The organism is Kutzneria sp. CA-103260, from assembly GCF_018263855.1.
GTDB lineage: Bacteria > Actinomycetota > Actinomycetes > Mycobacteriales > Pseudonocardiaceae > Kutzneria.
In genome coordinates this window covers 5,101,912-5,329,561 of record NZ_CP073318.1, presented here as the reverse complement: position 1 = coordinate 5,329,561, position 227,650 = coordinate 5,101,912, and the positions used below count along the sequence as shown (strand labels likewise).

Sequence of the window (227,650 nt, the reverse complement as noted above, 5' to 3'; positions counted from 1 at the left end):
GCCAGGCCCGGATGCGGAACACGCCCAGCAGCACGAACAGCACCACCAGCGGCAGCGCGGCCAGCAGGGCGGACAGGGTGAGCGATCCGGCAACCGGGGCAAGGACCGGGGTGTACATGCGGGAACCACCTCGCCGTTGAAGGTCCGCAAGACGCTAGTCCACGGCCGTCGTGGTGGAGTAGAGGGGCACGGATCACAGTTGACGCAGTCCATGGTCCAGTCGGGAGGCGCGGTGTCGGCGAACGTCACGGTGGTCGGCGGGGGATCGAGCGCGGAAGTGGTGCTCGGCTCCGGCGGCAGCGCCAACGCGCTGGGGCACGACGACTGGCGCGCCCTGGAGCGTGCGTTCCGGGAGTTGGCGCTGGACCAGGAGATCCGGGTGATCGTGGTGCGTGGCAGCGGCGGCACCTTCAGCGCCGGCTCCGACCTGCGCGAGTGGGTGCACGCCGCACCTGACGACGTGGACCGGGCCTTCGCCGCCATGGAGGCCGCGTGCACGGCGATCGAGGAGTGCCCGACGCCGGTGATCGCCCAGGTCAACGGTGTCGCCGCCGGGGCCGGCTGTCAGCTCGCTTTGGCTTGTGACCTCAGGGTTTTCGCCGACGACGCCCGGATCGGCATGCCCATCGCGCGGCTCGGGATCCTCGTCAGCCCCGCCTTCGCCGCCCGGCTGGCCCTGCTCGCCGGGCACGGGCTGGCCCGGGAGCTGCTGTACACCGGGCGGCTGCTGGACGCCGTCGAGGCGGTGTCGGCCGGCCTGGCCAACCGGCGCGTGCCGGCCGCGGAGCTGGCGGCCGCGACCCGGGAACTGGCCGGCGCGGTGGCCGCCCAGCCCCGGGCCGCGCTGGTCGCCGCCAAACAGGCCGTCAGCGTCGGGCTGTCACCGACCCGGGCCGCCGCCGACAGCTTCGCCAGCGGACCGGCAGTGTCCTATGAGGACTTCCAACGCGGCGTGACGGCCTTCCTGTCCCGCAGCCGCCACCCCGAATAGGTGCTGGGAAGGGGGCTTTCCTGGCGTTGAATGCCAGGAAAGCCCCCTTCCGAGCGGTCACTTCTGCCAGAAGGTGATGTTCTTGAAGTGGGCCTCGGCCTTGGCGCCGGTGGTGTTGTAGACGCCGTTCTTGAAGTACCAGACCTTGCTGGCCGGCGCGTCGTAGTGACCGGACAGCACCTGCTTGCCGTCGATCCACACCCGGAAGGCGCCGGTGGCCGGGTTGAAGTCGGTGTTCAGGTGGAACCACTTGCCCCACAGGCCGGTGGCGATCGGCGTCTTGTTGACGCTGTTGTACAGATTGCCCTTGTCGTGCACGTTGATGTACACGGCCTCGCCGCCGGTGGAGCCCTTGACCTGCATGATGCAGGCTCCCTCGGTGCCGGAGTCGATCAGCACGTCGGCCGACCACTGGTGCTCGGTCTGCGACCAGGTGCTGTGCCAGCGCATCTCGGTGCGGGGACCGGTGCCGGAGCCCTGCTTGAAGGGCTTGTCGCCCTTCTGGATCCAGGCGTTGTAGACCGGGCCGGCCGAGGTGGAGAACCGGGCCGACTGGTCGAGGTCGTACGGGTGCTGCACGCTGAACGTGTCGCTGTACTGCTTGAGTCCGGCCGTCGGGTCGGCCTGCGGCGCGGCGTGCGCCGCAGGCCCGACGACTCCCGGCAGGGTCGCGCCGGCGATCGCCAGCGCGGTCAGGAGCTTCCTCATCGCCTCACTCCACTGATACGTCGTGCAAACGTTTACAGCGGCGGTGGGGCGACTGTATCAGTAGCGGTAGTGCTCCGGCTTGTACGGACCGGCGACATCCACGCCGATGTAGGCCGCCTGGGTCTTGGACAGCTCGGTCAGCCGCACGCCCAGCGCGTCCAGGTGCAGCCGGGCCACCTTCTCGTCCAGGTGCTTGGGCAGCCGGTAGACCTCGCGCCCGTACTCGCCGGGCTTGGTGAACAGCTCGATCTGGGCGATCACCTGGTTGGAGAACGAGTTCGACATGACGAAGCTGGGGTGGCCGGTGGCGTTGCCCAGGTTCATCAGCCGGCCCTCGGACAGCACGATGATCGCGTGGCCGTCCGGGAACACCCACTCGTGCACCTGCGGCTTGATCTCCACCTTGCGGATGCCCGGCACCTTGGCCAGCCCGGCCATGTCGATCTCGTTGTCGAAGTGGCCGACGTTGCCGACGATCGCGTTGTGCTTCATCCGGGCCATGTGCTCGGTCATGATGATGTCGCGGTTGCCGGTGGTGGTGATGAAGATGTCGCCCTTGTGGGCCACGTCGTCCAGGTGCACCACCTCCAGGCCCTCCATCGAGGCCTGCAGCGCGCAGATCGGGTCGACCTCGGTCACCACGACCCGCGCGCCCTGGCCGCGCAGCGCCTCCGCCGCGCCCTTGCCCACGTCGCCGTAGCCGCAGACCACCGCGAGCTTGCCGCCCAGCATCACGTCCGTGGCCCGGTTCAGGCCGTCGGCCAGCGAGTGCCGGATGCCGTACTTGTTGTCGAACTTGGACTTCGTCACCGAGTCGTTCACGTTGATCGCCGGGAACAGCAGCTCCCCGTCGGCGGCCAGCCGGTACATCCGGTTCACGCCGGCCGTCGTCTCCTCGGTGACGCCCAGCATCTGCTCCGCGACCCCGGTGAACCGCTTCGGGTCACGGGCGAGGCTGGCCCGAATGGTCGCCAGCAGGATCCCGTACTCCTCGCTGTCGTCCTCGCCCGCCTGCGGGACCGCGCCCGCCTTCTCGAACTCGACTCCCTTGTGCACCAGCAGGGTCGCGTCGCCGCCGTCGTCCACGATCATGTTCGGCAGCTCGCCGTCCGGGAACGTGAACAGCTGGTCCGCGCACCACCAGTACTCTTCGAGGGTCTCGCCCTTCCAGGCGAACACCGCCGTGCCCTTCGGCTCCTCCAGCGTGCCCTCGCGGCCCACCACCACGGCCGCCGCCGCCTCGTCCTGGGTGGAGAAGATGTTGCAGGACGCCCAGCGCACCTTCGCGCCCAGGTGCACCAGCGTCTCGATCAGCACCGCCGTCTGCACCGTCATGTGCAGCGAGCCCGCGATCCTGGCTCCCCGCAACGGCTTGCTCTCGCCGTACTCCTGGCGCAGCGCCATCAGGCCCGGCATCTCCAGCTCCGCCAACCGGATCTGGTGCCGTCCCGCCTCGGCCAGCGACAGGTCCGCGACCGCGAAGTCGATCCCGTTGACCTGCCTCAGCTTCGTGCTCATGTCGGTTTCCTCCGCATGCTTCGCCGGGAGGCCGCCCGCACGACGAAGGGCGCCTCCCGCTGGGGAGGCGCCCTTGTGACGATCACTCGGAGCCGAGCGTGGCGGACCTGGTCCGTCGCAGCGCCTCTCGGCTCCGCCGAAGACGGTAGCCACGCCCGTCGCCGGCTGTCAACGTCTTGTCACGACAGTGGGTACAGCTCGATCGTGGCGTTGTGCCCGTTGCTGCCAGCCAACTTCGCGTCGCAGGTGATGAGAGGGACATCCAGTTGTTCGGCCAGTGCGACGAAAAACGCGTCGTATGCGGTGATCGCGTTCTTGAGTTCCCATGCGCGATCGACGAGCGGGCGGTGCGGTGAGCGTGCGATGGCCATGTCCCTGATGTCCTTCAGGACTTCACCGGCCTCGGAATCGATGATCTCACCCCTGTGTGTGAGCTTTCGTAGGACGTGGGCTGATTCGGGGTCCAGCAGTTCGGGTGCCGCTAGGTCGCTGAGCAGGACGCGCTGCCGGAGCTTGACATCGGGGTCCTTGCCAGTAAGCACCTCGATGAGCGCGGATGTGTCGATGACGGCTTGCGGCATGTCAGTCGTCACCCTTCTCGCGGGCCTCGCGAACGGCGTCGACGACCGCTTGACCGCTGACGCTGACCCCTCGGGCTCGCCGTCGGTCGGCGCGCTCGAGTATTTCGGCCATCGTCGGCCCGGCCGCCATGGCTTCCAGCTGCCGCTTGAGGTAGGCGGTCAGCGACAGGTGCTCGGCCGCGGCTCGGGTGCGCAGGACCGTGTAGGTCTGCTCGTCGACATCGCGAATCTGGATGGTTCTGCCCATGCATGCATTCTAGCGCTAATGCATGCATGTTGCGTTCATTGCCGCGATCGGATTACACGTGCTCCATCACCATGACGGTCACGCTGTCGGGGACCAGGGCTTGGTAGATGTGGGGGATGTCGCCGGGGTAGGAGAGGTAGTCGCCGGGGCCGAGTTCGACGGGGTCGTCGGCGGGACCGGCGAGGACGCGGCCGGTGGAGACGACGAGGTGTTCGACGGTGCCGGGCATGTGGGGCACGGAGTGGCGGCCGGCGTCGGAGCTCATGGTGGCGAGGTAGATGTCGCGGCGGGCGCCGGGGGGACAGGCGGAGAGCAGGGCGGCGCTGTAGTTGGACTGCTCGGACCGGAGGTAGGGGCCTTCGCCGAAGCGCACGACGCGCACGGGCGGCCGAGGCGGGTCGACGAGGCGGGAGAACGGCACGCCCAGAGCCACGCCGAGGGCCCAGAGGGTCTCCACGGAGGGGTTGCCGGCGGCCGACTCCAACTGGGAGAGGGTCGACTTGGCGATGCCGGCGCGCTTGGCGAGCTCGGAAAGAGAGAGCCCGACCCGTTCCCGTTCCCGGCGCAGTGCGGCGGCGATCACGTCCAGTGGGGCGGAGCTGCGGTCCTGGTCCACGTGTTCGTTCCATCAGTCGGGACGTTCGGCTTGACGAACGCCGGGGTGGGGTGTTCAGCTTGGGCTATGGTTCGTTCGATCTGGCGAACATTAGACCCGATCGTGGTTCGCAATGTCTCGCCCATCGCCCTCACCGCCTTCGTCACGGGCGCGTCGTTCGGCGCGATCGCGGTGGCGGCGCACATCTCGGTGTGGCTGGTCTGCGCGATGTCGCTGCTGGTGTTCGCGGGCGGCTCGCAGTTCATGGTGGTGGGCATCGTGGCGGCGGGCGGCAGCCCGATCGCGGCGGTGGTCGCCGGCCTGCTGCTCAACGCCCGCCACCTGCCTTTCGGCCTGGCCATGGGTGACCTGCTCGGCCAGAAGCTGGCGGCCCGGATCGTCGGCAGCCACATCCTGATCGACGAGTCGGTGGCCTTCGCGATGGCGCAGCGCTCAACCAACCCGGGTGACCGCAAGCGGGCCAAGGCGGCCTTCTGGACCTGCGGCGCGGCCCTGTTCCTGACCTGGAACACGGGCACGCTGCTGGGTGCCCTGATCGGGCAGGTCATCGGCGACCCGAACCGGTTCGGCATGGACGCGGCGTTCCCGGCGGCGATGCTGGCTCTCGTCCTGCCGGCCCTGAAGGACCGGGTCACGCTCCGCGTCGCCCTGCTGGGCGCGGCCATCGCGGTGGCCACCACGCCGTTCCTGCCGGCCGGCATTCCCGTCGTGCTGGCGGCGCTGGGTGTGGTCGCGGCCCTTCCCACCCGCGAGAAGGCGGTGACGGCATGACGCTGGCGGTCGTGTTGGCGTTGGCCGCCGGCACCTACGGCATTCGCTTCGCCGGCCCGCAACTGCGCAATCGCATCACCGTGCCGACGCGCGTGCAAATGCTGCTGTCAATGGCCGCGACGGCGCTTCTTCTTGCCCTTGTGGCGGTCAACGCGTTCGTCCCGGGAGGGAAATTCGGCGGCTGGGCGCTGGTCGCCGGCGTGGCTGTCGGCGGCGTGGCGGCCTGGCGGAAGGTTCCGTTCGTGCTGGTCGTGGTGTTGGCCGCCGGCACGACGGCGGTGCTTAGGCTGTTCGGCGTCACGTAAACCGTGGCGGTCGTCACATCAAGGCTTGCTCAAACGGAATAGAGCGCTGCTCCGAACGCTGGCTAGAGTCCCGACCTCATCGGGCTGTGGCATGCCTCACCCGAGGTCGAGTTTTTCTCCAGCGTTGGAGCCGGGGGCGGTTCCAACGCCAATTGTGGCAGTGAAGGGACCGTTTCCGTGGATTCTTCCCACGGCGGCGAGGGCTACTCGAAAGCTCTCGGAAACCGCCAGGTGCAGATGATCGCGATGGGCGGCGCCATCGGCGTCGGCCTCTTCCTCGGCGCCGGCGGCCGCCTGCACACCGCCGGCCCGGGCCTGATCCTGTCCTACGCGCTGTGCGGCGCGGCCGCCTTCTTCGTCATGCGGGCGCTGGGCGAGCTGGTGCTCTACCGGCCCACCTCGGGCAGCTTCGTCACCTACGCCCGTGAGTTCATCGGCCCCTGGGCCGGCTTCACCGCGGGCTGGATGTACTGGCTGAACTGGGCCATGACCGGCGTCGCCGAGATCACCGCGGTCGGCATCTACGTGCAGCGCTGGCTGCCGAACCTGCCCACCTGGATCACCGCGCTGATCGCGCTGGCCGCGCTGCTGACCATCAACCTGGTCTCGGTGAAGCTGTTCGGCGAGCTGGAGTTCTGGTTCTCCGTGCTCAAGGTGACCGCGATCATCGCCTTCCTGCTGGTCGGCATCGGCCTGGTGGTGACCTCCACCGACATCGCCGGCCACCCGGCCGGCCCGGCCAACCTGGTCGCCGACGGCGGCTTCTTCCCGCACGGCGTCGGCGTCGCGCTGATCGCGCTGCAGGCGGTCATCTTCGCGTACTCGGCGATCGAGCTGGTCGGCATCGCCGCCGGCGAGACCAAGGACGCGCGCAAGGTCATGCCCAAGGCGATCAACGGCGTGGTCTGGCGTATCGCCATCTTCTACGTCGGCTCGGTCACCCTGCTGGCGATGCTGCTGCCCTCGGTCATGTACAGCTCGACCACCAGCCCGTTCGTCACGGTGTTCAGCGCGCTGGGCCTGCCCTGGGTCGGCGACGTGATGAACGCGATCGTGCTGACCGCGGCCCTGTCCTCCTGCAACTCGGGCCTGTACTCCACCGGCCGGGTGCTGCGCTCGCTGGCCGACAAGAAGGAGGCCCCGGCCTTCGCCGGCAAGATGAGCAGCCGGCACGTGCCCTACGGCGGCATCCTGTTCACCTCCGTGGTCTACGTCGCCGGCGTCGCGCTCAACCAGCTCAAGGGCGCGACCGCTGCGTTCGACATCGCCACCGCCATCGCCTCGCTGGGGGTGGTCGCCACCTGGGCCACGCTGGTGTTCTGCCAGATGCAGCTGCGCAAGAAGGCGCTGCGCGGGGAGTTGGAACGGCCGTCCTACCGGATGCCGGGCGCGCCCTGGACCAACTGGCTGACGCTGGCCTTCCTGCTGCTGATCGTGGTGATGATGGGCTTCGCCGGCGGCGCCGAGCAGATCGCCTTCTTCTCCATCCCGGCCATCGCGGTGGTCATCGCGGTCGGCTGGTGGGCGGTGCGGCGGCGCAACCCGCAGGCGCACGACGACCCCACCAGCGCGGTCCCGGTCGGCGGTCAATAGACTAGGACGTCCAGGTACTGCCCGTTCAGGAGGTCGCTCACCCGTGCCCGCCCAGCCCGTCATCGGTGTGCTCGCCCTGCAGGGCGATGTGCGCGAGCACCTCGTCTCGCTGGCCGAGTGCGACGTGATCGCGCGGCCGGTGCGCCGGCCGGAGGAGCTCGCCGAGGTCGACGGCATCGTGCTGCCGGGCGGCGAGTCGACGACGATGAGCAGGCTGCTGGAGACCTTCGAGCTGCTCGAACCGCTGCGCAAGCGGCTGGCCGACGGCCTGCCGGCGTACGGCTCGTGCGCCGGCATGATCCTGCTGGCCGGGACGGTCGTGGACGGCCGCCCCGACCAGCAGCAGCTGGCCGCCGTGGACATGGTGGTCCGGCGCAACGCCTTCGGCCGGCAGGTCGACTCGTTCGAGTGCGAGCTGCCGGTCACCGGGGTCGACGGCGGCCCGGTGCACGCGGTGTTCATCCGCGCCCCCTGGGTGGAGTCGGTCGGCGAGGGCGTCGAGGTCCTCGCCCGGGTGCCCGACATACCGTCCAGCGGTGCCGCCGCCGGTAGGATCGTCGCAGTTCGGCAGGGGTCCGTGCTCGCGACCGCGTTCCATCCCGAGCTCACCGGCGACGAGCGCGTGCACCGCCTGTTCGTGGAGATCGTCCGCGCGGCCTGAGGCGTGGAGACGGTCGTCGAGTCGTCGAGTCTGACGGAGGAAGTTTCATGAGCGGCCACTCCAAGTGGGCGACTACCAAGCACAAGAAGGCCGCGATCGACGCCAAGCGCGGCAAGCTGTTCGCGCGGCTGATCAAGAACATCGAGGTCGCGGCCCGCACCGGGGGCAGTGACCCCGACGGCAACCCCACGCTGTACGACGCGATCCAGAAGGCCCGCAAGAACTCGGTGCCGCTGGACAACATCGAGCGGGCCCGCAAGCGCGGCGGCGGCGAGGAGGCCGGCGCGGCCGACTGGCAGACGATCATGTACGAGGGCTACGGCCCGAACGGCGTGGCCGTGCTGATCGAGTGCCTGACCGACAACCGCAACCGGGCGGCGTCCGAGGTGCGCACCGCGATGACCCGCAACGGCGGCAGCATGGCCGACCCGGGCTCGGTGGCCTACCTGTTCTCCCGCAAGGGCGTCGTGCTCATGCCGAAGAACGACGTGTCCGAGGACGACGTCCTGATGGCCGTGCTGGACGCGGGCGCGGAGGAGGTCAACGACCTCGGCGAGAGCTTCGAGATCGTGTCCGAGGCCGGCGACCTGATCCCGGTCCGCAAGGCGCTGCAGGAGGCCGGCTTCGACTACGAGTCGGCCGACGCCAACTTCCTGCCGTCCATGACGGTCCAGCTGGAGGCCGAGGGCGCCCGCAAGATGTTCAAACTGATCGACGCGCTGGAGGACTGCGACGACGTGCAGAACGTCTTCGCCAACTTCGACGTGTCCGACGAGGTCATGGCCGAGGTCGACGCCTGAGCTTGGTGTTCTTGGTCGCAGGCATCGGCGGGGTCGCGAGGCCCCGCCGATGCTGTGCCCGGATGCCGGATTTCGAGCGCCGCCACCCGACGTGCCGCACCGCCGAGCCGACGCGGCGGTCGAAATCCGGCTAGGGCAAGGCATCGGCCCCGAAGGGGCCGAGCCCCGCGCGGAACGCGCGGCAAAAGCACTGCCCGGCAACGGATGTTGCCGGGCATCACTTTTAGTTCACCCGGTTTCTGTGCAGAATGACGCTGTGCCACCGAACTCCGCGATGAACAACCTCTCGCAAGAAGACCGTGACCTGCGCCAGTGGCTGCTGAAGCAGGCGGAGGACCACGGCAACGCGGTGGTGGAGGTGGCCGGCGACGAGCACGGCGCGCCGTACTGCTTCACGGTCGGCGCGTGGCGGCGGTTCGGGGTGGCCGAGGCGGTGGTCATCGGGCTGCCGCTGGAGCTGGGGCGCGTGCTGGTCACCGCCTACGTGAACGAGGCCCGGCAGGGCGTGCGGTTCCAGCCGGGGCAGCTGTACGGGCAGTTCTTCAATGGTGTGCCGATCACCGTGGAGCGGGTGGCCCGGGGCTGGTACCCGGAGTTCTTCGGCAGTGCCTTCCTGTTGCACCCCACCGGTGATTTCCCGGCGGTGCAGCTGATCGTGCCGTCCGAGGGCGGCTACTGGCCGTGGCATCCCAAGGCCCCGCCCGGGTTCGCGCAGTGGCAGCCGGTGCTGACCGCGAGCGGCCGACCGGAGTCCTGGCGTCCGGGCATCGACGGGGCCTAATTCCCTGGCCCTGCTGGGGATACTGGCCTGATGGACGACGTGCAGACCAAGGTCGAGGCCAACCGCCGCAACTGGGAGCAGCGCACGCCGGTGCACCTGGCCAGCCAGTTCTACGACGTGCACAACACCGAGGTCGACCGGATGGCCCCGTTCGAGTGGGCCGAGCTGGGCGATGTCGCCGGGCTGCGGATCGCCCATCTCCAGTGTCACCTCGGCACCGACACCCGCCTGCTGGCCCGGGCCGGCGCGCGGATGACCGGCCTGGACTTCAGTGCGGCCTCGGTCGAGGCGGCCCGGGAACTGGCCGGCGACCTGGACATCACCTACGTGCGGGCCGACGTGCACGACGCCGTGGCCGAGCTCGGCGGCGGCTTCGACATGGTCTACACCGGCAAGGGCTCGCTGATGTGGCTGCCGGACCTGGACCGCTGGGCCGGGATCGTGCGCGACCTGCTGGCCCCGGGCGGGCGGCTGTACCTGGTGGAGTTCCACCCGCTGGCCTGGATGCTGGACGGCGACTTCAACATCGTCGGCAACTACCTGGACGAGGCGGTGAGCAGCGACTCCGCGCGCACCTACACCGACGGCCCCGAGCTGGCCGGCGACACCGTGAACTTCCAGTGGAACCACGCCCTGGGCACGGTCGTCACGGCGCTGAGCCGGGCCGGGCTGCGGGTCACGGAGCTGCACGAGCACCCGGTGCTGGCCTGGGACCAGTGGCCGGGCATGGTCCGTGACGAGACGTCAGGCTGGTGGCGCCTCCCGGCCCACCGACCCCGCATCCCGCTGACCTACTCCCTCACCGCGGTCCGCTGACCGCTCGGAAGGGGGCTTTCCTAGCGTTCAACGCCAGGAAAGCCCCCTTCCCAGCACAATGCGGAACGGCGTGTTGGTGGCGGAGGCGATCAGCGCGGCCGGTAGGGTCGTTGCTCGAACGGGTGTTCGGCGATACTCCGGAGGCGGGACGAAGTGCGGGTGCTTGGCGTCGACCCTGGGCTGACCCGGTGCGGCCTCGGCGTGGTCGACGGCGGCCCCGGGCGCACGGTCCGCTGCGTGGACGTGGGAGTGGCCCGTACCCCGGCCGACGACGACCTGGCCCACCGGCTGCTGGCGCTGTCGGAGGTGGTGGAGGACTGGCTGGACCGGCACCGCCCCGAGGTGGTGGCGATCGAGCGGGTCTTCGCCCAGCACAACGTGCGTACGGCGATGGGCACGGCCCAGGCCGGCGGTGTGGTGGCGCTGCTGGCGGCCAAGCGCGGCCTGCCGGTGGCCTTCCACACGCCGAGCGAGGTGAAGGCGGCGGTCACCGGCTCCGGCACGGCGGACAAGGCACAGGTCACGACCATGGTGACCCGGCTGCTGGGGCTGACCGCGGCGCCGAAGCCGGCGGACGCCGCCGACGCGCTGGCCCTGGGCATCTGCCACCTGTGGCGGGCCCCGCTGGCCGCCCGGCTGGCCCAGGCCGAGGCCCGCGCGGCCGAACTGCAACGACGACACAAGGCCCGGCTGGCCGAGGCCGCGAACAGGGGAGCAGCACGGTGATCTCGTCGGTACGCGGACCGGTGCTGTCCATCGCCCTGGACCATGCCGTGATCGAGGTCGGCGGCCTCGGCTACGCCGTGCTGGCCACGCCGACGACGCTGTCGAGCCTGCGCCGCGGCGACGAGGCCATGCTGCACACCGCGCTGATCGTGCGCGAGGACTCGCTGACCCTGTACGGCTTCACCGATCCCGACGCCCGCCAGCTGTTCGGCCTGCTGCTGACCGTGTCGGGCATCGGCCCGAAGATCGCGCTGGCCACGCTGGCGGTGCTGGAGCCGGACAAGCTGCGGGCGGCGCTGGCCGAGGGCAACACCTCGATGCTCACGCAGGTGCCGGGCATCGGCCGCAAGGGCGCGGAGCGGCTGATCATCGAGCTGCGGGACAAGGTCGGCGCGCTGACCAGCGGCACTCCCGGCCCGGAGGTCAGCGCCGACGCCGAGCTGGTGCGCGCCCAGGTCACGGAGGCGTTGCTGGGCCTCGGGTTCGCGGCCAAGGCGGCCGAGCAGGCGGTGGACGCGGTGCTGGCCAAGGACGGAGCCCGCGACACCTCGGCGGTGCTGCGCCAGGCGTTGACCGCGCTGGGACGTAAGCGATGAGCGAGCTTGCGAGCGAACCATTCAACGCAGAGCGTCCGCGAACGCGGACACCGAGCGCTAGCGAGGTGCCGCAGTGAGCGACTTCGAGGAGCACGGGCCGCTGTCCGCGCTGGCCGAGCCGACCGAGCGGGACGTCGAGTCGACGCTGCGGCCCAGCCGGATGTCGGAGTTCGTGGGCCAGCCGCGCGTGCGCGAGCAGCTGGAGCTGGTGCTCAAGGGCGCGCAGCTGCGCGGCCAGCCGCCGGACCACGTGCTGCTGTCGGGCCCGCCCGGGCTGGGCAAGACCAGCCTGTCGATGATCATCGCCGCCGAGCTGGGCAGCGCCATCCGGATCACCTCGGGCCCGGCCCTGGAGCGGGCCGGCGACCTGGCCGCGATGCTGTCCAACCTGGTCGAGGGCGACGTCCTGTTCATCGACGAGATCCACCGCATCGCGCGGCCGGCCGAGGAGATGCTCTACCTGGCGATGGAGGACTTCCGGGTCGACGTGGTCGTCGGCAAGGGCCCCGGCGCCACCAGCATCCCGCTGGAGATCGCCCCGTTCACGCTGGTCGGCGCGACCACCCGGTCCGGCTCGCTGACCGGCCCGCTGCGCGACCGCTTCGGCTTCACCGGCCACATGGAGTTCTACACGTCCGAAGAGCTGGAGCAGGTGCTGCGCCGGTCGGCCTCGATCCTGGGCATCGACCTGCCGGCCGACGGCGCGGCCGAGATCGCCCGCCGCTCCCGGGGCACACCCCGTATCGCCAACCGGCTGCTGCGCCGGGTCCGCGACTACGCCGAGGTGCGGGCCGACGGCCTGATCGACACCGCCGTCGCCCGGGCCGCGCTGGCCGTCTACGACGTGGACGACCTGGGCCTGGACCGGCTGGACCGGGCGGTGCTGAACGCGCTGGTCAGGAGCTTCAACGGCGGACCGGTCGGGGTGGCCACGCTGGCCGTGGCGGTGGGGGAGGAACCCACCACCGTGGAGGAGGTCTGCGAGCCATTCCTGGTCCGCGCCGGTCTGCTGGCCCGTACGCCGCGCGGCCGGGTGGCCACGGTGGCCGCCTGGCATCACATGGGGTTGACACCGCCGGCCGAGGCGCCGGGCGAGCCCCCTGCCACGGCGTATGGGCGATAAGGGGTGTGGCAGACTCAATGGGCATACCCCAGCATGTGACGCCCTGTGAAGGTATGGGCCGTCACTGAACGGAGAATGATGAACCCCCAGGACTTGCTGCTCCCCCTGCTCATCGTGCTGGTCGGCGGCATGCTCTTCTTCGGCAGCCGTCGGCAGCGCAAGGCGGTGGCGGAACAGCAGAAGCTCCAGACCTCGCTCCAGGTCGGCGACCGGGTGATGACCACCTCGGGGCTGTTCGGCACGGTGGCCGGCGTCGACTCCGACACGGAGATCGAGATCGAGATCGCGCCGGGCGTGGTGACCTCGTGGCTGCGCGCCGCGGTCCGCGAGAAGGTGAACCCGACGACCGACTCGGACGTCGTGGAGACCGAGGACGCGGACGAGGAGCCGGTCGCGGGCGAGCCGGAGAGCCACGCCGAGGTCGCTGCTCCGCTGGAGAGCAAGACCAAGAGCTGAGCCGTCCGGCCGATGCGGGGTCGTCCATGCAGGGGCGACCTCGCACAGTGACGCGTGCCTCACACGGTGAGGAGTACGCTGCACCCTCGCCCGCACTCTGACCGCCACGTGAGGGCTACCCCGCAGTCCGACCCGGGCTCGGGGCCACCGACAACGACTATCAGCACGAGGAGACCGACCGACCGTGGCACCTCCGGCCGGGCAGATCCGCCCAGTGCGTTACCTGGGTGTCTTCGCCCTCATCGTGGTCGTGCTCTATGCCTTGGTGTTCTTCACCGGCAATGGACAGCCGACGCCCAAACTCGGTATCGACCTGCAGGGGGGCACCCGGGTCACGCTGACCGCGATCTCCCCGGACGGCAAGCCACCATCACAGGACTCCCTCAGCCTGGCCAAGCAGATCCTGTCCGACCGCGTCAACGGCACCGGTGTCACCGGCGCCGAGATCGTGCAGGACGGCAACAACCTGGTGATCACCGCGCCGGGCAACGACGGCGACCAGCTCAAGGCCCTCGGCCAGGCGGCTGTGCTGCGCTTCCGGCCGGTGGCGGTGGACCCGTCCTCGAACCAGCCGCTGCAGATCCCGGTCGCGCCGCCGAGCACCTCGGGCACGCCGAGCAACTCGGCCAAGCCCAGCGGGTCGGGCACGCCCAGCAGCTCGACCAAGCCGAGCAGTTCCGCGCCGGCGACGTCCACCTCGCCCAAGGCGCAGGGCGCGCCGGTGCCGATGAAGCAGGCCGCCGCGCAGGCGACGACGACCACCCCGCCGTCCTCCTCGGCCGCCACCAGCACCAGCACCCCGCCGGCCAGCGTCAGCGGCGTCGCCGACCCCGAGCAGGCCAAGGCGATCCAGCAGGCCAAGGCGATCCGGCAGAACCCGGCCCTGCTGACCGACCCGAACGCGATGTCGGCCGCGGTGGCCGCCACCGACTGCAGCAAGAAGGACCCGCTGGCCGGCTACGACGACGCCGACAAGCCGCTGGTCACCTGTGACATCAACAAGCAGTACAAGTACGTGCTGGGCCCGTCGTTCCTGGACGGCCGGCAGATCGACTCCGCCACCTCCGGCTACGACCAGCAGGGCGGCTCCGGCTGGATCGTGCAGCTGACCTTCAAGCCGGACGGCGCCAAGACCTGGGCCGACTTCACCGGCGCCAACGTCGGCAAGCAGGCCGCGTTCACGCTGGACGGCCAGGTGGAGTCCGCGCCGCGGATCAACCAGCAGATCATCGGCAACACCGAGATCAGCGGCTCGTTCACCCAGCAGTCCGCCAAGGACCTGGCCAACGTGCTCAGCTACGGCTCGCTGCCGCTGTCGTTCACCATGTCCGAGAACCAGACGGTCTCGGCCACGCTGGGCCTGTCCTCGATGCAGGCCGGCCTGCTGGCCGGCGGCATCGGCCTGCTGCTGGTGATCGTGTACTGCCTCTTCTACTACCGGGCGCTGGGCGTGCTGACCCTGCTCTCGCTGATCTGCTCCGGCCTGACCGTGTACGCGGTGCTGGTGCTGTTCGGCCGCTGGATCAACTACAGCCTCGACCTGCCTGGCATAGCCGGCTTCATCATCGCCATCGGTATCACCGCCGACTCCTTCGTGGTGTTCTTCGAACGCATGAAGGACGAAGTGCGCGAGGGACGGTCGTTCCGCTCCGCGGTGCCCAGGGCCTGGGTCCGCGCGCGGCGCACGATCCTGTCCGCCGACGCGGTCAGCTTCCTCGCCGCCGCGGTGCTGTACACGCTGGCCGTCGGCGACGTGCGCGGCTTCGCGTTCACCACCGGCATGTCCACCCTGATCGACCTGCTCGTGGTGTTCCTGGTGACGCATCCGCTGGTGGCGCTGGCCTCGCGGTCGAAGCTCCTGTCGAAGCCGTCCTTCTCCGGCCTCGGGGCCGTGCAGCAGGCCGGCGTCGAGCTGCGCGCCGCCGAGCGCGCCGCCAACCCCGCCGTGAAGGAGGCGTGACGTGTCGACTCCGACTCCCGTGACCCCGCAGAAGCACGGCGTGCTGCACAACCTCTACGTGGGCACCGGCGCGTTCGACATCATCGGCAAGCGCAAGCGCTGGTACATCGCGTTCGCCGTGCTCATCCTGATCTGCCTCGGCTCGATGGCCATCAAGGGCTTCAACTACGGCATCGAATTCTCCGGCGGCACCCAGATCCAGATGCCGGTGAAGGGTCAGGCCGGCGACGCCACCACCGACGGCGTGCTCCAGGTCTACAAGCAGACCCTGGGCCACGACGCCGAGCAGGCCCAGACCGTCGGCTCGGGCGGCTCGGAGACCATTCAGCTGCGTTCCACCCCGCTGGACGGTCCCTCGGTGGTCAAGCTCAAGGAAGCGCTGTTCGCCAAGTTCAAGCCGATCGGCTCGAACGGCCAGGCCAGCCAGCAAGCCATCAGCGACAGCGCGGTCAGCTCCTCCTGGGGCGACGACATCTCCCGGCAGGCGCTCATCGCGCTTGCGGTGTTCCTGGTGCTGGTGACCATCTTCCTGGCGTTCTACTTCGAACGCGCGATGGCCGGGGCCGCGCTGGCCTCGCTGGTCAACGACCTGCTCATCACCGCCGGCGTGTACTCGATCGCCGGCTTCGAGGTCACGCCGGCCACGGTGATCGGCTTCCTGACCATTCTGGGCTTCTCGCTGTACGACACCGTGGTCGTGTTCGACAAGGTCCGGGAGAACACCCGCGGCCTGCTCAAGCTGACCCGGCGCACCTACGGCGAGGCCGCCAACCTGGCGCTCAACCAGACCCTGATGCGCTCCATCAACACCTCGCTGATCGCGCTGCTGCCGGTGCTCGGCCTGCTCGTGGTCGGCGTGGTGCTGCTGGGCGTGGGCACGCTGCAGGACCTGGCCCTGATCCAGCTGACCGGCATGCTGGTCGGCGCGGTGTCGTCGATCTTCCTGGCCACCCCGCTGGTGGTGGACCTGAAGATGCGCGACCCGAAGTACAAGCTGCAGGCCGAGCGGGTCGCCCAGCGGCGCGCCAACCTGGCCCGCAAGGCCGAGCTGGCGGCCCAAGGGGAATCTGGCCAGGGTGTCGAGGACGACTTCGACCCCAGCGACGACGAGCAGCTGGAGAACGAGCTGCGCAAGGAGAAGGCCATGGCCGCGGCGGCGAGCACGCCGTCGCGCACGCCCAAGGCCCGGCCGTCCGGCAAGAGCGGCCGGCCCAGCGGGAAGAGGCGGCACTGAGCACCACACTCGACGGCGCGCTCGGGCTCATCCGGGAGGTCCCCGACTTCCCCGAGCCCGGCGTGCTGTTCCGTGACATCAGCCCGGTGCTCGCCGACCCGGCGGCCTTCCGTGTCCTGGCGGACGCGATGGCCGCCGGTCTGCCGGCGGGCACCGAGGCGGTCGTGGCCATCGAGGCCCGTGGTTTCATCCTCGGCGCGGCCATCGCCTACGCCGCCGGCCTCGGCCTGGTGTGCGTGCGCAAGCCCGGCAAGCTGCCAGCGGTCCGGCACCGGGTCAGCTACGCCCTGGAGTACGGCACCGCGACGCTGGAGCTGCCCGAGGACACCATTCGGGCCGGTCAGCGCGTGGTGATCGTGGACGACGTGCTGGCCACCGGCGGCACCGTGGAGGCCACCCGCGAGCTGGTCGAGCACGCCGGCGGCGTGGTCGACGGCGTCTCGGTGATCCTGGAGCTGGCCGCCCTCAAGGGCCGCTCCCGCATCCCCGACATCCCCGTCACCACCCTGCTCACCCACTAACCCCGCGAGTCCCGCTCTCGGGCAACTGAATGTCGAGTTCCGAAACTCGACATATGGCTGCCCGAGAGCGGGACTCGCGGGTTGTGGGGTCGGTGGGTGACTAGCTGGGCCGATATTCGGACGGCGTTCACCGTGTCGAGCGGCACGCTTGTCGCGACCGGGAATCGTCCGGCTCGATCCAGAGTTATCCTCGGTGCAGTACAAGGTCCAGCCGAGCAGCACCGGGAGTGTGGTTGAGCCAAGACGTCGAACCCACGGCATCGCCACAGCCGGTGGCCGCTCGGCCACCCTCGGCGACGCGTCGGGTACGCGCGCGCCTGGCCCGACGAATCACCGCGCAACGCGCCGCACCCGTGAAACAGGTGCTGGAGCCGCTGGCCGCGGTGCACCGCGAGCTGCACCCCAAGGCCGACCTGGGCCTGCTGCAGTTCGCCTACGACGTGGCCGAGGAGAAGCACCGCAGCCAGCGCCGCAAGTCGGGTGACCCGTACATCACGCACCCGCTGGCCGTGGCCACCATCCTGGCCGAGCTGGGCATGGACACCACCACGCTGGTGGCCGCCCTGCTGCACGACACGGTCGAGGACACCGACTACTCCCTGGAGCTGCTCAGCGAGGACTTCGGCGACGAGGTGGCCCACCTGGTCGACGGCGTCACCAAGCTGGACAAGGTCAAGCTGGGCGCGGCGGCCGAGGCCGAGACCATCCGCAAGATGGTCATCGCGATGGCCCGCGACCCCCGGGTGCTGGTGATCAAGCTCGCCGACCGGCTGCACAACATGCGCACCATGCGCTTCCTGCCGCCGGAGAAGCAGGCCCGCAAGGCCCGGGAGACGCTGGAGGTGCTGGCCCCGCTGGCCCACCGGCTGGGCATGGCCACCGTCAAGTGGGAGCTGGAGGACCTGGCCTTCGCCATCCTGCAGCCCAAGAAGTACGACGAGATCGTGCGGCTGGTGGCCAACCGGGCCCCGTCCCGCGACACCTACCTGCGCAAGGTGCTCGACGAGCTGCACAGCCAGCTGGAGGCCTCGCGGATCAACGCCAACGTGGCCGGCCGGCCCAAGCACTACTACTCGATCAACCAGAAGATGATCGTCCGGGGCCGCGACTTCGACGACATCCACGACCTGGTCGGCGTGCGCATCATGGTCGACGACGTGCGCGACTGCTACGCCGCGATGGGCGTGGTGCACGCGCTGTGGCAGCCGATGCCCGGCCGGTTCAAGGACTACATCGCCCAGCCCCGGTTCGGCGTGTACCAGTCGCTGCACACCACCGTGATCGGGCCGGACGGCAAGCCGCTCGAGGTGCAGATCCGCACCCACGAGATGCACCGCACCGCCGAGTACGGCATCGCCGCGCACTGGCGGTACAAGGAGACCAAGGGCACCCACTCCGGCCGCGGCGTCGAGGTCGACGAGATGGCCTGGATGCGCCAGCTGCTGGACTGGCAGCGGGAGGCCGCCGACCCGGGCGAGTTCCTGGAGGCCCTGCGCTACGACCTGGCCGCCCGCGAGATCTTCGTGTTCACGCCCAAGGGCGACGTGGAGACGCTGCCGGCCGGCTCCACCCCGGTCGACTTCGCCTACGCCGTGCACACCGAGGTCGGCAACCGCTGCATCGGCGCGCGGGTCAACGGCCGGCTGGTGGCGCTGGAGCGCAAGCTGGAGAACGGCGAAGTCGTCGAGATCTTCACCTCGAAGGCCGAGGGCGCCGGGCCGAGCCGGGACTGGCTGGCCTTCGCCGCCTCGCCGCGGGCCCGGGCCAAGATCAAGCAGTGGTTCGCCAAGGAACGGCGTGAGGAGGCGATCGAGGCCGGCAAGGAGTCGATCGCCAAGGAGGTGCGCCGGGTCGGGCTGCCGATGCAGCGGCTGGTCACCGCCGACTCGATGGGCGCGCTGGCCCGGGAGCTGCGGCTGGTCGACGTGAGCGCGCTGTACCGGGCGGTCGGCGAGGGGCAGGTCTCCGGCCGGCACCTGGTGCAGCGGCTGGTGGCGCTGCTCGGCGGCGTGGACCACGCCGAGGAGGAGCTGGCCGAGCGCTCCACCCCGTCCACGGCGGTCCGGCGGCGGGCCCCCGGCGACCCGGGTGTCGTGGTCAAGGACGCCAGCGACGTGTGGGTGAAGCTGGCCCGGTGCTGCACCCCGGTGCCCGGCGACGACATCATGGGCTTCGTGACCCGCGGCGGCGGCGTGTCCGTGCACCGCACCGACTGCACCAACGCCAGCGAGCTGCTCGCCTCGCCGGAGCGGCTGGTCGACGTGGAGTGGGCCCCGAACTCGTCCTCGCTGTTCCTGGTGGCCATCCAGGTCGAGGCGTTGGACCGGCACCGCCTGCTGTCCGACATCACCAAGGTGCTGGCCGACGAGAAGGTCAACATCCTGTCGGCCTCGGTGACCACCTCCAAGGACCGGGTCGCGGTCAGCCGCTTCTCGTTCGAGATGGGCGACCCCAAGCACCTGGGCCACGTGCTCAAGGTGGTGCGCAGCGTGGAGGGCGTCTACGACGTCTACCGCGTGACCTCGGCGTCCTGAGGGACCCACTTTGTGCTCGGAAGGGGGCATTCCCAGCGTTCAACGCTAGGAATGCCCCCTTCCGAGCATGGGGGGAGCAGACGAAGAACGGGCCGGCTCCGCAGGGGAGCCGGCCCGTTCTCGGGTGCTGGGTCAGGCCGCGACCTGGGCCTTGGTGATGGTCACCTTCTTGTTGGGGTGGCCACCGCCGGCGCTGCTGTCGTACGCGCCGTCGTCACCGGCGCGGGCGATGTCGTCGATCACCTTCAGGCCGGCGTCGGAGATCGTGCCGAACACGGTGTAGCTCGGGTCCAGCTGGGCGTCGCCGTAGACCAGGAAGAACTGGCTGCCGTTGGTGTTCGGGCCCGAGTTGGCCATGGCCAGGTAGCCGCGGCCGTACTTGATCGAGCTCCACACCTCGTCGTCGAACTTGTAGCCCGGGCCGCCGGTGCCGTCGCCCTTGGGGTCGCCGCACTGCAGCATCTGCAGGCCCGAGGTGCTCAGCCGGTGGCAGCTGGTGTTGTCGTAGTAGCCCTGGCCGGACAGGCTCACGAAGCTGTTCACCGCGCACGGCGCGAGCGAGCGGTCCAGCGTCAGCGGGATGTCGCCGTCGTTGGTCTTCAGCGTCACCGACACCGTGCCCTGGCTGGAGATGTTCGAGCCGTTGGGCAGGTTGTTCTTCTTGGCGGCGTCGCCGTCCTTGGTGTACGTGCAGTTCACCGTGGCGGCCAGCGGCGTGGGCCGCTTCGGCGCGGGAGCGTCCGCGGTCGGGATGCTGATCGGCGTCGAGGAGGTCGGCGCCGCCGAGCTCGACGCGGCGGCCGCGTCCGAGCTGGTGCCGGGGCTGGCCACCAGCCACCACACGCCGCCAGCCACCACCACGACTACGACGGCCGTGACGGAAATGCTGGTGATGCGGCGCCGGCGGGCGCGCTGAGCTCGACGAACGAGCTGCCGCTCCAACTTCCGCTTCGCGGCCTCGCGGCGCTGTTCGTTGCTCGGCACCTGCGCTCTCCCCGGGTTGTGACGACAAGACTGCCGCGAGTGTAGGACGACGGGGTGTGACCGCTGTGTGGTGGTCCCCGCCCGGTAGGCTTGCCGGGTCGATTCGCCCCTGGATGGAGGTTCCGCCCGTGCTCGTCGTCGGGTTCCCGACCGGCGCCCTCCAGGCCAACTGCTATCTGCTCGCGGCCGGCGAGGGTGAGCCCTGCGTCATCGTCGACCCCGGCCAGGACGCCGAGGAGGCTGTCGCGCAGGCGCTGCGCAAGCACCGGCTGTCACCGGTCGCGGTGCTGCTCACGCACGGCCACTTCGACCACGCCTTCTCGGTCACGCCGGTGTGCGACGGCAACGACATCCCGGCCTGGATCCACCCGGACGACCGGGACATGCTGTCCGACCCGCTCAAGGGCGTCAGCCGGGAGACCGCGTCGTTCTTCGGCGGCCGCCTGGAGATGCGCGAGCCGTCCGAGGTCCGCGAGCTGGCCGACGGCGTGGCACTGGACTTGGCCGGGATGGGCCTGCTGGTCGACCACACGCCGGGCCACACCGGCGGCTCGGTGATGTTCCGCGCCGGCACCGAGGAGGGCGGCCGGCTGGTGCTGTCCGGCGACACCCTGTTCGCCGGCTCGATCGGCCGCACCGACCTGCCCGGCGGCGACCACGCCGCGATGCTGGACTCGTTGCGGCACAAGGTGTTGCCCCTGCCCGACGACACCGTCGTGCTACCCGGGCACGGGCCGAGCAGCACCATCGGCCGGGAGCGCGCCGGCAACCCGTTCCTCCACGGCCTGGATGACGATCGCCCGGCCGCCCCGCGACGGGGGATGTGAGGCGTGGCCGAGCGCATCCCGCTTGACCTGATCGACCCCGCGGCGCTGCGCAAGCGGGCCCGCCTGGTGGTGGTCGCCGCGCTGGTGCTGGGACTGGTGATCGGCGAGGTGGTGGCCCTGCTCGGCGGATTCCTCGCCGGCGGGATCACCGCCGTGGTGGTCGCGGTGCCACTGATCGTGCTGGCCGTCGTGGAGTCCCGCCGCCGGGTCTGGTTGGCCGGCTCCCAGGTGTCGGTGCGGGCGCTGGGCACCCGGACCGTGGACCTGCACGGCCTGACCGGGTTGGACCTGATGGTCACCGACGTGCGCGGCACCCGCACCATCGGGCTGCTGATCACCGGCGCGCCCAAGGGGCGCACCATCAACGTCGCGCTGGCCACCTACGCCGCGGCCGGCGGCCGCGAGCTGGGCGTGCTGGCGCTGCGCAAGCTGGCCGACGGCCTGTCCGGCGCCGGCGACCCCGGGCCGCTGGTGTTCGCCGAGCTGCTGGTGGCCCAGCTGCGGGCCGAGGCCCGCGGCGAGGACATGGGTGGCCGGCCGCTATATCAGTTGGCCGGCGTCGTGCCGGCCGGCAAGCTGGCCCAACGACTCCAGACCGACACCGTGACCAGTTTCGTGGCCACGCTCGACTCCTAAACCACTCGCTAAGGACCGCAAGGTGAAGATGGACAACAGCCCCGCCCGGGGCACCCGTGACCTGCTCCCGTCGGCCGTGGCCACCCGTGACCACGTGCTCGCGACGATCACGGACGTCTATCATCGGTTCGGCTACCAGCGCATCGAGACACCGGCGCTGGAGGACATCAACCGGCTTACCGGCGGCCAGGGCGGCGAGAACGAGAAGCTGCTGTTCCAGGTGCTGCGCCGTGGCCTGCCGGCCGTGGTCGAGGCCGGGACCCCGCTGCACGACCTGATCGACTTCGGGCTGCGCTTCGACCTGACCGTGCCGCTGACCCGGTTCTACGGCAACAACCAGGCCACCCTGCCCACGCCGTTCCGGTCCTTCCAGTTCGGGCCGGTGTGGCGGGCCGAGCGGCCGGCCAAGGGCCGCTACCGCCAGTTCTACCAGTGCGACATCGACCTGATCGGCGAGGCGTCGGTGCTGGCCGAGGTGGAGCTGATCGAGGCGACCGCGCAGGCGCTGGCCGGCGTCGGCCTGACCGGCACCACCGTGCGGCTGTCCGACCGCCGCTACCTGTCCGCGCTGGCCGCCGCGGTCGGCCTGGACGAGTCGGCCTGGTCGACGTTCTTCATCGGCCTGGACAAGCTGGACAAGATCGGCTGGGACGGGGTGCGGGCCGAGCTGGTCGGCCGGGACCTGCCGGGCGAGGCCGTGGACGCCGCCCGGGAGCGGATCGAGTCGCTGACCGGGCTGGCCGCCGACAAGGTCGCCGACACGCTCTCCGACGTCATCCCGGCGCTGGCCGAGGACGTGGTGGCCGACCTGGGCACGGTGGCCGGCTGCCTGGACGAGCTGTCCGGGCTCACCTGGGAGTTCGACCCGACCCTGGTGCGCGGCATGGGCTACTACACCGGGCAGATCTTCGAGGTCGGCCACCCGTCGGTGTCGTACTCGCTGGCCGGCGGCGGCCGCTACGACAAGCTGATCGGCCGCTCGCTGGGCAAGGACGTGCCGGCCTGCGGCTTCTCCATCGGCTTCGAGCGCATCGTGGACATGCTTGGTGAGCTGCCCCGCGAGGACAGCGTGGCCGTGCTGTTCGAGTCGGACGTGCCGCTGGCCACGGTGTTCCGGGTGGCCCGCGAGGTGCGCTCCGGCGGGCGGACCGCGGCCGTGCAACCGCGTTCCGGCAAGTTCGGCGCGCAGCTGGGCCGCCTGGAGGCCGCCGGCTTCACCTCGCTGATCCACCTCAAGGCCGACACCGCGGAGCCCGAGGAAAGGCCGCTGGGCAAGTGAAGTCGCTGCTGGTCGCCGCCGCGCTGATCGTCTCGAATGTGCCGGCGGCGGCCGCGGTCGCCCCAGCCGCGGTGTGCTCCGGCGTTTCCGTCGGGCCGGCGGTCGAGGTTGTGTCCAATCAGGACCGTCAGGCCCACGGCCTGGACGAGTGGCCCGACAGCGCCTTCGGCTACCTGCCGGACCAGGGCTTGTTCCTGACCGCTGGACTCAACGAGCCCGGCGGACACGCCGTTGTGGTCGCCACCAAGGGCACGCTGGACAATCCGATCGCCGGGGATGTGGTGGCGCGCAAGGACGTCACCGGTGTGCCGGCCGGGTTCCAGTACGTGGCCGGCGGTCCGGTGCTCGACGTCGACGGCACGATCCTGCAGACCGTGCACGCCGAACACCGGTTCGCCAACGCGCACTTCTCGTCCGAGCTGCTGATCGGCGCCTTCGACCCGGCCACCTACACCACGCGCTACCTGGAAACCGCCGTCACGCCTCGGGCGACGCCGCAAGAGGTTGAGGCCGCCGGTGGGGACGCTGACCTCGGCGACCCGATCCTGGTGCGGCGTGGCGACTATCTGTACCTGTACTTCGCCGACTTCGACGACAACCTGGTGCCGACGGTGCTGTCGGTGGCGCGGGCCAAGGTGTCCGACGTGCTGGCCGGGGTCGCCGGCGCGTGGTCGAAGTACCACAACGGCGGCTGGGAAGAGCCCGGCGTCGGCGGGCAGTCGTCGTCCGTCCAAACGGGATCGATGGCCTGGGCCCCGGCCGTGACCTCGTTCGGCGGCGGCACCGTGATGGTGGCCGGCGTGTCCCCGCACGAGTTCGTCCTGTCGACGTCCACCGACGGGCTGCTCGCCTGGTCGGACCGGGTGACCTTGTTCCGTGACCCCGAATCCTTCGACGCCTACCCGACGATCGTGCCGGGGCCCGGGGCGAACCAGTTCTTCGTCTTCTACACCCAGTGGCCGAACACCCAGACGCCGCAATGGAACAACGCGCACCTGATGCGGCGGCTGGTGACCTGCACCGGCGGACAGTCGGCCGCGTACTCCACATTGGTCGGCTACACCGACGGCAGCCACGACCGGACCGCCACCGATCTGGTCACCGCCCCCGGCTTCTACCCGCAATCCGGCTCCGTGTGGCGGATTGCGGTGACCGAGCAGCCCGGCGCGGTGCGGCTGCTGTCCTGCCGCACCAGTGCCGACGACTACATGCCGTCGACCAATTCCGGGTGCGAGAGCCCGAACAACGCCATGCTCGGCACCCTGGGCTGGCTCTACACCTCGCCGCCGGCCCAGCCCAACACACCGCTGTACCGGTGTTATCCGGCCGCCGGCAACGATCACTACCTGTGGTCCGACCCCGGCTGTCGCGGTGGCCAGCTGGATGGCCTGCTCGGCTACGCCCTGACCACCACCCGCGTGCCGTTTTCCCTGTACGCCAACGGCAACGGCCTGCACTGGGCAACGAGCGGTCCCGTCACCGCTGACTACACCGCCCAGCGGCAGTGGTTCCTCGACGGCTCGACTCCCTTGTACGGCTGCGAATACGCCGTTCCCGGCGGCACTGACCACATGGTTTCCCTGGACCAGCACTGCGAGGGCGTCACCTTCGACCGGCTTGAGGGCCAGGTGGGCAGCAGTGGCGTGCCTCTCTACCGTTGCTACCGCGGCGACACCTACGACCACTTCGTGTTGGACGACGCCAGCTGCGACGGCGCCACCACCGAGTCACTGCTGGGCTACGCCGCGGCTTCCTAACGCCACGACGTTTCCTCGTCGACGATTGCTGGTCTCCAAGACCTACAAACGTCGACCATGGCGGTCTTCAACTGCCTCAGGCCCGGCGGGGGTTTGGGGTGGTTGGCGGTGGCTCCGGCAGCTGTTTGCGGGTCTTGGAGACACCCGTACCCCGGGGTGGCGGGTCTTCGGCGGCGGGACCCGCCGGTGGCACTCGGCGGCTCGGGGACTGCGGTGGCGCTGGTGGCCGCTGAGGCTGGCCCTCGGGCCGGCGCCGGCGGGGGTTTGAGGCGGTTGAAGACCGTTGCGGGGCTGGTTCGGGGGTCTTGGAGACAGGCAAACCCTGGATCTCCTCGGTGGGCATGTCGTCCTGGGTCGGTGGCTTTCGCTTGCGGCGCACCGGGATGGCGATGTGCTCCTGCATGGCGATCAGCGCCGCCAACAGCGTGGTGATCGGCACCGACGCGACCAGGCCGATGCTGCCGACCAGGGTCCGCACCAGCTCCTGGGCCACCGTCTCGGCCGTCAGCACGTCGGTCAGGCCGCGCCCGCTCGCGGCGTAGGCGAGCAGCAGGGGCAGGGCCGCGCCGGCATAGGCCATCACGAGGGCGTTGACCGAGGACGACATGTGGTCGCGGCCGATGCGCAGGCCGGCGGCGTACAGCTCGCGCCAGCCCAGCTTGGGGTTGGCCCGCCGCAGCTCCCACACCGCGCTGGTCTGCGTGACCGTGACGTCGTCGAGCACACCGACCGAGCCGATGACGATGCCGGCCAGCAGCAGGCCCCGAGCGTCGATGCCGTGGCCCAGCACAGTGATCAGGTTCGCCGTGTCCTCGTCCAGGCCGGTCAGGTTGCCCACGAGCGAGAACAGCCAGCCCAGCACGCCGATCAGCCCCAGGCTGACCAGCGTGCCCACCACGGCCGTCGAGGTCCGCGCGGACAGGCCGTGGGTCAGGTACAGCACCATGAACATGATCACCGCCGCGCCGACCACGCCGACCGACAACGGATCCTTGCCGGCCAGCATCGCCGGCAGCACAAACAGGACGATGACCACGAACGTCAGAATCAGCGCGCCCAGGGCCTTCAGCCCCTGCATCCGCCCCAGGATCAGCACCGCCGCCGCGAACAGCACTCCCAGCAGCGCCAGCGGGAACCCGCGCTGGAAGTCCAGCAGCTGGTAGGAGGACGGGTCGCTCGGATCGGCGCCGTTGTAGCCCAGCACCACCTTGTCGCCCACGCTGAACCGGGGCGTGGACGGCTCGATCGGCATCGGCTCGGTGATGGTCTGCTGGTTGTCCAGCTGGACGGTGACCGCCTCACACTGCGCCCCGCCGCTCCCGTTGCCGCCGCCTGAGCCCCCGTTGTTTCCGCCCGAGCCGCCACCACCCCCGCAGCCGCTGGCCGCCACCTTGGTGACCACGCCGTGCTCGGTGACGGTCGGCCCGTCCACGCCGGCGTTGGCCGCCGTCGCGTGCCCGCCCCACGGGTACAGCACCGCCACACCGACCAGGGTCAGCGCCATCAGCGGCAGCAGCAGGCCGATGACCAGCCGGCGGACCCGGGCCGAGGCCGGTGCCGCCGGTCCGTGGCTGTGCCCGTGCCCGTGGCTCACCACCACATCCTGACCGGTCCCGGGGTCGGCCGTGACACCGGGGACCGGCTCCGGGGATCCCTTCACCATGTCGTGGCTGACTCCGGGCCGGCCCGTTCGGTTGCTCCGAACGCCGCGAGGCTACTTCTTCACCGGCTTCGAGCCGGCCTCCTTGACGATTCCGTCGCCTTGGGCGACGGAGTCCCACAGCTCACGGTCGACCCGGACCTTGCGAGCCCGGCCGGTGGACATCCGCACCGTGAGGTAGCGGTACAGGTTCGCGCCGTCGGTCATGCCGCGCGACTTCTCCAGAACCACACCTTCCCACGCCTCTTCCGGCGCGGGCTGTCGTGAAGTGAACATGCAGCCAGTCTGCGAGGCCCCGGGGTGCGATCACATCGACCGTGAGGGGAGAGCGAAATCCACCTGTTGGTTGATGCCCCGATCAGCCCAGCGCGGCGGGCGGCCGCCACGGGTGGGGGAACGCGGTGGCCGTTCGGTTGACGTTCGATCGAACACGTGTTCGAATGGCGGGGTGCGATGGGACGAGCAACGGGTGGACCGCGACCAGCCGGCCCTGCTGGGACTGTCCGGCCTGATCAGGTCGGTGCGCTCGCCGGAGTTCGCCGGCGTGGTGTTCCACGAGGTGCGGGCCAAGAGCGTGCTGAACCGGGTGCCCGGCGGCTCGCCGATGCCGTTCAGCTGGACGGTCAACCCCTATCGCGGCTGCACCCATGGCTGTGTCTACTGCCTGGACGGGCAGACGCCGATCCTGTTGGCCGACGGCGGCACGAAACCGTTGGCCCGGCTGGAAGTCGGCGACGACATCGTGGGCACGAGCGTGGTCGGCGGCGAACGCCGTTATGTGCGAACGACAGTGTTGGCCCACTGGACCACGAGCAAGCGGGCCTACCGGATCACCCTGCGCGACGGCACGGAGATCGTGGCCAGCGGGGACCACCGGTTCCTGACCGCGGACGGCTGGCGGCACGTGGCCGGGACGATGCGTCCCCACCTGACCGTGGGCACGGAACTGGTCGGCACCGGCAAGTTCGCGTTACCGCCGGAGGAAACCGAGAGCTATCAACGGGGTTACCTGTGCGGCATGGTGCAAGGCGGTGGCACGCAAGGTTTCCGGGTGGCGCTGGCCGGGGCCGAGGGCATCGACCGCACCGAGCGCTACCTCTCCGAGTTGGGCACCTCGGCCGTTTCCGCCGAGGTGATGGATGCTGACCTGCCGCTGGCCCCGGGGCTGGACTGGCACAAGGGTCTGCTGGCCGGGATCTTCGACGCCCGCGGCAGTGTGCGCGACGGCGTGCCGCGGATCTTCACCCGGGACGCCCGGCTGCTGGACGCGATCTGCTTGGCGTTGAAGGAACTCGACTTCGACCACCACGTCACCGAGGACCGTCGGGCGGTGGTGCTGACCGCCGGGCCGGGGGAGCGGCTGCGGTTCCGGCAGACCGTCGACCCGGCCACGGCCGGCCGGCTGGACGTGCGGGGCGAGCTGGTGCCGGCCGCGGACCAGACCGTGATGAAGATCGAACGCCTGGACACCCGCCGCCTCTACGACATCACCACCGGCACCGGGGACTTCATCGCCGACGGCGTGGTCAGCCACAACTGCTTCGCCCGCAACACCCACACATACCTGGATCTCGACGCCGGCCACGACTTCGACAGCCAGGTGGTGGTCAAGGTCAACGCCGCCGAAGTGTTGCGGGCCAAGCTGTCCTCGCCGCGCTGGACCCGCGAGCACGTCGCCATGGGCACCAACACCGACCCGTACCAGCGGGCCGAGGGCCGCTACCAGCTGATGCCGGGCATCATCCGGGCGCTGGCCGACTCCGGCACGCCGTTCTCCATCCTGACCAAGGGCACCACGATGACCCGGGACATCCCGCTGCTGGTCGAGGCGAGCACACGGGTGCCGGTCGGGCTGGGCGTCTCGATCGCCTTGCTGGACAAGGAAGTCCAGCACAGCCTGGAGCCCGGCACGCCCAGCCCGCAGGCCCGGCTGGAGCTGGTCCGCCGGGTCGCCGACGCGGGCCTGCCGTGCGGGGTGTTCGTCGCGCCGGTGCTGCCCTGGCTCACCGATTCACGGCAGCGGCTGGACGACTTGCTGGGCTCGATCGCCGCTGCCGGCGCCAGCGGTGTCACCGTGCTGGCCCTGCATCTGCGTCCGGGGGCCCGGGAGTGGTTTGCCGGCTGGCTGAAACGGGAACACCCGTCACTGGTTCCTGGCTACCGGCGGCTCTACGGCAACGGCAGCTACGCGGACCGCCGGTACCGGCGACAGCTCGCGGCTCTGGTGGAACCGTTGGTGCGCAAGCACGGCTTGGCGCCGAAGGTGTCGAGGGAGGCCGCCACCGGCGTTCCCGGCGCGGACCAGGAGGCGACCTGGCCGGCCGGGGCGCTGCCGGTCGACGCGGTGGCCCCTGCCCACCGCGTCGACCAGGAGCAGCTCACCCTGCTGTAGGGCGACGGCCGCCGGCGACTGGGGGTCGCGCCGGCGATCCGGCCGGGACTACGGCTTGCGGCCGATGCCGCCGACGATGCAGTACTGCACCGGGTCCATCGGCTTGATCTGCGGGCCGTCCGGCCACCAGCGCACGCACTCCACCACGCCCGGCTCGACCATCTCCAGGCCCGGGAACATGCCCTCGATCTCGGCCCGGGTGCGGAACACGCCGCTGCCCATCGGGCTGTGCACGAACATGTCCTCCATGCGCCGGGCCAGCTCGTTGTACTGCTCGGACTCGGGGTCGAAGAAGTGGCTCAGCCCCACGTACGAGCCCGACGGCAGCGCGTCGACGTAGGTCCGCATGATCTCCTGCGCCCGGTCGCCGGTGTAGTGGTGCATGGTGCCCATGTGGAACAGCGCCAGCGGCTCGTTGAAGTCGATGTACTTGCGCACCACCTCGTCCTGGAGCAGTTCCTCCGGGTTGAAGATGTCGGCCGCGCTGAAGTGCGTCTGGTCGTTCTCCTCCAGCAGCGCCCGGCCGTGCGCGATCACCACCGGGTCGTTGTCCACGTAGACGACCTTGGAGTCGGGGTTGAGCCGCTGCGCCACCTGGTGGGTGTTCTCGGCCGTGGGCAGGCCGGACCCGCAGTCCAGGTACTGGGTGATGTTGGTCTGGCTGGCGATGAAGCGGGTGGCGCGGATCAGGAAGTTCCGGTTGTCGACGGCGAGCAGGGCGGCCTCCGGGGCGACCGACTTGACCCGCCGGAACACCTCCCGGTCGACCTCGTAGTTGTCCTTGCCGTTCAGAAACGCGTCGTAGACGCGGGCAATGCTGGCCTTGGTCGTGTCGATGTGCACTGGTGCTTTGGGAGTGGGCATCTCCGCCTCGCAGACCGTCAGGGTGGTTCCGGCAAACCGAGCGAGTAAGCCTATTGCTGCGTCGCGACTGCGGTAAACGGCGGTGCGCTGTCGGTCTCCACCGGGCTCGGTGTACGTTGAGTAGTCGGGATCGCCAGGAAAAGGCCCTGATGGAAGCACCTGGGGAGGGCACCGCGAGCAGGGCGGATCCGGGTGGCGATGGCGTAAGGGAGGAGCCACGATGGGCGCGATTGACCCCACCAATTCATCCGAAAGTGGTAACGGCCGCTCGGTGGATCATGGTGCCGGGCCGACAGCGCGGCGAATCGTGCTCGGATCCCAGCTACGCCGGCTGCGGGAGGGCGCGGAGATCACCCGGGCCGACGCCGGGTACGCCATCCGCGGCTCCGAGTCCAAGATCAGCCGGCTCGAGCTGGGGCGGGTCAGCTTCAAGGAGCGCGACGTCGCCGACCTGCTGTCGCTGTACGGGGTGGACGACCCGGGCGAGCGCGAGGTCTTCCTGGACATGGTCAAGCGGTCCAACGAGCCCGGCTGGTGGCACCGCTACACCGACCTGATGCCCGACTGGTTCCAGGACTACGTCGGCCTGGAGGAGTCCGCGGCCCGGATCCAGACCTACGAGGCCCAGTTCGTGCCGGGCCTGCTGCAGACCGAGGACTACGCCCGGGCCATCGCCACCCGCGGCCGGCCCGACGCGGCCAGCGACGTGGTCGAGCGCCGGGTGCGGCTGCGCCTGAAGCGGCAGGAGCTGCTGACCAAGCCCAACGCGCCGCGGCTGTGGGCCGTGCTCGACGAGTCGGTGCTGCACCGGCCGATCGGCGGCAAGGACGTGATGCGGGCCCAGCTCAAGCGGCTGATCGAGTACACCAAGCGCCCGAACATCACCATTCAGGTGGTTCCGTTCGATTTGAGCGGGTACGCGGCCGAGGGCTCGTTCACAATGCTGCGCTTCGCCGAGCCCGAGCTGCCCAACCTCGTCTACATCGAGCACCTGACCGGGGCCCTGTATCTGGACAAGCGGCAGGAGATCGAGCAGTACAGCCGGGTGGTGGACCGGCTGATGGTGGACGCCGAGACCCCGGAGCGGACCCGGCGTTCGCTGGCCGAGGTCATGGACGCCCTTTAGGCCCTGGCCCGAAGATCACCCTGCCGGCCCAACTTGCGAGCGGCTCATCTGCACGTGCATGTGGCCGTGCTAACGTGACCCAACACTCAGATGCACGTGCAGCTGCAAGCTCGAATGCGAGCGTGAGGGGTGGGGAGCATGACCGGCCAGGTCCACGACGCTGTGGCGCCACTGCGGGCGATGGGTTTGGGAGCGATGGGGCGACCGGGCGTGCGCGACTGCTCCCGCTTCCCGATCGGCCCGGCGCTGGCCGGCACCCGAGCCGAGATCGCGGCCCCGGCGGCCGGCGCGAGAGATGGCGAGTTCGATGACTTCCTCGACTGAGGCATCAACGTCCACGGACCAGCGGCTGGCCGAACTGGTGGCCAAGGGCTTCCGGTTCATGCACCCGCGCAACCCCGACGGCCACGTCGTCGCGGTGATCGGCGTGCGGGCCCACCACAACGTCGTCGACGTGGTCTGGCTGCGCGGCGAGGACGACGTGGTCGCCACCCGGATGCCGGGCGACGAGACCAACTACCTCACCCCGACCCGCATCACCTGGCGCTCGGCCGGCCCCGCCGGCGAGGTGCTGACCGAACTGCTGGACCTGCCCGACGACCGCACCCCCGGCTCAGTGCTGCTGCGCCACGCGGTCGCCAGCTGACCCTTCCGGCGGCACCCGCACCCGTTCGTCAGCGCTGGGAACGGACTATTCCTCCACTCGGAGTGGGGAAAGCCCTGTGCACAGCTTCAAATGTGGCGGAAAGCGCTTTCCGTACTGCCGGTCGGGACGTCCCTCCGTCCTGACATGCCGCCCCGGACCGGTGACAGCTCCGCCGGTTCGGGGCGGTTCCGGTGTCACAGACCTACGATCGGCGCATGACGGCCGGTCGCCAACTCAAGAGAGCGCGAGGCATCGGCTACCCGGGGGCCGAGCCCCGCGCGGAACGCGCGGCATGTAACTGCCGAGCCAGAAACGCCTCCTCCGCCGAGTTTTCCGTGAGCTCGATGGCTCGGCGATAGGCGTCGGCGGCCTCGTCGAGCCGGTGCAGCCGCCGCAGGAGATCGGCCCGCACGACATGGAACACGTGGTACGACGGGAGATCCAGACCATCCACAATGGCCAGCGCGGCCGACGGCCCCGATACCTCCGCGACCGCCACGGCCCGGTGCAGCGCCACCACGGGCGTGGGCGTGAAGTGCAGCAACTGGTCGTACAGCTGGACGATCTGGTCCCAGTCGGTCGGCGGTTCGCTGTGCACGGCGTTGATCGCGGCCTGGATCTGGTACGGCCCGGGCCGCCGCCAGCGCAGGCACTGCCGCACGATCGCCTGCCCCTCGGCGACCAGGCCGGCGTCCCACCGCGAACGATCCTGGTCGGGCAGCAGCACAAGATCGCCGGCGTCGGTGGTGCGGGCGTCGCGGCGGGCGTGCACGAGCTGCATCAGCGCCAGCAGCCCCCACACCTCAGGCTCGTCCGGCATCAGCTCGGCCAGCAGCCGGCCCAGCCGGATCGCCTCCGCGCACAGGTCGTCCCGCAGGACCGCGTGGCCCTCGGTGAAGATCAGGTACAGCACTGCCAGCACTGCCTTGAGCCGGTCCGGCAGGTCCGCGTCGCGGGGCACCCGGTAGGGGATGCCGGCGTCGCGGATCTTGGCCTTGGCCCGGACCAGCCGCTGCTGCATGGTCTTCTCCGGCACCAGGAACGCCCGCGCGATCTCCGGCGTGCTCAGCCCGCCCAGCAGCCGCAGCGTCAGCGCGACCCGGGCCGCCGGGGCCAGCGCCGGGTGGCAGCAGGTGAAGATCAGCCGAAGTCGCTCGTCCCGCACCGGTCCTTCCTCCGTTGGCTCTTCAGCGGCGTGCAGCAGCGCCGCCTGCGCGTGTTTGTCCGCTCTGGCCGCCTCCCGGCGCAACCGGTCGATCGCCGCGTGCCGGGCCGTCGTGATGATCCAACCGGCCGGGCTCGGCGGCACGCCCGTCTCCGGCCACTTCCGCACCGCCGTCGCGAACGCCTCCTGAACCGCCTCCTCGGCGACGTCGATGTCGCCGAAGACGCGGACCAGGACGGCGACGGCCCGCCCGTACTCCTGGGCGAACACCTCCTCGATGTTCACTGGAACGGTCGAACCTCGATCGGCAGCGTCGTCGCCGCGGCCAGCTTGCGCCCCCACTCCAGCGCCGCGTCCAGGTCCGCCGCCCGCACGATGGTGAAGCCGCCCAGGTGCTCCTTGCCCTCCACGTACGGGCCGTCCGTCATGCCCACCTCGCCGTCCGTCACCCGCACCACCGTCGCCGTCGCCGGCGGGAACAGCCCGCCGTCGAACACCCAGGCTCCGGCGGCCTTCATCTCCGCGTTGAGCTCGCCGAGGGCCTGCACGATCGGCCCCAGCACCTCGGGGCCGGGGATCGGGCCGTCCGGCTGGTACACGCTGAGCAGGTAGTTCTTCATGGTGCGCGCCTCCTTGAGGTGGATTCTCACCCTTTACACGAACAGCGGGCCGCCGGATCGACACCGGCCCGCGCGCACTAACAATCAGTCTTGACTGTTTGTTAGTTCGGGGCCACACTCGCTGCCATGGCACCGGAGCTGACGCGGCAGCGGCAGGCCGACCGCAGCCGGGAGACCAGGCGCAAGCTGATGGAGGCGACGGTCGACTGCCTGGTGGAGCACGGGTGGTCGGGCACCACGACGACGCAGGTCGCCGAGCGGGCGGGGGTGTCGCGGGGCGCCCAGCTGCACCACTTCCGCACCCGCAACGAGCTCGTCACGGCGGCGGTGGAGTACGTCGGCCAGGAGAGCGCGGAGCAGCTGCTGCGGGAGTCGGCCCACGTCGAGACGGCGGCCGACCGCACCCGCGCGGTGGTGGAGCTGGTGGTGGACTTCTTCGTCAGCCCGATGTTCACCGCGGCCCTGGAGCTGTGGGTGGCGGCGCGCACGGACCCGGAGCTGAAGCCGGTGGTGGTGGACCTGGAGGCGAGGCTGGGCCGGCAGTGCCACCGCCTCACGGTGGAGCTGCTGGGCGCGGACGAGAAGAAGCCGGGCGTGCGGGAGACGGTGCAGGCGACGTTGGACCTGGCCCGCGGCCTGGCGCTGGCCAACCAGCTGTCCGACGACTCACGCCGCCGGAACCGGATCGTGCGGCAGTGGGCATCGATGCTCGACGCGGTGTTAAGGGAGCAGGCATGACGGACATCGCCGCCCTGGTGGCGGATCTGGTCGCGGAGAGCGAGAGCGCGGACGGCCTGGTCGCGGAGCTGGCTGAGGACCGCTGGGCGGCGCCGACGCCGGCCCCGGGCTGGACGGTCGCGCACCAGGTGGCGCACCTGGCCTGGACGGACCGGCAGGCGCTGCTGGCCGCGACCGACGAGGAGGCCTTCGCCGACACGGTGCGGCAGGCCCAGGCCAATCCGACCGGCTTTGTCGACGAGGCCGCCGAGCAGTGGTCACGGCAGGACCCGGCGGAGCTGCTGGCGGAGTGGCGGCTGAGCAGAACCGAGCTGGCGCAAGCGCTTGCGACCGTCCCCAGTGGACAGAAGCTGCCGTGGTTCGGCCCGCCGATGGCCCCGGCGTCGATGGCCACGGCCCGGATCATGGAGACCTGGGCCCACGGCCAGGACATCGCCGACACGCTGGGCGTGCGCCGCGAGCCGACGGCCCGGCTGCGGCACGTGGCCCACATCGGCGTGCGGGCCATGGGTTTCGCCTTCCAGATCAACGGCCTGCCCAAGCCGGCCGAGCCGATCCGGGTCGAGCTCACCGGCCCCGACGGCGAGGCCTGGACCTGGAACGACGAGGGCGCGGCGAACCGGATCACCGGGCCGGCGCTGGACTTCTGCTATCTGGTCACGCAGCGCCGGCATCTCGACGATCTCGACATCACGGCGACCGGCCCGGTGGCCGAGCAGTTCCTCCGGGTGGCGCAGGCGTTCGCCGGCCTGCCGGGCGCGGGTCGCAAGCCGGGGGAGTTCCTATGACCTATCGCATCGGCAACGCGTCCGGCTTCTACGGCGACCGCTTCGACGCGGTCCGGGAGATGCTCGACGGCGGCCCGCTGGACGTGCTGACCGGGGACTACCTGGCCGAGCTGACCATGCTGATCCTGGGCCGGGACCTGATGAAGGACCCGACCAAGGGCTACGCGAAAACCTTCCTGCGCCAACTGGAAGGCTCCCTGGGCGCGGCCGTGGACCGCGGCGTGAAGATCGTCGCCAACGCCGGCGGCCTGAACCCGGCCGGGCTGGCGACGGCCATCCGCGAGCTGGCCGACCGGCTCGGCATCGCGGTCAAGGTCGCCCACGTCGAGGGCGACGACGTCCGCTCGCAGTTCGACGGATTCCTCACCGCCAACGCCTATCTGGGCTGCTGGGGCATTGTCGAAGCGCTCAACGCCGGCGCGGACGTCGTCGTCACCGGGCGGGTGACCGACGCCTCGCTGATCGTCGGGCCGGCGGCGGCCCACTACGGCTGGGCCCGTGACGACTGGGACAAGCTGGCCGGGGCGACGGTCGCCGGGCACGTGATCGAGTGCGGCGCGCAGGCCACCGGCGGCAACTTCGCCTTCTTCACCGAGATTCCCGACCTGCTGCACGCCGGCTTCCCGATCGCCGAGATCGAGGCCGACGGATCGTCGGTGATCACCAAGCATGCCGGCTCCGGCGGCGCGGTGACCACGGAGACCGTGACCGCCCAGCTGCTGTACGAGATCGGCGGGCCGGATTACCTGGGCCCGGACGTGGTCAGCCGGTTCGACACGATCTCCCTGGCCCAGCAAGGCCCGGACCGGGTGCGGATCTCCGGAGTCCAGGGCACTCCGCCGCCGCCGGACGCCAAGGTGTGCCTGAACCGGCTCGGCGGCTTCCGCAACGCCATGACGTTCGTCCTGTGTGGACTGGACGTGGAAGCCAAGGCGGAACTGGTGAAACGCCAGCTCACCGAGCGCATCGGCACCGACGGTGTGACCTGGAGCCTCGGCACAGTCGCGCACGACGAGCCACCGACCGAGGAATCGGCCAGTGCGCTGCTGCACGTGACCATCAAGGACGCTGACGGTAAGCGATCGGGACGAGTGTTCTCGCAAGCCGCGGTCGAGCTGGCGCTGGCCTCCTACCCGGGCTTCCACGTCACGGCACCGCCGGGCGACGCCACGCCGTTCGGGGTGTTCTCGGCGGCTTTCCTGCCGCAGCAAGCGATTGCCCACACGGTCGTGTTGCCGGACGGTCGGCGTGTCGAGGTGACACCGCCGACTCAAACCGCTCACGTCCGCGAGCAGGTCAGCGTCGAACCCGACGGTGAACCCGTTGCCACGCCCAGGTTCCGCATCGGCGAGAAGTTCGGCGCCCGCTCCGGCGACAAGGGCGGCGACGCCAACCTCGGCGTGTGGGCCCGCACCGACGACGACTACGCCTGGCTGGCCCAGACCCTGAGTTCCGCGCGGCTCAAGGAGCTGCTGCCCGAGCTCAGGGACCTGACCGTGAAGCGGTATCCGCTGCCCACGCTGCGGGCGGTCAACTTCGTGGTCCGCGGCCTGCTCGGCGAGGGCGTCGCGGCCAGCACCCGGTTCGACCCCCAGGCAAAGGCGCTGGGGGAGTGGCTCCGATCGGTCGAGGTGAGCGTGTGAGTCCCTGGGAGACTCCGGAACGACGGCAGCTGCGCGACACCGTGCGCGCGTTTGTCGAGCGCGAGGTCCGCCCCAACATGGACCAGTGGGAGCGTGACGGCGAGCTGCCGAGGTCCCTGCACCGCAAGGCGGCCGAGGTGGGGCTGCTCGGCGTCGGCTTCGACGAGAAGGTCGGCGGCAGCGGCGGCGACCTGCTGGACACCGTGGTGGTGACCGAGGAGCTGATCCAGGCCGGCGGCTCGTCCGGCCTGATCGCCGGCCTGCTCACGCACGGCATCGCCATCCCGCACATCGTCGCGGCCGGCGACGCCGACCACGTCGAGCGGTTCGTCCGGCCGGCGCTGGCCGGCGAGAAGATCGGCTCGCTGGCGGTCACCGAGCCGGACGGCGGCTCGGACGTGGCGTCGCTGCGGACGCGGGCGGTCCGCGATGGCGACCACTACATCGTCAACGGCAGCAAGATGTTCATCACCTCCGGCACCCGCGCCGACTTCGTCACCACCGCGGTGCGCACCGGCGAGGCCGGCTACCAGGGCGTGAGCCTGCTGGTGGTCGAGCGCGGCACGCCCGGCTTCACCGCCAGTCGCAAGCTGGAGAAGATGGGCTGGCACTGCTCGGACACCGCCGAACTGTCCTTTTCGGATGCCCGGGTGCCGGTGGCCAACCTGGTCGGCCCGGAGAACGGCGGCTTCCCGCAGCTGATGCAGCAGTTCCAGGTGGAGCGGCTGTCGCTGGCCGTGCAGGCCTACGCCACCGCGCAGCGCTGCCTCGACCTGACCGTGGACTACGTGCGCAACCGCATCACCTTCGACCGGCCGCTGATCAGCCGGCAGGTGGTGCGGCACAAGTTGGTGGAGATGGCCCAGCGGACCGCGCTGACCCGCACCTACACCCGTGAGGTCGCGGTCAAGGTGGCGGCCGGCGAGGAGGTGATCGCCGAGGTGTCGATGGCCAAGAACGCCAGCACCGACGCGTGCGACTTCGTGGCCAACGAAGCGGTGCAGCTGCACGGCGGCGCCGGCTACCTGCGGGAGTCCGAAGTGGAACGACACTACCGGGACGCGCGGATCCTCAGCATCGGCGGCGGCACCCGCGAGGTGCTGGCCGAGCTGGCCGCGCGCAGGATGGGATTCGCCTGATGACCGCACTGAAGTCCACTGTGGACGTGAACAGCGTCGAGCACAAGGAGAACCGCGAGGCGCTGCTGGGCAAGCTGGCCGAGCTGGACGCCGAGCACGCCAAGGCGCTGGCCGGCGGCGGCCCGAAGTACGTGGAGCGGCACCGCAAGCGCGGCAAGCTGATGGCCCGCGAGCGCATCGAGCTGGTCGTCGACCAGGACGCGCCGTTCCTGGAGCTGTCCGCGCTGGCCGCCTGGGGCAGCGACTACCAGGTCGGCGCGAGCGTGGTCACCGGCATCGGCGTGGTCGAGGGCGTGGAGTGCCTGATCACGGCCAACGACCCGACCGTGCGCGGCGGCGCGAGCAACCCCTGGACGCTGCGCAAGACGTTGCGGGCCAACGACATCGCGCTGGCCAACCGGCTGCCGGTGATCAGCCTGGTCGAGTCCGGCGGGGCTGACCTGCCCAGCCAGGCCGAGATATTCATTCCCGGCGGCCAGATGTTCCGCGACCTGACCCGGCTGTCGGCCGCCGGCATTCCCACCGTGACGGCGGTGTTCGGCAACGCCACCGCCGGCGGCGCGTACGTGCCGGGCATGTCCGACTACGTGATCATGGTCAAGGAGCGCTCCAAGGTGTTCCTGGGCGGCCCGCCGCTGGTCAAGATGGCCACCGGCGAGGAGGCCGAGGACGAGGCGCTGGGCGGGGCCGACATGCACGGCCGCACCTCCGGCCTGGCCGACTACGTTGCGGTGGACGAGGTCGACGCCATTCGCAACATCCGGCGCGTGGTGGCCCGCCTGAACTGGCGCAAGCTCGGGCCGCAGCCACGCGCGACCGTGCTCGAACCCCGTTACGACGCCGAGGAACTGCTCGGCCTGGTGCCGACCGACCTGCGGATTCCGTTCGACCCCAGGGAAGTCATCGCGCGCATCGTCGACGACTCCGACTTCGACGAGTTCAAGCCACGCTACGGCGACAGCCTGGTCACCGGCTGGGCCACCCTGCACGGCTACCCGATCGGCATCCTGGCCAACGCCCGCGGCGTGCTGTTCAGCGAGGAGGCCCAGAAGGCGACCCAGTTCATCCAGCTGGCCAACCGCGCCGACACCCCTTTGCTGTTCCTGCAGAACACCACCGGCTACATGGTCGGCGCGTCCTACGAGCAGGCCGGCATCATCAAGCACGGCTCGATGATGATCAACGCCGTGTCCAACTCCAAGGTGCCGCACCTGACCGTGGTGATGGGCGCGTCCTACGGGGCCGGCAACTACGGCATGTGCGGCCGGGCCTACGATCCGCGCTTCCTGTTCACCTGGCCCAACGCCAAGTCGGCGGTGATGGGCCCGGCCCAGCTGGCCGGCGTGCTGTCCATCGTGGCCCGACAGGCCGCCGCGGCCAAGGGCCAGCCGTACAACGACGAGCACGACGCGGCCATGCGGCAGATGGTCGAGGGCCAGATCGAGTCGCAGTCGCTGGCCCCGTTCCTGTCCGGCCGGCTCTACGACGACGGCGTGATCGACCCGCGGGACACCCGAACCGTGCTGGGCCTGTGCCTGTCCGCGGTGCACAGCAACAACGTCAAGGGCGCCGAGGGCTTCGGCGTCTTCCGGATGTGAGGGCCATGATCACTCGACTGCTGGTGGCCAACCGGGGCGAGATCGCCCGCCGGGTCTTCCGGTCCTGCCGGCTGGCCGGCATCTCGCCGGTCGCGGTGTTCTCGGATCCCGACGCGGACGCCCCGTTCGTGGCCGAGGCCGACCACGCCGTCCGGCTGCCCGGGGCCGCGCCGTCCGAGACGTACCTGCGGATCGACGCGCTGATCGCGGCGGCCCGGGCGACCGGGGCCGACGCCGTGCACCCCGGATACGGCTTCCTGTCGGAGAACGCCGGGTTCGCGCGGGCGGTGCTGGCGGCCGGCCTGACCTGGGTCGGCCCGTCGCCCGAGTCGATCGAGGCGATGGGCTCCAAGGTGGCGGCCAAGAAGCGGGTCGCCGCCGACGGCGTGCCGGTGCTGGCCGAGCTCGACCCGGAGACCGTGACCGAGGACGACCTGCCGGTGCTGATCAAGGCCTCGGCCGGCGGCGGCGGTCGCGGCATGCGGATCGTGCGCGAACTGTCCACGCTGCGTGAGGAAGTGGCCGCGGCCCGTCGCGAGGCCGAGTCGGCGTTCGGCGACGGCACCGTGTTCTGCGAGCCGCTGCTGGAGGGCGCGCGGCATGTCGAGGTGCAGATCCTGGCCGACTCGCACGGCACGGTGTGGGCCTTGGGGGAGCGGGAGTGCTCCATTCAGCGGCGGCACCAGAAGATCGTCGAAGAGACGCCTTCACCAGCGGTGACACCGGAAATCCGCACGAAACTTTTCGACGCCGCGGTCGCGGCGGCCCGGTCGATCAGCTACGTCGGCGCGGGCACCGTGGAGTTCCTGCTGTCGGCCAGGGGGACCATCCACTTCCTGGAGGTCAACACCCGGTTGCAGGTGGAACACCCGGTCACCGAGTGCGTGTACGGTATCGACCTGGTTCGCTGGCAACTGGCCATCGCTGAGGGTGCCCAGTTGCCGGCGGACCACCCGACCCCGAACGGCCACGCCATCGAGGTCCGGCTCTACGCCGAGGACCCCTCCCTGGACTGGCGGCCGCAGAGCGGGGTGCTGCACCGGTTCGCACTGTCCGATGTGGACGGCGAGTTCACCGTGCCCCGGGAGTACGGGCTGCGGTTGGACAGCGGCGTCGAGGACGGGTCGGTCGTCGGCGTGCACTACGACCCGATGCTGGCCAAGGTCATCGCCTGGGGCCCGGACCGGGCCGCCGCCGCCCGTCGGCTCTCGGCCGCGCTGGCGAGTGCGAAGATCCACGGTGTGCTGACCAACCGCGACCTGCTGGTGAACGTGTTGCGCAGCAAGGAGTTCCTGGCCGGCGACACCGACACCGGCTTCCTGGACCGGGTCGGCCTCGACCAGCTCGCCAAGCCATTGGTGTCCGATGTGGACCGAGGTGCGCTGGTGGCGGCGATCGCCCTGGCCCAGGGCCGGCAGAGTCGATTCCCGTTGGGCTGGCGGAACATTCCGTCCCAGCCGCAGAAGACCGTCTTCGAGCAGGCCGAGGTCACGTACCGCTTCGACCGCGATGGCAAGCTCGTCGAACCGGCCGGCATCGAGCTGGTTCGGGCCACCGAGCACGAGGTCGTGCTGGACGTCGACGGTGTGCGGCAGCGCTACGAGGTCGCCCGCTACGGCGACACGGTCTACGTCGGCCCGCTGGCATTGACGCTGGTCCCGAGGTTCCCGGACCCCACCGACAAGATCGCCGAGGGGGCCACCGTCGCCCCGATGCCCGGCACCGTGGTCCGGGTTTCCGTGCAGGCCGGGGAAACCGTCGCGGCCGGCGCGGAACTGCTTGTGCTGGAGGCGATGAAGATGGAGCACCGGGTGGTGGCCGCTGCCGGCGGCACCGTCGCCGAGGTGCTCGTGCAGGCAGGTCAGCAAGTCGAGGCGGGCGCCGTGCTCGCTGTGGTGGAGGGTGAGTAGGGCATGAGTTTTGTGGAGAGCGAGGAGCGGCGGGCGCTGCGCAAGGCCGTCTTCGACTTCGGGTCGCAGTACGGCGCCGACTACTTCACCGCCAAGGCGCGGGCCGGGGAGAAGACCACCGAGCTGTGGTCCGAGGCCGGCAAGCTCGGCTATCTCGGCGTGGCCGTGCCCGAGGAGTTCGGCGGCGGGGGCGGCGGCATCGGCGACCTCGCCGCCGTGTGCGAGGAACTGGCTGCCGCCGGCAGCCCGCTGCTGATGATGGTGGTGTCGCCGGCCATCTGCGCGACCATCATCGCCCGTTTCGGCACCGACGCCCAGAAGCAACGCTGGCTGCCCGGGTTCGCCGACGGCAGCACCAAGATGGCCTTCGCCATCACCGAGCCCGACGCCGGCTCCAACTCGCACAAGCTGGCCACCTCCATCCGCCGCGAGGGCGACGAGTGGGTGCTCAACGGACGCAAGACCTTCATCTCCGGCGTCGACGAGGCCGACGCGGTGCTGGTGGTGGCCCGGCATGTGGACACCAAGGGACAGCGGCTGCTGCCGTCCCTGATGATCGTGCCCACCGCCGCCGCCGGCTTCGAGTGGCAGCCCATCGAGATGGACATCGTCTCGCCGGAGAAGCAGTTCACCCTGTTCCTGGACGAGGTCCGGCTGCCCGACGACGCCCTCGTCGGCCGGCCCGACGGCGGCATCGGGCAGCTGTTCGCCGGCCTCAACCCCGAGCGCATCATGGCCGCCTCGTTCTCCACCGGCATCGCCCGCAACGCGCTGGGCCGGGCCGCCGAGTACGTCAAGACGCGCAAGGTGTGGGACGTGCCCATCGGCTCCCACCAGGGCCTTTCCCACCCTTTGGCGCAGTGCGCGATCCAGATCGAGCTGGCCCGGCTGATGACCCAGAAGGCCGCCGCGCTCTACGACTCCGGTGACGACCAGGCTGCCGGCGAGGCCGCCAACATGGCCAAGTACGCCGGCGCCGAGGCCGCCGCCACCACCGTCGACCAGGCCATCCAGTCCCACGGCGGCAACGGCCTGGCCACCGAGTACGGCCTCGGCGCGCTGCTGGGGGCCAGCCGGCTGGGCCGCATCGCCCCGGTCAGCCGGGAGATGATCCTCAACTACGTCTCCCAGCACACCCTGGGGCTGCCCAAGTCGTATTGATGGCGCCGCCTTCGGCGTCGCGGCTCGGCCCCCGGGTAGCCGATGCCTCGCCCAGGGCGAAGCATCGGCGGGGCCTCGCGACTCTTCGGAACCGGGAGCCTCATGGGTACATGTGGGGCGCGCCGGCGATCGTCTCGTCGCCCTTGCCGTCGTTGTGCCAGACCGTGGCTGTGTCGGCGCACATCGCCCGTGCGCCGGCCCAGTCCCGGTTCTCCAGGTGCCGGAGGTAGGTGACCGCCCGGCCCTTGAGGTCGTAGGCGAGGGCCCGTTCGCCCGCCTCGATCCGTAGCGGCAGGTGATTGCCGGGTGGCGAAAGCGGGCAGGTGAAGACCCTCGGGGACACGTGGTGATGTGACAACGTCGCCTGGTTGAAGTCGACCGTCACGGTGCTGCCCGGCTCCAGCAGCGGCAGGACCAACCAGCGGCCGATACTGGGCGTCTCAGTGCCGCTGGTCTCGTCGGTGAAGACCACAAGCCGTTGCCCTGGCATGTCTTCCAGTACGGACAGGACGTGCTCGACGCCCGCGATGGTGACCACAAGGTCGACCGGTGCCAGGATGGCTTCGGTACTGCGGGGAGTCGTCAGCCGCTCCACCTCGATGCGGCGGCCTGGTTCGGCGGCGCGGTACTCGCCCTCGAAAACCCAGGCCGGGTCATAGGGATAGGCGTCGATCCCGCTGAGCCCCGACCGGGCCAGCGCGCCCTCGTCCATGACGACCACGCCGTAGAAACCGCTGGCGCCGCCGGCGAAACCCTTGCGGCCACCGGGGAATTCGAGGGAACTGCCGGCAGGCACCTCGACCGTGCCGGCCGCCGGCTCGCCGTTGATCTCGACACCGTCCTCGGCCGTCACGGTCAACGTCCCGGCGTCGGTGACCCGCCACTGCCCGGGAACTCCGGGCAAGACCACGGGATCCGGGCCGGAGATCCGACCGTTGGCGACGACCTTCGCCTTGCCGTTCGGGCCAGCGAGCTCCTGCCACCGGGCCTCGCGCCACGCCGCGTGCTCGGCGGGGACGACTTGATCCGTAGCCATGAGGTTGATTCCTTTCTCCGTGCTCCTGGAGATCAACCTACGAACGTCGTGCGCCAAAGGCATGCTCCGTTGCCTATGAAGCAAGACGATCGGTGGCGGGGCTGCCGTTCCGGCAAACGGTCAGCTCTCCCGGTGTCCCCGGCGGGCGTCGCGGTCGAAGATGCCGAGGATCTCGCACGGTCCGCCCTCCGCGCCGATCGCGTGCGGCAGCATGGTCGGGAACTCCGCGGCCTGGTTGGTCTCCACCCGCAGGCGGCGATTGCCCAGCAGCAGCACGGCGGTGCCGGACAGCACGACGAGCCATTCGCGGCCCGGGTGGGCGCGCATGCGGGCGACGTTGTCCGGCGGCGGTCCCGTCATGCGCTGGCGCACCACGGTCATGCCCGGCTCCGCCTTGATCGGCCAGCGCATCAACCCGTGCCCGCCGTCGATCATCGGATTGGCGATCACGTCGTCGGTGTCGGTCTCCACCAACTGGTCCAGCGAGGTGTCCAGGGCACGGGCCAGGTCGACCAGCTGGTCTAGGGCGAGACGGCGCTGGCCGGTCTCGATCCGGCTCAGCGAGGACGGGCTCAGTCGCGCGCGGGTGGCCAGCTCCTCCAGGGACCAGCCCTGGGCCACCCGCAGGGCGCGGATCCGTTTGCGCACGAGACTGTCCAGGCCGTCCTTGTGCGTCATGGGCATGACCGTATGTCGGTGACGCAATACGGGCCCGCCGGGAATGGAATCCCGGCCGCCCGGGTTGTGTTCGACAGGAGTCGTACAAGGGAGGGTGGGCCATGAGCACGACGGCGCAGTTGGGGACGGGGTGGCGGCTGGGCGAGCTGGCCGCGAAGCCGGGGCAGCCCTCTCGGGAGCGGCTGGCGGCCGGCACGCACGCGTTCGCCGACGGGCTGGTGCACGTGCCGGCGGACCTGCCCGAGGGACCGGTGGCGCTGGTGGTGCTGCTGCACGGGGCGGGTTCCACCCCGGAGCGGGCCCTCAAGCTCATGCAGGACCGCAATGCCCTGGTGTACGCCCCGAAGTCGCGGGCCCGCACCTGGGACGCCATCCACGGGAACTTCGGCCCGGACGTGGAGGCGCTGGACCGGTCGCTGAGGGAGCTGTTCGAGCACTTCGACGTGAAGACGGCGGCGATCGCCGGCTTCTCGGACGGGGCTTCGTACGCGCTGTCGCTGGGCCTGGTCAACGGCACGCTGTTCGAGCACGTGGTGGCGTTCTCGCCGGGGTTCGTGGTGCCGGGAGCGCGGGCGGGCAAGCCGAATGTGTTCGTCTCGCACGGGCGTCACGACGGCGTGCTGCCGATCGAGGCCACCAGCCGGATGATCGTGCCGGCGCTGCGGATCGTGGGCTACCGGGTGGACTACCGCGAGTTCACCGGCGGCCACGAGGTGCCCTCGACGGTGGCCGACTCGGCCTTCCGTCGCATTGCCCCTTGAGGCAGAACAGAACCCTGTTGCCGGTCACGGCCGCCCGGAAATGCGCCTAGGGTGGTCGTAACTGGGGCAAGGGAGTTTTGTCGTGCGGCACATCGTGATCGTCGGGGCCGGGCAGGCCGGCTCGCTGTTGGCGCTGGGACTGGTGGACGCGGGCTATCGCGTGACCATGGTGTCCGACCGCACCGCCGAGGACATCCGGGACGGGCGGATCCTGTCCAACCAGTGCGTTTTCGAGCCGGCGCTGGCCCACGAGCGGGCGCTGGGGCTCAACCACTGGGACGGCGAGGTGCCGCCGGTGACCGGCATCGCTTTCGCCGCAGGCCTGCCGGGCTCGCCGGACCCGTTCATCTCCTGGGTGTCGCCGCTGGACAACCCGGCCCAGTCGGTGGACCAGCGGGTGAAGATGTCCTTCTGGCTGACCGAGTTCGTCAATCGCGGTGGCGAGCTGCGCATCGGCCGGGCCACGCCCGAGGATCTCGCGGACTACGCCCGTGAGGCCGATCTGGTGCTGGTCGCCGCCGGTCGTGGGCCGCAGTTCGACAGTGTTTTCCCGCGTGACGACTCGCGATCCCCGTACTCGCAGCCGCAGCGCGGGATCACCTTGCAGCTGATGGAGCAGGATCCCGCGGCCTTCTACCAGGGTGTCACGTTCGGGTTGGCGCCGGGCATCGGCGAGTTCTTCGCGCTGCCGGTGTTGTCGGTCGCCGGACCCCGGTTCGGGCTGTACGTCTCGGCGATTCCCGGCGGTCCGATGGACGTCTTCGACGGCGTCACCGACGCCGAGCAGCACCTGGAACTGTGCCAGGAGCAGCTGCGCCGGTTCTTCCCCTGGTCCGTCGGGATGGCCGAAGGGGCACAGTCGGGTGGGCCGCAGGCGGTCCTCACCGGGCGCATCACCCCGGTCGTCCGGCACGGCGTGGGCACCCTGCCGACCGGTCAGCACGTGCTGGCCATGGGCGACACCGCCATCACCAACGACCCGATCGGCGGCCAGGGAGCCAACAACGCCGTGCACTGCGCGCGGATCTACCAGCGGCTGATCACCGAGCACGGCGACCGCCCGTTCGACGCCGAGTTCATGGCCCGCTGCTTCGACGCCTACTGGGACTACGCCCGGCACTCCACCAGGTTCAACAACGACCTGCTCGAACCGCCGCCCGTGCACATCCTGGACACGCTGCGGGCGGGTCAGGAGTTTCCCGAGGTGGCGCACCGGTTCGCGCACCTGTTCAACGACCCGACCGGCTACGAGCCCTGGCTGGGCGACCCGGAGACGGCGCAGGCGTACCTCCGCGAAGTGGCGGAACGCGCGGCGTAATCACAGTCGGGCGTGACCCTGTTGCGCACCTACGTGACAAGTCCTCGGAACACACCATGAACTGACTCACAGCGCCGCCGCCGGACGGTTCGGAGCTGGCTACGGTCCTGGCAATTCCCCCTGCTACGAGAGGAATTCCCATGGGTCGTCACAGTGTGGTCCGGCGGTCGGCGGTGTCCGCCGTGGTCGGCGGCGGCGTGGTCGCGGCGATGGTGATGCTGCCGCTGTCCGGCACGGCCAGCGCGGCCGAGCCGACCGACTTCACCGACGCCGGCATCGACGTCGGCGGGCAGCTCGGCACCAGCCTCGGCGGGTTCGCCGGCGGCACGGTCGGCACGATCGCCGACGGAATCTTCGGCAACAAGGACGGATCCGGGCACAAGGCCGGCGAGCAGTTCGGCCAGAAAACCGGTTCTGTACTGGGATCCACCGCGGGCGGCGGCTTCGGCGGGGCGGTGGACGGCGGCATCGGCGGCGTCACCGGAACCGCGACCGGCACCGCCAAGCCGGGCAGCGACATCGGCCGCACTGTTGGCGGCGCGGTCGGTGGGGCGGCGGGAGGCGCGATCGGCGGGGCCGTCGGCGGCGCGATTGCCCCGCCGGCCGCACCGATCGGCACGGCCATCGGCACCGCGGTGGGCACCGCCGGCGGTCAGCTGGCCGGCGCGGCCGCCGGTGGCGCGGCGGGCGGGGCTTTCGACGGTGCCGTCAAGGGTTACGAGGACGCCACCGGCCAGCTGCCGCCGTTCCTGCCGGGTCAGCTCACGCCGCTGACCTGAGGATCAAGCCCCGATTCGGGCCAGCACCCCGGTTGGCGCCTCGTCGTCCCGGCGGATCTCGTCACGCAGGTAGCCGGAGAACCGGCCCGCGCCCTGCGACGAGAAGGACGTGCTGCTGAGCACGGCCGACGCCGGGGCGACGTAGTCGGCGAGGTAGTCGTGGTTGGACACCAGCGGAACCCGGGAGTCCAGCGACAGCACGGTGGTGGTGGCCTCCAGCAGCTGGTGGTACGACACCCGCCGCAGGCCGCCGCGCACCCGGAACCGGCCGTTGTCCGAGGCCAGCGCGCGGGCCGGCACGTTCAGCAGCGCCGCCGCGTCCCGGTGCAGACCCCAGTAGGCCGACGCCGCCGCCTTGCGCAGCGCGATCCCGCACGGCACGCCCACCGTGTGCAGGGCGTGGCCGGAGCTGAACCGTACCGTCGCCTCGGACAAGTGCAGCTCTTCGGCGATCATCCGGCTGGCCGCCGCCTGGGCCACCGCGTCGAAGGCGATGTCCCGGCTGTACAACAGGATTTCGCCCGCGCGCAGGATCAGCCAGGCGTCCGGCGCGGGCTGCGGCTCCGCGTCCCGCTGGAAGGTGAAGCCGACGGCCAGCGAACCCGCGTTTCTGGTCCGGCCGAGCCGAGGACGTCGGCTGGCCGGGGCCAGCGCGGAACGGCAGGCAGCAGCGGTGCTGGTGTGCATTGGAGCCTCGCAGAAAAGTGCGCGCGATCACACGCAATGGTTGTCTCCCCACAGAAGTTACGCCGCCCTCGGCCGGCCGTCAGCCGAAACTGTCCCCTCGGTCGTCGATTCCTGCCCCATCGTCGAATTGTGTATCTCGCGGGAATTAGCCGGCACCTTTGTCCGTTGAGGTGTGGACGCGGACACCGCCCGCCCAAGGCGTCGGGGGTGGCCTGTTCTACGCTGCCCTCGTGGTGAACTTGCGCGTGTTGCTCGTGCCCGCCCTGCTCGTCCTGGCCTGCGCCGGGTGCAGTCGGGAGGCCGGTCCGAGCGGCCCGCCGGTGGCCAAGTACGGGCCCTCCGTGCAGGACCTGACCGTGAAGGTCACCGCCCTGCAGGCCGACCAGTGCCAGACCGTGCCCGCCGCCACCGTGTTCCCCGAATGCGAGCGCTACGCCACCGAGGTCGTCAACTTCGGCAACAGCGTCATCTCCGAGACCGCCGGCAGCAAGCAGGCCACCGCCATCAAGGCCGTCGTCGACCAGATGCAGGCCGCCGTCGGCGACTACGAGAAGCGCCAGTGCGGCGTCGGCACCCAGAATCCGGGCCTGAACAACGCCAACCCGGCCACCAACGGCCCCAATGCCGCCCCCTGCGCCGCCGCCCTGACCACCGTCCGCGAACAGGTCGACGCCATCGGGAAACTGCTCAACCAGATCAGTTAAGACGGCGTCGCAACTCGGCGGTCAACTCCTCCGCTGGCATCGAATCCGGGAAATGGGTCACGTATCGGCCATCGGGGGAGAGCAGATAGGTGATGGCGGTGTGCGGCACGGCATAGCCGTCTGGATCCTCCGGATCGTCCCGGCGGCGGGCGAATACGCGGAACTCGCGCTTGGCGGCGTCGATGGCGTCGGGGGAGCCGGTGAGGCCGGTGAAGGCGGGATAGGCGCGGAGGAAGTCCCGCATCACCGGGGGAGTGTCCCGGTCGGGGTCGACGGTGATGTAGAGCGGGCGAATCCGGTCGGAGAGGTCGCGGAGTTCGGCCAGAACGGTGGAGAGGCGGCCGAGGGCGCGGGGACAGACGGCGCGGCAGTGGGTGAAGCCGAAGAACACCAGCTGCCACGAGCCCTGGTAGCTGGCGGAGGTCACCGCATGGCCGTGGTGGTCGACGAGGGAGTACGTCGGCGTGGTCGGGGCGCTCACGGTTCCCGCCGGAAGGTGAAGGTCCGAGCCTCGTCGGGACAGCGCAGCACGACATTGTCGCCGTCCACCCGGAGGAAGTCAGAGGAATCGAGCGGCTGGTCGTCGACGGTCCACCGGCCGGTGAGGCGGGAGATGGTGACGGTGCCGTCGCCGGGAAGGCCGGGGGCCCGGCGCAGGCGGGTGTGCAGGACACCGTCGACGACCTCGGCCCGGCTGACGTCGACGTTGCGGTCGACGGCGGTCAGCGCCGGTTCGGCGAGGCGTGACCGGTCCCAGGGCTGGTTGTACAGGCCCCACAAGCCATCGGGGACGTTGAGCCGGGCATAGCCGATGAGCACGTTGCCGGTCATGGGTTCCATCTCGACCCGGTTGCCGTCCGGATCGGCCTTGGTGTCGTTGCGCGGGTAGTACAGGCCGCCGTCGCGCCAGGTCGGATTCATGAACTGGTCGACGTGGTCGAGCAGCCCCCGCAGGGTGGGCTCGTCGCCCATCTCCGACGCCCACGCGGCGACCCAGCCGAAGTCGCAGGTGTCGCTGACCACGGTCTGCCCCATGACTTCCTGCGGCGCAGAGGCGGCCACGGAGAGCGTGCCGGCGGGGCTCCGGTGCACGAGATTCGCCACCTGGCGCGGATAGTTGGCCCGCACGAAGTCGCGGTTCCACATGTTCATCAGGGCCCCGCACCACGCGTCGACCCAGGCCAGCTGCCGCGCGTTGGGCAGCACCCGCTGGGAGTCCCGCAGCACCATCATGTTGTACCGGCCGGTCTCGTCCAGCCGGCCGAAGTCCCGCCACGCCTGCTCGTAGCCGGCGACGACCTCCTCGGCCCGGCGGCCGCCGGTGATCAGGTCGTGCAGGCGGAAGCCGAGAATCGCCGGCTGGTTGCAGATTTGGAACACGCAGTTGGGTTCGCAGGCCACGCCCAGGTAGCCGCTGCCGACCATCTGCCAGTAGATGTGCTCGTTCAGCGAATTCCGGTCGTACGGGAACTCCCGCGGCTCGCCGCCCCAGAAGAAGGACCAGTAGCCGAACGTCAGCGAGCCCTCGGCGGCGTAGCGGTCGCTGTCGAACAGGTAGTCGTGCAGCAGGGCCATGGACTGCACGTAGGCGCTGTACATGATGTTGTCCCGCACCACGGGATCCCACTGCTCGCCGACCTCGTCGACCAGGTGTGCGTTGTAGACGCTGCCGCCGCGGCTCACGTCGCGCCAGTACATCCAGACCTCGGGATGCATGATCTTGTCGATGAGCCGCTGCATGATCGGCTGGAACAGGCCGGGGGCGGCGGGCAGCCGGTGCCGGTGGGTCAGCGCCAGGGCGTAGGCCATGTACGCCAGCTGGAACCGGTACCCGCCGAAGTCCTCCTGGTTGGTTCCCTTGCCCTGCATCAGGGACCAGTCGTTGGGCAGCTGCCGCGAAAGGTTGTCGAAATGCCGTAGATGGCCGAGCTGTTCGGCGGTGAGCGTCGTGGACACCCGGGACCTCCTGCCTTCGCCGACGAAGCTACGCTGGTCCAGCGCTGATGATGTTGCCCCAGGAAACCGAATCTTTTTCACGGATTTCGGGTGGCCTGTTCGTTGGGGCAGCGGTGGCGGGACGATCGGCTCCTGACGTTCGGCCCGGCGATCAGCGGGTGCGATTGTGGACGAGTAGACGTGTTTTCGCAGGCCGGAGGGGGTCCTGCCGGTGATGTCGACCGGGTCGGTGGCAGCGGGCGCGGTGCATCCGGAAGGGGTGCCCGGCGACGGCATCGGCCAGCTGCTGGACCGGATGAACTACCGCCGGCACAGCGCGTCCGTGCTGGGCGCCCTGGTGGCGGCCCTGCCGAGGGACGAGCGCCTGCCGGCCGTGGTCCGCACCTCGGCGAAGCGCACGGCCAAGCGGTGTGAGCGGGAGTCGATCGTCCTGCCGGGACTGCACTTCGGACAGTCCGGGGCGGTGTGGGCGCTGCTGGACGCGGCGGCGGCGCTGTCCGACCCGAAGCTGATGGCCCGCGCGGTCAAGCTGGCGACCGAGATTCCGCTGCTGAGCAGCAATCCGGACGTCTGCGACGGTTCGGCCGGCGCCGGCCTGACCCTGCTGCACGCCTGGCGGGTCACCGGCGACGAGCAGTTCCTGGACCGGGCCAGGGAATGCGCCCGCCACCAGGACATCACCGAGGGCAAGTACGGCTTCGGCCATGGCGTCGCCGGCATCGCGGCGTTCCTGCTGGATCACGCGTTGGTCACGGGTGACCAGCAGAGTCGGATCAAGGCGATCCGACTGGCCGATGTGCTGTGCGAAGCCGCGATGTGGGACCGCACGTCCGCGCGCTGGCCGTCGGGGGCGGGGGAGAGCATTCCGCTCGGCGGCTGGTGCGGCGACGCGGCCGGTGTGGGCAGTTTCCTCGTGCGCGCTTGGCTTGCCACCGGCGATCAGCGCTACCGCAAGGTGGCCGACGCCGCCGCGGCGGCGGTGCGGGCCGACCAGTGGACCATGGCCACGGCCAGCTGTCACGGCGTGGTCGAGAACGTGGAGTTTCTTCTCGACATGGCCGAAGCCACTGGCGACGACCGGCACCGCGACTGGGCCCTCAAGACCGTCGACCAGCTGGCCTGGCCGGACGACGCCGCCCTGCCGGTGCTCATCGCCGCCCTGGTGCGGCTGGTGGTCCCGGGGTCGCCCCGGCTGTGGATGCCCCCACTGGGTAGTGCAAAATCGTTGGGGCAATAGGCAAACCGGGCGGCCGCGGCCGCCCGGTTTGCCGGATCCCTGTTTACACGAAGGCGCTCAGGCCGGTGATGGCGCGGCCGGTCACCAGCGAGTTGATCTCCCGGGTGCCCTCGTACGAGTACACCGCCTCGGCGTCGGCGACGAACCGGCCGACGTTGTAGTCCAGCACGATCCCGTTGCCGCCCAGGATCTCCCGGGCCCAGCCGACCGCCTCGCGCATCCGCGAGGTGCAGAAGGCCTTGGCCAGCGAGGAGTGCTCGTCCTGGTACACGCCCTCGTCCTGCAGCTGGGCCAGCCGGACGACCATGCCCAGCGACGCGGTGACGTTGCCCAGCATCTTCACCAGCAGGTCCTGCACCAGTTGGAAACTGGCGATCGGCTTGCCGAACTGGACGCGTTCCTTGGCGTAGGCCAGCGCGAGGTCGTACGCGCCCATCATGACACCGACCGACTGCCAGGCCACGCCGCCGCGGGTCTGCCGCAGGATGTCGGCGGTGTCCCGGAAACCGTGGGCGTTCTGCAGCCGGTTGGCCTCGGGCACGCGGCAGTCGGTCAGCGTGATGTCGGCGTTCTGCACGGTGCGCAGGGCCATCTTGTGCTCGATCTTGGTGGCGATGAAGCCGGGGGTGTCCTTCTCCACCACGAAACCCTTGACCTTGTTGTCGGCCTCGTCCCGGGCCCACACCACGACCAGGTCGGCGAAGGTGGCGTTGCCGATCCACCGCTTGGCGCCGTTGAGGATCCAGGTGTCGCCGTCCCGCCGGGCGGTGGTCTTCAGGCCGCCGGCCACGTCGGAGCCGCCGTTGGGTTCGGTCAGCGCGAACGCGCCGATCTTCTCCATCCGAGCCATCGCCGGCAGCCAGCGCTGCTTCTGCTCGTCCGAGCCGCAGCGGTTGATGCTGCCCATGGCGAGTCCACTGTGGACGCCGAAGAAGGTGGCCAGCGACGGGTCGACCCGGTTCATCTCCATGGCCAGGAAGCCGGTGAGCAGGCTGCGGCCGCCGCGGTAGGCCAGGCCGGCGATGTCCAGCTCGGCGAAGCCCTTCACGATCTGGTGCGGGAACTCGGCGTTGGCCCACGCCTCGTTGGCGATCGGCGCGACCTCGGTGCGCAGGAACTCCCGGGTCTTCTCGACGATCGCCTGCTCCTCGTCGGTCAGCAGGCCCTGGAAGTCGTAGAAGTCACCGGACATCGTTGTCACGCTCCTTGAAACTGATGATCTCGAGCTGCTGGCGGTCGCGCTTCTCGGCGCGCTTGTCGTTGTCCGCCAGGGGATAGACGGCCTCGACCTGGTCGGCCAGGCGCGCCTGCACGTCTTCGGGGATGTAGGGCATGAGGTGGGCCATCATGTGCCGCAGCCCGCCCGGGCCGCCGCCGAGGTGGAAGGCCAGGAACGGTCCGACCGTGGCCCACCGCACGCCGATGGAGTTGGTGACGATGTCGTCCAGCTCCGGGATGGACACCACGCCCTGCTCGACCAGGTTCACGCACTCCTCGAACAGCACGCGCTGCAGGCGGTTGGCGACGTGACCGCGGATCTCCTTGTGCACCACCACCGGAACCTTGCCCAGCGAGTGGTAGAACTCCTTGGCCCGCGCCACTTCCGCCTCGTCCGCGCCGACCACCTCCACCAGCGGCAGCAGGTGCGGCGGGTTGAACGGGTGCCCGACCACGAGCCGCCCGGGGTCGGCCATCTTCGCCGACATCGAGGACGGCGTCAGGCCCGAGGTGGAGGACAGGATCAAAGCGTTGGCCGGAGCGGCTTTCTCGATGGCCGCGAACAGATCCTGCTTGAACTCCAGGCGTTCCGGGCCATTCTCCTGCACCGCGTGCACACCGTCGACGGCCTGCTCGACCGAGCCGACGATCTCCAGGCGGGACAGGAGTTCCGCCGCTGTCCCGGTGAAACCGGGGACGGTCGGGGCGAACTCGCGGACCGCGTCGTGCACGGCCTGCTCCAGGTCCGGACGGGGATCCGTGACGCGCACGGTGTGCCCCTCGGCCAGCATCAGGGTCGTCCAGGACAGGCCGATGGTGCCGGCGCCGACGATCGCGAGAATCATGGGTCAGCGCTCCTTCAGGTAGTCGAACACCGGCTGGACGCCGGACAGCGTCAGGTCGGTGATGATGTGGCTGGCCGACACGACCTCCAGCACCGGCAGGTCGGCCAGCGGGGCCAGCACGTGCTGGAACAGCTGCAACCGGGCCGGTCCGGTCCACGCGGCCTTCACCGTGATGTCGGTGATCTGGGTGCGGACCAGTTCGCACACCCGCGGCGCCCGCTCGTAGCCGGGCACGATCTTGACCATGTAGGTGGGCAGGGTCAGCTCGGCCTTGGCCGCTTCCAGGTCCATGGCGTAGTGCTTGTAGCCCATGGTCGCGGTGGCCACCCGCTGCGTGCCGTAGTCCAGGGTGCCGACCAGCGCGCCGGTGTCGGCGAACAGCCGGGGCGAGCCGGTGCTCTTGGGGTAGGCGCTGATCTCCCGGCCGGCCACGGTCGCGGCCACGTTGTCCAGGTACATCGCGTGCAGGTACTCGCCGCGCTCCTCGCCGAAGCGGACCGGGATCACCTGGCCGGACTCGGTGTACGGGCCGAAGCTGGTGCTGTCGCCCATCTTCATGACCTCGAACCGGACCAGGGGTTCGTCGAACTCCAGCGGCTCCGGCACGGCGGCGCGCAGGGCCTCGGGATCCGTGCGGTAGACGATGTTCAGGTACTCGCGGTCGGTGAACCGCGACCGGACCGGCGCCCAGGCCGGCGCGGTCAGCGGGGTCGCCAGCCGGGTGGCCACTTCGGATGCCTTCACCACTACCTCCTTGCCGTGACGCCGGCCTCGGCCAGCTCACGAAGTTCGTCCGCGGAGTACCCGAGCTCGCCGAGCACCTCGTCGTTGTCCTGCCCCAGTCGCGGCGCGTGCCTCCGAACACTCGCAGGCGTGGCCGAGAACCGCACGGGGGAGCCGATCACCCGATAGGTGCCTTCGGTGGGGTGCTCGGCCGTCTCCAGCAGGCCGACCTCGTTGACGTAGGGGTCCTCGGTGACGTCGTCCAGGTCCAGCACCGGGGCGAAGGGAATGCTCAGCCGGGCGCAGGTCGCTTCCCATTCGGCCGTCGTCCGCTCGCCGGCGTACTTCTCGATCAGGTCGTAGAAGGCGTCGAAGTTGGCGGCCAGGCTGGCCGAGTCCTGGAACCGCGGGTCGGCCAGGGCCTCGGGGTGGCCGACCTCGGTGAAGAAGTCCTCGATGTTGCGCTTGCTGTAGGGCAGGATGCAGGCCCAGCCGTCCCTGGTCTGCACGGCCCGGTGGCCGGGGGACAGCGAGCGGGAGAAGCCCATCAGGCCGGCGGCCGGCTCGAAGGTGCGGCCGGCCAGGTGCTCGACCAGGTTGAAGGCGAGCATCGTGTCGGTCATCGGCACCTCGACGCGCTGGCCCTCGCCGGTGCGCTGCTTGTGCACCAGTGCCGCCAGGACACTGTAGACAATCGTCAGCCCGCTGACCTTGTCGCCGAGAATGGTCGGCATGTAGGTCGGCGTGCCGGTGGCGCGGCGCATCAGGTCGGCGGTGCCGGACGCGGCCTGCACGATCTCGTCGTAGGCGGCGCGGTCGGCCAGCGTCGAGTCGCTGCGGAAGCCCTGCGCGTTGCAGTAGATCAGGCCGGGGTTGACCTCAGCCAGCTGTTCGTAGTCCAGGCCCAGCCGGTGCAGCGCGCCCGGGCGCATGTTGGTCACCACCACGTCGGCCGTCTTCACCAGGTCCAGGAAGACCTGCTTGCCGCGCGGGTTCTTCAGGTCGATGCAGACCGCTCGCTTGTTGCGGTTCACGTTGAGGGCCAGCGATCCCATGCCCTCGTTGCGGTACGGGGCGGTCAACCGGCTCATGTCGCCGGTCGGCGGCTCCACCTTGATCACGTCGGCGCCCATGTCGCCGAGGATCTGTGTGGCGTACGGGCCCATGACCACCGTCGCGAGGTCGATCACCCTGATGCCGTCCAGAGCCCCCATGCTCTCCGCCTCCTCAGTTGTTTGCCTTACATGAACTACTTTGCCCCGCCGGTCAGCTTTACGCAATGTGATACGGTTCTACCTATATAGGTAAGGAGGCGATCATGGCGGAGCTCCGGCCGCACCACCGGGCGGTGGACCGGATCGCGGAGATCCTGGAGGCGGTGGTCACCGAGCGGGCCGGCCTGACCCTGACCCAGCTGGCCCTGCGCCTGCACGCGCCGGTGTCCTCGGTGCAGAAGCTGGTCAACGGCCTTGTCGCCGTCGGCTACCTGGAGGAGGACGGCAAGCGCTTCCGGCTCGGCGCCGCGCCCTACCTGCTGGCCATGCGGTCCGGGCAGCGGCTCGTGTCCACGGTCAACCACTCCGACCTGGTCGACCTGTTCGACCGCACCGGCCTGAGCGCCGTGCTGGCCGTGCGCACCGGGGACACCTCCGTGTACGCCGACTGGGCCGGCACCGACGATCCCTTCAACTACCTGACCGTGCAGCAACTGCGGACCCCGTTGCCCGAGACGGCAGTAGGTCGCGTTCTGCTGGCGTACATGCCCGACCGTGAACGCCATGAGATGGTCGCTGCCCGCTATCCCGACGACCGGGCCGCCGCCCTGGCCCTGCTGACCGAGCTCAGCGGTGTCCGCGAGACCGGCTACACCTTGGGGGACAGCGGGCCCATGCTGCGGGGCATCGCGTCGGTCGCCGCGCCCGTGTGGGAGCAGGGCCTGGTCGTCGGCGCCGTGGCGTTGGCCGGCCCGCACGACCAGGCCGTCGAGAAACTGCCGGAGATGGTCGATCTGCTGCTGGCGGAGCTGCGGCGCTACGCCCGCCGCCGGGTGAACTGAGCGATGTCCGCGATCACGGTCTCGTCCAGGTGGGAACCGTTGCTGGCAAAGAACATGTGGTCCAGCTCCGGGTAGATCCGGACCTCGGCCCGCGGCACCCGCCGCCAGCCCGGCAGGTCGTCCTCGACGGTCACCTGGTAGTCCCGGCCGCCCTGTAGCGCCAGCACCGGCCGGTCCACCTCGATGGCCGTCCGGACCTGGTCGTACTCCCTGAGCTGCAACCAATATGTCGCTGGGAAGCCGAACGGCAGCTCGCTGGCCGGAGTGTCCGGGGTGAGGTCGGGGCTCGCCGCCCGCGCGGCCAGCCGGGTCATCAGCTCCACCCCGAGGTCCAAGTGCCTGGCCACGCGCAGGGCCGCCGCGGGCATCGGCGACGTGTCCGCGGCCAGCAGCACCACGCCCGCCACCGCCGGGGCCCACTGGGCGACCTTGGGGGCGATCTTGCCGCCGGCGCTGTGGCCGGCCACGAACACCCGATCCACATGGCCGGCAAGGAGTTCCACGCCCGCGACCGCGGCCGGCAGGTACTCCTCGACCAGGGTCGGCGCGTCGGCCGGCTTGTCGAACCGGACCGACGCCACACCCAGGCCGGCCAGCCCCCAGGCGAGGTCCTTGAGCATCTTCACCGGGCCGGCGGTCTCGTCCCGGTCGAACGCGCCGGCGCCGCTCAGCAGCACGATTCCTGCGCCGTTTCCGTTGTGCGGCAACACCAATGCCCCGGGCTGGGAGCCGACCAGCACCTCCTGTTCGGTGAAGAGCTCCGGCTTCGCGTACAGCGGCGGCTCCCACTGTCCGGCCGCCGTCAGCCGGAGCCCGTTCACCCGCCCCTGGTCGTCCACCGACATCCGCAGTTCGACGGTCCCGTTCAGCAGCACGCTGAACCGGTTGTCGCCCAGGCTCACCGGCTCGCCGACGGCGTGCACCGCGCCGACCTCCTTGGTCCAGGCGATCCGCACGAAGTCCGCCGACACCGCCGCCCGCAGCTCCGGCGCGAACAGGTCCACCACCTCGTCGAACCGGCCCGCGCCGGCCAGCTTCACCACGGCTTCGATTGCCATCACGGTCTTCCCCCTACCATTCTCGTCTTATGCGAACGGTAGCACGATGTGAGAAAATAAGCCCGTGAGCACCATGGAACTGCTGGCCCACCCGGTTCGGATGCGGATCGTGCACGCCCTGCGCGGGCGGGAGCTGACCACGGGGCAGCTGTGCGAGCTGCTGCCGGACGTCTCGAAGGCGATGGTCTACCGGCACGTCGAGGCGCTGGCCGCCGGCGAGGTGCTGGCGGTGGCCAGCGAGCGTCGGGTTCGTGGCGCGGTCGAGCGGACGTACCGGCTGCACAACTCGACGATCGAGACCGAGGACCTCACCGTCGACGACTACCGGCGGGGGTTCGATCTGGCGCTGGCCACGCTGCTGGCCGAGTTCACCGCCTACCTGGACCGCGACGGCGTCGACCCGACCGCCGACCTCGTGGGCTTCCGGCAGCACGCGATCTGGCTCAGCCGTGCGGAGTTGGCCGAATTCATGGCCGATCTGCGCGAGGTGATCGTGCCGCGGCTGGCGCAGGAACCGACCGCGGACCGGTCGCGCTACCTGGTGAGCCCCATCGTGTTCCCGGCCGAGGAGTGAGCGCTGGGTAGCCCCGGAAATGACAGTGCCCCGGACGCTTGAGGAGCGCCCGGGGCAGCAGGAAAGCGGGAGATCAGCCGAGACCGCCGCGCATGGCCGAGGCCAGCTCGCCGTTGGTGGTGTCACCGTCGGCGGACCAGAAGAACGCGCCGCCCAGGCCCTGGGACTTGGCGTAGCTCATCTTGCCGCCGATGGTGGACGGGGTGTCGTAGCTCCACCACTGGCTGCCGCACTTGGCGTAGGCGGTGCCGGCCACGGTGCCGGTGGCCGGGCAGGAGGTCTTGAGCAGCTTGTAGTCCTGGATGCCGGCCTCGTACTTGCCGGGCGCGGCGCCGGTGGCGGAGCCACCCGGGGCGGACTGGGTGACGCCGGTCCAGCCGCGGCCGTAGAAGCCGATGCCCAGCAGCAGCTTGGCCGCCGCGATGCCCTTGCCCTTGAGCTTCTGGATGGCCGCGTCGGCGTAGAAGCCGGCGGTCGGGATGCCGCTGTAGGAGTTCAGCGGCGCGTTCGGGGCGGTCGGCCCGGTCGGGGCCCAGGCGCCGAAGTAGTCGTAGGTCATCACGTTGTACCAGTTCACGTACTGCGCGGCGGCGGCGTAGTCGGCGGCGTCGATCTTGCCGCCGCTGGTGCCGTCGGCGGTGATCGCCGCGGTGACCAGGGCCCCGGAGCCGAACTTGGCCCGCACGGCCGACAGCACGTTCTTGAACGCCGCCGCGCCGCTGGTGTCACAGCTCAGGCCGCAGGCGTTGGGGTACTCCCAGTCCAGGTCGATGCCGTCGAAGACGTCGGCCCAGCGCGAGTCCTTGACCATGGCGTAGCAGGAGTTGGCGAACGCCGCCGGGTTCTTCGCGGCCTCGGTGAAGCCGCTGGACAGGGTCCAGCCGCCGACCGAGAACACCACCTTCAGGCCGGGGTGCATCTTCTTCAGCTTGCGCAGCTGGCCGAAGTTGCCGTACAGCGGGCCGGTGTCGGCCTTGCCGTCGACGCTGGTGCTGGCGTCGAACACCTTCTGGTAGTCGGCGTAGGCGTCGGTCAGCGAGCACTGGCCGTTGGCGGTGCTGCCGAACGCGTAGTTGATCACGTTCAGCTTGCCCGCGGTGCCGCTGCTCTGCAGGTTCTTCACCTGGTAGGCGCGGTCGTAGATGCCCCAGTTGGTGAAGTAGCCGACCATCGTGTTGCCGCCGGCGGCCGGAGCGGCGGTGGACGCGGGGGCGGCGCCCACGAGCGAGGCGGCGACCAGGCCGACCAACGCCGCGGCGCCCGCCATGAGCCGCCGCTTTCCGAACATTGCCATGCGTTTCTCCCTGAATCCGCAGGAGGGATCCCGGCACGGGGCGGCGGCGGGGGGCCAGTGCGGGGACCCGGTGAAAAGGGACAAAGCGTGTGCCGTGCCTCACGGTAGGTGGTCTGGACCACTTCGTCAACGGCACCGCCACGAATGGGGTCGCACGAGATTGGCTAACCTGTCCGTTGACTGGTTTGACCAAGTCCACGACCCGATCACATGAGGAGTGCAGTACCCGTGATGCGCACGCACGAGGCCGGGACGCTCCGGGCCGAGCAGGCCGGGCAGTCCGTCACCCTGACCGGGTGGGTGGCGCGCCGGCGCGATCACGGCGGCGTCATCTTCATCGACCTGCGGGACGCCTCCGGCGTGGCCCAGGTCGTGTTCCGCGAGGGCGAGATGGCCGAGCGCGCGCACCGGTTGCGCGCCGAGTACTGCCTCAAGGTGACCGGCGAGGTCGTGCGCCGCCCCGAGGGCAACGACAACCCGGACATCGCGACCGGCCAGATCGAGGTCACGGTCACCGAGTTCGAGGTGCTGTCCGAGGCCGCGCCGCTGCCCTTCCAGCTCGACGACAACCTGGAGGTCGGCGAGGAGGCGCGGCTGCGCCACCGCTACCTCGACCTGCGCCGCAGCGGCCCGGCCAAGGCCATCCGGATGCGCAGCGCCGCCAGCCGCATCGCCCGCCACGTGCTGGAGGAGCGGGACTTCGTCGAGATCGAGACGCCCACGCTGACCCGGTCCACCCCGGAGGGCGCGCGCGACTTCCTGGTGCCGGCCCGCCTCGCGCCCGGCTCCTGGTACGCCCTGCCGCAGTCGCCCCAGCTGTTCAAGCAGCTGCTGATGGTCGCCGGCATGGAGCGCTACTACCAGATCGCCCGCTGCTACCGGGACGAGGACTTCCGGGCCGACCGCCAGCCCGAGTTCACCCAGCTCGACATCGAGATGAGCTTCGTCGAGCAGGACGACGTGATCGAGCTCGGCGAGGCCGTGGTCAAGGCGCTGTGGAGCGAGCTGGCCGGCCACACGATCGAGGGCCCGATCGCCCGCATGACCTACGCCGACGCGATGGCCCGCTACGGCACCGACAAGCCGGACCTGCGCTTCGGCCTGGAGCTGACCGAACTCACCGAGTACTTCCAGGACACCCCGTTCCGGGTGTTCAAGGCCCCGTACGTGGGCGCGGTGGTCATGCCCGGCGGCGCCGACCAGCCCCGCCGCACCCTGGACGCCTGGCAGGACTGGGCCAAGCAGCGCGGCGCCAAGGGCCTGGCCTACGTGCTGGTGGCCGAGGACGGCACGCTCGGCGGCCCGGTGGCCAAGAACCTGTCCGAGACCGAGCGCGAGGGCCTGGCCAAGGCCGTCGGCGCCAACCCCGGCGACTGTGTCTTCTTCGCCGCCGGCGACCCGTCCGACGCCCGCGCCCTGCTCGGCGCGGCCCGGTTGGAGATCGGCCGCCGCGTTGGCCTGATCGACGAGTCGGCCTGGTCGTTCGTCTGGGTCGTCGACGCCCCGCTGTTCGAGTCCGTGGACAAGATCGGCGACGACGTCGCGGTCGGCAGCGGCAAGTGGACCGCGGTGCACCACGCCTTCACCTCGCCGACCCCGGAGTGGATCGACCGCTTCGAGGAGGACCCGGGCAAGGCCCTGGCCTACGCCTACGACATCGTCTGCAACGGCAACGAGATCGGCGGCGGCTCCATCCGTATCCACCGCCCCGACGTGCAGAAGCGGGTCTTCGCGATCATGGGTCTCAGCGAGGCCGAGGCCGAGGAGAAGTTCGGCTTCCTGCTGGAGGCCTTCAAGTTCGGCGCCCCGCCGCACGGCGGCATCGCCTTCGGCTGGGACCGCATCGTCATGCTGCTCGCGGGCGAGAGCTCGATCCGCGAGGTGATCGCCTTCCCGAAGTCCGGCGGCGGCTACGACCCGCTGACCGCGGCCCCCGCGCCGATCACCGCCCAGCAGCGCAAGGAGGCCGGCGTGGACGCCAAGCCGGCCAAGTCGGCCGACACCGCCAAGGCCTGACCCTCGATTTGTTCGCCGGGGGTACCCGTTCAGGTGTCCCCCGGCGGCACCAACCCGTTACCAAGCCGTATTCCAGCGCGGTGATGCTCGAACATGACGGCACAGCGACTGCTCCGGGTAGTCGATTGTGCCGATCGTGTGGACGTGCTGTGCACTCGAAGGAGTAGGGTCGGAAGGGATGAGCGTGGAGACCACCGCTGGCCCCGCCAACGCCGCCGGGGCAGCGGACAACGAGGTCGTGGCGACCGTCGCGGCCGCAGAGTCAGTGCTCAGCAGGCGATTCGGGGCGTCGATCCGGTTGGCGGACCCCGAGGACCTGCGTGGTAGCGGGAAGTCCACCGTGCTGCGGGTTCGGGTGGCGTCGACCCCGTTCTCGCTGCCCAAGACGCTGGTCGTGAAGAGCTACGCCGAGCCTCCGGTCGGCGAGCTGATCGACCCTTTCCCGCACGAGGCGGTCAGCTACCAGCTGTTCACGGCGTTGGGCGGCGAGGACCGGATCTGTCCCGAGCTGATCGCTCACGACGGGACCAAGCGGCTGATCGTGCTCGAGGATCTCGGCCGCGTCCCGACGCTGGCCGACAAGCTGCTCGACCATGACGCCCGCGGCGCGGAGCGCGCGCTGCTGGCCTGGGCTCGGGCGCTGGGCCGCCTGCACGCCACCACCGCCGGCCGCGAGGCCGACTTCGACGCGCTGACCCGCCGGCTGGGTGGCCGTCCGGGCCAGGATCCGGTGGCGCGCCGGGCCAAGGTGGCGCTGGCCGAGCTGCCGGAGATGCTGCAGTCGGTGCTCGGCGTGACCGTGGGCGAGGAAGCCCTCGCCCACGCCCATCGCGGCGGCCGGCTGCTCAGCAGCAGCCAGCACCGGGCGTTCAGCCCGTCCGACGCGTGCGCCGACAACAACCTGATCACCGGCAAGGGCTTGCGGGTGCTGGACTTCGAGGGCGGGTGCGTGCGGGACGTGGCCCTGGACGCCGCCGCGCTGCGCATCCCGTTCCCGCTGTGCGGCTGCTCGTTCCGGCTGCCCAACGGCATGACCGAGGCCATGGTCGCGGCCTGGCGGTCCGAGGTCAGCCAGGTCTTCCCCGACCTGGAAGACGACGATGTGCTCATGCCCAAGCTGCTGCACGGCCAGCTGCTGTGGGTGTGGCTGTCCACCTGGATGTACCTGCCGCGGCCGGGTGTGCCGGACGGGCCGATCACCAACCGGCTCCCGTCGCCCCGCCGCAGCAGCGCCCTGCACGCCCGGTGGCAGCGCCTGCGCGACGACGCCGCCCGGGCCAAGCGGCCGGCGCTGGCCGAGCACGCCGACCAGGTGGCCGCCGCGATGGCCGAACGCTTCGGCGCCGAGGCCGCTCACCTGCCGTTGTTCCCCGCCTTCGGCTGACCGTCGACGGCTGAGCTGACTGTTCGCCCAGCCGTCCCCGGCCCGCCACCCGACCATCACCGGGAGTGATTGTCCGCGGGTGATCGTGGACGGGTGACGGTTCAGGCGATGTCGGAGAGTGTGCCCGCCCGCCGCGCGGTCGGACGCCTCGTCGTGCTGGGGGACTCGACGAGTGTCGGTCTCGGTGATCCGCTGCCCGGCGGCGGCTGGCGTGGCTTCGGGCCGCTGCTGGCCGAGGCGCTCGGCGGCAGCGACCTGACGAACCTGTCCCGCACCGGGGCCCGGATCGGGACCGTGCGGCACGAGCAGTTGCCGATGGCGGCGGCCCTGCGGCCGGACGCGGTGGTGATCGTCGCCGGCATGAACGACACCATGCGCTCGGACTTCGACCCCGCCCAGCTGCGGGCCGACCTCGACCACGTGGTGGTCAAGCTGCTGGCCGTCGGCGCCGTGGTGGTGCTGGCCCGCTACCACGACCACGCCCGGGTTTTCCGGCTGCCCAAGGTGTTGCGCCGCGCGCTGCGCCGTCGGGTGGACGAGCTGAACGCGGTGATTCACTCGGTGGTGGCCGACCGCGGCGTCGGCTGCGTCGACCTGGACGCCCTGCCCGGCGCCTACGACCTGGCCGCGTGGAGCGTCGACCGGCTGCACCCGTCCGAGCTGGGGCACCGCATGCTGGCCCAGGGCTTCGCCGAGGAACTGACCCAGGCCGGCTGTGCCGTCGAGTCGCCGGTCAGCCTGGTGTGCGCCGGCGGCCGGGTCGTCGCCCCGTGGCAGCATGTCGCCTGGCTCGTGCTGAAGGGCATTCCGTGGCTGTGGCGCCGCGGTTACGATCTGGCTCCCTATGCCTTCGCTGTCTTGTTCCGGACAGCCGCCGGCGATTCACGACAGTCGTCGTGGGCCACTTGGACGAATTATTCACAAGATAATTCCGTGAATAGTTGATTTCGGTCAACTACTGAATTCTGTGGGTACGCTCCCGACGTTGGACGTGTTCTTCCATTTCAGGAGGACAAGTGTCGCGAGCGTTTGTCAGATCATCCCTGTTCGGTGTCGGCGCGGCCGTGGTGGCCGCGCTGACCGCTCTGGCCCCGGCCGCCCAGGCGGCCGGTGACCCGCACGTCGTCACCCCGCAGGTGCAGTCCCTGCGGGCCCAGGTCCACAACGGCACGCTGCTGAACTCCCATGGCACCGTCGCGCCCTGCGTGTTCTGCCAGTCCAAGCTGGTCACCGCCGCACCCGGGTCGAAAACACCCCTGTCGACCACGGTTCCGGCCGGTTACGGCGCCGACGACCTCGCCACCGCCTACCACCTGCCCGCCGCCGCCACCGGCGCCAAGGGCACCATCGCGATCATCGACGCCGGCGCCTACCCGAACCTGGAAGCCGACATCAACGCCTACCGGACGCAGTACGGCCTGCCGGCCTGCACCGTGGCCAGCGGCTGCCTGAAGATCACCGACCAGAACGGCGGCCCCGGCCAGACGCCGGCCACCACCTTCCCGGACACCTACTACGAGGAGTCCGTCGGCGTGGAGACCGCGCTGGACGTGGACATGGCCTCCGCGGCCTGCCCCTCGTGCAACATCATCGAGCTGCAGCTGCCCATCGACGACGCGCTCAACGGCACCAAGGAGCACGTCGACGCGGCGATGGCCGACTTCGGCACGGCCGTGAACACCGCGGCCAAGCTGGGCGCGACCGCGGTCAGCATGAGCTACCAGTACCCGAGCGACACCGACGTCGAGTTCGGCCAGGCCGGCCGCGACCTGTTCCACCCGGGCATGGCCGTGCTGGCCTCCTCCGGCGACGGCGGCTACGAGGGCAACACGCACACCGGCTGGCCGCAGAACCTGCCGTGGGTGGTCTCGGTCGGCGGCACCTCGCTGTTCCAGAACGGCGACGGCTACACCGACATCGCCTGGGCCGGGGCCGGCAGCGGCTGCGAGACCGACCTGCCCGCCGCCATCGGCGCCCCGCCGGCCGTCAGCGCCAACTGCGGCGGCCACCGCGCCTCGTCCGACGTGTCCGCGGTCGCCGACCCGAACACCGGTGTCTCCGTGTTCGACACCTACGCGCCGTTCAGCGGCTCGCCGTACAACTGGATCCTCGTCGGCGGCACCAGTGCCTCGTCGCCGTTCGTCGCCGGCCTGTACGCCCGGGGCGGCCACACCTCGCAGGTGATGGGCCCGAACACGCTGTACACCGCGCCCAAGGGCGCCTTCACCGACGTGACCCTGGGCCAGAACGCCCCGGCCCACGTCTGCCCGACCGCCACGCCGGCGCTGTGCGTCACGGGCAAGGGCTGGGACGGCCCGACCGGGGTCGGCGTGCCGAATGGCCTCGCCGGATTCTGATTCAGCAGTGAATAACGACGGGCGGCTCCCATTCATGGGAGCCGCCCGTCCAATTACGTGAGCCTATCGAAGTGTCTTCCCGAGGGCTCGCCCGGCGGCCCGCCCGGAAAAGATGCAGCCGCCCAGGAATGTGCCTTCCAGCGCGTTGTATCCGTGCACGCCGCCACCGCCGAATCCGGCCACCTCGCCGGCCGCGTACAGGCCCGGGAACGCCTCGCCGTCCGGCCGCATGACCTGCGAGTCGAGGTTGGTCTGCACGCCGCCCAGCGTCTTGCGGGTCAGGATGTTGAGCCGGACCGCGATCAGCGGGCCGTGCGCCGGGTCCAGGATGCGGTGCGGCTTGGCCACCCGGACCAGCTTGTCGCCCAGGTACTGGCGGGCGTTGGTGATGGCCATCAGCTGCAGGTCCTTGGAGTAGGGGTTGCGGACCTCCCGGTCGCGGGCCCGGATCTGGCGCAGCATGTCCTCGTAGGAGATCTGCGGGCCGCGGGACAGTTTGTTCATGCCCGCCACCAGGTCCTGGAGGTTGTCCGAGACCACGAAGTCCACGCCCTGCTGCTTGAACGCCTCCACCGGGCCGGGCGCGCCCTTGCCCAGCCGGCCGGTCAGCGCGAGCTTGAGGTCCTTCTCGGTGATGTCCGGGTTCTGCTCCGAGCCGGAGAGCGCGAACTCCTTCTCGATGATCGACTGGGTCAGCACGAACCAGGAGTAGTCGTGGCCGGTGGCCAGGATCGCCTTCATCGTGCCGTTGGTGTCGAAGCCCGGGAAGTTGGGGGAGGGCAGCCGCTGGCCGGTGGCGTCGAACCACATCGAGGAGGGGCCGGGGATGATCCGGATCGCGTGGTCGGGCCAGATCGGGTTCCAGTTGTTGATGCCCTCGGTGTAGTTCCACATCCGGTCGCGGTTGACGATGCGGCCGCCGGCCGACTCGGTGATGGCGATCATCCGGCCGTCCACGTGGGCCGGCACGCCCGAGATCATCGTGCGTGGGGCCGGCCCCATCCGCTCGGTCGGCCAGTTCTGCCGGATCAGGTCGTGGTTGTGGCCGATGCCGCCGGAGGAGACGATGACCGCCTTGGCCCGCAGTTCGAACTCGCCGACCTTGGTCCGCGAGGACGCCTTGCCCCGCTCCAGGTCGGTCGGCTCCAGCACGGTGCCGCGGACGCCGACCGCCGCGCCGTCCTCGACGATGATGTCGTCCACCTGGTGCCGGAACGCGAACTCCACCAGGCCGCGCTTCTCGCCCTCCAGCACCGGTTCCAGGAACACGCGGACCACTTCCGGGCCGGTGCCCCAGGTCAGGTGGAAGCGGGGGACCGAGTTGCCGTGGCCGTCGGCCGGGCCGCCGCCGCGCTCGGCCCAGCCCACCAGCGGCGTGACCTTCAGGCCCAGCTCGCTCAGGTACTGGCGCTTCTCGTCGGTAGCGAACCGCACGTACGCCTCGGCCCACTGCCGGCCCCAGTGGTCCTCGTCCTCGCGGTCGAAGCCCGCCGAGCCCTGCCAGTCCTGCCAGGCCAGCTCGTAGGAGTCCTTCACGCCCAGGCGGCGCTGCTCCGGGCTGTCCACGAAGAACAGGCCGCCCAGCGACCAGAAGGCCTGGCCGCCCAGGTTGTTGCGGTTCTCCTGGTCCACCACGAGGACCTTGCGGCCCGCCTTGACCAGCTCGTGCGTGGCGACCAGGCCGGCGAGTCCCGCGCCGACCACGATGACGTCGGCCTCGATTGTCATGACCGTCCTCCGGTTTCGATGCTGTAGGCCGTCAGGACCCGTTCGAACAGGTCGGCTCGGCGCCGCCAGACGACGGGGTTGTCCGGTTCCAGCAGGCACTGCGCCGCCGTGCCGTCGTGCACCGCCACCACCGCCTGCCCCAACGCCACCTGATCAGGTGTTTCTCGTCCGATGTTGGCGAGCAGTTCCGCGATCACCGGCGTGATCGCCGAGCTGATCGCCTCCTCGCGGGCCGTCATCACCCGGCGCAGGCCCGGGTTCCGCAGCGCGTGGGCCGTGAACTCCGCCGTGATGCGGAACCACGTGTCGTCCACCGGCACCGCCGGCGTCACCAGCTCCACCACGCCCCGCACGTCCTTGACCCTGGACGTGTCCATCTCTTCGAGGGCCTGCTTCAGTCCGTCGATCAGCTCGGTGGACCGCTGCTCCCACATAGCGAGGAAGAGGTCGTCCAGCGACGCGAAGTTCGAGTAGAAGGCGCCTCTCGTGTAGCCCGCTCGCTCGCACACCTGCTCCACCGTGGAGCGCCCGAAGCCCTGGTCCGCGAACACCCGCAGCGCTGCTTCCAGCATCCGCTGCCTGGTCTCGCCCCGCCGCTTCGTCACCCGCTTCGGCGCCGCCACCGCCACCTCCGCCCGCTCACTTCCGATACAAAAATGTATCCGATACGCGCGTGGATTGGAAGCGCGGAGTCGGCGGGTTCTCCCGACACTGTGTTCACGCTGAGTGCTCGGGAGGTCACTGTTGTTCGCCGTGAAGATCGCCGCCGCCGCGCTGCTTCTCGCCCCGCACGTGGCCGTCTTTCCCGATGTCACCGCCTTGCACCACTTGGTGCAGTCCGGTTCCCTGCTGGCCAGTCATGGCGTGGTGGCCACGTGCGATGTCTGTGATTCCGAGGTTGTGACGGTTGCTCAGGGTTCTCTGGTCCCGCTCGCCACTCCGGTGCCTATCGGCTACAGCGCCGCCGAGCTCGCCGCCGCCTATCACCTGCCCGATGCTTCGGTGGGCTCTTCCGGCACTGTCGCCATCATCGACGGCGGCGGCTATCCCGACGTGGAGTCCGATCTGGCCCACTACCGCACCGAGTTCGGTCTTTCCCCGTGCACCTCTGCTTCCGGCTGTTTCAAGGTCGTCGACTACCAGGGCGGTCCGCCGCTGCAACCGTCCGGTTCGGAGGAGGAGAAGCAGCTTTCCGCCGAGACGGCCCTGGATGTGGAGATGGTCTCCGCCGCCTGCCCTTCGTGCAAGATATTGCTGGTGCAGGCCCCCGCCGCCGATTTCTATCTGTCCGCCCTGCATCCCGCCGCCGCTGCCGTCCCTTCCATCGCCAAGGCCGCTTCCGTCGCCCTGGGCCTGGGTGCTTCCGCGGTGAGCATGAGCTTCGGCTATCCGTCCACCAAGGACATCGACACCGGCTCCGTCAGTTCTGTCTTCTCGCACCCGGGCGTGGCTTTTGTCGCTTCTTCCGGCGATTCCGGCTATCTCGGCACCGTGCACGGCTTCTGGCCGCAGAATTTGCCTTCGGTCGTCTCCGTCGGCGGCACCGCCTTGTACCAGTCGGACACTGCTTTTTCGTCTGCCGCTTGGAATCAGGCCGGCAGCGGCTGCGAGTCCGATCTTCCACCGGCCCATGGCCAGCCCACTTCCGTCTCCGCCTTCTGCTCCGGCCATCGCGCCGCCACCGACGTCTCCGCCATCGCCGATCCCGCCACCGGCGTCGCCGTCTACGACAGCTACGGCATCGGCGGCTGGTTCGTAGCCGGCGGCACCAGCGCCGCCGCCCCCTTCATCGCCGCCATGTTCGCCCGCGCCGGCCACACCGCCACCGTCGACGGCCCCTCGACCCTCTACTCCGCCCCCGCCACCGCTTTCACCGACGTCTCCTCCGGCCAGAACGGCGCCGCCCACTCCTGCCAGACCTCCGCCCCCCAGCTCTGCGTCTCCGGCCCCGGCTGGGACGGCCCCACCGGCATCGGCACCCCCAACGGCCTAGCCGGCTTCTAGCCCCCCGAACTCCGGCCACCCCTCGTTGATCTTCACCGTCCAGTGGCTGTGGTGGATCAATCGATGATGGTGTCCGCAGAGCAGCACGAGATTGTCCACACTGGTCGGTCCCCCGTCCGCCCAGTGGATCACGTGATGTGCGTGACACTGTCTCGGTCTGCGTTGGCATCCCGGGAATGCGCACCCCTTGTCCCGGATGATCAACGCTTTCCGGATGCTGGTGGGAATCGTCCGGGCGGTCCGCCCGATGTCCAGCACCTCGGACTTGGCCCCCAGCACCACCCGCATCACCTTGCTGTCACAACCAATCCTCCGCGCCGAGGCCGCATCCATCGGCCCCATGCTCTCCACATCAGCCGTGCCCCGCTGCTCCTGAAAGTCCTTCAGCGACATGGTCAGCGCCAGATGCGGCCGCTCCCCGCCTTCCGCCGGCAGGTCTTCGCTGTTGGCGGCGAGGTCGATGATCTCCGCAAAGGCATCGCCTTGGCGTTCGGCCGTGGTGCGGGTGTCGCCGGCGGAGGTCGGCTTCGCCAGTGGGCTGAGCAACGCCGTCAGCTTCGCCCCCGACTCCTGGTCAATCTTCCCCCGAAACACCACCGACCCGTCCTTACGGCTGGTCAGATGCAACTCCCGCCTCGGCTCCGCCAACTCCCGATCATCCGGCGCTTTCCCATCCTGATCCAGCAACTGGAGAATATGCCGGGCGATCACCCGCAACGTCGCCCCGTCGAACTCGCGGGCGTTCACCAGCAGCGCAGCCTCAACCTGGTCCCGCTGCTCTTCAGGCGCTTCGGCCAGTGTCTTGTCGATCACCACCAGATGCTGCTTACTCAGCAGGCCTTCGCCGGCCGCCTCACGGACCGCCTCCCGCTCGAACAACTCCGCGTGCCGGAGCAGATCCCTGGCCTCCGCCCGGGTGATCCCCCACCGCGCCACCAGATCCGCCACCATCGTCGCCTGATCGTCCTTGGCGCGGGCAGTCCGTGACCACAACTCGGCCACCACCTCCACCTGCCGCACATAATCAGCCCGACGGCAGACTTCGGCCCTCTCACCCTCCGACCACAACGCCCCGTCGTCCAACCGCCACCACCCGGCGTCGGCAGACCGATCCAACGTTGCTGTCATACCCCCATTCTACCTCCCCTTGGATATCGATTTCCCTTACACACCAACAAATACCCATGTGGGCGACACACCGGAAAGCGATTTCCGCAACAGTCGCGCAGACGTCTGGATCACTCACGACACAACCAAGAACGCACACCCCACCCAACGCACCCCGACAACGAAACCCACACCCCACCCCACCCCACGTCCCAAGCCCTCCCTAGACACAACCACCCACCCCACCGCCGGCAACCCACCCAACCCGCCACCCACCTGACGCACGCGGCCTGGCCAACCGTCCACGCAGGCCCGCAACCCACCACCACACAAGGCAAACGAAACGGGACGGCAGTTGGGAGATGAGGGTCAGGGGAGCAGCGGCAGGTGCGAGGGCAGGAATCAGTAAGGACTGGACGACAAAACCGGTCGGCGGCAGAGTTGAGCGGCCGCGGAGCTCGCGGTGGACGTGCCTGGGCCAGCGGAGCTGAGCGCCGCCAGAGCTGGCCGGCGGTCGAACTGCGGCGGTGGCAGGGCCGGCCGACAGGGCTTGGTGCCAGTAGGGCTGGGCGGTGGCGGAACTGGCTGACGGGCACCGCCGGCGAGCCTCCTTGCCCACAACCCCCCAAACCCCCCACTCGGGGCACTCCGCTCCCACCCGCCCCACCCCCAACTACTGTCCTGTCCATGTCCCTGATCGATCGTGTGCTGCTGGGCCCTGGCCCTTCAAGCCCGTATCCAGAGGCCACTGCCGCCCTTGCCGCCCCGCTGCTGGGCCATCTGGATCCGGAGTTCCTCCGCATCCTGGACGAGACTTGCGACCGTCTCCGCACCGTCTTCCAGACCGCCAACCGCCGGACTCTTCCTCTCTCTGGCACGGGGTCGATCGGCATGGAGGCGGCGTTCGCGAACACGGTTCAGCCTGGCGACACGGCGGTGATCGCCGTGAATGGGCTGTTCGGCCAGCGCATGGTGGAGGTGGCGTCCCGGTACGGCGCGACGGTGGTCCCGGTGGAGCATGACTGGGGTCAGCCGGTGGACACGGACAAGGTCCTCGACGCTCATCCGAACCCGAAGATCGTCGCGGCGGTGCACGCGGAGACGTCCACAGGCGTGCGAAGCGACATCGGGACTCTCGGCAAAGCGGTTCACGACCGCAACCCGGATGCCCTGGTCATCGCCGACTGCGTCACCTCCCTGGCCGGCATTCCCATCGCCGCCGATGAGTGGGGAATCGACATCGCTTATTCGGGCACGCAGAAGTGTCTGGGCGTCGCCCCGGGGCTGTCGCCGTTCACGGTGTCGGAGCGGGCCTGGGAGCACCGCAATCCGAAGCCCCCGACCTGGTATCTGGACCTGGGTCTGATCGGCGACTACGTGAGCGGCACGGCGGCGGGTGGGCGCACGTACCATCACACGGCCCCGGTGGCGATGATCGCTTCGCTGCACGCGGCCCTGGGTCGCATCCTCGAAGAAGGCCTGGACGCGGTCTTCGAGCGTCACCGCGCCGCCGGTGAACGTCTCCAGGCCGGACTTCAGGACCTGGGTCTGGAGCTGTTCGCGGCCGAGGGCCACCGCCTGCCCGAGCTGACCACGGTGAAGGTCCCGGACAACGTGGACGGCACGAAGATCCGCCACCAGCTCCTCGCCGACTACAACATCGAGATCGGGGCGGGCGCCGGCGCGTTCGCGACGTCGGTGTGGCGCATCGGCCTGATGGGCCACAACGCCCGGCTGGACCGGGCCGAGCTGGTGCTGGCCGCGCTGGCCCGGCTGCTCTGACCAAGGGAATCCCAAGATACGGACCGATGGTCCGATGCTGCTACGGTCGGTCCCATGGGCATCGGAATCACGTTGCAGGGGCCGGCCGGGGTGGACAACTACGTGGACGCGGTCGTCGGCCGGGCCAGGAAGGCGGCGGCCGCGGGGGTGCGGTCCGCCTGGTTCGGACAGCGGTTCGACTACGACGCCGCGGCGCTCGCGGCCATCGTGGGGCGCGAGGTGCCGACGCTGCAGGTCGGCACCTCCGCCATCCCGATCTTCGGCCGGCATCCGCTGCTGGTCGGGGCGCAGGCGCAGACGGCCCAGGCGGCCACCGCCGGTCGGTTCCACCTCGGCCTGGGGCTGGGAGCCGGGCCGTTTGTCGAATCCACGCTCGGGATCAGCTTCGACCGCCCCATCGCACGCCTACGGGAATTCCTCACGGCACTACGCCCGTACCTCGAAACCGGCCACACCGACCACCACGGTGACCTGATCACCGCCACGACCCCGATGCCGTCGGCCCTCCCGGGCGCGTCGCCGGCCGTGCCGATCCTGGTCGCCGCCATGGGCCCGCAGGCCCTGCGGGTCACCGGTGAGCTGGCCGACGGCACGCTGCCGCTGCTGGCCGGGCCCCGGGTGATCGCCGAGCACATCGTGCCGCCGCTGGCCAAGGCCGTCACCGAGGCCGGCCGCTCCGCGCCTCGGGTTGTCGCCTTCGTGCACGCCGTGGTCACCGACGACGTGGACAGCACCCGCGAACGCGCAGCTGCGCAGATCGGCTTCCTGGACCAGTTCCCGTCCTACCAAAGGGTTCTGGCCCTCGGCGGCGTCACCCGCGGCGTCGAGCTGGCGGCCATCGGCGACGAAAAGCTCGTCACCGCAACGATCCGCGACCACTTCGACGCCGGCGCCACCGAGGTGATCGTCGGCAGCGCCTTCGGCACCGACGCGGACCAGGAACGCACTTGGCGGCTGCTCGGGGAACTGAACCGGGAGTGGGCCTAGCTCCACCCCGCGCGGGGGCCTGGGGCCACTGTTTTCTCCGCCGTCACAAGCCAGGCTGAGTCATGGTCACATCCCTGTCCCGAATCCTGGCCACGACGGCCGCGGTCGCGCTGACCGCTGCCCTGATTCCGCCCGCTGCTCAGGCGGCGACGGAGACATCTCTGTCCTGGACGACGTGTCCCGCCGACACTCCGGTGCCGGCGGGTGCGTTGCCCCTCGACCGATATCAGTGCGCGACGCTCGAGGTCCCACTGTCCTATCGGGACCCGAACGGCACGAAGATCCAGCTGGCGGTGGGACGGCTGCCAGCCGCGGACCAGGCGCACAAGCTGGGCACGGTGTTCTACAACCCTGGCGGCCCGGGCAATCCCGGGCGGATTCCACCGGTGCTCACGTCCGATCTGCACCAACGGTTCGACCTGGTCGGCTTCGATCCGCGCGGCGTCGGGGCCAGCACGGTGGCGCACTGCTTCACCTCGCCCGACCAGTTGGCGATCCTGCAGCGCGTCGCGGCCCAGTTCCCGATGACGCCGGCCCAGGCGCAGCAGCAGATCACCGACGCGCTCGCCGTCGACGACCTGTGCGCGCAGAACGCCGGCCCGCTGTTCGGCCACCTGTCCACGGCCAACGTGGCCCGTGATCTGGACCGTCTCCGCGCGGCGGTGGGCTCGCCGATGTTGTCCTACTACGGGCTTTCCTACGGCACGGTGATCGGCGAGACGTACGCGAACCTGTTCCCCGACCGCGTGCGGGCGATAGTGCTCGACGCCGTCGACGATCCGGTCAACTGGACCACCGGCTACCACCCGGCCGACGCCAACATCCCGTTCAGCGTCCGCCTCGGCGCGGATATGGGTGCCCTGCAAGCACTCCAGTCCTTTCTCGCCGCCTGCTCCGCTTCCAGCCGCTGCGCCTTCAACACCGGCGGCGACCTGTTCGCCAAGTTCAACCACGTCCTCGACGGCCTGACCGCCGGCCCCGTCACCATCACCGATCCGAACACCGGCCAGCCGGCCACCATTCGCTACCAGGACGTGATCGCCCGGACCATCAAGTACCTGACCAACGCCGACAACTCGCCGCGCCTGGCCGATTTCCTGCAAGCGCTGAGCACAGCCACCACCCCGGCCCCCGCCATGGCGCCGGCTGCCACCCCCATCGCCACCCCGGCCGACAGCCTGCTCGGCGGCGGCGCGACCCAGTGCGCCGATGCCCTCAACCCCACCGACCCCGTCGCCTGGACGAGCATCGCCCCGATCACCGACCAGCGCGCCCGGGGCTTCGGGCCCTACTACACGTACCTTTCGCTGCCCTGTGTCCGCTTCCCCTCGGCCGATCCCGACCACTACGCCGGCCCCTGGAACCGCCACACCGCGAACCCGGTCCTCCTGATCGGCAACAGCCAGGGCGACCCGGACACCCCGTATCCCGGCGCGCAGCGCACCGCCAAGCTGCTCGGCAACGCGCGGCTGCTGACGCTCGACACCTTCGGCCACGGCGCGCTCAGTCACAGCCAGTGCATCGACGACGCCGTGGACGCGTACTTCGTCCGAGGCCGCATGCCGGCCGCCGACACGGTCTGCGAACCGAATCACGGGCCGTTCGACTGAGCTCGATTCGACCCGCCATTGTGCTCACACCGATTGCCATTGTGGGGCTGTAGTGCGAAAGTCACGGGATGACTGCACAGGCGCGGCTGCTTCCGGAACTGGTCGAGCACTGGGCGCAGACGACGCCCGACGCCGAGGCGATCAGCTATGAGGGGCGAAGCTTCACGTGGTCGCAGTGGCGGGAGCGGATCCGCCGGGTCGCCGGTGTGCTGCGGGCGGCCGGGGTCGGGCGGGGCGACCGGGTGGCGTATCTGGACAAGAACAACCTGTCCTGCCTTGAGGTTGTGCTCGGCGCGGCCTCGCTCGGCGCCGCCACCGCCATCCTGAACTGGCGGCTCGCTCCCGACGAGCTGGACTACGTCGTGCGCGACTCCGGCGCCCGGGTCCTGTTCGTCGCCGACGAGCTGCTGCCCGGCGTCGAGGGCATCGTCGAACGGCCGGCCACCGTGCCGCTCAGCGGCTACGAGGACCTGATCGCCGGGGCCGGGCCGGTCGGCGTCCAGTCCGATGTGCGGGGTGACGACCCGGCGCTGGTCATGTACAGCTCCGGCACCACTGGCCGGCCCAAGGGCGTGGTGCTCAGCCACGGCAACGTGCTCGCGCACACCCGAAACACCCTGAGCGCCATGCCCATCGGCCCCGGCTCCCGCAATCTGGTCGCGATGCCGCTGTTCCACGTCGGTGGCACCTGCTACGCGATTTCCGGTTTCCACGAGGGCATTCCGTCCACGCTGCTGCGGGAGCCGACCGGGCCCGCGCTGATCGGGGCCATCGTCGAGGGCTGCACCCACGCCTTCCTGGTGCCGGCCGTGGTGGCCGGCGTGATGGCCGCCGGGCAGCCCGCCATCGGCGCGTTCGGCCGGCTCCGGCAGCTGGTCTACGGCGCGTCGCCGATGCCGCTGCCGTTGCTGCGGGCGGCGATGGCCGCGTGGCCGGAGACCGATTTCGTGCAGGTGTACGGCATGACCGAGATGGCTGGGGCGATCACCGTGCTCAGCCCGGCCGACCACCGCGACGCCGAGCACGTGGAGCGGCTGACCTCCGCCGGCCGGCCCGTCGACCAGGCCGAGCTGCGGGTCGTCGACCCCGTCACGCTGGCCGACGCCCCGGTCGGCGAGCTCTGGTTCCGCACGCCGCAGGCCATGGTCGGCTACCTGGGCCAGCCCGCGGCCACCACCGAGACCCTCACCGCCGACGGCTGGCTGCGCACCGGCGACATCGGCCGGCTCGACGAGGGCGGCTACGTGTACGTCGTGGACCGGGTCAAGGACATGATCATCACCGGCGGCGAGAACGTCTACTCGCCCGAGGTGGAACGGGTGCTGGCCGAGCATCCCTCGGTGGCCGACGTCGCCGTGATCGGCGTGCCCGACGACCGCTGGGGCGAGTCGATCAAGGCCGTCGTGCAGCCGGCCGACGGCCAGACCGTCGACCCCGAGCAGCTGGTCGCCTTCGCTCGCGAGCGCCTGGCCGGCTACAAGGTGCCGCGCACCGTCGACGTCGTCGCGGAGATGCCGCGCAACGCCACCGGCAAGATCCTCAAGAAGGTCCTGCGCCAGCCGTACTGGACCGATCGGGCTCTCTAGAAAACCGGTTGCCCGGCTGGGGTAGAACCGTGCCATGGCCACTTTTCGCGTCGCCCCGGGGTTGTTCCCGCCGCCCACCTACTCGCACAGCGTGGTGGTGGAGGCGGGGGAGCGGCTCGTGTTCACCGCCGGCGGCGTTCCCCTCGACGAGGACGGCAAGCTGGTCGGGGCGGATGACCGGGTCCGGCAGGCCGAGCAGGTGCTGGCCAACCTGGCCGAGCAGCTTCGCCAGGCCGGCACGGACCTGGAGCACGTCGTCAACACCACGGTCTACGTCGTCGCCGACCAGCCCTCGGACCTGAGCACGGTGTGGGACGTGGTGACCGCCTCCGGCCTGTCCGTGGGCCCGCACAGCTCGACGCTGCTGGGCGTCAGCATGCTCGGCTACACCGGCCAGCTGGTGGAGATCACGGCGATGGCGGTGATCCCGGCCTAGGCGGCGAAGGGAAGGGCCTCGGCGTAGTCGGCGAGCTCGACCATGGCGCGGTTGGGGGTGGTGCGGCGCATGCCGGCGTCGAGGCAGCGGCGCACCACGGACGGCTGCTCCCGCCACAGCCGCAGGCCCCGGCGCAGGAGCAGCGGCACGGGCTTGCGGTGCTCGGCGACGTCACGGGCGAAGCGACGCAGGAAGGTCACGCCGGCCGGCGGGGCCAGCACGAGGGCGTCGGCGAGGATGCCGGCCTCGCGGCAGCCGGCGACGAGGCGGTCAGCGAACAGGCCCTCGGCGAAGAACAGCGGGGAGTCGCCGAGCTCGATGCGCTGGCAGCCGACCCGGCGGTCCTCGCCGAGCACGTAGACAGGGGCGTCGACCTGGCCGGTGCCGGCCAGGTCGACCACGGCGGCCAGGGCGTCGGCGGTGTTCCAGGCGTTGTCGTCGTCCCAGTCGACCCGGCCGGAGGCGTCGCGGGGCAGCAGCGGATCGGAGCCCTCGCGGTAGAAGTCGTCCAGGTTCAGCACCGGCCAGCCCAGGTGGGCGGCGAGGGTGGACTTGCCGGAACCCGAGGGCCCGGCCAGCAGCACGACGCGCGGATGAACGGAAGCTGACGGCACGGGTAACGAGTATCCCATACCGCCGGGCGTTGTAACGTCGAACTTATGAGCGACGGGTTGTACGACGGCGGGCTGTTCGGCGCCGACGTCGAGGAGCGGAGCAAGGCGCAGCTGGCGGCCAACGCGCCGCTGGCGGTGCGGATGCGTCCCCGGTCGCTGGACGAGGTCGTCGGCCAGGACCACCTGCTCGGCCCGGGCGCCCCGCTGCGCCGGCTGGTGGAGGGCGCGGCGCCGGCCTCGGTGATGCTGTACGGCCCGCCCGGCACCGGCAAGACGACCCTGGCCACGCTGGTGTCGCAGGCCACCGGCCGGCGCTTCGTGGCCCTGTCGGCGCTGTCGGCGGGCGTGAAGGAAGTCCGCGAGGTGATCAACGACGCCCGCCGGCGGCTGGGCCGCAGCGGTGAGGCGACGGTGCTGTTCATCGACGAGGTGCACCGCTTCTCCAAGACCCAGCAGGACGCCCTGCTGGGCGCGGTCGAGGACCGGATCGTGCTGCTGGTCGCGGCCACCACGGAGAACCCGTTCTTCTCCGTCGTCTCCCCGCTGCTGTCCCGATCCCTTGTGCTGCAACTGAAATCCCTCACCGACGAGGACGTGCGGGAGGTGGTGCGGCGGGCCGTGGCCGACGAGCGCGGCCTGGGCGGCTCGCCGACGCTGTCGCCGGAGGCCGAGGACCACCTGGTCCGGCTGGCCGGGGGCGACGCCCGCCGGGCGCTGACCGCGCTGGAGGCGGCGGCCGAGTCGGCCCAGTCCACCGGCGCGGACGTGATCGATCTGGCCACTTTGGAGGCCACGGTCGACAAGGCGGCCGTCCGCTACGACCGCGACGGCGACCAGCACTACGACGTGATCAGCGCGTTCATCAAGTCCATCCGCGGCTCCGATGTGGACGCCACGCTGCACTACCTGGCCCGCATGATCGAGGCGGGGGAGGACCCGCGGTTCATCGCCCGCCGGCTGGTGGTGCACGCCAGCGAGGACGTCGGCATGGCCGACCCGACGGCGATCCAGGTGTGCGTGGCGGCGGCCCAGGCGGTGCAGCTGATCGGCATGCCCGAGGCCCGCATCAACCTGGCCCAGGCGGCGATCCACCTGGCCACCGCGCCGAAGTCCAACTCCACCGTGATGGCCATCGACGCGGCGCTCGCCGACGTCCGCAAGGGCGCCACCGGCGCGGTCCCGCCGCACCTGCGCGACGGCCACTACGCCGGGGCCAAGAAGCTGGGCAACGCCCAGGGCTACCGGTATCCGCACGACGTGCCCGAGGGTGTGCTGACGCAGCAGTACCCGCCGGACGACCTGATCGGCCGCGACTACTACGCCCCGACCACCCGCGGCAACGAACGAGCGTTGTCGGAACGAGTGGTCAGGTTGCGGAAGGTCATCAGAGGCCAGGAATAACCGCGAGTCCCGCGCTCAGGCAATCATGTGTCGAGTTCCGAACTCGTGTTTCGGTTGCCTGAGAGCGGGACTCGCGGGGGTTCAGGTGGTGGTGTCGGCCCAGGTGTTGAGGGCGGTTTCGTAGACGGAGGCGTCGGCCTCGAAGTTGAGGTCGTGGCCGGCGCCGGGCAGGGTCGCTGCGGTGAAGCTGGCGGCGTTGGCGAAGTACGGGGCCTCCTCCGCCGTCAACGCCGCGGCGTCGGAGCACTGACCGCCGAGCAGGTGGCCGCAGAAGATGGCGTCCGCGCCGCCGTCCACCAGGTACACCGGCACGGTGACGGCCAGCGACGTCGGCAGGGTGAAGCCGAGGGCGATGGCGTCGGCGGCCTCGGTCGCGGACACGACGCCCTTGGTGGCCTCGTCGTAGGCCAGCAGTTCGGGATCCGGGTGCGGCCCGTAGAACAGCGCCGCCCGGGTGCCGGGCACGGTGGTCAGGTAGCCGGGGTCGTACTCCGTGGTCAGCGGGCTCGGGTCCACTGTGACCGGACGGATCGAGGTCGCGAAGATGGCGGCCAGCTCGTCCGGCGAGATCCGGTGCGTGACGCCGGTCAGGGCCACGGCGTCGGCGTCGTTGTACAGCGACGTCTCGATCAGCGACACCGCGCTGCCCACGGAATGCCCGACCAGCAGCACCTTGGCGAAGGACTGCCCGCCGACCGAACCGGCCCGCAGTTGCCCGATGATCTGGTGCACGGTGGTGGCCTGCGTGGTCGCGGTCAGCGTGGCACTGAGCTCACGGCTGCTCTGCCCGTAGCCGACGCGGTCGATGGCCAGCGTCGCCCAGCCGTCCCCGACCGCGTGCCGCACATACGAGTAGTCGCCGACCGGCTCATCCCAGTACCGCGAGTCGTAGGTGGCGCCGTGCACCAGCAGCTGCACGCGGGAAGCGCCGCCCGCCGGCACGCACAGCCGGCCGTGCACCTGTGCCGGCAGTAACACGTCGAGCTGCACCGGCAGGGACACGTCTTGGCAGCTCGGCGCGGCGGCGGCCGCCGGGGCCACCAGTCCGATGAGCAGAGCCAGGGTGATTCCCATTGCCCGCCAACGCATCGCGATCCTTCCAGGATGACCGTAGCCCCGGGTGGAGCGTAGGCCTGGAAAAGGGTTTCCGACTCCGAACGGCCTAATCAGGAAGGAGCCCGTGCCTGATCTTCCAGCAGCCGGTGGGCCAGCAGCGTGCCGCCGGCGGTGGCGGCCGGCATCACGATGACGGCCAGCAGCGGCACCAGGCACAACAGGTAGGCCGGCAGCGCGAAGCCGAACGCCATCGCCCGCCGCCGGCCCAGCATGTGCCGGCGGGCGGCCAGCGGCAGGCCCCGCCGGGAGAACGGCACGACGCTGAGCTCCAGTCCGAACAGCCAGGCGCTCACGCAGACGCCGATGACCGGCCCGGCGAACTCGCCGATGCCCGGCACCAGGTCGATGAAGAACATCGGGATGGACAGCAGGGCCGAGGTGCCGACCACCTTGGCGTTGTCCATGGTGTCGGTCCACCACGACGTGTCGTGCTCGGTGGACACGCCGCCGAGCCGGTCCTCGACCCGGCGGGCGATCGACTCGTAGAACGGCGCGCCGACAGCCAGCGTGACGGCGGCGAACAACAACAGTCCGAAGTAGATCAGCGCCACCACCGCCGCCACGCCGATCAGCTCGCGCAGCAGCTCGCGGTAGGTGGGGTCCCAGCCGTCGAGGAACGGGGTCGCCCAGTCGATCACGCCGGGCAGGAAGACGGCCAGCCCGATCACCAGGGCCAGCAGCAGGCCGCCGGTGAGCAGCGCCGGCAGCGCGCCGAGCAGCAGGAGGCGGGGCGTCCGGAACACGATGCCGAAGCCACGCAGCAGCAGGCCGATGCCCGCGAAGAAGTCCCTGATCATCAGGCGGAAGGATAGCCCTTCGCGAGATAGGGGAAACCTGTCCGTATTGTTCATTTTGTGTCCGTACGCCGTACATGTGCGTTCCGAAGCATGTGCGCCCATGGAGATCCCCAGAACCGGTGTGCCCGAGGCGCTGGCCAACCGGCTGTCCATGGCCGAGCAGCACGACTACCTGCGCTCCCGCTTCGGCCGCCGCAGCATGCTGCGCGGTGGCCTGCTGGTCGGCGCGGCGGCGGCCGCCGGCCCGGCCTTCCTGCCCGGCATCGCCTACGCCGACGGCAATCACGTCACCCCGACCGCGCGGCACCTGGCGTTCGGCCGCAACCCGCGCACCGAGATGCGGGTGGGCTGGCAGGTGCCGACCCCGGTGCGCAAGCCGTTCGTCCGGGTCGGCACCGACCCGAGGCACCTGTCGCAGCGCATCCCGGCCGAGGTCCGAGCCCTGCACTCCGAGGTCCCCGGCGTGATCGCGCCGTACGACCAGTACTACCTGCACGCCGACCTGTGCGGGCTGCACCCGGGCCAGACCTACTACTACTCGGTCGGCCACGACGGCTACGAGGGCACGGCGGTCAGCACCTTCCGCACCGCCCCGGCCCGCTGGCTGCCGACCCGCCCGTTCACCTTCACCGCGTTCGGCGACCAGGGCGTCAGCACCGACGCGCTGGCCGAGAACGGCGTTGTGGCGCAACAGAACCCGATGTTCCACCTGCTGGCCGGCGACATCGCCTACGCCGACCCGAACGGCTCCGGCAGCCCGATCGGCGGCAAGCCGGACGCCACCCACGACACCTTCGACCCGAAGGTCTGGGACGCCTACCTGACCCAGATCGAGCCGGTCGCCTCGAAGGTCCCGTGGATGGTCGCCACCGGCAACCACGACATGGAGGCGCTGTACACCGACCACGGCTACGGCGGCCAGACCGCGCGCTGGGACTTCCCCGGCAACGGCCCGGCCTCCTGCCCGACCGTGTACTCCTTCATCTACGGCAACGTCGGCGTGATCTCCTTGGACGCCAACGACGTCTCCAACGAGATCCCGCACAACCTGGGCTACAGCCAGGGCAGCCAGACCGCGTGGCTCAAGCGCCGCCTGGCCTACCTGCGCTCGCAGCCGGACGTGGACTTCATCGTGGTGTTCTTCCACCACTGCGCCTACTCGACCACCAAGAACCACGCCTCCGAGGGCGGCGTGCGCGAGCAGTGGACGCCGCTGTTCGACCGCTACCAGGTCGACCTGGTCATCAACGGCCACAACCACGTCTACGAGCGCAGCGACGCCATGCGGGGCGGTCAGGTCAGCACCGAGGTGCCGATCGGCGGCGTCGTGCGGCCCGACCGCGACGGCACCGTCTACGCCACCTGCGGCTCTGCCGGCCGCAGCCTGTACGCGTTCCCGGTGCCGGACAGCTATGCCGGCCACGAGATCCCGCTGCGTGAGGTGCCCTCGTACTACTGGGCCAAGGGTGGGGCCAAGGTCACCGAGACCGTCACCTGGTCCCGGGTCCGCTACACCGGCTACGCCTTCATCGCACTGGACGTCAAACCCGCCTTCTTCGGCGGCAAGTCGACCATCACGGTCCGCTGCGTGACCAACCACGGCCAGGAGATCGACCGCTTCGTCATCGAGCGCCGCGCCGGCCTGCACGCCGGTATCGGCCTCGACCTCGGCGGCGACCTCGGGGATCTGTAATCGGTAGGTGGCCGTCCCGCCGCGCCGCTAGCGTGGCGGGATGGCCACCCGACGTGAGCTGATCGACGCCGCCATCGCCCTGATCGCCGAGCGGTACGTCTTCCCGGATGTCGCCGAGAAGGTCGTGGAAGTGTTGCGGGGCAACGACTACGAGCACCTCGCCGACATCGACGAGTTCGCCGCGGCGGTCACCGCCGATCTCCAGTCCGTCAACGGCGACAAGCACTTCCGGCTGCTGCACGAGCACCGGACACCGCCGGCCGCCGACCCGCGACACGGCTTCGACAAGGTCGAGATCCTGGACGGCAACATCGGCTACGTCGAGAACACCCGGCTGCGCGACGCCGCCAACCACGGGGACATCGCCGCCGCCGCGATGACGCTCGTCGCCGACACCGACGCGCTGGTCATCGACCTGCGCCGCTGTCGGGGCGGTGACCCGGCCATGGTGTCGCTGATCTGCGGCTACCTGTTCGACGAATCCACGCACGTCAACGACATCTACGCCCGGGCGACCGGCGCCACCGACCAGTTCTGGACCCCGCCCTACGTCCCAGGCCGGCGGTTCGGCGGCAAGAAGCCGATCTGGGTGCTGACCAGCGACTTCACCTTCTCCGGCGGCGAGGAGCTGGCCTACGACCTGCAACAGACCGGCCGGGCCACCATCGTCGGCGAGACCACCCGCGGCGGCGCGCACCCCACCGACTGGCACGAGCTGGCCGAGGACCTGCACGTCACCATTCCCGAGGCCCGGTCGATCAACCCTCGTTCCGGCGCGAACTGGGAGGCCGTCGGCGTCGTGCCGGACATCGCCGTGCCGGCCGCGGCAGCGCTGGACCATGTCCTCGACCTGGCTCGAAACTCGCGCTCTGAGCAGGGCAACTGACGCGGCACGTGCTCAGCGTCGGCCTCGGTCTCAGGCACTCGGCCACCGTCCACGTTTTCACCCTCACGGGGTCGAATCGCCTGGTAATCGACGTGGACCACCGATCGCGCGGTGTGATCACGCCACCACTCCTTTGACCGATGACCCTGCCCGCCGCAGCCCGTACGGTGAGCCCGTCAGGGTCCCCTAACTAGGAGGTTGGCGATGGAGAGCGGCCTGCTGATCAGCGTCGAAGCCCTCGAGTCCGCGGTCGACCGCGGCAAGGCCAACGGCGCGGTTGCCGACAACGACGGCAACGACTGAGTGACCGGCATTCCCACCCTGGCTGACCTCGTCGCACCGATCGAGGTCAGCCAGTTCTTTGCCGCGGTGCAGGGCCGGACCCACCGGCGGTTCGCCGGCCAGGCCGGCCGGTTCGCCCACCTGCTGCCCTGGACCGACCTCAACCGGGCGCTGCGCCAGCACCGGCTGGACTTCCCGCGGCTGCGGCTGGCCCAGGACGGCGACGTGGTGCCGGTGCACACGTACACCGAGATGGTGGACACCCGCCGCAACGGGCAGGTGCCGAGGCTGCTCAACGCCCCGCTGACCGAGCGGCTGCGGGCCGGCGCGACCCTGGTCGTCGACTCCGTGCAGGAGATGTTCGACCCGGTCGGCGACCTGGCCGCCGGCCTCGAACACGACCTGCGGGAGAAGGTGCAGGTCAACCTGTACGCGGGCTGGGGCACCACGCACGGCTTCGACGTGCACTGGGACGACCACGACGCGTTCATCATCCAGATCGCCGGCCGCAAGCGCTGGCGCATGCACGGCGTGAGCCGCCCGTTCCCGCTGCAGCGCGACACCGAGCTGCCGACCCGTCCCGAGGGCGAGCCGATCGACGACTTCGTCATGGAAGACGGCGACGTGCTGTACCTGCCGCGCGGGCACTGGCACGACGTGTCGGCGATCGGGGAGCAGTCGCTGCACCTGACCATCGGCTTCAACCGGGCGACCGGCGTGGACCTGGTGGCCTGGCTGGCTGACCAGCTGCGGGTGGACGAGCTGTTCCGCGAGGACCTGCCGCGCTTCGCCGCGGCCGAGGAACGTGCCGAACGAGCGAAGGCGCTGCGGGAGAAGCTGGTCGCGCGGCTGACTGACGACGTGGTGGACCGGTTCCTGACCGACCGCGACGCCCAGGCGCCCGCGCACAGCCGGCTCGGCCTGCCGTTCACGGCGACCCCGGGTCTGCTGCCCGAGGGCGACGAGGAAGAGGTGCTGCTGGTCGCGCCGCGGGCCGTCCTGGAGCGTGGTGAGGGCACGGTCGCGCTGTCGGCGGCCGGGAAACGACTAGTCTTCGCCGCCCCCGCGGGACCGGTTCTGGAGGCTCTGCTGCCTGCTCAGCCGGTGTCCGTCAAGGCATTGGTCGAGCTCGCGGCCCCGACACTCGATAGAGGGACCGTTCGGGCGCTGCTCGGCGAGTTGGTCAACCATGGGGTGCTCTCGCCGCGCTGACGGTGTAGAGTTAGGTATGCCTAAGGTAACTTCCGAGGATGCCGCACAAGGGTGTGCCTTTGTGACCAGGCTTCTCGGTGGCAACCCGGCCGGGACCGCGGCCCTGATGACCTCGTGGCTGCTCATCGAGCAGCCCGGGCCGTGGCCGGCCGACGCGCTGGAGACCGTGCTGGACGAGGCTTTTCCGGCGGGGCGGATGGAGCAGCTGCGGGCCCGTGGCCTGCGCCCGCTGCTCATCCGCACCCCCGGCCGGCACCAGCGCGACCAGCAGGCGACCCGAACGGTCTTCGTCGCCAGTGGTGTGCCCGGGGCCCGCTGGCTGGAACGTCTCGTGATCAACGATCTCTCGGAGCTGGCCGCCATCGACCTGGACGCCGTCGTCGACGGCCGTCCCGGCCACGGCGAGCCGGTGGCCACTCCCTTGTTCCTGGCCTGCACCCACGGTGCCAAGGACATGTGCTGCGCCGTGCTCGGCCGCCCCGTCGCCGCCGCGCTGGCCGAGAACCACCCCGGCCTGTCGTGGGAGGTCAGCCATGTCGGCGGCGACCGCTGGGCCGGCAACCTCCTGGTGGTGCCCGACGGTTTCCTGCACGGCCAGCTCACGCCGGCCGAGGCCGTGCTGGTGGCTAAGGATGCCCTGAAGGGCCAGGTCCAGCTGGAGCAGCTTCGCGGCCGTACCGCCTCGCCGACCCAGTGGACCCAGTACGCCGAGATCGTCGTGCGTCGGCACGCCGGCCTTCGCGGCCTCGACGACGCGGTGGCCACCGGTGAGCGCTTGAACGCGGACGACACCCGCACGGTGACAGTTCGCTGCCCGTTCGGGCTGTATGAGGTGACCGTCGGTAAGGGTGCGGCGGAGCAGGCCGGCACCAGCCGCTGCGCGGGCCGCGTCGCCCCGACCGGCTTCCACGCCGACACCCCCCGGCTCCTGGCGACGGTCTGACCCCACAAGATCAACTACGGGGCTCGGAAAGACCACTCGGCGCAGGTCGTGAAATACGTGGGCGATAAGGTGGCGTTCACCCCACGTCTCGCCTAGGAGGATCCGTGTCACCGGAGTGGATCACCGCGCTGGTGGTGGCCGCCGTCGTCGTCGTGCTGGCGGTGGTGGTCGTGTTGGTGATCGTGCTGGTCAAGCTCGGGCGCACGCTGGACGAGGCGACCAAGGCGATCCGCAAGGCGCACGAGAACAGCGAGCCGCTGTTCGTCGAGGCCAACACCACGCTGACCCACGTCAACACCCAGCTGGAGCGGGTGGACGGCATCACCGCGAACGCCCGCGCGGTCAGTGGCAACGTCTCGGCCCTCACCTCGCTGTTCACCGCGACCCTGGGCGGTCCGCTGGTGAAAGCGGCTGCGCTTTCGTACGGAATCAGCAAAGCTGTGAGGGCCCGCCGCGCGAAGGCGGCGGCCAAGGAGACCCGGCGACCCAAGCGTGGGAGGCGATGATGCGACGGCTGTTCTGGCTCGGCCTCGGCGTCGCCGCCGGGGTCGTGGTGACCCGCAAGGTCGCCGGTCTCACGTTCAAGGCCACCCCCGCCGGCGTGGCCGAGAACCTGGGCGACGCCATGCGTGAGATGGCCGGCGCCATCGGCACCTTCGGGGCCGACGTGCGCGCCGGCATGAGCGAGCGCGAGGACGAGCTGGCCCGCGAGGTGCAGGCGAAGACCGGCTACAGCTACTCGCGTAGCGCCGAGGCGCGAGCGCGCAGGGCGGGCGGCAAGTAGTTCCCGCCCGCCGTTGACGCGCCCACGTTCACCTGACACCGCAAGGAATACAGCCGTGCAGACCCACGAGATCATCAAGCGCTTCCGCGAGCACTTCGAGCGCAACGGCCACACGGTCGTGCCCAGCGCCTCGCTCATCCTCGACGACCCGACGCTGCTGTTCGTCAACGCCGGCATGGTGCAGTTCAAGCCGTACTTCCTCGGCGAGGCCCCGGCCCCGTACAAGCGCGCCACCAGCGTGCAGAAGTGCGTGCGTACCGGCGACATCGACGAGGTCGGCAAGACCGCCCGCCACCTCACCTTCTTCCAGATGGCCGGCAACTTCTCGTTCGGCGACTACTTCAAGGCCGACGCCATCAGGTTCGCCTGGGAGCTGGTGACCAAGTCCCAGGACGAGGGCGGCTACGGCTTCGACCCGAACCGGATCTGGGTCACCGTCTACCAGAACGACGACGAGGCCATCGAGCTCTGGCAGAAGCTGGCCGGCCTGCCGCCGGAGCGGATCCAGCGCCGCGACGGCCTGGACAACTACTGGGACATGGGCGTGCCCGGTCCCGGCGGCCCCTGCTCCGAGATCTACTACGACCGCGGCCCCGAGTTCGGCAAGGACGGCGGTCCGATCGCCGACGAGGACCGCTACATGGAGATCTGGAACCTGGTCTTCATGCAGGATCTGCGCGGCGAGCAGAGCCCCAAGTACGGGCACCCGCCGATCGGTGTGCTGCCGGCCAAGAACATCGACACCGGCATGGGCGTGGAGCGGGTTGCCATCCTGCTGCAGGGCGTCGACAACATCTACGAGACCGACCTGGTCCGGGCCGTGATCAACAAGGCCGAGGAGCTGTCGGGCAAGCGCTACGGCGACAACGAGGTCGACGACGTCCGGTTCCGAGTCATCGCCGACCACGCCCGCAGCGGCATCATGATCGTCTCCGACGGCGTGAGCCCCGGCAACGAGGGCCGCGGCTACGTGCTGCGCCGCCTGCTGCGCCGCATCGTGCGCTCCTCCCGCCTGCTCGGCATCACCGAGCCCGTGCTGGGCACGTTCGCCCAGGTCGTGCGGGACGAGATGGGCCCGTCGTACCCGGACCTGGTCACCGGCTTCGAGCGCACGCTGTCGGTGGTGCAGGCCGAGGAGAACGCCTTCCTCACCACGCTGACCGCCGGCTCGCGCATCTTCGAGACCGCCGCCGGCGAGGTCCGCTCGGCCGGCGGCACCGTGCTGCCCGGCGACAAGGCCTTCCAGCTGCACGACACCTACGGCTTCCCGATCGACCTGACCCTGGAGATGGCCTCCGAGCAGGGCCTGAAGGTCGACGAGGACGGCTTCCGCAAGCTGATGGCCGAGCAGCGCGCCCGGGCCAAGGCCGACGCCGCCGCCCGCAAGACCGGCCACGGCGACAAGACCGTGTACCGCGAGCTGCTCGAACTGGGCGCCACCGAGTTCACCGGCTACCAGGAGCTCGACACCGAGGCCACCGTGCGCGGCCTGATCCGCGAGGGCCAGCGGGTGCGCAGCGCCGGCGAGGGCGAGATCGTCGAGGTCGTGCTGGACCGCACCTCGCTCTACGCCGAGTCCGGTGGCCAGGACAGCGACGCCGGCCTGATCGTGGCCGACGGCGTCGAGCTGGAGGTCGTCGACGTCCAGAAGGTCGCCCGCAAGCTGTGGGTGCACCAGGTCCGGGTCAGGCACGGCGAGGTCGTCGAGGGCCAGCACGTGCTGGCCAAGGTGGACCCGGAGTGGCGGGTCGGCGCCCGCCAGGGCCACTCCGGCACGCACGTCGTGCACGCCGCCCTGCGCCAGGTGCTCGGCCCCAAGGCCCTGCAGAGCGGCTCGTACAACAAGCCCGGCTACCTGCGGCTGGACTTCGCCTGGCAGGGCGGCCTGTCGCCGGAGACCCGGTCGGAGATCGAGGAGGTCTCCAACCTGGCCGTGCGCAAGGACCTGCCGGTCAAGGTCATGTACGGCACCATCGAGGACGCCCAGCGGCTCGGGGCCATCGCCCTGTTCGGCGAGACCTACGACGAGACCGTGCGCATGGTCGAGATCGGCGGCCCGTGGTCGCTGGAGCTCTGCGGTGGCACGCACGTGGAGCACTCGTCGCAGATCGGCCCGATCACGCTGATCGGCGAGTCCTCGGTCGGCTCCGGCGTGCGCCGCGTCGAGGCCTATGTCGGCATGGAGGCCTTCCAGTACCTGGCCCAGGAGCGGGCCCTGGTGCAGAACCTGGCCGGCATGCTCAAGGTGCCCGACGCCGAGGTGCCGGCCCGGGTCGAGGCCCTGGTCGAGCGGCTGCGGGTGGCCGAGAAGGAGCTGGACAAGCTGCGCGGCGCCCAGCTGCTGTCCTCGGCCGGCACGCTGGCCGACGCCGCCGAGGACCTGGGCGGCACCTTCCTGGTGGCCGCCGCCCCGGCCGGCGTGTCCGGCAACGACCTGCGCACGCTGGCCGTGGACGTGCGGGGCAAGCTCGGCGACAAGCCGGGCGTGGTCGCCCTGTTCTCGGCCGCCGACGACAAGGTCAGCTTCGTGGTGGCCACCACCGCCGCCGGCCGGGACAAGGGTCTGGCCGCCGGCAAGCTGGTGCCGGTGTTCGGCCCGGCCATCGGCGGCCGCGGCGGCGGCAAGCCCGACCTGGCCCAGGGCGGCGGCACCCAGCCGGGTGGCATTCCGGACGCCATCGCCGCCCTACGGACCGAGATTCAGAAGTGAGCGAGCTTGCGAGCTCACCATTCAGCACTGCGGCACCTGCCGCGGGCCGACGAGCGCTAGCGAGGAGTGCCCGTGGCTCGTAGCAAGGACAAGCGGCGGTCCGTCCCCGAGTTCTCCTCGGGGGCGGGCCGCCGTCTTGGCGTCGACGTGGGCTCGGTGCGGGTCGGCGTGGCGTTGAGCGACCCGTCGCCGATCCTGGCATCGCCGCTGGTCACGCTGCCGCGTGAGGGCAGCGTGGACGCACTGGTGGCGCTGGCCGCCGAGCACGAGGTCGTGGAGATCGTCGTCGGCCTGCCCCGGACGCTGGCCGGCAGGCACGGCACCGCGGCGGAGATCGCCACCGAGTTCGCCGGACAGCTGGCTGAACGGCTCGACATGCCGGTGCGTCTAGCCGATGAGAGGCTGACCACGGTCACCGCGACCAGGGTGCTCGCCGACGCCGGCGTGCGCGGTCGGCGCCAGCGGGCCGTCGTCGACCAGGCTGCCGCCGTGGAGATCCTCCAGGCGTGGCTGGACGCGCGGGCCGCCGCACTCGCCAGGGAGGGCAGGCCGTGAACGACGTGAACGACGATGTCGACCGCTCCGGGGCCGAGCGCTACGAGCATGAGGTCGACGAGCACGCTGCCGACGAATTCGAGGGCGACGACCTCGATCTGTTCGAGAGTGGCGAGGAGACGGCCGGCAAGAAGCGCAAGCCGCGCCGCCGGACCGTGCTGCTGGCCGTGCTGCTCGTGGTGGTGATCGTCGGCGGCTGGGGCGCGTACTACGGGGCCGGCGTGATCCTCGGCATCGGCGGCTACGGCAACTACGGCGGCGACGGCGACACGGACGTGCTGGTCCAGGTTGACAACGGCGCCACCACCCGGGACATCGCCGAGAAGCTCCAGTCGCAGGACGTGGTGCGCACGGTGCGGGCGTTCCTCAACGCCTCCGCCGGCAACACCGACGTCGCCAACGTCCAGCCCGGCTTCTACGTCATGAAGACGCACATGTCCGGCGAGGCCGCCGTGACCCGCCTGGTCGCGCCGACCAGCCGCGTCGGCAACGTGCAGATCAAGGCCGGCGAGCAGCTCGACGACACCAAGAACCCGGACAACTCGGTCAAGCCCGGCATCCTGTCCGAGATCGCCACCGCCAGCTGCGTCACGCTGAACGGCGCCAAGAAGTGCGTGTCGGCCGACGACATGCACAAGGCCGCGGAGACCGCGGACCCGGCCAAGCTGGGCATCCCGGACTGGGCGGAGCCGATCGTGGCCAAGGCCGACCCGAAGCACCGGCTGGAGGGCTTGATCGTCTCCGGCGTGTACGACGTCAAGCCCGGCACCGACGCCGACACCACGCTGAAGTCGGTGCTGTTGCAGTCCGCGGCCAAGCTGAACACGCTGCCGCAGACCTCGCAGGACACCGGCCTGTCGCCGTACCAGGTCCTGACCGTCGCGTCGCTGATCGAGCGCGAGGCGATCACCTCCGACTTCACCAAGGTGTCGCGGGTGATCTACAACCGGTTGGCCCGGGGCATCCCGATGGGCGACGACTCCACCATCAACTATGTGCTGGACCAGCCGCTGATCACCACGTCCGACGCGGACCGGGGCAAGCCCGGCGCGTACAACACGTACCTGAACACCGGGCTGACCCCGACCCCGATCTCGTCGCCGAGCCAGGAAGCGCTCACCGCCGCGCAGAAGCCGGCCGACGGGCCGTGGCTGTTCTTCGTGAAGTGCGACAAGAGCGGCAACTCCTGCTTCGCCGTCACGCAGGCCGAGCAGGACGCCAACACCGACAAGGCGCGGGCGGCGGGGGCGTTCTAATGGCTGCTCGTCAGGCCGCGGTGCTCGGCTCGCCGATCGAGCACTCGCTGTCCCCGGTGCTGCACGCCGCCGCCTACCGTGAGCTGGGGCTGTCCGACTGGACGTTCTCCCGGGTCCGGTGCGAGGCCGACGAGCTGCCCGGGTTCGTGGACGGGCTGGGACCGGAATGGGCCGGGTTGGCGGTCACGATGCCCGGCAAGCGGGCCGCGTTGGCCCATGCCGTGGAGCGCACTCGGGTCGCGGAGCTCGTCGGCGCGGCCAACACCCTGGTGCCGCGGGCGGCCGGCGGTTGGCTGGCCGACTGCACCGACGTCGAGGGCATCGTCGGCTCCCTGCGGGCCGCTGGCGGCGTGCAGGGCGGTCGAGCCGTGGTGTTAGGCGCCGGCGGAACCGCCACCGCCGCGCTGACCGCCCTGGAGGCGCTGGAGATCCCGTCCGCGACCATCGTCGTGCGGGATCCTTTGCGGGCCGGTGAGGCGCTGGCCTGCGCTGAGCGGGTCGGCATCGATGTGGAACTCGTCCGGTGGGACGCCGTGGACTTCGCGACGCTGTGCGGGGGAGCGGAGCTGGTTGTCAGCACTGTGCCGGTGGGGGCCGTCGAACCGGTGGCCGGGGACATCGTCCGGGCCGGCTGCGTTTTCGACGTCATCTATCACCCGTGGCCCACGCCGCTGGCCCAGGCCGCGGGGGAGCGGGGCACCAGGCTCGTCACCGGGCTGGACATGCTGCTGCACCAAGCCTTCGCCCAGGTCCAGTGGTTCACCGGCCAGCCGGCCCCCCGTGCCGCCATGCGGCTCGCTCTGCGCTCCGCCACCGGAAACCACCTCCCCCTACCCGTTTAACCCCCCGCGAGTCCCGCTCTCAGGCAACCGAATGTCGAGTTCCGGCCGTCCTCCCTCGCGAGTCCCGCTCTCGGGCACACCGAATGCACGTTTGCGGCAGACACAAACGGTCAGCGTCGGGTCGCGTACCGCAATCGTTTGGGCAATTCCCTTGGGACAGTTGGCTTCCCGCCCGGTTTGGCCTCTTGACACCCGTGATCGCCGGGCGGAGGGTGTGGCCACCAATTGGTGTAGACCAAACAGGGAGCTGCGCATGCCCCGCACCAGAGGCAGGGTCGCCATCGCCGCGGCCGTTGTCGCGATGGCCGGCCCGTTGCTGGCGGTCCCGGCCGTCGCCCAGACCGCCACCCCGGCCTACCGCCACGACGACGGCCGCGTCGTGTCGGCCTACTTCGCCGACTGGGACGTCTACGGACGTGGCTACAACGTCAAGGACATCCCCGCCGACAAGATCAACGTCATCCAGTACGCCTTCGCCGCGCCCACCTTCGACAAGGCCACCGGCGCCGTCGGGTGCTCCGTGCTGGACCCGTGGGCCGACTACCAGCGGCCGCTCGACGCGTCCCTGTCGGTCGACGGCGTGGCCGACGTCGCCGGGCAGCCGCTGTCCGGCAACTTCAACCAGATCCTGAAGCTCAAGAAGGCCCACCCCGGCCTGAAGGTGGAGATCTCCCTCGGCGGCTGGACCAAGTCCACCTGGTTCGCCGACGTCGCCGCCACCGCCCAGCGCCGGCAGGACTTCGTCAAGTCCTGTGTGGACACCTTCATCAACGGCAACATCCCCGGGCTCGCGCCCGGAGCTGCCAAGGGCGTGTTCGACGGCATCGACATCGACTGGGAGTACCCGACCCAGCTCGCCGGCGGCAACGTCGACTACGGTCCCGCCGACAAGCACAACGCCACCCTGCTCATGCAGGAGTTCCGCCGCCAGCTCGGTCCCGACCGCCTGCTGACGGCTGCTTTGCCGGCGACCTCCAAGGCCGGACAGTACTGGGAACTCCCGGCGGCTGTCGCTCCGATGAGCTGGGTCAACATCATGACCTACGACTACAACGTGCCCAGCGGTGGTGTCGCCGGTCCGGACACGCTGTTCACTCGGGACAGTCGTGACCCCGGCGCTGCCGACCCGACGTGGAACACCGTTGGGACGGTGGCCTACTACCTCGGCAAGGGCGTGCCGGCGGGCAAGATGGTCGTCGGTGTTCCCTTCTACGGCAACGAATACCTGCGGGCCGGAGGGCTGTACGCCAAGTCGGACAACAGCGGGCAGGACGCGAACAGTTTGGCGTGGGACGCCAAGCCGCAGCCGACGTACCATGATTTGGTTGACACGGCTGGGATCGTTGGCAGTGGTGGGTATTCTCGGAACTGGAACGCTCAGGCCGGTGAGCCCTGGCTGTTCAACCCGGCCGGCGCGCACAACCTGTGCGGGGCGTTCAACGCTGACGGGACCTGTGCGACTCCTTACGTGGCAACCGTTCCGACGGTGATCACGTACTCGGACCCGCGGTCGATCGGTGAGCGCACCGCGCTCATCAAGGCGGCTGGGCTGCGTGGGGCCATGGCCTGGGAGATCAGCCAGGACTCGGACAGCCATGCGCTGATCTCGGCGCTGTCGCCGTTGCTGCACTGAGCGGTTTGCGGGTTGAGGGCCTTCCCGTCTGTGGTGGCGGGAAGGCCCTTTTTTGTATTCTTTCCCGCCCTCCGCCCTCCGCCCTCCGCCCTCCGCCCTCCGCCCTCCGCCCTCCGCCCTCCGCCCTCCGCCCTCCGCCCTCCGCCCTCATCTCTCAACTGCCACCCCGTCCTGCCTCCTGCCTCTCTCGTCCCGTGGTGGGTTGCGGGCCTGCGTGGACGGTTGGCCAGGCCGCGTGCGTCAGGTGGGTGGTGGGGTTGGGTGGGTTGCCGGCGGGAGGGTGGGTGGTTGTGTCTAGGGAGGGCTTGGGACGTGGGGTGGGGTGTTGCGTTTCGTTGTCGGGGTGCGTTGGGTGGGGTGTGCGTTCTTGGTTGTGTCGTGGGGGATCTGGTTGTCTGCGCGACTGTTGCGGAAAGCGCTTTCCAGCGTGTCACCCACATGGGTGTTTGTTGGCGTGTAAGGGAAATCGTTCTCAAAGGGGAGGTAGAATGGGGGTATGACAGCAACGTTGGATCGGTCTGCCGACGCCGGGTGGTGGCGGTTGGACGACGGGGCGTTGTGGTCGGAGGGTGAGAGGGCCGAAGTCTGCCGTCGGGCTGATTATGTGCGGCAGGTGGAGGTGGTGGCCGAGTTGTGGTCACGGACTGCCCGCGCCAAGGACGATCAGGCGACGATGGTGGCGGATCTGGTGGCGCGGTGGGGGATCACCCGGGCGGAGGCCAGGGATCTGCTCCGGCACGCGGAGTTGTTCGAGCGGGAGGCGGTCCGTGAGGCGGCCGGCGAAGGCCTGCTGAGTAAGCAGCATCTGGTGGTGATCGACAAGACACTGGCCGAAGCGCCTGAAGAGCAGCGGGACCAGGTTGAGGCTGCGCTGCTGGTGAACGCCCGCGAGTTCGACGGGGCGACGTTGCGGGTGATCGCCCGGCATATTCTCCAGTTGCTGGATCAGGATGGGAAAGCGCCGGATGATCGGGAGTTGGCGGAGCCGAGGCGGGAGTTGCATCTGACCAGCCGTAAGGACGGGTCGGTGGTGTTTCGGGGGAAGATTGACCAGGAGTCGGGGGCGAAGCTGACGGCGTTGCTCAGCCCGCTCGCGAAGCCGACCTCCGCCGGCGACACCCGCACCACGGCCGAACGGCAAGGCGATGCCTTTGCGGAGATCATCGACCTCGCCGCCAACAGCGAAGACCTGCCGGAGGAAGGCGGGGAGCGGCCGCATCTGGCGCTGACCATGTCGCTGAAGGACTTCCAGGAACAGCGGGGCACGGCCGATGTGGAGAGCATGGGGCCGATGGACGCGGCCTCGGCACGGAGGATCGGCTGTGACAGCAAGGTGATGCGGGTGGTGCTGGGGGCCAAGTCCGAAGTGCTGGACATCGGACGGGCCAGCCGGACGATCCCCACCAGCATCCGGAAAGCGCTGATCATCCGAGACAAAGGGTGCGCGTTCCCGGGATGCCAACGCAGACCCAGGCAATGTCACGCCCATCACGTGATCCACTGGGCGGACGGGGGACCGACCAGTATGGACAATCTGGTGCTGCTGTGCGGAAGTCACCATCGGCTGGTGCACCACAGCCATTGGCAGGTGACGATCGGCGACGGGAAAGCGGAATTCACCGCTGGCCCCGATCGCGGGGATCGGGGCCAGCGGTGGCAGAGGGCGGGCTAGCCGTCGAGGTCGGTGGTGATGACGTCCGCGACGGCGGCCAGGGCCTCATCGGCGCCGGAGCCCTCGGCGGACAGGATCACCTCGTCACCGTGCATGGCGCCGAGGGTCATGAGGCCCAGGACGCTGGCGGCGTCCACCTGCTCGCCTCCCTCCTTGCGGATGGAGACGGGCACGGCCTGACCGGAGGCGGCCTTCGCCAGCAGGGCGGCCGGCCTGGCGTGCAAACCAACCTTGCTGGCCACGGTGACCCGAAGTTCCGGCATGGTCTTCCCTTTCGTGCGGTGTGGCGGTCCTACTTGGACTGGCGGCTGCGCGGAGCGGTCTCGGTGACCGCGTCGCCGCCCTCCAGCTGCTCGTCAGCGTCATCCTCGCGGCCCGGCGTGCGGAGGTTCCACCTCTTGATCACGAAGCTGAACACCAGGTAGTAGATCACGCCATAGATGACGCCGACCAGCAACAACAGCAACGGCTTCTGGGCGATGCCCCAGTTCAGCACGAAGTCGATGGCGCCGGCGGAGAAGTTGAAGCCGTCATGGATGCCCAGCAGGTTCACCACGGCCAGCGAAGTGCCGGTGAGGATGGCGTGGATGACGTACAGCGGCCACGCGACGAACATGAACGAGAACTCGATCGGCTCGGTGACGCCGGTCAGGAACGCGGTCAGGGCAGCGGAAATCATGATGCCGCCGACGACCTTGCGCTGCGAGGGCTTGGCGGTGCGCCAGATCGCCAGGGCTGCGGCCGGCAGAGCGAACATGAAGATCGGGAAGAAGCCGGTCATGTAAGCGCCGGCGGTCGGGTCATGGTGGAGGAACCGGGTCAGGTCGCCGGTGTAGTCCTTGCCGTCCGCACCGGTGAAGTGACCGCTGAGGAACCACACCACCGAGTTGATGACGTTGTGCAGGCCGAACGGGATCAGGAGGCGGTTGACCACGCCGTAGATGCCGCCGCCGACGACCGGGTTGTTCGACAGGAGGTTGCCGAACGCGGTCAGGCCGGTGTTGAAGATCGGGTACAGCAGGCCGAAGATCACGCCCAGGACGATCATCACCAGGGAGTTGATGATCGGCACGAACCGGCGGCCGCCGAAGAACGCCAGGTACGGAGGCAGCTTGATGCGGTAGAAGCGCTGCCACATGTAGGCCGAGACGAGACCGACGACGATGCCGGCGAGCACGCCGTAGGGCCAACCCCCTGGCGGCGTGGGGGCGTCGCCGACCTTCTTCGCGACCACCGGGGCGAACACCTGGACGACCTGGGTGAACACCACAAAACCGACGACGGCGGCCACGGCGGTGGAGCCGTCGCCCTTGCGGGCGAAGCCGATGGCGATGCCGACGGCGAACAGCAGCGGCAGGTAGTTGAGCAGGCCACCGCCAGCCGCGACGAACACCTTCGCGACGTTCTGCATGAAGTCGTTCTTGAAACTGCCGAGCAGGTCGTCCTGCCCGAGCCGCAGCAGCAGGCCGGCGGCGGGCAGCGTCGCGATCGGCAGCATCAGGCTCCGACCGAGGCGTTGCAGCCCGGCCAGACCCTTGTTGCCGCCGGCCACCGTGGGGGCGCTGGCACTCATCGGTTTCCTCCGTGGGCGGAAAGCGGACCGGAACCCGGGTCGCCCCGGTCCAATTGCATGGTTACCTGGTAGAGGTCGCCCCGGTACCAGGACGTCATGTCCTCGATGGCCTCGCCGTCGGCGGTCGAGATCCGTCGGAACACCAGCACCGGCGAACCGGTGCGCACCCCCAGCAGCCTTGCCGTCTCGCGATCGGCGGCCTCGGCCCACACGGTCTGCCGGCCATGGCTGAGCTGCACGCCGAAATGCTCAGCCATCAGCGTGTACAGCGACCGAGTGAGATCGAGGTCGAGCAGACCGGGCAGCCGATTCGGGTTGTACCACCCGCGCTCGACCGCCAGCGGCGTGCCGTCGGCCCGGCGCAACCGGAACAACCGGTACGCGGGGTCGCTCGCCTCCAGACCCAGCGCGGCGGCCGCGGCGGGCGGAGGCATCTCGAGGGCACGCGACAGCACCTCAGTGCTGGGCGCGTGCCCCCGCCGCCGCATGTCGTCGGTGAAGGACTCCAGATACAACTGGGCCTCCATCCGCCGCTGCGCGGTGAACGTGCCGCGGCCACGCGCCCTGGCCAGAAGTCCCTCGGACACCAGCTGACCGACCGCCGCCCGCACCGTGAGCCGCGACACGCCGTACTGCTCGGCCAGGTCGCGTTCGGACGGGATCGGAGAGCCGGGCGGCAGGTCCTGCTGGGCCAGTTTGCGCAGGATTTCCCGCAGTTGGGCGTGCTTGGGCTTGGGACCGTCGACGATCCGGTCCGGGGCGCCCGACACGCCGTCGAACGCGGCCATGGCACCTCCCCTGGATTCGTCTCGATTCGGCCCCACCTGTCGATCCTCGCCGCGAACATTGGTACGTTCCGGTCTAGACCAGTGGTGCGGGGAGGATGCGCCGCCGGGCGACCGGGTGTCAACCGCCGTTACGTGTTCGTGCCACGGGCGGCCACCATCCGGCCGACTCGCGTACGACTGGCGGACGTCTTGTCCACAACCGACTAGTGAGAGCGGGCGACCAATGGCAGACGACAGGGCGGAAAAGATCCTGGCCGCGATCGGTGGCGCTGACAACATCATCGAGATCGAGCCGTGCATCACGCGGCTGCGCTGCGAACTCGAGGACGGGTCCCAGGTGGACGAGGCGGCGCTCAAGGCGATCGGCGCCCACGGCGTGATCCGCGCCGGCAACGTCGTGCAGATCATCGTCGGCCCGGAGGCGGACACCATCGCCTCCGACATCGAGGACCTGTTGTGAGCGAGCTTGCGAGCGAACCATTCAGCACAGAGAGCCGGCTCAACGAGCCGCCGAGCGCTAGCGAGGTGGCTCGATGAGTGTGACGGTCCTGAGCCCGGTGAAGGGCGTGCTCGCGCCGATCACCGAGGTGCCGGACCCGGTCTTCGCGCAGGCGATGGTCGGCCCGGGCCTGGCCGTGCACCCCGAGCTGACCGCCGGTGACGCGGTGTCCCCGGTGGACGGCACGGTGGTCACGTTGCACCCGCACGCGTTCGTGGTCGCGACCGCGGACGGAGCCGCGGTGCTGGTGCACCTGGGCATCGACACCGTCAAGCTCAAGGGTGAGGGTTTCACCCTGCACGTGGTCAAGGGTGAGACGGTCCGCGCCGGCCAGCCGGTGATCGGCTGGGACCCGGCGGCGGTGCAGGAGGGCGGCAAGTCGCCGATCTGCCCGGTGGTGGCGCTGGACGCGACCGCGGAGAATCTGGTCGACGTGCGCGAGCCCGGCCCGGTGGAGGCCGGCGACGCGCTGTTCACCTGGCAGCGCTGAACTGACGCGAAGTGGTCCTCCTCGACGGGAGGACCACTCGCGTCCTCAGTGGACGGTGACGGTGGGTGTAACCGGCGTCACGTAGCGGCCCGGGGTGTGCCTGTCCCGGCCGGTGCGGGCCCGGATGTGAAAGGATCCAGGGGTGCTGCGCTGGATCACCGCTGGAGAATCGCACGGACCCGCGCTGGTGGGTGTGCTCGAGGGCATGATCGCCGGAGTGTCCGTGACCACCGAGGACCTCTCGGTCCAACTGGCCCGTCGGCGGCTGGGCTTCGGCCGCAGTCCCCGGATGGACTTCGAGACCGACAAGGTCGAGATCCTGGGCGGGGTGCGGCACGGGAAGACACAGGGCGGCCCGATCGCCGTGCACATCGAGAACGCCGAGTGGCCCAAGTGGGAAAAGGTCATGGCGGCCGACCCGGTGGACCCGGCCGAGCTGGAGGGCTCCGCGCGCAACGCGCCGCTGACCCGGCCCCGGCCCGGCCACGCGGACCTGCCCGGCATGCAGAAGTACGGCTTCGATGAGGCCCGGCCGGTGCTGGAGCGGGCCAGCGCCCGGGAGACGGCGGAGCGGGTGGCGCTGGGCACGGTGGCCCGCAACCTGCTGCGCCAGGTGCTCAACGCCGAGGTGGTCAGCCACGTCGTCTCGATCGGCGCGGCGGAGTGCTCGCCGGACGCCCCGCTGCCCAAGCCCGAGGACCTGGCGGCCATCGACGAGAACCCGGTGCGCGCCTTCGACGCCGCCGGCACCGAGGCGATGGTGGCCGAGGTCGACGCCGCGAAGAAGGACGGTGACACGCTGGGTGGCGTGATCGAGGCGATCGTCTACGGCCTGCCGCCGGGCCTGGGCTCGCACGTGCACTGGGACCGCCGCCTCGACGCCCGGCTGGCCGGCGCGCTGATGGGCATCCAGGCCATGAAGGGCGTGGAGATCGGCGACGGCTTCACCACCGCGCACCGCCGCGGCAGCCAGGCCCACGACGAGATCGACCGCGGCCCCGGGGTCTCCGGCGTGACGCGGCGGTCGAACCGGGCCGGCGGCCTGGAGGGCGGCATCACCAACGGCGAGCCGCTGCGGGTCCGCGTCGCGATGAAGCCCATCTCCACGGTGCCGCGTGCGCTGGCCACGATCGACGTGCAGACCGGCGAGCCGGCGGTGGCGATCCACCAGCGTTCCGACATCTGCGCGGTGCCGCGGGCCGGTGTGGTCGTGGAGTCGGTGGTGGCGCTGGTCGTCGCCGACGCGCTGCTGGAGAAGTTCGGCGGCGACTCCCTGTCCGAGACCCGGCACAACGTCGAGGGCTACCTCAAGTCGCTCCAGGACCGCTGGTGAGTCCTAAGGCGGTGGTGGTCGGCCCGCCGGGCGCGGGCAAGACCACTGTCGGGGAGCTGCTGGCCGAACGGCTGGGTGTGGCGTTCCGGGACGTGGACGCGGACATCGTCGAGCAGGCCGGCAAGTCCATCTCCGACATCTTCACCGACGACGGCGAGCCGGAGTTCCGGCGCATCGAGCGCGAGGCGGTGGCGCGTGCGCTGGCCGAGCACCAGGGCGTGCTCGCGCTGGGCGGCGGCGCGGTGCTGGCCGACGAGACCCGCAAGCTGCTGGCCGAGCACACGGTGGTGTTCCTCAACGTCGGCATGGCCGAGGGCGTGCGCCGCACCGGCCTGTCGACCGCGCGTCCGCTGCTGGCCGGGGTCAACCCCAGGGCCACCTTCAAGGCGCTGCTGGACGCCCGGCTGCCGCTGTACCGCGAGGTCGCCACGGTCGAGGTCGACACCGACAAGCACGAGCCCGAGGGCATCGTCGACGAGATCGTCGCGACCCTGGAAGGAAGCTGATGTCCGAGCCCGTCCGGATCCACGTCGCCGCCGAGCGCCCGTACGACGTGATCGTCGGCCGCGGCCTGCTCGGCGACCTGGTCGACACGCTCAAGGGCGTGCCGACGGTGGCGATCCTGCACCAGCCGACGCTGACCGCGACCGCCGAGGCGGTCCGTGAGGAGCTGGAGAAGGCCGGCATCGACGCGCACCGGGTGGAGATCCCGGACGCCGAGGACGGCAAGGCGCTGGCCGTGGCCGGCTTCGCCTGGGAGGTGCTGGGCCGGATCGGCCTGGACCGCACCGGCGCGGTGATCGGCCTGGGCGGCGGCGCGGTGACCGACCTGGCCGGCTTCGTCGCCGGCACCTGGCTGCGCGGCGTGAAGGTCGTGCACGTGCCGACCACGCTGCTGGGCATGGTCGACGCGGCGGTCGGCGGCAAGGCCGGCATCAACACCGACGCCGGCAAGAACCTGGTCGGCGTGTTCCACGAGCCGACCGCGGTGCTGGTCGACCTGGCCACGCTGGAGACGCTGCCCCCCAACGAGCTCGTCGCCGGCATGGCCGAGGTGGTGAAGGCCGGCTTCCTCAACGACCCGCGGATCCTGGAGCTGATCGAGGCCGACCCGAAGGCGGCGGTGGACCCGTCCGGCGAGGTCATCGGCGAGCTGGTCACCCGGGCCATCCAGTACAAGGCCAGCGTGGTGTCGAGCGACCTGCGTGAGGCCGGACAGCGGGAGTTCCTGAACTATGGCCACACTCTGGGCCACGCCATCGAGCGCCGCGAGCGCTACCGCTGGCGGCACGGGGCGGCGGTCAGCGTGGGCCTGGTGTTCGCGGCCGAGCTGGCCCGGCTGGCCGGCCGGCTGGACGACGCGACCGCCGACCGGCACCGTACCGTGCTGACCTCGTTGGGCCTGCCGGTGAACTACGAGCCGGGCGCGCTGCCGCAGCTGCTGGAGGGCATGCGCAACGACAAGAAGACGCGGGCCGGCGTGCTGCGGTTCGTGGTGCTGGACGGGCTGGCCAAGCCGGGCCGGCTGGAGGGCCCGGACCCGAGCCTGATCGCCGCCGCCTACTCGGTGATCGCCGGCGATGACACGCCGAGCGGAAAGGTGCTTCTGTGACCGAGCTTGCGAGGGCACCAATGGGCACAGAGGGCCGGGTCGCAGACCCGCCGAGCGCTAGCGAGGTGGGACTGTGAGCCGGGTTTTTGTCCTCAACGGCCCGAACCTGGGCCGGCTCGGCGCGCGCGAGCCGCTGATCTACGGCAGCACCACGCACGCCGACCTGGTCGAGCTGTGTGTGAAGGCCGGCCAGGAGCTGGGGCTGGACGTCGAGGTGCGGCAGACCGACTCCGAGGGCGAGATGATCGGCTGGCTGCACGAGGCCGCCGACGCCGAGATCCCGGTGGTGCTGAACGGGGCCGCCTGGACGCACTACTCGATCGCCATCCGGGACGCCTGCTCGCAGCTGACCTCGAAGCTGGTCGAGGTGCACATCAGCAACATCCACAAGCGCGAGGAGTTCCGGCACCACAGCGTGATCTCGGCGGTGGCCGATGGCGTGATCGCCGGGCTGGGTGTGACCGGATACGCGTTGGCGCTGAGGTGGATCGCCGAGCATAGGTAACCCACACGGGTGACGGGATTCCCTAGACTGGCCCGGGAATCACCGTCACCCGATCGTGGAGGTAGCCGCGGCATGCCGAGACCCAGCAGGGCCATGGCGAGCACGGCTGGTTACCTCGCCGCCGCTGGCCTGCTCGCGGCGTGCGGCAGCGCCGAGGGCACGACCACGCAGCAGGCCACCCCGACCGCGGTGCAGCTGCACGCCGACCAGCCGCCGGCCGACGCCGCCGAAGCGCCGTTACGCACTGACCGAGCCAGACAAGGGGCCGGCACGCTGGTGTCCGGCGGGCCGGCCGCTCCGTACAACTACGCGCCGACCGCGCTGTCAGACGGCGGTCAGTACCGGATCTGGTGGTGCAGTCAGCTTCCCGGCATCGGGGTGCCCGGCGACGACGTGCTGACGTCCTCCGCGAGCGCGGTGACCGGGCCGTTCCCCGATGGGACGGCCGTGCTGCACGGCTCGGGTGAGGGATTCGACGCCGTGCACACCTGCGACCCCTCGGTCATTCGGGTCAACGGCATCTACTACATGTACTACACCGGCGCGGCCGGCGACGCTCCGTACGGCAACGCTATCGGGCTCGCGACCAGCGGCGATGGCGTGCACTGGGACCGCAGGCCCACCCCCGTCGTGCTGCCGTCGATGGATGTCAGGCGGGCCAACACCTACGGCGTCGGGCAGCCGTCGGTGCTGCGCCTGGACGGCTGGTTCTACCTGATGTTCACCGACACCAGCGGCGCCGCCGCGAACTCGGCCGGCGCCGGGCAGTTCGTGCTCCGGTCGCCGGACCCGGCCTTCGCCACCAGCGTGCAGGCCCTGACCCCCGCCGGTTTCCAGGATGTCGCCAACACCAAGGCCAAGCGGTCGTTGTCCATCGCCAACGCCTACAGCGCCGACTGGATGTGGGTGGACAGCCTCAACGCGTTCGCCGTGGCCCACGAGGTCGACGGCAAGGGCACGGTGATCTCCTTCTGGGACAAGGACTTCACCACGCATCCGTACCAGGACCTGGTGCTGGACGGCTCGTGGCGGGAAGGCCCGGGGCTGGTGCGGCGCATCGACGGGCACGCGCCGCCCGGTGCTGATGATCCGTGCACGCGGGTGCCGATCGACGTCGTGCGAGCCACCGGCGACGACGGCGACGGGCCGACCACGCTGCGCCTGTTCGGGCTGGACGTGACCAACGCCGGCGGCTGCCAGACGCTGGCCACGGCCGACGGGGTGGCCATGCCGTCGCCGGACCGGATGATCGTGCTGGTGGTCGGCGGCCGGCTGGTGAAGATCGAGCGGCGGTCGGTGTCCGCGCAGATCGCGGCGAAGGTGCTGGACAAGCCGGTGCCGGGGCTGGACTCGCTGCCGGTGGTGGCGACGATCAAGGCCGGCACGCCGGTGCTGCACGCGCCCGACCGGCCCTACGCGTTCGTGGTCGACGGCAAGCTCTGGCCGGTCGGCCCGGCCGCGGTGTCGGCCAACTCCTCTGGCGTCACCGAGACGAGTGACGCCGACTGGGACGCCCGGCCCGTGGGCGGCGACCTGTCGGCCTACCGGGGGAACTGACAGTTCGTCAGGCGATCCTGGCGGGGTCAGGCGTCGGTGGTGGCCCTGGGCCGCGCCGCCCGGCCGATGAACAGGCCGACGCCGGCCGGGACCAGCACCAGCAGGGCGATGAACGCGGCCCCGCCGGTGATCGCCACCGGCAGCGCCTCCACGCCCGTGTCGTCGACGAACACGCCCTGGCCGATGACTCCCAGCACGCCGCCGACCGGACCGGCCAGCAGCGCCGCCTTGAACCACACCATGCCGTGCCGCTCGCGGCCCAGCCAGCCGTCCAGGCCGGCCCACACCACGGCGACAGCCACCAGCAGCCCCAGCGCCGTCGGCCGCAGCCAGCCGATCGCGTCCGGATTGCCGGCGCGCACCCAGGCCTCGCCGGTCTGCACCGCCGCGTGCACCACGGCCAACACCAGCCCGCGTACCAGCCATGCCCTCATCACCCCACCCTAAGCCCCCACACGCCCACCCACCCGAACCCCCTCTTTTCGCACAAGCAAACGCCACATGTGGACCACATTCGACTTCTGACGCCACATGTGGACCACATGTGCCAGAAAATGGGGGGGTGGGAAGGCGGGGGTCGGGAGGGGCGCGGGGGCAATAGGCTGCCGGGTATGGGCGAGGTGCACGGCAGGAGACGGGAAGCGCTGCGGCGGCTGCTGGGGGAGCGGGAGCTGGACGCCCTGCTCGTGACGAATCTGCTCAACGTGCGCTACCTCACCGGCTTCACCGGATCGAACGGGGCGCTGCTGGTCACCGCGGACGGGGCCGTGTTCTGTACCGACGGCCGGTACGAGACGTCGTCGGCGGTCCAGGTGCCGGACATGGAGCGGGTGATCGTCCGCAACTGCGACCTGGAGCTGGCGGCCCGGGCCAAGGGCCGGATCGGTTTCGAGAGCGATCACGTCACGGTGGACCGCCTGGCCGCGCTGACCGAGGCCGCGTCGGCAGTGCTCCACCGGGCCCCGGGGCTCACGGCGGAGCTGCGCCTGGTCAAGGACGAGACGGAGATCGACGCGCTGCGGATGGCCTGCGCGGCGGCCGACCGGGCGCTGGCGGCGCTGATCGAGCACGGCGGCCTGCGGCCCGGCCGCACCGAGCGGGAGGTGGCCCGGGCACTGGACGACGGCATGCGCGACCAGGGCGCCGAGGGGCCGGCGTTCGACACCATCGTGGCGGCGGGGGAGCACTCGGCCATCCCGCACCACGAGCCGACCGACACCCCGCTCAAGACCGGCGACCTGGTGAAGATGGACTTCGGCGCGCTGGTCGACGGCTACCACTCGGACATGACCCGGACGGTGGTGCTGGGCCGGCCGGCGGACTGGCAGACCGAGATGTACCAGCTGGTCGCGGCGTCCCAGGCGGCCGGCCGGGCGGCCCTGGCCCCGGGCACGCCGCTGGCCGACGTGGACGACGCGGCCCGCTCGGTGATCGAGGCGGCCGGCCGTGGCGAGGAGTTCGTGCACGGCCTCGGACACGGGGTCGGCCTGGAGATCCACGAGGCTCCGGCGCTGTACAGGGGCAGTGCCGGTACACTAGCCGCCGGCATGGCGGTCACCGTCGAGCCCGGCGTGTACGTGCCCGGGCGGGGCGGGGTCCGCATCGAGGACACCCTCGTCGTGCGCGAGGGCGCGCCCGAGTTGCTCACCCTGACCACGAAGGAACTCGTGGTCGTCTGAACCCCAGCGGTCCGCGAGTGCGGCCCGTCCGCGACTACAGGAGACTCCACGACCGTGGCGACCACCAACGACCTCAAGAACGGTCTCGTGCTCAACCTCGACAACCAGCTGTGGACTGTCGTGGCCTTCCAGCACGTCAAGCCCGGCAAGGGCGGCGCGTTCGTGCGCACCACCCTCAAGCACGTGCTCACCGGCAAGGTCGTGGACCGGACCTTCAACGCCGGCACCAAGGTCGAGACGGCCACCGTCGACAAGCGCGGCATGACCTACCTGTACAAGGACGGCGCCGACTTCGTCTTCATGGACGGCGACACATACGACCAGATGAACATCCCGGCCGCCACTGTCGGCGACGCCGCCAACTACATGCTGGAGAACACCGAGGCCGTCGTCGCCGTGCACGAGGGCGTGGCGCTGTTCATCGAGCTGCCGACCTCGGTCGAGCTGGTCATCCAGCACACCGACCCGGGCCTGCAGGGCGACCGCTCCACCGGCGGCACCAAGCCGGCGACCCTGGAGACCGGCGCCGAGATCCAGGTCCCGCTGTTCGTGACCACCGGCGAGAAGGTCAAGGTCGACACCCGCGACGGCCGCTACCTGGGCCGGATCAACAACTGATGGGTGCCCGCAGCAAATACCGCAAACGCGCGGTCGACGTCCTGTACGAGGCGGACCTGCGCGACGCGGACGCCGTGACGCTGCTGTCCGGGCGGGTCGGCTCGCCCGACGTGCCCCCGGTCAACGACTACACGATCGCCCTGGTCGAGGGCATCACGGCCAATCGGACGCGGATCGACGAGCTGATCTCCGAGCATGCCGAGGGCTGGACCCTGGCCCGGATGCCGGCGGTGGACCGCGCGGTCCTGCGGCTGGGCGTGTACGAGCTGCTGTGGGCGGCCGACGTGGACGACGCGGTGGCCATCAGCGAGGCCGTCGAGCTGGCCAAGCAGCTGTCCACCGACGACTCGCCGCGCTTCGTCAACGGCGTGCTGGACAGCATCGCCCGGATCGCGGTGCACCTGCGGGCCGCGTTGTAAGCAGCCAGAAGCAAATCTGGAAGGCCGCCCCACCCTGGTTGATCGGGTGGCGCGGCCTTCCAGCGTTTGTCCCCAGGCTTGTGCGCGCGTGGCGCGGGCTCAGTCCTCCTTGGAGGGCCGGGCCTCAGGCGGCAGGACGCCCCAGTCGATGAGCTGCTCGGTGAGCTCGCCGGGTGTCATGTCGTAGATGATGGCCAGCGACCGCAGGTCCTCGGTGCGGATGGAGAGCACCTTGCCGTTGTAGTCGCCGCGCTGGCTCTGGATGGTGGCGGCGTAGCGGGCCAGCGGGCCGACCTTCTCCGCCGGCAGCTGCTGTAGCCGCTCCAGGTTTATGACGATCTTGGTGGCCGGCTCCGCCCCGGACGGCACGCGGCCCTCCGGCAGCAGCTCGGCCACCGGCACGCCGTAGAAGTCCGCCAGCTCGGCCAGCTTCTGCACGGTGACCGCCCGGTCGCCGCGCTCGTAGGAGCCGACGACAACCGCCTTCCACCGACCGCCGGACTTCTGCTCGACGCCATGCAGTGACAATCCCTGCTGCTGGCGGATGGCGCGGAGCTTGGCCCCCAGCGCCTTGGCGTAATCGCCCATGTGGCGGTTCTCCGTTCATTCGCCCCGTCGGCCGGTAGCCATCGCCGCGGGGAGCCTGAGATCAATACGCAGAGTAATGGTCGCTCGCTGTCGTCACCAGGTCAAGCTGACTTCGCTGCGTCATGCGGGGGAGGGGGGTCCAACCACCCGGAAGGGCTACGGAGCGTGGCTGGTAACGTGGCCCCTGAACTCGGCAGATGCCGAGTTGACCCGACGTCCTTTAAGGACCCGTCCGGTGAGGCGGGGAAGGAGGTCCACCGTGGCGCCGCGTGTTCGTGGCGCGACGGACCCGGCCGAGCGCGAGCTGCTCTCGGCCGGCGATGTCGCGCGCACCATCGCCCGAATGGCCCATCAGATCATCGAGAAGACCTCGATCGGCAGCTCCGATGCGAGGCCGGTCGTCCTCCTGGGCATCCCCAGTCGAGGGGCGCCGCTGGCCCGCCGGCTGGCCGAGCTGATCGCCGAGTTCAGCGAGGTCCAGGTCCCGGTCGGGGCCCTCGACATCACCCTCTACCGCGACGACCTGCGGCGGCGGCCGAACCGGCCGCTGGAGCCGACCACGCTGCCCGAGGGCGGCATCGACGACTGCCTGGTCGTGCTGGTCGACGACGTCCTGTTCTCCGGTCGCACCATCCGCGCCGCCCTGGACGCTCTGCGCGACGCCGGCCGCCCGGCCTCGGTGCAGCTGGCGGTGCTGGTCGACCGCGGCCACCGCGAGCTGCCCATCCGCGCCGACTACGTGGGCAAGAACGTGCCGACCTCGCGCACCGAGGAGGTGCACGTCTGCCTGGCCGAGGTGGACGGGCGCGACGGCGTGTACCTGCGACGGGAAGCTGACCAGTGAAACACCTGCTCTCCACCGACGGCCTCGACCCGGCGCAGGCCACCGCGGTGCTGGACACCGCGGACACCCTCAAGCGCACGCTGCTGGGCCGCGAGGTCCGCAAGCTGCCGACGCTGCGCGGGCGCACCGTGGTCACGATGTTCTACGAGAACTCCACCCGCACCCGGGTCTCCTTCGAGGTCGCGGGCAAGTGGATGAGCGCCGACGTGATCAACGTGTCGGCCGGCGGCTCCTCGGTCGGCAAGGGCGAGTCGCTGCGCGACACCGCCCTGACGCTGTCCGCGGCCGGGGCCGACCTGGTGATCGTGCGGCACCCGGCCTCCGGCGCGGCGCACCGCCTGGCCGGCTGGCTGGAGGGCACCGGCACGGCCGTGGTCAACGCCGGCGACGGCATGCACGAGCACCCGACGCAGGCCCTGCTCGACGCGGCCACCCTGCGGGAGCGCCTGGGCCAGATCGCCGGCAAGCGGATCGCCATCGTCGGCGACGTCCTGCACAGCCGGGTCGCCCGGTCCAACGTGCACCTGCTGACCGCGCTGGGCGCGGAGGTGGTGCTGGTCGCGCCGCCGACGCTGCTGCCGACCGGCGTCGAGAACTGGCCGGTGGCCGTCTCGCACGAGCTGGACGCCGAGCTGCCGGCGCTGGACGCCGTGATGATGCTGCGGGTGCAGGCCGAGCGCATGCACGGCGGTTTCTTCCCGTCGGCGCGGGAGTACTCGATCGCCTACGGCCTGAACGAACGCCGGCTCAAGCTGCTGCCCGAGCACGCCGTCGTGCTGCACCCCGGGCCCATGCTGCGCGGCATGGAGATCTCCGCGGCCGTCGCGGACTCGCCGCGCGCCGCCATCACCGAGCAAGTCCGCAACGGGGTGCACGTCCGCATGGCCGTGCTGTACCACCTGCTCGCGGGGGAGGAAGAAGCCGCATGATGCTGATCAAGGGAGTCCGCCTCTACGGCGAGGGCGACCCGGTCGACATCCTGGTGCGCGACGGCGTGATCGCCGAGATCGGCCCGTGGCTGGACGCCGCGAGCACCCAGGACCTGACCGGCGTCGAGGTGATCGACGCCGACGGCCTGGTCGCGCTGCCCGGGTTCGTCGACCTGCACACGCACCTGCGAGAGCCGGGCCGCGAGGACACCGAGACGATCGCCACCGGCTCGGCCGCGGCGGCGCTGGGCGGCTACACCGCCGTGTTCGCCATGGCCAACACCGATCCGGTCGCCGACAACGCGGTGATCGTCGAGCACGTGTGGCGCCGCGGCCGCGAGGTCGGCCTGGTCGACGTGCACCCGGTCGGCGCGGTCACCGTCGGGCTCCACGGCGAGAAGCTGGCCGAACTGGGCACGATGGCCCGCAGCCAGGCGAACGTCCGCGTGTTCTCGGACGACGGCCACTGCGTCGCCGACCCGCTGATCATGCGCCGGGCCCTGGAGTACACCAAGGCGCTGGACGGCGTGATCGCCCAGCACGCCGAGGAGCCCCGGCTGACCGCCGGCGCGCAGGCCCACGAGGGCGAGCGGGCGGCCCGGCTGGGCCTGGCCGGCTGGCCGGCGGCGGCCGAGGAGTCGATCGTGGCCCGGGATTGCCTGCTGGCCAAGCAGACCGGCGCGCGGCTGCACGTCTGCCACGTGTCCACGTCCGGCACGGTCGACGTGCTGCGGTGGGCCAAGGAGCGCGGCACCAAGGTCTCCGCCGAGGTGACGCCGCACCACCTGCTGCTCACCGACGAGCGCCTGGCCACCTACGACCCGGTGAACAAGGTGAATCCGCCGCTGCGCACCGAATCCGACGTGCAGGTGCTGCGGGAAGCGCTGGCCGAGGGCGTCGTCGACTGCGTCGCCACCGACCACGCCCCGCACGCCCCGCAGGACAAGGACTGCGAGTGGTCGGCCGCCCGCCCGGGCATGCTCGGCCTGCAGACCGCGCTGTCCATCGTGGTGGAGACGCTGGTGCGGCCGGGCCTGCTGGACTGGCGCGGCGTGGCCCGGGTGATGAGCGAGAAGCCGGCCGAGATCGCCGGCCTGCCCGACCAGGGCCGGCCGCTGGTGGTCGGCGAGCCGGCGACGTTGACGCTGGTCGACCCCCATGCCCGGTGGACGGTGCGGGGCACCGAGTTGGCCAGCATCGCCGGCAACACCCCGTTCGAGGGCATGGAGTTGCCGGGTGTCGTCCGCGCCACGATGCTGCGCGGGCGGGTCACCGCGTCCGACGGGAAGGTCCGGCCATGACCAGGCTTGTGTTGGTGCTCATCGTGCTGGCCTTCTTCGTGCTGTGCGGCGCCGCGATGTGGTGGGGCTGGCGCAACAAGGCCCGCCGGCAGGCCCAGACGCTGCCGGCCTTCCCGGCCGCGCCGACTGAGCTGGGCGGCGAGCTGCTGCCCGAGCAGACCGGCGTGTACGTCAGCACAACGCTGGACGACAGCTGGCAGAACCGGGTCGCGGTGGGCGACGTCGGCTTCCGCTCGGAGGCGACGCTTCACCTGCACGACAAGGGTTTGCTCATCGACCGGGTGGGCGCGAGCCCGGTCTGGATCCCCCGGGACGCGGTCCGGGACGCAGCCGTCGGCCAGGGCCTGGCCGGCAAGGTGATGTTCGGCGACGGCCTGCTCATCGTGCGGTGGCAGGTGGAGGACCAGCTGCTGGACAGCGGGTTCCGCGCCGACGAGAAGGAGCACTACCAGGAGTGGGTGACCGCGCTGCGGTCCATGGCAGGCGTTGGAGGTGGCGCGCAGTGAGCGCTCGCGAGCAGGCAGCGTTGGTGGTCGAGGATGGCCGGGTCTTCCGCGGTGAGGCGTACGGGGCGCTCGGCGCGACCCTGGGCGAGGTCGTGTTCTGCACGGGTATGACCGGCTACCAGGAGACGCTGACCGATCCCTCGTACCACGGGCAGATCGTGGTGCAGACCGCCCCGCAGATCGGCAACACCGGCTGGAACGACGAGGACGACGAGTCGTCGCGGATCTGGGTTTCCGGTTACGTGGTGCGGGATCCGGCCCGCCGCCCGTCCAACTGGCGGGCCACCCGCTCGCTGGACGACGAGCTGGTGGCGCAGGGCGTCGTCGGCATCGCCGGCGTGGACACCCGCACCCTGACCCGGCACATCCGCGAGCGCGGGGCCATGCGGGCCGGCGTGTTCTCCGGCGCCGAACTGTCCGATGTGGACACGATGCTGGCCAGGGTCAAGGCCGCCCCGCAGATGAAGGGCGCGGACCTGGCGGGTGACGTGACCACCGCGCAGACCTACGTGGTGCCAGCCGACGGCGAGCGCCGGTTCCGGGTGGCCGCGCTGGACCTGGGCATCAAGTCCAACACCCCGCGCATGATGGCCGCTCGCGGCATCGAGGTGCACGTCCTGCCGCTGAACTCCACCCTGGACGACGTGCTGGCGGTCGAGCCGGACGGCGTGTTCCTGTCCAACGGTCCGGGCGACCCGGCCACCCAGGACCACGGCGTGGCGCTGACGACCGGCGTGCTGGAGCGGCGGATTCCGCTGTTCGGCATCTGCTTCGGCAACCAGATCCTGGGCCGGGCGCTGGGTCGCGGCACCTACAAGCTCCAGTACGGCCACCGCGGCATCAACGTGCCGGTGATCGACACCGCCACCGGCCGGGTCGCGATCACCGCGCAGAACCACGGCTTCGCCCTGGAGGGCGAGCCGGGGGAGCGCTTCGACACCCCGTTCGGCGCGGCCACCGTGAGCCACTACTGCCCGAACGACGGCACGGTGGAGGGCCTGCGGTGCCTGGAGGCGCCGGCGTTCTCCGTGCAGTACCACCCCGAGGCCGCCGCCGGCCCGCACGACGCGGCCGCCCTGTTCGACGAGTTCTGCCAGCTGATGAGTGAGGCCCGCTGATGCCGAAGAGGACCGACATCTCCCACGTCCTGGTGATCGGGTCGGGTCCGATCGTGATCGGCCAGGCCTGCGAGTTCGACTACTCCGGCACCCAGGCGTGCCGGGTGCTGCGGGCCGAGGGCCTGCGGGTGTCGCTGGTCAACTCCAACCCGGCCACGATCATGACCGACCCGGAGTTCGCCGACGCCACCTACATCGAGCCGATCACGCCCGAGTTCGTGGAGAAGGTGATCGCCGAGGAGCAGGCCCTGGGCCGTCCGATCCAGGCGATCCTGGCCACCCTGGGCGGGCAGACCGCGCTCAACACCGCCGTCGCCCTGCACGAGCGCGGCGTGCTGGAGAAGTACAACGTCGAGCTGATCGGCGCGGACATCGGCGCCATCCAGCGCGGCGAGGACCGCCAGCTGTTCAAGGACATCTGCGCCTCCGTGGGCGCGGAGACCCCGCGCAGCCGGGTCTGCAAGTCGATGGACGAAGTCCGTGCCACCGTTGAGGAACTGGGTCTGCCGGTGGTCATCCGGCCTTCGTTCACCATGGGCGGCCTGGGTTCCGGCATGGCCCACACCCCGGCCGAGCTGGAGCGGCTGGCCTCGCTGGGCCTGGACGAGTCGCCGGTGACCGAGGTGCTGATCGAGGAGAGCGTGCTCGGCTGGAAGGAGTTCGAGCTCGAGCTCATGCGGGACCGCAACGACAACGTCGTGGTCATCTGCTCGATCGAGAACATCGACCCGATGGGCGTGCACACCGGCGACTCGGTGACCGTGGCCCCGGCCATGACCCTGACCGACCGCGAGTACCAGCACATGCGCGACGTCGGCATCGACGTGCTGCGCGCGGTGGGCGTGGAGACCGGCGGCTGCAACATCCAGTTCGCCATCCACCCGCAGACCGGCCGCATGGTCGTCATCGAGATGAACCCGCGCGTCTCGCGGTCCTCCGCGCTGGCCTCCAAGGCGACCGGCTTCCCCATCGCCAAGATCGCCGCTCGGCTGGCCATCGGCTACACGCTGGACGAGATCCAGAACGACATCACCGGCGAGACCCCGGCCAGCTTCGAGCCGACGCTGGACTACGTGGTCGTGAAGGTGCCGCGGTTCGCGTTCGAGAAGTTCCCCGGCGCGGACCCCACGCTGACCACGACCATGAAGTCGGTCGGCGAGGCCATGTCCATCGGCCGCAACTTCTCCGAGGCGCTGAACAAGGCGCTGCGGTCCATGGAGACCAAGGCCGCCGGCTTCTGGACCAAACCGGATCCCGAGGGTGTCACCCTGGAGGAGACGCTGGAGGCCCTGAGGAAGGGCCACGACGGCCGGCTCTACACCGTGGAGCGGGCGCTGCGGCTGGGCGCGACCGTGGAGCAGGTGCACGAGGCCTCGGGCATCGACCCGTGGTTCATCGACCAGATCCTCGCGCTGGGCGAGCTCCGTGAGGAGATCGTCGCCGCGGCGGTGCTGGACGAGGCGCTGCTGCGCCGGGCCAAGCGGGCCGGCCTGTCCGACCGGCAGATCGCCTCGCTGCGGCCGGAGCTGGCCGGCGAGGACGGCGTGCGCACCCTGCGGCACCGGCTGAACGTGCGGCCGGTGTTCAAGACCGTGGACACCTGCGCCGCCGAGTTCGCCGCCCTGACGCCATACCACTACTCGGCCTACGAGTCCGACCCGGCGGCCGAGACCGAGGTGCTGCCGCAGCGGGAGAAGCCCAAGGTGCTGATCCTGGGCTCCGGGCCCAACCGCATCGGGCAGGGCATCGAGTTCGACTACTCCTGCGTGCACGCGGCGATGGAGCTGCGGCGGGCCGGGTTCGAGACGGTGATGGTCAACTGCAACCCGGAGACGGTGTCCACCGACTACGACACCTCCGACCGTCTCTACTTCGAGCCGCTGACCTTCGAGGACGTGCTGGAGGTCGTGCACTCCGAGCGCGAGTCCGGCACTGTCGCCGGCGTCATCGTGCAGCTGGGCGGGCAGACCCCGCTGGGGCTGGCCCAGCGGCTGGCCGACGCGGGCGTGCCGGTGGTCGGCACCTCCCCGGAGGCGATCAACCTGGCCGAGGACCGCGGCGCGTTCGGCGAGGTGCTGACCGCGGCCGGGCTGCCCGCGCCGAAGTACGGCACCGCGACCTCGTTCCCGCAGGCCAAGCGGATCGCCGACGAGATCGGCTACCCGGTGCTGGTGCGCCCGTCGTACGTGCTGGGCGGCCGGGGCATGGAGATCGTCTACGACGAGGACACCCTCGCCGGCTACATCGCCCGCGCCACCGAGGTGTCCCCGGAGCACCCGGTGCTGGTCGACCGGTTCCTGGACGACGCCATCGAGATCGACGTGGACGCCCTGTGCGACGGGGAGCAGGTCTACATCGGCGGCGTCATGGAGCACATCGAGGAGGCCGGCATCCACTCCGGCGACTCCTCCTGCGCGCTGCCGCCGATAACGCTGGGCCGCAGCGACCTGGAGGCGGTGCGCCGCTCCACCGAGGCCATCGCCCACGGCGTCGGCGTGCGCGGGCTGCTGAACGTGCAGTACGCGCTCAAGGACGACGTGCTGTACGTGCTGGAGGCCAACCCTCGCGCGTCCCGCACGGTGCCGTTCGTGTCCAAGGCGACCGCGGTGCCGCTGGCCAAGGCGGCGGCCCGGATCGCGCTGGGCGCGACCATCGCGCAGCTGCGGGAGGAGGGTGTGCTGCCGGCGTCCGGCGACGGCGCGGAGATGCCCGACGACTGCCCGGTCGCGGTGAAGGAAGCGGTGCTGCCGTTCCACCGGTTCCGCACCCCCGAGGGGCACGGCGTGGACTCGCTGCTGGGCCCGGAGATGAAGTCCACCGGCGAGGTGATGGGCATCGACTTCTCCTTCGGCAAGGCCTTCGCCAAGTCGCAGACCGCGTCCTACGGCTCGCTGCCGACCAAGGGCCGGGTGTTCGTGTCGGTGGCCAACCGGGACAAGCGGGCCATGGTGTTCCCGGTCAAGCGGCTGGCCGACCTGGGCTTCGAGATCCTGGCGACCGCCGGCACGGCCGAGGTGCTGCGGCGCAACGGCGTGGCCTGCACGGTGGTGCGCAAGCACTTCGAGGGCGAGGACAACATCGTCGACAAGATCCTGGCCGGCGAGGTGGACATGATCATGAACACTCCGTACGGCAACCACGGCCCCCGCGTGGACGGCTACGAGATCCGCACCGCCGCAGTGGCGCGGGACATCCCGTGCATCACCACCGTTTCCGGGGCTGCGGCGGCCGTACACGGCATCGAGGCCCTCATCCGGGGGGACATCGGCGTCCGGTCGCTCCAGGGCCTCCAGGCGGCGCTGAAGGGTGCGAAAGCATGAGCGAGCTTGCGAGCGAATCATCCAGCACAGAGCGTCCGCGAACGCGGACACCGAGCGCTAGCGAGGTGCCGCAGTGAGCGAGTTTTTTGGGGCCCGGCTGGCGGCCAAGGTGGCCGCCGCCGGGCCGCTGGTGGCCGGTATCGACCCGCACCCGGGGCTGCTGTCCGACTGGGGCCTTTCCATCGATGTAAACGGTCTTGAGCGGTTCGCGCTGACCTGTGTCGAGGCCTTCGGCGCCGAAGTGGCCCTAGTGAAGCCTCAGGCCGCGTTCTTCGAGGCCTTCGGCTCCCGTGGGGTGGCCGTGCTGGAGCGGACCATCGCCGAGGCGCGGGCGGCCGGCGCGCTGGTGATCGTGGACGCCAAGCGGGGCGACATCGGCTCCACGATGGCCGCCTACGCGACCGCGTTCCTGTCCGACGACTCGCCGCTGGCCGGCGACGCCGTCACGCTCTCGCCGTATCTCGGATTCGGTTCCCTCGACCCGGCTTTGGAGCTGAGCGAGAAAACCGGTCGCGGGATTTTCGTGCTCGCCTTGACATCCAACAAGGAAGGCGCGTCCGTGCAGCGGGCGCGCGCCGATTCGGGTGTCTCCATCGCGCAGTCGATCGTCGACGCGGCGGCCGAACGCAATGAAAGCGCTAAACCGTTGGGCCATGTGGGTGTTGTCATCGGGGCCACGGTCGGGCGAACCGAGCTCGACCTGTCTCGCCTGAACGGCCCAGTGCTGGCTCCCGGGCTGGGCGCGCAGGGCGGCACCGTCGCCGACCTGCGCCGGCTGTTCGGCGGCATTTCCGGTCTGGTGCTGCCCAATTCCTCGCGGGATGTGCTGCGGCACGGGCCCGATGTGGCGGCGTTGCGCGCGGCCGCCGTCGCGACCAGGGAATCCGTCCGCGAGCTGGGTGAATCCGCAGGCGTGGCAGGGGGTTTCGCAAGTTGATCTTGGAACCGCGCTGGTCGTGCATAGCACACGGGCCGGTGGGGGCACATCACCGGTGGCGGTGATCGCGCGGTCGAGGGACCTTGGTAGTACTTCTTTCACGTCGTGACGGCCGCTTTGGTCGAGATGCACCCGACCGGGTGGGGGAGTGTCACCGCATTGGTTGCGTTGTCACCACGGGGACCCACGTTGTACCGGGCGGTACTCGATCGGTACGGTCGCGACACCGATCCCACTGAAGAACACCCACACCACGGAGGAGATCGTGGCCCTTCCCCAGCTGACCGAGGAGCAGCGGGCCGCAGCGCTGGAGAAGGCGGCTGCCGCTCGTCGCGCCCGGGCCGAGCTCAAGGAGCGCCTCAAGCGTGGCGGCACGAACCTGAAGGACGTGCTGACCGCCGCCGACACCGACGAGGTCCTCGGCAAGATGAAGGTCTCCGCACTCCTGGAGTCCCTGCCCGGCGTCGGCAAGGTCCGGGCCGCGCAGATCATGGAGCGGCTGGAGATCGCGACCAGCCGCCGTCTGCGTGGTCTCGGCGACCGCCAGCGCAAGGCACTGCTGACCGAGTTCGGCGGCGAGTGAGCAGGTTGGCCGAGAAGGGGTCGGGCACCCGTGCCCGACCCCGCCTCACCGTGCTGTCCGGCCCGTCCGGGGTCGGCAAGTCCAGCGTGCTCAGCGAGCTGCGCGGACTCGGTGAGGACGTGTACTACAGCGTCTCGGTGACCACCCGGAAGCCCCGCCCCGGCGAGGTGGACGGCGAGCACTACCACTTCGTCGACCGGGACGAGTTCGACCGCATGGTGACCGCCGGCGAGCTCCTGGAGCACGCCGAGTACGCGGGCAACTGCTACGGCACGCCGCGGCGGCCGGTCGAGGCCGCGCTGGAGCGGGGAACTCCAGCGATCCTCGAGATCGAGCTGCAGGGCGCCCGGCAGGTGCGGCGGGCGATGCCCGAGGCCCAGCTGGTCATGCTGATGCCGCCGACGTGGGAGGTCCTGGTGACCCGGCTGACCGGCCGGGGCACCGAGGATCCGGCGGTCGTCCAGCGCCGGCTGGAGGTGGCCGAGCGTGAGCTGGCCGCGGCCGAGGAGTTCGACGAGGTGCTGGTGAACTCCGATGTTCGTACCGTTGCCCGTGAGTTGCTAACCTTGGTGGTCGGCTCGCCCACCGAGCGTGTGTCCAGCGAGCCGTGACTACCTCCAGGAGCGTTGTCTTGACCATCCCGAGCCACCTGACCGCCGTCGGCGAGCCCGCCTCCGCGCCGGAGGGCATCACCAACCCGCCGATCGACGACCTGCTGGAGCAGGTCAGCTCGAAGTACGCGCTGGTGATCTACTCGGCCAAGCGCGCCCGGCAGATCAACGACTACTACGCCCAGCTGGGCGAGGGCCTGCTGGAGTACGTCGGCCCGCTGGTCGAGCCGGGCCCGCGCGAGAAGCCGCTGTCGATCGCGCTGCGCGAGATCCACGCCGGCATGCTCGAGCACACCGAAGGCGAATGACCTCTCCGCAGGTTGTTTTGGGCGTGGGCGGCGGCATCGCCGCCTACAAGGCCTGTGAGGTGCTGCGCCGGCTGACCGAGTCCGGTCACCGGGTGCGCGTGGTGCCCACCGAGGCCGCGCTGAACTTCGTCGGCGCGGCCACCTTCGAGGCGCTGTCCGGCCAGCCGGTCGCCACCGGTGTGTTCTCCGACGTGCCGGCGGTGCCGCACGTCAAGATCGGGCAGACCGCCGACCTGGTCGTGGTCGCCCCGGCCACCGCCGACCTGCTGGCCCGGGCCGCGCACGGCCTGGCCGACGACCTGCTCACCGGCACGCTGCTGACCGCGCGCTGCCCGGTGCTGATGGTGCCGGCGATGCACACCGAGATGTGGGAGCACCCGGCCACCCAGGCCAACGTCGCCACGCTGCGCTCGCGCGGCGTGATCGTGGCCGAGCCGGCCAGCGGCCGGCTGACCGGCAAGGACACCGGCAAGGGCCGGCTGCCCGAGCCGGCCGAGATCGTGGAGCTGGCCCGGCTGCTGCTGGCCGCCCCCGACGCGCTGCCCCGGGATCTGGTGGGGCGGCGCGTTGTCGTCTCCGCCGGCGGCACCCGCGAGGCCCTCGACCCCGTCCGCTACCTGGGCAACCGCTCGTCCGGCAAGCAGGGCTACGCCCTGGCCCGGGTCGCCGCCCAGCGCGGCGCCGAGGTCACCCTGGTCGCCGGGCACACCGCCGACCTGGCCGACCCGGCCGGCGTGCGGGTGGTGCGGGTCGGGTCCGCGATGGAGCTGCGGGACGCGATGCACGCCGAGAGCGCCGGCGCCGACGTCGTCGTGATGGCCGCCGCCGTCGCCGACTTCCGCCCGGTCGCACTGGCCGGCTCCAAGATCAAGAAGGGTGACCGGGACCCGGAGCCCATTCGGCTGGCGGTGAACCCGGACATTCTGGTCGAGCTTGTCAAGGCGCGTCCCCCCGGTCAGGTGATCGTCGGCTTCGCCGCCGAGACCGGCGACGAGACCGGGGACGTGCTGCACCACGGCCGGGCCAAGCTCGCCCGCAAGGGCTGCGACCTGCTGGTTGTCAACGCCGTCGGCGACGGCCTGGTGTTCGAGCAGGAGGACAACCAGGGGTGGCTGCTGTCCGCCGATGGTGACGAACGTCCCATCCCCCTTGGTTCCAAATCCCGGCTCGCGGCCACAGTCTGGGATTCGGCCCAGCTCTTGCTCGGGACTTGAGCGGGACTGGACGTCACGCCCGGTACGGTTGACGCGATAAACGCGGGCGCGAGGGGCCGTTTGGGCGCCGTGAACATCTGTGAGGAGTGTCGTGAGCCAATCCAGCCGGAGGCTGTTCACGTCGGAATCGGTGACCGAGGGTCACCCCGACAAGATCTGTGACGCCATCAGCGACTCCATTCTCGACGGGCTGCTGTCCAAGGACCCCCGCAGCCGGGTCGCGGTGGAGACCCTGATCACCACCGGCCAGGTGCACGTGGCGGGCGAGGTCACCACCGAGGCGTACGCCGACATCCCGACGATCGTCCGGGAGAAGATCCTGGAGATCGGCTACGACTCCTCGGCCAAGGGCTTCGACGGCAACTCCTGTGGCGTCAACGTCGCCATCGGGTCGCAGTCCCCGGACATCGCCCAGGGCGTGGACACCGCGTACGAGTCGCGGGTGGAGTCGGCCGAGGACGAGATCGCCCGGCAGGGTGCCGGTGATCAGGGCCTGATGTTCGGCTACGCCACCACCGACACGCCGGAGTTGATGCCGCTGCCGATTGCCTTGGCGCACCGGCTTTCCCGTCGGCTGACGGCCGTGCGGAAGAACGGTGCGCTGCCGTACCTGCGGCCTGACGGCAAGACCCAGGTGACCATCGAGTACGCCGGCGACCAGCCGGTGCGGCTGGACACGGTGGTCGTGTCCTCGCAGCACGCCGACGGCATCGACCTGGAGAAGATGCTGGCCGTGGACGTTCGGGAGCAGGTCGTGCTGCCCGAGCTGGCCGAGCTCAACCTGGACACCGAGAGCGTGCGGCTGTTCGTCAACCCCACCGGCCGTTTTGTCATCGGCGGTCCGATGGGTGACGCCGGCCTGACCGGCCGCAAGATCATCGTCGACACCTACGGCGGCATGGCCCGCCACGGTGGTGGCGCGTTCTCCGGCAAGGACCCGTCGAAGGTCGACCGCTCCGCGGCGTACGCGATGCGCTGGGTGGCCAAGAACGTCGTGGCGGCTGGTCTGGCCGGGCGCACCGAGGTCCAGGTCGCCTACGCGATAGGCAAGGCGGCCCCGGTGGGTCTGTTCGTGGAGACCTTCGGCACCGAGAACGTCGACCCGGCCAAGATCCAGCAGGCCATCAACGAGGTCTTCGACCTGCGGCCCGCCGCGATCATCCGGGACCTGGACCTGCTGCGGCCGATCTACGCCCCGACCGCCGCGTACGGGCACTTCGGCCGGCCGGACCTGGACCTGCCGTGGGAGCGCACCGACCGCGCCGACGCACTGAAGTCCGCCGCCGGCGCGTGACCCAGCCCGTCCCCGACGAAGCCGCCCGTGACCTCTACGGGCGGCTTCGCCGTTTCCTGGCGGGGACGGTTCTGGACGTTGGCTGTGGCGTGGGCTCGGTGGCCGCCGACCTCTCCGGCCGCTTGATCCTTCTCGATGCCGTCGACCTCCGTGGCCCTCTCGCCGCCGGATTTCCCTTTGTGCTCGGCGATGCCTGTGCCCTGCCCTTCGCCGCCGGCTCCTTCGACGGCGTGCACCTGGCCCGAGTCCTGCACCACGTTTCCGACTGGCGTGTGGCCCTGACCGAGGCCCGCCGCGTGGTCCGCCCGGGCGGTGCCATCGCTGTCACCCTCGGCGGCCGGATGTTCGCCTCCGAGCTGTCCCCGTTGCGCGACGCCGTTTTCGACGAGGGCCGGCGTCTCGGCCTCCGAGGAGCCCACCACGTGCACGGGCCGGCCGGCTATGAGGATGTGGATGCCGTGCTGGGGGCGGGTGAGGTGGTCGAGGTCGTTTTCCCGCAGTCCGACACTGCTCGCCGGGTTGTGGTCGACGCCGCCAACCACCCGTACGCCTGGTTGCCGGGCCAGGACCTGTCGCCACTGCGAGCAGTCGCGGAGCAGATGCTGGCCCGGTCCGGCCTGGACCCCGACGAACCGGTCATACACGAACGGGTCATCTCTTACCGGGTGTACCGCCGCTGACTCAGCGGGCGAGCTTGAAGCCCTCCGGCATCTGCAGGGTGAACGGAGTCGTGTCGGACGTCGTCGACACCGGCAGCGCGTCGGGGTAGTCGTAGCGGTAGAAGCCGACGAAGTAGGACGTGTCGTCGGTGCTGGGTTTGTCGGTGCTGTCGTCGAGCGCCGGGTTCAGCGACACCACCTCGTACGCCGGCAGCAGGGTTTTCGTGTCCAGGTAGTAGACGACGTGCGAGCCCGTGACACCGGTGTGGCCGTTGGTGAACGGCCAGGACAGACCGTCCAGTCCGGTGTCCTTGAAGGCCCAGATGAAGATCTGGTTGCCCTCGTAGCCGTCGTTGGGGATCTTGACCGGGCCGAAGTCCACCGCCATCCGCACGTACTGGCTGCCGTTGGCGCTGAACAGGGTGGGCTTTCCGGCCTTCACGAAGCCCTGGTACTTGTTCTGCAGGGCGTTGATGTACGCGTCGGCCTGCGTCTGGTTGAGCCCGCTGGGGGCGATCCCGTCGCTGCCCGTGTAGAGCAGGCCCTGGTCCTGCACGGTGCAGGTCGTCGGCCGCTCGGGCGGCTGGGCCGACCACCGCTGGGAGCTGATGTAGTACGTCTGCTCAACCCCGCCGACGCACTTGTCCAACGAGGACGGCTTGCCCTGCAGGAAGTACGTCCGCTCCAGGAACGGCTTCTTCGCGCCGTGGTCCACCCCGGCTTTGAAGATCGAGTCGTACTGCCCGGACGCGAAGGCGTCCTGGGAGTTGAACGACGCGCTCGTGAGCACGGCGATCTTCGCCTGGATCTGCCGCCGGAACACCGACCAGAACTGCGCGTCCGCGGAGACGCCGGCGAGGGTCTGCGCGTTCACCGCCTGCCCTGGTTGCAACGCCGTGCCCGCGTCGGCGCCACCGCCGCCCCCGGAGGACGGCCTGAGCACAAACACCCCGACCGCGACAGCGACCACCACGACCGCGCCGATGACACCCCCAATCACCCACCCGCGCCGACGCTTGGCCCGCGGCTGCTGCTGCTCGCCAGGGAAAAGCGATTGGCCGGGGTAGGGCTGAAGGCCAGGGAAAGGTGGCTGGCCGGCAAAGCCTTGCTGGGCGGGGAATCCCGGTTGGCTCGGCGCGGCCTGCTGACCGGAGAAGCCCTGCTGGGCCGGAAATCCCGGCTGCCCGGCAAATCCTGGGCCGAACACCCCTGGTTGCGCCGAAGGTCCCGGCTGGCCGGGACAGGGCTGCGGATGGGGAGCCTGCTGCGGGTTACCGGCCGGCTGCGGATAACCGGGAGCCTGTGGCTGGCCGGGAGTCGGCGGCTGCTGTGGGCCTGGTTGCGGATAGCCGGGAGGCGGCGGCTGAGAGCCGGGAGCTTGCGGCTGCCCGGAGGCCGGCGTTTGCGGGTAGCCGGGGCCGGGCTGTTGCTGGCCGGGCTGCTGCTGCCCGGGCAGCGGCCAGCCGCCGGGATAGGCCTGGCCGGGATCGTTCGGAATGGACACTGTGTGTTCCCCCCTGTTGCGTCGCCGGTGATGCTAGTGGCGTGCGGTGAGGACCGCTCACGCAACGGCGAGACGGACCCGATAGGTCCACCACCAGATGCGCGGGGTGGGGATGCGGCGCTGGGCGACCTCGCGGAGGCGGGTGAGGCCGATCTCGTCCTCGGTGATGCCGCGTTCGAGCAGGGCGACGACGCCGCCCTGGCTGCGGAGGATGTCCACGAAGCGGGCGGCGTCGCCGATGTCCTTGGCGTGCACGGCGACCTCGGTGACGTGGCGGAACAGGCCGCTGTCGCGGAGGCGGGCGGCGTGGTCGGCCTTGGCGGCGTAGGGAGGACGGACGTGGTGTCGGACCTCGAGAACGCGGTAATGGTCCTCGACGGAGCGGTAGGCGGCGTCGCACTCGGGGTCGACGGCAGGCGGCCATTCGCAGTCGAAGGCGGCGAACACGCCACCGGGGCGGAGGATGCGGGCGACCTCGGGGAAGGCGCGGGCGGGGTCGAACCAGTGCAGGGCCTGGCTGGCGGTGACGACGTCGGCGCAGTTGTCGGGCAGGGTGGTGGCCTCGGCGGTGCCGTCGACGACCCGCAGGCCCCGGGCGGCGGCGATGGCCCGCATGCCGGGATCGGGCTCGACGCCGATGGCGGCCGGCCACAGCGCGGTGGCCAGGCCGGTGCCGGCGCCGAGGTCGACGACATCGGGCTCAGTGACCCCGGCCCACTGGGTGATCAGCTCGGTCAGGACGGCGGGCGGCGTGGGGCGGACGCGGTCGTACTCGTCGGCGAAACCCCCGAACCGGGTGGTGGCATCGGTCATGCCCTGGGACGGTAGCAGTACGTACGTACGGTTTGCTAGGGTCTCAGACGGCGCTCATCACGTGCTTCACCCGGGTGTAGTCGTCGAAGCCGTAGCCGGAGAGGTCCTTGCCGTGCCCGGACAGCTTGAACCCGCCGTGCGGCATCTCGGACACCAGCGGCCCGTGCGTGTTGACCCACACGCAGCCGAAGTCCAGCCCGGAGGTCACCCGCAGGATCCGCCGGTGGCTCTCGGACCACACCGACGACGCCAGCCCGTAGGGCACGCCGTTGGCCAGCCGTACGGCCTCCTCCTCGGACGAGAAGCCCTGCACGGTGATGATCGGGGCGAACACCTCCTCCTGCACGATCTCGTCGTCCTGACGCAGGCCGGAGAGCACCGTCGGGGCGAAGAAGAAGCCCCGGTCGCCGACCCGGTGGCCGCCGCAGTGCACGACGGCATGGGCGGGGAGCCGGGAGATCAGGCCGGTCACCCGGTCGAGCTGGGCCTGGCTGTTGAGCGGCCCGAAGTCGGCGGCCTCGCGGGGCCCCTTGCCGGTGCGCTGCGCGGAGGCGATCTTGGTCAGGGCCGCCACCAGCTCGTCGTGCACGTCGTCGTGGGCCAGCACGCGGCTGGCGGCGGTGCAGTCCTGGCCGGCGTTGTAGAAGGCGGCGGCGACGATCTTCTCGGCCACGTCGGCCACGTCGACGTCCGGGAAGACGATCACGGGAGCGTTCCCGCCCAGCTCCAGGTGGGTCCGCTTCAGGGTGGCCGCGGCGCTGGCGGCCACCTGCATGCCGGCCCGGGTGGAGCCGGTGATCGACACCAGCGCCGGCACCGGGTGCTCGACCAGCAGCCGCCCGGTGTCCCGGTCGCCGCAGATCACGTTGACCACGCCGGCCGGCAGGTACTCGCCGGCCAGCTCGGCCAGCAGCACGGTGCTGGACGGCGTGGTCTCGGCCGGCTTCACCACGGTGGTGTTGCCGGCGGCCACCGCCGGGGCGATCTTCCACACGGCCATCATCAGCGGGTAGTTCCACGGCGTGATCTGCGCGCACACCCCGACCGGCTCGCGCCGGACCGTCGAGGTCAGCCCGGTGGCGTACTCGCCGGCCGAGCGCCCCTCCAGGTTGCGGGCCGCCCCGGCGAAGAACCGCAGGGCGTCCACACTGGCCGGGATCTCCTCCTCCAGCACCACGTGCCACTGCTTGCCGGTCTCCGCGCACTCGGCGTCGGCCAGCCGGGTGGCGTTGTCCTCGACGGCGGCGGCCAGCCCGAGCAGGGCGTGCGCGCGGTCGGCGGGCGTGCTGCGCCGCCAGCCGTCGAAGGCGGCCGCCGCGGCCCGCGCCGCGTTGTCCACATCGGAGGCTCCGGAGACCGGCGCGCTGTCGCTGACCTCGCCCGTCGCCGGGTCGACGACACCGGCCCGGAGACCGTCCACTCCGGACAGTCGCTCGCCGTTGATCACGTTGTGGGCCATTGCACCTCCTGGTGGGTCGGCGCGAACATCGTCAGTCTGGCCGGCAGCACGACCACGCTCGGGCCGTCCACCGCCAGTGAGTTGATCATGTCGGACGCCAGTCGGGCCGGTGTGCTCAGGGTCGCCGGCACCCCGAACGACCTGGCCAGCGCCACGAAGTCCGGGTGGGTCAGCTCGGTGCCGTATGGAGTGTCCATGTACTCGCGGAGAATCCCATAGCCTCCATCATCCACGATCAACCACGTGACGCGCAGCGCGTGCTGGGCCGCGGTGGCCAGCTCGGCCAGCCCGTACATCGCCCCGCCGTCGCCGGAAACGGCCAGCACGGGCCGGTTTCCCCGCAGCGCGGCGGCCGCCCCGACCGCCGCTGGAAAGGCCCAGCCCAGGCCGCCCGAGCCCTGCGCGGTGTGCATGCCGCCGGACCTCGGGTCCCAGGCTGACCAGGCCCAATACCCGAGAATTGTCATGTCCCAGAAGCTGGGCACGTCCGCCGGCAGCGCTTCCCTTAGCGTGCCCAGAATGGAGCGCTCCAACGCCAAATCCTGCCCGTTCAGCCGCTCCTCGACCCGGGTCAGCAGGCCGGCGGTGTCCGGCGACACTCGTGCCCGCGAGCCAACATGTTTGACAACTTCGGACAGAAACTCCCCGGCGTCGGCGTGGATCCCCAATGCTGGGTAGTTCGCCGCCAGCCGCGTGGCGTCGGCGTCCACCTGGATCACCCGGCCGGTGGGCCGGAACGTGCCGTAGTTCGTGGACAGCTCGCCGAGGCCGGAGCCGACCACCAGCAGCACGTCGGCCGAGGCCAGGAACTCCGTGGTGTGCCAGTCCTCCAGCCAGGAGCGCAGCGACAGCGGGTGCTCCCACGGGAACGCGCCGCGACCGCCGAACGTGCTGGCCACGGCCGCGCCGAGCCTCATCGCCAAGGCCAGCAACGCTTCCTGCGCGCCGGCCCGCACCACGCCGCCGCCGGCGAGGATCATGGGACGCTCGGCCGCGTCGAGCAGCCGCGCCGCCTCGGCCACCAGTTCTGGTTGCGGACGCAAGGTTCTCGGCTCACCGTCGACCGAGACCACCGGCGGCTGCTCGGTCGGACCGGCCAGCACGTCCTGCGGAATTTCCACCCATACGGGTCCGGTCGGCGCCGTCGAAGCGGTTCGCCACGCCTCGGCCAGCGCCGCCGGGATCTGCGCGGCGGTGCGGACCACGTGCGTCGACTTCACCACATCGCGGAAACTCGCCTGCTGGTCGGGAAGTTCGTGCAGGTAGCCGCGCCGCCGGCCGCCGAGCCCGTCGGACGGGATCTGGCTGCTGATGCCCAGCACCGGCGACGAAGACGAGATTGCCTCATGTAGTCCGGCCAACGTGAGCAACGCGCCAGGACCGGTTGACACGACGAGGGGTGTCACCCGGCCGGTGATCCGCGCGTGCCCGTCCGCGGCGAACGCCGCCGAGGGTTCGGTGCGGTTGCCGACATAGCGCAGGTCGGAGCGGCGCAGCGCGTCGAACAGGCCGAGCGCGTGCTGGCCCGGCTCGCCGAACACGGTGTCCGCGCCGAGCGCCTTGAGCGTCTCGACGACCAGGTCCGCGCCGATCCTGGGCATATCGGGCCGAGTCACGCCGACACTCCCATCGACAGCAGCGACACCAGGTCGTAGGCCACGTGCGAGGCGGCGATCGAGGTGATCTCCGCGTGGTCGTAGGCCGGGGCGACCTCGACCACGTCGGCCGACACCAGGTTGGCGCCGGCCAGGCCGCGCAGGATCTCCAGCAGCTCGCGGCTGGTCAGCCCGCCGGCCTCCGGCGTCCCGGTGCCGGGCGCGTGGGCCGGGTCCAGCACGTCGATGTCCACCGACACGTACAGCGGCCGGTCGCCGATGCGTTCCCGCAGGCCGCCGACCACCTCGTCCACGCCCCGTCGCAGCACGTCGGCCGAGGTCACGATGCCGAAGCCGAGCTCCTTGTCGCCGGTCAGGTCGCCGCGGTCGTACAGCGGGCCGCGGATGCCGACGTGGCACAGCGCGGAGGTGTCCAGCACGCCCTCCTCGACCGCCCGGCGGAACGGCGTGCCGTGCGTGTAGGACGCCCCGAAGTACGAGTCCCACGTGTCCAGGTGCGCGTCGAAGTGCAGCAGCGCCACCGGCCCGTGCCGCCGCGACAGGGCCCGCAGCAGCGGCAGCGCGATCGTGTGGTCGCCGCCGATGCTGACCAGCTTCGTGCCGTCGTCCAGCAGCACGCCGGCCTCCCGCTCGACGGTGTCGATGGCCAGCGGGATGTCCATCGGGTTGGCCGCGATGTCGCCGGCGTCCACCACCTGGGCCCGCTCGAACGGCGACACGTCTAGGCCCGGGTGGTAGGGCCGCAGCAGCCGGCTGGCCTCCCGCACCGCCGCCGGGCCGAACCGCGCGCCCGGGCGGTAGGACACGCCGGAGTCGAACGGGATGCCGACCACGGCCACGTCGGCCCGGCTCACCTGGTCGATGCGCGGCAGCCGGGCGAACGTGGCCAGGCCGGCGAAGCGCGGGACGACGGACGAGTCGGTCGGGCCGATCGGGGTCATGCGGACGCTCCAGCGAGTCGTTGTTCCCAGTTGTGCAGCACGGAGTCGGCCGTGCGCGGGGTGGCCAGGCTGACCGCCACGTACACGACGAGGCTGGCCAGCAGGCCGAAGTAGATGGGCTGGTCGGCGAGCAGGCCGTAAGCCAGCATGCACGCGACGACTGTGAGCGCACCGGCGATCATGGAGGCGATGGCCCCGACCCGGGTGCCCCGCTTCCAGAGCAGGCCGCCGATGATCGCCACCAACAGGCCTCCGACCAGCAGGTTGTAGGCCACCGTGAGGGCGGCTACCACGTCGTCCACCACGATCGCAATCAAGATCACCACGACCCCCAGCGCGAGGGTCGCGAGGCGGTTGGCCCGCACTCCGCCACGCCGGAGGATGTCGTTCTGGGCGACGGTCGAGCAGGCGATCAGCGCGCCCGAAGCGGTGGACATCATCGCCGCCAGGGCGGCGGCCAGGACCAGCCCGCGCAGGCCGGCCGGCAGCAGGCCGGTGACGATCGTGGCGAACGCGTCGTCCGGGTTGGGCAGGTTCGGGTACAGCACCTTGGCCGCGCTGCCGATCAGCGCGCCGGCGATGGCGTAGACAACGCAATACAGGCCCGAGGCGAGGCCGCCCGTGGTCGCGACCCGTGGCGTGCGGGCGGTGAACACACGTTGCCAGATGTCCTGGCCGATGAGCAGGCCGAACACGTAGATCAGCAGGTACGTGACGATGCGGCCGGTGCCGATCGAGCCGACATCGAAGAAGCTGGCCGGCAGTTGCGCGTGCAAGCCGCCGAAGCCGCCCACCGCGACCAGCGCCGTCGGCAGCAGGACCAGCAGGATGCCGACCGTCTTCACGACGAACTGCACGATGTCGGTCAGCGTGATCGACCACATGCCACCCAGCGCCGAGTACAGCACCACGATGACGCCGCCGATGATCACCCCGCCCACCTTGGGCAGGCCGAACAGCACCTCGAACACGGTGGCGTACGCGATGGTGGAGGTGACCGACAGCATCAGGGTGTAGCCCCACATCACCACGCCCGACACGATGCTGGTCGACCCGCCGTAGCGCAGGTCCAGCATCTCGGGCACGGTGTAGACCTTCAGCCGGACGATTCGGCGGGCGAAGAACGCCGACAGCGCCAGGATGCCCAGGCCGATGGTGAACACCAGCCACGCCCCGGACACGCCGAACTGGTAGCCGAGCGCGATGCCCCCGATGGTCGAGGCGCCGCCGATGACGACCGCGCTCATGGTTCCGGAGTACATCGCGAAGCCCAGCCGGCGGCCGGCGACCAGGTAGTCGCTGCGGGTGGTGGCGCGGCGCATGCCCCACCAGCCGACCCCGACCATGCCCAGCACGTACGCCGCGATCACCGCGTAATCGAGTGCCATCGGCTTCCTCCTGTCGTTCAGGTCACCCTAGGAAGCGACGGCGTGCAGCCCGTCTGGACGAAGTGCACAATCTCGTGCCATGTCATTGGGCCGAACGTCCACAGTTCCCCTGGGCGACCTGGTGCGCCGGCCGGAGCTGGGCCTGGTCGTGCTGGCCGGGGCCGACCGGCTGGACCGGCCGATCCGGTGGGCGCACGTCAGCGAGCTGCGCGACCCGGTGCCGTACCTGCTGGGCGGCGAGCTGCTGCTGACCGCGGGCGTGAACTTCCCCGAGGACGTTGACGGTTACGTGCGCGGTTTGGTTGCTGCGGGCGTGCAGGCGCTGGGTTTCGGCGTCACGCCGGTGTACGACGAGGTGCCCGCATCGTTGGTTGACGCTTGCGCGCAACAAGGGCTGCCCTTGCTGGCGCTACCTGCCACTACACCCTTCCTTGCTGTGAGCCAGGCCGTCGGGGTGGCGCTGGCCGAGGCAGAGCACGCCGAGCTGCGGTGGCTGTCCGAGGCGCAGGCGACGCTGACCCGTGCCGCGTTGCGCCCCAATCCCATGCACGCCGTGGTCGCCACGCTGGCCGAGCTGTCCGACTGGTGGTGTGTGCTGCTGGACGACGCCGTGGTCGCCCAGGCGGGCATCGAGGCTGTCGACCCGGTGGTCGCGGAACTGGCCTCGCGGCTTCGGGCCGGCAGCGGTCCGCGCAGCGCCTCGACGGAGGTCGGATCATGGCATGTCGTCGGATATCCGGTGGATTCCGTCCGGGCGCTGGTCGTCGGCGCCGCGCGGCCATTCTCCGTCGCGGACCGGGCCGTGATCGCGGTTGCGTTGGCACTGCTGGCTTTGGCCGATCGTGCCGACGGTCGTTCGGTCACGAAGATGTTGCTCGGCGACGACTCCCATCAGGGGTACCGGGTCGTGCGCGGTCGGCGGAAAGCCCGTGGCGAACGGGAAATCGATCTCGGCACCGCGTGGATCGACGCGGACGGCGGCCAACTGCGGGCGATTGTCACCACTGTGCCGGATGTTGTTGCGGCGCAAGCGGCTGGCTGGCTGCTGGCGGTGAGTTCCCCGGTGGGCGTGGCCGATCTGCCGTCCGCCGACCGGGAAGCCGCGCGGATGCTGGAACGGGCCGTCGCCGTCGGCAGACCGATCACTGTCGACGATGGCGTGTCCGCTCTGGTCGATCCCGAGGCCGCCGCCCGATTCGCCGCGACCGTGCTGGAACCGTTGGCGGCGCGGCCCGAACTCGTCGAAACCCTGCGGACCTGGTTGGCTTGCAACGGAAACTGGGATCGGACCGCGGCCGAACTGGGCGTGCACCGCAACAGCGTGCGGCACCGGATCGGCGTGGTGGCCCGGGAACTGGGCGTCGACCTGTCCGATGTGCAGCGGCGCATGGAACTTTGGTTCGCTTTGCGGTGGTCTGACTGATTCAAGGGTTCGCGCCAAGGGGTTTCCCGCTTCACCGCGGGGTGTGACGAACCTAGCGTTTCCCGTGCAGCGCCACTTACCCCTGCACGAGGAGAACCCCGTCGTGAAGTCGCCTCTGCGCATCGCCGTCGCCGTGCTCGCGCCGCTGGCCGTGATCGGCCTGGCCGCCCCGGCCGTCAGCGCCGCCCCGGCCCCTGTCCAAAAATCGACACTGCACAAGCCGCTCAACCACGGACTTTCCCACAGCACCAGCGGGAACTGGGCCGGCTACGCCGTGACCGGCGGCAAGTTCACCAGCGTCTCGGCCAGCTGGGTGCAGCCGGCGGTGAAGGCCACCTCCCAGGACGCGTACTCCAGCTTCTGGGTCGGCATCGACGGTGACGGCAGCAACTCCGTCGAACAGCTCGGCACCGAGGTCGACTACATCAACGGCCGCGCCGAGTACTACGCGTGGTACGAGATGTACCCGGCCTACCCGGTCAACTTCAGCGACACCGTCAGCCCCGGCGACCACTTCACCGCGTCGGTGACGGAGACCACCGGCGGCAAGTTCACGCTGAAGATCGCCGACACCACCCGGGGCTGGAGCCACACCGTCAGCAAGACGTACTCGGCGGCCAAGCTGGCCAGCGCCGAGATCATCGCCGAGGCCCCCTCCGACTCCAACGGCACGCTGCCGCTGGCGAACTTCGGCAGTGTGAACTTCACCAACGCCACCGCCAACGGCAAGGCCATCGGCAGCCAGAGCTACGACCCGATCACCCAGGCCAGCGGCGGCACCACCAAGGACGCCGTGTCCGGCCTCACCAGCGGCACCAACTTCACCTGCACCTGGAAGCACGTCTAACCGCTCTCGCGAGTCCCGCTCTCGGGCAACTGAGTGTCGAGTTCGGACAGTAGCCCGCTCGGAAGGGGGCATTCCTGGCGTTCAACGCCAGGAATGCCCCCTTCGCGGCACTGCCGGGAGCCCCTTCTGGTAGACCTCAGGGCGTGGCAACCAGCGGGAACGTCCGGCGCGGTGAGCGGCAGCCCGCCGCCACCGCCGCGGTCGCGCGGGTCAGCGTGGACGTGCCGCTGCCGTACCACCTGGATTTCCCCTTCGACTACCGGATTCCCGCTGAGTGCGACGCCGACGCCCGGCCCGGGGTGCGGGTGCGGGTGCGGTTCCGGGGCAAGCTGACCGACGGCTTCCTGCTGGAGCGGGTCGAGCACACCGAGGTCGCCGACAAGATCAAGTACATCGAGCGGGTGGTGTCCCCGGAGGTCGTGCTCACCCCGGAGATCCACGGCCTGGCCCGGGCTGTCGCCGACCGGTACGTGGGGTCGCTGGCCAACGTGCTGCGGCTGGCGGTCCCGCCGCGGCACGCCCGCGCCGAGGCCCGCGCCGCCGACGAGCCGACAGCGGCGCCTGAGCGCCCATCGGCGGACAGCTGGCAGCGCTACACCCGTGGCCCGGCCTACCTCGACGCCCTCGCCGGCGGTCGATCGGCCAACGCCGTGTGGCAGGCCCTCCCCGGCGAGGACTGGCCCGCGCGGCTCGCCGAGGTCGCCGCCACGGTCGCGTCGGCCGGCAAGGGCGTGGTCATCGTGGTGCCCGACTACCGCGACGTGAACCGGGTCTTCGCGGCGTGCCAGCGGCTCATGGACGGCGTGGTGGCGCTGTCCGCCGACCTCGGGCCGGGGGAGCGGTACAAGCGGTGGCTGTCGGTGCTGCGGGGCACCGTGCGCGTGGTCGTCGGCACCAAGGCCGCGGCGTTCGCGCCGGTCGCCGATCCAGGGCTGTTCGTGGTGTGGGACGACGGTGACAGCGGGCACGCCGAGCAGCTCGCGCCGTATCCGCACGTGCGGGATGTGCTGGTGCAGCGGGCGCACATGGCCGGGGCGTCGCTGCTCGTGGCCGCCTTCGCCCGTACCGCCGAGGCGCAGTTGCTCGTGGACACCGGTTGGGCCCCGGAGATCGTCGCCGCGCGGGAACAACTCCGCGCCGCCGCGCCGCGCGTCACCGCCATCGGGGAGACCGACGCCCAGCTCGCACGGGACGAGGCCGCCCGCACTGCCCGGCTGCCGGCCATTGCCTTCGAGGCCGCCCGTGAAGCGTTGAAGGCCGGGCGGCCCGTGCTCGTGCAGGTCCCGCGCCGTGGCTACGTGCCGGCGCTCGCGTGCGCCAACTGCCGTGTGCGGGCCCAGTGCCGCAAATGCGCCGGGCCCCTGTCGCTACCCGGCGGCAGCGACAACGGCACGCCCCGGCCCGCCGAGTGCCGCTGGTGCGGAGCCGTCGAGGTCATGTTCCGCTGCACCGCCTGCGGCTCACGCCGGCTGCGGGCCGTGGTCGTCGGCTCCAAGCGCACCGCCGAGGAACTGGGCCGCGCCTTCCCGGGCTTCGTCGTACGGACCTCCGGTGCCGGCGAGGTGCTGGCCGAGGTGCCCGACGCCCCCGCCCTCGTCGTCGCCACCCCCGGCGCTGAGCCCCACGCCGTCGGCGGCTACGGGGCCGCCCTGCTGCTCGACGGCTGGGCCATCCTCGGGCGGGCCGACCTGCGCGCCACCGAGGAGGCCCTGCGCCTGTGGATGACCGCCGCCGGCATGGTCGTGCCCGGGGCCGCCGGTGGCCGCGTCATCGTCACCGCCGAGTCCAGCCTGCCCACCGTGCAGGCCCTCGTCCGCTGGGACCCCGTCTGGCACGCCAGCCTCGAACTCTCCGGCCGCACCGAGCTCGGCTTCCCGCCCGCCGTCCGCATGGCCACCATCGACGGCGTCCCCGACGCCGTCAACGCCGTGCTCGACGACCTCAAACTGCCCGCCACCGGCGAGATCCTCGGCCCCGTCCCCCTCGGCGAGGACAAGGAACGCGCCCTCGTCCGCACCACCCGCGCCGAAGGCCGCGCCCTCGCCGAAGCCATCGCCAACGCCGTCCGCGTCCGCACCGCCCGCAAGGACCCCGACCAGGTCCGGGTCCGCATGGACCCGCTGGAACTGCTCTAGCCGACCAGCTCGACCCGGCAGAACGACGTCGCCGTGCGGGCAAGCCTCCCGTCTGCGGTCACCAAGGTGACGCCTTGCGCCTCGGCCAGTGCGACGTACGCGGCGTCGTAGCCGCTGACGTTGCCGCGCAGTTCCCACATCCTCGGCAGCAGGTCGTCGAGCGAGACCGTGTCCACGCGGAGATGGGGCAATCGGTTCACTGCCCGGAGCCCCTCATCCTCACTGATCTTGCGACCTAGCGTCAGTCCCCGGACAACCGAGAAGAGCTCTGCTTTCCAGTGCTCCGGCGCGATCCACTCGATGTCCCTGGCCAGCACCGCACGAGCCTTGCGACCGCAGCTGTCGGCATACGCCAGCATGTTCGCCATCGCCGAGGCGTCGACCACGATCACGCCGCACCGCCGTCCCCATGCGTCCGATGGTCGCGGGTCTCGGTCTCGCGCCGGGCCGCCTCCAGCACCTCGGCCGCGCTGGGCGCGTCGTCACCGGCCCAGCCACCCTGGGCCATGTCCCGTTCAATCTCGGCCAGCAGTTGTCGGTTGCGGCTGAACCCGGCCTGTCGCTTGAGGATGGACAGTAAATACGCCTGCAACGACTGGCCGCGCTCACGCGCCTCGTATGCGAGTGCGGCCTTCACATCGTCGGGCACGTCGCGGATGGTCAGCACAGAGGGCATGACTGCATAGTGCAGTCACTGAGCCTCTACTGTCAAGTCTGGTTGATCGTGGGGGAAAGCGTCATCCTCGGGGATGACCGGCGGGACCAGACCCGGTGGCGACGCGGGATGACGGCTCGTGGGGCGAACCTTGAGTCACGATCGACCCGAGGAGCACACGATGACCACGCTGACGATGACCGGCCAGACCACCACCCCAAACAACATCACCGTCCGCTGGCCGGCGCAGCTCCTCACGGCGGCCAAGTTCACCGGTCACTTCGTGGTGGCGCTGGCCACGGTGCTGTTCGTAGGGGCCGACCACTGAGCCCATGCCGCCCGTTCCGGGCGGGCGTGGCCGCCTCCAAGCCGGTGCCTTCCCTTGTCTCATTCGAATGCCGGGTGGCTCGGTGGTGGGTGCGTCGGGTGCGGCATTCGAATGAGCCTGCGGTCCAGGCACCGGCGGCGGCCACTCAGAGTACTGATCTCCTAGACTGGGACGGCAAGGCCCGTCCAGCCCAGGGAGACCAGTGACCGTCCAGCCCATCCGCCTGTTCGGGGACCCGGTGCTGCGCACCCGCGCCGCCGAGGTCACCGACTTCGACAAGGAACTCCGCGGCCTGGTCGCCGATCTGTGGGAGACCATGGAGGACAAGGGCGGCGCCGGCCTGGCCGCGCCGCAGCTGGGTGTGGGACTGCGGGTGTTCACGTATCACTGCGACGGTTTCGCCGGCCACCTGATCAACCCGACGTTCGACGTCGTGGGCGAAGAGATGCAGGACGGCCTGGAGGGCTGCCTGTCCATCCCGGGCCTGTCCTGGGACTGCAAGCGGCACCTGCACGTGGTGGCCAAGGGCTGGAACATGCACGGCGAGCCGATCGAGGTGGAGGGCAGCGAGCTGCTGGCCCGCTGCATCCAGCACGAGTCGGACCACCTGGACGGCGTGCTGTTCCTGGACCGCCTGGACCCGCAGACCCGCAAGGAGGCCATGAAGGCCATCCGCGAGGCGGAGTGGTTCGCGGGCTCGGTCCCGACGATCAAGCAGAGCCCGCACAGCCTGTTCGGCGGTGGCCACTGATGCGGTTGGTCTTCGCGGGCACGCCGGAGGTGGCGCTGCCGTCGCTGCGAGCCTTGATCGCGTCCGAACGGCACGAGGTGGCGGCGGTCGTGACCAGGCCGGACGCCCCGGCCGGGCGGGGCCGGCACCTGGTGCGCTCGCCCGTGGGAGCGCTGGCCGACGAGCACGGGATCGAGGTGCTGACGCCGGAGAAGGCGGGCGCGCCGGAGTTCCTGGAGCGGCTGCGGGAGATCGGCCCGGACTGCTGCCCGGTGGTGGCCTACGGCGCGCTGCTGCCGCAGCGGACGCTGGACGTGGTGCCGCACGGCTGGGTGAACCTGCACTTCTCGCTGCTGCCGGCCTGGCGCGGCGCGGCCCCGGTGCAGGCTTCGGTGCGGGCCGGCGACGAGATCACCGGCGCGAGCACGTTCCGCATCGTCAAGGAGCTGGACGCCGGCCCGGTGTTCGGCGTGGTCACGGAGCGTGTCGGCGAGCACGAGACGTCCGGGGAGCTGCTGGACCGGCTTGCGATCGTCGGCGCGGACCTGCTGGTCCGCACGCTGGACGGCATCGAGGACGGCACGCTGGAGGCGCGCGAGCAGCCGGCGGCCGAGGGCGTCAGCTACGCCGGCAAGATCACCGTGGACGACGCGCACCTGGACTTCGCCGCTCCGGCGGTGGCGGTGGACCGGCTGGCCCGGGCCGTGACGCCGGAACCCGGCGCGTGGGCGCTGTTCCGGGGCGAGCGGCTGAAGCTGGGCCCGGTCCGACTGTCCGATGTGGACGACCTGGCCGCCGGCGAGCTGCGGGTGGAGCGCAAGCGGGTCCTGGTCGGCACGGCCACGGCGGCGGTGCAGCTGGGCGAGGTGCAGGCGCAGGGCAAGAAGCGGATGGCGGCCACCGACTGGGCGCGCGGTTCGAGGATCGAAGCAGGGGAGCGGTTGGCGTGACGGAGCGAAGCGGCGGACCGAGCAGGCGTCCGTCCCGGCCGCAGCGTCAGCATCCGCCGGCCCGGCGGCAGGGTCCGCGCCGGCCGCCGGAGGACGACCCGGCGCGACAGGCGGCGTGGGACACGCTCAAGGCGGTCCGCGAGCGCGACGCATACGCCAACCTCGTGCTGCCGAAGTTGTTGCGGGAGCGGCGGATCAGCGGCCGGGACGCGGCGCTGGCCACCGAACTGGCCTACGGCGCGGCGCGGGCCCGCGGCCTGCTGGACGAGATCATCGCCGCCTGCTCCGACCGTCCACTGTCCGAAATAGACGGACCGTTCCTGGACGCGATGCGGCTGGGCGCGTATCAGCTGCTGCGCACCAGGATTCCCTCGCACGCCGCGGTGGCGTCCACTGTGGACCTGGTGCGCGCGGCGCACGGCTCCGGGCCGGCCGGCTTCGTCAACGCGGTGCTGCGTCGGGTCGGCGAGCAGGACGAGGCGGCCTGGGTCGACAAGCTCGCCCCCGAGGACCCGGTGGGCCGGCTGGCCTTCGCCAACGCCCATCCCAAGTGGATCGCGCAAGCGTTTGCCGATGCCTTGGGGGACAAGGGAGACGAGCTCGCCGCCGCGCTCAGGGCCGACGACGCCCGGCCGGCCGTGCACCTCGCCGCCCGGCCCGGTGAGATCAGCAACGAGGAGCTGGCCGCCATCGTCGGCGGCGATGTCGCGCCGTACTCGCCCTACGGCGTGCACCTGGAGTCCGGTTCCGGCGACCCCGGCGACCTGGAGCCCGTGCGCGAGCGGTTCGCCGCCGTGCAGGACGAGGGCAGTCAGCTCTGCGCCCTCGCCCTGACCCGTGCCCCGCTCGACGGCCGCGACGAACGCTGGCTGGACCTGTGCGCCGGCCCCGGCGGCAAGGCTGCCCTGTTGGCCGCCCTGGCCCACTTGCAAGGCGCCACCCTCGACGCCGTCGAGAAGGCCCCGCACCGCGCCGAGCTGGTGCGTAAAGCCACCACCGGCCTCGAGATCACCGTGCACGTCGCCGACGGCCGCGACCCCGGCCTGCCCGAGGGCGGCTTCGACCGCGTGCTGGTCGACGCCCCGTGCACCGGTCTTGGCGCGCTGCGCCGCCGCCCCGAGGCCCGCTGGCGCCGCCGTCCCGACGACGTCGCCGACCTCACCAAGCTCCAGCGTGAACTCCTCACGTCCGCGCTGAAACTGGTCCGCCCCGGCGGGGTTGTCGTGTACGTGACGTGCTCGCCGCACCTGCGGGAGACCATCGGCGTCACCTCCGACATCGTCCGCAAGGGCCTGGCCGAGGCGGTGGACACGCGGGACCTGTTCCCCGGCGTCCCCCAGCTCGGCGACGGTCCGCACGTGCAGCTCTGGCCGCACCGCCACGGCACCGACGCAATGTTCTGCCAGGTGCTGCGCCGAGTGTGAGGGCCGGGGTGTGACCTACGGCCTATCGGGGCGATCGGCGCGGGGCCTAATACATGCGGGTCCGGCAACTAGACTCGGCGTGTGCCACAGTCGCCGCTGATCGCCCCGAGCATCCTGTCCGCCGACTTCGCCCGGCTGGGCGAGGAGGCCAACGCCGTGGCCGGCGCGGACTGGCTGCACGTGGACGTGATGGACGCGCACTTCGTGCCCAACCTGACCCTGGGCCTGCCGGTGGTGCAGGCGATCCGCAAAGCCACGGACATCCCGCTGGACTGCCACCTGATGATCGACGACCCGGACCGCTGGGCGATCGGGTACGCCGAGGCCGGGGCCTACAACGTGACGGTGCACGCGGAGGCGGCCGAGGACCCGGTCAAGATCGCCCGGGACCTGCGGGCCGCCGGCGCGAAGGCAGGCCTGTCGGTCAAGCCGGGCACTCCGCTGGAGCCCTGGCTGGACGTCCTCAAGCACTACGACACGCTGCTGGTGATGTCGGTGGAACCGGGCTTCGGCGGCCAGTCCTTCATGCCGGAGGTGCTGGACAAGGTGCGCACCGCCCGCCGCCTGGTCGACACCGGCCACCTGACGCTGCTGGTGGAGATCGACGGCGGCATCAACGACGACACCATCGAGCAGGCGGCCGAGGCCGGCGTGGACTGCTTCGTCGCGGGCTCGGCGGTGTACGGGGCGAAGGACCCGGCCGAGGCGGTCCGCAAGCTCCGGGCCAAGGCCGCGCGATGACCACCGAGGCGACCCACGGGCCGATGCGGGCGGCGATCGAGGCCAGCGAGCGGACGCGCGGCATCACGAGCCCGAACCCGCCGGTGGGCGCGGCGATCGTGGCCGCGGACGGCACCATCGCCGGCATCGGCGCTACGCAGCCGCCGGGCGGCCCGCACGCGGAGGTCATGGCCCTGCGCGCGGCGGGGGAGCGGGCCCAGGGCGGCACCGCGTACGTGACCCTGGAGCCGTGCTCGCATTACGGCCGCACGCCGCCGTGCACGCAGGCGTTGCTGGCCGCGGGCATCAAGCAGGTGTACTACGCCGTCGCGGACCCCAACCCCCGAGCGGCCGGCGGCGCGGACGTGCTGCGCGCCGCGGGCGTGGGGATCGAGGGCGGCCTGCTGGCTGAGGACGTGGAGCGCGGGCCGCTGCGCGCGTGGCTGCACTACGCCCGCACCAGCCGTCCGCACGTGACGTGGAAGTACGCGGCGAGCCTGGACGGCCGGGTCGCGGCGGCGGACGGCACCAGCCGCTGGATCAGCTCCGCGACGTCCCGGGCCGAGGTGCACGACATCCGCCGCAAGGTGGACGCCATCGTCGCCGGCACCGGCACCGTGCGCACCGACGACCCCCAGCTGACCGCCCGCGAGGAGGACGGCACGCTCTCGGCGCGGCAGCCGCTGCGCGTGGTGGTCGGCACGAGCGAAATAGACCCCGCCGCCCGCGTGTTGGACGACGCGGCGGAGACGCTGCACGTGCGGAGCCACGACCCCGACGAGGTGTTGGCCGCACTGGCCGAACGGGGAGTGGTGGACGTGTTGCTGGAGGGCGGGCCCCGGCTGGCCGGCGCCTTCCTGCAGGCGCACCGCGTGGACCGCGCCCTCGTCTACGTCGCGCCGATGATGCTCGGGGCGGGCCCCGCGGCGCTGCTGGACGCCGGCGTGAACACCATCACCCAGGCGCTGCCTTTCGGCATCGAAGACGTCACCATGAGCGGACCCGACGTGCGGATCTCCGCAGTGCCGGTCAAGACCGAGTAAGGGGGATCCCCGTGTTCACCGGGATCGTGGAGGAACTGGGCGAGATCGTCGCCGTCGAGCAGCTGCCCAACGCGGCGCGGCTTACCGTGCGCGGTCCGCTGGTCGTGTCGGACGCCAAGCACGGCGACTCGATCGCCGTGAACGGCGTGTGCCTGACCGTGGTGGAGACCACCGAGGACACGTTCACCGTGGACGTCGTCGACGAGTCGCTGCAGCGGTCCAGCCTGGACAAGATCCACGAGGGCGACCGGGTCAACCTGGAGCGCGCGATGGCCGCCGGCCAGCGCCTCGGCGGCCACATCGTGCAGGGCCACGTGGACGGCGTCGGCCTCTTCCTGGAGCACCACGACGGCGGCCTGACCAAGTTCGCCATCCCGGCATCGCTGTCCCGCTACCTGGTGCAGAAGGGCTCGGTCACCATCGACGGCATCTCGCTGACCGTCGTGGACGTCACCGACGACACCTTCTCGGTGGCGCTGATCCCGACCACGCTGGAGCTGACCACGATGGGCCGCCGCGAGCCCGGCGACCGGGTCAACATCGAGGTGGACGTGCTGGCCAAGTACGTGGAGCGGCTGGCCACGCCCCATCTGGCCGCGCTGACCCAGAACGGCCCGGTGGCGCAGCAGGAGGAGGTCCGGTGATGAGCAACCCCATCAGCGCGAACGCCGCCATCGAGCAGGCCATCGCCGACATAGCCGCCGGCAAGGCGGTCGTGGTGGTCGACGACGAGGACCGCGAGAACGAGGGCGACCTGATCTTCGCGGCCGAGAAGGCCACGCCCGAGCTGATCGCCTTCATGGTGCGCTACACCTCCGGCTACATCTGCGTGCCGCTGCCCGAGTCGGTGTGCGACCGGCTGGACCTGCCGCCGATGTTCCACACCAACCAGGACGCCCGCGGCACCGCCTACACGGTCACGGTGGACGCGCGCCAGGGCGTGACCACCGGCATCTCCGCCGCCGACCGCGCGCACACCATCCGGCTGCTGGCCGATCCCCAGTCGGTGCCCGGCGACTTCAACCGGCCCGGCCACGTGGTGCCGCTACGCGCCCGGGAGGGCGGTGTGCTGCGCCGCGCCGGCCACACCGAGGCGGCCGTGGACCTGGCCGTGCTGGCCGGTCTGCAACCGGCCGGCGTGCTGTGCGAGATCGTCAGCCAGAAGGACGAGGGCGACATGGCCCGCCGTGACGAGCTGACCGTGTTCGCCGCGGAGCACGAGCTCCAGATGATCACCATCGCCGACCTGATCGCCTACCGCCGCCGCACCGAGCGGCACGTGATCCGGGTCGCCGACGCCCGCATCCCCACCGCGCACGGCGAGTTCACCGCCGTCGGCTACGACTCGAAGCTGGACGGCATCGAGCACATCGCGCTGGTCAAGGGCGAGATCGGCGACGGCGAGGACCTGCTGGTCCGGGTGCACTCCGAGTGCCTGACCGGCGACGTGTTCGGCTCGCTGCGCTGCGACTGCGGCCCGCAGCTGGACGCCGCCATGGAGGCCGTCGCCGCCGAGGGCCGCGGCGTCGTGCTGTACATGCGCGGGCACGAGGGCCGGGGCATCGGCCTGCTGCACAAGCTCCAGGCCTACCAGCTCCAGGACCGGGGCGCGGACACCGTGGACGCCAACCTGGCGCAGGGCCTGCCGGCCGACGCCCGCGACTACGGCACCGGCGCGCAGATCCTCGTGGACCTGGGCATCAAGTCGATGCGGCTGCTCACCAACAACCCGGACAAGCGGGTTGGCCTGGAGGGATACGGCCTGAAGGTGGTCGACCGGGTGCCGCTGCCGGTGTGGCCGAACCCGGAGAACCTGCGTTACCTGAGGACCAAGCGCGACCGCATGGGACACGACCTGCATCATCTAGAGCAGTACGAGTCCACGAGTAGCGACGATGAATGACGGAGCGCAGCGATGAGTGGGGACGGCCGGCCGACCATCTCGGTGCCGCAGTGGTGTGAGGACCTGCGGCTGGCGGTGGTGGCCACCCGATGGCACGAGACGATCACGTCGAACCTGCTGGAGCGGGCGCTGACCGCGGCGTCCAAGGCGGGCGTCAAGGAGCCGACCGTGGTGCGGGTGGCCGGGGCGATCGAGCTGCCGGTGGTGGCCCAGGCCCTGGCCAAGCACCACGACGCGGTGGTGGCCCTGGGTGTGGTGATCCGCGGCGGCACCCCGCACTTCGAGTACGTGTGCGACGCCGTGACGGCCGGGCTGACCCGGGTGTCGCTGGACGAGGGCACGCCGATCGGCAATGGGGTGCTCACCTGCGACACCGAGCAGCAGGCGCTGGACCGCTGCGGCATGCCGTCCTCGGCCGAGGACAAGGGCTTCGAGGCCTGCGTGGCCGCCCTGGACACCGCCGTGCAGCTGCGCAACATCCACAAGCCGTGGACGGATCGGGGGCTGGCATGAGTGCCCCGGTGACGTTCCGGCCCCGGCGGGTGCGCTTCGTCGCCGTGCCGGTGGCGTTCGGGCTGGTCGCCGTGTTCGTGGTGATCGCGATCCTGCTGCGCAACACCCCGACCGGCGCCTACTTCGAGGTGTCCGACCAGATCGCCATGGCCATGGTGGGCGTGTTCCTGGCCTGCGGCGTGCTGCTGCTGACCCGGCCCCGGGTGCGGGCGCAGGAGGAGTGGATCGAGGTCCGCAACCTGCTGGGCGCCACCCGCTACGCCTGGAGCGAGGTCCGCGGGCTGAGCTTCCCCGACGGCGCCGCGTGGGCCCGGCTGGACCTGCCGGCCGACGAGTACGTCTCCATCATGGCCGTGCAGGCCGCCGACGGCGCCCGCGCGGTGACCGCCATGCGGGCCCTGCGCTCCCTGTACAAGGACGCCACCAACTACCGCGAGGCCACCACCCAGCCCCACGCCTGAGCCCGAACGCGTGGATGCCCCGGGAGACTCGGATAACCGCTCGTCAATGAGGAAGCCCAGGCCGGAAAGGCCTGGGCTTCCTCATATTCCCGACTAGGCGGTGCGGACCGCCCGGATGGCGTCCTGGACCTCGCGCACGGCGTTGAGCTGCCGGTAGTGCGCCGACTCCGTCACGAAGTCCTGGAGCTTGCGCCGGACCCGGCCCGACCGCAGCCGCACCACCATCGGCAGCACGGACTGGATCAGCTCGCAGGCCGCCTCCGGCTCGCCGGTGGCCAGCCGGGTGCGGGCCAGGCCGATCACGTCGAACACCCGGCTGCGCACCTTGGACGGGTCACGCAGCGCCAGCGCCCGGCGGATGTGCCGCTCGGCCAGCATCGCCTGGGTGGGATCGTGCCGGGCCAGGTCCCGCAGCCGGGCCCCGATCACCCCCTCCATCTCCGCCTCGTCGAACGACGCGTTCCAGCGCGGCTCCGTCGTCCGGTCCCGGGCGGCGAAGCACTCCTGGGCGTGGCCGACCGCCCGGTGGAACTCGTGCACCCGGCCCATCAGCGCGTACGCCCAGGCCTCACGGGTGTGCAGCAGCGCCCGCAGCCCCGCAGTGGCCGTGCGGCGGGTGCCGTACTGGCCCAGCTGCACCAGCTCCAGTCCGTCCTCGGGGCGACCGAGGTCGAACATCTGCCGGGCCATCGAGGCCAGGCACAGCGCGCCGAACGGCTCGTTGCGGCTGGCCTTGGCCATCCGCACCGCCAGCACGTAGTAGCGCTGGGCCGAGTCGTGCAGGCCGGCGTCGAACGACATGCTGGCCGCCATCTTGGCCAGCTCCGCGCCCACCTGGAAGGCCTGCTGCGTGTTGGGCGAGTCCGGCGCCCGGCGCAGCCGCTCGGCCAGCTCGTTGAGCTGGCCCAGCACCGCCTTGCGGGCGATTCCGCCGCCGCCGGACCAGCCACGCAGCCCGTCGACGACCATCCGCATCGCCGCCAGCTCGTCCGTGCCGATCGCGCCGCCGGCCGCCCACTTGGCCAGCGGCTGCAGTGGCGTCAGCCAGTGCTGCATCGGTTCGACGAGGGCGGGTCCTACCGTCACCGCGGCGCCTGCGGTCAGCGCCGCCCTTCTGCTGAGTGTCAAGTCGCTCCTCGTCACCTCTTCGACGGACCGGGCAGTGCTCAACGCGTCCCAGGACGGCGTGAAGACGTCCTGGGATCCTGAGCCCTCGGGGTCACGGGGTCGGGGAGGACCCGTGCGGTCGAACCAGAGGCGTTCGGGGGGCACCCCGAGCACCTCGGCGAAGGCACGCAGCTTGTCGATCCGGTCGATCGGGTTCTCCCCGTTCTCGTACCGGGACAGTTGCGCCTGGCTGATGCCCAGCCAGCCCGCCATCCGATCCTGGGTGATCCGGTACGGATGCCGCGGATGGTGGCGGTACGCTGCTATCAGGCCGCCCATGCTCTGATCGGCGAAGGCCTCGGCGAGCACCGGGTGGTCCCAGAAGCCCTCGGGCAGCGGGGGTGGCCCGAACACCTCGGTCCGCGCGCCTCTGCGGCACGCGGTGCACAGGCGGTCCGAGTTGTCGGACGCGATGCGAGCGCCACACGGACATGTTCGTCCGGTGCTGGCTTGCCGTAACCCGACCGGTTCCATGGCACCTCGCCCCCGTCACTGAGCGTGTTCACAGTGTAATCGCTGGTAGGGGCATGTCTATTCACCTGATGCATGAAACCGCCGACCCTTCATCCGGACCGGTGATGCAGCAGCTGGATACAACCCATCCGGGTGCGGATTGGAGTGGGCCGGCGTGTCGGCGCACGCTGCTGGCACACCAGGGCGCCCGGCGACGAACCCGCCGGCCACCGCCGCAGCGACCGCCCCACCCGGGAGGACGTCCGCCATGCGTACCTCGACCCAGCCACCACGAGTCCCGCAGGCCGTCGTGCAACCGCCGCAGCCGCCCGAGAGCAGCTTCGGCCGGACCCTTGGCGAGGTCGTCGCCAACTACCGGATGCTCGGTTGGAAGGTCAACGTCACCGAGCAGGGCGTGCTGCTGCCGCTCGGGCCGACCACCACCGCGATCGTGATGCCCGCCCGCATCGGCTCCGCCGTGCTGGCCGAGCTGCGGGCCCGCATGCTCGCCGGGCCCACCCTGGTCATCCCGAGCCCCCAGGAGAACTGGGTGTTCCTGGCCGAGCTGGTCGCGCTGCTGCCGGCCCAGCTGCGCACGCCGTCCGAGATCCGGTTCGTGCGCTCGCCCAGCAGCATCGTGCTGCCGCCGACCATGACCCCCTACGGCCGGGTCCGCTGGGCCAACGCCCCCTCCTTCAGCCGGCACTGGCTGCCGCCGTTCACCGCCGTGCTCGCGGTGGCCCGCACCATCGCCAGCACGGCCAACTAGAGCCCTGTCGCGGGGAACTCGGCGCCCGCCCGCGTTCGGGGCGCGGGTGGGCGCCGACCTTTGTCGGAATTGGCCGCCGACATCGCATTCCCGGCTTTTCTGAGTGGATCCTGAGGAAATGTTTCGGGGCGATTCACAGGCAATGCCGATGAACCCCTGATCGAGCCGACACGTGTATCTGGTGGACTGTGTCTTCCCACCACGTGCACGGAGGCTCGTTTTGAACACGCCCGAGGTCATCGCCAACCCGAACCGCCGCCAGGTGCTCTGCGGCCTGGTCGCCGCGCTGGTCGCCGGCGGCGCGGTCACGACGGCGTGCAGCAGCGCGGCCACCAGCACCGGCTCGGGCACCAACACCGGGAGCCAGCCGCAGGCCGCGGCCGGCACCGAGGTCGCGAAGCTGGCCCAGGTCCCGGTCGGCGGCGGCCTGCTGGTCGACGCGCCGGGCGGCAGCGGCAGCAAGCTGCTGCTGGTCCAGCCGGCCGCCGGTGAGGTCAAGGCGTTCAGCGCCACCTGCCCGCACCAGGGCGTCACGGTGGGCGTGCCGCAGGGCGGCACCATCACCTGCCCGGGGCACGGCAGCCAGTTCGACGCGGCCACCGGCTCCCTGAAGAAGGGCCCGGCCACCACCGGCCTGACCACGGTCAACGTGAAGGTCAACGGCGCCGCCGTCGTACTGGCCTGATCGCCGCTCCCGCACGCGGTCGCCGACCGCGTGCGGGAACTGTCAGACCGCCGCCGTAGGCTTGACGGGTGGCCGACCCGTCGACCTATCGCCCAGCACCAGGCACGATCCCCGACAACCCTGGCGTGTACAAGTTCCGCGACCAGCACCGCCGGGTGATCTACGTCGGCAAGGCCAAGAGCCTGCGCAGTCGCCTGTCCTCCTACTTCGCCGACGTGGCGACGCTGCATCCGCGCACCCGGCAGATGGTGACCACGGCGGCCAGCGTCGAGTGGACGGTGGTGGCGACCGAGGTCGAGGCGCTGCAGCTGGAGTACTCCTGGATCAAGGAGTTCGACCCGCGCTTCAACGTCCGCTATCGGGACGACAAGTCGTACCCGGTGCTGGCGGTGACGCTGAACGAGGAATTCCCGCGCCTGCACGTCTATCGCGGCCCCCGGCGCAAGGGGGTGCGCTATTTCGGCCCGTACTCGCATGCCTGGGCGATCCGCGAGACGTTGGACCTGCTGCTGCGGGTCTTCCCGGCCCGAACCTGCTCGAACGGGGTGTTCAAGCGGCACGGCCAGATCGGCCGGCCGTGCCTGCTGGGCTACATCGACAAGTGCTCGGCCCCGTGCGTGGGCAAGGTGTCGGCGGCCGAGCACCGGGACATCGTCGAGGACTTCTGCGACTTCCTGGCCGGCCGGACCGACGGCCTGATCCGGCGGCTGGAGCGGGAGATGCTGGCCGCCTCCGAGGAACTGGAGTTCGAGCGGGCGGCCCGGCTGCGCGACGACCTGAACGCAGCGAAGATGGCGCTGGAGAAGCAGGCGGTCGTGCTCGGCGACGGCACCGACGCCGACGTCGTGGCGTTCGCCCAGGACGAGCTGGAAGCCTCGGTCCAGGTGTTCCACGTCCGCGGCGGGCGAGTTCGCGGCCAGCGCGGTTGGGTGATCGACAAAGCCGAAGGGTCGCTTGCGGACGCGAGTGTCGATCCAGCGGAGACCGACACCGCCGGCCTGGTGGACCAGTTCCTCAGCCAGTTCTACGGCGACCAGGCCGACATGGCCGAAGGCGCGGAGCAGACCGGCAGCGCCGTGCCGCGCGAGGTGCTGGTGCCGGAGCTGCCGGACGACGCCGAGGCGATCACCGACTGGCTGTCCGATTTGCGAGGGGCCCGGGTCCAGCTGCGGATCCCGCAGCGCGGCGACAAGCGGGCGCTGATGGAGACGGTGCAGCGCAACGCGGCGGAGGCCTTCGCCCAGCACAAGCTGCGCCGCGCCGGCGACCTGACCGCCCGGTCGGCGGCGCTCCAGGAGCTCCAGGACGCGCTGGGCCTGGACTCGGCGCCGCTGCGCATCGAGTGCACCGACGTCAGCCACGTGCAGGGCACCGACGTGGTGGCCTCGCTGGTGGTCTTCGAGGACGGCCTGGCCCGCAAGTCGGAGTACCGCCGGTTCGCCATCCGTGAGGGCGCGGAGGGCGGCGACGTGGGCTCGATCGCCGAGGTCGTCCGCCGCCGCTTCGCCCGCTACCAACAGGAAGCCGCCGGCCCGGTGGACCCGGATCGCCCGGGCAACAGTGCTGCTGACTCGACCCTGCGAGCAGGTCTCGACCCGGAGACCGGCCGCCCGCGTAAGTTCGCGTATCCACCGAACCTGCTCGTGGTGGACGGTGGCGCGCCCCAGGTGGCCGTCGCCGCGGACGTGCTGGCCGAGCTCGGCGTCACCGACGTCGCCGTGATCGGGCTGGCCAAGCGCCTGGAGGAGGTGTGGGTCCCCGGCGAACCCGATCCGGTGATCCTGCCGCGCACCAGCGAGGCGCTGTACCTGTTGCAGCGCGTGCGGGACGAGGCTCACCGCTTCGCCATCTCCTACCACCGTCAGAAGCGCGGCCAGCGCATGACCGTCTCGGAGCTGGACCAGGTCCCGGGCCTGGGCCAGACCCGCAAGGCGGCGCTGCTCAAGCACTTCGGCTCGGTGCGCAAGCTGCGTGAGGCCACTGTCGACGAGATCAGCGGGGTGCCCGGCGTGGGCCGGCGCACCGCCGAAGCCGTACACGCGACCCTGGCGAGTGCCGGGAAGGAAAGGGAATCGAAGTGAGTGCACCCGCCAGCAAGTCGGGCATCGAAGTCGCCGTCGTCACCGGGCTGTCCGGCGCCGGCCGCAGTACCGCCGCGAAGTGCCTGGAGGACCTGGGCTGGTTCGTCGTGGACAACCTGCCGCCGGAGCTGATCGCCACCATGGTGGAGCTGGGCGCGCAGGCCCGGGGCGCGATCACCCGGGTCGCGGTGGTGATGGACGTGCGCAGCCGCGCTTTCACCGACGACCTGGCCGCCATCATCAAGGACCTGGACGCCCGCGGCTACAAGCCCCGCGTGCTGTTCCTGGAGGCCACCGACGACGTGCTGGTGCGCCGGTTCGAGTCGGTCCGCCGCGGCCACCCGCTGCAGGGCGACGGCCGGCTGGCCGACGGCATCGCCGCTGAGCGCCTGCTGCTCACGCCGCTGCGCGAGGCCGCCGACCTGGTGCTGGACACCAGCGCCCTGTCGGTGCACCAGCTGCGGGCCAAGATCGAGGACACCTTCGGCAGCGAGACCAGCGCCCGCACCCGGGTCACCGTACTCTCCTTCGGCTACAAGTACGGCCTGCCGATGGACGCCGACCTGGTGATGGACGTGCGCTTCCTGCCCAACCCGTTCTGGATCCCGGAGCTGCGCGAGCAGACCGGCCTGGACGCCGACGTGCGCAACTACGTGCTCAGCCAGGAGGGCGCGGAGGAGTTCCTGGACCGCTACCACGAGCTGCTCAAGCTGATCGGGGCCGGCTACCGCCGCGAGGGCAAGCGCTACCTGACCTTGGCCGTGGGTTGCACTGGTGGTAAGCACCGAAGTGTGGCGATTTCCGAAGAACTTTCAGCTCTGCTGTCGACGGAGGACGGGATGACCGTCAAGGTCGTGCACCGCGACCTGGGGCGCGAGTGATCCCCGTGCAGCCGTCCGGCGCGCACGACAAGCCCCTCCGGGCGGTGGCCCTCGGCGGGGGCCACGGCCTGCAGGCGACCCTGCGCGCCCTGCGGCTGCTCACCCCGGACGTGACGGCCGTGGTCACCGTGGCCGACGACGGCGGCTCCTCCGGCCGGCTGCGCCGCGAGCTCGGTCTGCTGCCGCCCGGCGACCTGCGCAAGGCCCTGGCCGCGCTGGCCGCCGAGGACGACGCCGGCCGGATGTGGTCGGAGGTGTTCCAGCACCGCTTCGGCGGCAACGGGGCGCTGGCCGGCCACGCCGTGGGCAACCTGCTGATCGCCGGCCTGCTGGAGACCCTGGGCGACCCGGTGGCGGTGCTGGACGAGGTGGCGCGGCTGATGGGCCTGCGCGGCCGGGTGTTACCGATGTGCAACGTGCCGCTGGACATCGAGGCGGACGTCACCGGCCTCGACGAGGACGTCACCGCGGTTCGCCGGATCAGGGGACAGGTGGCGGTCGCCACCACACCCGGTCAGGTGCAGCGGATCCGGCTGCGGGCCGACCGCAACGGGCCGCCGGCGGCCTGCCCGCAGGCCGTGCGGGCGGTGCTCGACGCGGACGTGGTGCTGCTCGGACCTGGATCTTGGTTCACCAGCGTGCTGCCGCACCTGCTGGTGCCGGAGCTGCACGAGGCGCTGGTCGACACCGCCGCGTGCAAGGTCGTGGTGCTCAACCTCGTCCCCCAACCAGGTGAGACCGCCGGTTTCTCACCGGAACGGCACTTGGACGTACTCTGCCAACACGCACCGAGGCTGCGGGTGGACGCCGTGATCGCCGACGGGGACTCGGTGCCGACCCCGGAGCGGCTGCGCACTGCCGCGGCCTCGCTGGGGGCGACGGCGCACCTGTCCACCGTGACGGCCGGGGGCGCCGCCGACCGGCACGACCCGGCGGCGCTCGCGCTGAGCCTGCGGGACGCGCTGCAACTGCACGGACTGCACGACCGAGTGTGACGAGAAGCGGAGGGCCCCACCCGTGGCGATGACCGGCGCGGTCAAGGACGAGCTGAGCCGGCTGGCCGTGGCCAAGACCTGTTGCCGACGGGCCGAGGTCTCCTCGCTGCTGCGGTTCGCCGGCGGCCTGCACATCGTCGCCGGCCGGGTCGTGGTCGAGGCCGAGCTGGACACCGGCTCGGCCGCGCGCCGGCTGCGCAAGGAGATCCACGACCTGTTCGGGCACCACTCCGACGTGCACGTGCTGACCTCCGGCGGGCTGCGCAAGGGCACCCGCTGGGTGGTGCGCGTGGTCAAGGACGGCGAGGGCCTGGCCCGGCAGACCGGCCTGCTCGACCCGCGTGGCCGCCCGGTGCGGGGGCTGCCGGCGCCGGTGGTGTCCGGCGGCACCTGCGACTCCGAGGCAGCCTGGCGCGGCGCGTTCCTGGCCCACGGCTCGCTGACCGAGCCCGGCCGCTCCAGCGCGCTGGAGGTGACCTGCCCGGGGCCGGAGGCGGCGCTGGCGCTGGTCGGCGCGGCCCGGCGGATGGGCATCCAGGCCAAGTCCCGGGAGGTGCGCGGCGCCGACCGCGTGGTCGTCCGGGACGGCGACGCCATCGGCGCGCTGCTGACCCGGCTGGGCGCGCACGACTCGGTGATGGCCTGGGAGGAGCGGCGGATGCGCCGCGAGGTCCGGGCCACCGCCAACCGGCTGGCCAACTTCGACGACGCCAACCTGCGCCGCTCGGCCCGGGCCGCGGTGGCCGCGGCCGCCCGGGTGGAGCGGGCGCTGGACATCCTCGGCCCGACCGCGCCGGACCACCTGGTCACCGCCGGCCGGCTGCGGCTGAGCAACCGGCAGGCCTCGCTGGAGGAGCTGGGCCAGCTGTCCGAGCCGCCGATGACCAAGGACGCGGTGGCCGGCCGGATCCGCCGGCTGCTGGCGATGGCCGACAAGCGGGCACACGAGCTGGGGCTGCCCGACACCGAGTCGGCGGTGACTCCGGAGATGTTGGACGTCGAGGAGGCCGACGTCTGATATCCCTGACCGGTGCTCACAGTGATCGGCGGGCTACCGGCCACGGGAAAGACCACGGTTTCCACCGCGTTGGCGCGCGCCACCAGGGCGTCCTATCTGCGGGTGGACACCATCGAGACGACCGTCGTGCGGACCACGGCGCTCACCCACCCGGTCGGCGTCGTCGGCTATGCCGTCGCGTTCTCCCTTGCCACGGAACAACTCCGGCTCGGGCTGGACGTGATCGTCGAGTGCGTCAACCCGCTGCGGGAGACCCGGGACGCGTGGCTGGGCGTCGCCGCGGAGGCCGGCGTCGGGCTGCTGGAGGTGGAGCTGGTCTGCTCCGCCGAGTCGGCCCACCGGCGTCGGGTGGCGACCCGCGAGGTGGACATCCCCGATCTGCCGCTGCCGTCCTGGGAGCAGATCCAGGCCCGCGAGTACCAGCCGTGGGAGCGGGACCACCTGGTGATCGACACCGCCGTCGTCCCGGTGGATTCGGCCGTGGCGACGATTCAGCGGGCGCAGACCGGGTACTCCCGGAGGTGAGGTCGTGCCACCCGATCCAGACCTTGCTGCGCCGGTGTCGCTGCCGAGACCATGGCTGCGCTCGTCGCTGAGGGGAACGTGACATGACCGAGGACCACCGGTTAGCCGACCAGGTCCGGACCCTGCTGCGAAACTCCGGGCGCGCCAGGCCGTTCCGGCGGGGGGACGTGCTCATCGCGGAGGGCGCGCCGGCCGACGAGGTGCTGCTGATCGAGACGGGCAAGGTCAAGGTCGTGCTGCACGGCTCCAACGGCGCCGACTCCATTCTCGGTTTCTACGGCCCGGGCGAGCTGATGGGGGAGATGGGCGTGATGGGGGAGCGGCCGCGCAGCGCGGACGTGATCGCCCGCACGCCCGGCGTGGCCGTGCACGTGGACGCGCACACCTTCCGGACCCTGCTGCGCGACCACCCGTCGCTGTCCTCCCACGTCACCGACGTGCTGAGCAACCGGCTGGTCCTGGCCGACCAGCGGCAGCGACTGCACGCGTCGTTCGAGGTGTCGGTGCGGGTGGCGCGGCAGCTGCTGAGCTGGGCCCAGTCCAGCGGCGAGCCGGCCGGGGACGGCGGGCTGCGGGTGCGGGGCCTGACCCAGCTGGAGATCGCCCAGTTCGTCACCGCCTCGGCCAAGACCGTGGACCACGTGCTCAAGCAACTGCGGGCCGACAAACTGCTGGAGACGGGCCGGCGCAGCTACGTGCTGCCTGACCCGCTGCTGCTGGAGCGGTGCCTGGCCGATCCCGACTGGCGGCCCGGTCGTGGCGATGTCTCCCGCTTTTCCGGGAGACCGGACAACTTCGCGCCTCCAGACTCCACTCGTGCGTCCTGACCGTCGGCCATCTGGAGGACATGTGGACACCGTCGCGGAATTCCGGGTCCTGCTGGGCGTGGACGTGATCGACTCCGCGAGCACCGCCCCGCACCTGCTGCCCCAGGTCCCGACCGTGCTCAAGGCGCTGCTCGGCGCGGGCATGGACGTGGTCGGGATCAGCCGCGACGACGCCGTCGACACCCAGTACACCGGCGACGGCTGGCTCTACGCCTTCCCGACCGCGCTGCTGGGCCGGGTCGTCGACCTGGGCCACGCGCTGGACGGGATCGTCGCCGAGCACAACAAGTGGAACAAGCTGGAGCTGCGGCTGCGGCTGGCCGTGGAGGTCGGGCCGCTGCCGGACGGGGAGGGCTTCCACCCGTCCAACATCACCCGGGCCCGGCTGCTGGAGGCGCCGGCGTTCAAGCTGCTGGCCCGCCGCTGCATCGCGGCCCGCCCGGACGGCGCCATGAGCACCGCGATGATCATGTCCGACGCCGTCTACCAGCCGGTCTTCCGGTCCGACTACACCAAGGTCGCGCGCAAGGGCGACTACACCGAGCTGGCCGTGACCAACAAGGAGTTCAAGACCGGGGCCTGGGTCGCCGTGCCCGGCTTCGACGCCCGCACCCTGGCGGCGATGATCGCCGAGGACCAGTCGGCCGCGGCGGCGTCGTCGGACAAGCCCGCGCGCCCGGGCAAGACGACGAACGTGGTGCACGGCACGGTGCACAACAGCGTCATGGCCGACACCATCAAGGGCGACGTCACCATCCGCGGCACCGGCGCCTGACCCGGCCCGTTCTGTAACAATTCAGGGCCGATGTTGGGCCGAACGGAGCAGTCTCAGCTGGCTCGATCAAGAAAGCTGCCATACCACTGTGACCAGCGCTACTTCGTAACGCTAGTGTTGCCGGCAGGCAGCGTCGCCGCATCTACTGGGCTCCGGTATTTGACCGGTTCGAGTTTCGAGGAGACACACCGTGACGGTTCGCGTAGGTGTCAACGGCTTCGGCCGCATCGGCCGCAACTTCTTCAGGGCGGTCAAGGCCAGCGGGCACGACATCGAGATCGTGGCCTTCAACGACCTGGGTGACGTCGCGACCATGGCGCACCTGCTGAAGTACGACACCATCCTGGGCCGGTTCCCGGGCGAGGTGGCGCTGCACGAGGACGGCATCCAGGTCGACGGCAAGGTCGTCAAGGCGCTGGCCGAGCGCGACCCGGGCAAGCTGCCCTGGAAGGACCTCGGCGTGGACGTCGTGGTCGAGTCGACCGGCTTCTTCACCGACGCCGCGGCCGCCCGCAAGCACGTGGACGAGGGCGGCGCCAAGAAGGTCATCATCTCGGCCCCGGCCAAGGGCGAGGACCTGACCGTGGTGCTGGGCGCCAACGACGACCAGTACGACGGTTCGCAGACCGTGATCTCGAACGCCTCCTGCACCACCAACTGCCTGGCCCCGCTGGCCAAGGTGCTGCACGACGCGTTCACCATCGAGCGCGGCCTGATGACCACCATCCACGCCTACACGCAGGACCAGAACCTGCAGGACGCGCCGCACAAGGACCTGCGCCGCGCCCGCGCCGCCGCGCTGAACATCGTGCCCACCTCCACCGGCGCGGCCAAGGCCATCGGCCTGGTGCTGCCGGAGCTGAAGGGCAAGCTGGACGGCTACGCGCTGCGCGTGCCGGTGCCGACCGGCTCGGCCACCGACCTGACCGTCACCGTGGGCCGCGAGGTCACCGTGGACGAGGTCAACGCCGCGTACAAGGCGGCCGCCGAGGGCGCGCTGGCCAAGTACCTGCGCTACAACGAGGACCCGATCGTGTCCTCGGACATCGTCACCGACCCGGCCTCGTGCATCTACGACGCGCCGCTGACCAAGGTCATCGGCAACCAGGTCAAGGTCGTCGGCTGGTACGACAACGAGTGGGGCTACTCCAACCGCCTCGCCGACCTGGTGTCGCTGGTCGCCTCGAAGCTCTGAGAGGGCAACCGCAAGTGAAGACTCTCGACGATCTGATCGCCGAGGGCGTCTCGGGTCGGCACGTCCTCGTACGTGCCGACCTCAACGTCCCGCTGGACGGCGACAACATCACCGACGACGGCCGCATCCGGGCCTTCCTGCCCACCGCCCGGCGCCTCACCGAGGCCGGCGCGCGGGTCGTCGTCACGGCCCACCTGGGCCGCCCCAAGGGCGAGCCGGACCCGAAGTTCTCGCTCGCCCCCGCCGCCGCCCGGCTGGGCGAGCTGCTGGGCTCCGAGGTCGCGCTGGCCGCCGACGTGGTCGGTGACTCGGCCCGGTCCGTGGTGTCCGCGCTGGCCGACGGCGGCGTGGCCATGCTGGAGAACATCCGCTTCGACGCGCGGGAGACCAGCAAGGACGCCGCCGAGCGCGAGGCGCTCGCCGACGACCTGGTGTCGCTGGTCGGCGACAAGGCCGCCTTCGTGTCCGACGGCTTCGGCGTGGTGCACCGCAAGCAGGCCTCGGTCTACGACGTGGCCGCCAAGCTGCCGCACTACGCCGGCGGACTGGTGCTGGCCGAGGTCGAGGTGCTGCGCAAGCTCACCGAGGACACGGCCCGCCCGTACGTGGTCGTGCTCGGTGGCGCGAAGGTGTCCGACAAGCTCGGCGTCATCGCGAACCTGCTGACCAAGGTCGACCGGCTGCTCATCGGCGGCGGCATGGCGTACACCTTCCTCAAGGCCCAGGGCCACGAGGTCGGCAACTCGCTGCTCCAGGCCGACCAGCTCGACCAGGTCAAGGGCTTCCTGGCCGAGGCCGACAAGCGCGGCGTCGAGCTCGTGCTGCCGGTCGACGTGCTGGCCGCGACCACCTTCGCCGAGGACGCGCCGTTCGAGGTCGTGTCCACCGACGCGATCCCGGCCGACCGCGAGGGCCTGGACATCGGCCCGAAGACCCGTGAGCTGTTCGCGGCCAAGCTGGCCGACGCCAAGACGGTGTTCTGGAACGGTCCGATGGGCGTGTTCGAGTTCGCCGCGTTCGCCGGCGGCACCCGCGCCGTCGCGCAGGCGCTGGTCGACTCCGACGCGTTCACCGTGGTCGGCGGCGGCGACTCGGCCGCGGCCGTGCGCCAGCTGGGTCTGCCCGAGGACGGCTTCTCGCACATCTCCACCGGCGGCGGCGCGTCGCTGGAGTACCTGGAGGGCAAGGAGCTGCCCGGCGTGAAGGTTCTGGAGGACTGATGGCACGGCTTCCGCTCATCGCCGGCAACTGGAAGATGAACCTCAACCACCTCGAGGCCATCGCGCTCACCCAGAAGATCGCCTTCTCGCTGCCGGAGAAGTACTTCGCCAAGGTCGAGGTGGCGGTGCTGCCGCCGTTCATCTCGCTGCGCAGCGTGCAGACCCTGGTCGACGGGGACAAGCTGCTGCTCAAGTACGGCGCGCAGGACCTGTCCCCGCACGACTCGGGGGCCTACACCGGCGACGTGTCCGGTCCGCAGCTGGCCAAGCTGGGCTGCACCTACGTGGTGGTCGGGCACTCCGAGCGGCGCGAGTACCACCACGAGGACGACGAGCTGGTCAACCGCAAGGTCAAGGCCGCGCTCAAGCACGGCCTCACGCCGATCCTGTGTGTGGGCGAGCGGTTGGAGGTCCGCGAGGCCGAGGGCCACCTGGAGCACTGCAACAGCCAGCTGATCGCCGGCCTGAAGGGCCTCAAGGCCGAGCAGGTGGCCAAGGTCGTCATCGCCTACGAGCCGGTGTGGGCCATCGGCACCGGCAAGGTGGCCACCCCGTCCGACGCGCAGGAGGTCTGCGGGTCGATCCGGGCCACCCTGGCCGAGAAGTACGGCCAGGAGGTCGCCGACACCGTGCGCGTGCTCTACGGCGGCTCGGTGAAGTCCGGCAGCATCGCCGACCTGGTGAAGCAGCCCGACATCGACGGCGGCCTGGTCGGCGGGGCCAGCCTGGACGGCGACGAGTTCGCCAAGCTGTGCGCGCTGGCGGCCGGCGGGCCGCTGCCGTAGATCGTTGTCGCAGGTCGGGGCCCCGGCGCAGGCGCGGCGGGGCCCCTGTCCGTTTTCCGTGACCATTCCTTTCCGGACCGTGCGCCGAAGCCGGGCCCGGAGCAGGTAGCCTGTAGCGTCTAAACGCCTTACAGCGAGGGTGAGATGAACCTGTTCCTTCAGATCCTGCTGATCGTCGCCAGCCTCCTGCTGATCCTGCTGGTGCTGCTGCACCGCGGCCGTGGCGGCGGTCTGTCCTCGCTGTTCGGCGGCGGCATGCAGTCGAGCCTGTCCGGGTCGAGCGTGGTCGAGAAGAACCTGGACCGGATCACCCTGTTCGTCGCCGCGATCTGGGTGATCAGCATCATCGGCATCGGCCTGCTGGCCAAGCTCGGCGGCTGAGCGCCGCGTTCACGTCACTGGGGTTTGTTCAACCACGTCCTGTGGGAGTGTGAGGGTCGATGACTGGCGGTAACGCGATCCGCGGTACCCGAGTCGGATCGGGCCCGATGGGCGAGTCGGAGCGCGGCGAGTCCGCGCCCCGGCATCGGGTGTCGTACTGGTGCGCCAATGGCCACGAGTCCCGCCCGTCGTTCGCCCTGGAGGCCGAGGAGCCGGAGTCGTGGGACTGCCCGCGCTGCGGACTTCCTGCCGGCCGGAACGAGAAGGCCCCGCCGGCGCCACCGCGCAACGAGCCGTACAAGACGCATCTGGCGTACGTGAAGGAGCGGCGCTCCGACGCGGACGGCGAGGCGATCCTGGCCGAGGCGCTGGCCAAGCTACGGGCCCAGCGCGAGGGCGAGTTCTAGATCCGATTCAAGCAAAAGTCGCCTTGCCCGACGGCAAGGCGACTTTTGCTGCGTTCCGGAGCGTGTTTCGCAAGGATGCGATTCGCGAGGCCCCGCCGATGCTTCGCCCGCACGCCGGATTTCGGCCGCCGCCACCCGACACGCGCGGCCACTCAAGCCGATGCGGCGGGCGAAATCCGGCAAGGGTGAGGCATCGGCCCCAAAGGGGCCGAGCCCGCGACGCCGGAGGCGGCGCAATTCAGCACGGCCGGGGAGGGGGAAGCCCGCGCCTGCGTCCCCCTCCCCGGCCGTTTCCTACGCGTGCTGGGGAGCCTGCGGCGCCGGCACACCGGGCAGGGCGAGCGGGAAGTGTGAGGTCACCACGAACCCACCGTCCCGACTCGGCTCGGCATGACAGCTGCCTCCCAGCAGCTCGGCCCGTTCGGTGAGTCCGACCAGGCCATGGCCACCGGAGGGCAGGGCAGGGGTCCGCTGTCCTCGGGGCCGTCCGTTGCGCACCCGCACCTCCAGTTCGTCCTCGCCCACCTGGACGAGCACGGACACGGCGGCCGACGGGGCGTGTTTTCCGACGTTGGTGAGCGCCTCCTGCACGGTGCGGTACGCGGCGGCGGACACCGGCCGCGGAATGTCCTCCAGGTCGCCGTCCACGTTGAGCGTGACGGCCAGGCCGCAGTCGGAGACCAGGCGGCGCAGGTCGGTCAGGTCGGGGTGGCCGTCGTCATCGTCGGCCGAGGTGCGCAGCACGCCGACCAGCTGGCGCAGCTCCTCCAGTGTCTTGGTGGACAGGCGGCGGATGGTGTTGGCGATCTCCCGCGACTCGGCGTCGGTGACCGTCATCTTCAGCGCGCCGGCCTGCATGGCGATCAGGGTGACCTGGTGGGACACCACGTCGTGCATCTCGCGGGCCAGCCGGGTGCGCTCCTCGGCCCGGATGGCCTGGGCCTGCAGGTGCTGCTTGCGCTCGCGGGTGATGGCCAGCTCGGTCAGCTTGTTGACGAGCTCCTTGCGGGTGGTGACCAGCAGGCCCAGCGCCAGCGGCATGCCGGTGAGGATCACCGCCCAGAGCAGGTTGAGCACCTGCTCCTGCCAGCCGAGGCTGAAGAACTTGGTGAGCGGCCAGGCGACGAAGGCGCACAGCATCATCAGCACCGCGCCGGCCATGGTCTGCCAGTTCCAGGTGCGCTTCTTGGCCAGCGTGTACAGCGCGATCATGCCGGCCAGCTGGGACCAGCCGGCGAGGTAGCCGGGCACGGTGGCCAGCAGCACCAGGAACGGGTAGCGGCGGCGCAGCACCAGGGCGAGGCAGGCCACGCCGGACAGGATGTGCGAGTACAGCTCGGCGTCCTTGGGGGACACCAGCAGCACGTCCATCAGCGCCAGCGCGATGGCGCCGACATCGCTGAGCGGGCCGGAGTGTCGCCGCAGGAAGCCCTCGAGTCTGCCGACCACCTCGCGTAGCGAGCCGCCTAGCCCGCTGCCGCGGCGGACCATCACGGCGCTGACGATGTCGGCGGCCTGCTCGCCGCTGATCGGCTCGCCGGTCCAGATCCGGTCATCGTTGTCACGCTGGGTCGGCACACCGACCTCGGGCATGTCGGGACCGTTCACGGCGTCGCGCGGCCGGTTCGGCACGGTTCCGTCCTCCTCGGGCAGGGCGAGTTGGTCTTGCGCTCTTAGACAGTCCTGACACTCGTTCGGGACGCGCCACCCGAAACTTGTGTGCAGATGCACACGTCGGGTGTCCGTCTGGTCACACCATGTGAGCTTTGACCTGCGGTTTTGCGGCGTACGCTAACACGATTTGTCACGCGCAGTGCCGGTCGAACTACCCGTAAACGGCGTTCAACGTTAACCGTGGAAGTCCAGACCTTCGGCGGTTGCCCAGATCCGGTCGACCGAGTCCAGTCGCCGATCGCTCACTCGGACCAGCCCGATCAGGGCCAGCAGGGGCAGGATCGCGACCACCGCGAACACCGGCCGCACCCCGATCGTCGTGGCCAGAAACCCGCCCAGTGCCGCGCCGAGCGGCTTCGTGCCCCAGGCGACCAGGCGGTGGGTGCTGTTGAGTCGGCCGAGCAGCCGGTCCGGGGTGATTCGCTGGCGCAGCGAGACCATCACGATGTTGGTCACCAGCACGGCGGCACTGCCGGTGAACAGCCCGATGCCGACCGTGACCGGGTTGGTCGTCATCGTCGGCACCGCGATGGTCACGGCGCTGACGACGTAGGAGAGCTGGAGCGCGCGGGCCCGGCCCAGCCAGTGCTCGATCCGCTCGGCCAGCAGCGAGCCGAGCAGGCTGCCGGCGGCGGTGCTCGCGATCAGCACGCCGTAGGTCTGCTCGCTCAGGCTCATCGCGCTGCCGGGGCCGACCGCGTAGAGCACCAGGATCGCGAACGTGGCGCTGGTGGCCAGGTTGAACAGGGCGGTCGCGACCGTGAAGGTGCGCAGGATCGGCTGCCGGACCAGGAAGCACAGCCCCTCGGCGATGTCGGCCCGCAGCGTGGTCGGCTCCGGCCGTGCGACCTTGAATCGGCCCGGCAGCGTGGCCAGGACCGCCACGGCGGCGGCCCACAGTGCGACCGGCGCACCGAAGGCGGCCATGGCTCCCACACCCACCAGCAGGCCGGCCAGCGGCGGGCCGGCGAACTCGTTGGCCATCAGCTCCACCGCGTAGAGGCGGCCGTTGGCCCGGGGGAGCAGGTCGCGGTCCACGATCTGCGGCACGATCGACTGCGCCGCCGTGTCGTACACCGTCTCCGTGACGCCGACGCACAGCGCCACCGCGTAGAGCGCCCACAGCTCGTGCACGCCGAACATGACCAGGAGCAATGCGCCCCTGGTGGCGTTGGCCGCGAGCATCGCGCGCCGTCGGTCCACCCGGTCCACCAGCGCACCCGCCGGCAGCGCGCACACCAGCCACGGCAGCGTGAAGGCCACGCCCAGGCCGGCGACTGCCACCGGGTCCCTGGTCAAGCCGACCGCGATCAGCGGCACCGCCGTCTTCAGCACCCCGTCGGCCAGGTTCGACAGCCCGTCCGCGGTCCACAGTCGCCAGTACGGCTTCACCTGATGGAGTATCACCCATCGATTGAGAAAACTCCATCGATGTAGCCTTTTCGCATGGCTCTGCCGCACCGCGACGCCTCCGAGCGTGAGGCCAAGGCCCTGGCCCATCCGCTGCGGCTGCGCATTCTGCGGCTGTGCTGGCAGGCCGAGCTCACCAACAAGCAGCTCGCCGAACGGCTCGACCGGGACCCCGGCACCGTGCTCTACCACGTGCGGCAGCTCGTGGCCGCCGGCCTGCTGGAGCCCGCGCCCGTGCGGGCCGGCGACTCCGGCGCCCTGGAGAAGCCCTATCGGGCCAAGGCCCGCTCCTGGTGGCTCGACGATCCACCGGGCACCGGCGCCGACGCCGCCTTCGCCCCCGTCGAGGCGCTCCAGGAAGAGCTGCGCGCCGCCGGCCCGTCGGCGGTCCGCACCTTCGTCCGGTTCGCCCTGCACCTCTCACCCGAGGCCGCCGCCGAACTCGACCAGCGCCTCATGGCCCTGCTGGACGAATACACCACCACGGATTCGGACCGCCTGGACCAACCCGCCCACGGCGGCATCATCGTCCTGCACCGCCTGGCCGACTGACCTCTCGAACCACATCGACCTGGACGTCTCGGCGTGGCACGAGACGCCCGCCGAGCTGACGGTCGACGGGCGTCTCCTACCCGATTACAAGAACCCGGCTAGAAGCCGGTCCGGGCCGCACTGCGTGGATCGTCCCGGATGATGTGCAACTCGTAGATGCCGCCGCGGGCGGTCCGCCGCCACGGCCGGGCCAGGTTCTCGGCGTTGCCGTCGAGATCGGCCACGGCGAGCGGACCGTCGTCGGTGCGGGCCACCCACTCCCCATCGGGCGAGATGACGCCCGAGCACACGTCGGAGGCGTAGCCGACCCAGAAGCTGTTGGTCGCGGCGTGGGACTGGGCCTCGGTGGCGAACACGGCGGTCGGCGCGGCCGTCGCGTACAGCACGGCGTCCACGTCCAGCCGCTCGTACTCCTGGAACAGCTCCGGGAAGTGGGCCTCCATGCCCAGCGCCAGGCCGATCCGCACACCGTCGACCTCGAAGGTGACCGGCGCGGCGCCGGGCGTGTACATGAAGCTGACCTTGGTGTTGGACAGCATCCGCTCGTCGTAGCGGGTGATCACCTCTCCCTTGTCCGACAGCACGTACAGACTGTTGTGCGGGCGGTGCGGCGGAGTCAGCCGGTGCACCGAGCCGAGCACCGTCCACAGCCCCAGTTCCTTGGCCAGGTCGGCGATCCGGTCCAGCTCCTCGCGCAACACCGCCCAGTCGACCAGGCTCCAATCGGCCGGGCCGACCAGGTTCGGGTCGGCCGACATGACTCGCTTGTGCGGCGAGCAGGTGGCCCCCTCGGGGAACACCACCAGCCGCGCGCCGGCGGCGTACGCGTCGCGCATCAGCCGGCGGATCTCCTGCCCGCTGTCCCGCAGCAGGCCGGCGTCGCGTGGATCCTGCCGCAGCGTGGTCCTGGCCGTGGCCAGCCGCAGCGTCTTGGTCTTCGGCATCTCGTCGTCTCCCGGTGTCCGACGGAAGTGCCGAAGCGCGGTCGTGTAGGACTGCCCGGTCTTGGCCGCACGGGCTCTGACCCGGCGCTTGAAGTTGCCCTGTCTAGTCATATCTGGGCTGCCACGTCTTCGGCCTTCCACGTCCCGAACCGGCGATCCCCCAGCGACGCGCGTGTCCGGAACGGACGGCTTCGGACGACGACCCGAGACAGGAAGTCCCTTTGCCTCCGCGGGGAGCCGGGCTGGGGCCGGCTCGTGGAGGTTGGGCGTGGGCCACGCCTTCGCTCACCTTACACCCTCACGACGACCTTGCCACGGGCTTGGCCGCGTTGCACGTAGCTGATCGCGGAAACGGCTTCGCTGAGCGGAAAAACGCGGTCAAGGACCGGCTTGAGGCGGCCGTCCTCGACCAGTTCCCGGAGCGTCAGCAGGTCCGCGGTGCGCTCGGCGGAGGCGAACAGCCCGGTGAGCCTCTGGCTGATGAAGGGGGAGAGCAGGACGGCGCGCAGGGTGCGGGCCACGCCGCCGCCGATGACCTTGCCACCGCCCTCGCTGCCGACCAGGACCAGCGTGCCCCTGGGTGTGAGGTGTTGGCGCAGCAGGGAAAGCGGGCGGTTGCCGGCGGTGTCGAGGATGACGTCGTACCGGCCGGTGATGGCTTCCCGCGTGTAGTCAATGACGGACTTGGCACCGATACCGCGAACGAAGTCCGCCTTCGTCGCACTGCAGACGCCGGTGATTTCCGCGCCGCGGGCCTTGGCCATCTGGACGGCGTACGCACCGACCCCGCCGCCGGCGCCGATGACCAGCACCCGCTGTCCGGAGTGGACGGTGGCGGTGGCCTGCAGCGCGGTGCAGGCTGAGACCGGAATCGCCGCCGCCTGCTCGAAAGTGAGGCCGGCCGGCTTGGGCACGACCCTTGTCGCCTTGACGGTGACGTACTCGGCGAACGAGCCGTCGGCGGTGCCGAAAACCTCGTCGCCGGGGCGGAGGCTGGTGACGCCCGGGCCGATCTCCTCGACAATGCCGGCGAGATCGAGGCCGGGCACCGGTCTTTTCGGTCTGGTCAAGCCGAAACCCATCAGCCGGATCAGGTACGGCGTGCCGGTGACCAGATGCCAGATGCCCGGGTCGACGCCGGCCGCCCGCACCCGGACCAGCACCTCGCCGGGGCTGGGGACCGGCCGGTCGAGGTCGTCGAGCCGGAGCGTGTCCAGCGGGCCGTAGCGGTCGCGAACGATTGCCTTCACGGGGATTCTCCCTCCGGATACTGGAAGACGTCGTCGAGCGGGACCTGGAACACGCGGGCGATCTGGAAGGCCATCTCCAGCGAGGGCGAGTACTTGCCCTGCTCGATCGCGAGCACCGTCTGCCGGGTGACCCCGATCCGGTCGGCCAGCTCCGCCTGCGTCATCTCGTCGGCGGCGAACCGCAGCGCCCGGATCGAGTTCGTCACCCTGGTCGGCTTCACCACGCGTGGTACCCCTTGCGGTAGCCGATGATCCGCGCCGCCGAGCCCAGCACCGCCGACAGCGTGAATCCCAGATAGATGACGTTGGCGATCCAGAAGTCGCCGACCTCGAACATGGCCAGCAGCATCGCCAGTACCGCGCCGACCACCACGAACGACTGCCCGATCCGGTCGCCGAAGCGGCCGATCTCGCGGTCCCGCTGGTCGGCCCGCCGATCTCCCGGCGACCCGATCGAGGCGGCGATGTTCAGCACGATCGAGGCCACGATCGACGTCCCCACGACCCACAGCAGCGTCGTCGCGTACGGCACCTCCCACAGCGGTCTTGTCGCCGATCTGCTCACCACCAGCGCCGCGTACACCGCGTAGCTCACCGCCGACACCACCAGCATGATCCACGCGCGCTTCTCTTCGTACGCCACGATTCCGCCCTCCCTGGTCGACACGGTCGAATGTAAAGAAGACCAGACATCGTGTCAAACATTCTTAACTTCGGCGATCGGGTGGACCGGCGCGCGACCCGGCAAGGTACTCCCTGCAAGCGCTTACCGCGCGACTTACTCCAAGTCGAGATTAAACCTTGCCTTGCTGGTCTAGACCTCGGATACTCCTGGATACCGCCGTCAGCTAACGATCATGAGGGAGCTTCGAGAACCGAGAACTGAGAGGTGATCATGACTGTGACGCCTACCCTGCGGCGATCACGTCGAATCCACACCCGAGCGTGCCTCGCGGCCCTGCTCACGGCCACGCTCGCCACTGTCGGGGCCGGCCCGGCGACAGCCTCCTCCGCCGCGGTCACGCCCCACGGCACGACCTTCTCCGACGACTTCGACGGCCCCGCGGGCGCCGGTGTCGACCTGGGCAAATGGCACTTCGAGACCGGCGACAACGTCAACAACTACGAACGCGAGTGGTACACGTCCGGCGCCGACAACGCGGCGATGGACGGACAGGGCAACCTCGTCATCACCGCCAAAAAGGAAAATCCCGGCAATTACCAGTGTTGGTACGGGCCGTGTGAGTACACCTCGGCCCGACTGTCCACGGCCGGCCAGTTCACCCAGGCCTACGGGCACTTCGAGGCCCGCATGAAGATCCCCCGCGGACAGGGCATGTGGCCCGCGTTCTGGCTGCTCGGCGACAACATCGGGGACGTCGGCTGGCCGCAGTGCGGCGAGCTGGACATCATGGAGAACGTCGGCTTCGAGCCGAACACCGTGCACGGCACCATCCACGGCCCCGGCTACTCCGGCTCCAACGGCCTCGGCGGCGCCTACAGCGGGCCGGTCTTCGCCGACGACTTCCACACCTACGCGGTGGACTGGTCGCCGGACTCGATCAGCTGGTCGGTCGACGGAAACGTGTACGAGACACGGACTCCGGCCGACGCCGGCGGCAACCAGTGGGTGTTCGACCACCCCTTCTACATCATTCTCAACCTCGCCGTGGGCGGTGACTGGCCGGGCGACCCGGACGACAGCACGCAGTTCCCGCAGCAGCTCGTCGTGGACTACGTGCACGTGACGACCGGCGACGGCGCGGCGCACCGCTGATCTGACCGTCGAACACCCGAAGTCTGCGCGCGTCGCCCGCGCGGCTGTGCCCTGTGTGGGCGACGTGCCGGAAACCAGAGGAGGAATGTCCGTTGCGGACATGGCAACGCAAGCTGTTGACGATCACGCTGTCGGGCTCGGTGCTGACCGCGCTCGTCGCCGCGCCGGCCGCGCACGCCGCGAATCCGAGCGACGCGCCCGATTTCGGCCCCAACGTGAAGGTCTTCGACCCGTCGATGTCCTCGTCGGACATCCAGTCCCAGCTCGACGCGATCTCCAACCAGCAGGTGGGCAACGAGTTCGGCGGCGACCGCTACGCCGTGCTGTTCAAGCCCGGCACCTACAGCAACGACGTGAACGTCGGCTACTACACGCAGGTGCTGGGGCTGGGGCGAAACCCCGATGACGTCACCATCAACGGCGCCGTGCACGTCCAGGACCAGGGCGGCGGCGCGCTGGTCAACTTCTGGCGCAGCGCGGAGAACCTCGCCGTGAATCCGTCCGGCGGCACCGACACCTGGGCGGTGTCGCAGGCCTCGCCGATGCGCCGAGTGGACATCCACGGCGACCTCCAGCTCTCCGACAGCGGCTACTCGAGCGGCGGGTTCCTGGCCGACTCGAACGTGACCGGCCAGGTCCGCTCGGGCTCGCAGCAGCAGTGGATCTCCCGCAACACCTCGTGGGGCAGTTGGGACGGGGCCAACTGGAACATGGTCTTCGTCGGCGCGCAGAACGCCCCGGCGCAGTCCTTCCCCGACCCGCCCGACACCACCGTGGACCAGACGCCGGTGGTGCGCGAGAAGCCGTTCCTGTACATCGACGACTCGGGCAACTACCAGGTGTTCGTGCCGGCACTGCGGACCAACTCCGCCGGCCCGACGTGGGGCGGCGGCAACGCGCCGGGCACGTCCCTGCCGATCAGCAAGTTCTACATCGCCAAGCCCGGCGACACCGCCGACACGATCAACGGGGCCCTCGCGTCCGGCCAGAACCTGCTGTTCACGCCGGGCGTCTACCACCTGGGCAGCGAGATCCACGTGACCCGGGCGGACACCGTCGTGCTCGGCCTCGGGCTGGCCACCCTGACGCCGGACAACGGCAACGCGGCGATGTCAGTCGACGACGTGAACGGTGTGTCGATCGCCGGCCTGCTCTTCGACGCCGGACAGACCAGCTCCCAGCAGCTGTTGGCGGTGGGCCCGAACGGGTCGAGCGCCGACCACAGCAGCGACCCGACGACGCTGTCGGACGTCTTCTTCCGCGTCGGCGGGGCCGGGGTCGGCAAGGTGAACCAGGCACTGGTGGTCAACAGCAACAACGTGATCACCGACGACACCTGGATCTGGCGGGCCGACCACGGTGACGGCGTCGGCTGGTACGACAACACCGCGGCCAACGGCGTGGTCGTCAACGGCGACAACGTCACCGCCTACGGGCTGGCGGTCGAGCACTTCCAGCAGTACCAGGTGGTCTGGAACGGCAACGGCGGCCGCACCTACTTCTTCCAGAACGAGATGCCCTACGACGTGCCGGACCAGGGCACCTGGCGCGGCGACGGAAACGGTTACGCCGCCTACAAGGTCGCCGACAACGTCACCGACCACCAGGCGTGGGGGCTGGGCAGCTACTGCTACTTCAGCACCAATCCCGGTGTCGTGGCCGATCGCGCCTTCGAGGCGCCGAACACCGCGGGCGTGAGTTTCCACGACCTCGTCACGGTTTCGCTCGGCGGCACCGGGACGATCAACAACATCATCAACGACGCCGGCGGCTCGGTGAACTCCGGCAACACCGTGGCCAAGCTGGCCAACTACCCGTAAGTCGCGTGTTCCCGCACCATCCCTGCGCTCACTGGAGAGCACACATGCCCTGCACACGCAGCACAATGCTCAGTGCCGGCGCGGTCGCGGCCGCACTGTTCGGTCTCGCCCCCGCCGCACACGCCGCGCCCGTCGCCCTGCCGGCCCACTTCGCCGCGCCCTACCTGGAACTCAGCGACTCCACCGCCGGCCTGATGGCCGAGGACATGCAGGCCACCGGCACCAACCACTACACCCTGGCGTTCCTGATCCCGCAGAACGGCTGCACCGCCCAGTGGGAAGCCGGCGGCGCGCCCGTCGGCTCCTTCGCCCAGCAGATCAAGGATCTCCAGTCGGTCGGCGGCGACGTGATCATCTCGTTCGGCGGCGCGGAAGGCGGCGAGCTGGCCCAGACCTGCACCTCGGTGCCGGACCTGACCGCCGCCTACGCGAACATCGTCGACACCTACGGCGTCACCCGGCTGGACTTCGACATCGAGGGCAACACCCTGAACGACCCCGCCGCCAACCAGCGCCGCAACCAGGCGCTGGCCGCGTTGCAGCAGCAGAACCCAGCCGTGCAGGTGGACTACACCCTCGGCGTGTCCCCGGGCGTCGGCCTGCGTGACGGGGAGATGGCCGTGCTGCAGGACGCCAAGTCGCAAGGCGTGAACGTCAGCGCCGTGGACATCATGGCCATGGATTTCGGTGACGGCGAGAGCCCGCTCAACGACGGGATCTCGGCAGCCCAGGCCACCAGCAACGAGCTCGCCGGGCTCTACGGCATCTCCCAGTCGGAGGCGTACGGCCGGATCGGCATTACGCCGATCGCCGGGCAGAACGACGACAACGAGTACTTCGGCCAGGACGACGCGTCCACCCTGGAGAACTTCGCCCAGACCAACGGCTTGCAGCTGCTGGCCTTCTGGGAGGTCGCCAGCTACGACAAGGCCGCCGGCTACGCCTACTCGCGGATCTTCAACCAGCTCGGGGGAGGTGCTTCGTGATGCTTCGACTGACGGCCATGCTCGCCGGCCTGGTGACGGCGGCGGCGATGATCACCGCGGTGTCCACGGCGGCCCACGCCGCGCCGGCCTCGTTCGTGGTCAGCGAGGACCAGTTCAACCAGATGTTCCCCGGCCGCAACGGTTTCTACACCTACGACGGCCTGCTCAACGCCATGAACTCGTACCCGGGCTTCGCCACCACCGGCGACGACACCACCCAGAAGCAGGAGGCGGCGGCCTTCCTGGCCAACGTCAGCCATGAGACCGGTGGCCTGGTCTACGTCGTCGAGCAGAACACCGCCAACTATCCGACCTACTGCGACTGGAGCCAGTCCTACGGGTGCCCGGCCGGGCAGGCGGCCTATTACGGCCGTGGGCCGCTCCAGCTGAGCTGGAACTTCAACTACAAGGCGGCCGGCGACGCACTGGGCATCGACCTGCTCGACAACCCGTGGCAGGTCGAGCAGGATCCGGCGGTCGCCTGGCAGACCGGGCTCTGGTACTGGTTCACCGGGACCGGGGCCGGCGGCACCACCTCGCACGACGCCGTGGTGAACGGCGCCGGTTTCGGCGCGACGATCCGGGCCATCAACGGTGGTCTGGAGTGCGACGGCAACAACCCCGACGAGATGCAGGACCGGATCAATCTCTACCAGCGGTTCACCGGAATCCTCGGCGTCGACCCGGGCGGCAACCTGTCCTGTTGACCCACGCGGGCTCGGATCACGGGCGGGTGCCGGGCCCGCGTGACGGGAGCGGTTGTTCGGGGCGCCACCCCGAACAACCGCTCCCGTGCCTTGCGGACCGCGAGAAGTTGTGAAACCACTGTGCGGCAATGACTTTCGGCCCTCGTCGGCGGGCTGCCAGGTACGGGTCGGGGACCGTTGCTTGATCGTCCTGAAAGTGTCCGGACGCGGGTGTTGAATCGAGCGCATGGACACACCACCGATCGTCCCCATCGAGCAGTGGCGCCAGGCCCGGGCCGAGCTGCTCGTCGCCGAGAAGGAAGCGACCCGGGCCCTGGACGCGATCGCGGCCCGCCGACGCCGGCTGCCCATGGTCGAGTTCCCCGACACCTACGAGTTCGACACGCCCGCCGGCAGTAGATCGCTGCTGGACCTGTTCGACGGGAAGCCGCAGCTGGCGGTCTACCAGTTCATGGACATCGGGCCGGACGCCTTCTGCCCCGGCTGCACCTGGCTCACCGACAACGTGCCGGCGCCCGCGGTCGGGCTGCTCGCCGACAACGACGTCAGCTGGTGGACCGTGTCGGACATGCCGCTCGCCCAGATCGCCGGCTACTGGGAGAAGAAGGGCTGGACCACCCCGTTCGCCTCGTCACGCGGCACGACCTTCGCCGCCGACTGCGACACCCAGGGCTTCATGCTCACCGTGTTCCTGCGGGACGGCGACCGGGTCTTCCGCACGTACAACACCAGCCAGCGGGGCGTGGACCGGCTGGTGTTCACCAACAGCCTGCTCGACCTGATGCCCTACGGCCGCCAACAGGACTGGGAGGACTCGCCGGCCGGCTGGCCGCAGCATCCGACCTACGGCTGACCCCGGCCCCGCGTCCGAGCCCCGCCCGGTCGGCCCGGATCGCCTTGACACGAAATCTGTTGGACCCGATGACATGATGGGGAGGTGGAGTCCACCCGAGTGGACCGCTGGCTGTGGGCGGTCCGGCTGACCAAGACCCGTCCGGACGCCGCGGCGGCCTGCCGGGGCGGGCACGTGCGCGTGAACGACAAGCCGGCCAAGCCGGCGACCACGGTGTCGCCGGGCGACGAGGTGCGGGCCCGGGTCGGTGACCGGACCCGGATCATCGAGGTGGTGCGGGTGATCCAGAAGCGGGTGGGCGCGGCCGACGCGGCGACCTGCTTCATCGACCGCACGCCCGCGCCCCCGCCGGAGGCGGCCATCCCGGTGGCCCGCCGTGAGCGGGGTGCCGGCCGGCCCACCAAGCGGGAGCGGCGCGTGCTGGACAAGTTCCGTTTCGGCCAGTAGCAGCCAGCGCTAGTCCAGGAACTCGGCCAGCATCGGCAGCAGCAGTTCGGGCCGCCGGGTCGCGGTCATGTGCGTGGTGTTCGGCAGCACGGCCAGGTGCGAGCCGGGGATCAGGTGCTTCATCAGCGCGCCGTGCTCGATGGTGACGAAGTCGTGGTCGCCCATCACCAGCAGGGTCGGCGCGGTGATGCCGGCCAGCTGCTCGTCGCTCCAGCCCTTCAGGTCGGCGTTGGACGCGGACAGCGTGCCCAGGAACTCGGTGAAGTGCTCCGGGTGCGGGGACAGCCGCTGGTAGGCCGCCTGCATGTCGGCGAAGTCCTGCGCCGACGGCATCCGGGTGGAGGTGGCGTGCCGGGACGGGTCCATGAGGTCCTCGTGCATGCCGTCCGGCCGGACGCTGGCGGAGATCGGCACCGCCGAGCGGACCCGGCCCGGGTGGCTGACGGCCAGCTCCAGAGCGATCGCCGCGCCCATGCTGTGGCCGAGCACGTGGGCCCGGTCGACGCCGAGGTGGTCCAGCAGCGCCACCACGTCGCCGGCCAGCACCGCCGGGGTGATCTCCCGGTCGATGTCGGCGGTGCGGCCGTGGCCCTGCAGCTCCACGGCGATCACCTGGTGGTCGCGGGCCAGCGTGTGGATCAGGCCGGCGAAGTTCAGGTCGATGGTCATCATGCCGCCGTGCAGCAGCACCAGCGGCGTGCCGGCCTCGCCGTGCTGCTCGTAGTACATGTGCAGGCCGTTCACGTCCGCGTAGCCCATGGCGGTTCCTCTCACTGATCCGGTGCCGTCACCACTGCGTCGAATGGAGGTCCATCGGGATCGACACGACCCTAGAGTTTTTTCGTGACGAGTTTTCGCGTCGACGACGTGACCCCCGCGAGGGATCCATTGCCCACCGTGCGGCTGGCCGAGGTGTACGACGACGTGCTGGCGCTGGGCGGCGACCCGGACACGCCGGTGATCGAGCCGGTCGGGGTGCACCCGTTGCTCGACGCGGTCGCCCGGGCGTTCGCCGGCCACCGGCCGCTGGTGCTGTCACCGGACGCGGTATGGCTGACCATCGTCCAGGGCCTGGCCCAGCACATCCGGCTCCACGCCGAGGAGCTGCGGCCTGGGCTGGTCGACCACGCCGGCCGTGAGGCGCTGGTCCGGGAAGTCTTCGCGATGCCGAAGGACGCCGACGGATGGCGTCAGCTGATCGACGACTTCGGCAAGGAGGTGGCGGCCAGGGCCGAAGGCGCGGACCTGTTCGAGTGCGACTTCACCACCAGCACGGCGGTGGAGCGAACAGCTGGCAGGGTGGTGATGCTGGACGGATATTCGCCGTATTTCTCGTACTGGATGAGGTTTGTCTGCGGCATCCCGCGGATCACGCTCACCGGGACGGCCGCGGACTGGCGCAAGATCCGGTCGCGGGTGGACCGGCTGCCGGAGTTCGGGTTGGCGAAGTGGGCCCGGTCGCTGGCGCCGATCGCCGACGAGTTCGTCCGAGCCGTGAGCGGCGAGCCGAACCTCTGGTTCTGGCAGCGCATCTACAACCCGGCCGACGCCTACGGCGGCGAGGTGATCACTGGGTGGGTGGCGCGGTTCTACCCGTACCTGAGGAATGAGGGCGTCGCCAACGTCCCGAATCCGCTGCTGGAGCTGCCGATCGGCGAGCCGCGCAACGTCGTGGCCGACGAGCGGGGCCGCCTTGAGTGCCCGTCGATCCGGACCGATCAGGTGCCGGCCACGCTGGCACAGGCGGTGGTCCGCATCACCAAGGGGCTGACCAGGGGACACTCGGCCGTGGCACTGCAAGCCGGCCTGGTCGGCGTCACCCAGGACCGCAACTGGCAGCTGAAGCCGATCGTCGGCTGGCACGTGACCGAGGCGACCCCACAGCTCGGGCCGGTGCTCGACCGCCTCGTCCGGGAACACGAGACGACACCGGCGGTGCAGGTGGTGCATTTCGCCGCCTCAGCCGAGCTGGTGGAGCTCTACGAGCGGATCGGCTCCGCTGCTGCATCCGACGGCTCGTGGCGGATCCGGCCGGCTGAGCGGTGGTCGATGTCCGAGCTGCGGGCCGTGGTCGAGCTCGCCGACGGCCGAGTTATCGCGATGCTCACCCGCGGCCAGGAGTTCCACTGGATCCTGTGTCGCCTGGCACCGGATGGCGGCCGGATGCCGCGGACCGCCGGGCCGGACAGCGAGGTGCCGGTGCTCGGCACGTCGCTGGCGATGATCCTGGACGTCATCCTCGACGGCGACGACCCGGCCCGGTTGGAGGTCGGCCGGCTGGACGAGCTGGGCACCGGCGCGGGCGGGGAACTAGGCGACGACTGGCTGGATGGCGAGCTGTAGCAGCGCTCGGGTGTAGAGGAGGTCGAAGCCACGACGCTGCACGTTCTGCTGGGAGCGGCTGCCGGGCGAGGTGGTGACGGTGGCGATGTCGCAACCGGCGGCGATGGCGTCGGCCAGGCGGGTGGCGATCAGGGCGGTCTGCACGCCGCGGCGGCGGTGCCGCACGGAGGTGGCGGCGCCGGCGAAGTAGGCGGTGCCGTCGGAGATACGCAGGCTGCCGGTGCCGACCGGGACGCCGTCGATCAGGGCGAGGTAGCGGCGGGTGCCGGTGGAGTCCATGTCGCGGATGACGTTGCCGAGGACGTCGCGGGGGAAGTGCTCGGCCGAGGGTACGCCCTCGATGTCGGGGGTGAGCAGGGCCTCGATCATGACGTCCAGGGCCGTGTCGGTGTCGTCCTCGCGGCTGAGGCGGACCTCGACGCCGGGCGGCGGCTCCGGGGCAGACAGACCGTCGAGGGACAGGCCGAGCACGTCCTCGTAGCCGGTCAAGCGGTAGCCACGGCCGGTCAGCAGCTCGCCGATGGCCGGGTCGGCCAGGTTGGACAGCTCGACCGTCACCGGCGAGCCGAGGTCGTGGAAGGCCTGTTCCAGCTCGGCCAGCTCGGCCTCGGTGGGCACACCGGCGAAGCCGAGGCCGGCGACCTTGTTGAACGGCGAGTCGGCCTCGGCGTAGCTGGCGACACCGCCGCCGATCTCGCGGACGAAGCCGGCGGAGTCGCCGTGGCGGGCCCGGGCCGCGGCGCTGGCGTGGGCGACGAGCTGGGCCTCGACCCGCTCGATGCGCTCGGCCAGGGCAGTGCCGCAGAACAGTGGCGTCCGAATTGTCATGGTGCCTCGCAGTGTCGCCACCGGCGTCGCCGCGCGGCAACCGGTTTTCGTGTGGGAGTCTGCTGCATGTGCGAGTGGCCGTCGTCGCCGGGCCGGATGCCGGCCATGTGTTTCCCTCGGTCGCGCTGTGCCTGCGGTTCGCGGCGGCCGGCGACGAGCCGGTGCTGCTCACCACCGATGGCTGGCGTGACGCCGCGATGGCCGCCGGGATCGACGCGCCGCCGCTGGAGTGGCTGACGTTGCGGCACGAGGCCGACATCGGGCGTTGGCTGCACGATCGGGCGGCCGAGCTGGCTCGCGATCTCGTGCCGACCCTGACGGCCTTGAGCCCCGATCTTGTCGTGTCAGACGTGCTGGCGACCTGCGGCGGCATGGCCGCCGAGCTGACCGGGTTGCCCTGGGTCGAGCTGTCGCCGCATCCGCTCTACCTGCCGTCCCGCGGACTGCCGCCGATCGGCAGCGGACTCGCACCCGGTGTCGGTGTCCGCGGTCGTCTTCGTGACGCGCTGCTCCGGCGGGCCACCGCCCGCTCGCTACGGCAAGGGCATCGGCAACGGGCCGCCGCGCGGCAGGGAATCGGTTTGCCGGCAACGGATCCCGGGCCCGCCGCGCGGTTGGTCGCCACCCTGCCGGCCCTTGAGGTTCCCCGCCCGGACTGGCCTCCGCAGGCCCACGTGGTCGGTCCGCTGCTGTGGGATCCGGTGCCCACCGGCCTCACGCCGCCGCCCGGCGACCAGCCGCTGGTGATGGTCGCACCTTCCACTGCGGTCAACGGTGCGACCGACATGCTGTCCGCAACCCTTGCCGCACTGGACAATCTGGGCGTCCGGGCGGCGATCTCCACCTTCCAGCCTCCGGACCGCCTGCCGGACTGGGCCCGGGCCGGTGCCGGCGGCCAGGACGAGTTGTTGCGCCAGGCCGATGTTGTCGTCTGCGGTGCGGGGCATGGCCTGCTGGCCAAGGCTTTGCTCGCCGGCGTGCCCGTCGTGGCCGTGCCCGGCGGCGGCGACCAGTGGGAGCTCGCCAACCGCGCCGCCCGTCAGGGCAGCGCCGTCGTCGTTCGCCCGCCGACGGCTGATGCTGTGCGGGAGGCAGTGGTGAAGGTGCTGGGGGATCAGCGTTTCGCCGCCGCTGCCGATGAAGCCGCGAAGACGGCCGCCGAGGTGGCCGATCCGGTCATGGTCTGTCGGTCGGTGCTCTGAGGGCTGACTGGATCGCGTGTTGAAGGCAGTATGAGCCGATGGTTGAACATCGACTCGAGCCGACCGTCGACACCGTCACCGACGTCTTCGACCGCGACCGGGCGCCCGTGCTGACGGTGGACCCGGGCGACACGCTGACTGTGCGCAGCCTCAACGCGTCCGGGCACCTGGCCAAGGACATCCATGGCCTGAAGCTGATCCCGGAGCCGAAGGGGCACTGCCTGACCGGGCCGATCGCGGTGCGCGGGGCGGAGCCGGGCATGGCGCTGGCGATCCGGCTGGAGTCGTTGCAGCCGGACGACTGGGGCTTCACGGTGGCGGCAGTGCGGGACAACGCGCTGAACCGGCGGCTGGGGGTGGTGCCGGGCGAGCCGGTGGAGTTGACGTGGGACATCGCGGACGGTAAGGCGGTGAACCAGCTCGGGTTCGAGGTGCGGCTGGCGCCGTTCCTGGGCGTGATCGGGCTGACGCCGGCGGAGCCGGGACCGCACTCGACGGTGCCGCCGAGGCCGTGCGGCGGCAACATCGACTGCCGGGAGCTGGTGGCGGGCTCGACGCTGTTCCTACCGGTCACGGTGCCGGAAGCCTTGCTGTGTCTGGGCGACGGTCACGGGGCGCAGGGCGACGGCGAGGTGAGCGGCACAGCGGTGGAGTGCGGCATGACCACGCGGCTGATGGTGGATCTGGTGCGAGAGCCGGCAATTCGGACGGCACACGCGATCACCCCGGCCGGAAAGATCACGTTCGGCTTTGATTCGGACCTGAACGAGGCCGCGGCGCAAGCCCTGTCGGCCATGTTGGACTGGATGGCGGTCGGGTACGGCGTCGACCGGACGACAGCCCTTGCCCTGGCCAGCACGGTGGTGGATCTGCGGATCACCCAGGTGGCCAACCAGACCTGGGGTGTGCACGCGGTCCTGCCCGACGGCGCGCTGACCAGTGCGTGAACGAAATCCCGGGTGGGCACGGGATTTCGCCTGACGGTGCGCTGACCAGCGTGTGAACGATACCGGCGGACCTACCGGAGTCACGTTCCAACTGCTACTCGTAGTGGTCGCGTCAGCATCGTCCGCTATGCCTTGGAAAACGGAGCATCCATGCGTCGTCTGGCCCTGCTGCTCGTCCCTGTCCTCGCGATCCTGTTACCCGCCACGGCCGCCGCCGCCCCCGCAGCCGCGGGCAGATACGTCGCCCTCGGCGACTCCTACGCCGTCGGCGTGGGCACCTACACCTACGACAACCCCAACGACCCGTGCCGCCGCGGCCCGCTGGCCTACAGCCGGCTCTGGGAGGCCGCGCACCCGACCACCACCTACGTCGAGGAATCCTGCTCGGGCGCGGTGGTGGCCGACGTGGTCAACCAGGCGGCGGCCGGCCTGACGCCGGACACCACGCTGGTCACCGTGCAGGTCGGCGGCAACGATGTCGGCTTCGTGAACGTGCTGGAGACCTGCATCCTCAACCTCGCCGACTCCACCTGCATCAACGCCGTCAACGCGGCGGTCGCCACCGGCCAGTCGGTGCTGCCTGGGGCGCTGGCCAACCTCTACAGCGGCATCCGGGCCAAGGCCCCGTCGGCCCAGGTGGTCGTGATGGGCTACCCGCGCTTCTACAAGATCGGCGGCAGCTGCTGGGTCGGGCTCAGCGACACCAAGCGGTCGGCCCTGAACAACGGGACCGACGTGCTGGACGGCATCCTGCAGACCGCGGCGGCCAACGCCGGCTTCAAGTTCGTGGACGCCCGCACCGCGTTCGCCGGCCACGAGCTCTGCTCCGGCAACACGGAGTGGATGACCAGCCTGCAGTGGGACAAGCTGAACGAGTCCTACCACCCCAACGCCCTGGGGCACCAGGCCTACTTCGGTGCGCTGAAGGCGATCACCGGCTGATTTCCTTGCGGTGCTCGGCCTGACCGTCCCAAAGTGACGGTCAGGCCGAGCACCGCGACGACCGCGGAAGCGGCGAAGGCCAGCCCGTAGCCGTTGGCCGCCCACCGTGCTCGCTGACCTGACTGACGACTGGTCGCTAGGGTGGGCGCTGTGGCGCGCGTGGCGAGGCTGAGCCGGGACATGATCGTCGCCGCCGCGTGGCGCATCGCCGACGAGTCCGGTGTGGACGGTCTCACCCTGCGCGTGGTCGCCGCCGCCCTGGACACCGGGCAGGCGTCGCTGTACCGGCACATCGCCGACCGCCGGGAGCTGCTCGCCCTGCTCGCCGACGAGGTTGCCGCCGCCATGCCACGTCCCGACCCCGACCTGCCACCGGCCGAACGCCTGCCCGCGGCCTGGCTCGCCATGCACGACTACCTGTCCGCGCACCCCTGGGCCGCCCGCGTCATCGTCGATGGCGAACTCCTCGCCCACCAGGGCGTCATGGTCACCTGGGCCGTGGTCGCCGCCTTCGAGGCCTACGGCCTCAGCCGCGACGACGCCGTCCGCGCCTACCGGGCCCTGTTCAACCTCATGCTCGGCCACCTGCTCAACCGCCATCCTCTGGGCCACGGCGACCTACCTGGAGAAGCCGACTTCGATTGGGCCCTGCGCCGCTTCCTCGCCGGCCTCAGCTGACCAGGGTCTCCAGCCGCGCTACGACGTCGGCCACCGGGACGATGGCGTTGATCTCGAGGGTGCAGGTGGCGCGGAGTAGGGGCTCGACAGTGGCCAGGTTGGCGAGGATCTCGGCGCGTTCGGCCGGGGTCTTGCCGTACGGGTTGTCGGCGCGGGCGGTGACGCGGGCCAGCAGGACGGATGCCGGGGCACTGAGTAGGACGATGTGGTCGAAGCGGGAGTAGAAGCGGCCTTGATTCGTCTTGCAGCCGGCGACGAACAAGGGACCAGGCGACGTGAGCAGCGCGGACATGGCGTCCTCGCGCCAGATCCAGTCGTTGTCCGCCCAGTGGCTCCAGCGGGAAGAGTCAGTGTCGACGGTTCGGTGCCCGCGCGCGGCCAGTTCGCGGAGTGCCGTGGACTTGCCGGTGCCGGACATGCCGGTGACGAGGACCTTGGTCACGAGGTCCAGTCGGCCACTGTCAGCACGTCGGCCTGGCGGGGGAAGACGGCGGTGGTGAGGACGCGGTGGACCTCGGGGTCGCTGTCGAGGCAGCCGTCGGACAGGACGGTGAGGCGGTAGTCGAGGTCGAAGGCCTGGCGGACGGTGGAGAGCACGACACCGCTGGTGGCGATGCCGGTGAGGACCAGACTGTCCACATCGGACGATCGGAGCACCTGGTCGAGGTCGCTGCCGGCGAAGGCGCTGACCCGCTTCTTGGTGAAGACGAGGTCGCCGGGGGCGGGGGCGATGTCGGGGTGGATCTCGGCGCCGGGGTCGGCGGGGGTGAAGGCGTCGGTGCCGATCATGCGGCCGAAGATGGCGTTGGCCGGGTTGACCTCGGGGTGCCCGGGGCGGAAGCCGACGACGACGTAGCCGACGAGCATGTCGCCGGCCCGGGCATGGTCGACGGCCTGGCGCAGGCGGGGCAGGTAGTCGGGGTCGGAGTCGAAGCGCGACACGATGGCGCGCTGCACGTCCATCAGCAGCAGGGCGGTCTTAGCCATGGAGGAATTCAACCACGTCGAGAATGCGGTCCAGAGCGGAGATGTGACCGTCCGAAGAGGATGGACGCAGGGTGGCCGCCGGCAGGTGGCGGGCGAGCCATTCGGCGTGGGATAAGGGAATCACCCGGTCCTCGACGCCGTGCAGCAGCAGCGTGGGGCAGCGGACGTCGGACGCGGCGAAGCCCCACGGCATGACGTAGGCCAGGTCGTCGTCGATCATGCCGTCGAGGCCGTTGGCGGTGGCGAGATCGGAGTTGCGGCCGAGATCGGACCAAGCGCCCGAAACGGCGGCGTGATCGGCGGCGGTGAAGGAGTTCTCGTCGAACAGGGCGGCGGCGAGCACCTCGGCCAGCGCGTCCCGGCCGGCGACGGAGGCCCGCAGTTCCTCGGGGGCGACCATGCCGGCCCACCAGTCCAAGCCGTCGGCCTTGAACGGGGCCAGCGCGCCGACCGTCACGCAGTGGACGACCCGCTCGGGCAGCAGGGCGGCGCAGGCCAGGGCGTGGTTGGCGCCGCCGGAGTGCCCGAGCACGGAAAAGCGGGAGACGCCAAGGGAATCGGCGACGAAGGCGGCATCGGCGGCGGCCGAGCCGATGGTGCGGCCGGGGTCGGCGGTGGAGCCGCCGTAGCCGGGACGGTCGTAGGACAGCCAGCGAATCCCCGGCAGGGCAAGGAGAGGAGCGGGCACGGCGCCGATCTGCGGCGTGCCGTGGTGCCAGAACACGGGATCGCCGGAGCCGGTGTCGTAGACGCGCAGCGTGCGGCCGTCGGCGAGGGTGAGGTCGGTCTCCACGGCCGGCAGCCTAATGGTTTGAGCGTCTCCAAGACCTACAAACCGCCGGCCCGGAGACAGCTGACCGCCACAAACCCCGATCGGGTTTGTGGCGGTCAGCGGTGGCGCTCCCAAGGGTTTGTGGGTCTTGGAGACACCCAAACTCTAGGGAAGCTTTGCGGCGGCTGAGGAATCCAGGAGCCACAGGGTGCGGTTGACACCGCGGGCGCCGGCGGCGGGGATCTCCACCTCGGAGGCGCCGGCCAGGGCGCGGGCCACGGGATCGGCCTTGGCCTCGCCGGTGGTCATCAGCCACACCTCGGTGGCGCGGCGGATGGCCGGCAGGGTCAGGGAAACCCGGGTCGGCGGAGGCTTGGGGCAGTCGCGCACGGCGACGACCGTCAAGGACTCCTCGTGCACGGCGGGGGAGTCGGGGAAGATGGAGGCGGTGTGCCCCTCTTCGCCAACCCCCAGCAGCAGCACGTCGAAGGCCGGCACCGGAGAACCGAGCTCCGAGGCGTAGGCGGCAGCCGCGGCGTCGGGATCGTCGCCGAAGCGGCCGTCGGACGGCTCCATCACGTGGACCCGCGCGGGGTCCAGGGCGATGTGGTCGAGCAGCGCCGCCCGGGCCTGGGTCTCGTTGCGGTCGGCGTGCCCCGAAGGCAGGAAACGCTCGTCGCCCCAGTAGAAATCGACCCGGGACCAGTCGACGGCGTCACGGGCGGGACTGTCCCGCACGTGCTCCATCACGGCGTTGCCGGTCCGCCCGCCGGTGAGCACCAAGGACGCCGAGCCGCGGGCGGCCTGGGCGTCGACGAGCTTGGTGATCAGGCGGGCCGCAGCGGCGGCGGCCAGGAGGTCGCCGCCGCTGTGCACCACAACATCGGTGGCACCGGTCACGAGTCGGCCTTGGCGGACGCCTTCTTCGAGGCGGCCCGCTTCGGCTTGGCCTCGGCCGCGGGGGCCTCGGCCTTCTCCGCCTTGGCCGAAGCCTTGGCAGCGGCCTTCGAAGCGGCGGTGGGCTTCGAGGGAGCCGTCGGGGTGACGGCGTTGCGGGCCTTGCTGACCTTCGGGACGGCCATCAGGGCGTCCTTGTAGATCTCGTCCGGGTCCAGCCGCCGCAGCTCCTCGGCCAGGCAGTCGCGAACCGACCGGCGCTGCAACGCGATCCGGCGGTCCGGCTGTCCGGGCTGGGTGAGGGTGCCGGTCTTGGCGTCCGGCCGGAGCAGATCGACCGCCCCGGACCGGCGCTGCAGCGTCACCTGGACGATGCCCTCGCCGGTGGTGGCCTTGGCCCGGCTCACCGGCACGTTCAGCCGCGAGGCGAACCAGCCGGCCAGCAGCTCCGAGGACGGCGAGTCGGCCTCGCCGATCACCGAGGCGCCGGTGACCTTCTCGTACGGCGGCAGGTCCAGCGCCGCCGCCAGCTGGGCCCGCCAGTTGGTCAGCCGGGTCCAGGCCAGGTCGGAGTCACCGTCCACATAGGACTTTCGACGCTGCTCCAACGCCTTGATCGGGTTCTTCTCGGCGGCCGAGTCGGTGATCCGGCGGGTGGCCAGCTGGCCGATGGCGTCCTCGGCCGGCACGTCGGGCGCCTCGGACGGCCACCACGCCACCACCGGCGCGTCCGGCAGCAGCAGCGGCACCACGCAGCTGGCGGCCTGGTCGGCCAGCGGCCCGTACAGCCGCAGCACCACCACGTCGCTGGCCCCGGCGTCGCCGCCGACCCGGATCTGGGCGTCCAGCCGGGCGGCCGCCTTGCGGGCCCCGCGGGCCAGCACGATCACCCGGCACGGGTGCTCGCGGCTGGCCTCGTTGGCCGCCTGGATGGCCTCCTCGGTCTTCGCGCTGTCGTCGGTGACGATCACCAGCGTGAGCACCCGGCCCAGCGCCACGGCGCCGCCGGTCTCGCGGACCTCCACCAGCTTGCTGTTGACCTGGGCGGTCGTGGTGGACGGCAGGTCGATGATCACGGGCGCCTCCAATGACGACCGGTGCGGGTGAGCATCTCGTCGGCCGAGGGCGGACCCCAGCTGCCGGGGGCGTAGCCCTCCGGCATGCCCTGCTTGGCCCAGTGCTCCAGCACCGGGTCCAGGATCTGCCAGGACAGCTCGACCTCTTCGTTCATCGGGAACAGCGACGGCTCACCGAGCAGCACGTCCAGGATGAGCCGCTCGTAGGCCTCGGGCGAGGACTCGGTGAAGGCGTGGCCGTAGCCGAAGTCCATGGTGACGTCCCGGACCTCCATGGTGTTGCCCGGCACCTTGGAGCCGAACCGCATGGTCACGCCCTCGTCCGGCTGCACCCGGATGACCAGGGCGTTCTGTCCCAGCTCCTCGGTGGCCGTGGAGTCGAACGGCAGGTGCGGGGCCCGCTTGAACACCACGGCGATCTCGGTGACCTTGCGGCCCAGACGCTTGCCGTGCCGCAGGTAGAACGGCACACCGGCCCAGCGGCGGGTGTTGACCTCCAACGTGATGCCGGCGTAGGTCTCGGTCTTGGAGTCCGGTGCGAAGCCGCCCTCCTCCAGCAGGCCGAGCACCTTCTGCCCGCCCTGCCACCCGCCGACGTACTGGCCCCGCGCGCAGGTCTCGTCGTACGGCGTGGGAACCCGCGCCGCCGACAGCACCTTGATCTTCTCCGCGCGCAGCGCCCGCGGGTGGAAGGAGACCGGCTCCTCCATCGCGGTCAGCGCCATCAGCTGGAGCAGGTGGTTCTGGATCACGTCGCGGGCCGCGCCGATGCCGTCGTAGTAGCCGGCGCGACCACCCAGGCCGATGTCCTCGGCCATGGTGATCTGCACGTGGTCCACGTAGTTGGCGTTCCAGATCGGCTCGAACATCTGGTTGGCGAAGCGCAGCGCCAGGATGTTCTGCACCGTCTCCTTGCCGAGGTAGTGGTCGATGCGGAACACCGACTCCTCGGGGAACACGTCGTTGACGACGTTGTTGAGCTCCTTGGCCGACTTCAGGTCGTGGCCGAAGGGCTTCTCGATGACGACCCGGCGCCACTGCTCGGCGTCCTGGTCGGCCAGGCCGGCCCGGGACAGCTGCTTGGTCACGACCGGGAACGCGCCGGGCGGGATCGACAGGTAGAACGCGTGGTTGCCGCCGGTGCCGCGCTGCTCGTCGAGCTCACGCACGGTCTTGGCCAGGTTGTCGAACGCGTTGTCGTCGTCGAAGGTGCCCTGCACGAACCGGATGCCCTCGGACAGCTGGTTCCAGACCTCGGCCCGGTAGGGCGTGCGGGCGTGCTGCTTGACCGCCTCGTGCACGACCTCGCCGAAGTCCTCGTTGGCCCAGTCCCGGCGGGCGAAGCCGGTCAGCGCGAAGCCCGGCGGCAGCAGGCCCCGGTTGGCCAGGTCGTAGATGGCGGGCATGAGCTTCTTGCGCGACAGGTCGCCGGTCACGCCGAAGATCACCAGGCCGCACGGGCCGGCGATCCTGGGCAGCCGCTTGTCGCGCTCGTCCCGCAGCGGGTTGCGCCAGCTGCTCACCTCTTGACCTCCTGGACGGCCTTGGTCAGCTCGACCAGGCCGGCGGCCCGGTCGGTCAGGTGCAGACGGAGCACCGGGCGGCCGTGCTCGGCGAGCACCGAGCCGTCGCCCAGCGCCTGCGCGTGCTGGAGCACGCCCAGCGTGTACGGGCGGTCCGGCACCGCGAGGTCTTCCACGACCGCGCCGGTGACCTGGAGGAACACGCCGTTCTGGTGACCGCCCTTGTGGTACTGGCCGGTCGAGTGCAGGAACCGCGGGCCCCAGCCGAACGTGGTCTGCAGGCGGCTGGCCCGGGCCACCGCCGGCCGCAGCACGGCGGCGGAGGCGTCGTCGAGCCGGTCCAGGTAGGCCTGCACGGCCACGTAGCCGTGGTCCGGCGCGGCGGCCAGGAAGGCGTTGAGCACGTCGGCCAGGGTCGACGCGGTCGGCGGCAGCCACTCGCCGCTCTCGTACACCTCGACCGAGCCGATGGTCAGGTTCGGCGCGGCCTCGGTCTCGCCACCGACCGGCCCAGATGAAGTAAACGCTGTCAGCAGGGCGCGGGCGGCGGCCTTGGCGGCCTCCACGTCGGGCTGGTCGAACGGGTTGATGCCGATCAGCCGGCCGGCGATCGCGGTGGCGAACTCCCACAGCAGGAACAGGCCGCCGAGCTCGCCCGCGGTGCTCATGAACGCCGCGTCCACGTCCGGGCCGATGGCGATCGGGGTGGCGTCGGTGCCGGCGGTGACGAAGCCCGGCGCGTCCGCGTTCTCCACCGCCACCGGGAGCAGGCCGACGCCCTGCTTGCCGGTGGACTCGGCGATCAGCTGCTCCGCCCAGTCGGGGAAGCCCTTCACGCCGGAACCGGTGTCGGCCAGGATGACCTTCTCCGCGCCCTGCGCGTGCGCCGCACCCCAGGCTGCCCCCAGCCACAGGGCGGGGTTGGTGTCGTCGTCCTGGGACAGCAGCTTGAACGCCGCGTCCGCGTCGTCCAGCAGCTGGCCGATGTCCGCGCCGGCCAGGCCGGCCGGCACCAGGCCGAACGCGGTCAGCGCCGAGTAGCGGCCACCCACGTGCGGATCGGCGGTGAACACCTTGCGGTAGCCCGCTTCGGTGGCCATCTTCTCCAGCGGCGAGCCCGGGTCGGTGACGACCACAATGCGGCTCTTGGCGTCGATGCCGGCGTCCGTGAACGCCTTCTCGAAGATGCGCCGGTGGCTGTCGGTCTCCACGGTGCCGCCGGACTTGGACGACACCACGATGGCGGTGCGGGGCAGGTCACCGGCCAGCGCGTCGGCTACCTGGCCCGGGTCGGTGGTGTCCAGCACGACCAGCGGCACGCCGGCGGTCGCGGTGATCACCTCCGGGGCCAGCGACGAGCCGCCCATGCCGGCCAGCACGATCCGGTCGATGCCCTCGCCGGCCAGTTCGGCCCGCAGCGCCTCGATCTCCCCGACCAGCGGCCGGGAGCTGTCGTGCAGCGTGGTCCAGGACAGCCGGATGGACGCCTCGGGCTCGGCGTCCGGCCCCCACAGCGTCGGGTCCTGCGCGGCCAGCTTGGACGCGACCTTGTCCGCGATCAGCTGGTCGACCAGCGGGCGCGCCTTCTCCGCGAGCCCGTCGTGGACGATGTCGACGGAAATCCCCACTGCTTATCAGCCCTTCGCCTTGTCGAGCTGGCCCTGCACGGTCTCGAGCAGCTCGGCCCAGGACTTGACGAACTTGTCGACGCCCTCGGTCTCCAGCACGTCGTAGACGTCGTCGATGTCGATGCCGGCCTGCTCCAGGGCGTCGAACGTCTCCTGGGCCTGCTCCTCGGTGTTGCTGACCGTGTCGCCGCGCAGGTTGGCGTGGTCGGCCACCGCGTCCAGGGTCTTCTCCGGCATGGTGTTCACCACGTTGTCGACCACGAGCTCGTCGACGTAGCGGGTGTCGGAGTAGTTCGGGTCCTTCACACCGGTGGAGGCCCACAGCGGACGCTGCGCGTGCGCGCCGGCGGCGGCCAGCTCCTGCCAGCGCGGCGTGCTGAACGCGCCGACGTAGGCGGCGTAGGCCAGCCGGGCGTTGGCGATGGCCGCCTCGCCCAGCAGCGCCTCGGCCTCCGGGGTGCCGATGGCCTTGAGCCGCTTGTCCACCTCGGTGTCCACTCGGGACACGAAGAACGAGGCCACCGAGTGGATCTTGGCGATGTCGTGGCCGTTGGCCTTCGCCTGCTCGATGCCGGCGATGAAGGCGTCCATCACGTCCAGGTAGCGCTGCACCGAGAAGATCAGCGTCACGTTCACGCTGACGCCCTCGGCCAGGGTGCGGGTGATCGCCGGCAGGCCCTCGACGGTGGCCGGGATCTTCACCATCAGGTTCGGGCGGTCGACCGTCTTCCACAGGTCAAGCGCCTGCGCGACGGTGCCCTCGGTGTCGTGGGCCAGGCCCGGCTCGACCTCGATCGACACCCGGCCGTCCTTGCCGCCGGAGGCCTGGTAGGTCTCGCGGAACACGTCGCACGCGTTGCGCACGTCGGTGGTGGTCAGCTCGCGCACCACCGCGTCCACGTCGGCGCCGCGGGCGGCCAGCTCGCGCACCTGCTCGTCATAGGCCTCGCCGTGCGACAGCGCGCCGGCGAAGATCGTCGGGTTGGTGGTCACCCCGACGACGTGCTTGTCCTTGATCAGGCCGACCAGGTTGCCGGTCTGCAGCCGGCTGCGCGACAGGTCGTCGAGCCAGATCGACACGCCGGCCTCGCTGAGCGCGGCCAAGTTGTTGGCGCTCATCTTCTACTTTCCCTCCACCTTGGCGATGCTTCGGCGTGCGGCCTCGACGACGTGCTCGGTCGTGAAGCCGAACTCGCGGAACAACGTCTGATAGTCAGCGGATGCCCCGAAGTGTTCAATCGAGACGATCTCACCCGCGTCGCCGGCGAACCGGTACCACGGCTGGGCGATGCCCGCCTCGACCGTCACGCGTGCCTTCACGGACGGCGGGAGCACCTGGTCCCGGTAGGACTGGTCCTGCTCGTCGAACCACTCGACACACGGCATGGACACCACACGGGTTGCAACGCCCTCGGCCTCGAGCACCTTCCGCGCCTCGACCGCGATCTGCAGCTCGGAGCCAGTGGCGATGATCACCAGCTGCGGCTCGCCGTTGCCGGCGTCGGCCAGCACGTAGCCGCCCTTGGCCACGCCCTCGGCGTCGGTGCCCTCCAGGACCGGCAGGTTCTGCCGGCTCAGGGCCAGACCGGTCGGGTGGTCGTGCCGGGACACCAGGGCCCGCCACGCGAACGCCGTCTCGTTGGCGTCGCCGGGGCGGACGAACGACAGGCCCGGGATCGCCCGCAACGCCGCGTAGTGCTCGATCGGCTGGTGCGTGGGGCCGTCCTCGCCGAGGCCGATCGAGTCGTGCGTCCACACGTAGGTGACCGGGATCCCCATCAGCGCCGCCAGCCGGACCGCCGGCCGCATGTAGTCGCTGAACACGAGGAAGGTGCCGCCGTACGGGCGGGTCGGGCCGTGCAGGGCGATGCCGTTGAGGATCATGCCCATGGCGTGCTCGCGGATGCCGAAGTGCAGCGTCCGGCCGTACGGGGTGGCCTTCCACTCCTTGGTGGCGATCGAGGTCGGGCCGAACGAGTCCGCGCCCTTGATCGTGGTGAGGTTGCTCTCGGCCAGGTCGGCCGAGCCGCCCCACAGCTCCGGCAGCACCTCGCCCAGCGCCGACAGCACCTCGTTGGACGCCTTGCGGGTGGCCACGCCCTTGGGGTCCGGGCTCCAGGTCGGCAGCTTCTCGGCCCAGCCGGCCGGCAGCTCGCGGGCGATCAGCCGGTCCAGCAGCGCCTTGCGCTCCGGGTTGGCCGCGGCCCACACGTCGAAGGACTTCTGCCACTCCACGTGCGCCGCGTTGCCCCGCTCGACGGCCTTGCGGGCGTGCGCCAGCACCTCGTCCTCGACCGGGAACTTCACCTCGGGGTCGAAGCCGAGGATCTTCTTGATCTCGACGATCTCGTCCTCGCCCAGGGCCGCGCCGTGGGCCTTGCCCGAGTTCATCTTGGTCGGCGCCGGGAAGCCGATGATCGTGCGCAGCACGATGATCGAGGGACGGTCGGTGACGGCCTTGGCCGCCTCGATGGCCGCCAACAGGCCCTGCACGTTCTCGCCGCTGTCGACGTGCTGCACGTGCCAGCCGTAGGCCTCGTACCGCTTGCCGGTGTCCTCCGACAGGGCGATGGCGGTGTCGTCCTCGATCGAGATCTTGTTGTCGTCGTAGATCAGGACCAGGTTGCCCAGCTGCTGGGTGCCGGCCAGCGAGGACGCCTCGGAGGTGACACCCTCCTCGATGTCGCCGTCGGAGGCGATCACGTAGACGTGGTGGTCGAACGGGCTCTGGCCGGGCGCGGCGTCCGGGTCGAACAGGCCGCGCTCGCGGCGGGCCGCCATCGCCATGCCGACCGCGGAGGCCAGGCCGCTGCCCAGCGGGCCGGTGGTGATCTCCACGCCGGCGGTGTGGTGCACCTCGGGGTGGCCCGGGGTCTTGGAGCCCCAGGTCCGCAGCGCCTTGATGTCGTCGAGCTCCAGTCCGTAGCCGGACAGGAACAGCTGCAGGTACAGGGTCAGGCTGGAGTGCCCGGCGGACAGCACGAACCGGTCCCGGCCCAGCCAGTTCGGGTCGGTCGGGTCGTGCCGCATCACGCGCTGGAACAGGGTGTACGCGGTCGGGGCCAGGCTCATCGCGGTGCCTGGGTGGCCGTTGCCGGCCTTCTGCACCGCGTCGGCGGCCAGCACCCGGACCGTGTCAACCGCGCGCTTGTCCAGCTCGGTCCAGTCCTGGGGCAGATGGGCGGTGGTCAGCCGGGTGACTTCGTCGGTGTCGGACACGGACCTGAGCTCCCACTCTTCACGTCAGGCGGAACAGGCCGTGACGGCGCTGGTCGGCAGGCTCTGGATCGATCCCGAGAGCCGACCGTGCCCAGCCCATCCCGCTCGCTTGGGTCGTCGTCGGCAAGCCTAGTCCCGAGCTGTCGAAAATGTGATCTCAACGTGGCCGAGTGGGTCGTGAGGGACGTCGCAACGACCCCACAAGTGCGGGCCGGGGGCACGCGGTTACGATTCTGACGATCGACGGACCCGACGTCGGTCCCCATTCTTGTCAACTGTCCGATTCGAGGAGCGAGATGCCGCCGGTGAGCCCCGCCAAGGGAATGCCTGGCAGCACCGCCGTCGACGCCACCACCACATCCGGTCGCTCCGCGCGCGCCGTGCTCGGGGCCTACATCGCCCTGATGAAACCGCGCGTGATCGAACTGCTGCTGGTGACGACGATCCCAGCGATGTTGCTCGCACAGCGTGGAATTCCGTCCCTGTGGCTGGTGCTGGCCACCCTGCTCGGCGGCACCATGGCCGCCGGCAGTGCCAACGCGCTCAACTGCGTCTGGGACGCCGACATCGACGCGGTGATGAAGCGGACCAAGGCCCGCCCGCTGGCCAAGCACACGGTGCCGGTCCGCAACGCGCTGATCTTCGGCCTGGCGCTGGGCGTGGCCTCGTTCGCCTTCCTGTGGCTGACCACCAACCTGCTGTCCGCGGTGCTGGCCGTGGCCACCATCATGTTCTACGTCCTCATCTACACGATGGTGCTCAAGCGGCGGACCGCGCAGAACATCGTGTGGGGCGGGGCCGCCGGCTGCATGCCGGTGGTGATCGGCTGGTCCGCGGTCACCGGCACCGTCGGCTGGCAGCCGCTGGTGATGTTCGGCGTGATCTTCTGCTGGACGCCCCCGCATTTCTGGGCGCTGGCGATGAAGTTCAAGGACGACTACGCCGCCGTGAACGTGCCCATGCTGCCGGTGGTGGCAACTCGGGTAGAGGTTTCCCGACAGATTGTCGCCTACTCCTGGGCGATGGTCGGCCTGTCGCTGCTGTTGCTGCCCGCGACCAGCTGGATCTACGGAGTGTTCGCCGTCGTGTTCGGCGCCTGGTTCCTGGTGTTCGCCCACCGTTTGCACAATGAGGTGCGGCGGGGCCAGGAGGGCAACCCGATGAAGCTGTTCCACCTCTCCAACACCTATCTGATGCTGGTGTTCGTGGCCCTGGCCGCGGACGCCGTTGTGGGCCTGCCCACGTTCGGCTGGCCCTTCTGAGCGAACCCCCGATCGGGCGACGCCTCGCGTTTGGAAAGGACCATTCCTCTCGTTGGATGAGAGGAATGGTCCTTTCACAACATCTGGGTGGTGTCAGAGCGTGATGGACGGCGTGGTGAGCGACACGTCCGTGGCGCTCACGATCAGGTGGGCCGGGCCGTGCCGCAGGCCGTTGATGGTGAACCGGCCGTGCACGTCCGAGCGGGTGCACAGGCGCTGGTCGTCGGTGCGCAGCTCCACGTCGTGGCTGCCGGGCGGGGACAGTCTGCCGTCCATCCGCACCGAGCCGTCCAGGTTGACGCCGACACTGAGGCTGATGGTCAGCGCGTCGCTGTCGAAGGTGATGCGGCCGACGTCCTCGGAGCCGGTGCGCTGCCGGCACACCGCCACGGTCGGCTCCCCCAGGAACGCCCCGGCCAGCGCCACCGCGCCCCGGACCCGGTCGACCAGGTCGGCCGGCGGTGGGTCGGCGGCCGTCCACAGGTCCCGCACGGCGGCCAGGATGCGCAGGTCCAGCTCGTCGAGCGGCTCGTCCGGTCGCACGGTAGTCATCCCCACTCTCCCTCCGGGTCGGAGATCAGCAGCTCGCGCAGCTTGGCCAGGCACCGGCCCCGGGTCGGACCGATGCTGCCTCTGGGCATGCCCAGTCGGTTCGCGACCAGGCCGTAGTCCGGGCGGGGCGTGAACGCGACCACCCGCAGCAGCTGCTGGCAGCGGGTGGACAGCTGGTCGACGGCCTTCCACAGGCGGCGCCGCTGGTCGGCGACCAGGGCCTGCTCCACCGGGCCGATGGAGGCGTCCAGCAGGTCGTCGAACATCTCGTCGCCGGCCAGGGTCTCGTTGCGGTGTGCGTCCTTGGCCCGCCAGGCCTCCCGCTTGGTCGCGGTGACCAGCCACGCGGTGAGCGCGGCCGGCGTGTGGATGTCGGCCAGTGACCGCAGCAGGTTCAGCCAGGTGGTCTGCACCACGTCGGCGCAGTGCGCGGCGTCCAGGCCCTGGGCCCGGGCCACGTGCCACAGCAGCGGCGTCAGCTCGATGATCAGCGGGTCCATGCCGCCGCGCGGATCGGCGCGGGCGGCCTCCAGCAGGACGGCGATGTGCTCGTAGCGATTGTCGGTGTCCCCGTCACCCATGTCGGCCGGTGGTTTCGGTCCGTGCCGCGGGCCTCCCACCATTACCCCCTCCGCTCCCTCGTCCTGGTAATCAGGGACGGTCGGGCCGGATGGGGATACCTGGGGGTAGGTCACGAACAGGTAACGCGGTGGGCCCGTTAGGCTCGCGGACCATGCGCACAGCCGGCCTCGCGGCCCTGACTCTCGCCACCCTGCTCGGGGCGGCCGCCTGCGGCGGCTCCTCCTCCAGCGCGGGCAGCCAGCCGACCTCCAACGCCCCGAAGAAGCCCTGCACGGTGGACGACATCCAGGTCAGCGGCGCCTTCGGCAGCAAGCCCAAGATCACCATCCCGGACACCTGTACGGCGCCCACCCAGGAGCTGACCAAGGACCTCACGCCGGGCTCCGGCGCCGCGGTCAAGGCCGGTGACGCGGTGTCGGTGTACTACGACCTGGCCACCTGGTCGGACAAGCAGGACGTGCAGTCCTCCTGGGACCAGCAGCCGCTGCAGCCGTTCACCGTGCAGCCGGTCGGCCAGGCGACAGTTATCCAGGGCTGGAACGACGGCCTGGTCGGCATCAAGCAGGGCGGTCGCCGGCTGCTGGTCATCCCTCCGGACAAGGGCTACGGCCCCGGGGGCAACCGGGGCATCAAGGGCAATGAGACTCTCGTGTTCGTGGTCGACGCTGTGACGGTCACCCCGGCGTCGTGATCCTCGCCTCGCCTCTCCGTGGCCGCCGCCACGGAGAGGCGAGCATCACTCACAGTGGTCACGTTCGGTGGCCATGTCACCGTGGTGGAGTATTGTCGCACTGTTGAGATTTTCGGTTAACTCTTCCCTGGCGGCCGATGCGCTTGTGTGGGCCGACTGCAATGGGGGTAGGAAAGCCCGCAGCTCCACACGTGACCTGCAACGGCAGTAGTTGCTTTGGCCAGGACCCGATTGCCACCGGGTGCGCGAACGACGCACAGACGTACAAGAGCTTCTACCTCCAGAACATCGATCTCTACGTCGAGGCACGGTGGTCGCCGGCCTGCAACGCGGCCTGGGCGAGGGCGTCGACCTGTTGCAATGCGCAGGGCACGCTCAGCGTGGGGCAGCCGCCGCAGCTCGGACAGAGCACCTCCATCCCGTCCGGCTACACGCGGATGATCGTGTGGGCCGGCGGCCCTCGAGCGTGCGTGATCGTGACCGACCCGCCGGGCATTCCCAACACCTGCACTCCGGCGTGACCTCTCGGCCCGCCGCCCATCCGGGCGGCGGGCCGTCCTCTGCGCGCTGACCTGCGGAAACGGCACCTGCGGTCCGGCTCGTCCGGGCCGGACCGTATGGTGGGCGCTCGTGACGGGTGACGATGAGGAGGCCGAGTTCGTCGCGGACTCGGTGGCCGAGAAGATGTACACGGTGTGCCACCAGTGCGGCGGCATCGGCGAGGTGCCGATCCCGGTGATCGCGGTGGTCGGCGGCGTGGGCCGCACCGCCACCGCCAACCGCACCTGCCACGTCTGCGACACCAACGGCCGGCTGACCGGCATGGTGCCGCCGATCTGACCCTTGCTCCCTGGATCCGGTAACGCTGGCCCGGCCGATTAGGATCATTCACCGTCGCGACTGGCGTGTTGGGGTGGAATCGACCACCGGGGAGCGACTGGGAGACGGTGGCGTCGCGCGCCTGGGTGTCAGCTGCCACAACCGCATCACATGGGAGTCCGACGATGCATCAGCCCGCGCTCACCGCACTGACCGCCGCCGACCCGGAGCTGGCCGGACTGGTCGAGTCCGAGGCCAGGCGCCAGCACGACAAGATCCGTCTGATCGCCTCCGAGAACTACGTGTCCACCGCCGTGCTCGAGGCCACCGGCACGGTGCTGACCAACAAGTACTCCGAGGGCTACGCCGGCAAGCGCTACTACGAGGGCCAGCAGTTCATCGACCCGATCGAGCAGCTGGCCGTGCAGCGGGCCAAGGACGTGTTCGGCGTCGAGCACGCCAACGTGCAGCCGTACTCCGGCTCGCCCGCGAACCTGGCCATCTACCTGGCCTTCCTCAAGCCGGGCGAGACCGTGATGGGCATGGGACTGCCCTCGGGCGGGCACCTGACCCACGGCTGGACAGTGTCGGCCACCGGCAAGTGGTTCAACGCCGTGCGCTACGGCGTCACCAAGGAGACCGGCCGCGTCGACATGGACGAGGTGCGCGACCTGGCGCTGGCCGAGCGGCCGAAGGTGATCTTCTGCGGCGGCACGGCCATCCCGCGCACCATCGACTTCCCGGCCTTCGCCGAGATCGCCCGCGAGGTCGGCGCGGTGCTGGCCGCCGACATCGCGCACATCGCCGGCCTGATCGCCGGCGGCGCCCACCCGTCGCCGGTCGGCCACGCCAACGTGATCTCCACGACCACGCACAAGACGCTGCGCGGCCCGCGCGGCGCGATGCTGATGTCCGACGCCGAGCACGCCTCCGCGCTGGACAAGGCCGTGTTCCCGGGCCTGCAGGGCGGCCCGCACAACCACACCACCGCCGGCATCGCGGTGGCCCTCAAGGAAGCCGCCACCGACGACTTCCGGACGTACGCGCACGCCGTGGTGGCCAACGCCAAGGCGCTGGCCGAGGCGCTGGTGGAGCGGGGCTTCGACCTGGTCTCCGGCGGCACCGACAACCACCTGCTGCTGATCGACCTGACGTCCAAGAACGTCGCCGGCAAGCCGGCGGCCAAGGCCCTGGACCGGGCCGGCATCGAGCTGAACTACAACACCGTGCCGTTCGACCCGCGCAAGCCGTTCGACCCGTCCGGTATTCGCCTCGGCACCGCCGCCGTCACCACCCGCGGCCTCGGTGTCGAGCAGATGCCGCAGCTGGCGACGTGGATCGACCGGGTCGTGACGGCGGCCGCCGACGGCGACGAGTCGGTGGTCGACGCCACCGCCGCCGAGATCGCCGAGCTGCTGGCCGGCTACCCGATGCCGGGCTGGGTCTGACCGATGCCCGCCGCCTCCGGTGACTCGCTCGGCTACGCCGTCGTCGAGGGGTCGCTGGAGCGGATCACCTTCGCCAACGAGGAGACCGGGTACACCGTCGCCAAGGTCGACACCGGCCGCGGCGGCGGTGACCTGCTCACCGTGGTCGGCGCGCTGCTGGGCGCGCAGCCGGGGGAGAGCCTGCGGCTGCGCGGCCGGTGGGGCAGCCATCCCCAGTACGGCAAGCAGTTCCACGTCGACTCGTACACCACGGTGCTGCCGGCCACCGTGCAGGGCATCCGCCGCTACCTCGGATCCGGTCTGGTCAAAGGGATCGGGCCGCGGATCGCGGACCGGATCGTCGAGCACTTCGGACTGACCGCGTTGGACGTCATCGAGACGGACGTGGGCCGGCTGATCGAGGTGCCGGGGCTGGGTCCCAAGCGCACCAAGCTGATCGCCGGCGCGTGGGAGGAACAGAAGGCCATCAAGGAGGTCATGCTGTTCCTGCAGGGCGTTGGCGTGTCGACGTCGCTGGGGGTGCGGATCTACAAGACCTACCGGGACGACTCGATCCGGGTGGTCAAGGAGGAGCCGTACAAGCTGGCCGCCGACGTGTGGGGCATCGGCTTCAAGACCGCTGACGTGCTGGCCAAGGCCGTGGGCATCCCGCACGACAGCCCACAGCGGGTGAAGGCCGGCATCCAGTTCACCCTGTCGGAGGCCAGCGGCGACGGGAACTGCTTTCTGCCGCAGGACGAACTCGTGGCCAAGGCGGTGGAGATCCTGGAGGTCTCCAGCGTCCTGGTGACCGACTGCCTGCGCGAGTTGGTCGCCGAGGAAGGCGTCGTCCGCGAGGAGATCTTCGAGGGCGACCCGGCCGCCATCTACCTGGTTCCCTTCCACCGCGCGGAGATCTCGCTGGCCGGGCAGCTGGGCCGGCTGCTGCGGTCCGATGTGGACCGAATGCCGGCGTTCGGCTCCGTGGACTGGGGCAAGGCCCTGGACTGGCTGCGGCGGTCCACCGGCACCACGTTGGCGCCCGAGCAGGAGCAGGCCGTTCGGTTGGCGCTGACCGAGAAGGTGGCCGTGCTGACCGGGGGACCGGGCTGCGGCAAGAGTTTCACCGTGCGGTCCATCGTGATGCTGGCCAAGGCCAAGAACGCCAAGGTGATGCTGGCCGCCCCCACCGGCCGGGCCGCCAAACGCCTGGCCGAGCTCACCGGCGTCGACGCCGCCACCGTGCACCGGATGCTGGAGCTCAAGCCCGGCGGCGACGCCGCCTACGACCGGGACCGCCCGCTGGACGTGGATCTGCTCGTCGTCGACGAGGTGTCCATGTTGGACCTGTTGCTGGCCAACAAGTTGCTCAAGGCCGTGCCGCCCGGGGCCCATGTGCTGCTCGTTGGCGACGTCGATCAGCTGCCCAGCGTCGGGGCCGGTGAGGTCCTGCGGGATCTGCTGGCCGCCGAGCCCGTGCCCCGGGTTCGGCTCACCCAGATCTTCCGTCAGGCTCAGCAGTCCGGTGTGGTCACCAACGCCCACCTGATCAACTCCGGCCGTCAGCCGGTGACCGAGGGGCTGCCCGACTTCTTCCTGTTCGCCCAGGACGACACCGAGGAAGTCGCCGCCCTGACCGTTGATGTCGTGGCCAACCGAATTCCCCGCAAGTTCGGCCTCGACCCCCGGCGGGACATCCAGGTCCTGGCCCCCATGCACCGCGGTCCCGCCGGCGCCGGCTCGTTGAACGTGTTGCTGCAGGAGGCTTTGACGCCCTCCAAGCCGTCACTGCCCGAACGTCGCTTCGGTGGCCGCGTCTTCCGCGTCGGCGACAAGGTCACCCAGATCCGCAACAACTACGACAAGGGCGTCGCCGGCGTCTTCAACGGCACCGTCGGCGTGGTGACCGCACTGTCCACTGAGGACCAGACCCTCACCGTCCGCACCGACGAGGACGAGGACATCGACTACGAGTTCGGGGAACTCGACGAGCTCGTGCACGCCTACTCCATCACCATCCACCGCTCCCAGGGCAGCGAATACCCCTGTGTGGTAATCCCCATCACCACCAGCGCCTGGATGATGCTGCAACGCAACCTGCTCTACACCGCCGTCACCCGCGCCAAGAAGCTCGTCGTCCTCGTCGGCTCCCGCCGCGCCATCCAGCAGGCCGTCCGCACCCCCTCCACCGGCCGCCGCTACACCGCCCTGGCCCACCGCATCCGCACCGCCTGAACCCCCGCGAGTCCCGCTCTGCGTCACACCGAATGTCGGTTTCCGGCAGATCGCGTGGGCTGGGCCGTCTCCACGAAGTACTCGTCACATCGCCGCATCGGTGGGGCTCATGAGGGTGTGCGGACGACGCACCTCGTGAGGAGGACATGATGCAGTTCGTGTTGGTGATCCACCACGGCACATATCCGTTGCCGGGCACGCCCGGGGCCGAGGCGGTGTCGGCGGAGGACAAGAAGGCCGCCTACGCCGACTGGGCGGCCATCAGCGCGATGGAGAACGTCGCCGGCGGGCCGCCGTTGGGCCTGCCGGCGGACGCGACGACCATCAGGGTCGAGAACGGTTCGACCGTCCGGACCGAGGGCCCGTTCCTCGACGCCGCCAGCGCGGTGGGCGGGTTCCTGGTGGTCGAGGCCGATGACCTGGAGGCCGCCGTCGCGGTCGCGGCCCGCGTTCCGCAGGCCCGCCTGGGTGGTGCGGTCGAGGTGCGGCGGGTGGCCCGGTACTGGTGAGCGGTGGGGCCCGGCGCGCCGGGCCCCATTCACTCGACCTGGCCCAGGACCGTGGCAGCGACCCCGCCGACGCGGTCGGCGTCGCGGATGACGTCGATCCGGGCGATCCGGTCGTTGGCGACCGTGAAGACCATCACGGAATGCGGCCGCCCGTCCCGAGTGATCAGGGCCCCTACCGCGCCGTTGACCAGGATCGGGCGCAGCCGGCCGCCACGGGGCGCGCGAGCCTGCGCGGCCACCGCCGACGCGCCGTGCACCACGCTCGACGGGCGGGCACCGCCGAAGTCGGTCCGCAGCACGACCTCCGGATCCAGAACCCGGACCAGCGCGTCGAAATCCGCCGTTCGCGCCGCCGCGTAGAAGGCTTCGACCACCTTCCGCTGCCGCGCGAGATCCGGCTCCGCCGGTGGCACTCCGGCTCCGTGCACCCGCCGCCGCGCCCGGCTGGCCAGCTGGCGCGTGGCGGCCGGCGTGCGTCCCACGATGTCGGCGATCTCCCCGAACGGCACGTCGAACATGTCGTGCAGCACGAACGCCAACCGCTCCCCGGGCGTGAGCCGCTCCAGCACCACCAGCAAGGCCAGGCCCACCGAATCAGCCAGCAGCGCCTCCTGCTCCGGCCCTTCGTCCGCGACCACCAGCTCCGGCCGGTGCTCGGCCAGCGGATCCTCCCTGCGGTGCCGTCGGGACCGCAGCTGATGCAGGCACTCCCTCGCGACGACCGTCGTCAGCCAGCCGCCCAGGTTCTCGATCTGCCCCGAGTCGGCCCGACTCAACCGCAGCCACGCGTCCTGCACCGCGTCATCCGCCTCCGTCACCGACCCCAGCATCCGATACGCCACCGCCCGCAACCGCGTCCGCTCCCGCTCGAACCGCTCGGCCAGCCACTCCGTCTCGTCCACCGGTCACACCATCCCGTCGTCAAGGCCCACCCCATGAGCCCCCGGACGCCGCTGATGTGACGGCCCCGGGTGGGCGGGTCATAGGGCAGGGCCGGTTGAGCCGCGGACGTTGAGGGTCAACGGGGCGGTGACCTGGGTGGGGGTTGCGCCGGCGATGTCGGCGAGCAGGGCCTGGACGGCGAGCTGGCCGAGGGATTCGGCGGGGATGGCGACGGAGGTGGCTTCGGGGGAGAGGTAGCGGGCGAGGTCGACGTCGTTGAAGCCGATGAGGGAGAGGTCGGCGGGGATGGCGACGTGCAGCAGGGAGCAGGCCCGGTAGAGGGCGGCGACGAGGATGTCGTCGTCGCAGAAGATGGCGGTGACGTCGGAGCGGCGGAGGAAGCGCGCGGCGAGGAGGGTGGCCTCGTCGATGTCGAAGGGGGAGCGGTAGCGAAGGGGGGTGAGGCCGTGGCGGCGGAGCTCGGAGGTGAGGAAGCGCTGGCGCAGCTGGAAAGTACGGCGGCGGACGGCGGCCTGGGCGTGGCCGATGCGGCGGTGGCCGAGGCTGTGCAGGTGTGAGACGACGTCGCGGAGGCCGGCGGCGATGTCGATGTCGACGGCGGAGCGGCCGGCGGGGTCGGGGCATTCGACGAAGACGACGTGGTCGAGGTCGGCGGCGAGGCTGGCGGTGACGGGGGCGGCCTCGGCGTAGACGATGGCGCCGGCGAACATGCCGACCTTGCTCATGGAGGCGAGCCGGGCGGCCCAGTCGTCGTCGGAGGCGGTGTCGACCAGCAGCACGGCCATGTCGGCGGAGCGGGCGGCCTGTTCGGCGCCGAGCAGGACACGGGCGAAGTAGGGATTGCGGACGTCGGGCACGGCCAGGGCCAGGACCTGGGGGCGGCCGCCGCGGAGGACCCGGGCGGGAGCGTTGGGCACGTAGCCGAGCTCGGCGGCGGTGGACTCGACGAGGGCCCGGGTGCGGTCGGAAACGCGCCCGGCGGCCCGGCCGGAGAACACCAGCGACACGGTGGTCTGCGAGACGCCGGCCGCGCGAGCGACATCGACGCTGGTCGCGGGCCTGCGCCTGGTCAACGGATGTCCTCCTTGACGAGTCCGTGCTAGCTTGCCACGTACTACGTAGTACTCGACGTGAGGACTCGCCATGACGACGGCCACCCGGATCGACTGGACGCGGGAGCACTGCCGGCTGCTGAAAGGCGTGCGGGACGAGTTCGCGACCACACGGCCGTTCGAGGGGCTGACGATCGGCACCGGAATCCACATCGAGGCCAAGACGGTGGCGCTGCTGACCACACTGCGGGCCGGCGGTGCGGAGGTGGTGGCGGCGGGCAACCTGAACAGCACCCAGCCGGCGGCCGTCGAAGCCCTGCGGGCTGAAGGCGTCACGGTGATCGGGGAGCAGACGAAGGACGAGCGTGAACACGGGCACTACCAACGGGAACTGCTGACAACTCGACCGGATCTGATCCTGGACAACGGAGGCGATCTGTTCGCGCGGTACCTCGATGACCCCTACGTTGGCCTCAAGGGCGGCACCGAGGAGACGACGTCGGGCCGGATGCGGCTGAAGCCGCTGCGGGACCGGCTGCGCCGGCCGATCCTGGTGATCAACGACAGCCCGATCAAGCAGTTCGCGGAGAACCAGCACGCGGTGGGACAGAGCACGCTGGAGTCGTTGCTACGCCTGACGAATCGAGTCACCAACGGTGAGCGGGTGACGGTCGTGGGCTACGGCGCGTGCGGCCGCGGGGTCGCGGACAACTTCCGCGGCGCGCACGCCAAGGTCTCCGTGGTGGAGGTCGACCCGGTCACCCGGCTGCGGGCCCACCTGGACGGCTTTGACACCCCGCCGCGGGACGTCGCACTGTCCACAGCGGACGTGATCATCACGGTCACCGGGGCCCGCGGGGTGATCACCGTGAAGGACCTGCCGTTGCTGAAGAACGGCGTGGTCCTGGCCAACGCCGGCCACTTCCCGGTGGAGATCGACGCCGACGGCCTGCTCACGTCGCCCGAGGTCAAAACGATCCGCGAGTACGAGGACGACCTGGCGACCCTGGAACTCCGCGACGGCCGCCGCGTCCATCTGGTGGCCCGCGGGCACATGGTCAACCTCGCCGGACCCCGAGCCCTGGGTAACTCCATCGAGTCGATGGATCTCGGCTTTGCCTTGCAGGCCCGGTGTCTTCAGGCCGTAGCCACCGGCCAGGTGGACAGCGCCAGCTGTGTGGTGCCGGTCCCGGCGGAGATCGACGCGCAGGTGGCAAACGCTTACCTGGCCGACCGGTATCAGTAGCGGACGTCCATGGACAGCAGCGGCGGGTACACAGTGGACTCCTCACCGTCCACAGTGGTCCCAGCGAACTGGAGCATCGCCCGCTGCGCACCGTGCATCGGCGCCGGATAGTTCAGCACCGGCTCGGAAACCTCGTCCAGCAACCGGATCTGCGACGACAGCAGCGTGACGTCCAGCCCGTCCAGATTGTCGACGAGGTGCTCCAGCCGCCGCGCGCCGACAATCGGCACAACGGTGCCCGGCCGGGCCCGCAGCCAGGCCAGTGCCACGGCGGCCGAGGAAGCGCCCAGGTCCTGGGCGATGTCGGAGACGGCGTCGATGACGTCGAAGTCCTCGTCGCTGGGGCCGCCGACGTAGGCGACCCGCTCGGAGTCGGTGACCATGGCGCCTCGCCGGTACTTGCCGGACAGGAAGCCGTTCTTCAACGGGCTCCACGGGGTCAGCGCCATGCCCTGGTCCAACGCCAGCGGCGCGAGCTCGCCCTCCACGGTGCGGGCCAGCAGCGAGTACTCGACCTGCAACGCGATGATCGGCGACCAGCCCCGCAGCAGGGCCGTGGTCTGGGCCTGGGCGGTGACCCAGCCCGGCGTGTTGGAGAAGCCGACGTACCGGATCTTGCCGGCCCGCACCAGGTCGTCCAGGGCCCGCATGGTCTCCTCGACAGGAGTGTTGCGGTCCCAGTTGTGCAGCCAGTACAGGTCGAGGTAGTCGGTGTTCAGCCGGCGCAGGCTCTGCTCCAGCTGGGCGATGATCGACGCCCGGCCGGCGCCGCCGCCGTTGGGGTCGCCCGGCCACATGTTGCCGAAGAACTTCGAGGCCAGCACCACGTGCTGGCGCTGCCCCGGGCCGGGCGGCGAAGTAGTCGCCGAGGATCTTCTCGGAGTGGCCGTTGGAGTAGAAGTTGGCGGTGTCGATGAAGTTCCCGCCCCGCTCCAAGTAGGCGGACAGGATCTTCTCGGACTCCTCGACGTCGCAGCCGGACGAGCCCGGGTCAGCGCCGAAGGTCATCGCGCCCAGGGCGAACGGGCTGACCCGCAGCCCGGAGCGGCCGAGGGTGACGTAGTGGTCGAGCGGCATGATCGGCTCCCGGTGTCGTGCTCTGGTGTCCACTCCATCTCAGCGCCCGGCCCCGGGCCGGCGGTAGAGACATCCGCCCGACCTCTTGCCCGATCCTGCCGATGTCGGCTCGATCGGGTTGCCTGCGGGCCCGGCTGGTGGTGCCATGGGAACCATGGCGCTTGACGAGATCCGGGACCTGGTCGCCCGGCATGCCCGACCGGACGGCACCACGGCGATCACCGGCCTCCGGCTGTCCAGTGTGGACAGCACCGACGAGCACCACTCGCTGACCGCGCCGCAGCTGGTGCTGCTGGCGCAGGGTGGCAAGCGTTTGCTGCTGGGCGAGGAGGTGTTCGAGTACCGGGCCGGGGACTGCCTGGTGGTCAGTGCCGAAGTGCCGGTGAGCGGCCACTTCTTCGGCATCAGCCGGCAGCGCCCGGCGCTGGGCCTCGGCCTGGAGCTGCGCCCGACGGTGATCGCCCCGCTGCTGCTGGCCGCGCCGGCCGACCGGCGCTCGGCGCCGGCGATGGCCACCGGCAAGGCCGAGCCGGAGTTGCTGGACGCCGTGCTGCGTCTGGTCCGACTGCTCGACCAGCCCGGGGACGTGAAGGTGCTGGCCCCGCTGTACGAGCAGGAGATCCTGTGGCGGCTGCTGACCGGCCCGCACGGCGCGCTGGTCCGCCAGATCGGGCTGGCCGACAGCGGCCTGTCCCTGGTCGGCCGGGCGATCAGCTGGATCCGGGACAACTACGCCGAGCCGATCCGGGTGGCCGACCTGGCCCGCCTGGCCGGCATGAGCGAATCCGCCTTCCACCGGCACTTCCGGGCGGTCACCACGATGAGCCCGATCCAGTACCGCAAGCTGATCCGGCTCCAAGAGGCGCGGGCGCTGCTGGTGGCCCGCCCCGGCGACGTGGCCGGCATCGGGCACCTCGTCGGCTACGACAGCCCGACCCAGTTCAGCCGCGAGTACCGCGAGCTGTTCGGCGCGCCGCCTGGCCAGGACGCGGCCCGGCTGCGCGCCGACGGCTCGTTCGGGGTCATGCAGCTGCCCTGACCGGACGGTCCCTCGCGCAAGCCTGGCTCATCGAGAAGCTGGGCTGCCCGAAGGGGTTATTCGGTGGACTCCACCGAAAATGGCGGGTTTCACTGGCCCGGTGGGACTTCCGGAGGGGTATCGGACCGAGCGGCCAGCGCTGGCGGACATCGAGGCGATCCTGGAGTTGGTGCACGCCAGCGAACAGGTCTACCTCGGCTACCCGGACTTCGAGCGCAGAGAGGTGATGGACGCGCTGACCGGGACCGGCGACTCCTGGCTGGTGCGTGACGGGGACGGCCGGCTGATGGGCTGGGGCCAGCTCTACCCGTCGGGCTGGTTCTGTGACGCCTACGCGCGGCCGGGTGAGGGCCCCTCAGTGCAACGGGTCCTGATGGAGCTGCTGCTCAACCGGGTGGCTGAGCGCGCCGGCCGGTCGGTGGTGGCCAAGGCCGGCGCGCTGGTCACCGAGGAGCAGTACATCGGCGTGCTGGCCGGCCTCGGCTTCGAGTTCGACCACTTGCAGGCCCGGATGACCCGGCCGCTGGCCGGCGACGAGCAGCCGCCCGGCCCGGTGCCCGGCCACACCATTCGGGCCATGCGGGCCGAGGAACTGCCGGCCTGCGGCGAGGTGCTGCGGGCGGCCTTCGGCGACCAGCACGACTACGCCGCGACACCGAGCCTGGTGCCGGCGGAATGCTTGGTGGCCGAGACCGAAACCGGTGCGCTGGCCGGCGTGCTGCTCTCGTCGGCGCCGTCCGACAACACTGGCGAGGGCTGGGTGAAGTGGCTCGGCGTGCATCCGGACCACCGCCGTCGCGGGCTGGCTGCGGCTCTGCTGGCCACCGCCGTCGCCGCCAACGCGCGGCTGGGGCGCAAGGCTCTCGGGCTCGGCGTGGACACGTCCAGCCCGACCAAAGCCTTCACCCTGTACGAGCGGCTCGGATTCACCGTGGCGTACCAGGCCAACATCTACCGCCGAACCGTCGATGGCAGCATGATCGGGACATGACCGAACAACGCCAGCCGCGCCGGCCCGAGGACTTCGTTCAGGCCTACGCCGAGCAGCCACCGTGGGACATCGGCCGGCCCCAGCCGGTGATCGCCGCCCTCGCCGAGGCCGGTGGCCTGCGCGGCCGGGTGCTGGACGTGGGCTGCGGCACCGGCGAGCACGCCCTGCTGGCCGCCGGGCTCGGGCTGGACGTGACCGGGGTGGACACCGCCGCGCCGGCGATCGAGCGGGCTCGGGCCAAGGCCGCCGAGCGTGGCCTGAAGGTCCGGTTCGAGGTGGCGAACGCCTTGGAGCTGGAAGGGTTCGGGCCGTTCGAGACCATTGTGGACAGTGCGCTGTTCCATGTTTTCGAGGACGACGACCGGATCCGCTACGTGGCGTCGCTGGCCTCAGTGCTCGAGCCCGGCGGACGCCTGCACCTGTTGTGCTTCAGCGACCGGCAGCCCGGCGTCTGGGGTCCCCGCCGGGTGAGCGAAGCAGAACTACGGGCCGCCTTCGGCGCGGGGTGGCGGATTGAGTCGATCGACGCCGTCGAGCTGGAGCTGACCCGTGGCCAGGCGCAGGCGTGGCTGGCGGCGATCATCCGGGACTGACAGCCTGAAGCCATGACCACACGGGTGATCCTCGACTGCGATCCCGGCCATGACGACGCGCTGGCCATCCTGCTGGCCGCGCGGCGCCTCGACCTGCGGGCGATCACCACCGTCGCCGGCAACCAGACGCTGGCGCGGACCACGCTCAACGCCCGCCGGATGTGCACCGTCGCCGGCATCACTGACGTGCCCATCGCCGCCGGCGCCGACCAACCTCTGGCCCAGGATCCCTTGCACGCCGGGGAAATCCACGGCGAATCCGGCTTGGACGGCCCCGACTTCCCGCCGCCCACCGTCGACGCCGACCCGCGCACCGCCCTGCAGTTGGCGTCCGATGTCCTGCGAGAGCCGACCACCGTCATCGCCACCGGCCCGCTGACCAATGTGGCTACGTTCCTCCAGAACGGCGTCGGCAACATCGACCGCATCGTGCTCATGGGCGGCTCCACCGGCCGCGGCAACATGGCCCCGCTGGCCGAGTTCAACATTCTCGCCGACCCCGAGGCCGCCGACATCGTCTTCCGCTCCGGGCTGCCGATCACCATGTGCGGGCTCGACGTCACCCACCGAGCCCTGGCCACACCCCCGGTGCTGCGACGAATCCAGCAGATCGGCACGCCACTGGCCGGTATCTGCCACGACCTGCTGACCTACTTCGCCGACTCCTACCGCGCCTACTTCGGCTTCGAGTCGCCGCCCCTGCATGACCCGGTGGCCGTCGCCGCCGTCATCGACCCCACGATCATCTCGGCCCGCCCGCTCAACGTCGAGATCGAGCTCACCGGCACCCACACCCGCGGTGCCACCGTCGTCGACCTGGACCGCGTCACCGGCCGCAAGCCCAATGCCCTGGTCGCCACCGGACTGGACGTGGACCGGTTCTGGGACCTGATGATCGGCGCTGTCGAACAGTGATCAGGAATGGGACCACGAGCAGTCGCCGTCGAACTTGACGAATTCGCCGGCGTTCACCGTGATGGAAGCCGGACCCTTGATGTTGTCATTGGCGATGATGGCCGAGAAGTCGCCGGAGTCGTTCTTCTCGCGTTCCCAGTAACACATGCCGAGAGCGCTGGCGCCGGACGGGCCGTCGGTCTTCCACCGGTCGGCGACAATGTCCTCGCCCACGTGGAAAGTGCCGTTGACGACCTGGGTCTTGGGGCCGGGCGGCTGTGTGGTGGTCGGCTGCACGGTCAGGGTCTCGATGACCGTCCGGGTCGGGCCGGGCACCGTGACGGTCACCGTCTTCACCGTCGCGGCCGCCGGCGTCACGGAATTGGATCCCCCGGAACCGGCGGCCACACCGACACCGAAGACGACGACACCGGCGACAATTCCACCGACGACCTTCACGGCGGTGTGCTTCTTGGTCGGCGGCGGAACGGGCAGCGGCAGCTGATAGACCATGGCTAAGTGGTCCTTTGTTCAGTGCCCCGAGCGGCAAGGGGCGGCTGCCCGGGCTATTCGCGTTTCGCCGCGCGCGTGTTACCGCGCTATTCGCTGAGCAAACCCTTGCGCAGCTCCACGAGAGTCCGGGCCAGCAGCCGGGACACGTGCATCTGGGAGATGCCGATGCGGTCGGCGATCTGGGTCTGCGTGAGATTGCCGAAGAAGCGCAGCAGGATGATGGTGCGCTCCCGCTCCGGCAGCTGCTGCAGCAGCGGCTGCAGGGCCTCGCGGTTCTCCACGCCCATCAGCTCGGGGTCCTCGTCGCCGAGGGCGTCGCCCAGGGACACCGACTTGTCGGTGCCGACCAGGAGCTCGTCCAGCGAGGAGCTGCGGTAGGCGTTGGACGCCTCCAGGCCCTCGTACACGTCGTCCTTGCTGATGCCCAGGTGCGTGGCCAGCTCGCTGGGCGTGGGGGCGCGGCCGAGGTGCTGGGACAGCTCGTTGGTGGCGCTGGTGATGGCCAGGTGCAGCTCCTTGAGCCGCCGCGGCACCCGCACCGACCAGCTGGTGTCCCGGAAGTGCCGGCGCACCTCGCCCATGATCGTGGGCACCGCGAAGGACAGGAAGTCGCTGCCCCGCTCCGGGTCGAACCGGTCGACGGCGCTGATCAGGCCCACGGTGGCCACCTGCACGAGGTCGTCGTGCGGCTCGCCGCGCTGGCCGAAGCGCCGCGCGATGTGCTGGGCCACCGGCAGGAACTCGGTCACCAGCTGGTCCCGCAGCTCGGTCCGCCGCGGGTCGTCGGCGGCCAGCCCGGATAGCTCCTCCAGCAGCGGATCCAGGTGCGCGTAGTCGTTGGTGGCGTGCTCCGAGGACCGAGTCACAGTCCCACCTCGCTAGCGCTCGGCGAGTCTGCGACCAAGGCCGCTGCGCCGAATGGTGCCCTCGCAAGCTCGGTCACAGGGCCACCGCGTCGGATCGCTTCTTGACCAGGTCGAACCGCAGCACATGGCTGTCCCCCGGACCGGGGACGACCCACGTGTTCACGGCGTCGGTGAGCGCGGTGAGCACCCGCCAGCCGAAGCTCTCCCGGCTGGGCGGGGTGAGCGAGGTGGTCGGCGCCTCGGCCGAGAAGTGGATCTGGTCCGGCTCCACGCTGAACCGGCACACCAGGTCGGCGTCCGGCACCGACCGCGAGATCAGCTCCGAACAGGCCTCGTCGACGGCCATCTTCAGGTCGGAGATCGCGTCCAGCGTGAAATCGGCCCGCATCGCCAGATCCGCGGCCACCGCGCGCAGCACCGACAGGTGCACGGGGGCGGCGGCGATGCGCACCTCCACGTCGGCCCCGGCCAGGGGCTTCTCGCTGGCGGTGCTGGGCTCGTGCTCGCTCACTGTCACCTCGGTGCCGTCGACGTCTACCTCGCCCATTGTTCCCCCACATCTCAGCCGGGCGCGCCGACCGCGTCGTCCCGGCTGGGAAACGTGGTCAGCACCTCATTCAGTCCGGTGATCTCCAGCGGCCGTCGCACGGTCCGGCCGGTGGCCACCACCCGCAGTTCCACCTGCTGGCGCTCGGCCTCGTGCGCGGCCTCCACCAGCACGGCCAGGCCGGCCGAGCCGAGGAAGGACACGCCGGACAGGTCGATCACCAGCACCGCGCACCCGGCCAGCTCGGCCGTCACGACGGCGCGCAGGCGGGGCGCGGTGAGCATGTCCAGCTCTCCGCTGACGGAGGCGACGACCATGCCGGGCGACGGCCGGTCCAGCACCACGTCGATAGGGAGAGCGCTGCTGCTGCTGTTCTCGGTCACAGTTCCTCACGAGTCGTGGGAAGGGGCACCTGTCGGGTCACGGCACCGACTCGAACGCGGCGGCTGGCTGCTCAACCACTGCGTGCTCACCGTAGCGCACGGGCGGACGCCCCGTTGATCAACGAAGAGCTTGCCAGGTCATCCGCGCGGCCCGCGCGGCCGGCTCCGGCGGCGCGCCGGGTGGTCCGGCGCCGGGCTCCTGGTCGGCGACCGGCGCGCCGCCGACCACCTCGACCAGCGCGGCCGACAGGTCCCGCAGCTTGACGTTGAAGTGCTGGCTGGACCGGACCAGGGTGCGGAACGCCGCCCCGGCGTCGCACCGCGTCGCGCCCATGACCAGGCCCTTGGCCTGTTCGATGAGCCGGCGGTTCTGCACCATCTCGACCATCTGGTCGGCCCGCAGCACCTCGTCGGCGCAGAACTCGATCACGGCGGTGGCGGTGGCCAGCAGGGGCTCGGTCTGGTCGATCAGCCGGAGGTCGTCCTCCTTGGGCTCGTGGTCGGTGTAGACCGACAGCACCGACGGGCCGTCCTCAGTCCAGCTGCCCGGCACGGCGGTGACCCAGGTCACGCCGTCGGGCAGGGTCTGGACCAGCGTCTCGTCGCCGGTGGCGGCAGCCACCACCGGTCCCTCGCCCCGCTGCCACTGCTCGGCGTCGCGCTCGACGGCCGTCCCGACCGCCCGCAAGCTCCTCGACACCGTGCTCACCCCGGCGCCGTCGCATCCGGGCAGACGGGCGACCAGGTGCGCGAGCAGCCGGTCCAACAGCTCTGGGCCGAATCTCACCTCGTCCACGCCCCCGGTTACCCGGATGGGGGAGATCGCCAAACCCGGGGGTTTGGGCATGTCGGGCGCGGGTACCAGAGTGCCGACGAGTTCGTACTAGGAGGCGCGCTATGGCCGACGTGCACCGGCTACCCATCCCGGTCTCGGAGAACTGGGACTGGCAGCGACTGGGCGCCTGCCGCGGCGCCAACAGCGCCGTCTTCTTCCACCCGGACAGCGAACGGGGTTCCGCCCGGCAGGCGCGGGAAGCCAACGCCAAGCGTATCTGCCACTCGTGCCCGGTGCGCGTCGAGTGCCTGAAGCACGCGCTCCAGGTGCAGGAGCCCTACGGCATCTGGGGCGGCATGGGCGAGAACGAGCGCCGCGCGGTGATCTCCGCCAGCCGCCGCCGGATCAAGTCAGCCGTCAGCTGACACCTCGACGACGGTGACCGACTCGGGGTCGCCGGGCGTCGCCGAACTGAACAGGACCGTGCCGGGCGGTGGCTCCACCCGCTCGTCGCCCAGGTTGCACACCACGCGCAGGTCGCCGCGGTGCAGCACGACCACGCGGTTCTCCTCGTCGATGTCGACCGACAACTGGCGCAGCCGCGGATCGGTCAGCTCGGGGCGGCTGCGGCGCAGCGCGATCAGCGCCTTGTAGGTGGCCAGCATCTCGGCGTGGCCGGCAGTGGCGATCTCCTCCCAGCGCAGCTTGGACCGGTCGAACGTGGCCGGGTCCACCGGATCCGGCACGTCCTGCGCGTCCCAGCCGTGCTCGGCGAACTCCCTGCGGCGGCCGGTGCGCACCGCGTCGGCCAGCTTCGGGTCCGGGAACGAGGCGAAGAACTGCCACGGCGTAGATGCCGCCCACTCCTCGCCCATGAAGATCATCGGCGTGTAGGGGGAACACAGCACGATGGCCGCGCCGCAGGCCAGCAGGCCCGGCGACGCCGTGTCGGACAGCCGGTCGCCGGTGGCGCGATTGCCGATCTGGTCGTGGTCCTGGAGGTATGCCAGGAACCGGTGGCCGGGCGTGGTCAGCGTGTCGACCTTGCGGCCGTGGTGGCGGCCGCGGAACGACGACCAGGTGCCGGCGTGCCAGAAAACGCCGGTCAGGGTGGCCGCAAGCGCTTGCAGGGAGCCGAAGTCGGCGTAGTAGCCCTGGCGCTCGCCGGACAGGGTCGCGTGTAGACAGTGGTGCAGGTCGTCGCTCCACTGTGCCTGGAGGCCGTAGCCGCCGGCCTCGCGCGGCGTGACCAGCCTGGGGTCGTTGAGATCCGACTCGGCGATCAGGGTCAGCGGCCGTCGCAAGTGGACGGAGAGCGCGTCCACTTCGGACGACAGCTCCTCCAACAGATTGGTCGCGCGGCGGTCGGACAGCGCGTGCACGGCGTCCAGGCGCAGACCGTCGACATGGAAGTCGCGCAGCCAGCTCACGGCGTTGTCGATGACGTAGCGGCGGACCTCGTCCGACTGCGGGCCGTCCAGGTTGAGCGTCGGGCCCCAGATCGTCTCGCCGGCGAAGTACGGGCCGAACCGGTCGAGGTAGGCCCCGGACGGGCCGAGGTGGTTGTAGACCACGTCCAGCAGCACGGCCAGGCCGCGATTGTGGCAGGCGTCCACGAAACGCTTGAAGCCGTCGGGGCCGCCGTACGGGTCGTGGGCGGCGTACCAGCACACGCCGTCGTAGCCCCAGCCGTGCGGGCCGTCGAAGGCGTTGACCGGCATGACTTCCACGAAGTCGACGCCGAGGTCGACGAGGTGGCCCAGCTTGCCGATGGCCGCGTCGAAGGTGCCCTCGGGGGTGAACGTGCCGATGTGCAGCTCGTACACGATGCCGCCGGGCAGCTGGCGGCCCGTCCAGTCGGCGTCGGTCCACTCGAACCCGGAGTGGTCATAGCGGTGCGAGCGCTTGTGCACGCCGTCCGGCTGCCAGCGGGACCGCGGGTCTGGCAGCTCGTCCGGCTCGTCGTCGAGCTGGAAGGCGTAGTCCGGGGCGGCGTCGGACACCTCGGCCCGCCACCAGCCGTCCTCGCCGACGGCCATCTCGTGCACGGATGGTCCATTGTGGACCCGAACTCGGGATCGGTTCGGGGCCCACACGGAGAATTCGGTCACGAACGCACCACCAAGGCAACCGGGTAGGGGGACAACAGCTCGGACAGCAACGGGGATCGGGAGACCGGACGGCCGGTGATCACGTCCGTCCACTCGCCGGCCGGGAGCGGGAGCACGGTGTCGCGCCAGCCGCCGGCGGCCTCCAGGCGGATCGGCAGCCGCGTGCACACGGCCACCAACCCGTTGCGGGCGAAGGCCACCGCGTGCTCGGCCGCCGGGCCCTGGGCCGGCACCGGGAGGTAGCCGGTGAACAGCTCCGGCCGGTCGCGGCGCAGCCGCAGCGTCCGGGTGGTGACCAGTAGCTTGGCCGCGCCGGAGACGTCCACCTCGGGCAGCCAGCCGTCGTCGATCCGGGCCAGCAGCGCGGCCCGCTGCTCGAAGTCCACTGGCCGCCGGTTGTCCGGATCGACCAGCGAGAAGTCCCACAGCTCGGTGCCCTGGTACACGTCCGGCACACCCGGGCCGGCCAGCTGCATCAGCTTCTGCCCCAACGAGTTCGACCAACCGGCCGGCGTGATCCGGTCGATCAGCTCGGTCACCTCGGCCATCAGCGCCGCGTCGCCGAACACCTCGTCGGGCCAGGCCGCGATGGCCTTGTCCACCTCGGGGTTGCCATCCACCCAGGATGTGGCGATCTTGGCTTCCTTGGCCGCCTTGGCCAGATAGTCCCGCAGCCGGTCGGCGCTGATCGGATACGCGCCGACCAGCGTCTGCCAGGCCAGGCGGGTCAGCGACCGCTCGGGCAGCGGCTTCTTCTCGGTCCACCGGGCGAACGCGGTCTCGAACTCCACTTCGGACAGCACCGCCAGTCGGGCCCGGACATCCTCGGCCCGCTTGGTGTCGTGAGTGGACAGGGCCGTCATCGTGTCGGGTGCGCCGGCCTCGCGGGCCTGCATGGCGACGTGGAACTCGGCTGGCGGCACGCCGAACCGGGACGGGTCGCCGCCGACCTCGTTCAGCGCCACGAACCGGTTGTAGCGGTAGAAGGCGGTGTCCTCGACGCCCTTGGCCATCACCATGCCGGATGTCTGCTGCACGCGCGTCGCCAACTCACCGTGCGGATCGGCCAGCATCAGTCGTGCGATCTCCGCAGCCCGCGGATTCATCGAGGCCGCCTGCTCCAGTGAGTTCCGGCCCTCCGGTAGATAGCTGCGGTAGACCGGGAACAGGGTCAGCAGCTCGATGACGGCGTCCTCGTCGTCGAAGGGCAGCAACGCGTTGATGCGCCGCACCTCCGCTCGCAGCAGCGTTCGCGCCGCCGTCTCCTTGCAGCGGGTTTCCAGGTACAGCAGCGATCCCGGGGTCGGCGGCTCGCCGGCGGGGTCGATGAACAGCCCACAGACCTCCCGCAGCGCGTCGTAGCCGGTGGTGCCGGCGACCGGCCACGACACCGGCAGCGACTCGCCGACGCCGAGGATCTTCTCCACCACGATCCACGTCTCCGGCGCGGCCTCGCGCAGCCGGCGCAGATAGCCGCCGGGGTCGGAAAGCCCGTCCGGGTGGTCGATGCGCAGGCCGTCCACGCCCCAGCTCAGCACCTCGCGGTGCGTCGCCTCGAAGACCGCCGGGTCCTCGACCCGCACCGCCGCCAACGTGTTGATGTCGAAGAACCGCCGGTAGTTCAGGTCGGTGTTGGCCGTCCGCCAGTGCACCAGCCGATAGTGCTGACGGTCGTGCACCTCCTGCGGCGTGCCGCCGGAAGTGCCGGGCGCTATCGGGAATATCTGGTCGAAGTAGGCGAGGTGATCGCCGTCCACGGCCAGCGCTTCCAGACCGTGCTCGTCGCCGAGCACCGGCGCCAGGATCGGGGCGCGCGACCAGTCGATGTCGAACTTGTCGGCGTGCTTGGACTCTCGGCCGTAGCGCAGGACGTCCCACCACCACGGGTTGGCCTGCGGCATCGAGATGCCCACGTGGTTGGGCACGATGTCGACGACAAAACCCAGGCCCAGCTCGCGAAGCCGGTGTTGCAGCACCTCCCGGGCCACCGCGCCGCCGAGACCGGCCGACGTGGTGGTCGGGTCGGTGACGTCGTAGCCGTGGGTGGAACCGGGCGTGGCCTGCAACAGCGGCGACGCGTACAGCGCGCCGACACCCAGCCGGTGCAGGTAGCCCGCGACGTGCTTGACCCGGTTGAAACCCATGTCCGGCCCGAACTGCACCCGGTAGGTGGACGAGGGGATCATTCGGCGCTCCGTTGCAGGAGCACCAGCGACCGGGCCGGCACCGGCAGCGTCGAGCCGCCGGCCAGCTGCGTGTCCGGCTCCTTGGTGGACTCACACGACGTGTCCACCACCACGTGCCAGTTGCTCCCGTACTCGCCGTCCGGTATCCGGAAGTCGACCACCTCGTGCCAGGCGTTGAAGCACAGCAGGAACGAGTCGTCGGTGACCCACTCGCCCCGCCGGTCCAGCTCGTCCATCGCGTCGCCGTTGAGGAAGACCCCGACCGCGCGGCCGAAGTCGGTGTCCCAGTCGGCCTCGGTCATCTCCTCGCCGTCCGGGTTGAACCAGGCGATGTCGCGGCGGTCGTCGCCCTTGCGCAGCGGCCGGCCCTGGAAGAACTTGCGCCGCCGGAACACCGGGTGCTTGGCCCGCAGCGCCGCCAGCCGGGCGGTGAACTCGACCAGGTCGGAGTTGGTCTTGGCCAGCGACCAGTCCACCCAGGAGGTCTCGTTGTCCTGGCAGTACACGTTGTTGTTGCCGTGCTGGGTGCGGCCCAGCTCGTCGCCGTGCAGCAGCATCGGCACGCCCTGGGACAGGAACAGGGTGGCGATGAAGTTGCGCCGCTGCTGGGCCCGCAGGGCCAGGATCCCCGCGTCGTCGGTCGGGCCCTCGGCGCCGCAGTTCCAGGATCGGTTGTCGTTGGCCCCGTCGTTGCCGCCCTCGCCGTTGGCCTCGTTGTGCTTGTTGTTGTACGACACCAGGTCGTTGAGGGTGAAGCCGTCGTGCGCCGTGACGAAGTTGATCGAGGCGAACGGCCGCCGGCCGTCGTCCTGGTACAGGTCCGAGGAGCCGGTGATGCGCGAGCCGAACTCGCCCAGGGTGCCGGGCTCGCCGCGCCAGAAGTCCCGGACCGTGTCGCGGAACTTGCCGTTCCACTCCGTCCACAGTGGAGGGAAGTTGCCGACCTGGTAGCCGCCCGGCCCGACGTCCCATGGCTCGGCGATCAGCTTCACCTGGCTGACCACCGGGTCCTGCTGCACGATGTCGAAGAAGGCCGACAGCCGGTCCACGTCGTAGAACTCGCGGGCCAGGGTGGCGGCCAGGTCGAACCGGAAACCGTCCACGTGCATCTCGGTCACCCAGTACCGCAGCGAGTCCATGATGAGCTGCAGCGTGTGCGGATTGCGGGCGTTGAGCGAGTTTCCGGTGCCGGTGTAGTCCATGTAGTACTGCTGGTCGTCGTCGACCAGCCGGTAGTACGCGCCGTTGTCGATGCCGCGCATGGACAGCGTCGGCCCCATCTGGTTGCCCTCGGCGGTGTGGTTGTAGACCACGTCGAGGATCACCTCGATGCCGGCGTCGTGCAGCGAGCGCACCATCGCCTTGAACTCCTGCACCTGCGTGCCCAGCGCGCCCCGCGAGGCGTACCGGTTGTGCGGGGCCAGGAAGGCGATCGTGTTGTAGCCCCAGTAGTTGGTCAGGCCGCGCTCGGTGAGGTGGTGGTCGTTGATGAACTGGTGCACCGGCATCAGCTCGACCGCGGTCACCCCCAGCCGGGTGAAGTGCTCGATCATCACCGGGTGGGCCAGGCCCGAGTAGGTGCCGCGCAGGTCCTCGGGGATGAACGGGTGGTTGATCGTGGTGCCGCGCACGTGCGCCTCGTAGATCACCGTCTCGTGGTAGGGCGTGCGCGGGCGGCGGTCGTCGGCCCAGTCGAAGAACGGGTTGATGACCACCGACTTGGGCAGGTGCGCCGCCGAGTCGGCGTCGTTGCGCTCGTCCGGGGTGTCGAACCGGTAGCCGAACAGCGACTCGTCCCAGTCGACCTCGCCGTCCACCGCCTTGGCGTACGGGTCGATGAGCAGCTTGTTCGGGTTGCAGCGCAGGCCGTTGGCCGGGTCGTACGGCCCGTGCACGCGGTAGCCGTAGCGCTGGCCGGGGCCGACGCCCGGCAGGTAGCCGTGGTGGACGAAGCCGTCCATCTCCGGTAGCCGCACCACCGTCTCGGTGCCGTCCGCCTCGAACAGGCACAGGTCGACGTACTCGGCGACCTCCGAGAACAGCGCGAAGTTCGTGCCGGCGCCGTCGTAGGAGGCGCCGAGCGGGTAGGAGGTGCCCGGCCACGAACGCATTGCCACTCCTTCCAGCGAGTGCGAGACGATCAAACCAGTCGGGCGGTCGCTGAGCCACTGAACCACGAAAGTGGGAGTGTGGGGTGATACGCGACGACCCGGCTGCGTACGAGCGGTTCGCCACGCAGTGGTGCAGTCCGGACGGGCCGTTCGCGATGCTGCACTGGCTCACCGCCGCCCGGGGGCGCTACTGCCACCCGCGGCACGACCTGGGGCGTTGCTCGTCGACCTCGGGTGCGGCGGCGGCCTGCTCGCCCCGCGGTTGGCCGCGCTCGGCTACCGCCACTTCGGCGTCGATCTCCTCGACAGCGCGCTGCGGCAGGCCAGGGCACACAGTGTCGTGCCGGTCAAAGGTGACATGCTTCACCTGCCGTTGGACATCATTGCCGCCACCGTCGCCGAGCGAGCGCCCGGCGTGCCACTGTCGTACGGGAAATTCGGCCCGCCGCGGGGCAACCCGTCCGGTGGCTGGCGCTGCGACGGGGCAAGGTGGACATGCGGCCGTCGACCTCAACGGCCGTGCTGTTCCAGGGGTGGGGATCAAGGAGGCGGGATGAGCGCCGTGGCCATCGCCGGCATGGGGCAGGCGCTGCCGCCGACCGTGTCGCAGCAGGAGCTGTGGGACGGGTACTTCCACCGACACGTCGATTCGCCCGGCTTCGGGGCCCGCATCTTCGCCAACTCGGGCGTGCGGCGCCGGCACGCCGTGCTGAACCCGCTGGTGGAGGACGTGTCCGGGTGGTCGACCGGGCAGCGGATGCGTCGCTACGCCGCCGAGGCCGTGCCGCTGGGGTCCGCGGCGGTCTCGGCGGCCCTGGACCAGGCCGGCGTGGCCGCCTCCGAGGTGGGGCTGTTCGCCGTCGCCTCGTGCACCGGATACGGCAGCCCCGGCGTCGACGTGCACGTGTCGCTCGACGTCGGCATGCCATCCGACCTGCGGAGACTGGTGTTCGGGCACATGGGTTGCTACGCCGCCCTGCCGGCCCTGGGCGCGGTGTCCGACTACGTCGCCGCCCACTCCCGGCCGGCCGTGCTGCTCAACGTGGAGCTGACCTCGCTGCACGTTCAGCCGGCCGGCATCGCCCGGGACCAGATCGTCGCCCACGCCCTGTTCAGCGACGCCGCCGTGGCGACCGTGCTCACCCCCGGCGGCTCGCTGCGAGTGGTCGACCTGGTCGCCGTGACCGATCCCGCCACCCCCGACCACATGACCTGGGACGTCACCGACCTGGGGTTTCGCATGGGGCTGTCGCCCAAGGTGCCCGACGTGCTGGCCGTGCACCTGCGGCCGGCGGTGGACACCCTGCTCGGCCGCAACGGCGTTCGGGACGTGGCCGGCTGGGCCGTGCACCCCGGCGGGCCGCGCATCCTCGAGACCGTCGAGGACGTCCTCCAACTGCCCGGGGATGCCCTCGACGCCTCTCGCGCCGTGCTGGCCGAGCACGGCAACTGCTCCTCGGCGACCGTGTTGCTCGTGCTGCAACGGTTGCTGCCCGTCGACGGGCCCGTCGTGATGCTGGCCTTCGGTCCCGGCCTGACCCTCTACGCCCTGCTGCTGCGGCCGGACCACCAGTAGCGGCCGTCGATGAGCTCCGCCAGGCCGGCGATGCTGCCCACCCCGGCGTTGGGGTCGCCTTCGAGGGTGAGGCGGACGTCGGAGGTCACGTAGTTGGCGTCGCGGACCTCGCAGGCGGCGCGGAGCTCGTCCTCGGGGACGGCCGTCTGCTCGGTGACGACGTCGAGGACGGCGGCCATGTGCGGGCCGCTGAACCGGATCAGGAAGAACCAGTCCTCGGCCGGCTCGGCCAGCCGGGCCCACTCGAAGTCCAGCAAGGCTGTAACGGTGTCACCGTTAGCCAGCCAGTTGGCCCAGTGGCAGTCGGCGTGCACCGGGACCGCGGCCTCGACCCGATCCGGGGCGCGGTCGGCGATCTCCTTGAGGCCCTTGATGATCTGGGCCGGCACGACGCCGTCCCGGTCGGCCTGCTCGAGACGTTCGATCTCCTGCTGGAACGCCTCCCGGCCGGTGAAGCCGCCGTGGTCCAGCTCCTCGGTCAGCGTCCGCGTGGACTCCGGCCGCCAGGTGTGCAGCCGTTCCAGCCGCTCCACCGCCTGCTCGGCCAGCTTCCTCGCGGTGGCGGCGTCCGTGTTGGGCAGGTGCAGGCCCGGGGCCGCACCCGGCACCCGGGTGTAGCAGGCGTAGCGCAGATCCTCGTACTCGCCGCTGGCCAGCAACGGCGCCGCGATCCCCGCCGGGAGCATCGGCGCCAGCGCGATCTCCCGGTTCAGCCGGGAGTGCCGGTCCGCGTGGATGATCTTCACCACCACGTCCGCGCCGACGAACACCCGGTGGGACAGGCTCTTGGCCCTGGTCAGCGGTCCCGGGTCGCGGCCGAGCGCCGCCTCGGCGATCGTGCGGGCGATCTCGTTCATCGAAGGCCCTCCTGGAAAGCCGCCAGCGTCGGCGCGCCGAGAACGGCGAACACTATGTGGTCGAAGAACCGGTTCCGGTCGATCGCCTCCCGGAACGCCTCCGCGACAGTGGCCGGCTCGTTGCCGAAGACCCCGCATCCCCAGGCCCCCAACACCAGGTTCCGGTGACCGTGTGCGGCCGCGACCTGCAACACCCGGGCCGCCCTCCGGCGCAGGATCGCCGGGATGCCTTCGGCTCTTTCCGGCTGGTTGCTGATGACCGCCGCCCGATTCGGCGCCGCCGCCGTCAGGAAGGACACCGCGTACGGCTCGGCCAGGAGGGCACCGTGGTCGTCCCGGAACACCGGCACGTCAGGGGAGTAGATGACCCGGTCGCTGTAGGTCAGATCGCTGTCGGCCCGGTGATGGGCGTAGAAGTCGTTGGCCGCCAACAGATAGGGGTGCAGGGCCGAGCTGCGGGCGATGCTCTCCTCCTGCGCCTGCGCCCCGTTGAGGAAGCCGCCGCCGGGATTGCGGGCCGAGGCGAACACCAGCGCTGCGACGTTGTTGTCCAGACGCCGGGTGGCGTGCAGCGTCGACTCGTTCGTGACGTCGATCCGGGGAAGTTGGCTTTGCTGCGCGGGCAGGCTCAGCGGCTCGTCCGGGCCGTGGAGGCGGGTGCTGGCGGGGTTCACCGTGATCCGGACCGGGCCGCGCTCGGCCTCGTAGGAACCGCGGTCGCAGATGGCCACCGTGTCGGCGGCGATCGCGCGGAGTCGGCTGGTCATCTCCCCGCTATTGTGCCGGCCCGGCACGCCCCGTGTCCTGGGATTTCACGGTTCGCGCCGGGCCGTTTCCCGGTGCTCAGCCGACAACCTGCCAGTGGCTGTACGGCGTGATCATCTTGTAGCTGCGGCTGGAGCAGTCGTAGGCCGCGTCACCCGAGTCGAAGCGGGTGTCGGAGTTGCCCGGGCCGGCCGCGGTCCAGGTGCCGCCGAGGTTCACCTGGATGTTGCTGGCCGAGAACGTCTTGCCGGCCATGTCCGCGCAGGCGTAGCTCTGGCCGTTGCTCTGCAGTTCGGAGTACAGCTCGTTGACGTCCCAGCCGGTGGTGCCGGCCTGCGTGTTGCCCGAGGACGTGTAGAGCTTGTCGTAGGCCTTGGTGGTGTAGTTGTACAGGTACGCCACCCAGGTGCTGCCGGTCGTCTTCACGATCTGCGTCGTGTACGCGCCGCCGCTGGTGTACTTGCTGACGAATGACGAGTTGATCGCCACCGACGCCTCGAAGTCGATGTGGTTGCACCAGTCCCACGCCTCGACCGCCTGCGTGGTGTTGGTGTACACCGTCGTCACCTCGATGCACGAGCCGCCCGCCGGGTACAGCGTCGGCGTGTAGATCGTCGTGCCGCCGTTGGTCGGGTGCACCGCCGTGCTCACGCTCTGCGCCGCCGACGCGCCCTGGTTGTTGCCCTTGTTGATGAACGCCGTGCCCGCCGACGGGTGGATCGTCGCCGGCGCCGCCACCGAGTGGCCGCTCAGCCTCCGGCCCAGCAGCCCCTCGTGCGCCGTCAGGAACGACTCCTTCTGCTGGGCCGTGGCCTGCCGCACCGCGTCTCCGCGCTGCACGCCCGCCACGTCCGCCTGGCTCTTCGCCGCCGTCGGCGACACCGCCGCCGCGTCCGCCGGCGCCGCCATCAGCACCACCGCCGTGCACGCCACCAGCCCGGCGCCCACGCGCCGGAAAATGCTCGCTCGCATAGATGATGTCCGCTCGTCGCAGGGTTACGAGTGGCACCACACGCTACCGACGGGGCCCCGTTCCGGAACCGGCCAGAAGTTCTGTCCGGTGGTCAGGAAATCAACAGTGAACGTTGCTCAGGCCCGTCCAGCCACAGGCGCTGGCCCTGCTCGGTCACCGTGAGCCCGAACCGCCCCCAGCCCGGCCGGCCCCAGCCGCACCACGCTTCGTAGGCCCGCTCGACTTCCGACCACAGCCCCGTCGCTCCCGCCTCGGTCACGACGCCTTCGCTCACCCGGCACCACGACCCATCCGGCGCTTGCAGCGACGATCCCGTCGGCCGCCGCGTGACCGGATCCAGCACGTAGCCGTACCGCATCCCGGCCGGAAGTTCGAGGGCGGCCAGGAACCAGACCTCGCGATGGCCGTCCCAGGGCCGCTCCGGCGCGGCCGTCTCCCTCTCCTGCCCACCCTCGGCCTTCACCGCTCGCACCGGCTCGATGTCGCCGTCGTGCCGCATCGCCATGAACGCCGCCCACCGCTCGGTGAACCGCCCCTCCAAACGGTCGTTTCGCTTCTCCAGCAGCACCAGGTTGCCCGCCCCGGTGTTGACCTTCACGTCCACCAACACCTTGCCGCCCACCGTCACCTGGTCCAACCAGGCCTTCGGGATTCGCGGCACCGCGCAGGTGGCGATGATCCGGTCGTACGGCCCGTGCTCCGGCCAGCCCCCGATCCCGTCCACCGCCGCCAGGTGCGGCCGACACCCGAACCCTGCCAGCCTCTCCCGCGCCGTCTTGACGATCTCCCGATCCACGTCCACCGAGTACACGTTCCCGTCGCCCAGCCGATGCGCCAGCAACGCCGCGTTGTACCCCGTGCCCGTGCCGATCTCCAGCACCCGGTCCCCGTCCTCGACCTCCAGCGCCTCCAGCATCCGCACCATCAGATCCGGCTTCGTGCTCGACGACACTGGTCTCCCGTCCTCGACCCGCGTCACCAGCGTCGCCGTCGAATACGCCAGCTCCCTCGCGCCGACCTCGGCCCAGCCGCCGTCCGCCCCCTGCTCGTACGCCGTCGGCACCAGCAGATGCCGCGGCGTCTCCGCCACCGCCGCCACCCACGCCGGATCCCGCAGGTCACCGGCCTTCGTCAACCGCTCGGCCAGCGCTGCCGCGTCCGTCTCCCACTCGGTGCCGGTCATCCGACAGGTCTAACAAGGAGGTCGGCGAGCTGGGCCGTCAGCGGCGCGTCGGTGGCGTTCTCCACGAACCCATACTGGCCGGTCGGATTGATCTCCAACAGCACCCACTCACCGGATGGTGTGATGACGAAGTCCAACGCGCCGTAGACCAGACCGAGTTCAGCCATCAGGAGCCGGATGCCGGCCACGACGTTGGGCGGCGGCGTCTCCAGCGCGTACGACAAGGCCGAATAGTCGACCCGGTAGTCGACATGAGTGGCGGCCGTCCCCGCGGTGATCGCCGCCGCCGTGACGTATTCGCCGATCACGATCACACGTGCCTCCCGGGCCTTGGGCACCCACCGCTGGAACAGGTGCGCGGTGTGTTCGATGCCGCGCAGGTCCACGAGATCGTCAGCGGTCACGCGTCGGGTGTAGACGTTCTTGCGCACGCCGTCCTCGTCGATCGCCATGCCGCCGACCAATTTCGTCACCGTCGGACCACTGCTGGCGAAGGCACGAGCCGGCACCGCGTCGTTGGTGATCACCGTTTTCGGCACGGTGAGCCCACAGCGCGCGGCGCGCACCAGTTGGAGCGGCTTGTACGCCGCGTCCGCCACCCGGCCCGGGTGGTTGCACCACAGAGCCGGCAGCGACGCTAGCACGCCGCCGAGTCCGTATTTCGCTTCGACGTGGGCATGCTGCGCCTCGGCCGGGCTCAGCTGTGCCGGCATTCGGTACGCCTCCGGCGACCGGTACCAGACGGCGTGCACCGAATCGAGGTCGAGCCGCCCACGAGGAGTGTGCAGCGAGCCCCGCCAACGGCCGCCGTCCAACTCGGCCACCACGCGAACCTGGATTGGGAACCAGGCCGTGTTGAGACGGAAGACATCAGCCTGCCGGGCCGCGAGCGCGTCAACCACTCGGTCTGCGGTCGGATCGAAATCCCGGGCCAGGACCAGCACGGTCATGCCGGCGTTCCCGACTCGTCGGGACAGAAGTCGTACTGCCAGTCCTCCGACTTGCCTTCGTCACCGTCCAGATCGGACACCGAGTCCGCGCTCGGATCGGCCGCCACCACATCGCTCAACCGCCGGCCGTCCGCGAGCAGAGCAACTTGACGATCGTGGTCGTAGAGCCAGCCGCCGACGCGGATGCCGGGTGAACCTGCTTCCGCGCCCCGCAGGTTCCATGGGCGGACGCCGATCGCCGAAGGCGCGTCGTGTGTGGCTGGCCGGCCGATGGGTCGGCCGAGGCCGAACTGTGCGGAGTGCGAGGCGATCGGGTCGTCGGCGAACCCGTACGGGTACATGAGATTCCTCCTTGGGAACGATCAGCAGCAGCGAGACTGAGAGAACCAGACGTGATCGGCGTGCCACTAGGCTGAGCGCGTCTTCACGGTGGGTTCACGCCCGCTCACGGTCCGGGAATGGGAGGACGGCGTGCCGGCCAGCGACGACGGGGCGAAGGACGACGGGTTCGCGGTCGAACTCGCCCGGTGGCGAGACGTGCGAGGGTTGTCCAGGACCGCGTTGGCGAAGCAGATGGGCTACGACCGGTCGTACGTGTCCAAGATCGAATCGGGCTCGGAGCGTGCTTCGAAGGAGTTCGCCGCCCAGGCCGAGACCGTGTTGCGGGCCGGCGGCGCACTCAGAACCGCATTCCGCGAGCAGGAGGCGGCACGTACTGGCAGTCGCCCCCGACCGATGACCGTCGCCGGCCCCGCGGATCAGATCGGGGCCGGCACGCTGGTGGTCGATCATGACGATGCGACGCTCCACTACGACGGTGGCGCCTACCGGTTGACCCATCGACGCAGGTTGGTCAACGGCGGTCGCGAGCCGATCGCCCGGTACCTGATCCGCATCTCGGTCGACCGGTATCCGGGTGATCCCGAACGGTCCAACCAGTTGTACGCCGACAACCCGCTGTCCTGGTCCGAGTTGGACCTGCACGCCTGGCACGGCGACAGCCGGAACGAGTCGATGACCTGGAGCGCGCACCACGACCGGGACGCGTTCAAGGAGGTCTGGCTGCACTTCGCGGGGCCGAGCGGGCACTTCCCGCTGTATCCCGGCGAGTCGACGTGGATCGAGTACGAGTACACCGTGCGGGACGAGCACTGGGGGCACTGGTTCCAACGCGCCGTGCGCCTGCCGACCACCAGGCTGTCGGTGCGGTTGGAGTTCCCGGCCGAGTTGTCGCCGGCGGTCTGGGGCCTGCACACGTCGATGACCGCCGACGCCATGCCGCTGCCGACGGCCATCGACCGCTCCGCCGAGGAGGATCGCGCGGTTTTCGCCTGGTCGTGCGAGAACCCGCCGCTGCATGCGCGTTATCGTCTCGAATGGGACTTCCGTGCCCGCAGGGAACCGCCCCGTCCGGTTCAGCCGAGCGAGGCGATGGCGGCGCTTGGGGTCGTACAGGACGGTGATCCACTGCTGCGGCGGGTGGCGCGCAGGCTCGATCTGCCGTCGGAGGCCGAAGATGCCCGTCGGGTAGTGGCGGAGTTGCAGTCGGCGTGTGAGCGGATCGCACAGGCGCACCCGTTCGGCAAGGGGATGGGGCTGGCGGCGCCGCAGATCGGGGTGGACCGGGCGGTGGCGTTGGTGCGCCCGCTCGGTGGGGGAGAGGCGATCACGCTGCTCAACCCGGTGATCGTGGAAGCGGGATCGGATTCGGATGAGCAGTACGAGGGCTGCTTGAGCTTCTTCGACGTCCGGTGCCGCGTGCCGAGGCCGTTGACGATTCACGTCGAGCACGAGGACGTGACGGGGTACAAACACATCACCGTGTTCGAACGCGGCCTGGCCCGGCTGGTGGCCCACGAGGTGGACCACCTGCACGGCGTGCTTTGCCGGGACCACCTGCCGCCTGGGCGGGAGCCGATCCCGGTGGAGCAGTACCGAGGCACCGGAACGGCCTGGAACTACGCCGACCAGGAGTGACTCCTCCGGACGACCACTCCATCCTGATGAACCATGACTATTCTAGTTATCACTAGAGTAGTCTGGGTTGGTGAAGATCGTGCTGCCCGGCGGGACGGGCCATGTGGGTGGGTTTCTGACCAGGGAGCTGGCGGCGGCGGGCCATGAGGTGGTGGTGCTGAGCCGGCGACCGGGGCACGTCCACTGGGACGGCCGGACGTTGGGGCCGTGGGCGGCGGAGCTGGACGGCGCGGACGCGGTGGTGAACCTGGCGGGACGCAGCGTGAGCTGCCGATACACGGCGAAGAACCTCAAGGAGATGATGGATTCCCGGGTCGACTCCACGATGGCGGTGGGGGAGGCGATCAAACACGCGAGCCGACCGCCGAAGGTCTGGTTGCAGATGAGCACGGCGACGATCTACGCCCACAGCGTCCAGCCGAACGACGAGGCGACGGGGGTCATCGGCGGCCGGGAACGGGACGTGCCGGGCTACTGGGAGTACAGCGTCAGGATCGCGAAGGCGTGGGAGCAGGCCCAGCAGAGCGCCATCACGCCGAGCACCCGCAAGGTGGCGTTACGGACGGCGATCGTGATGAGTCCGGACCGGGGCGGCGCGTTCGACGTGTTGCGGACGATGGCCCGGTACGGCCTGGGCGGCCCGGTCGCCGGTGGACGGCAGTACGTCTCCTGGATTCATGAGCGGGACTTCACGAGGGCTGTCCTGTTCCTGCTGGAACGTGAGGACATCGCCGGCCCGGTCAACATCGCGGCGCCGAATCCGTTGCCGCAGCAGGAATTCATGCGCACGATGCGAGCCGCCTGCGGGGTCTTCGCCGGCCTGCCGGCGACCAGGTGGATGGCCGAGCTCGGCGCGTTCGCGCTCCGCTCGGACACCGAACTGCTGCTGAAGAGCCGGCGGGTGGTCCCGGGGCGGCTCCAGGACGCCGGCTTCCGCTTCGACTTCCCACGCTGGTCGGAAGCGGCCTTCGACCTGGTCGCGAGGAGCTAGAGCAGCTCCAGGGCCACCTCACTCGCCTCGCGCACGTCGGAAGCGGTGCGGACGAGGGAGCTGTCGGGCACGCCGCCGGCCGGCTCGCCGACCACGACGTGCGGGATGCCGGCCAGCAGAGCGAGCAGGTGCGCGTCGAGGTCGTCGGTGACGAGCACTCGCCCGCCGCCGAGCACGGTGAGGGCGTGCTGCACGTGGGCCTTGGCCAGCGGCACGAAGGTCGCGGACAGGGCCCGCCAGGTGCGGCGCGCGAACTCGGGGTCACGGGAGGCCCGCGACCGCAGCTCGGAGCTGGCCCGGGCGGCGACGACCTGCTTGGGGTTGTGGCCGAGGTCGGGGGAGCTCCACGAGACGACGCGGCCGTCCACGCCGGCGGGCGGGGCACAGTGCCACACCACGTCGACCTCCACGGTGCCGAGCCGCGGCAACGCCCCCAGCGCGAGGGTGAGGGGCGGCACCTTGAGGTCGAACAGCGGCACCACGGGCACGTCGACCGAGGCGAGCAGACTGGTGTCGACGGGGGTGGCGAGCAGCAGCGGACCCTCGGCGGACCGGACGGCCTCGGCGGACAGGGTCTCCGGCAGGCACTGGTACGCCACGCGCACGCCCAGCCGGCGCAGCGCGATGCGGGTGCCGAGCCAGCGGGCGGCGTCGCCGGGGGACGGGGTGTCGGGGAAGTGCGCCAACGAGACTCTGCGGGCCTCACCGAGCGCGGCGAGCAGGCCGTCGTCGATGGCGGTGTTCAGCGAGCGGAGCAGCGTGCTGTCGGGATGCGGCACCGACAGATCATGGCAGGCTCGCCGGTCACCTAGACTGGGAGGGGAGAAATCCACGCGCGTGCCCGAACCGCGGATGGCTACTCTGAGAGATCAAGCTCCGAGAATTCACATGGGATCGCTACCGGTGACTGCTGCCCACATCGACCTGCCCCAGCTGATGCTGCGCGACGAGCATCGGCTGCGCCGGCGTATCGACGGCGCCCGCAAGATCCGGGACGAGGCCAAACGCCGCGCCGCCCTGGACCAGATCGACGACGAGGTGCTGGCCGCGCAGGCCAAGCTGGCGGCCCGGGTGGCGGCGGTGCCGCGGATCAGCTACCCGGAGGAGCTGCCGGTCAGCCAGCGCCGCCAGGACATCCTGGACGTGATCCGGGACAACCAGGTGGTGATCGTGGCCGGCGAGACCGGCTCCGGCAAGACCACCCAGCTGCCCAAGATCTGCCTGGAGCTGGGCCGGGGCGTGCGCGGTGTGATCGGCCACACCCAGCCCCGCCGGCTGGCCGCCCGCACGGTGGCCGAGCGGGTGGCCGAGGAGCTGCGCACCGAGCTGGGCCAGGTGGTCGGCTACAAGGTCCGGTTCACCGACCAGGTCGGCGACCAGACCCTGGTCAAGCTGATGACCGACGGCATCCTGCTGGCCGAGATCCAGAGCGACCGGCTGCTGTCCCGCTACGACACGCTGATCATCGACGAGGCCCACGAGCGCAGCCTCAACATCGACTTCATCCTCGGCTACGTCAAGCAGCTGCTGCCGCGCCGCCCCGACCTCAAGGTGATCATCACCTCCGCCACCATCGACCCGGAGCGGTTCTCCCGGCACTTCGGCGACGCCCCGATCGTCGAGGTCTCCGGCCGCACCTACCCGGTGGAGACCCGCTACCGCCCGGTGATCGACCCGGAGGACCCGGACGCCGACCCGGACCGCGACCAGGTGCAGGCCATCGCCGACGCGGTGGACGAGCTGTGCGCCGAGGGCCCCGGTGACATCCTGGTGTTCCTGTCCGGCGAGCGGGAGATCCGCGACACCGCCGACGCGCTGTCCAAACAGGATCGTCGCAACACCGAGATCCTGCCGCTCTACGCCCGACTGTCGTTCGGCGAGCAGCACCGGGTGTTCCAGCGCCACACCGGCCGGCGGATCGTGTTGTCCACCAACGTCGCCGAGACCTCGCTCACGGTCCCCGGCATCAAGTACGTGATCGACCCGGGCAACGCCCGCATCTCCCGCTACAGCCACCGGCTCAAGGTGCAGCGGCTGCCCATCGAGCCGATCTCCCAGGCCTCGGCCAACCAGCGCAAGGGCCGCTGCGGCCGCGTCTCCGAGGGCATCTGCATCCGGCTGTACTCCGAGGAGGACTTCGAGAGCCGGCCGGAGTTCACCGACGCGGAGATCCTGCGCACCAACCTGGCCTCGGTCATCCTCCAGATGATCGCCGCCGGCCTCGGCGACATCGCGGCGTTCCCGTTCATCGACCCGCCGGACCGGCGCAACATCAACGACGGCATCGGCCTGTTGCAGGAGCTGGGCGCGCTCGACAAGGACAAGCTGACGCCGATCGGCCGCCGGCTCTCGCAGCTGCCGGTCGACCCGCGGCTGGCCCGGATGGTCGTGGCCGCCGAGGAGAACGGCTGCGTGCGCGAGGTCATGGTGATCGCCGCCGCACTGTCCATTCAGGACCCTCGCGAGCGGCCGACCGAGCAGCAGGAACAGGCCCAGCAGCAGCACGCCCGGTTCCGGGATCCCGACAGCGACTTCATCAGCTTCCTCAACCTCTGGAACTACCTGCGGGAGCAGCAGAAGGAGCTGTCCTCCAACCAGTTCCGCAAGATGTGCCGGGCCGAGTTCCTGAACTACCTGCGGGTCCGCGAGTGGCAGGACATCTATTCCCAGCTGCGCCAGGTGGTCAAGGGGCAGGGCGTCTCGGTCAACGGCGGTGAGCTCGACACCAAGGGCATCCACCTGTCGCTGCTGGCCGGCCTGCTGTCCCACCTGGGCATGAAGGACGTCGTCACGAAGGGTGTCGTGACAACGGGATCTGGGCGAAGGGGCCCCACCGAGTATCTCGGCGCCCGCGGCGCGAAGTTCGCCATCTTCCCGGGATCGACGCTGTCCCGGCAGCAGCCGCAGTGGGTGATGGCGGCCGAACTGGTGGAGACCTCCCGGCTCTGGGCCCGGACCGTGGCCAAGATCGAGCCGGAGTGGGCCGAGAAGCTGGGCGCGCACCTGGTCAAGCGCAACTACAGCGAGCCGCACTGGGAAGCCAAACAGGGCGCGGTGATCGCCACCGAGAAGGTCACCCTGTACGGCCTGCCGATCGTGGCCGCGCGCCGGATCAACTACGGCCGCATCGACCCCGAGGTGAGCCGCGAGCTGTTCATCCGGCACGCCCTCGTCGACGGCGAGTGGCGCACCAACCACCAGTTCTTCCACCACAACCGCAAGCTGCTCGACGACGTGGACAAACTCGAGGACCGGGTCCGCCGGCGCAACATCAAGGTCGACGACGAGACCCTGTTCGACTTCTACGACAAGCGGGTCGGCGCCGAAGTGGTGTCCGTGCGCCACTTCGACACGTGGTGGAAGAAGACCCGCCGTGAGCAGCCCGACCTGCTCACGTTCGACCCGGAGATGCTGGTCAACGAGAGCGCCGGCGGCATCACCGAGGCCGACTACCCGGACCACTGGACGCAGGGCGGCGTGCAGCTGCCGCTGACCTACCGGTTCGAGCCGGGCCGCCGCGACGACGGCGTCACCGTGCGGGTGCCGCTGCCGGTGCTCGGGCAGGTCGACGGGGACGGCCTGGCCTGGCAGATCCCGGGCCTGCGGCTGGAGCTGGTGACCTCGCTGATCAAGTCGCTGCCCAAGCAGATCCGCCGCAACTTCGTGCCGGCCCCGACCTTCGCCCAGGCCGTGGTCGACCGGATCGGCGCCGACGACCAGCACGTGCTGGAGGCGGTGGAACGGGAGCTGCGCACCCTGTCCGGGGTGGACATCCCGCGCGAGGCCTGGCAGCTGGACCAGGTGCCCGAGCACCTGAAGACCACCTTCCACGTGGTCGACGAACGGGACCGCACCCTGGCCGAGGGCAAGAACCTGGCGGCGATCAAGGAGGACCTGCGGGCCACCATGCGGGCCGCGCTGTCCGCCGCCCCCAACGACATCGAGCGCACCGGCGTCACGACCTGGGACTTCGGCACGCTGCCGCGCTCGCACCGGCAGGCCGTCACCGGCTACGAGGTGACCACCTATCCGTCGCTGGTCGACCGCGGCGATCACGTGGACATCAAGCTGCTGGACAGTGCCGCCCAGCAGCGGGCGGCCATGGTCCTGGGCACCCGGCGGCTGCTGCTGCTCCAGCTGCCGTCCCCGGTGAAGCTGATCGTCCGCAGCCTGAGCAACGACGCGAAGCTGACGCTGAGCCGCAACCCGCACGGCGGCGTGCCGGCGCTGCTGGCCGACTGCGTCGCCACGGCCGTGGACAAGCTGGTCGCCGACGGCGGCGGCCCGGCGTTCGACCAGGCCGGCTTCGAGAAGCTGCTGGTCCGGGCCCGCCAGGGCCTGAACGAGACGGCGCTGGACGTGGTCAACCAGGTCCGCCGGGTGCTCAACGAGGCCCAGGCCGCCGAACGGCAGCTGGCGGCGGCCAAGTTCGCCCCGGACGCCTCCGTCGCCGACATCCGGGCCCAGATCAGGGGCCTGGTGCACGCCGACTTCGCCGCCGAGTTCGGCTACCAGCGGCTGTCGGACGTGGAGCGCTACCTCAAGGCGATCCAGCGGCGGCTGGACAAGCTGCCCGAGAACCCGCAGCGGGACGTGCAGCGCACCGAGGAGATCGCCGAGATCACCGCCGAGTACCGGGCGCTGCTGGCCGCGGTGCCGCCGGGCGAGCCGGTGGAGAAGCCGCTGCGCACCATCGGCTGGATGATCCAGGAGCTGCGGGTCAGCTACTTCGCGCAGACCCTGGGCACCGCCTACCCGGTCTCCGAGAAGCGGATCTACAAGGCGATGGACGAGCTGTGAGCAACGCTTTGGCCGGGGTGGGCGTCTAGCGTTCGATGGACCAGTCGTTCGATGACTTCGTGCACTCCCACCAGCAGGCGCTGGTCCGCTACGCCACGCTGCTGTCCGGCGGGCAGGGCGAAGCCGAGGACCTGGTGCAGGAGGTGCTGATCCGCGTCTACCCGCGCTGGGAGACCCTGGACGGCTCCCGCTACGCCTACGTGCGACGGGCCGTGACCAACGAGTTCCTGTCGTGGCGGCGGCGCTGGAGCACCCGGCACATCCGGCCGACGGCCGAGATCCCGGAGACGCCGGTCGGGCTGGAGTGGTCCGAGCCCGATGAGCGCCTGGCTCTTGAGCTGGGAAAACTGCCCCGGCAGCAACGAGCGGCGGTCGTGCTGCGTTATTACGAGGACCTCACCGACACGGAGATCGCGGCCGTGCTGGGGGTCCGCGAGGCTTCCGTGCGGTCCCACATCAGCCGCGGGCTCGCGGCGCTGAGGTCGGTTCTGGGGACGTCGGAACGCGCGTGGAGGGGTCATGAGTGACGAGGAGGACGAGCTGCGGCGGATGCTCGCGGCTCGGGCCGACCGGGTGCACTCGACCCTGTCCGGGCCGGCGATCCGGGCCCGGGCGCAGGCCCGCCGGCCGATCCGCCGCTACGCCCCGGTGCTGACCGCCGCGGCCGTGCTGGCGGTGGTGGTGGTCAGCCTGGTGCTGCTGCAACGGGGCGCATCGACGCCGCCGACGCAGTTGCCGCCGGCCGCGCCCGTGACCACCACCACGATGCCTACCACGACGACGCCCACCGCGCTGGTGACCCCGACGTCGGTCGCCGTGACGCCGCCGCACACGTCGCTGAGCACGTCGCCCCTGCCGACGACCGTCTCCCGCTGAAACCTTTTTTGGCCCCGCTGCAACAGATCCGGTTCGGGCCGCATGGAAGTGGTGTCAGATCCGCTGATCGAGAGGACACACTCCATGCGTAAGGCCATCGTCGTGGCGGCGGTCGCCGCCGGCGTGCTGGGGGCTGGCACGGTCGCCATGGCGGCGACCTCGGCGTCCGGGGGCGCGCCGCAGCCGCTGCCGACCACCGCCGTGCCGACGTCGTCCGCTCTCCCGACCTCGCCGGTGTCGGTCACCCCGCCGGTGACCAGCCCGCTGCCGACCACAGCGCTGCCGACGACCGCGCTGCCGAGCACGGCCCTGCCGACGACCGCGCTGCCCACGACCGTTCTGCCGACCTCACCGGTGACGTCCAAGCCGCAGGTCACGCCGCCGCCGACCTACTCGACGACGCCGGCGCACCCGCCGACCACCTGGACGCCCCCGGCGTCGACGCCGGCTCCCGGTCGTTGACCAGCCGGTCGTTGATCAGCCGAAGGCCTTGACGACCCCGGCCTCCCAGCCGGGGTCGCCGGTCTCGGCGAACCGCACCCAGGCCGCGTTCATCTCCGCGGCCAGCTCCCGCGGCGCGTCCGGGCCGACCAGCTCCCGCGCGATGGCCAGGTTGTCGAACACGAACGGCATCTCCAGGCCATGGCACGCGCCGAGTTGGCCGTCGAACTGCGGCGACCGCCACTCGAAGCGGTAGCCGAACTTGCGGCCCGGGTGCTCGGCCAACAGCCGCCGGACGCCGTCGGCGAACACCAGGTCGGTCAGCGCCCGGGACAGCACCTCGCCGGCCGGGTCCTGGCCGAGGCCGTACTTGCCCAGCACCTCGGCGGCGTCCGGCCGGCTGGCCGACAGCAGCGCCAACGCCATCTCGTCGGTGGCCGCGGCGAGCACGCCGGTCGGCACGAAGTACAGCTTCATCTCCTCGGCGTTGAAGCCGGCGAGGAGGTCCACGTCGGCGTTGAGCGATTCACGCGGCTGCGCCGGCAGCACGTCGTCGCCGAGCACCGGGCAGAACGGAGTCATGCCGTACAGCGGGTCGACGCCGTGCTCGTCCCGCAGGTCCGGCAGGGCGCCCGGAGTGGCGATCGCCATCTGGGCCGCCAGCAGCTGCTCGGTCGTGAACCCGCGGAACGCCTCGGCGGTGGGGGACACGCCCAGCTTCGCGGCGACGTGCTCGGCGATCTTCCGGGCCCGGTCCGGGTCGCGGACCATGTCCGAGTGTCCACTCTCGACGATGGCACGCCGGAACAGGCCACGCGCCAACGGAGAACCGAGCAGGCAGGCAACGCTGACCCCGCCGGCCGACTCGCCGAACACGGTGATGTTGTCCGGATTGCCGCCGAACACCGCCGCGTTGTCCCGAACCCAGTGCAGCGCCGCGATCTGGTCCCGCAGGCCGTTGTTGGTGTCGCCACCGTCCAGCGCCAGGAAACCGTCGACACCCAGCCGGTAGTTGATCGTCACGATGACCACACCACGCCGGGCGAAGCCCCGGCCGTCGTACAGCACGGCCGTGCCGGTGCCGCCGACGAACGCGCCGCCGTGGATGAACACCATCACCGGCAGCGAGCCGGCGGCCGGGTCCGGGGTGTGCACGTCCACGGTCAGGAAGTCGCCGCCCTGCGGCCCGTCGTTGCTGATCAGCGCGGCCAGGTCCAGGCCGGGCAGGCTGCGGTTGACCTGCGGCGCGATCGGGCCGGGCTTGGTGGCGTCCCGCTCACCGTCCCAAGTGGACGGTCGGGGCGCGGCGAAGCGCAGCTCGCCCACGGGCGCGGCGGCGTAGGGCACGCTCCGGAAGCGGTGGATGCCGTCGACGACCTCGCCGCGGATCCGGCCGGAGGTGGTGTTGATCACGGTCACGAGGCGAAAACCTTCCCTGGGTTGAGGATTCCGTGCGGATCGAGCGCCTTCTTCACGGCCCGGTGCATGTCCAGCACCGCCGGGCTCAGCTCCTGCACCAGGCCCTGCCGCTTGAGCAGGCCCACGCCGTGCTCGGCGGTGACGGTGCCGCCCAGGGCCAGCGCGTCGTTGATGATGTCGGTGAACGCCGCCTCGGCCCGCTGCCGGGCGCTCTCGTCGTCCAGCGGCGTGATCAGCAGCGGGTGCAGGTTGCCGTCGCCGACGTGGGCCAGGTTGGCGATCAGGATGTCGTGCCGCTTGGCGGTCGCCTCGATCCGGCCCAGCATCTCGGCGATCTTGTTGGTGGGCACGCAGATGTCCTCGGTGAGCACCGGCCCCAGCCGCTCCAGCGCCGGATAGGCCAGCCGGCGGGCCGAGAACAGGGCGTCGGCCTCCTCCTGGTCGGTGGACATCGCCGCCCAGGTCGCGCCGGCCTGCTCGAAACAGGCCAGCATCACCGTCGCCTCGTCCTCGCCGGCTGTGTCGGTGCGGCCCAGCAGCACCACGTCCGCTTCGTCCGACAGACCCATGTTCTTCCACGCGTCGACCGCCCGCAGGCAGTGCCGGTCGACCAGCTCCAGCGCCGAGGGCACCACGCCGGCCGCCGCCACCGCCGCCGCGGCCTCGCCGGCGGCCACGATCGAGTCGAAGTAGCCGGCCACCGTGCGCTCGGGGGCGCGCTTCGTCCGCAGCCACACGGTGATCTCGGTGATCACGCCGAGCGTGCCCTCGGAGCCGACCATCAGCCCGGTCAGGTCGTAGCCGGCGACGCCCTTGTGGGTGCGGCGGCCCAGCCGGACGATCTCGCCCGTGCCGGTGACGACCTCCATGCCCAGCACGTAGTCCCGGGTCACGCCGTACTTCACGCAGCACACGCCGCCGGCGTT

General features: G+C 70.6%; 225 protein-coding genes, 2 pseudogenes and 2 riboswitches (2 of these 229 running past the window's edge). Of the genes and pseudogenes, 144 read left to right on the top strand and 83 right to left on the bottom strand.

Annotation, left to right across the window (positions count from 1 at the left end; all coding sequences use genetic code 11):
• Positions 1–118: the 5' portion of an L-lactate permease gene (locus tag JJ691_RS23155; RefSeq protein WP_211770806.1), read on the bottom strand. Its footprint begins 1,448 nt before the window's first position; 118 of the gene's 1,566 nt are visible here — the first part of the coding sequence; the start codon lies at positions 116–118; its stop codon lies off the left edge, out of view.
• A 114-nt stretch (positions 119–232) separates the two neighbouring features.
• Here JJ691_RS23155 and JJ691_RS23150 point away from each other — a divergent pair, with 114 nt between their 5' ends.
• A complete protein-coding gene (locus JJ691_RS23150; RefSeq protein WP_211770805.1) occupies positions 233–991 on the top strand; it encodes an enoyl-CoA hydratase/isomerase family protein in 759 nt (252 codons plus the stop codon).
• A gap of 57 nt (positions 992–1,048) precedes the next feature.
• Here the strand turns inward: JJ691_RS23150 and JJ691_RS23145 are convergent, their stop codons facing one another.
• The 5 genes from JJ691_RS23145 to JJ691_RS23125 form a co-directional block, all read right to left on the bottom strand.
• Positions 1,049–1,699, bottom strand: coding sequence for a polysaccharide lyase family 7 protein (locus JJ691_RS23145; protein WP_211770804.1), 651 nt, complete (start codon positions 1,697–1,699; stop codon positions 1,049–1,051).
• Positions 1,700–1,756: 57 nt separating this feature from the next.
• On the bottom strand, positions 1,757–3,217 hold the full coding sequence (gene ahcY / locus JJ691_RS23140) for an adenosylhomocysteinase (protein WP_211770803.1): 1,461 nt from the start codon (positions 3,215–3,217) through the stop codon (positions 1,757–1,759).
• 58 nt (positions 3,218–3,275) lie between these two features.
• A riboswitch (S-adenosyl-L-homocysteine riboswitch) is annotated at positions 3,276–3,352 on the bottom strand.
• A gap of 44 nt (positions 3,353–3,396) precedes the next feature.
• Positions 3,397–3,798: a type II toxin-antitoxin system VapC family toxin gene (locus JJ691_RS23135; RefSeq protein WP_211770802.1), complete on the bottom strand. Its 402-nt coding sequence runs from the start codon at positions 3,796–3,798 to the stop codon at positions 3,397–3,399.
• 1 nt (position 3,799) lies between these two features.
• A complete protein-coding gene (locus tag JJ691_RS23130; protein ID WP_211770801.1) occupies positions 3,800–4,045 on the bottom strand; it encodes a FitA-like ribbon-helix-helix domain-containing protein in 246 nt (81 codons plus the stop codon).
• A gap of 52 nt (positions 4,046–4,097) precedes the next feature.
• On the bottom strand, positions 4,098–4,661 hold the full coding sequence (locus tag JJ691_RS23125; protein WP_211770800.1) for a helix-turn-helix domain-containing protein: 564 nt from the start codon (positions 4,659–4,661) through the stop codon (positions 4,098–4,100).
• A 66-nt stretch (positions 4,662–4,727) separates the two neighbouring features.
• Here JJ691_RS23125 and JJ691_RS23120 point away from each other — a divergent pair, with 66 nt between their 5' ends.
• From JJ691_RS23120 to JJ691_RS23050, 15 genes are all read left to right on the top strand, one after another.
• Positions 4,728–5,432: an AzlC family ABC transporter permease gene (locus tag JJ691_RS23120; RefSeq protein ID WP_211770799.1), complete on the top strand. Its 705-nt coding sequence runs from the start codon at positions 4,728–4,730 to the stop codon at positions 5,430–5,432.
• Positions 5,429–5,737 carry an AzlD domain-containing protein gene (locus tag JJ691_RS23115; RefSeq protein WP_211770798.1) on the top strand — a complete coding sequence of 103 codons (309 nt, stop codon included), beginning with the start codon at positions 5,429–5,431 and terminating at the stop codon, positions 5,735–5,737. The genes JJ691_RS23120 and JJ691_RS23115 overlap by 4 nt, the downstream gene beginning before the upstream one ends.
• 237 nt (positions 5,738–5,974) lie before the next feature.
• Positions 5,975–7,330: an amino acid permease gene (locus JJ691_RS23110; protein ID WP_211771663.1), complete on the top strand. Its 1,356-nt coding sequence runs from the start codon at positions 5,975–5,977 to the stop codon at positions 7,328–7,330.
• Between the two features lie 43 nt (positions 7,331–7,373).
• Complete coding sequence (pdxT, locus tag JJ691_RS23105; RefSeq protein WP_211770797.1) at positions 7,374–7,991, top strand: pyridoxal 5'-phosphate synthase glutaminase subunit PdxT; 618 nt, start codon at positions 7,374–7,376, stop codon at positions 7,989–7,991.
• 47 nt (positions 7,992–8,038) lie between these two features.
• On the top strand, positions 8,039–8,791 hold the full coding sequence (locus tag JJ691_RS23100) for a YebC/PmpR family DNA-binding transcriptional regulator (protein ID WP_211770796.1): 753 nt from the start codon (positions 8,039–8,041) through the stop codon (positions 8,789–8,791).
• A gap of 274 nt (positions 8,792–9,065) precedes the next feature.
• Positions 9,066–9,572 carry a DUF4262 domain-containing protein gene (locus tag JJ691_RS23095; RefSeq protein ID WP_211771662.1) on the top strand — a complete coding sequence of 169 codons (507 nt, stop codon included), beginning with the start codon at positions 9,066–9,068 and terminating at the stop codon, positions 9,570–9,572.
• A 30-nt stretch (positions 9,573–9,602) separates the two neighbouring features.
• Positions 9,603–10,388, top strand: coding sequence for a class I SAM-dependent methyltransferase (locus JJ691_RS23090; protein ID WP_249228131.1), 786 nt, complete (start codon positions 9,603–9,605; stop codon positions 10,386–10,388).
• A gap of 153 nt (positions 10,389–10,541) precedes the next feature.
• Complete coding sequence (gene ruvC / locus JJ691_RS23085) at positions 10,542–11,114, top strand: crossover junction endodeoxyribonuclease RuvC (protein ID WP_211770795.1); 573 nt, start codon at positions 10,542–10,544, stop codon at positions 11,112–11,114.
• Positions 11,111–11,710 carry a Holliday junction branch migration protein RuvA gene (gene ruvA, locus JJ691_RS23080; protein ID WP_211770794.1) on the top strand — a complete coding sequence of 200 codons (600 nt, stop codon included), beginning with the start codon at positions 11,111–11,113 and terminating at the stop codon, positions 11,708–11,710. The genes ruvC and ruvA overlap by 4 nt, the downstream gene beginning before the upstream one ends.
• Positions 11,711–11,783: 73 nt before the next feature.
• Positions 11,784–12,833 carry a Holliday junction branch migration DNA helicase RuvB gene (ruvB, locus tag JJ691_RS23075; RefSeq protein ID WP_249228130.1) on the top strand — a complete coding sequence of 350 codons (1,050 nt, stop codon included), beginning with the start codon at positions 11,784–11,786 and terminating at the stop codon, positions 12,831–12,833.
• A gap of 78 nt (positions 12,834–12,911) precedes the next feature.
• Complete coding sequence (yajC, locus tag JJ691_RS23070; RefSeq protein WP_211770793.1) at positions 12,912–13,289, top strand: preprotein translocase subunit YajC; 378 nt, start codon at positions 12,912–12,914, stop codon at positions 13,287–13,289.
• 184 nt (positions 13,290–13,473) lie between these two features.
• On the top strand, positions 13,474–15,249 hold the full coding sequence (gene secD / locus JJ691_RS23065; RefSeq protein WP_211770792.1) for a protein translocase subunit SecD: 1,776 nt from the start codon (positions 13,474–13,476) through the stop codon (positions 15,247–15,249).
• A gap of 1 nt (position 15,250) precedes the next feature.
• On the top strand, positions 15,251–16,483 hold the full coding sequence (secF, locus tag JJ691_RS23060) for a protein translocase subunit SecF (protein ID WP_211770791.1): 1,233 nt from the start codon (positions 15,251–15,253) through the stop codon (positions 16,481–16,483).
• The gene (locus JJ691_RS23055) at positions 16,480–17,004 is read left to right on the top strand and encodes an adenine phosphoribosyltransferase (RefSeq protein WP_256449439.1); all 525 of its coding nucleotides are present in this window, start codon (positions 16,480–16,482) and stop codon (positions 17,002–17,004) included. Before secF ends, JJ691_RS23055 begins: the two co-directional genes overlap by 4 nt.
• 233 nt (positions 17,005–17,237) lie before the next feature.
• Entirely contained in the window at positions 17,238–19,538 is a 2,301-nt protein-coding gene (locus JJ691_RS23050; protein ID WP_211770790.1) for a RelA/SpoT family protein, read from the top strand.
• Positions 19,539–19,670: 132 nt separating this feature from the next.
• Here the strand turns inward: JJ691_RS23050 and JJ691_RS23045 are convergent, their stop codons facing one another.
• Positions 19,671–20,522: a peptidylprolyl isomerase gene (locus tag JJ691_RS23045; RefSeq protein ID WP_211770789.1), complete on the bottom strand. Its 852-nt coding sequence runs from the start codon at positions 20,520–20,522 to the stop codon at positions 19,671–19,673.
• 128 nt (positions 20,523–20,650) lie between these two features.
• Between JJ691_RS23045 and JJ691_RS23040 the strand changes: the two genes are divergently transcribed.
• The 4 genes from JJ691_RS23040 to JJ691_RS23025 are packed head-to-tail and all read left to right on the top strand — an operon-like array spanning position 20,651 to position 25,021.
• Positions 20,651–21,349 (top strand): MBL fold metallo-hydrolase, encoded by a 699-nt coding sequence (locus tag JJ691_RS23040; RefSeq protein ID WP_211770788.1) that lies wholly within the window; start codon positions 20,651–20,653, stop codon positions 21,347–21,349.
• Positions 21,350–21,352: 3 nt separating this feature from the next.
• The gene (locus tag JJ691_RS23035; RefSeq protein ID WP_211770787.1) at positions 21,353–21,985 is read left to right on the top strand and encodes a hypothetical protein; all 633 of its coding nucleotides are present in this window, start codon (positions 21,353–21,355) and stop codon (positions 21,983–21,985) included.
• A gap of 28 nt (positions 21,986–22,013) precedes the next feature.
• Entirely contained in the window at positions 22,014–23,264 is a 1,251-nt protein-coding gene (hisS, locus tag JJ691_RS23030; RefSeq protein ID WP_249228262.1) for a histidine--tRNA ligase, read from the top strand.
• Positions 23,261–25,021: a hypothetical protein gene (locus JJ691_RS23025; RefSeq protein WP_211770785.1), complete on the top strand. Its 1,761-nt coding sequence runs from the start codon at positions 23,261–23,263 to the stop codon at positions 25,019–25,021. Before hisS ends, JJ691_RS23025 begins: the two co-directional genes overlap by 4 nt.
• A gap of 76 nt (positions 25,022–25,097) precedes the next feature.
• Here JJ691_RS23025 and JJ691_RS23020 read toward each other — a convergent pair whose 3' ends face one another.
• Together JJ691_RS23020 and JJ691_RS23015 are read right to left on the bottom strand one after the other, a co-directional pair.
• Positions 25,098–26,615 (bottom strand): YibE/F family protein, encoded by a 1,518-nt coding sequence (locus JJ691_RS23020; protein ID WP_249228128.1) that lies wholly within the window; start codon positions 26,613–26,615, stop codon positions 25,098–25,100.
• A gap of 120 nt (positions 26,616–26,735) precedes the next feature.
• The gene (locus tag JJ691_RS23015) at positions 26,736–26,957 is read right to left on the bottom strand and encodes a DUF7489 domain-containing protein (protein ID WP_211770783.1); all 222 of its coding nucleotides are present in this window, start codon (positions 26,955–26,957) and stop codon (positions 26,736–26,738) included.
• A 172-nt stretch (positions 26,958–27,129) separates the two neighbouring features.
• On the opposite strand from JJ691_RS23015, the gene JJ691_RS23010 reads away from it, so the two are divergent.
• The gene (locus JJ691_RS23010; RefSeq protein ID WP_249228127.1) at positions 27,130–29,073 is read left to right on the top strand and encodes an intein-containing Rv2578c family radical SAM protein; all 1,944 of its coding nucleotides are present in this window, start codon (positions 27,130–27,132) and stop codon (positions 29,071–29,073) included.
• A 48-nt stretch (positions 29,074–29,121) separates the two neighbouring features.
• On the opposite strand, the gene JJ691_RS23005 is transcribed toward JJ691_RS23010, so the two are convergent.
• A complete protein-coding gene (locus JJ691_RS23005; RefSeq protein ID WP_211770781.1) occupies positions 29,122–29,937 on the bottom strand; it encodes an SAM-dependent methyltransferase in 816 nt (271 codons plus the stop codon).
• A gap of 220 nt (positions 29,938–30,157) precedes the next feature.
• On the opposite strand from JJ691_RS23005, the gene JJ691_RS23000 reads away from it, so the two are divergent.
• The 3 genes from JJ691_RS23000 to JJ691_RS22990 all read left to right on the top strand — a co-directional run bounded on the left by JJ691_RS23000 (position 30,158) and on the right by JJ691_RS22990 (position 31,709).
• Positions 30,158–31,063, top strand: coding sequence for a helix-turn-helix domain-containing protein (locus JJ691_RS23000; protein WP_211770780.1), 906 nt, complete (start codon positions 30,158–30,160; stop codon positions 31,061–31,063).
• 138 nt (positions 31,064–31,201) lie between these two features.
• Positions 31,202–31,387 carry a hypothetical protein gene (locus JJ691_RS22995; protein WP_211772291.1) on the top strand — a complete coding sequence of 62 codons (186 nt, stop codon included), beginning with the start codon at positions 31,202–31,204 and terminating at the stop codon, positions 31,385–31,387.
• The gene (locus tag JJ691_RS22990) at positions 31,371–31,709 is read left to right on the top strand and encodes a hypothetical protein (RefSeq protein ID WP_211770779.1); all 339 of its coding nucleotides are present in this window, start codon (positions 31,371–31,373) and stop codon (positions 31,707–31,709) included. The genes JJ691_RS22995 and JJ691_RS22990 overlap by 17 nt, the downstream gene beginning before the upstream one ends.
• A 256-nt stretch (positions 31,710–31,965) precedes the next feature.
• Here the strand turns inward: JJ691_RS22990 and JJ691_RS22985 are convergent, their stop codons facing one another.
• A complete protein-coding gene (locus tag JJ691_RS22985; protein ID WP_211770778.1) occupies positions 31,966–33,159 on the bottom strand; it encodes an RNA polymerase sigma factor in 1,194 nt (397 codons plus the stop codon).
• Positions 33,156–33,494, bottom strand: a complete 339-nt coding sequence (locus JJ691_RS22980; protein WP_211770777.1) for a YciI family protein — start codon at positions 33,492–33,494, stop codon at positions 33,156–33,158. Before JJ691_RS22980 ends, JJ691_RS22985 begins: the two co-directional genes overlap by 4 nt.
• A gap of 126 nt (positions 33,495–33,620) precedes the next feature.
• Between JJ691_RS22980 and JJ691_RS22975 the strand changes: the two genes are divergently transcribed.
• From JJ691_RS22975 to JJ691_RS22945, 7 genes are read left to right on the top strand one after another with little or no spacing between them, the layout of a single operon-like run.
• Positions 33,621–34,232, top strand: coding sequence for a TetR/AcrR family transcriptional regulator (locus JJ691_RS22975; protein WP_211770776.1), 612 nt, complete (start codon positions 33,621–33,623; stop codon positions 34,230–34,232).
• Complete coding sequence (locus JJ691_RS22970; RefSeq protein ID WP_211770775.1) at positions 34,229–35,020, top strand: TIGR03084 family metal-binding protein; 792 nt, start codon at positions 34,229–34,231, stop codon at positions 35,018–35,020. The genes JJ691_RS22975 and JJ691_RS22970 overlap by 4 nt, the downstream gene beginning before the upstream one ends.
• Positions 35,017–36,663: an acyclic terpene utilization AtuA family protein gene (locus JJ691_RS22965; protein WP_211770774.1), complete on the top strand. Its 1,647-nt coding sequence runs from the start codon at positions 35,017–35,019 to the stop codon at positions 36,661–36,663. The genes JJ691_RS22970 and JJ691_RS22965 overlap by 4 nt, the downstream gene beginning before the upstream one ends.
• Complete coding sequence (locus JJ691_RS22960; RefSeq protein WP_211770773.1) at positions 36,660–37,802, top strand: acyl-CoA dehydrogenase family protein; 1,143 nt, start codon at positions 36,660–36,662, stop codon at positions 37,800–37,802. Before JJ691_RS22965 ends, JJ691_RS22960 begins: the two co-directional genes overlap by 4 nt.
• Positions 37,802–39,400: an acyl-CoA carboxylase subunit beta gene (locus JJ691_RS22955; protein ID WP_211770772.1), complete on the top strand. Its 1,599-nt coding sequence runs from the start codon at positions 37,802–37,804 to the stop codon at positions 39,398–39,400. Before JJ691_RS22960 ends, JJ691_RS22955 begins: the two co-directional genes overlap by 1 nt.
• A gap of 5 nt (positions 39,401–39,405) precedes the next feature.
• Positions 39,406–41,310 (top strand): ATP-binding protein, encoded by a 1,905-nt coding sequence (locus tag JJ691_RS22950; RefSeq protein WP_211770771.1) that lies wholly within the window; start codon positions 39,406–39,408, stop codon positions 41,308–41,310.
• Between the two features lie 3 nt (positions 41,311–41,313).
• Entirely contained in the window at positions 41,314–42,471 is a 1,158-nt protein-coding gene (locus tag JJ691_RS22945; RefSeq protein ID WP_211770770.1) for an acyl-CoA dehydrogenase family protein, read from the top strand.
• A 100-nt stretch (positions 42,472–42,571) separates the two neighbouring features.
• Here the strand turns inward: JJ691_RS22945 and JJ691_RS22940 are convergent, their stop codons facing one another.
• Positions 42,572–43,507: a DUF1684 domain-containing protein gene (locus JJ691_RS22940; protein ID WP_211770769.1), complete on the bottom strand. Its 936-nt coding sequence runs from the start codon at positions 43,505–43,507 to the stop codon at positions 42,572–42,574.
• Between the two features lie 120 nt (positions 43,508–43,627).
• On the bottom strand, positions 43,628–44,185 hold the full coding sequence (locus JJ691_RS22935) for an XRE family transcriptional regulator (RefSeq protein WP_211770768.1): 558 nt from the start codon (positions 44,183–44,185) through the stop codon (positions 43,628–43,630).
• Between the two features lie 101 nt (positions 44,186–44,286).
• Between JJ691_RS22935 and JJ691_RS22930 the strand changes: the two genes are divergently transcribed.
• The 3 genes from JJ691_RS22930 to JJ691_RS22920 all read left to right on the top strand — a co-directional run bounded on the left by JJ691_RS22930 (position 44,287) and on the right by JJ691_RS22920 (position 47,043).
• Positions 44,287–44,946: an alpha/beta hydrolase gene (locus JJ691_RS22930; RefSeq protein WP_211770767.1), complete on the top strand. Its 660-nt coding sequence runs from the start codon at positions 44,287–44,289 to the stop codon at positions 44,944–44,946.
• An 82-nt stretch (positions 44,947–45,028) separates the two neighbouring features.
• Positions 45,029–46,264 carry a styrene monooxygenase/indole monooxygenase family protein gene (locus JJ691_RS22925; RefSeq protein ID WP_211770766.1) on the top strand — a complete coding sequence of 412 codons (1,236 nt, stop codon included), beginning with the start codon at positions 45,029–45,031 and terminating at the stop codon, positions 46,262–46,264.
• Between the two features lie 140 nt (positions 46,265–46,404).
• Positions 46,405–47,043 (top strand): hypothetical protein, encoded by a 639-nt coding sequence (locus JJ691_RS22920; protein WP_211770765.1) that lies wholly within the window; start codon positions 46,405–46,407, stop codon positions 47,041–47,043.
• A 3-nt stretch (positions 47,044–47,046) separates the two neighbouring features.
• Here JJ691_RS22920 and JJ691_RS22915 read toward each other — a convergent pair whose 3' ends face one another.
• Positions 47,047–47,730 carry a hypothetical protein gene (locus JJ691_RS22915; RefSeq protein WP_211770764.1) on the bottom strand — a complete coding sequence of 228 codons (684 nt, stop codon included), beginning with the start codon at positions 47,728–47,730 and terminating at the stop codon, positions 47,047–47,049.
• Positions 47,731–47,960: 230 nt separating this feature from the next.
• Between JJ691_RS22915 and JJ691_RS22910 the strand changes: the two genes are divergently transcribed.
• On the top strand, positions 47,961–48,434 hold the full coding sequence (locus JJ691_RS22910; RefSeq protein ID WP_211770763.1) for a hypothetical protein: 474 nt from the start codon (positions 47,961–47,963) through the stop codon (positions 48,432–48,434).
• Here the strand turns inward: JJ691_RS22910 and JJ691_RS22905 are convergent.
• Together JJ691_RS22905 and JJ691_RS22900 are read right to left on the bottom strand one after the other, a co-directional pair.
• Positions 48,427–48,915, bottom strand: coding sequence for an SCO family protein (locus JJ691_RS22905; RefSeq protein WP_211770762.1), 489 nt, complete (start codon positions 48,913–48,915; stop codon positions 48,427–48,429). The two genes, JJ691_RS22910 and JJ691_RS22905, sit on opposite strands and share 8 nt — an antisense overlap.
• Positions 48,912–50,390, bottom strand: a complete 1,479-nt coding sequence (locus JJ691_RS22900; protein ID WP_211770761.1) for a linalool dehydratase/isomerase domain-containing protein — start codon at positions 50,388–50,390, stop codon at positions 48,912–48,914. The genes JJ691_RS22905 and JJ691_RS22900 overlap by 4 nt, the downstream gene beginning before the upstream one ends.
• 214 nt (positions 50,391–50,604) lie before the next feature.
• Here JJ691_RS22900 and JJ691_RS22895 point away from each other — a divergent pair, with 214 nt between their 5' ends.
• The gene (locus JJ691_RS22895) at positions 50,605–51,627 is read left to right on the top strand and encodes a lanthionine synthetase LanC family protein (protein ID WP_249228261.1); all 1,023 of its coding nucleotides are present in this window, start codon (positions 50,605–50,607) and stop codon (positions 51,625–51,627) included.
• A gap of 43 nt (positions 51,628–51,670) precedes the next feature.
• Here JJ691_RS22895 and JJ691_RS22890 read toward each other — a convergent pair whose 3' ends face one another.
• Genes JJ691_RS22890 through JJ691_RS22875 form a run of 4 tightly spaced genes read right to left on the bottom strand, consistent with a single transcriptional unit; the run spans position 51,671 to position 55,627 of the window.
• The gene (locus JJ691_RS22890) at positions 51,671–52,819 is read right to left on the bottom strand and encodes an acyl-CoA dehydrogenase family protein (protein ID WP_211770759.1); all 1,149 of its coding nucleotides are present in this window, start codon (positions 52,817–52,819) and stop codon (positions 51,671–51,673) included.
• Positions 52,809–53,690, bottom strand: coding sequence for a 3-hydroxyacyl-CoA dehydrogenase NAD-binding domain-containing protein (locus JJ691_RS22885; protein WP_211770758.1), 882 nt, complete (start codon positions 53,688–53,690; stop codon positions 52,809–52,811). Before JJ691_RS22885 ends, JJ691_RS22890 begins: the two co-directional genes overlap by 11 nt.
• A 3-nt stretch (positions 53,691–53,693) precedes the next feature.
• Entirely contained in the window at positions 53,694–54,434 is a 741-nt protein-coding gene (locus tag JJ691_RS22880) for an acetoacetate decarboxylase (protein ID WP_211770757.1), read from the bottom strand.
• 2 nt (positions 54,435–54,436) lie between these two features.
• Positions 54,437–55,627: a CaiB/BaiF CoA transferase family protein gene (locus JJ691_RS22875; protein WP_211770756.1), complete on the bottom strand. Its 1,191-nt coding sequence runs from the start codon at positions 55,625–55,627 to the stop codon at positions 54,437–54,439.
• Between the two features lie 104 nt (positions 55,628–55,731).
• On the opposite strand from JJ691_RS22875, the gene JJ691_RS22870 reads away from it, so the two are divergent.
• Complete coding sequence (locus tag JJ691_RS22870; RefSeq protein ID WP_211770755.1) at positions 55,732–56,469, top strand: IclR family transcriptional regulator; 738 nt, start codon at positions 55,732–55,734, stop codon at positions 56,467–56,469.
• On the opposite strand, the gene JJ691_RS22865 is transcribed toward JJ691_RS22870, so the two are convergent.
• On the bottom strand, positions 56,445–57,527 hold the full coding sequence (locus JJ691_RS22865; protein ID WP_211770754.1) for an alpha/beta hydrolase: 1,083 nt from the start codon (positions 57,525–57,527) through the stop codon (positions 56,445–56,447). The two genes, JJ691_RS22870 and JJ691_RS22865, sit on opposite strands and share 25 nt — an antisense overlap.
• A 73-nt stretch (positions 57,528–57,600) precedes the next feature.
• Between JJ691_RS22865 and JJ691_RS22860 the strand changes: the two genes are divergently transcribed.
• The gene (locus tag JJ691_RS22860; RefSeq protein WP_249228260.1) at positions 57,601–58,101 is read left to right on the top strand and encodes a helix-turn-helix domain-containing protein; all 501 of its coding nucleotides are present in this window, start codon (positions 57,601–57,603) and stop codon (positions 58,099–58,101) included.
• A 73-nt stretch (positions 58,102–58,174) separates the two neighbouring features.
• On the opposite strand, the gene JJ691_RS22855 is transcribed toward JJ691_RS22860, so the two are convergent.
• The gene (locus JJ691_RS22855) at positions 58,175–59,368 is read right to left on the bottom strand and encodes a glycoside hydrolase family 18 protein (RefSeq protein WP_442912780.1); all 1,194 of its coding nucleotides are present in this window, start codon (positions 59,366–59,368) and stop codon (positions 58,175–58,177) included.
• Between the two features lie 255 nt (positions 59,369–59,623).
• On the opposite strand from JJ691_RS22855, the gene aspS reads away from it, so the two are divergent.
• The 4 genes from aspS to JJ691_RS22835 all read left to right on the top strand — a co-directional run bounded on the left by aspS (position 59,624) and on the right by JJ691_RS22835 (position 65,152).
• Entirely contained in the window at positions 59,624–61,411 is a 1,788-nt protein-coding gene (gene aspS, locus JJ691_RS22850; RefSeq protein ID WP_211770751.1) for an aspartate--tRNA ligase, read from the top strand.
• Between the two features lie 178 nt (positions 61,412–61,589).
• A complete protein-coding gene (locus tag JJ691_RS22845) occupies positions 61,590–62,795 on the top strand; it encodes a hypothetical protein (RefSeq protein ID WP_211770750.1) in 1,206 nt (401 codons plus the stop codon).
• A 93-nt stretch (positions 62,796–62,888) separates the two neighbouring features.
• Positions 62,889–63,740: an SGNH/GDSL hydrolase family protein gene (locus JJ691_RS22840; RefSeq protein ID WP_306291379.1), complete on the top strand. Its 852-nt coding sequence runs from the start codon at positions 62,889–62,891 to the stop codon at positions 63,738–63,740.
• Between the two features lie 71 nt (positions 63,741–63,811).
• On the top strand, positions 63,812–65,152 hold the full coding sequence (locus JJ691_RS22835; protein WP_211770749.1) for a S53 family peptidase: 1,341 nt from the start codon (positions 63,812–63,814) through the stop codon (positions 65,150–65,152).
• A gap of 63 nt (positions 65,153–65,215) precedes the next feature.
• Here JJ691_RS22835 and JJ691_RS22830 read toward each other — a convergent pair whose 3' ends face one another.
• Both JJ691_RS22830 and JJ691_RS22825 read right to left on the bottom strand, forming a co-directional pair.
• The gene (locus JJ691_RS22830; protein ID WP_211770748.1) at positions 65,216–66,880 is read right to left on the bottom strand and encodes an FAD-binding dehydrogenase; all 1,665 of its coding nucleotides are present in this window, start codon (positions 66,878–66,880) and stop codon (positions 65,216–65,218) included.
• Positions 66,877–67,503, bottom strand: a complete 627-nt coding sequence (locus tag JJ691_RS22825; protein WP_249228125.1) for a TetR/AcrR family transcriptional regulator — start codon at positions 67,501–67,503, stop codon at positions 66,877–66,879. The genes JJ691_RS22830 and JJ691_RS22825 overlap by 4 nt, the downstream gene beginning before the upstream one ends.
• A gap of 130 nt (positions 67,504–67,633) precedes the next feature.
• Here JJ691_RS22825 and JJ691_RS22820 point away from each other — a divergent pair, with 130 nt between their 5' ends.
• Positions 67,634–68,884 carry a S53 family peptidase gene (locus JJ691_RS22820; protein ID WP_211770747.1) on the top strand — a complete coding sequence of 417 codons (1,251 nt, stop codon included), beginning with the start codon at positions 67,634–67,636 and terminating at the stop codon, positions 68,882–68,884.
• On the opposite strand, the gene JJ691_RS22815 is transcribed toward JJ691_RS22820, so the two are convergent.
• Positions 68,870–70,012: an HNH endonuclease signature motif containing protein gene (locus JJ691_RS22815; RefSeq protein WP_211770746.1), complete on the bottom strand. Its 1,143-nt coding sequence runs from the start codon at positions 70,010–70,012 to the stop codon at positions 68,870–68,872. The two genes, JJ691_RS22820 and JJ691_RS22815, sit on opposite strands and share 15 nt — an antisense overlap.
• A 666-nt stretch (positions 70,013–70,678) precedes the next feature.
• Here JJ691_RS22815 and JJ691_RS22810 point away from each other — a divergent pair.
• The 5 genes from JJ691_RS22810 to JJ691_RS22790 all read left to right on the top strand — a co-directional run bounded on the left by JJ691_RS22810 (position 70,679) and on the right by JJ691_RS22790 (position 76,392).
• On the top strand, positions 70,679–71,773 hold the full coding sequence (locus tag JJ691_RS22810) for a pyridoxal-phosphate-dependent aminotransferase family protein (protein ID WP_211770745.1): 1,095 nt from the start codon (positions 70,679–70,681) through the stop codon (positions 71,771–71,773).
• A gap of 54 nt (positions 71,774–71,827) precedes the next feature.
• The gene (locus tag JJ691_RS22805) at positions 71,828–72,760 is read left to right on the top strand and encodes a TIGR03564 family F420-dependent LLM class oxidoreductase (protein WP_211770744.1); all 933 of its coding nucleotides are present in this window, start codon (positions 71,828–71,830) and stop codon (positions 72,758–72,760) included.
• Positions 72,761–72,822: 62 nt separating this feature from the next.
• The gene (locus JJ691_RS53080; RefSeq protein WP_211770743.1) at positions 72,823–74,370 is read left to right on the top strand and encodes an alpha/beta hydrolase; all 1,548 of its coding nucleotides are present in this window, start codon (positions 72,823–72,825) and stop codon (positions 74,368–74,370) included.
• Between the two features lie 68 nt (positions 74,371–74,438).
• Entirely contained in the window at positions 74,439–75,956 is a 1,518-nt protein-coding gene (locus tag JJ691_RS22795; protein ID WP_211770742.1) for a long-chain-fatty-acid--CoA ligase, read from the top strand.
• A 34-nt stretch (positions 75,957–75,990) separates the two neighbouring features.
• Positions 75,991–76,392, top strand: a complete 402-nt coding sequence (locus JJ691_RS22790; protein WP_211770741.1) for a RidA family protein — start codon at positions 75,991–75,993, stop codon at positions 76,390–76,392.
• On the opposite strand, the gene JJ691_RS22785 is transcribed toward JJ691_RS22790, so the two are convergent.
• Complete coding sequence (locus tag JJ691_RS22785) at positions 76,389–77,006, bottom strand: uridine kinase family protein (protein WP_249228124.1); 618 nt, start codon at positions 77,004–77,006, stop codon at positions 76,389–76,391. The two genes, JJ691_RS22790 and JJ691_RS22785, sit on opposite strands and share 4 nt — an antisense overlap.
• Positions 77,007–77,051: 45 nt before the next feature.
• On the opposite strand from JJ691_RS22785, the gene JJ691_RS22780 reads away from it, so the two are divergent.
• The gene (locus JJ691_RS22780; protein ID WP_211770739.1) at positions 77,052–78,407 is read left to right on the top strand and encodes a replication-associated recombination protein A; all 1,356 of its coding nucleotides are present in this window, start codon (positions 77,052–77,054) and stop codon (positions 78,405–78,407) included.
• 81 nt (positions 78,408–78,488) lie between these two features.
• On the opposite strand, the gene JJ691_RS22775 is transcribed toward JJ691_RS22780, so the two are convergent.
• Both JJ691_RS22775 and JJ691_RS22770 read right to left on the bottom strand, forming a co-directional pair.
• Positions 78,489–79,481: an alpha/beta hydrolase gene (locus JJ691_RS22775; RefSeq protein WP_249228123.1), complete on the bottom strand. Its 993-nt coding sequence runs from the start codon at positions 79,479–79,481 to the stop codon at positions 78,489–78,491.
• A 92-nt stretch (positions 79,482–79,573) separates the two neighbouring features.
• Positions 79,574–80,320: an EI24 domain-containing protein gene (locus tag JJ691_RS22770; protein ID WP_211770738.1), complete on the bottom strand. Its 747-nt coding sequence runs from the start codon at positions 80,318–80,320 to the stop codon at positions 79,574–79,576.
• Positions 80,321–80,420: 100 nt separating this feature from the next.
• Between JJ691_RS22770 and JJ691_RS22765 the strand changes: the two genes are divergently transcribed.
• The 12 genes from JJ691_RS22765 (at position 80,421) to JJ691_RS22710 (ending at position 94,788) form a co-directional block, all read left to right on the top strand.
• On the top strand, positions 80,421–82,013 hold the full coding sequence (locus JJ691_RS22765; protein WP_211770737.1) for a purple acid phosphatase family protein: 1,593 nt from the start codon (positions 80,421–80,423) through the stop codon (positions 82,011–82,013).
• A gap of 40 nt (positions 82,014–82,053) precedes the next feature.
• Positions 82,054–82,899 (top strand): S41 family peptidase, encoded by an 846-nt coding sequence (locus JJ691_RS22760; protein WP_211770736.1) that lies wholly within the window; start codon positions 82,054–82,056, stop codon positions 82,897–82,899.
• A gap of 303 nt (positions 82,900–83,202) precedes the next feature.
• Positions 83,203–84,393 carry a cupin domain-containing protein gene (locus JJ691_RS22755; RefSeq protein ID WP_211770735.1) on the top strand — a complete coding sequence of 397 codons (1,191 nt, stop codon included), beginning with the start codon at positions 83,203–83,205 and terminating at the stop codon, positions 84,391–84,393.
• 61 nt (positions 84,394–84,454) lie between these two features.
• Positions 84,455–85,336, top strand: a complete 882-nt coding sequence (locus JJ691_RS22750; RefSeq protein WP_249228122.1) for a sucrase ferredoxin — start codon at positions 84,455–84,457, stop codon at positions 85,334–85,336.
• A 104-nt stretch (positions 85,337–85,440) separates the two neighbouring features.
• Positions 85,441–85,842, top strand: a complete 402-nt coding sequence (locus JJ691_RS22745) for a DUF948 domain-containing protein (RefSeq protein ID WP_211770733.1) — start codon at positions 85,441–85,443, stop codon at positions 85,840–85,842.
• Positions 85,842–86,120 (top strand): hypothetical protein, encoded by a 279-nt coding sequence (locus JJ691_RS22740; protein WP_211770732.1) that lies wholly within the window; start codon positions 85,842–85,844, stop codon positions 86,118–86,120. The genes JJ691_RS22745 and JJ691_RS22740 overlap by 1 nt, the downstream gene beginning before the upstream one ends.
• Positions 86,121–86,175: 55 nt before the next feature.
• The gene (gene alaS, locus JJ691_RS22735; protein WP_211770731.1) at positions 86,176–88,830 is read left to right on the top strand and encodes an alanine--tRNA ligase; all 2,655 of its coding nucleotides are present in this window, start codon (positions 86,176–86,178) and stop codon (positions 88,828–88,830) included.
• A gap of 72 nt (positions 88,831–88,902) precedes the next feature.
• Entirely contained in the window at positions 88,903–89,385 is a 483-nt protein-coding gene (gene ruvX, locus JJ691_RS22730; protein ID WP_211770730.1) for a Holliday junction resolvase RuvX, read from the top strand.
• Positions 89,382–90,641 (top strand): endolytic transglycosylase MltG, encoded by a 1,260-nt coding sequence (mltG, locus tag JJ691_RS22725; protein WP_211770729.1) that lies wholly within the window; start codon positions 89,382–89,384, stop codon positions 90,639–90,641. The genes ruvX and mltG overlap by 4 nt, the downstream gene beginning before the upstream one ends.
• Complete coding sequence (locus JJ691_RS22720; protein WP_211770728.1) at positions 90,641–91,483, top strand: shikimate dehydrogenase; 843 nt, start codon at positions 90,641–90,643, stop codon at positions 91,481–91,483. Before mltG ends, JJ691_RS22720 begins: the two co-directional genes overlap by 1 nt.
• A 253-nt stretch (positions 91,484–91,736) precedes the next feature.
• Positions 91,737–93,116 (top strand): glycoside hydrolase family 18 protein, encoded by a 1,380-nt coding sequence (locus JJ691_RS22715; protein ID WP_211770727.1) that lies wholly within the window; start codon positions 91,737–91,739, stop codon positions 93,114–93,116.
• 496 nt (positions 93,117–93,612) lie between these two features.
• Positions 93,613–94,788, top strand: coding sequence for an HNH endonuclease signature motif containing protein (locus tag JJ691_RS22710; protein WP_256449415.1), 1,176 nt, complete (start codon positions 93,613–93,615; stop codon positions 94,786–94,788).
• Here JJ691_RS22710 and JJ691_RS22705 read toward each other — a convergent pair.
• From JJ691_RS22705 to JJ691_RS22695, 3 genes are read right to left on the bottom strand one after another with little or no spacing between them, the layout of a single operon-like run.
• Positions 94,785–95,051, bottom strand: coding sequence for an HPr family phosphocarrier protein (locus tag JJ691_RS22705; RefSeq protein ID WP_211770725.1), 267 nt, complete (start codon positions 95,049–95,051; stop codon positions 94,785–94,787). The two genes, JJ691_RS22710 and JJ691_RS22705, sit on opposite strands and share 4 nt — an antisense overlap.
• Positions 95,052–95,080: 29 nt before the next feature.
• Positions 95,081–96,361, bottom strand: a complete 1,281-nt coding sequence (locus tag JJ691_RS22700; RefSeq protein ID WP_211770724.1) for a PTS transporter subunit EIIC — start codon at positions 96,359–96,361, stop codon at positions 95,081–95,083.
• On the bottom strand, positions 96,358–97,149 hold the full coding sequence (locus JJ691_RS22695; RefSeq protein WP_211770723.1) for a GntR family transcriptional regulator: 792 nt from the start codon (positions 97,147–97,149) through the stop codon (positions 96,358–96,360). The genes JJ691_RS22700 and JJ691_RS22695 overlap by 4 nt, the downstream gene beginning before the upstream one ends.
• Between JJ691_RS22695 and JJ691_RS52950 the strand changes: the two genes are divergently transcribed.
• The 7 genes from JJ691_RS52950 to JJ691_RS22660 all read left to right on the top strand — a co-directional run bounded on the left by JJ691_RS52950 (position 97,148) and on the right by JJ691_RS22660 (position 103,145).
• Positions 97,148–97,609: a glucose PTS transporter subunit EIIB gene (locus tag JJ691_RS52950; RefSeq protein WP_256449414.1), complete on the top strand. Its 462-nt coding sequence runs from the start codon at positions 97,148–97,150 to the stop codon at positions 97,607–97,609. The genes JJ691_RS22695 and JJ691_RS52950 overlap by 2 nt on opposite strands.
• Before the next feature lie 73 nt (positions 97,610–97,682).
• On the top strand, positions 97,683–98,138 hold the full coding sequence (locus JJ691_RS22685; RefSeq protein ID WP_211770721.1) for a PTS sugar transporter subunit IIA: 456 nt from the start codon (positions 97,683–97,685) through the stop codon (positions 98,136–98,138).
• Between the two features lie 142 nt (positions 98,139–98,280).
• Positions 98,281–99,471 (top strand): chorismate synthase, encoded by a 1,191-nt coding sequence (aroC, locus tag JJ691_RS22680; protein WP_211770720.1) that lies wholly within the window; start codon positions 98,281–98,283, stop codon positions 99,469–99,471.
• On the top strand, positions 99,468–99,977 hold the full coding sequence (locus JJ691_RS22675) for a shikimate kinase (RefSeq protein ID WP_211770719.1): 510 nt from the start codon (positions 99,468–99,470) through the stop codon (positions 99,975–99,977). The genes aroC and JJ691_RS22675 overlap by 4 nt, the downstream gene beginning before the upstream one ends.
• On the top strand, positions 99,977–101,083 hold the full coding sequence (gene aroB / locus JJ691_RS22670; protein WP_211770718.1) for a 3-dehydroquinate synthase: 1,107 nt from the start codon (positions 99,977–99,979) through the stop codon (positions 101,081–101,083). Before JJ691_RS22675 ends, aroB begins: the two co-directional genes overlap by 1 nt.
• Positions 101,084–101,156: 73 nt before the next feature.
• Positions 101,157–101,588, top strand: a complete 432-nt coding sequence (gene aroQ, locus JJ691_RS22665) for a type II 3-dehydroquinate dehydratase (protein WP_211770717.1) — start codon at positions 101,157–101,159, stop codon at positions 101,586–101,588.
• 93 nt (positions 101,589–101,681) lie between these two features.
• Entirely contained in the window at positions 101,682–103,145 is a 1,464-nt protein-coding gene (locus tag JJ691_RS22660) for a beta-xylosidase (protein WP_211770716.1), read from the top strand.
• 26 nt (positions 103,146–103,171) lie between these two features.
• On the opposite strand, the gene JJ691_RS22655 is transcribed toward JJ691_RS22660, so the two are convergent.
• Positions 103,172–103,579, bottom strand: a complete 408-nt coding sequence (locus tag JJ691_RS22655; RefSeq protein ID WP_211770715.1) for a B-4DMT family transporter — start codon at positions 103,577–103,579, stop codon at positions 103,172–103,174.
• 177 nt (positions 103,580–103,756) lie between these two features.
• On the opposite strand from JJ691_RS22655, the gene JJ691_RS22650 reads away from it, so the two are divergent.
• From JJ691_RS22650 to nusB, 3 genes are read left to right on the top strand one after another with little or no spacing between them, the layout of a single operon-like run.
• Positions 103,757–104,824, top strand: coding sequence for a M24 family metallopeptidase (locus JJ691_RS22650; RefSeq protein WP_211770714.1), 1,068 nt, complete (start codon positions 103,757–103,759; stop codon positions 104,822–104,824).
• 54 nt (positions 104,825–104,878) lie between these two features.
• Positions 104,879–105,442, top strand: coding sequence for an elongation factor P (efp, locus tag JJ691_RS22645; RefSeq protein ID WP_211770713.1), 564 nt, complete (start codon positions 104,879–104,881; stop codon positions 105,440–105,442).
• On the top strand, positions 105,442–105,861 hold the full coding sequence (nusB, locus tag JJ691_RS22640; RefSeq protein WP_211770712.1) for a transcription antitermination factor NusB: 420 nt from the start codon (positions 105,442–105,444) through the stop codon (positions 105,859–105,861). The genes efp and nusB overlap by 1 nt, the downstream gene beginning before the upstream one ends.
• Positions 105,862–105,960: 99 nt before the next feature.
• Here the strand turns inward: nusB and bldD are convergent, their stop codons facing one another.
• The gene (bldD, locus tag JJ691_RS22635; protein ID WP_015803953.1) at positions 105,961–106,449 is read right to left on the bottom strand and encodes a transcriptional regulator BldD; all 489 of its coding nucleotides are present in this window, start codon (positions 106,447–106,449) and stop codon (positions 105,961–105,963) included.
• A 259-nt stretch (positions 106,450–106,708) separates the two neighbouring features.
• Between bldD and pyrR the strand changes: the two genes are divergently transcribed.
• From pyrR to JJ691_RS22570, 13 genes are all read left to right on the top strand, one after another.
• Positions 106,709–107,293, top strand: coding sequence for a bifunctional pyr operon transcriptional regulator/uracil phosphoribosyltransferase PyrR (pyrR, locus tag JJ691_RS22630; protein ID WP_211770711.1), 585 nt, complete (start codon positions 106,709–106,711; stop codon positions 107,291–107,293).
• On the top strand, positions 107,290–108,222 hold the full coding sequence (locus JJ691_RS22625) for an aspartate carbamoyltransferase catalytic subunit (RefSeq protein WP_211770710.1): 933 nt from the start codon (positions 107,290–107,292) through the stop codon (positions 108,220–108,222). Before pyrR ends, JJ691_RS22625 begins: the two co-directional genes overlap by 4 nt.
• Positions 108,222–109,523 (top strand): dihydroorotase, encoded by a 1,302-nt coding sequence (locus JJ691_RS22620; protein WP_249228121.1) that lies wholly within the window; start codon positions 108,222–108,224, stop codon positions 109,521–109,523. The genes JJ691_RS22625 and JJ691_RS22620 overlap by 1 nt, the downstream gene beginning before the upstream one ends.
• Positions 109,520–110,029, top strand: coding sequence for a PH-like domain-containing protein (locus JJ691_RS22615; protein ID WP_211770708.1), 510 nt, complete (start codon positions 109,520–109,522; stop codon positions 110,027–110,029). The genes JJ691_RS22620 and JJ691_RS22615 overlap by 4 nt, the downstream gene beginning before the upstream one ends.
• The gene (gene carA, locus JJ691_RS22610; RefSeq protein ID WP_249228120.1) at positions 110,026–111,147 is read left to right on the top strand and encodes a glutamine-hydrolyzing carbamoyl-phosphate synthase small subunit; all 1,122 of its coding nucleotides are present in this window, start codon (positions 110,026–110,028) and stop codon (positions 111,145–111,147) included. Before JJ691_RS22615 ends, carA begins: the two co-directional genes overlap by 4 nt.
• Positions 111,147–114,467 (top strand): carbamoyl-phosphate synthase large subunit, encoded by a 3,321-nt coding sequence (carB, locus tag JJ691_RS22605; protein ID WP_211770707.1) that lies wholly within the window; start codon positions 111,147–111,149, stop codon positions 114,465–114,467. The genes carA and carB overlap by 1 nt, the downstream gene beginning before the upstream one ends.
• Positions 114,468–114,540: 73 nt before the next feature.
• Positions 114,541–115,404 carry an orotidine-5'-phosphate decarboxylase gene (gene pyrF / locus JJ691_RS22600; protein WP_211770706.1) on the top strand — a complete coding sequence of 288 codons (864 nt, stop codon included), beginning with the start codon at positions 114,541–114,543 and terminating at the stop codon, positions 115,402–115,404.
• Positions 115,405–115,669: 265 nt separating this feature from the next.
• On the top strand, positions 115,670–115,987 hold the full coding sequence (mihF, locus tag JJ691_RS22595) for an integration host factor, actinobacterial type (protein WP_116176684.1): 318 nt from the start codon (positions 115,670–115,672) through the stop codon (positions 115,985–115,987).
• Entirely contained in the window at positions 115,984–116,598 is a 615-nt protein-coding gene (gene gmk, locus JJ691_RS22590) for a guanylate kinase (RefSeq protein WP_211770705.1), read from the top strand. Before mihF ends, gmk begins: the two co-directional genes overlap by 4 nt.
• A 20-nt stretch (positions 116,599–116,618) precedes the next feature.
• Positions 116,619–116,906 (top strand): DNA-directed RNA polymerase subunit omega, encoded by a 288-nt coding sequence (gene rpoZ, locus JJ691_RS22585; protein ID WP_211770704.1) that lies wholly within the window; start codon positions 116,619–116,621, stop codon positions 116,904–116,906.
• On the top strand, positions 116,903–118,120 hold the full coding sequence (coaBC, locus tag JJ691_RS22580; protein ID WP_211770703.1) for a bifunctional phosphopantothenoylcysteine decarboxylase/phosphopantothenate--cysteine ligase CoaBC: 1,218 nt from the start codon (positions 116,903–116,905) through the stop codon (positions 118,118–118,120). The genes rpoZ and coaBC overlap by 4 nt, the downstream gene beginning before the upstream one ends.
• A gap of 91 nt (positions 118,121–118,211) precedes the next feature.
• Positions 118,212–119,414 (top strand): methionine adenosyltransferase, encoded by a 1,203-nt coding sequence (gene metK / locus JJ691_RS22575; RefSeq protein WP_211770702.1) that lies wholly within the window; start codon positions 118,212–118,214, stop codon positions 119,412–119,414.
• Positions 119,411–120,094 carry a class I SAM-dependent methyltransferase gene (locus tag JJ691_RS22570; RefSeq protein ID WP_211770701.1) on the top strand — a complete coding sequence of 228 codons (684 nt, stop codon included), beginning with the start codon at positions 119,411–119,413 and terminating at the stop codon, positions 120,092–120,094. The genes metK and JJ691_RS22570 overlap by 4 nt, the downstream gene beginning before the upstream one ends.
• Before the next feature lies 1 nt (position 120,095).
• Here the strand turns inward: JJ691_RS22570 and JJ691_RS22565 are convergent, their stop codons facing one another.
• Genes JJ691_RS22565 through JJ691_RS22540 form a run of 6 tightly spaced genes read right to left on the bottom strand, consistent with a single transcriptional unit; the run spans position 120,096 to position 127,794 of the window.
• Positions 120,096–121,577 carry a hypothetical protein gene (locus tag JJ691_RS22565; RefSeq protein WP_211770700.1) on the bottom strand — a complete coding sequence of 494 codons (1,482 nt, stop codon included), beginning with the start codon at positions 121,575–121,577 and terminating at the stop codon, positions 120,096–120,098.
• 57 nt (positions 121,578–121,634) lie between these two features.
• A complete protein-coding gene (locus JJ691_RS22560; RefSeq protein ID WP_211770699.1) occupies positions 121,635–122,390 on the bottom strand; it encodes a class I SAM-dependent methyltransferase in 756 nt (251 codons plus the stop codon).
• A gap of 43 nt (positions 122,391–122,433) precedes the next feature.
• The gene (locus tag JJ691_RS22555) at positions 122,434–123,849 is read right to left on the bottom strand and encodes a gamma-aminobutyraldehyde dehydrogenase (protein ID WP_211770698.1); all 1,416 of its coding nucleotides are present in this window, start codon (positions 123,847–123,849) and stop codon (positions 122,434–122,436) included.
• Positions 123,834–125,450 (bottom strand): thiamine pyrophosphate-binding protein, encoded by a 1,617-nt coding sequence (locus JJ691_RS22550; protein WP_211771654.1) that lies wholly within the window; start codon positions 125,448–125,450, stop codon positions 123,834–123,836. Before JJ691_RS22550 ends, JJ691_RS22555 begins: the two co-directional genes overlap by 16 nt.
• Positions 125,451–125,461: 11 nt before the next feature.
• A complete protein-coding gene (gene speB / locus JJ691_RS22545) occupies positions 125,462–126,406 on the bottom strand; it encodes an agmatinase (RefSeq protein ID WP_211770697.1) in 945 nt (314 codons plus the stop codon).
• On the bottom strand, positions 126,403–127,794 hold the full coding sequence (locus JJ691_RS22540) for a sodium:solute symporter (protein WP_211770696.1): 1,392 nt from the start codon (positions 127,792–127,794) through the stop codon (positions 126,403–126,405). Before JJ691_RS22540 ends, speB begins: the two co-directional genes overlap by 4 nt.
• Before the next feature lie 79 nt (positions 127,795–127,873).
• On the opposite strand from JJ691_RS22540, the gene JJ691_RS22535 reads away from it, so the two are divergent.
• From JJ691_RS22535 to JJ691_RS22525, 3 genes are all read left to right on the top strand, one after another.
• On the top strand, positions 127,874–129,217 hold the full coding sequence (locus JJ691_RS22535; protein WP_211770695.1) for a PucR family transcriptional regulator: 1,344 nt from the start codon (positions 127,874–127,876) through the stop codon (positions 129,215–129,217).
• A gap of 103 nt (positions 129,218–129,320) precedes the next feature.
• Positions 129,321–130,064, top strand: coding sequence for a G1 family glutamic endopeptidase (locus JJ691_RS22530; protein WP_211770694.1), 744 nt, complete (start codon positions 129,321–129,323; stop codon positions 130,062–130,064).
• A gap of 143 nt (positions 130,065–130,207) precedes the next feature.
• Positions 130,208–132,199, top strand: coding sequence for a primosomal protein N' (locus JJ691_RS22525; RefSeq protein ID WP_211770693.1), 1,992 nt, complete (start codon positions 130,208–130,210; stop codon positions 132,197–132,199).
• Here the strand turns inward: JJ691_RS22525 and JJ691_RS22520 are convergent.
• Positions 132,196–132,591, bottom strand: a complete 396-nt coding sequence (locus JJ691_RS22520; RefSeq protein ID WP_211770692.1) for a type II toxin-antitoxin system VapC family toxin — start codon at positions 132,589–132,591, stop codon at positions 132,196–132,198. The two genes, JJ691_RS22525 and JJ691_RS22520, sit on opposite strands and share 4 nt — an antisense overlap.
• On the bottom strand, positions 132,588–132,875 hold the full coding sequence (locus tag JJ691_RS22515; protein ID WP_211770691.1) for a FitA-like ribbon-helix-helix domain-containing protein: 288 nt from the start codon (positions 132,873–132,875) through the stop codon (positions 132,588–132,590). The genes JJ691_RS22520 and JJ691_RS22515 overlap by 4 nt, the downstream gene beginning before the upstream one ends.
• Before the next feature lie 160 nt (positions 132,876–133,035).
• Between JJ691_RS22515 and JJ691_RS22510 the strand changes: the two genes are divergently transcribed.
• From JJ691_RS22510 to JJ691_RS22465, 10 genes are all read left to right on the top strand, one after another.
• Complete coding sequence (locus JJ691_RS22510) at positions 133,036–133,182, top strand: hypothetical protein (RefSeq protein WP_211770690.1); 147 nt, start codon at positions 133,036–133,038, stop codon at positions 133,180–133,182.
• A 202-nt stretch (positions 133,183–133,384) separates the two neighbouring features.
• Positions 133,385–133,933, top strand: a complete 549-nt coding sequence (def, locus tag JJ691_RS22505; protein ID WP_211770689.1) for a peptide deformylase — start codon at positions 133,385–133,387, stop codon at positions 133,931–133,933.
• Entirely contained in the window at positions 133,933–134,862 is a 930-nt protein-coding gene (gene fmt / locus JJ691_RS22500) for a methionyl-tRNA formyltransferase (RefSeq protein WP_211770688.1), read from the top strand. The genes def and fmt overlap by 1 nt, the downstream gene beginning before the upstream one ends.
• Positions 134,859–136,286: an RsmB/NOP family class I SAM-dependent RNA methyltransferase gene (locus JJ691_RS22495; RefSeq protein WP_211770687.1), complete on the top strand. Its 1,428-nt coding sequence runs from the start codon at positions 134,859–134,861 to the stop codon at positions 136,284–136,286. Before fmt ends, JJ691_RS22495 begins: the two co-directional genes overlap by 4 nt.
• Positions 136,287–136,382: 96 nt before the next feature.
• Positions 136,383–137,027 (top strand): ribulose-phosphate 3-epimerase, encoded by a 645-nt coding sequence (gene rpe, locus JJ691_RS22490; RefSeq protein ID WP_211771653.1) that lies wholly within the window; start codon positions 136,383–136,385, stop codon positions 137,025–137,027.
• Positions 137,024–138,049 (top strand): bifunctional diaminohydroxyphosphoribosylaminopyrimidine deaminase/5-amino-6-(5-phosphoribosylamino)uracil reductase RibD, encoded by a 1,026-nt coding sequence (gene ribD, locus JJ691_RS22485; protein WP_211770686.1) that lies wholly within the window; start codon positions 137,024–137,026, stop codon positions 138,047–138,049. The genes rpe and ribD overlap by 4 nt, the downstream gene beginning before the upstream one ends.
• 11 nt (positions 138,050–138,060) lie before the next feature.
• A complete protein-coding gene (locus JJ691_RS22480) occupies positions 138,061–138,693 on the top strand; it encodes a riboflavin synthase (RefSeq protein WP_211770685.1) in 633 nt (210 codons plus the stop codon).
• Positions 138,693–139,952 carry a bifunctional 3,4-dihydroxy-2-butanone-4-phosphate synthase/GTP cyclohydrolase II gene (locus tag JJ691_RS22475; RefSeq protein WP_211770684.1) on the top strand — a complete coding sequence of 420 codons (1,260 nt, stop codon included), beginning with the start codon at positions 138,693–138,695 and terminating at the stop codon, positions 139,950–139,952. The genes JJ691_RS22480 and JJ691_RS22475 overlap by 1 nt, the downstream gene beginning before the upstream one ends.
• Positions 139,953–139,964: 12 nt before the next feature.
• Positions 139,965–140,465 (top strand): 6,7-dimethyl-8-ribityllumazine synthase, encoded by a 501-nt coding sequence (gene ribH / locus JJ691_RS22470; RefSeq protein ID WP_211770683.1) that lies wholly within the window; start codon positions 139,965–139,967, stop codon positions 140,463–140,465.
• Entirely contained in the window at positions 140,462–140,926 is a 465-nt protein-coding gene (locus tag JJ691_RS22465; RefSeq protein ID WP_211770682.1) for a PH domain-containing protein, read from the top strand. The genes ribH and JJ691_RS22465 overlap by 4 nt, the downstream gene beginning before the upstream one ends.
• 93 nt (positions 140,927–141,019) lie before the next feature.
• Here JJ691_RS22465 and JJ691_RS22460 read toward each other — a convergent pair whose 3' ends face one another.
• A complete protein-coding gene (locus tag JJ691_RS22460; protein WP_249228119.1) occupies positions 141,020–142,447 on the bottom strand; it encodes a helix-turn-helix domain-containing protein in 1,428 nt (475 codons plus the stop codon).
• A 367-nt stretch (positions 142,448–142,814) separates the two neighbouring features.
• Between JJ691_RS22460 and JJ691_RS22455 the strand changes: the two genes are divergently transcribed.
• The 14 genes from JJ691_RS22455 to JJ691_RS22390 all read left to right on the top strand — a co-directional run bounded on the left by JJ691_RS22455 (position 142,815) and on the right by JJ691_RS22390 (position 155,090).
• A complete protein-coding gene (locus tag JJ691_RS22455; RefSeq protein WP_211770680.1) occupies positions 142,815–143,315 on the top strand; it encodes a hypothetical protein in 501 nt (166 codons plus the stop codon).
• 220 nt (positions 143,316–143,535) lie between these two features.
• Entirely contained in the window at positions 143,536–144,000 is a 465-nt protein-coding gene (locus JJ691_RS22450; RefSeq protein ID WP_211770679.1) for a Rieske (2Fe-2S) protein, read from the top strand.
• A 68-nt stretch (positions 144,001–144,068) separates the two neighbouring features.
• Positions 144,069–146,081 (top strand): excinuclease ABC subunit UvrC, encoded by a 2,013-nt coding sequence (gene uvrC, locus JJ691_RS22445; RefSeq protein WP_211770678.1) that lies wholly within the window; start codon positions 144,069–144,071, stop codon positions 146,079–146,081.
• A 23-nt stretch (positions 146,082–146,104) separates the two neighbouring features.
• Positions 146,105–146,962, top strand: coding sequence for an RNase adapter RapZ (gene rapZ / locus JJ691_RS22440; RefSeq protein WP_211771652.1), 858 nt, complete (start codon positions 146,105–146,107; stop codon positions 146,960–146,962).
• Positions 146,959–147,957, top strand: a complete 999-nt coding sequence (locus JJ691_RS22435) for a gluconeogenesis factor YvcK family protein (protein ID WP_305875154.1) — start codon at positions 146,959–146,961, stop codon at positions 147,955–147,957. The genes rapZ and JJ691_RS22435 overlap by 4 nt, the downstream gene beginning before the upstream one ends.
• A 22-nt stretch (positions 147,958–147,979) precedes the next feature.
• A complete protein-coding gene (gene whiA, locus JJ691_RS22430; protein ID WP_211770677.1) occupies positions 147,980–148,975 on the top strand; it encodes a DNA-binding protein WhiA in 996 nt (331 codons plus the stop codon).
• Positions 148,976–148,987: 12 nt separating this feature from the next.
• A complete protein-coding gene (locus JJ691_RS22425; RefSeq protein ID WP_211770676.1) occupies positions 148,988–149,500 on the top strand; it encodes an AAA family ATPase in 513 nt (170 codons plus the stop codon).
• Between the two features lie 83 nt (positions 149,501–149,583).
• The gene (locus tag JJ691_RS22420) at positions 149,584–150,327 is read left to right on the top strand and encodes a Crp/Fnr family transcriptional regulator (RefSeq protein WP_211770675.1); all 744 of its coding nucleotides are present in this window, start codon (positions 149,584–149,586) and stop codon (positions 150,325–150,327) included.
• A 22-nt stretch (positions 150,328–150,349) separates the two neighbouring features.
• Positions 150,350–151,102, top strand: a complete 753-nt coding sequence (locus JJ691_RS22415; RefSeq protein WP_211770674.1) for a hypothetical protein — start codon at positions 150,350–150,352, stop codon at positions 151,100–151,102.
• Positions 151,103–151,292: 190 nt separating this feature from the next.
• Positions 151,293–152,297 (top strand): type I glyceraldehyde-3-phosphate dehydrogenase, encoded by a 1,005-nt coding sequence (gap, locus tag JJ691_RS22410; RefSeq protein ID WP_211770673.1) that lies wholly within the window; start codon positions 151,293–151,295, stop codon positions 152,295–152,297.
• A gap of 14 nt (positions 152,298–152,311) precedes the next feature.
• Entirely contained in the window at positions 152,312–153,517 is a 1,206-nt protein-coding gene (locus JJ691_RS22405; protein ID WP_211770672.1) for a phosphoglycerate kinase, read from the top strand.
• Positions 153,517–154,302: a triose-phosphate isomerase gene (gene tpiA, locus JJ691_RS22400; protein ID WP_211770671.1), complete on the top strand. Its 786-nt coding sequence runs from the start codon at positions 153,517–153,519 to the stop codon at positions 154,300–154,302. Before JJ691_RS22405 ends, tpiA begins: the two co-directional genes overlap by 1 nt.
• A 144-nt stretch (positions 154,303–154,446) precedes the next feature.
• Positions 154,447–154,683, top strand: a complete 237-nt coding sequence (gene secG, locus JJ691_RS22395; protein WP_184858471.1) for a preprotein translocase subunit SecG — start codon at positions 154,447–154,449, stop codon at positions 154,681–154,683.
• Between the two features lie 59 nt (positions 154,684–154,742).
• The gene (locus tag JJ691_RS22390) at positions 154,743–155,090 is read left to right on the top strand and encodes an RNA polymerase-binding protein RbpA (protein ID WP_211770670.1); all 348 of its coding nucleotides are present in this window, start codon (positions 154,743–154,745) and stop codon (positions 155,088–155,090) included.
• A 294-nt stretch (positions 155,091–155,384) separates the two neighbouring features.
• Here JJ691_RS22390 and JJ691_RS22385 read toward each other — a convergent pair whose 3' ends face one another.
• Both JJ691_RS22385 and JJ691_RS22380 read right to left on the bottom strand, forming a co-directional pair.
• Positions 155,385–156,722 carry a sensor histidine kinase gene (locus JJ691_RS22385; RefSeq protein WP_249228118.1) on the bottom strand — a complete coding sequence of 446 codons (1,338 nt, stop codon included), beginning with the start codon at positions 156,720–156,722 and terminating at the stop codon, positions 155,385–155,387.
• Between the two features lie 216 nt (positions 156,723–156,938).
• A complete protein-coding gene (locus JJ691_RS22380) occupies positions 156,939–158,156 on the bottom strand; it encodes an MFS transporter (RefSeq protein WP_249228117.1) in 1,218 nt (405 codons plus the stop codon).
• Positions 158,157–158,210: 54 nt separating this feature from the next.
• Here JJ691_RS22380 and JJ691_RS22375 point away from each other — a divergent pair, with 54 nt between their 5' ends.
• Entirely contained in the window at positions 158,211–158,726 is a 516-nt protein-coding gene (locus tag JJ691_RS22375; RefSeq protein WP_211770668.1) for an ArsR/SmtB family transcription factor, read from the top strand.
• A 98-nt stretch (positions 158,727–158,824) separates the two neighbouring features.
• On the opposite strand, the gene JJ691_RS22370 is transcribed toward JJ691_RS22375, so the two are convergent.
• The 4 genes from JJ691_RS22370 to JJ691_RS22355 form a co-directional block, all read right to left on the bottom strand.
• Positions 158,825–159,781: a carbon-nitrogen hydrolase family protein gene (locus tag JJ691_RS22370; protein WP_211770667.1), complete on the bottom strand. Its 957-nt coding sequence runs from the start codon at positions 159,779–159,781 to the stop codon at positions 158,825–158,827.
• A 179-nt stretch (positions 159,782–159,960) separates the two neighbouring features.
• Positions 159,961–160,920 carry an NAD(P)-dependent alcohol dehydrogenase gene (locus tag JJ691_RS22365; protein ID WP_211770666.1) on the bottom strand — a complete coding sequence of 320 codons (960 nt, stop codon included), beginning with the start codon at positions 160,918–160,920 and terminating at the stop codon, positions 159,961–159,963.
• Positions 160,917–161,144 (bottom strand): helix-turn-helix transcriptional regulator, encoded by a 228-nt coding sequence (locus JJ691_RS22360; protein ID WP_211770665.1) that lies wholly within the window; start codon positions 161,142–161,144, stop codon positions 160,917–160,919. The genes JJ691_RS22365 and JJ691_RS22360 overlap by 4 nt, the downstream gene beginning before the upstream one ends.
• On the bottom strand, positions 161,138–161,563 hold the full coding sequence (locus JJ691_RS22355) for a hypothetical protein (protein ID WP_249228116.1): 426 nt from the start codon (positions 161,561–161,563) through the stop codon (positions 161,138–161,140). The genes JJ691_RS22360 and JJ691_RS22355 overlap by 7 nt, the downstream gene beginning before the upstream one ends.
• A 252-nt stretch (positions 161,564–161,815) precedes the next feature.
• Here JJ691_RS22355 and JJ691_RS22350 point away from each other — a divergent pair, with 252 nt between their 5' ends.
• From JJ691_RS22350 to JJ691_RS22325, 6 genes are all read left to right on the top strand, one after another.
• Entirely contained in the window at positions 161,816–162,697 is an 882-nt protein-coding gene (locus tag JJ691_RS22350) for a glycoside hydrolase family 16 protein (RefSeq protein WP_211770664.1), read from the top strand.
• 92 nt (positions 162,698–162,789) lie between these two features.
• Complete coding sequence (locus tag JJ691_RS22345) at positions 162,790–164,517, top strand: coagulation factor 5/8 type domain-containing protein (protein WP_211770663.1); 1,728 nt, start codon at positions 162,790–162,792, stop codon at positions 164,515–164,517.
• A 44-nt stretch (positions 164,518–164,561) separates the two neighbouring features.
• Positions 164,562–165,503, top strand: a complete 942-nt coding sequence (locus JJ691_RS22340; protein WP_249228115.1) for a glycosyl hydrolase family 18 protein — start codon at positions 164,562–164,564, stop codon at positions 165,501–165,503.
• The gene (locus JJ691_RS22335; protein ID WP_211770662.1) at positions 165,503–166,210 is read left to right on the top strand and encodes a chitinase; all 708 of its coding nucleotides are present in this window, start codon (positions 165,503–165,505) and stop codon (positions 166,208–166,210) included. The genes JJ691_RS22340 and JJ691_RS22335 overlap by 1 nt, the downstream gene beginning before the upstream one ends.
• A 226-nt stretch (positions 166,211–166,436) precedes the next feature.
• Positions 166,437–167,063 carry a DUF899 family protein gene (locus JJ691_RS22330; RefSeq protein WP_211770661.1) on the top strand — a complete coding sequence of 209 codons (627 nt, stop codon included), beginning with the start codon at positions 166,437–166,439 and terminating at the stop codon, positions 167,061–167,063.
• Positions 167,064–167,147: 84 nt separating this feature from the next.
• Complete coding sequence (locus JJ691_RS22325) at positions 167,148–167,510, top strand: RNA-binding S4 domain-containing protein (RefSeq protein ID WP_211770660.1); 363 nt, start codon at positions 167,148–167,150, stop codon at positions 167,508–167,510.
• Between the two features lie 9 nt (positions 167,511–167,519).
• Here the strand turns inward: JJ691_RS22325 and JJ691_RS22320 are convergent, their stop codons facing one another.
• On the bottom strand, positions 167,520–168,269 hold the full coding sequence (locus tag JJ691_RS22320; RefSeq protein ID WP_211770659.1) for an alpha/beta fold hydrolase: 750 nt from the start codon (positions 168,267–168,269) through the stop codon (positions 167,520–167,522).
• Between the two features lie 84 nt (positions 168,270–168,353).
• Between JJ691_RS22320 and JJ691_RS22315 the strand changes: the two genes are divergently transcribed.
• Entirely contained in the window at positions 168,354–169,853 is a 1,500-nt protein-coding gene (locus JJ691_RS22315; RefSeq protein WP_211770658.1) for a DUF4419 domain-containing protein, read from the top strand.
• On the opposite strand, the gene JJ691_RS22310 is transcribed toward JJ691_RS22315, so the two are convergent.
• The gene (locus JJ691_RS22310; protein ID WP_211770657.1) at positions 169,821–170,681 is read right to left on the bottom strand and encodes a GNAT family N-acetyltransferase; all 861 of its coding nucleotides are present in this window, start codon (positions 170,679–170,681) and stop codon (positions 169,821–169,823) included. The two genes, JJ691_RS22315 and JJ691_RS22310, sit on opposite strands and share 33 nt — an antisense overlap.
• Before the next feature lie 68 nt (positions 170,682–170,749).
• Between JJ691_RS22310 and JJ691_RS22305 the strand changes: the two genes are divergently transcribed.
• The 4 genes from JJ691_RS22305 to JJ691_RS22290 all read left to right on the top strand — a co-directional run bounded on the left by JJ691_RS22305 (position 170,750) and on the right by JJ691_RS22290 (position 174,450).
• Positions 170,750–171,883 carry a glycosyltransferase gene (locus tag JJ691_RS22305; RefSeq protein ID WP_211770656.1) on the top strand — a complete coding sequence of 378 codons (1,134 nt, stop codon included), beginning with the start codon at positions 170,750–170,752 and terminating at the stop codon, positions 171,881–171,883.
• A gap of 38 nt (positions 171,884–171,921) precedes the next feature.
• On the top strand, positions 171,922–172,830 hold the full coding sequence (locus tag JJ691_RS22300; protein WP_211770655.1) for an acetamidase/formamidase family protein: 909 nt from the start codon (positions 171,922–171,924) through the stop codon (positions 172,828–172,830).
• Between the two features lie 150 nt (positions 172,831–172,980).
• The gene (locus JJ691_RS22295; RefSeq protein WP_211770654.1) at positions 172,981–173,772 is read left to right on the top strand and encodes an SGNH/GDSL hydrolase family protein; all 792 of its coding nucleotides are present in this window, start codon (positions 172,981–172,983) and stop codon (positions 173,770–173,772) included.
• 150 nt (positions 173,773–173,922) lie between these two features.
• Entirely contained in the window at positions 173,923–174,450 is a 528-nt protein-coding gene (locus tag JJ691_RS22290) for a TetR/AcrR family transcriptional regulator (RefSeq protein ID WP_211770653.1), read from the top strand.
• Here the strand turns inward: JJ691_RS22290 and JJ691_RS22285 are convergent.
• The 9 genes from JJ691_RS22285 to tkt form a co-directional block, all read right to left on the bottom strand.
• Positions 174,443–174,892, bottom strand: coding sequence for an AAA family ATPase (locus JJ691_RS22285; RefSeq protein ID WP_249228114.1), 450 nt, complete (start codon positions 174,890–174,892; stop codon positions 174,443–174,445). The two genes, JJ691_RS22290 and JJ691_RS22285, sit on opposite strands and share 8 nt — an antisense overlap.
• Positions 174,889–175,437, bottom strand: coding sequence for a cysteine hydrolase family protein (locus tag JJ691_RS22280; protein WP_211770652.1), 549 nt, complete (start codon positions 175,435–175,437; stop codon positions 174,889–174,891). The genes JJ691_RS22285 and JJ691_RS22280 overlap by 4 nt, the downstream gene beginning before the upstream one ends.
• The gene (locus JJ691_RS22275; RefSeq protein WP_211770651.1) at positions 175,430–176,230 is read right to left on the bottom strand and encodes an alpha/beta fold hydrolase; all 801 of its coding nucleotides are present in this window, start codon (positions 176,228–176,230) and stop codon (positions 175,430–175,432) included. Before JJ691_RS22275 ends, JJ691_RS22280 begins: the two co-directional genes overlap by 8 nt.
• 144 nt (positions 176,231–176,374) lie before the next feature.
• A complete protein-coding gene (gene pgl / locus JJ691_RS22270) occupies positions 176,375–177,109 on the bottom strand; it encodes a 6-phosphogluconolactonase (protein ID WP_249228113.1) in 735 nt (244 codons plus the stop codon).
• Positions 177,106–178,182: a glucose-6-phosphate dehydrogenase assembly protein OpcA gene (gene opcA, locus JJ691_RS22265; RefSeq protein WP_211770650.1), complete on the bottom strand. Its 1,077-nt coding sequence runs from the start codon at positions 178,180–178,182 to the stop codon at positions 177,106–177,108. The genes pgl and opcA overlap by 4 nt, the downstream gene beginning before the upstream one ends.
• On the bottom strand, positions 178,179–179,705 hold the full coding sequence (gene zwf, locus JJ691_RS22260) for a glucose-6-phosphate dehydrogenase (protein ID WP_211770649.1): 1,527 nt from the start codon (positions 179,703–179,705) through the stop codon (positions 178,179–178,181). The genes opcA and zwf overlap by 4 nt, the downstream gene beginning before the upstream one ends.
• Positions 179,702–181,327: a glucose-6-phosphate isomerase gene (locus tag JJ691_RS22255; protein WP_211771645.1), complete on the bottom strand. Its 1,626-nt coding sequence runs from the start codon at positions 181,325–181,327 to the stop codon at positions 179,702–179,704. Before JJ691_RS22255 ends, zwf begins: the two co-directional genes overlap by 4 nt.
• A 12-nt stretch (positions 181,328–181,339) precedes the next feature.
• Positions 181,340–182,452: a transaldolase gene (gene tal, locus JJ691_RS22250; RefSeq protein WP_211770648.1), complete on the bottom strand. Its 1,113-nt coding sequence runs from the start codon at positions 182,450–182,452 to the stop codon at positions 181,340–181,342.
• 3 nt (positions 182,453–182,455) lie between these two features.
• Positions 182,456–184,552 carry a transketolase gene (tkt, locus tag JJ691_RS22245; RefSeq protein WP_211770647.1) on the bottom strand — a complete coding sequence of 699 codons (2,097 nt, stop codon included), beginning with the start codon at positions 184,550–184,552 and terminating at the stop codon, positions 182,456–182,458.
• A gap of 296 nt (positions 184,553–184,848) precedes the next feature.
• Between tkt and JJ691_RS22240 the strand changes: the two genes are divergently transcribed.
• Positions 184,849–185,814 carry a heme o synthase gene (locus JJ691_RS22240; RefSeq protein WP_211770646.1) on the top strand — a complete coding sequence of 322 codons (966 nt, stop codon included), beginning with the start codon at positions 184,849–184,851 and terminating at the stop codon, positions 185,812–185,814.
• A gap of 93 nt (positions 185,815–185,907) precedes the next feature.
• Here JJ691_RS22240 and JJ691_RS22235 read toward each other — a convergent pair whose 3' ends face one another.
• Both JJ691_RS22235 and JJ691_RS22230 read right to left on the bottom strand, forming a co-directional pair.
• The gene (locus tag JJ691_RS22235; protein WP_211770645.1) at positions 185,908–186,366 is read right to left on the bottom strand and encodes a hypothetical protein; all 459 of its coding nucleotides are present in this window, start codon (positions 186,364–186,366) and stop codon (positions 185,908–185,910) included.
• Positions 186,363–186,947 (bottom strand): RNA polymerase sigma factor, encoded by a 585-nt coding sequence (locus tag JJ691_RS22230; RefSeq protein WP_211770644.1) that lies wholly within the window; start codon positions 186,945–186,947, stop codon positions 186,363–186,365. The genes JJ691_RS22235 and JJ691_RS22230 overlap by 4 nt, the downstream gene beginning before the upstream one ends.
• A gap of 152 nt (positions 186,948–187,099) precedes the next feature.
• On the opposite strand from JJ691_RS22230, the gene JJ691_RS22225 reads away from it, so the two are divergent.
• The 6 genes from JJ691_RS22225 to JJ691_RS22200 all read left to right on the top strand — a co-directional run bounded on the left by JJ691_RS22225 (position 187,100) and on the right by JJ691_RS22200 (position 192,629).
• Positions 187,100–187,639: an FKBP-type peptidyl-prolyl cis-trans isomerase gene (locus JJ691_RS22225; RefSeq protein ID WP_211770643.1), complete on the top strand. Its 540-nt coding sequence runs from the start codon at positions 187,100–187,102 to the stop codon at positions 187,637–187,639.
• A gap of 191 nt (positions 187,640–187,830) precedes the next feature.
• Positions 187,831–188,160: a DUF2690 domain-containing protein gene (locus JJ691_RS22220; RefSeq protein WP_211770642.1), complete on the top strand. Its 330-nt coding sequence runs from the start codon at positions 187,831–187,833 to the stop codon at positions 188,158–188,160.
• A 109-nt stretch (positions 188,161–188,269) separates the two neighbouring features.
• Positions 188,270–188,479 (top strand): hypothetical protein, encoded by a 210-nt coding sequence (locus JJ691_RS22215; protein WP_211770641.1) that lies wholly within the window; start codon positions 188,270–188,272, stop codon positions 188,477–188,479.
• Between the two features lie 46 nt (positions 188,480–188,525).
• A riboswitch (ZMP/ZTP riboswitch) is annotated at positions 188,526–188,613 on the top strand.
• Positions 188,614–188,643: 30 nt separating this feature from the next.
• The gene (glyA, locus tag JJ691_RS22210; RefSeq protein WP_211770640.1) at positions 188,644–189,906 is read left to right on the top strand and encodes a serine hydroxymethyltransferase; all 1,263 of its coding nucleotides are present in this window, start codon (positions 188,644–188,646) and stop codon (positions 189,904–189,906) included.
• A gap of 3 nt (positions 189,907–189,909) precedes the next feature.
• Positions 189,910–192,120 (top strand): SF1B family DNA helicase RecD2, encoded by a 2,211-nt coding sequence (gene recD2 / locus JJ691_RS22205; RefSeq protein ID WP_211770639.1) that lies wholly within the window; start codon positions 189,910–189,912, stop codon positions 192,118–192,120.
• 149 nt (positions 192,121–192,269) lie between these two features.
• Positions 192,270–192,629 (top strand): YciI family protein, encoded by a 360-nt coding sequence (locus tag JJ691_RS22200; protein ID WP_211770638.1) that lies wholly within the window; start codon positions 192,270–192,272, stop codon positions 192,627–192,629.
• Between the two features lie 29 nt (positions 192,630–192,658).
• Here JJ691_RS22200 and JJ691_RS22195 read toward each other — a convergent pair whose 3' ends face one another.
• Positions 192,659–193,531: a sigma-70 family RNA polymerase sigma factor gene (locus JJ691_RS22195; RefSeq protein ID WP_211770637.1), complete on the bottom strand. Its 873-nt coding sequence runs from the start codon at positions 193,529–193,531 to the stop codon at positions 192,659–192,661.
• Positions 193,532–193,609: 78 nt separating this feature from the next.
• Positions 193,610–194,605, bottom strand: a complete 996-nt coding sequence (locus tag JJ691_RS22190; protein ID WP_211770636.1) for a LacI family DNA-binding transcriptional regulator — start codon at positions 194,603–194,605, stop codon at positions 193,610–193,612.
• A gap of 70 nt (positions 194,606–194,675) precedes the next feature.
• Between JJ691_RS22190 and JJ691_RS22185 the strand changes: the two genes are divergently transcribed.
• Positions 194,676–195,830, top strand: coding sequence for an adenosylhomocysteinase (locus JJ691_RS22185; protein WP_211770635.1), 1,155 nt, complete (start codon positions 194,676–194,678; stop codon positions 195,828–195,830).
• On the opposite strand, the gene JJ691_RS22180 is transcribed toward JJ691_RS22185, so the two are convergent.
• Both JJ691_RS22180 and JJ691_RS52945 read right to left on the bottom strand, forming a co-directional pair.
• Positions 195,824–196,657, bottom strand: coding sequence for an aldo/keto reductase (locus JJ691_RS22180; protein ID WP_256449413.1), 834 nt, complete (start codon positions 196,655–196,657; stop codon positions 195,824–195,826). The genes JJ691_RS22185 and JJ691_RS22180 overlap by 7 nt on opposite strands.
• A gap of 79 nt (positions 196,658–196,736) precedes the next feature.
• Positions 196,737–196,838 (bottom strand): annotated as a pseudogene (locus tag JJ691_RS52945) (hypothetical protein); the annotation flags it as partial.
• A gap of 223 nt (positions 196,839–197,061) precedes the next feature.
• Between JJ691_RS52945 and JJ691_RS22175 the strand changes: the two are divergent.
• The 4 genes from JJ691_RS22175 to JJ691_RS22160 all read left to right on the top strand — a co-directional run bounded on the left by JJ691_RS22175 (position 197,062) and on the right by JJ691_RS22160 (position 200,445).
• On the top strand, positions 197,062–197,946 hold the full coding sequence (locus JJ691_RS22175; protein ID WP_249228111.1) for an AraC family transcriptional regulator: 885 nt from the start codon (positions 197,062–197,064) through the stop codon (positions 197,944–197,946).
• A gap of 100 nt (positions 197,947–198,046) precedes the next feature.
• Positions 198,047–198,937: a GNAT family N-acetyltransferase gene (locus JJ691_RS22170; RefSeq protein ID WP_211770633.1), complete on the top strand. Its 891-nt coding sequence runs from the start codon at positions 198,047–198,049 to the stop codon at positions 198,935–198,937.
• Positions 198,934–199,530, top strand: coding sequence for an SAM-dependent methyltransferase (locus JJ691_RS22165; protein ID WP_211770632.1), 597 nt, complete (start codon positions 198,934–198,936; stop codon positions 199,528–199,530). The genes JJ691_RS22170 and JJ691_RS22165 overlap by 4 nt, the downstream gene beginning before the upstream one ends.
• A 12-nt stretch (positions 199,531–199,542) precedes the next feature.
• Complete coding sequence (locus JJ691_RS22160; protein WP_211770631.1) at positions 199,543–200,445, top strand: nucleoside hydrolase; 903 nt, start codon at positions 199,543–199,545, stop codon at positions 200,443–200,445.
• Here JJ691_RS22160 and JJ691_RS22155 read toward each other — a convergent pair whose 3' ends face one another.
• From JJ691_RS22155 to JJ691_RS22135, 5 genes are all read right to left on the bottom strand, one after another.
• Positions 200,446–200,937, bottom strand: a complete 492-nt coding sequence (locus JJ691_RS22155) for a hypothetical protein (protein WP_211770630.1) — start codon at positions 200,935–200,937, stop codon at positions 200,446–200,448. It lies immediately after the preceding gene.
• 86 nt (positions 200,938–201,023) lie between these two features.
• Entirely contained in the window at positions 201,024–201,803 is a 780-nt protein-coding gene (locus JJ691_RS22150; RefSeq protein WP_211770629.1) for a SigB/SigF/SigG family RNA polymerase sigma factor, read from the bottom strand.
• Between the two features lie 73 nt (positions 201,804–201,876).
• Entirely contained in the window at positions 201,877–202,350 is a 474-nt protein-coding gene (locus JJ691_RS22145; protein WP_249228110.1) for an ATP-binding protein, read from the bottom strand.
• A gap of 14 nt (positions 202,351–202,364) precedes the next feature.
• Positions 202,365–202,733: an STAS domain-containing protein gene (locus JJ691_RS22140; RefSeq protein ID WP_211770628.1), complete on the bottom strand. Its 369-nt coding sequence runs from the start codon at positions 202,731–202,733 to the stop codon at positions 202,365–202,367.
• Positions 202,734–202,851: 118 nt separating this feature from the next.
• Entirely contained in the window at positions 202,852–203,529 is a 678-nt protein-coding gene (locus JJ691_RS22135; RefSeq protein WP_211770627.1) for an ANTAR domain-containing protein, read from the bottom strand.
• Positions 203,530–203,630: 101 nt separating this feature from the next.
• Here JJ691_RS22135 and JJ691_RS22130 point away from each other — a divergent pair, with 101 nt between their 5' ends.
• The gene (locus tag JJ691_RS22130) at positions 203,631–203,933 is read left to right on the top strand and encodes a WhiB family transcriptional regulator (RefSeq protein ID WP_211770626.1); all 303 of its coding nucleotides are present in this window, start codon (positions 203,631–203,633) and stop codon (positions 203,931–203,933) included.
• Here JJ691_RS22130 and treZ read toward each other — a convergent pair.
• From treZ to glgX, 3 genes are read right to left on the bottom strand one after another with little or no spacing between them, the layout of a single operon-like run.
• On the bottom strand, positions 203,919–205,619 hold the full coding sequence (gene treZ / locus JJ691_RS22125) for a malto-oligosyltrehalose trehalohydrolase (RefSeq protein WP_211770625.1): 1,701 nt from the start codon (positions 205,617–205,619) through the stop codon (positions 203,919–203,921). The genes JJ691_RS22130 and treZ overlap by 15 nt on opposite strands.
• Positions 205,616–207,805, bottom strand: a complete 2,190-nt coding sequence (gene treY / locus JJ691_RS22120) for a malto-oligosyltrehalose synthase (protein WP_211770624.1) — start codon at positions 207,803–207,805, stop codon at positions 205,616–205,618. The genes treZ and treY overlap by 4 nt, the downstream gene beginning before the upstream one ends.
• Positions 207,802–209,916 carry a glycogen debranching protein GlgX gene (glgX, locus tag JJ691_RS22115; RefSeq protein WP_211770623.1) on the bottom strand — a complete coding sequence of 705 codons (2,115 nt, stop codon included), beginning with the start codon at positions 209,914–209,916 and terminating at the stop codon, positions 207,802–207,804. Before glgX ends, treY begins: the two co-directional genes overlap by 4 nt.
• Before the next feature lie 70 nt (positions 209,917–209,986).
• Here glgX and JJ691_RS52445 point away from each other — a divergent pair.
• Positions 209,987–210,232: pseudogene (locus JJ691_RS52445) on the top strand (hypothetical protein); the annotation flags it as partial.
• A gap of 237 nt (positions 210,233–210,469) precedes the next feature.
• Positions 210,470–211,492 carry a type III polyketide synthase gene (locus JJ691_RS22105; RefSeq protein WP_211770622.1) on the top strand — a complete coding sequence of 341 codons (1,023 nt, stop codon included), beginning with the start codon at positions 210,470–210,472 and terminating at the stop codon, positions 211,490–211,492.
• On the opposite strand, the gene JJ691_RS22100 is transcribed toward JJ691_RS22105, so the two are convergent.
• The 6 genes from JJ691_RS22100 to JJ691_RS22075 all read right to left on the bottom strand — a co-directional run bounded on the left by JJ691_RS22100 (position 211,459) and on the right by JJ691_RS22075 (position 216,561).
• Positions 211,459–212,349: a phosphotransferase family protein gene (locus JJ691_RS22100; RefSeq protein ID WP_211770621.1), complete on the bottom strand. Its 891-nt coding sequence runs from the start codon at positions 212,347–212,349 to the stop codon at positions 211,459–211,461. The two genes, JJ691_RS22105 and JJ691_RS22100, sit on opposite strands and share 34 nt — an antisense overlap.
• Positions 212,346–213,116: a TIGR02452 family protein gene (locus JJ691_RS22095; protein ID WP_211770620.1), complete on the bottom strand. Its 771-nt coding sequence runs from the start codon at positions 213,114–213,116 to the stop codon at positions 212,346–212,348. Before JJ691_RS22095 ends, JJ691_RS22100 begins: the two co-directional genes overlap by 4 nt.
• A 76-nt stretch (positions 213,117–213,192) precedes the next feature.
• Positions 213,193–214,062: a hypothetical protein gene (locus tag JJ691_RS22090; protein ID WP_211770619.1), complete on the bottom strand. Its 870-nt coding sequence runs from the start codon at positions 214,060–214,062 to the stop codon at positions 213,193–213,195.
• A 116-nt stretch (positions 214,063–214,178) separates the two neighbouring features.
• Entirely contained in the window at positions 214,179–215,270 is a 1,092-nt protein-coding gene (locus tag JJ691_RS22085) for a methyltransferase domain-containing protein (protein WP_211770618.1), read from the bottom strand.
• The gene (tgmB, locus tag JJ691_RS22080; RefSeq protein ID WP_211770617.1) at positions 215,267–216,220 is read right to left on the bottom strand and encodes an ATP-grasp ribosomal peptide maturase; all 954 of its coding nucleotides are present in this window, start codon (positions 216,218–216,220) and stop codon (positions 215,267–215,269) included. Before tgmB ends, JJ691_RS22085 begins: the two co-directional genes overlap by 4 nt.
• A complete protein-coding gene (locus JJ691_RS22075; RefSeq protein WP_211770616.1) occupies positions 216,217–216,561 on the bottom strand; it encodes a hypothetical protein in 345 nt (114 codons plus the stop codon). Before JJ691_RS22075 ends, tgmB begins: the two co-directional genes overlap by 4 nt.
• An 88-nt stretch (positions 216,562–216,649) precedes the next feature.
• Here JJ691_RS22075 and JJ691_RS22070 point away from each other — a divergent pair, with 88 nt between their 5' ends.
• Positions 216,650–218,197 carry a peptide deformylase gene (locus JJ691_RS22070; protein WP_249228109.1) on the top strand — a complete coding sequence of 516 codons (1,548 nt, stop codon included), beginning with the start codon at positions 216,650–216,652 and terminating at the stop codon, positions 218,195–218,197.
• 70 nt (positions 218,198–218,267) lie between these two features.
• The gene (locus tag JJ691_RS22065) at positions 218,268–219,188 is read left to right on the top strand and encodes a TIGR01777 family oxidoreductase (RefSeq protein ID WP_211770615.1); all 921 of its coding nucleotides are present in this window, start codon (positions 218,268–218,270) and stop codon (positions 219,186–219,188) included.
• Here the strand turns inward: JJ691_RS22065 and JJ691_RS22060 are convergent.
• Positions 219,185–219,967 (bottom strand): hypothetical protein, encoded by a 783-nt coding sequence (locus JJ691_RS22060; RefSeq protein ID WP_211770614.1) that lies wholly within the window; start codon positions 219,965–219,967, stop codon positions 219,185–219,187. The two genes, JJ691_RS22065 and JJ691_RS22060, sit on opposite strands and share 4 nt — an antisense overlap.
• Positions 219,968–220,076: 109 nt before the next feature.
• Here JJ691_RS22060 and hrpA point away from each other — a divergent pair, with 109 nt between their 5' ends.
• From hrpA to JJ691_RS22040, 4 genes are all read left to right on the top strand, one after another.
• Positions 220,077–223,988, top strand: coding sequence for an ATP-dependent RNA helicase HrpA (hrpA, locus tag JJ691_RS22055; protein ID WP_442912755.1), 3,912 nt, complete (start codon positions 220,077–220,079; stop codon positions 223,986–223,988).
• Between the two features lie 35 nt (positions 223,989–224,023).
• Complete coding sequence (locus tag JJ691_RS22050; protein ID WP_211770613.1) at positions 224,024–224,515, top strand: SigE family RNA polymerase sigma factor; 492 nt, start codon at positions 224,024–224,026, stop codon at positions 224,513–224,515.
• Positions 224,508–224,864 (top strand): hypothetical protein, encoded by a 357-nt coding sequence (locus JJ691_RS22045; protein ID WP_211770612.1) that lies wholly within the window; start codon positions 224,508–224,510, stop codon positions 224,862–224,864. The genes JJ691_RS22050 and JJ691_RS22045 overlap by 8 nt, the downstream gene beginning before the upstream one ends.
• 84 nt (positions 224,865–224,948) lie before the next feature.
• Complete coding sequence (locus JJ691_RS22040; RefSeq protein ID WP_211770611.1) at positions 224,949–225,326, top strand: hypothetical protein; 378 nt, start codon at positions 224,949–224,951, stop codon at positions 225,324–225,326.
• Between the two features lie 15 nt (positions 225,327–225,341).
• Here JJ691_RS22040 and JJ691_RS22035 read toward each other — a convergent pair whose 3' ends face one another.
• Together JJ691_RS22035 and JJ691_RS22030 are read right to left on the bottom strand one after the other, a co-directional pair.
• Positions 225,342–226,724, bottom strand: a complete 1,383-nt coding sequence (locus JJ691_RS22035; RefSeq protein WP_211770610.1) for a carboxylesterase/lipase family protein — start codon at positions 226,722–226,724, stop codon at positions 225,342–225,344.
• Positions 226,721–227,650, bottom strand: partial view of an FAD-binding oxidoreductase gene (locus tag JJ691_RS22030; RefSeq protein WP_211770609.1) — the 3' portion only. Its footprint extends 432 nt past the window's final position; the window shows 930 of its 1,362 coding nt (coding positions 433–1,362); its start codon lies beyond the right edge, outside the window — the gene reads right to left on this strand; it ends in the stop codon at positions 226,721–226,723. The genes JJ691_RS22035 and JJ691_RS22030 overlap by 4 nt, the downstream gene beginning before the upstream one ends.

Bases quoted from the DNA above. Each gene is read 5' to 3' on its own strand.
- JJ691_RS23145 (WP_211770804.1), bottom strand. From the start codon at position 1,699: ATGAGGAAGCTCCTGACCGCGCTGGCGATCGCCGGCGCGACCCTGCCG.
- ahcY (WP_211770803.1), bottom strand. From the start codon at position 3,217: ATGAGCACGAAGCTGAGGCAGGTCAACGGGATCGACTTCGCGGTCGCG.
- JJ691_RS23135 (WP_211770802.1), bottom strand. From the start codon at position 3,798: ATGCCGCAAGCCGTCATCGACACATCCGCGCTCATCGAGGTGCTTACT.
- JJ691_RS23130 (WP_211770801.1), bottom strand. From the start codon at position 4,045: ATGGGCAGAACCATCCAGATTCGCGATGTCGACGAGCAGACCTACACG.
- JJ691_RS23120 (WP_211770799.1), top strand. From the start codon at position 4,728: ATGGTTCGTTCGATCTGGCGAACATTAGACCCGATCGTGGTTCGCAAT.
- JJ691_RS23115 (WP_211770798.1), top strand. From the start codon at position 5,429: ATGACGCTGGCGGTCGTGTTGGCGTTGGCCGCCGGCACCTACGGCATT.
- JJ691_RS23110 (WP_211771663.1), top strand. From the start codon at position 5,975: ATGATCGCGATGGGCGGCGCCATCGGCGTCGGCCTCTTCCTCGGCGCC.
- JJ691_RS23100 (WP_211770796.1), top strand. From the start codon at position 8,039: ATGAGCGGCCACTCCAAGTGGGCGACTACCAAGCACAAGAAGGCCGCG.
- JJ691_RS23095 (WP_211771662.1), top strand. From the start codon at position 9,066: ATGAACAACCTCTCGCAAGAAGACCGTGACCTGCGCCAGTGGCTGCTG.
- JJ691_RS23090 (WP_249228131.1), top strand. From the start codon at position 9,603: ATGGACGACGTGCAGACCAAGGTCGAGGCCAACCGCCGCAACTGGGAG.
- yajC (WP_211770793.1), top strand. From the start codon at position 12,912: ATGAACCCCCAGGACTTGCTGCTCCCCCTGCTCATCGTGCTGGTCGGC.
- hisS (WP_249228262.1), top strand. From the start codon at position 22,014: ATGGACAACAGCCCCGCCCGGGGCACCCGTGACCTGCTCCCGTCGGCC.
- JJ691_RS23015 (WP_211770783.1), bottom strand. From the start codon at position 26,957: ATGTTCACTTCACGACAGCCCGCGCCGGAAGAGGCGTGGGAAGGTGTG.
- JJ691_RS23005 (WP_211770781.1), bottom strand. From the start codon at position 29,937: ATGCCCACTCCCAAAGCACCAGTGCACATCGACACGACCAAGGCCAGC.
- JJ691_RS23000 (WP_211770780.1), top strand. From the start codon at position 30,158: ATGGGCGCGATTGACCCCACCAATTCATCCGAAAGTGGTAACGGCCGC.
- JJ691_RS22995 (WP_211772291.1), top strand. From the start codon at position 31,202: ATGACCGGCCAGGTCCACGACGCTGTGGCGCCACTGCGGGCGATGGGT.
- JJ691_RS22990 (WP_211770779.1), top strand. From the start codon at position 31,371: ATGACTTCCTCGACTGAGGCATCAACGTCCACGGACCAGCGGCTGGCC.
- JJ691_RS22980 (WP_211770777.1), bottom strand. From the start codon at position 33,494: ATGAAGAACTACCTGCTCAGCGTGTACCAGCCGGACGGCCCGATCCCC.
- JJ691_RS22975 (WP_211770776.1), top strand. From the start codon at position 33,621: ATGGCACCGGAGCTGACGCGGCAGCGGCAGGCCGACCGCAGCCGGGAG.
- JJ691_RS22970 (WP_211770775.1), top strand. From the start codon at position 34,229: ATGACGGACATCGCCGCCCTGGTGGCGGATCTGGTCGCGGAGAGCGAG.
- JJ691_RS22965 (WP_211770774.1), top strand. From the start codon at position 35,017: ATGACCTATCGCATCGGCAACGCGTCCGGCTTCTACGGCGACCGCTTC.
- JJ691_RS22955 (WP_211770772.1), top strand. From the start codon at position 37,802: ATGACCGCACTGAAGTCCACTGTGGACGTGAACAGCGTCGAGCACAAG.
- JJ691_RS22950 (WP_211770771.1), top strand. From the start codon at position 39,406: ATGATCACTCGACTGCTGGTGGCCAACCGGGGCGAGATCGCCCGCCGG.
- JJ691_RS22945 (WP_211770770.1), top strand. From the start codon at position 41,314: ATGAGTTTTGTGGAGAGCGAGGAGCGGCGGGCGCTGCGCAAGGCCGTC.
- JJ691_RS22940 (WP_211770769.1), bottom strand. From the start codon at position 43,507: ATGGCTACGGATCAAGTCGTCCCCGCCGAGCACGCGGCGTGGCGCGAG.
- JJ691_RS22935 (WP_211770768.1), bottom strand. From the start codon at position 44,185: ATGACGCACAAGGACGGCCTGGACAGTCTCGTGCGCAAACGGATCCGC.
- JJ691_RS22930 (WP_211770767.1), top strand. From the start codon at position 44,287: ATGAGCACGACGGCGCAGTTGGGGACGGGGTGGCGGCTGGGCGAGCTG.
- JJ691_RS22920 (WP_211770765.1), top strand. From the start codon at position 46,405: ATGGGTCGTCACAGTGTGGTCCGGCGGTCGGCGGTGTCCGCCGTGGTC.
- JJ691_RS22915 (WP_211770764.1), bottom strand. From the start codon at position 47,730: ATGCACACCAGCACCGCTGCTGCCTGCCGTTCCGCGCTGGCCCCGGCC.
- JJ691_RS22895 (WP_249228261.1), top strand. From the start codon at position 50,605: ATGTCGACCGGGTCGGTGGCAGCGGGCGCGGTGCATCCGGAAGGGGTG.
- JJ691_RS22890 (WP_211770759.1), bottom strand. From the start codon at position 52,819: ATGTCCGGTGACTTCTACGACTTCCAGGGCCTGCTGACCGACGAGGAG.
- JJ691_RS22885 (WP_211770758.1), bottom strand. From the start codon at position 53,690: ATGATTCTCGCGATCGTCGGCGCCGGCACCATCGGCCTGTCCTGGACG.
- JJ691_RS22875 (WP_211770756.1), bottom strand. From the start codon at position 55,627: ATGGGGGCTCTGGACGGCATCAGGGTGATCGACCTCGCGACGGTGGTC.
- JJ691_RS22870 (WP_211770755.1), top strand. From the start codon at position 55,732: ATGGCGGAGCTCCGGCCGCACCACCGGGCGGTGGACCGGATCGCGGAG.
- JJ691_RS22865 (WP_211770754.1), bottom strand. From the start codon at position 57,527: ATGGCAATCGAAGCCGTGGTGAAGCTGGCCGGCGCGGGCCGGTTCGAC.
- JJ691_RS22860 (WP_249228260.1), top strand. From the start codon at position 57,601: ATGGAACTGCTGGCCCACCCGGTTCGGATGCGGATCGTGCACGCCCTG.
- JJ691_RS22855 (WP_442912780.1), bottom strand. From the start codon at position 59,368: ATGGCGGGCGCCGCGGCGTTGGTCGGCCTGGTCGCCGCCTCGCTCGTG.
- JJ691_RS22845 (WP_211770750.1), top strand. From the start codon at position 61,590: ATGAGCGTGGAGACCACCGCTGGCCCCGCCAACGCCGCCGGGGCAGCG.
- JJ691_RS22830 (WP_211770748.1), bottom strand. From the start codon at position 66,880: ATGACAATCGAGGCCGACGTCATCGTGGTCGGCGCGGGACTCGCCGGC.
- JJ691_RS22815 (WP_211770746.1), bottom strand. From the start codon at position 70,012: ATGACAGCAACGTTGGATCGGTCTGCCGACGCCGGGTGGTGGCGGTTG.
- JJ691_RS22810 (WP_211770745.1), top strand. From the start codon at position 70,679: ATGTCCCTGATCGATCGTGTGCTGCTGGGCCCTGGCCCTTCAAGCCCG.
- JJ691_RS22805 (WP_211770744.1), top strand. From the start codon at position 71,828: ATGGGCATCGGAATCACGTTGCAGGGGCCGGCCGGGGTGGACAACTAC.
- JJ691_RS53080 (WP_211770743.1), top strand. From the start codon at position 72,823: ATGGTCACATCCCTGTCCCGAATCCTGGCCACGACGGCCGCGGTCGCG.
- JJ691_RS22795 (WP_211770742.1), top strand. From the start codon at position 74,439: ATGACTGCACAGGCGCGGCTGCTTCCGGAACTGGTCGAGCACTGGGCG.
- JJ691_RS22790 (WP_211770741.1), top strand. From the start codon at position 75,991: ATGGCCACTTTTCGCGTCGCCCCGGGGTTGTTCCCGCCGCCCACCTAC.
- JJ691_RS22780 (WP_211770739.1), top strand. From the start codon at position 77,052: ATGAGCGACGGGTTGTACGACGGCGGGCTGTTCGGCGCCGACGTCGAG.
- JJ691_RS22775 (WP_249228123.1), bottom strand. From the start codon at position 79,481: ATGGGAATCACCCTGGCTCTGCTCATCGGACTGGTGGCCCCGGCGGCC.
- JJ691_RS22770 (WP_211770738.1), bottom strand. From the start codon at position 80,320: ATGATCAGGGACTTCTTCGCGGGCATCGGCCTGCTGCTGCGTGGCTTC.
- JJ691_RS22765 (WP_211770737.1), top strand. From the start codon at position 80,421: ATGGAGATCCCCAGAACCGGTGTGCCCGAGGCGCTGGCCAACCGGCTG.
- JJ691_RS22760 (WP_211770736.1), top strand. From the start codon at position 82,054: ATGGCCACCCGACGTGAGCTGATCGACGCCGCCATCGCCCTGATCGCC.
- JJ691_RS22740 (WP_211770732.1), top strand. From the start codon at position 85,842: ATGCGACGGCTGTTCTGGCTCGGCCTCGGCGTCGCCGCCGGGGTCGTG.
- JJ691_RS22720 (WP_211770728.1), top strand. From the start codon at position 90,641: ATGGCTGCTCGTCAGGCCGCGGTGCTCGGCTCGCCGATCGAGCACTCG.
- JJ691_RS22715 (WP_211770727.1), top strand. From the start codon at position 91,737: ATGCCCCGCACCAGAGGCAGGGTCGCCATCGCCGCGGCCGTTGTCGCG.
- JJ691_RS22710 (WP_256449415.1), top strand. From the start codon at position 93,613: ATGACAGCAACGTTGGATCGGTCTGCCGACGCCGGGTGGTGGCGGTTG.
- JJ691_RS22705 (WP_211770725.1), bottom strand. From the start codon at position 95,051: ATGCCGGAACTTCGGGTCACCGTGGCCAGCAAGGTTGGTTTGCACGCC.
- JJ691_RS22700 (WP_211770724.1), bottom strand. From the start codon at position 96,361: ATGAGTGCCAGCGCCCCCACGGTGGCCGGCGGCAACAAGGGTCTGGCC.
- JJ691_RS52950 (WP_256449414.1), top strand. From the start codon at position 97,148: ATGGCACCTCCCCTGGATTCGTCTCGATTCGGCCCCACCTGTCGATCC.
- JJ691_RS22695 (WP_211770723.1), bottom strand. From the start codon at position 97,149: ATGGCCGCGTTCGACGGCGTGTCGGGCGCCCCGGACCGGATCGTCGAC.
- JJ691_RS22685 (WP_211770721.1), top strand. From the start codon at position 97,683: ATGAGTGTGACGGTCCTGAGCCCGGTGAAGGGCGTGCTCGCGCCGATC.
- aroB (WP_211770718.1), top strand. From the start codon at position 99,977: ATGTCCGAGCCCGTCCGGATCCACGTCGCCGCCGAGCGCCCGTACGAC.
- JJ691_RS22660 (WP_211770716.1), top strand. From the start codon at position 101,682: ATGGCGAGCACGGCTGGTTACCTCGCCGCCGCTGGCCTGCTCGCGGCG.
- JJ691_RS22655 (WP_211770715.1), bottom strand. From the start codon at position 103,579: ATGAGGGCATGGCTGGTACGCGGGCTGGTGTTGGCCGTGGTGCACGCG.
- JJ691_RS22650 (WP_211770714.1), top strand. From the start codon at position 103,757: ATGGGCGAGGTGCACGGCAGGAGACGGGAAGCGCTGCGGCGGCTGCTG.
- nusB (WP_211770712.1), top strand. From the start codon at position 105,442: ATGGGTGCCCGCAGCAAATACCGCAAACGCGCGGTCGACGTCCTGTAC.
- bldD (WP_015803953.1), bottom strand. From the start codon at position 106,449: ATGGGCGATTACGCCAAGGCGCTGGGGGCCAAGCTCCGCGCCATCCGC.
- JJ691_RS22620 (WP_249228121.1), top strand. From the start codon at position 108,222: ATGCTGATCAAGGGAGTCCGCCTCTACGGCGAGGGCGACCCGGTCGAC.
- JJ691_RS22615 (WP_211770708.1), top strand. From the start codon at position 109,520: ATGACCAGGCTTGTGTTGGTGCTCATCGTGCTGGCCTTCTTCGTGCTG.
- carB (WP_211770707.1), top strand. From the start codon at position 111,147: ATGCCGAAGAGGACCGACATCTCCCACGTCCTGGTGATCGGGTCGGGT.
- coaBC (WP_211770703.1), top strand. From the start codon at position 116,903: ATGACCTCTCCGCAGGTTGTTTTGGGCGTGGGCGGCGGCATCGCCGCC.
- JJ691_RS22560 (WP_211770699.1), bottom strand. From the start codon at position 122,390: ATGACCGATGCCACCACCCGGTTCGGGGGTTTCGCCGACGAGTACGAC.
- JJ691_RS22555 (WP_211770698.1), bottom strand. From the start codon at position 123,849: ATGGCCCACAACGTGATCAACGGCGAGCGACTGTCCGGAGTGGACGGT.
- JJ691_RS22550 (WP_211771654.1), bottom strand. From the start codon at position 125,450: ATGCCCAGGATCGGCGCGGACCTGGTCGTCGAGACGCTCAAGGCGCTC.
- speB (WP_211770697.1), bottom strand. From the start codon at position 126,406: ATGACCCCGATCGGCCCGACCGACTCGTCCGTCGTCCCGCGCTTCGCC.
- JJ691_RS22540 (WP_211770696.1), bottom strand. From the start codon at position 127,794: ATGGCACTCGATTACGCGGTGATCGCGGCGTACGTGCTGGGCATGGTC.
- JJ691_RS22535 (WP_211770695.1), top strand. From the start codon at position 127,874: ATGTCATTGGGCCGAACGTCCACAGTTCCCCTGGGCGACCTGGTGCGC.
- JJ691_RS22515 (WP_211770691.1), bottom strand. From the start codon at position 132,875: ATGCCCTCTGTGCTGACCATCCGCGACGTGCCCGACGATGTGAAGGCC.
- JJ691_RS22510 (WP_211770690.1), top strand. From the start codon at position 133,036: ATGACCACGCTGACGATGACCGGCCAGACCACCACCCCAAACAACATC.
- fmt (WP_211770688.1), top strand. From the start codon at position 133,933: ATGCGGTTGGTCTTCGCGGGCACGCCGGAGGTGGCGCTGCCGTCGCTG.
- ribD (WP_211770686.1), top strand. From the start codon at position 137,024: ATGACCACCGAGGCGACCCACGGGCCGATGCGGGCGGCGATCGAGGCC.
- JJ691_RS22475 (WP_211770684.1), top strand. From the start codon at position 138,693: ATGAGCAACCCCATCAGCGCGAACGCCGCCATCGAGCAGGCCATCGCC.
- ribH (WP_211770683.1), top strand. From the start codon at position 139,965: ATGAGTGGGGACGGCCGGCCGACCATCTCGGTGCCGCAGTGGTGTGAG.
- JJ691_RS22465 (WP_211770682.1), top strand. From the start codon at position 140,462: ATGAGTGCCCCGGTGACGTTCCGGCCCCGGCGGGTGCGCTTCGTCGCC.
- JJ691_RS22455 (WP_211770680.1), top strand. From the start codon at position 142,815: ATGCGTACCTCGACCCAGCCACCACGAGTCCCGCAGGCCGTCGTGCAA.
- JJ691_RS22420 (WP_211770675.1), top strand. From the start codon at position 149,584: ATGACCGAGGACCACCGGTTAGCCGACCAGGTCCGGACCCTGCTGCGA.
- tpiA (WP_211770671.1), top strand. From the start codon at position 153,517: ATGGCACGGCTTCCGCTCATCGCCGGCAACTGGAAGATGAACCTCAAC.
- secG (WP_184858471.1), top strand. From the start codon at position 154,447: ATGAACCTGTTCCTTCAGATCCTGCTGATCGTCGCCAGCCTCCTGCTG.
- JJ691_RS22390 (WP_211770670.1), top strand. From the start codon at position 154,743: ATGACTGGCGGTAACGCGATCCGCGGTACCCGAGTCGGATCGGGCCCG.
- JJ691_RS22375 (WP_211770668.1), top strand. From the start codon at position 158,211: ATGGCTCTGCCGCACCGCGACGCCTCCGAGCGTGAGGCCAAGGCCCTG.
- JJ691_RS22370 (WP_211770667.1), bottom strand. From the start codon at position 159,781: ATGACTAGACAGGGCAACTTCAAGCGCCGGGTCAGAGCCCGTGCGGCC.
- JJ691_RS22350 (WP_211770664.1), top strand. From the start codon at position 161,816: ATGACTGTGACGCCTACCCTGCGGCGATCACGTCGAATCCACACCCGA.
- JJ691_RS22340 (WP_249228115.1), top strand. From the start codon at position 164,562: ATGCCCTGCACACGCAGCACAATGCTCAGTGCCGGCGCGGTCGCGGCC.
- JJ691_RS22335 (WP_211770662.1), top strand. From the start codon at position 165,503: ATGCTTCGACTGACGGCCATGCTCGCCGGCCTGGTGACGGCGGCGGCG.
- JJ691_RS22330 (WP_211770661.1), top strand. From the start codon at position 166,437: ATGGACACACCACCGATCGTCCCCATCGAGCAGTGGCGCCAGGCCCGG.
- JJ691_RS22320 (WP_211770659.1), bottom strand. From the start codon at position 168,269: ATGGGCTACGCGGACGTGAACGGCCTGCACATGTACTACGAGCAGCAC.
- JJ691_RS22310 (WP_211770657.1), bottom strand. From the start codon at position 170,681: ATGACAATTCGGACGCCACTGTTCTGCGGCACTGCCCTGGCCGAGCGC.
- JJ691_RS22300 (WP_211770655.1), top strand. From the start codon at position 171,922: ATGGTTGAACATCGACTCGAGCCGACCGTCGACACCGTCACCGACGTC.
- JJ691_RS22295 (WP_211770654.1), top strand. From the start codon at position 172,981: ATGCGTCGTCTGGCCCTGCTGCTCGTCCCTGTCCTCGCGATCCTGTTA.
- JJ691_RS22280 (WP_211770652.1), bottom strand. From the start codon at position 175,437: ATGGCTAAGACCGCCCTGCTGCTGATGGACGTGCAGCGCGCCATCGTG.
- tal (WP_211770648.1), bottom strand. From the start codon at position 182,452: ATGAGCGCCAACAACTTGGCCGCGCTCAGCGAGGCCGGCGTGTCGATC.
- JJ691_RS22240 (WP_211770646.1), top strand. From the start codon at position 184,849: ATGCCGCCGGTGAGCCCCGCCAAGGGAATGCCTGGCAGCACCGCCGTC.
- JJ691_RS22235 (WP_211770645.1), bottom strand. From the start codon at position 186,366: ATGACTACCGTGCGACCGGACGAGCCGCTCGACGAGCTGGACCTGCGC.
- JJ691_RS22230 (WP_211770644.1), bottom strand. From the start codon at position 186,947: ATGGGTGACGGGGACACCGACAATCGCTACGAGCACATCGCCGTCCTG.
- JJ691_RS22225 (WP_211770643.1), top strand. From the start codon at position 187,100: ATGCGCACAGCCGGCCTCGCGGCCCTGACTCTCGCCACCCTGCTCGGG.
- glyA (WP_211770640.1), top strand. From the start codon at position 188,644: ATGCATCAGCCCGCGCTCACCGCACTGACCGCCGCCGACCCGGAGCTG.
- recD2 (WP_211770639.1), top strand. From the start codon at position 189,910: ATGCCCGCCGCCTCCGGTGACTCGCTCGGCTACGCCGTCGTCGAGGGG.
- JJ691_RS22200 (WP_211770638.1), top strand. From the start codon at position 192,270: ATGCAGTTCGTGTTGGTGATCCACCACGGCACATATCCGTTGCCGGGC.
- JJ691_RS22185 (WP_211770635.1), top strand. From the start codon at position 194,676: ATGACGACGGCCACCCGGATCGACTGGACGCGGGAGCACTGCCGGCTG.
- JJ691_RS22175 (WP_249228111.1), top strand. From the start codon at position 197,062: ATGGCGCTTGACGAGATCCGGGACCTGGTCGCCCGGCATGCCCGACCG.
- JJ691_RS22165 (WP_211770632.1), top strand. From the start codon at position 198,934: ATGACCGAACAACGCCAGCCGCGCCGGCCCGAGGACTTCGTTCAGGCC.
- JJ691_RS22160 (WP_211770631.1), top strand. From the start codon at position 199,543: ATGACCACACGGGTGATCCTCGACTGCGATCCCGGCCATGACGACGCG.
- JJ691_RS22155 (WP_211770630.1), bottom strand. From the start codon at position 200,937: ATGGTCTATCAGCTGCCGCTGCCCGTTCCGCCGCCGACCAAGAAGCAC.
- JJ691_RS22145 (WP_249228110.1), bottom strand. From the start codon at position 202,350: ATGGGCGAGGTAGACGTCGACGGCACCGAGGTGACAGTGAGCGAGCAC.
- JJ691_RS22130 (WP_211770626.1), top strand. From the start codon at position 203,631: ATGGCCGACGTGCACCGGCTACCCATCCCGGTCTCGGAGAACTGGGAC.
- treY (WP_211770624.1), bottom strand. From the start codon at position 207,805: ATGATCCCCTCGTCCACCTACCGGGTGCAGTTCGGGCCGGACATGGGT.
- glgX (WP_211770623.1), bottom strand. From the start codon at position 209,916: ATGCGTTCGTGGCCGGGCACCTCCTACCCGCTCGGCGCCTCCTACGAC.
- JJ691_RS22105 (WP_211770622.1), top strand. From the start codon at position 210,470: ATGAGCGCCGTGGCCATCGCCGGCATGGGGCAGGCGCTGCCGCCGACC.
- JJ691_RS22100 (WP_211770621.1), bottom strand. From the start codon at position 212,349: ATGAACGAGATCGCCCGCACGATCGCCGAGGCGGCGCTCGGCCGCGAC.
- JJ691_RS22095 (WP_211770620.1), bottom strand. From the start codon at position 213,116: ATGACCAGCCGACTCCGCGCGATCGCCGCCGACACGGTGGCCATCTGC.
- JJ691_RS22085 (WP_211770618.1), bottom strand. From the start codon at position 215,270: ATGACCGGCACCGAGTGGGAGACGGACGCGGCAGCGCTGGCCGAGCGG.
- tgmB (WP_211770617.1), bottom strand. From the start codon at position 216,220: ATGACCGTGCTGGTCCTGGCCCGGGATTTCGATCCGACCGCAGACCGA.
- JJ691_RS22075 (WP_211770616.1), bottom strand. From the start codon at position 216,561: ATGTACCCGTACGGGTTCGCCGACGACCCGATCGCCTCGCACTCCGCA.
- hrpA (WP_442912755.1), top strand. From the start codon at position 220,077: ATGGGATCGCTACCGGTGACTGCTGCCCACATCGACCTGCCCCAGCTG.
- JJ691_RS22050 (WP_211770613.1), top strand. From the start codon at position 224,024: ATGGACCAGTCGTTCGATGACTTCGTGCACTCCCACCAGCAGGCGCTG.
- JJ691_RS22045 (WP_211770612.1), top strand. From the start codon at position 224,508: ATGAGTGACGAGGAGGACGAGCTGCGGCGGATGCTCGCGGCTCGGGCC.
- JJ691_RS22040 (WP_211770611.1), top strand. From the start codon at position 224,949: ATGCGTAAGGCCATCGTCGTGGCGGCGGTCGCCGCCGGCGTGCTGGGG.